Raw genomic sequence first — 227,676 nt, 5'->3', positions numbered from 1 at the left:
TTCTTCTCGGGGTTGTTGCGCTCCCAGTGCTGCTCGTCGAGCTTGCGCACGGCCGCCTCGATCTTGCGGAGACGATCTTCGATGACCCGGACCTGATCGCGGGGAACCCGCCCGATCTCGTCCCAGCGCTGCTGGATGGAGAGAAGTGTGGCGCGCGCCGACTCGCGGTCGGTCGCCTTCAAGAGCGGCTCCGCCTCGTCGAGAAGCGCCAGCTTGAGCTCGAGGTTGCCGGAGTACTCCTCGTTCTCGCGGGCGTCGACCTCGGCCTTTGCGCCGTAGATCGCATCCCCGGCGGCCTTGAATCGCGCCCACAGAGCGTCGTCGTTGCGCTTGCCCGCGCGGCCGGCGAGCTTCCACTGGTCGAGGAGCTGCCGGTACTCCGGCACACCATCCGCTCCGCGCGGGATGAGCGCCTCTGCCTGCTCGATCAGCGCGGTCTTGCGCGTGCGCACGTCGCGGTGCTGGGTGTCCAGCTCGGCGAAGAAGGCCTTGCGATTGTGCTCGATCGTCGATCGGGCGGCGCGGAAACGCTTCCACAGCTCGTTAGCTTCGTTCTTGGGGATGCGCGGCCCGTCGTGCTGATGCGACTGCCAGCGGGTGAAGAGTGCGTCCAGAGCGGTCGTCGTCTGCTTCCACTGCGTGCGGGCAGGATCTTCGGCGGCGAGGGCTTCGGCCTCGACGACGATCGCCGTGCGCTCGGCGATGGCCTGCTCGACCTGCGCTTTGGCCTCGGCCGACTGCTGCTCCGTGAGTTCTTCGACCGCGCCGCCGAGTTTGTCGAGGCGGGTGGCGAGGGCGGCCAGGTCTCCGACCGCGTTCGCTTCGGCGACGTTCTGGCGCAAGGTGGTGACGGCTTTGGCGATGTCGGAGGCAGGGGCGCCCCGGCGGGCGCGCTGTTCGAGCAGGCCGACCTGTCCGGCGAGGTCGGTGTACTTGCGCTCGAAGTAGGCGAGCGCCTCCTCCGCGGTGCCGTCGGGGTACTGGCCGACGGCACGCTCGCCATCGCCCTCGCGGACGAAGACGGTGCCGGTCTCATCGACACGACCCCACGGTTGCTGATCAGTTGTAGCCAAGAGCCTCACCTTGCTGACGACGTTCCCGAACGGATGGACCGTTCACAGTTGCGTTTTAGCCTATTGCACCAGCGCCCGGCACGCAGCCGCCGCAGCGCACGGCGTCACTGGAGCGTGAAGCTCTCGATCGTCGTCGGCACCTTGGGGGCTCCGTCGTTCGCGCTGCTTCCGGGCGTGATGCCCTTGTCCGCGACGTCGGTGACGAGCTGATCGAGGCCGCTCGTGACCTTCCCGATCACGGTGTAGCCGCCTGCGGAGTCGGAGGGGATGGTCGTGTCCTTGTACACGATGAAGAACTGGCTGCCCTGGCTGTTGGCGTTGTCTCCCTGGCGTGCCATCGCGAGGGTGCCCGCCGGGTAGACGTTGTCTGCGGGAGCGTTCTCGATGGGGCCGTACGAGTAACCGGGGCCGCCTTGACCGTTGCCTTCCGGATCGCCGCACTGCAGCACGTAGAAGCCGCCGTCGGTGAGCCGGTGGCAGGTGAGCCCGTCGTAGAAGCCCTTCTGCGTGAGCGCGATGGTGGAGGAGACGGCCTGCGGTGCCGCCGCGCCGTTCAGGTCGACCCCTAGTGCGATCCCGTTGATCGTGAGGGTGCCCGTCCAGTTGCGGTTGCCGGCGAGGGTCTTCGGCGGCAGCGTGTTCGCCGCCGCGGATGCCGATGGAGAAGCGGATGCGCTGGGCGTGCCGGGCTTGGCGAAGTACAGCAGCTGGGTGGTCACGGCGAGTGCGACGACGATGACGACGGCGACGCCGGCGATCCAGTTGTCGCGGACACGGCGCTTGACCTTCGTCTCGTGCACCGTCTGCCGCGCCTGATACGCGCGCAACCGTTCGCGTGCCTGCCTGGCTTCGCGTTCGTTCTGCTGTTTTGGTGCCACGTGAGACCTCCGAGGGCGCGCCGTCGTGCTGAAGAGTTGCCTGACCCGGCGCGCCACCGGCGCGGGATCAGGATGAACCCTATTGGACGCGCCTATGTGTCACAAAGTCGCCGTTCACAGGAAGCGCGCTCAGTGTCGGTGGGAGCAACTACCCTGGAACATATGGTCGACGTGCAACCCGGGCTCCGCACTGGAGCGACGCCGCTCGCCGTCCGGATGCGTCCGAAGTCGCTCGCCGAGGTCGCGGGCCAGAAGCACCTGCTGCGCCCCGGTTCGCCGCTGGTGAGTCTCGCCTCCGATCAGAGCGGAGAGACCGGGTCGGTGTCGGTGATCCTCTGGGGTCCTCCCGGAACGGGCAAGACCACGCTCGCGCAGGCGATCGCGCACTCCTCGGGTCGCCGGTTCGTCGAACTCTCCGCTGTGACGGCGGGTGTCAAAGACGTGCGCCAGGTGATGGAGGAGGCGCTGTCGACCCGCGACCTCTACGGCATCTCGACCGTGCTGTTCCTCGACGAGATCCACCGGTTCACCAAGGCCCAGCAGGATGCTCTGCTCCCGGGTGTCGAGAACGGCTGGGTCATCCTCGTCGCGGCGACCACCGAGAATCCGTCGTTCTCGGTCATCTCGCCGCTCCTTTCCCGGTCGCTCCTGCTCACCCTCGAGACACTCAGCGACGAAGACCTGGGCAGCGTCGTCGACCGCGCCGTGGTCGACGAGCGCGGCTTGGCCGACCAGTACACCCTCGACCCCGAGGCGCGCGCTGCGATCATCCGTCTGGCGTCGGGGGATGCGCGACGTGCGCTCACCGCCCTCGAAGCGGCATCCGTGAGCGCCGCGTCGTCGACCCCGGCCACGTCGAAGAAGAAGCCGCTCATCACGGCCGAACTCGTGGGGCAGGCGGTGGACCGCGCCCTCCTGCGCTACGACCGCAACGGCGACGAACACTACGACGTGATCAGCGCCTTCATCAAGTCGGTCCGCGGATCCGACGTCGACGCGTCGCTGCACTATCTCGCCCGAATGATCGAGGCGGGGGAGGATCCGCGGTTCATCGCACGCCGCATCATCATCCTGGCGTCCGAAGACATCGGGATGGCCGACCCGCAAGCCCTGGTCATCGCAGTCGCTGCCGCCGACGCGGTGCAGCTGATCGGAATGCCGGAGGGGCGCATCCCGCTCGCCCAAGCCGTGGTGCACCTCGCGACCGCCCCCAAGTCGAACGCCGCCTACATGGCACTGGACGCGGCCGTCGCCGATGTGCGCGCCGGCCGCATCGGGCGCGTGCCGAAGCACCTCCGCGATGCGCACTACGCGGGCGCGAAGAGACTCGGGCACGGCAAAGGGTACAAGTACCCGCACGACGATGCGCTCGGAGTGCTGGAACAGCAGTACCTGCCCGACGAACTGACCGAGACGACCTACTACCAACCGACCGAGCATGGCAACGAACGCGACGTCTCGGCCAGGCTCGCGAAGCTGCGTCGGATCGTGCGCGGGCGCTAGCCGGGAATCTGCTAGAATCGACGGGCCTAGAAACCTGTTTCGCGTGCGGCTGCGTCGGATCGGGTTCTCGAAGGGACAAGCCCTGTAGCCGGGCGTCCTCGGCACCATCCCTCTAATTTTTGCAGGACGATCATGTGTGCCTGCGTATTCCTATTAGAGAGACAACCGAAAGGAACTCGTGTCTACCAAGTCACGTACCCGTAGCAAGACCCGCCTGTCGCGGTCGCTGGGCATCGCCCTGACCCCGAAGGCCGCCAAGTACCTCGAGAAGCGCCCGTACGCTCCCGGTGAGCACGGCCGCACCAAGCGCAAGGCCGACTCGGACTACGCCGTTCGTCTGCGCGAGAAGCAGCGTCTGCGCGCCCAGTACGGCATCCGCGAGAAGCAGCTGAAGATCGCGTTCGAAGAGGCTCGCCGCACCAAGGGCCTGACCGGTGAGAACCTGGTCGAGATCCTCGAGATGCGTCTCGACGCTCTCGTTCTGCGCGCCGGCTTCGCCCGCACCACGGCGCAGGCGCGTCAGATGGTCGTGCACCGTCACATCCTCGTCGACGGCAGCATCGTCGACCGCCCGTCGTTCCGCGTCAAGCCGGGTCAGCTGATCCACGTCAAGGCGCGCTCCGAGGGCACCGAGCCCTTCCAGGTCGCGGCCGCCGGCGGTCACGTCGACGTCCTGCCGAAGACCCCGGGCTACCTGGATGTCGAGCTCGACAAGCTGCACGCTCGTCTGGTTCGCCGCCCGAAGCGCGCCGAGGTTCCGGTGACGTGTGAAGTCCAGCTCGTCGTCGAGTACTACGCCGCCCGCTAAGGATCGCGAAGACTCCTGGAGAAGGGGGTCGTGGCTTCGGCCACGGCCCTCTTCTTCGTTGTGGGCCCCGACGCCGTTTGCGGACTACGCTGGTCGGAGTATGCCGTTGACGGAATGGAAGGTGCTCTCGTGTCGGGTGGCGACATCGCAGGACTGATCGCAGCGGGCGTCTTCGCTGTGCTCGTCGGGTTCATCGCTCTCCCGCTGGTGAAATTCGGCAGGGTGCTCGACCAGACCCGCGAGGCGATCAAAGACGCGAGCGACGGCATCACGCCGATCCTCGAGGAGACGGCCACCACGATCCAGGAGACGAACAAGCAGCTGGCGCGCGTCGATGTCATCACGAAGAACGTGGCGGATGTGACCGGCAACGTCTCGGCGCTCGTCGCCTTGTTCGCCGCGACCGTCGGCGGCCCACTGATCAAGCTCGCCGGGTTCAGCGCCGCCGTGCGCGCGGCCTTCCGTGCCGGTGGCGGCTCTCGGCGTTCGCGCGGCACCACGCACTAAACTGACCGGGGCGCTCGGTGAGATCGCGCGCCCGATCCACTCAGGGAGCTAATCCATTAGGGAGTTATCGGCATGAAGAGTTTTCTGTGGCTCGTCATCGGCGTCGGCCTCGGATTCGTCGTGGCGCACAAACTGAACGAGACGCCGCAGGGCAAGCAGTTCTTCAGCAGCCTCGACAAGAAGGCCCGCGACTTCGGCTCGGCTGTCTCCGACGGGTACCACCAGCGAGAGGCCGAGCTCCGTTCGGCCATCGACGGCGACTGACCTCGATTCGGCCCCGCTCCTCCCTTTTCGACCTCGAAACATCCGGAACCCATGCAGACTGCTGAAATCCACCGCCGCTGGCTCGACTACTTCGCCAAGCGCGGCCACACTGTCGTCCCGTCCGCTTCTCTGATCAGCGACGACCCGTCGCTGCTGTTCACGGTGGCCGGGATGGTTCCGTTCGTGCCGTATCTGACCGGTCTGGTGCCGGCTCCGTACCCGCGTGCGACGAGCGTCCAGAAGTGCATCCGCACACTCGACATCGATGAGGTCGGCAAGACTCCGCGGCACGGCACGTTCTTCCAGATGTGCGGGAACTTCTCCTTCGGCGACTACTTCAAAGAGCAGGCGATCACCTACGCATGGGAGTTGCTCACCATGTCGGAGGACGACGGCGGCCTCGGGTTCGACCCGGACGACCTGTGGGTCACCGTCTACGAGGACGACGACGAGGCGCGCGAGATCTGGAGGCGCGTCGCGGGACTGCCGGATGAGCGCATCCAGGGTCTCGGCATGGACACCAACTACTGGTCGACCGGGCAGCCGGGGCCGGCGGGCCCGTGCTCGGAGATCTTCTTCGACCGCGGCCCGGCATACGGCGCCGACGGCGGTCCGGCCACGGACGACGACCGCTATGTGGAGATCTGGAACCTGGTCTTCATGCAGTACCTCCGAGGCGAGGGAACAGGCAAGGGCGACTTCGAGATCCTCGGCGACCTGCCCAAGAAGAACATCGACACCGGAATGGGCCTCGAGCGCGTCGCCTTCCTCAAGCAGGGTGTCGAGAACATGTACGAGATCGACCAGGTTCGCCCCGTGCTCGACCGCGCTGCGCAGCTCGCCGGCAAGACCTACGGAGAGGTGCACGACGACGACGTCCGCCTTCGGGTCATCGCCGACCACGTACGCAGCTCGCTCATGCTCATGTCCGACGGTGTGACCCCGTCGAACGAAGGCCGCGGCTACATCCTCCGCCGCCTGCTGCGCCGCACCGTGCGTGCGATGCGGCTGCTCGGCGTCGACCACCCGACCTTCCCCGAACTGTTCACGGTCTCGCGCGATGCGATGAAGGCCGCGTACCCCGAGGTCGATCACGACTTCGCGCGGATCTCGCAGCTCGCGTTCGCAGAAGAGGAGACGTTCCTCCGCACTCTGGTGGCGGGCACGGGCATCCTCGATGTGGCCGTGTCCAACACCCAGCGAGCAGGCAAGAAGCAACTGGCCGGCGACACGGCGTTCCTGCTGCACGACACGTACGGCTTCCCGATCGACCTCACACTCGAAATGGCGGAAGAGGCCGGTCTCAGCGTCGACCGCACGGCGTTCGACGCCCTGATGGCCGATCAGCGCTCTCGTGCCAAAGCCGACGCGAGGGCCAAGAAGACCGCGCTGGCCGACCTGTCGGTCTACAGCGCGTTCCGCTCGCAGGGCGAGACGGTCTTCACGGGGTACACCGAGCTCGAGACCGAGTCGAGCATCCTCGGCATCATCGTCGACGGTGCGTCGGTGACGAAGGCCACCGAGGGTCAGGTGGCCGAGGTCATCCTGGGGGCCACTGCCCTCTACGCCGAGTCCGGTGGTCAGGATGCGGACACCGGCACGATCGTCGGTCCCGGCTACGAACTCGACGTGCTCGACGTGCAGAAGCCGGTCAAGGGACTCATCAGCCACAAAGTGCTCGTGCGCAGCGGAGAGGTCGGCGTCGGCGCACCCGCGAGCAGCCTCGTCGACCGCGAGTACCGTCGGGGTGCGCGTCAGGCCCACTCGGGAACCCACATCATCCACGCGGCCCTGCGTCAGGTGCTGGGCTCGAACGCTCACCAATCCGGCTCGTTCAACAAGGCCGGCTACCTCCGGCTCGACTTCTCGTGGAACCAGGCTCTCTCGCCCGAGACGCGAACCGAGATCGAGGAGATCTCGAACAATGCGATCCGCGAGAACCTCGAGGTGACCACCCGCGAACTTCCTCTTGCCGAGGCCAAGGCGCTCGGCGCGATGGCTCTGTTCGGCGAGAAGTACGGTGACACTGTCCGCGTCGTCGACATCGGCGGACCGTGGTCGCGCGAGCTGTGCGCCGGCACGCACGTGACCTCCAGTGCGGAGATCGGCATGATCAACCTCGTGAGCGAATCCTCCGTCGGGTCGACCAACCGCCGCGTCGAGTCGCTGGTCGGGCTCGAAGCATTCCGCGATCTCGCGGTCGAGCGCACGATCGTGTCGCAGCTCTCCGGCAGCCTCAAGACGCCGCGGGAGCAGCTCCCCGAGAAGATCGCCGACCTGATGGCGAACCTCAAGGCGGCGGAGAAGCGGATCGCCGCCTTCGAGGCCCGCGCCGTGCTCGACAAGGTCCCCGCTCTGCTTCAGAACGTGTCGCGGTACGGCGCAGTCGCTGTGGTCGCCGACGACGCCGGGACGATGAACTCGGCCGACGACCTGCGACTGCTCGTCACCACGGTGCGCGAACGACTTGGCTCGGATCCTGCTGCTGTCGCGCTTGCCGCCCGGGTGGGCGAGAAGCCCGTCGTGATCGTGGCGACGAACCAGGCCGCGCGGGATGCGGGCGTCAACGCCGGTGCCCTCGCCAAGACGGCGTCGAGCATCCTCGGTGGCGGCGGAGGCGGCAAGGCCGATCTGGCCCAGGGCGGCGGAACCAACGTAGATGCGATCCCGGCAGCGCTCAGCGCGGTGACGTCGGCGATCGGCGGATAGAGGCGAACGTGCGTTCGGGAGTGCGGCTCGGCATCGACGTCGGCAAAGTGCGGATCGGCGTGAGCCGCTCAGACCCGCACGGGATGCTGGCCACGCCCGTCGAGACCGTCGCACGCTCCGAAGATGCTGCGGATCGCCGCAGGATCGCCGGGATTGTGACCGAACTCGGAGTTTTCGAGATTATCGTCGGACTACCTTTGGCGCTCTCGGGGGCGCACACGGCATCCACCGCTGACGCGGTCGGATTCGCCGAAGCCCTCGGCCGCGAGGTGGAGATCCCGGTTCGGCTGGTGGATGAGCGGCTGTCGACGGTCTCCGCCCATTCGGCGCTGCGTGCATCGGGAAAGAACTCGAAAAGTGCGCGTCCGGTGGTGGATCAGGTTGCCGCCACGATAATTTTGCAGCACGCCCTCGACGCGGAACGCTCTACAGGGAATCCGCCGGGAAAGCCCATTGACACGAACATTGGACCCTAGTTTGCCGCACAACCCACAGATACCTGGGACTGGCGAGACCACACCCATGGATGCCGGCGCCGAGACGCCGGGCGATTTCGACCCCTTCGAGGCGATCTTCGCAGACAGTGACCCGGCCGACTCCGCCACCCCTGAAAACCCTTCGCAGGGTGCGTCGACCGAGGCTCCGCAGGCTCCGACGGCGAATCGTCAGCCGATGACTCGGCGTGAAGCGCGCGAGGCGCGCGAGGCCGGGGCCGCCCGCGGGGCGGGTCCGGTGCCGGAGTCCGTTCCTGCGGACGACGCCCTCTCCGCTCGACCGGCAGTGCCGACCACCGACGAAACGGCCGCTCAGACGGACCGGCCCGCTGAGGAGCATCTTCCCTTCTCCACGTTCGAGGAGTTGACGGCCGGCCCCGCGAACGCCGGTCCGGCGACCGATTCGCCGCTGGCCTGGCGTCAGCAGCACTACCTCTCGCACGCAGAGCCCAAGAAGCGGCGCAGCCTCAAGCCGCTGTGGGTGACCCTCGTCATCGTCGCGATCTTCGGCGGTCTCGTCGGAGGCGCCTACGCCGTCTTCCAGCCGCAGGTGACGAAGCTCGTCAATGCCATCACTCCTCAGGACATCGACTACAAGGGCAACGGCACCGGCGAGGTCCTCTTCGCGATCAAGAGCGGGGACACGGGATCGAATGTGGCTGCCAACCTGCAGAAGGCCGGCGTCACCAAGACGTACCAGGCGTTCTACACGCTGCTGCTGCGCCAGCAGCCCCAGGTGGAGTTCCAGCCCGGCGCCTTCAAACTGGCCAAGCGGATGAGCGCGCAAGCTGCACTCCTCGCGTTGCAGGACCCAGCGAACAAGGTGCAGAACACCGCGGTGATCCCCGAGGGGACGGCCGAGAAGGACATCATCCCCATCCTCGCCGCGGCCACGAAGCTCCCGGCGGCCGATCTGCAGGCGGCCGCAGCGAATCCGGCTGCATACGGGTTGCCGCCCGAGGCGAAGACCCTCGAAGGGTTCCTGTTCCCGGCGACGTACACGTTCACTCCGGGTGTAACGGCTCAGGAAGCCATCAAGACACTGGTCGATCGCAGTTTCCAGGCACTCGACCAGGCGGGGGTGGCGCCCGCCGACCGCTGGAAGACGGTCGTTCTCGCATCCATCGTGCAACGTGAGGCCGGGCTCGCTCCCGACTACCCGAAGGTGTCGCGCGTCTTCCTCAACCGTCTCGACCAGGGCTGGAAGCTGCAGTCGGACGCCACGGTCGCTTACGGAACCGGCAACACCCACACGGTGACCACGACCGACGCCGAACGTGCCGACGCGGGCAATCCCTACAACACATACGTGCACCCGGGACTCCCGGTCGGGCCGATCTCCAACCCTGGCGATCTGGCGATCAACGCGGCGCTGCATCCCGCCGACGGTCCGTGGATGTTCTTCGTGACGTGGAACCTGGAGACGGGCGAGACGATCTTCTCGACGACGGCTGACGAACACGACGCGGCCGTTGCAAAGTGGCAGCAATGGATGAGAGACAACCCCGGCTATGGATAAGAAGACTCCCGAGAACCCCGCCACCGGCGAGCCGGGCGGGCCGCGCGAGCCGGACAAGCTCGAGGAGAACGGGGTAGCCGAGGCGGCTGCCGAAGCGGAGATCGCCGCCATCGTCGACGCCGAGCGGGAGGCCGAGGCAGAGGAAGCAGTGCTCGCCGAGGCAGAGCTCGCCGCCGAGCTCGAGGAGCCGGCCGACGAAGCGGACGAGATCGCTGAGGTCGAGGCCAAGGTCGAGGTCGAGGTCGAGGCCGCTCCCGTCGCCGCCAAGGCGAAGCCGGCGAAGAAGGCGAAGGCGGCCGTACGCAGACTCGCCGTACTCGGTTCCCCGATCGGCCACTCGAAGTCTCCCGACCTGCACCGCGCGGCCTACCAGGCGCTGGGACTGCCGTGGGAGTACGACGCCGTGGACGTCACGGCGGACCGGCTCGCGCCTTTCATCGACGGGCTCGGCGCCGAGTGGCGCGGGCTCTCGCTGACGATGCCGCTCAAACAGTCCGTGGTTCCGATCCTCGGAGAGGTCGATCGACTCGCCGAGCAGACGGGTGTGGCCAACACCGTCCTCCTCGACGACGGAGTCCTTCGCGGATTCAACACCGACGTCTCGGGGATCGTGTGGGCGCTGGAGGCCGCGGGACTCGAGAGCGCCCGGTTCGTCCACATCCTGGGCGGCGGTGCCACGGCGGCTTCGGCCCTGGTCGCCGCGGCAGAGCTCGGCGCCGATCGCGTCGATGTCTACGCGCGATCGCTCGAGAACAGCGTCTGGCTGGAGCCGCTCGCTCACGAGCTGGGGTTGATGATCCGCATCCGTCCGCTCGGTCAGGCCGACCGTTCGTTGGACATCCCCGACCTCGTCATCAGCACGCTCCCGGGCGGTGTGACGACGGATGCCCGCTACACCGACTCGACCAGGCGTCGCTCGGTGCTGCTCGACGTCTCGTACGACCCGTGGCCCAGCGTTCTGGCCTCCGCCTGGCAGGCAGTCGGCGGCCGGGTGGTGTCCGGACTCGCGATGCTCGCCCATCAGGCACTCCTGCAGGTGCGGATCTTCGTCTCCGGAGACCCGCTGGAGCCACTCGAGGACGAGGATGCGGTGCTCGCCGCAATGCTCGAGGCCGTCGGCATCGACGCCACCGGTGCCGCCCTGGAGTCATCGCCGGAGGAGTGACCCGGCCGGACGCCCTTCGCCGCTGTGCCAGAATCGAACCATGCTTCGTTGGCTCACGGCCGGGGAATCCCACGGCCCCGAACTCATCGCCCTGCTCGAGGGACTGCCGGCCGGCGTGCCGGTCACCCTCGATGCGATCCGCGCCGATCTCGCGCGCCGCAAACTCGGTTACGGCCGCGGCGCCCGCATGAAGTTCGAGCAGGATGCGCTTGAGTTGTCGGGTGGCGTGCGTCACGGCTACAGCCTGGGCAGCCCGATCGCGATCCGGATCGGCAACACCGAATGGCCCAAATGGGTCGACGTGATGAGTGCCGAGCCGGTGGATCCCGAGAAGCTCTCCTCCGGCCGCGGTGCGCCGTTGACGCGGCCACGTCCGGGGCACGCAGACCTGGTCGGAATGCAGAAGTACGGCTTCGACGAGGCTCGGCCGATCCTCGAGCGCGCGAGCGCACGGGAGACCGCGGCTCGCGTGGCGCTCGGCGCCGTCGCCCGCTCCTTCCTCGAACAGCTCGGCATCACCCTCGTCAGCCACACGCTCTCCATCGGCCCCGTGCGGGTTCCGGAGGGATCGCCGCTGCCCGAGCCGAGCGATGTCGCCGTGCTCGACGCCGACCCGCTGCGGTGCTTCGACCCGGCGACGTCGGCGAAGATGGTCGCCGAGGTCGACGCCGCCCACAAGGACGGCGACACCCTCGGCGGCGTGGTCGAGGTGCTCGCCTACGGCCTTCCGCCCGGGCTCGGCTCGCACGTGCACTGGGACCGCCGGCTCGACAGTCAGCTCGCGGCCGCACTGATGGGCATCCAGGCGATCAAGGGCGTCGAGGTCGGCGACGGCTTCCTCACCACGACCCGTCGCGGATCCGAGGCCCACGACGAGCTCGTCCAGGAAGCGGGGGAGATCGCCCGCACGAGCGACAAGGCCGGCGGAACCGAGGGTGGGATGAGCACGGGCACGATCCTGCGCGTCCGCGCGGGAATGAAGCCGATCGCGACGATTCCGCACGCGCTGCGCACGGTCGACATCGCCACCAGTGAGGCCGCCCCGGCGCACCACCAGCGTTCCGATGTCTGTGCGGTGCCGGCGGCCGGAGTCGTTGCAGAGGCGATGGTGGCGCTCGTGCTCGCCAACGCCGTGCTGGAGAAATTCGGCGGAGACTCGATCGACGAGACCGCGCGCAACCTTCGCGGCTACCTCGACGCGATCCCGCAGAACCTGGCGACGACGCGACTGTCCGCACCGTACGCCGCCGAATGAGCGTGAAAGCAGCACTCGTGAGCACGGCTGCACGATCGTGACCATCGTCCTGATCGGTCCTCCCGCCGCAGGCAAGAGCCGGGTCGGCAAGCGGCTGGCGAAACGCCTCGGGTTGCCTTTCGTCGACACGGATGCGGTCGTCGTCTCGCAGCACGGTCCCATCCCGGTCATCTTCGCCGAGTACGGGGAACCGCATTTCCGGACGCTCGAACGGCAGGCGGTCGCAGAAGCGCTGAGCGGGCCAGGGGTCGTCTCCGTCGGGGGTGGCGCCGTGCTGCATCCCGACACCCAGTCCGACCTCGCGGATGCGTCGGTGGTGCTCCTCACCGTGAACCCTGAGGCGATCGCCGCCCGCATCGCGAACGCGAAGCGCCCGCTCGTCACCGACCTCGAGTCGTGGAAACGCCTCGTCGCCCAGCGCGCCGAGCTGTACGCCTCACTCGCCGACTACACCGCAGACACATCCAGCCGGCCGATCGACACCATCGTGGAAGAGATCGCGCGCTGGATCGAAGCACGCAGCATTCAGGAAAGGCAACGATGACCGACACAGAGTCCTCCGACAGCGCAGACGGCCAGCCCACCGAGATCCTGGTCGCGGGCGAGAACCAGTATCCCGTCGTCGTGGGTCGCGGACTGCGCACCGACCTCGCACCGTACCTCGGCTCGGGCGTCAACAAGGTGCTGATCGTGCATCCGCCGACCTTGGGCGCTGCTGCCGCCGACCTGCGCGAAACACTGCTCGGCCGCTATGACGTGCTCTTGGCGGAGGTTCCGGATGCGGAGGCCGCCAAGCGCGTGGAGGTCGCCGCATTCTGTTGGCAGATCATGGGTCAGGCCGACTTCACCCGCTCGGATGCCGTCGTCGGGTTCGGCGGGGGAGCCGTCACCGACCTCGCCGGCTTCGTCGCGGCCACCTGGCTGCGCGGCGTGCGACTGGTGCAGGTGCCGACGACGCTTCTGGGAATGGTGGATGCGGCGGTCGGCGGCAAGACCGGCATCAACACCGCGGAGGGCAAGAATCTCGTCGGCGCGTTCTACGCGCCGGCGGCGGTGATCTGCGACCTCGACACGCTGACGTCGCTCGCCCGCAACGAGATCCTCGCCGGTTTCGCCGAGGTCGTGAAGTACGGCTTCATCGCAGAGCCGGAGATCCTCGACATCATCGAGCGGGACGTCGACCGTGCGACCGACCCCAACACGCCCGAGTTCCGTCGCCTGGTCGAGCTGTCCATCGGCATCAAGGCCAGGGTCGTCGGCGAGGACTTCACCGAGCAGGGATTGCGCGAGATCCTCAACTACGGTCACACCCTCGGGCACGCGATCGAGCACGCTGAGCGCTACCAGTGGCGCCATGGCGCGGCGGTCTCGGTCGGCATGATGTTCGCTGCCGAGCTCGCCCGGTTGAGCGGCCGGCTGTCCGATGAGGTCGCAGACAGGCACAAGCGCATCCTGGAATCGCTGACTCTGCCGACCACGTATCCGCTCGGTCGCTGGCAGACCCTGCTCGCGACCATGCAGCGTGACAAGAAGACGCGCGGAAACCTGTTGCGGTTCATCGTGCTCGACGATCTGGCTCGGCCGACCGTGCTCGCGGGCCCCGACCAGAGTCTGCTGTTCGCGGCATATCAGGAGATCGGCGCGTGACCATCGCCGAGACAGAATCCGACCGTGGAGTCCGTCGCCGCTAGGGTAGCGACATGAGCAGCGATACCGTTCCCAGCGTCCTCGTTCTGAACGGCCCCAATCTGGGCCGTCTCGGCACCCGCGAACCCGATGTCTACGGTTCGGGCACGCTGGACGACCTGCGCGCATCCCTCGCCGACGACGCGGCGGGCAGGACCGTCGACCTGCGCCAGACCGACGACGAGGGGCAGCTTCTTCGCTGGCTGCACGAGGCTGCCGACTCCGGCGCACCGGTGATCCTGAACGCCGGGGCGTGGACCCACTACTCCTTCGCACTGCGGGATGCGGTATCGCTCGTCACGAAGGCCGGGGGCACCGTCATCGAGGTGCATCTCTCCAACCCGCACGCGCGCGAGGAGTTCCGTCACACGAGTGTGATCAGTGCCGTGGCGACCGGGGTGATCGCGGGATTCGGCTTCGAGTCGTACCGTCTCGCACTGGCGTACATCCTGCGAAACAGCCCGGCCATTCGCTGAAACGGGCACCGCCAACTAGAATTCTCTGAGGCCTCCGCCCTCCGCGCCACCGAGAGCGGGCCTCCGTGGACCGCCTCTGGCGCGCATCCACCCGCAACTCCTCCCAATCGAACGGAACACAGGTATGGCAACAACGGCTGACATCAAGAACGGCGTCGTCCTCAACATGGACGGCCAGCTCTGGACCGTGATCGAGTTCCAGCACGTGAAGCCGGGCAAGGGCGGCGCCTTCGTGCGCACCAAACTGAAGAACGTGACGTCGGGCAAGACCGTCGACCGCACCTTCAACGCCGGATCCAAGATCGAGACCTCGAACGTCGATCGTCGCGACTACCAGTACCTCTACCAGGACGGCGACGCGTTCGTCTTCATGGACACCAGCGACTACGACCAGCTCAGCGTTCCCGCTGTGGTCGTGGGCGACGCCTCCAACTTCATGCTCGAGAACCAGAGCGTCACCGTTGCACTGCACGAGGGCGAGCCGCTCTACGTCGAGCTGCCAGCCTCCGTCGTGCTGGAGATCACCTACACCGAGCCCGGGCTTCAGGGCGACCGCTCGACCGGTGGCACCAAGCCGGCGACCGTCGAGACGGGCTACCAGATCCAGGTTCCGCTGTTCCTGGAGACCGGCACCAAGGTCAAGGTCGACACGCGTACCGGGGACTACCTCGGCCGCGTGAGCGACTGATCCGGCCTGAATCCCGGTATCCCTAGACGATGAGTGCACGAAGCAAAGCCCGTAAGCGCGCGCTCGACGTGCTGTACGGCGCGGACGTCCGCCAGATCCCACTGAACCAGGCTCTCGCGACCGAGGCGGAGCGAGCGGCGAGCGAGCCGCAGCGCGAGTCCTCCTGGCTGTACGCCCGCGAGATCGTCGACGGCGTCATCGACAACCTCGACGAGATCGACGAGCAGATCGAGACGTACTCCCAGGGCTGGACGCTCGCACGCATGCCGCTGGTCGATCGCGCCATCCTCCGGATCGGCGTGTGGGAACTGCTGTTCAACGACGAGATCCCGGAAGGCGTCGCCATCTCCGAGGCGGTGGAATCCGCGACCGTGCTCTCGACCGACGACTCCGCAGGGTTCATCAACGGCTTGTTGGCCAAGATCGCCCAATCGAACACCAAGTAGAAACGAAGGCGAGGAACACGATGATCCGCATCGCACCCGACCGCCCCGCTCGGCGCCGGGGGATGCGCGCGTTCGCCGCCGTCCTCGTCGCCTTCGCTCTCGTCTCCGGGACCGCCGCCTGTTCGCTGGTCGGAGGATCGTCCGACGTTCCGACGGCCACGGCGAAACCGCCGACAGGCACCGATGGAGCAGTGAACTTCGACAAGGGCTTCATCACCGCCGGTGACGGCTCCAAGGTCGTCGACCTGTGGTTCGACCCGATGTGTCCCGCCTGCGGTGCTTTCGAGAAGGCGAACGGCGAAACGCTCGCGACGGCCGTCTCCGACGGAACGATCACGCTGCGGCTGCGTCCGCTCACCTTTCTCGACCGGCTCTCCAACGGCACCGGATACTCGACGCGCGCGGTCGCGGCCCTCACCTGCGTCGGGGTGAACGATCCGGACAATGCTCTGAAGTACTTCCAGACGCTCTACAAGGATCAGCCCGAGGAGGGCTCGAGCGGTCTGACGAACAAACAGCTCGCTCAGCGGGCCACCGATCTCGGTATCGACGACATCACCGCCTGCCTTGAGGACAGCGGACCGTACCAGGCCTGGGCACAGCAGAACACGGCGCGTTCGCAGACCGGCCCCATCGATGTCGAGGGATCCGATCTCACGTCGATCTCGCAGACGCCGACCATCCTCGTCAACGGCAAGCAGTTCACGGGCGACATCACCAAGGCGAGCGAGTTCACGGACTTCCTGCAGAAGAACTGAGACGACCCGTCCGCTGCGGCGGCGTGGACCGTTCGCTGCACACTGGTATGCTCGACAGCGGTAGACAACCTTTAAGAGCCGTCCTGTGAGGCGGGGAAGGGAGTCGGCATGACGGTGCGCACAGTGCTGCAGCAGGCTGACATCTCCCGGGCGTTGACTCGGATCTCTCACGAGATCCTTGAGTCCAACCGGGGAACGAACGATCTCGTGATCCTCGGCATCCCGACGCGCGGAGCGATACTCGCCCAGCGGATCGCGGAGGAGCTCCAACGCATCGAACCGGGCGCCGGCGATCTCGTCGGTGCGCTCGACGTGACGATGTACCGCGACGACCTCTCGCGCAATCGCACGCGAACCCCGTCGCCGACGTCCGTCCCCGGCTCGATCGACGGCAAGACCGTGGTGCTGGTCGACGACGTGCTCTACTCGGGCCGCACCATCCGGGCCGCCCTCGATGCTCTGAACGACTTCGGCCGCCCCCAGGCCGTGCGGCTCGCGGTGCTGGTCGACCGGGGGCACCGGGAGCTGCCCATCCGGGCGGACTTCGTGGGCAAGAACCTGCCGAGTGCCGCGTCCGAGCGCATCAACGTGCGGCTGACGGAGATCGACGGCGACGAATCGGTCACCATCGAGGAGGCCGGCGCATGAGGCACCTGCTCTCGACCAAGACACTGAGCCGTGACGAGGCGATCCTGCTTCTCGACGTGGCCGAGGACATGGCGGATGTGCAGGAGCGCGAGGTCAAGAAGCTCCCGACGCTGCGCGGCAAGACGGTGGTGAACCTGTTCTTCGAGGATTCGACGCGTACCAGGATCTCGTTCGAGGCGGCCGCCAAGCGGCTGTCGGCCGATGTCATCAACTTCAGCGCCAAGGGCTCGAGCGTGTCCAAGGGCGAGAGCCTCAAGGACACGGCGCAGACGCTGGCCGCGATGGGGGCGGATGCCGTGGTCATCCGGCACCACGCCTCCGGTGCCCCGCAGACCCTGGCGACCAGCGGCTGGATCGACGCGGGGATCGTGAACGCGGGCGACGGCACGCACGAGCATCCCACCCAGGCGCTGCTCGACGCCTTCACGATGCGGCGCCGCCTGCACGGCGCAGGGTCTCGCGGCCGCGACCTCGACGGGGTGACCGTGACGATCGTCGGCGACATCCTGCACTCGCGCGTCGCCCGCTCGAACGTCTGGCTGCTCGAGACGCTCGGCGCGCAGGTGTCGCTCGTGGCGCCTCCCACGCTGCTCCCGGTGGAGGTCGGCGGTTGGCCGGCGACGATCGGGTACGACCTCGATGCGGCGATCGACGCGAACCCGGACGTGGTGATGATGCTGCGCATCCAGGGCGAGCGGATGAACGCGGCGTTCTTCCCGAACACGCGGGAGTACGCGAAGCGCTGGGGGCTGGACGACGAACGACTGGCGCGTCTCGGCACAGATAGCATTGTCATGCACCCCGGGCCGATGAACCGGGGTCTGGAGATTTCGGCGGCGGCGGCGGATTCACCCCGGTCGACCGTTCGAGAACAGGTAGCGAACGGGGTGTCGGTGCGGATGGCCGCCCTGTACCTCCTGCTGTCCGGTGGAGACCCGGAGGACGGTTGAACATGGTGAACGAGACTTATCTGATCGCGGGCGCGACGCTCGCCGACGGCCGTACTGCCGACCTCCTGGTGGAGGACGGCCGCATCGCCGAGCTGGGCGCGGGCCTTTCGAGGGTCGGCGCCACGGTGGTGGATGCGACAGGACTGTTGGCGCTGCCCGGCCTGGTCGATCTGCACACGCACCTCCGCGAGCCAGGCTTCGAGCAGAGCGAGACCGTTCTGACCGGAACCCGCGCAGCAGCGGCCGGCGGCTTCACCTCGGTGTTCGCCATGGCCAACACCTCGCCGGTGGCGGACACGGCCGGTGTCGTCGAGCAGGTGCTGTCGCTCGGCGACGCGGCCGGCTACGCCACCGTTCGCCCCATCGGCGCCGTCACGGTCGGACTGGAGGGCGAGCGTCTCGCCGAACTCGGCGCGATGGCCGACTCCCGCGCTGCGGTGCGGGTGTTCTCCGATGACGGCAAATGCGTCTCCGATCCGCTTCTCATGCGCCGCGCGCTCGAGTACGTGAAGGCCTTCGACGGCGCCATCGCACAGCACGCGCAGGAGCCACGGCTCACCGTGGGCGCGCAGATGAACGAGGGCGCCCTCTCGGGAGAGCTCGGCCTCGCCGGGTGGCCTGCAGTGGCCGAGGAGTCGATCATCGCCCGGGATGTGCTCCTCGCCGAGCACGTCGGCTCCCGACTGCACGTCTGCCACGTCTCCACGGCCGGCTCGGTCGATGTGATCCGCTGGGCGAAGGCGCGCGGCATCGACGTGACCGCAGAGGTCACCCCGCACCACCTCATCCTCACCGAGGAGCTGGCCCGCGGATACGACGCGCGCTACAAGGTCAACCCGCCGCTCAGGAGCGACGAGGACGTGCGGGCGCTGCGTGCGGGCCTGGCGGACGGCACGATCGACATCGTGGCCACCGACCACGCTCCGCACCCGGTCGAGGCGAAGGACTGCGAGTGGGATGCGGCCGCCTTCGGCATGGTCGGCCTCGAGTCCGCGCTGTCCGTGGTGCACGCATCCGTCGTCGAGACCGGCCTGCTCGGCTGGGAGGATGTGGCCCGAGTGCTGTCGTACACCCCGGCCCGCATCGGCCGGCTGGCGGGTCACGGTCACGCGTTGGAAGCCGGGACTCCAGCGGAGTTCACGCTCTACGACCCGCGGGCATCGCGGGAGTTCTCGACCCGTGACCTCGCCGGCAAGGGAGTCAACTCGCCGTATCTCTCGATGACGCTGCCCGGCCGGGTCGTCGCGACCTTCCACCAGGGGTACCCGACCGTGCTCGACGGCATCGTCGCCGACGCCGGCGAGGTCGCCGAACGTGCCAGAGCATCGGCCGCCAACCGGGGGGAGGTCGTCCGTGGATAAGTTCCTCCCGGCGATCCCCGTCATCGCCGTTCTCGCCATCGTCCTCCTGCTGATGCTGTGGGGCTGGCGTCGACGTACTCGTCGCGACAGCTCAGCAGGCGGCGGATACGCGGCGCCGGCGACCGCATCCTCGCCCCTCGTCGAATCCGACACGTTCTACGTCGCCACCACGCGCGGGGGAGAGCACCTCGAGCGCCTCGCGATCCCGGGGCTCAAGTTCCGCGGCAAGGCGCGGCTGACGGTCGCGCTCGAGGGCGTGACCATCGCGATCAACGGCGAGAATCCGCTCTTCATCCAGGCGGATGCCCTCACCGGGGTCGGGGTCACCAATACGGCGATCGACCGGGTGGTCGAGAAGGACGGGCTGCTCAGGCTCTCCTGGACGACCTCTGCGGGTGCGCCCGCCGACAGCTTCTTCCGGGTCGTCGACCCGGCCGACCGCACCCCGTTGATCGGGGCGGTCGAAACCATTCTTCCCGCGCAGAGCACGGCGGGTCAGACGACGGAAAGTGAGGTGTGACGTGGTGGGTTCAGAACCGGCGGTCCTCGTCCTCGAAGACGGATCCCGCTATGTCGGGCGGGCATACGGTGCGGTCGGCCGCACCTTCGGTGAGGCTGTGTTCTCCACTGGCATGACCGGGTACCAGGAGACGCTCACCGACCCGTCGTACGCGGGCCAGATCGTTCTCATGACGGCGCCGCACATCGGCAACACCGGGACCAACGACGAGGACATGGAGTCACGTCAGATCTGGGTCGCCGGCTATGTGGTGCGCGAGCCCTCCCGCATCGTGTCCAACTACCGCGCGCAGCGAAGCCTCGACGACGACCTCGTGGCACAGGGCGTGGTGGGGATCAGCGGCATCGACACGCGGGCGGTGACCAGGCACATCCGGTCGGCCGGAGCCATGCGCGCCGGGATCTTCTCGGGGCCGGACTTCGAACTGAGCGACGGCGAGCAGCTCGAGCTGGTGCTCAGCGGTGCGCCGATGGCCGGCCGCAACCTGTCAGAAGAGGTCTCGACTCCCGAGCCGTTCACGGTGCCGGCGGTCGGCGAGAAGGTGGGCTCGGTCGCCGTGCTCGACCTCGGGGTGAAGACCTCGACTCTCAACAACCTGGCTGCTCGCGGGCTCGATGTGCACGTGCTGCCGCAGATGGTGACCGCGCGCGACGTGCTCGAACTCGAGCCCTCCGCCCTGTTCTTCTCGAACGGTCCCGGCGATCCGGCGGCCTCCGACAAGCACGTCGAACTGCTTCAGGATGTGCTGCGGGCCGGTGTGCCCTACTTCGGCATCTGCTTCGGCAACCAGCTGCTCGGACGCGCGCTCGGACTCGGCACGTACAAGTTGCCGTTCGGCCACCGCGGAATCAACCAGCCTGTGCTTGACAAGCGCACAGGGCGGGTGGAGATCACGTCGCAGAACCACGGATTCGCCGTCGAGGCGCCCCTCGAGGGCACGTTCGACTCGCCCGCGGGATTCGGCCGCGTCGAGGTGAGCCACTTCAGCCTGAACGACAACGTGGTGGAGGGGTTGAACTGCCTCGACCTGAACGCGTTCAGCGTGCAGTACCACCCGGAGGCGGCGGCCGGGCCGCACGACGCCAACTACCTGTTCGACCGGTTCCTCGAGATGATCACGAATCCACGCACCACGGATCCGGGCATCCGGAACCCGGCTGTTTCCTCCGACAAGAAGGATGACGAGTAACCCATGCCGAAACGCTCAGACATCAACTCCGTTCTGGTCATCGGCTCCGGCCCGATCGTCATCGGCCAGGCCTGCGAGTTCGACTACTCCGGCACCCAGGCGTGCCGGGTGCTGCGGGAGGAGGGCGTGCGCGTCATCCTCGTCAACTCCAACCCCGCGACGATCATGACCGATCCCGATTTCGCGGACGCCACCTACGTGGAGCCGATCACCTGGCAGGTCATCGAGACCATCATCGCCAAGGAGAAGCCGGATGCGATCCTGCCGACCCTCGGCGGCCAGACCGCCCTCAACGCCGCCATCCAGCTGCACGAGCACGGAATCCTCGAGAAGTACGGCGTCGAGCTCATCGGCGCCAAGTTCGAGGCGATCCAGAAGGGTGAGGACCGCCAGATCTTCAAGGAGCTGGTGATCGAGGCGGGCGCTGAGGTCGCCCGCTCGCACATCGCCCACACCGTCGAAGAAGCCGTGGGATTCGCTGAGGATCTCGGCTATCCGCTCGTCGTACGGCCTTCGTTCACGATGGGCGGCCTCGGCTCCGGATTCGCGTACACCGAGCAGGAGCTGCGGCGGATCGTCGGCGACGGCCTGCACCAGAGCCCGACCAGCGAGGTGCTCCTGGAGGAGTCGATCCTCGGTTGGAAGGAGTACGAGCTCGAGCTCATGCGCGACACCGCCGACAACACGGTCGTCGTCTGCTCCATCGAGAACGTCGACCCGGTCGGTGTGCACACCGGAGACTCCATCACCGTCGCTCCGGCGCTGACTCTGACCGATCGCGAGTACCAGAAGCTCCGCGACATCGGGATCGACATCATCCGCGCGGTGGGCGTCGACACCGGAGGCTGCAACATCCAGTTCGCGGTCGACCCCGAGAACGGACGCATCATCGTCATCGAGATGAACCCGCGCGTCTCCCGTTCGTCGGCTCTCGCCTCGAAGGCGACGGGCTTCCCGATCGCGAAGATCGCGGCGAAGCTGGCGATCGGCTACCGACTCGACGAGATCCCGAACGACATCACCAAGGTGACGCCTGCGAGCTTCGAGCCGACGCTCGACTACGTCGTCGTCAAGGTCCCGCGGTTCGCCTTCGAGAAGTTCCCGGCCGCCGATCCCACCCTGACGACGACCATGAAGTCGGTGGGCGAGGCGATGGCCATCGGCCGCAGCTTCACGAGCGCGCTTCAGAAGGCGCTCCGTTCGCTGGAGAAGCGCGGCTCGTCGTTCCACTGGGGACCGGAGACCCGCACGGTCGAGGAGCTGCTGGAGAGCATCCGCACCCCCACCGACGGCCGGATCGTCGACGTGCAGCAGGCGCTGCGTCTGGGCGCGACGAACGAGCAGGTGTTCGAGTCGACCAAGATCGACCCCTGGTTCATCGACCAGATCGTGCTGATCAACGAGGTCGCCGAGCAGCTCAGGAACGCAGAGACTCTCGACACCGACACCCTGCGCTACGCCAAGGACCACGGGTTCTCGGATGCGCAGATCGGCCAGCTGCGCGGCTTCGGCGAGAACGACGTGCGTGAGATCCGCCACATCCTGGATGTGCGCCCGGTCTACAAGACGGTCGACACCTGCGCGGGCGAGTTCCCCGCCCTCACGCCCTACCACTACTCCAGCTACGACCTGGAGACGGAGGTCGTTCCGAGCGACCGGCGCAAGGTCGTCATCCTCGGCTCCGGCCCGAACCGCATCGGACAGGGCGTCGAGTTCGACTACTCGTGCGTGCACGCCTCGTTCGCCCTGCACGACGCCGGGTTCGAGACGATCATGATCAACTGCAACCCGGAGACGGTCTCGACCGACTACGACACGAGCGACCGCCTCTACTTCGAACCGCTGACCCTCGAAGACGTGCTCGAGGTCATCCACGCCGAGAGCCAGAGCGGCGAGCTCGTCGGCGTCGTCGTGCAGCTGGGCGGCCAGACCGCGCTCGGCCTGGCCAAGGGTCTCGAGGCTGCCGGCGTGCCGATCCTCGGCACCTCGCCCGAAGCGATCGACCTGGCGGAGGAGCGTGGCCTGTTCGCCGAGATCCTCGAGAACGCAGGACTGCTCGCCCCGCGCAACGGGACCGCATTCGACTACCCGGGCGCCGTTCAGGTGGCCGAGGAGATCGGCTATCCCGTTCTCGTGCGCCCGAGCTACGTGCTCGGCGGTCGGGGCATGGAGATCGTCTACGACAGCCCATCACTCGCCGACTACTTCGAGCGTGTGGCGGGCCAGGGGATCGTCGGGCCGGCGCACCCGCTGCTCGTCGACCGCTTCCTGGACGACGCGATCGAGATCGATGTCGACGCGCTCTACGACGGCGAGCGACTCTACATCGGCGGCGTGATGGAGCACATCGAGGAGGCCGGGATCCACTCGGGCGACTCGAGCTGCACCCTGCCGCCGATCACGCTGGGCCGCCGTGAGATCGACCGGGTGCGCGACGCGACGCTCAAGATCGCCGAAGGCATCGGCGTGCGCGGGCTGCTCAACGTGCAGTTCGCGATCGGGGCCGGCGTGCTCTACGTGCTCGAGGCCAACCCGCGCGCGTCGAGGACGGTGCCGTTCGTCTCGAAGGCGCTCGGAATCCCGCTGGCCAAGGCCGCCTCGCGCATCATGGTGGGGGAGAGCATCGCCTCGCTCGTCGACTCGGGGCTGCTGCCCTCGCAGGACGGCTCGGTCATCCCGATGGACTCGCCGGTCGCCGTCAAGGAGGCGGTGCTGCCCTTCAAGAGGTTCCGCACCAAGGAGGGCAACGTGGTCGACTCGGTGCTCGGCCCGGAGATGCGATCCACCGGCGAGGTCATGGGGATCGACAAGGACTTCCCGCGCGCCTTCGCCAAGAGCCAGGCCGCAGCCTACGGCGGCATGCCGCTCGGCGGAACGGCCTTCGTCTCGGTCTCCGACCGCGACAAGCGCTCGATCGTGCTCCCGGTGCTGCGTCTGCAGCAGCTCGGTTTCGAGATCCTCGCCACCGAGGGAACCGCCGAGGTGCTGAACCGCAACGGCATCGCCGCCAGCGTGGTGCGCAAGTTCAGCGAGACGACCGACAGTGGCGAACCGTCGATCGTCGACCTCATCAACCGCAATGAGGTGGATGTGGTCATCAACACGCCGAGCGGCCGCTCCGCCCGCGCAGACGGCTACGAGATCCGCGCTGCCGCCGTCGCTGGCGACAAGCCGCTCTTCACGACCATCGCAGAGCTCAGCGCGGCGGTCGCATCCGTCGACGCCATCCGCGAGGGCTTCGAGGTGCGGTCGCTGCAGGAGTACGCGCTCGATCGGGCCGCCCGCGCGTGAGCTTCGGTGACCGGCTCGCCGGAGTCTTCGACAGTCACGGGCGACTCTGCGTCGGCATCGACCCGCACGAGCACCTCCTGGAGGCCTGGGGTCTGACCGCCTCGGCCTCCGGCGTGCGCGAGTTCGGGCTCGCCGTCGTCGAGGCGGCGGCGGGGCGCGTCGGCATCGTGAAACCACAGGTCGCGTTCTTCGAGCGCTACGGCTCGGCCGGCTACGCTGCGCTCGAAGAGGTGCTGGCTGCTGCGCGCGAGGCCCGCCTGCTGGTGATCGCGGATGCCAAGCGTGGCGACATCGGCACGAGCGTCGCCGCATACGCCGAAGCCTGGCTCACGCCGGGTTCTCCGCTCGAGGCCGATGCGATGACGATCTCCGCGTTCCAGGGCGTCGGCTCCATCGCCGAGCCCGTGCGGCTCGCGGAGACAGCAGGCAAGGGGCTGTTCGTGCTGGCCGCGACGTCGAATCCGGAGGCCGAGAGCATCCAGAAGGCCATCGTCTCGACCGGGCCGCGTGCAGGGGCGACGGTGGCGCGTGCGATCATCGATGATGTGACTTCCATCAACCAGACTCAGCCGGCGCAGGCGTTCGGCACGGTCGGGCTCGTGCTCGGAGCGACCGTCGATCTCAGCTCGTACGGCATCGACACGGCCACCGCATCCGCTGTCGCCACCCCTGTGCTCGCGCCCGGGTTCGGCTATCAGGGCGCACAGGTGCGCGATGTGGCGCGACTCTTCGGATCGCTCGCCGGTGGTGTGATCGTCAGCGAGTCCCGCGGGCTCCTGAACGCGGGTCCGCGCGCGCTCGCGGACGCGATCGGGAATCGCGCGGCGGAGGTGCGGAGCATCGATGTCTGAGCCTTCACTGCGCCCAGCCCCGCCCGAAGTCGACCGCCTCGCCGCCTCGCAGGCCGCCGTGGCGGCACGACGTGCGCGCGCTGCCGTGAAAGCGGCGATCGCTGCCCACGAGGTCTCGCCGCTGTCCGTGCTCGACAAGGCCACGGCCGATCCTGAGGGGGTCGAGGGGCGCCTGCGGGTGACCGAGTTCCTGCTCAGCGTTCCGGCCATCGGCACGACCAAGATGACGGATGCGCTCGAGAAGCTCTCGATCTCTCCGGCCAAACGCCTGGGCGGCCTCGGCCGTCATCAGCGACTGCGGCTGCGCGAGTTCCTCATCGAACGCGAGACCCGCAGCGGACGGCAGAAGCACCATCTCGTCGTACTGGCTGGACCGACGGCTGTCGGCAAGGGCACGGTCTCCACGTACATCCGGGAGAACTACCCGGATGTGCTGCTCTCGGTCTCCGCCACCACCCGTGCTCCGCGACCGGGCGAGGTCGACGGAGTCAACTACTACTTCGTCGACGATGCGGAGTTCGACCGCATGATCGCCGCCGGCGAACTGCTCGAATACGCGACGGTGCACAACCTGTCGCGGTACGGCACTCCGCGCGCTCCGATCGAGCGGGCACTGGAGGCGGGCAAGAGCGTGCTGCTCGAGATCGATCTGCAGGGTGCGCGCAGCGTGCGCGAGACCATGCCCGAGGCGCGACTCATCTTCCTGCTCCCGCCGACCTGGGATGAACTCGTCCGCCGATTGATCGGACGGGGCACCGAGAGCCCCGAGGAACAGCAGCGAAGACTGGAGACCGCCAAGGTCGAATTGGCTGCTCAGGACGAGTTCGATCACCGGGTGGTCAACACCGACGTGGCCGATGCCGCGCGGGAGGTCGTAGACTTGATGAAGATCCGCACGGCGCCGTCGCGCCCGTAGACCGTTTTTCTTCGTCTCCGTGACGATCGTCGTCGTATCGACGACCCCCTTCGAAGGAGCAATACACTTATGGCAATCAGCAACAAAGGCATCATCGACCCGCCCATCGACGACGTTCTCGCCAAGGTCGAGTCGAAGTATGCGCTCGTGATCTTCGCGTCGAAGCGCGCCCGCCAGATCAACGACTACTACGCCGACCTCCACGAGGGAAGCCTGTTCGACAACGTCGGACCGCTCGTCGACTCGAGCGTCGACGACAAGCCGCTGTCGGTCGCACTCCACGAGATCAATGAGGACAAGCTCACGATCAAGCCGATCGTCGAGTAGCACAGGACTCGTCACAGCACCGCCGTATAGGTTTGCCGCCGGGCGCGCCCGGCATGTAAGGGGATGCCGCCCGTGAGCGCACGATTGACCATTGTCGTCGGAGTGACCGGCGGCATCGCCGCGTACAAGGCGGTCGGAGTGATCCGGTCGCTGGTGCTGGAAGGCCACGACGTGCACGTCGTGGCCACCGAGGCGGCCCTCCGCTTCGTCGGGCGCCCGACTCTGGAGGCGATCAGCCGCAACCCGGTGGCGACCGACCTCTACGAGGGGGTCGCCGAGGTGCGTCACGTGGCGATCGGTCAGTCCGCCGACCTGATAGTGATCGCACCGGCCACCGCGAACACCATCGCGAAGCTTGCCGCCGGCCTCGCCGACGACTTGCTCGGCAACACGGTCCTCGCGAGCACCGCCCCTCTCGTCATCGCCCCGGCGATGCACACCGAGATGTGGCGCAACGCCGCGACCGTGGCCAACATCGCCACTCTGCGCGAGCGCGGGGTGACGATCGTCGGGCCGGCTTCCGGTCAGCTCACGGGCAAGGACTCCGGTCCGGGCCGCATGGAGGAGCCTCCCGTGATCGTGCGGGCGGCGCTCGAAGCGGCCGGCACGCATCCCCGGTCCCGTGAGGATGCCACGGCAGACACCGGCGCGGCGTCGGCCGTTCCCGCGGTGAATGACGTGGTCGTGCTGTCGGAACGCCGCCGTGCGAACGAGGCGGCGCGCCGTCCCCGCGGCGGAGACGACCTCGCAGGCAAGCGTGTGGTGATCACGGCAGGCGGCACACGCGAGCCGCTCGACCCCGTGCGCTTTCTCGGCAACCGGTCCAGCGGACGCCAGGGTGTCGCGCTGGCCCAGGCAGCCCGTGCTCGTGGTGCCGAGGTGACCCTGGTCGCCGCGCACATCGAGGTCGCACCTCCGGAGGGCGTGGAGTTGGTCGAGGTTCAGACCGCCCTCGAACTCCAGGAGGCGGTCACGACGGCTTCGGCGATGGCGGACATCGTGGTGATGACGGCCGCAGTCGCCGACTACCGGCCGGTAGAAGTGCGCGAATCCAAGATCAAGAAGACGGAGGCGGGGGACACCTTGACCCTCGAGCTCGTCGCCAACCCCGACATCCTCGCCACGCTCGCGTCCGCGAAACGCCACAACCAGGTCGTCGTCGGATTCGCGGCCGAGACAGAACCAGACCCCTCGTCGCTCATCGAGCTCGGCCGCAGCAAGCTCGCGTCGAAGGGCTGCGACTTCCTCGTGCTCAACCAGGTCGGCTGGACGCAGGGTTTCGCCACGGACAGTAACGAGGTCGTCGTGCTCCGGCGGGGCGGCGATATAGTGATGGAGGCCTCCGGCAGCAAGCTGTCGGTGGCTGATCGTATTCTCGACGTCATCGTATAGGCGACGTTCGGGTGGCACCCGACCAGGGAGAAACCATGGCAGATCTGCGTCTTTTCACGTCCGAATCCGTGACCGAAGGACACCCGGACAAGATTTGCGATCAGATCTCCGACAGCATCCTCGACGCCCTCCTCGCGGTCGATCCGCACAGCCGGGTGGCCGTCGAGACCCTGGTCACGACCGGCCTGGTGCACGTCGCGGGTGAGGTCACGACCAAGGGCTATGTCGAGATCCCCGCCCTCGTGCGCGAGAAGATCGTCGAGATCGGCTACGACTCGTCGGACGTGAGCTTCGACGGCAACCAGTGCGGCGTGTCCGTATCGATCGGCGCGCAGTCGCCCGATATCGCGCAGGGCGTCGACAACGCCTTCGAGTCGCGAACCGAGCAGAGCCACGACGACCTCGACCGTCAGGGCGCCGGCGACCAGGGCATCATGTTCGGGTACGCCACGACCGAGACGCCGCAGTACATGCCGCTGCCGATCTGGCTCGCGCATCGTCTCTCGGAGCGGCTCGCCGAGGTGCGCAAGAACGGCACGCTCGACTATCTCCGTCCTGACGGCAAGACCCAGGTGACCATCGGCTACGAGGGCATCGTGCCGAAATCCGTGCAGACCGTGGTGCTTTCGACCCAGCACGCTCCGAGCGTCTCGAATGAGACCCTGCAGGCGGAGGTGATGGAGGAGATCATCGCTCCGGTGCTGCACGCCGCCGGCCTGGAGTCCTCGCACGTGCGCACGCTCATCAACCCGACCGGCCGGTTCGAGATCGGCGGACCGAAGGGCGACGCGGGTCTCACCGGACGCAAGATCATCGTCGACACCTATGGTGGCGCCAGCCGACACGGCGGCGGAGCCTTCTCGGGCAAAGACCCGTCGAAGGTCGACCGTTCCGCGGCGTACGCCATGCGCTGGGCGGCAAAGAACGCCGTCGCCGCCGGGTTCGCCGACCGTCTGGAGTTGCAGATCGCGTACGCGATCGGCAAGGCTGCGCCCGTCGGCATGTACGTCGAGACGTTCGGCACCGGCAAGGTCCCCGATGAGCGCATCATCGCCGCGATCCGCGAGGTCTTCGACCTGCGTCCGGCCGCGATCATCCGCGACCTCGACCTGCTTCGCCCCATCTACGCCAAGACGGCCACCTACGGGCACTTCGGCCGTGAACTCCCCGACTTCACCTGGGAGCGTCTCGACCGGGTCGACGACCTGCGGTCCGCCGCGGGCCTCTAGCGTGGCGGCGACCGGCCGGGTCGCCCGCATCGTGATCGACTCGGCGCTTCCCCAGCTCGATCACTTCTTCGACTATCGCGTTCCCGACGAGCTCGCCGCCGAGGCAGTCCCGGGTGTGCGCGTGAAGGTCCCGTTGCGCACGGCAGGGCGCATCGCGGAGGGCTACCTCGTCGAATTCGCCGGCGACGATGCTTTCGAGGGCACGCTGAGCCCGATCGAGTCCGTCGTATCGCCCGTGCCGGTGCTCCGGCCCGAGGTCTGGACGCTCGCCCGCCGACTCGCCGACCGCAGCGCGGGAACGGCCAACGACATCCTGCGACTGGCCGTGCCCGGGCGGCAGGTGCGCGTCGAGAAGGCCTGGCTCGCCCGGCAGGAGGCGGCAGAGACGGCGGGCGGCTCTGTATCTCCGTCGGTCGTCGAGCCTGCAGTGCGCGGCTACGGCGATCGGGTGCTCGAAGACGCTGTGTCGCGCGGCGAGCGGCTGGCGCTGCAGGCGATACCGCGACTCGGCCGCCTCCCCGGCGGCGAGTGGGTCGGCGAATGGGCTGTCACCCTGGCGACCCTGGCCGCCGGGTGCTGGGCTCGGGGCGAGTCCGCCATCGTCGCTGTCCCCGACTACCGCGATTTGGACCAGCTCGCCGCAGCGCTGGCGGCCATCGCGCCGGCGGAGGCGGTCGCGCGTGCGGATGCCTCCCAGTCGAATCCCGATCGCTACCGCGCCTTCCTCGCGGCACTCAGCGGTCCCCGCATCGTGATCGGCAACCGCTCGGTCGTCTACGCTCCGGCCGAGCGACTGGGGATGCTCGCCGTGTGGGACGACAGCGACCCCCTGCACGCCGAACCGCTCAGCCCGTACGTGCACACGCGGGATGCCGCACTCGTACGTCAGGAGCTGCAGGGTGGCGCCCTCGTCTTCGCGGGCCACACCCGCAGCGTCGAAGTGCAGCGTCTCGTCGACATCGGCTGGGTGACTGACGTCGGACCAGAGCGGGCCGTGAACCCGAAGGTGATCCTGACCGCCAACCAGCCGGCGGCGGAGCCCGTGGCCCGGGCCGCGCGCATCCCGTCGACCGCCTGGCAGGCGGCTCGTGCCGCCCTCACTGGCGACGGCAGCGCAGCCACGGGGCCGGTGCTGATCCAGGTCGGCCGGCCCGGCTACGCGCCCGTGCTCGCGTGCGCGAAGTGCGGTCAGGCAGCACGCTGCAACCGCTGCGAGGGACCGCTCGGGCAGTCGCGGGCCGGCGCGGTGCCGTCCTGCGGCTGGTGCGGTGCGCTGGCGACCGGATGGCACTGCGAACACTGCGAGCACGACCGCTTCCGGATGGTCACGGTCGGCGCCGGGCGAACGGCCGAAGAGCTCGGGCGCGCCTTTCCCGGCGTTCGGGTCATCCTTTCCGATGGCGAGCATCCGGTGCAGACCGTCGGAGAGTCGGCCGCCATCGTCGTCGCGACCCGCGGGGCCGAACCCATCGCCGCCGGCGGGTATAGAGCCGTGCTGCTGCTCGACGGTGAGCGGATGCTCGCCCGCGAGAACCTGCGGGTCGCCGAGGACTGCCTGCGGTGGTGGTCGAACGCGGCCGCCCTCGCCGCCCCCGGAGCGCCGACCGTGCTGGTCGGCGTCTCCGGCGCGCTCGGCCGGGCCTTCGCAACCGGGCGCTTCGCCGAGTTCGCGCGCGCCGAGCTGGCCGGCCGCCGAGAGCTCCGGTTTCCGCCGGCGGTCAGGCTCGCGTCGATCACCGGTGCGGCGGACGTCGTCCAGGAGGCGGTGGAAGCGGTGGACCCGGCGCTGCTCATCGATGTGCTCGGACCGGCACCGCACGGCGACGGGCTCGTGCGCAGCATCCTCAGGTTCGACTACGCCAAGGGCCAGGAGGTGGCGATCGCCGTGCGCGCCGCGACCGTGCGGAACGCGACCAAGCGCCGTCGCGCGCCCGCGGGGAAGACGGGCTTCCGTCCCGCGCCGACGCTGCGGGTGCGCTTCGACGACCCGGACATCCTCTGACGCCCCGGGTAAGATTTCCTCCGATCCCCAGAACCGAAAGAACCTTCATGCGCCTCGTCTTCGCCGGCACGCCCGCGGTCGCCGTCCCCGCTCTGCGCGAGCTCGCCGCCCGGCACGAGGTCGTGGCCGTGATCACTCGACGCGACGCCGAACTCGGACGCAAGCGCGTCCTGACCCCGTCACCGGTGGCCCTGGCTGCCGGGGAACTGGGGATCGAAGTGATCAAGGCCAACCGTCTCGGAGACGACGTGACCGAGCGCGTCCGCGAACTGCATGCGGAGCTCGGCACGATCGTCGCATACGGCGGTCTCGTACGAGAGCCCCTGCTCTCGACGCCGCGACTCGGCTGGCTCAACCTCCACTTCTCCCTGCTTCCGCGCTGGCGGGGCGCCGCGCCCGTGCAGCACTCGCTGATCGCCGGCGACACGGTCACGGGCGCTGCCGTCTTCCAGCTGGTTCCCGAACTCGACGCGGGCGACGTGTTCTCCGAGCTCCGCAGGCCGATCGGCTCCGACGAGACGGCGGGCGAACTCCTCGACGCGCTCGCGGTGTCCGGGGCGGCACTGCTGGCCGACACCGTCGATGAGATCGCAGCCGGAACGGCTGTCGCCGTTCCGCAGAGCGGCGAACCGACCCTCGCCCCGAAGCTGGGGCTCCCGGATGCGCACCTCGACTTCTCCCAGTCCGCCGAGTCCGTCTATGCCCGGCTTCGCGGCGTCACTCCGGAGCCCGGAGCCTTCGCCCTCGTCGACGGGGAGCGATTCAAGATCCACGCGGCCCGGCCGGCAGAGGGCGAAGCGCTCGACGCGGGCCAGGTGTCCATGCGCGACAAGCGGGTGCTCGTCGGCACGGGCACACATCCCCTCGAGCTCCTGACCGTGCAGCCGGCCGGGAAGAAGGCGATGCCGGCTGCCGACTGGTGGCGCGGCCTCTCCCGGGAAGGGGTGGTGCTCGCATGAGCCCGGACCATCACCGCAGGTCGCGCGAGGGCGCTCGGCAGCAGACCCGGGTGCAGCCTGCGCGGCAGGTGGCCTTCGACGTCATCTCGGCCGTGCGCGAGTCGGACGCCTACGCCAATCTCCTTCTGCCGACCCGGATCTCTCGCGCCGGCCTGTCACCGGCCGACGCCGGTCTCGCGACCGAGCTGACCTACGGCACCCTCCGGATGCAGGGCTACTACGACAAGGTGATCGCGCGCGCCGCCGGGCGGCCGGTCGAGCGCATCGACGCGCCCATCCTGGACGTGCTCCGGCTCGGCGCCCACCAGCTGCTGTCGACGCGTGTCGCACCCCACGCTGCCGTCAACGAGTCGGTCGCGCTCGCACGGTCGGTCGGCTCGCAGTCGGCCACGGGATTCACCAACGGCGTGCTGCGCGAGATCGGGCGCCACAGCCCCGAGGAGTGGCGGATGCGCATCCTCTCGGACGCGAAGAACGAGAACGAGGAGCTCGCCTCCGTCACATCGCATCCGGCCTGGATCGTGCGCGCCTTCCGCCGTGCCTTGGAGGCAGAGGGTCGGGGCGACGAACTCCAACGGCTGCTCGAAGCGGACAACGAGGCGCCGCGCGTCAACATGATCGCCCTGCCCGGCCTGGCCGAGGCGCCGGAGGAGTCGACACCCGACCGGTACTCGCCGCTCGGCTTCACGACGGCAGGCGGCGACCCGCTGCGCTTGATGGACGCCACGAACGGGCGACTCCGCGTGCAGGACGAGGGATCACAGCTCGCCGCGCTGGCTCTGAGCCGTGCGCGGCCGGTTCAGCAGGGCGAACGCTGGCTCGACCTGTGCGCCGGCCCCGGCGGCAAGGCCGCTCTGCTGGCCGCCGAGGCGATCGAGCGTGGGGCGACCCTGGTGGCCAACGAGCTCGTTCCGGCGCGGGCCGACCTGGTTCGCCGAGCGCTCAGCGCGGTGCCGGCGGAGGTCGACGTGTGGGAGCGGGACGGCACGACCATCGGGGCGTCCGATCCGGAGTCGTTCGACCGTATCCTGCTCGACGCTCCGTGCACCGGCCTCGGCGCCCTTCGGCGCCGCCCGGAAGCGCGCTGGCGCAAGACACCGCGCGATGTCGCCGAACTCACCGAGCTGCAGGCTCGCCTGCTCGACTCGGCGATCGACGCCCTGAAGCCCGGCGGCTTGCTGGCCTACGTCACCTGCTCACCCCACATCGCCGAGACCCGGGCGATCGTCGCGGGCGCGCTCGAGCGCCATCGCGACGCGATCGAGCCGGTCGAGACCACGTCCGTGGTGCAGAGCTTCGCCGCCGACCGTCTCGACCTGGCCGGCGACCCGAACCAGGTGCAGCTCTGGCCGCACCGGCACAACACCGATGCGATGTTCATCGCGCTGCTCGCCAAAAACGGCTCGGCCGAGAAATAGGCTGAGAGCATGCCTGCACGGATCAACCCCAGCATCCTGGCCGCCGACTTCGTGAACATGGAGCGCGACCTGCACAAGATCTCGTCCGCCGATCTCGTGCACGTCGATGTGATGGACAACCACTTCGTGCCGAACCTGACGTTCGGGCCGCAGATGGTGGGACGCATCCAGGACGTGTCCACCATTCCGCTCGATGTGCACCTGATGATCGACAACCCTGACGAGTGGGGGCTGGGATACGCGGAGCTGGGAGCGTACTCGGTCACCTTCCACGCCGAGGCGGCCACCGATCCGGTGCGTCTCGCGCGACGGCTGCGGGCGATCGGCGCCCGGGCCGGCCTGGCGCTCAAGCCCGGCACCCCCGCCGACGACGTCTTCGAACTGCTGCCCGAGTTCGACCAGGTGCTGGTGATGACGGTCGAGCCGGGTTTCGGCGGCCAGTCGTTCATGACCGAGACGATGCCCAAGCTCGCGGCACTGCGCAGGGCGGTCGACGCATCCGGTGCCGATGTGTGGTTGCAGGTCGACGGCGGGATCACCGAGGAGACGATCGTGACCGCCGCCGAGAACGGAGCGGACACGTTCGTCGCCGGTTCGGCCGTGTTCCGCGCCGAGAATCCCGCCGCCCAGATCAGCCTCCTGCGCGAGACCGCCACCCGGCACCTCCACGCCTCCGCGACCTCCTAGACTGGAGGGGTGAAAACCTTCGACGACCTCTTCGCCGAGCTCAGCGAGAAGGCCGCCACCCGACCGGAGGGATCCGGAACGGTGCGCGAGCTGGATGCGGGCGTGCACGCCATCGGAAAGAAGATCGTGGAGGAGGCCGCCGAGGTCTGGATGGCCGCCGAGTACGAGACGGATGAGCGCACCGCCGAGGAGATCTCGCAGCTGCTCTACCACCTGCAGGTTCTGCTCGTGGCCAAAGGCCTCACCCCGGCCGACGTGTACCGACATCTGTGACAAGAGCCTCTTCGTCCTGATCTCACCCACGTCCACGAAAGTCCTCTCATGCTGAAAATCGCCGTCCCCAACAAGGGCTCCCTCTCCGAGACCGCAGCACAGATGCTGTCCGAGGCGGGATACCACGGCCGCCGTGACCCGAAAGAACTGATCGTCGCCGACCCGCGCAACGGCGTCGAGTTCTTCTACCTGCGCCCGCGCGACATCGCCACGTACGTCGGCTCCGGCGCCCTCGACGTCGGGATCACCGGCCGGGACCTGCTGCTCGACTCCGGGTCGCCCGCCGCGGAGATCGCCGCGCTCGACTTCGCAGCATCCACCTTCCGGTTCGCCGGACCCACCGGCGTCTTCTCCGACCTCTCCGACCTCGACGGCAAGCGCGTCGCCACCAGCTATCCGGGTCTCGTCGGGGCCTTCCTCACCGACAGCGGGATCGACTCCACCCTCGTCAACCTCGACGGTGCCGTCGAGTCCGCGGTCCGGCTCGGGGTGGCGGATGCTGTCGCCGACGTCGTCGAGACCGGCACCACCCTGCGCAAGCAGGGCCTGGAGATCTTCGGCCCGGTCATCCTGGAGTCGGAGGCCGTGCTGATCTCGTCGCCGACCACCGCATCCGGAGTCGACACGCTGCTTCGACGTCTGCAGGGCGTGATGGTCGCCCGCCAGTACGTGCTGGTCGACTACAACCTGCCGGTCGCGCTGCTCGACGCGGCCGTCGCCCTCACGCCGGGCGTCGAATCGCCGACGGTGTCCCCGCTCGGGGAGCCCGACTGGGTGGCCGTGCGCGTGATGATCAAACGCGACCAGACCAACCACATCATGGACGCGCTCTACGAACTCGGGGCGCGCGCCATCCTCGTCACATCGATCCACGCGGCGCGCATCTGATGAGCGTCGCGGTCAGGGTCATCCCGTGTCTGGACGTGGCCGACGGCCGCGTCGTCAAGGGTGTCAACTTCCAGAACCTGCGCGATCAGGGCGATCCGGTCGAACTGGCGCGCTCGTACTTCGAGCAGGGTGCCGACGAGTTGACCTTCCTGGATGTGACGGCCACCGTCGACAACCGGGCCACGACCTACGATGTGGTGCGTGCGACGGCCGAACAGGTCTTCATTCCGCTCACGGTCGGCGGGGGAGTGCGCAGCACCGAAGACGTCTCGCGTCTGCTGGCGAGCGGCGCCGACAAGGTGGGCGTCAACTCGGCCGCGATCGCCCGTCCCGCGCTGGTCGCCGAGATCGCGGACCGGTTCGGCGCCCAGGTGCTGGTGCTCTCGCTCGACGTGAAGCGTTCGGCGCGTACGGCATCCGGATTCGTCGTCACCACTCACGGCGGACGCACCGAGACCGACCTCGACGCGCTCGACTGGGCGGCGACGGCGATCGCGCTCGGCGCCGGCGAACTGCTCGTGAACTCGATCGACGCCGACGGGACCAAAGAGGGCTTCGACATCGAGCTCATCCGGCTCATGCGGAGTATCAGCACCGTTCCCGTGATCGCCTCCGGCGGAGCGGGCGCGGTCACCGATTTCGTTCCCGCTGTCGAGGCGGGCGCGGATGCGGTCCTCGCCGCCAGCGTCTTCCACTCCGGTGAGATGACGATCGGCGACGTCAAGAAGGAGCTCGCCCTGGCGGGCTTGGTGGTCAGAGACACGGAGGTCCGCTCGTGAGCGCATCCGGCACATCGATCGATCCGGCGATCCTCGAACGCGTCGCGTTCAACGCCGACGGGCTGGTCCCGGCGATCATCCAGCAGTGGGACACGCTCGAAGTGCTCATGATGGGGTGGATGGACGCGGAGGCGTTCCGCCGCACCCTCACCGAGGGGCGGGTCACCTTCTGGTCGCGCTCGCGGCAGGAGTACTGGCGCAAGGGCGACACCTCGGGAAACGTGCAGTATGTGAAGGGCGCCGCACTCGATTGCGACGGAGATACCCTGTTGGTGACGGTCGACCAGCTCGGCGTCGCCTGCCACACCGGCACGCGCACCTGCTTCGACGGCGACCAGCTCGCACCGGTCGTCGGCGAAGCCCCGTCCACCGCCCACGACCGTTCGGAGGCTTCGTGATCGCCACCACAGCAGCCGGCACCACCAGCCGCGACGGCTTCCGCGCTCTGCTGGCCGACCACCGCGTCGTCCCGGTGTCGCGGGAGCTCTTCGCCGACGGCGAGACCCCGGTGGGCATCTACCGCAAACTGGCAGGCAACCGGCCCGGCACCTTCCTGCTCGAGTCCGCTGAGCAGGGCGGCATCTGGTCGCGTTTCTCGTTCGTGGGCGTCTCCTCGTTCGGGGTGCTGACCCAGGAGCAGGATGCGGTCCGCTGGCTCGACTACGGCGTCTCCGCCGAGCGCGCGCTCGGCTCGGCGGCCGACCTGCCCCCGCTGGAGGCGCTTTCTGCCCTGTACGCGCGGTGGCAGACGCCACGGATCGAGGGGTTGCCGCCTCTGACCGGCGGTCTCGTCGGTTTCATCGGCTGGGAGGCCATCCGCCAGATCGAACGCCTGCCGAACCAGCCACCGGCCGACTACGCCATTCCCGGGCAGGCCCTGGCCTTCTGCGCCGACCTCGTCGTCATCGACCACCGCTCGGGCACCGTGCAGCTCATCGCCAACGTGCTCAACGACGGCCAGGACGACGAGGACGCGCTCTGGACCGGAGCACAGGGTCGCCTGGACCGCATGCAGACCGCGCTGGCGCAGCCCGCGGAGGCGTGGCTCGCCGAGGTCGACCTCGCCACGCCCGCAGACCCGGTGTCGCGCACGAAGCGGGAGGACTTCCTCGCCGCGGTCGTCACGGCCAAGGAGCGGATCGTCGACGGCGACGTCTTCCAGGTGGTGATCTCGCAGCGGTTCGAACTGGAGTGCTCCGCGCATCCGCTCGATGTGTACCGCGTGCTCCGCAGCCTGAACCCGAGCCCATACATGTACCTGCTCGCGCTCGAGCGCCCGGACGGGGGAGCGTACTCCGTCGTCGGATCGTCACCGGAGGCGCTCTTCAAGGTGCAGAACGGGCGTGCGTTCACGCATCCGATCGCGGGCTCGAAGCCTCGCGGGGCGACGCCGGAGGAGGATCTCGAGTTCGAGACCACTCTGCTCGCCGACGACAAAGAGCGCGCCGAGCACCTGATGCTGGTCGATCTCGCCCGCAACGACCTGGCGAAAGTCTGCCGCGCGGGCACGGTCGAGGTGACCGAGTTCATGCGAGTGGAGCGGTTCAGCCACATCATGCACATCGTCTCCTCGGTCGAGGGCGACCTGTTGCCCACGGCAACGGCGATCGACGTCTTCCGCGCGACCTTTCCCGCGGGCACCCTCTCGGGCGCGCCCAAACCCCGGGCCCTGGAGATCATCGACGAGCTCGAGCCGGCGCAGCGCGGAATCTACGGCGGGGTGATCGGCTACTTCGGATTCGCAGGGGATGCCGACCTCGCGATCGCGATCCGCACGGCCACGATCATGGACGGTGTCGCGCGCGTGCAGGCAGGCGGCGGCCTCGTCGCCGATTCGATCCCGGAGAGCGAGTTCCAGGAGTCCCAGAACAAGGCCGCAGCGCCACTTCGCGCGGTCGCGGTCGCGAATGCGATGAGGCGGGTGCGCGGTGGCGGAGCTGCCTGAGCCGGAGCCCGCCATGCCGGCAGACGGCGAACCGGAAGTCGCCGCAGCGGCCGACCGCCGCGTGTCGCGACGTGCGAAGTACCTGACGATCCTCGTACTCGTCATCGGCAGCGGGCTCGTCCTGCTGGCATCGACGCAGTCGTGGTTCTCCGTCGTGCTCACCCCCGCCGGCGGACACACGGGTGCGCTGATCGTGCAGGGGTCGGCGGCCGCTCCCGCGCTGACCGCACTGTCGTTGGCCGGGTTGGCCCTCGCCGCTGCGCTGGCGATCGCCGGTCCCGTGTTCCGGATCGTCCTTGCCGTTCTCGGGCTCCTGCTCGGCGCGAGCGTGCTGCTCTCGGCGTTCACGGCGCTGGGCGATCCCGTGCAGGCGGCGTCGTCGGCGATCACGTCGGCGACAGGGGTGTCTGGTGACGCATCCATCGCTCGGCTGGTCGCACGGGTCGACACGCAGGTCTGGCCGTCGATCGCCATCGTGGGTGGATTCGTGCTGATCCTCGGCGGCGTGGCCGTGCTCGTGACCGGCCGGCTGTGGCCGGGCGCGTCGAAGCGGTACGAGACGCGCTTCGAAGACCAGAGCAGCGGCGGAGCCGGTGAAGCGGACGCAGCGGCCGACGCCGACGCATCCGACGACGCGGAAGCCCGGGCTGCGGCCGAGAACGGCGAGGAGGGCGGAGCGAACGCCCCGGCGAAGCCGCTCGAGCGCGACACGGCGATCGACAGCTGGGATGAGCTCAGCCGTGGCGACGATCCCACCCGCTGAGTGGCCTGTGCGAGCCGGGCGACCGCACTCGCTAGACTTGACGGGAACCCCATTGATCCACTGTGAGCGGCCCGGCGGGCCGCCCACCTCACGAGCAGGAGTCGCATGAGCACCGAGTCAGTCGAGCCAGGCCACGGTCACTCCCCGGCGGCGTGGACGGCCGTCATCATCATGCTGATCGCATTCACGATCGGCGCGATCGCGTTCTTCTACGAGGCGGCGATCGTCGTGTGGGCGGCTGCCGGTCTCGCGATCGTCGGCCTCATCGTCGGCTGGGCAATGAAACGTGCCGGTTATGGTGTCGGGGGAGCCAAGACCCAGCCGAAGGGCCACTGACGCGTGCTGGACGACCTCCTCGCCGGCGCACTTCAGGACGCCGAGCGGCGTCGCGCTGAGCGCCCGCTCGCATCGGTCGAGGCGGACGCGGCGCAACGCGCTCCGGCCCTCGACGCCCTCGCGGCCCTTGCACCCGCCGACCGGGTGAAGATCATCGCCGAGGTCAAGCGCTCGAGCCCCTCGCGCGGCGCACTGGCCGAGATCGCAGACCCGGCAGCCCTCGCCGTCTCGTACCAGACCGGCGGTGCGAGTGCGATAAGCGTTCTCACGGAGGAGCGCCGGTTCCACGGTTCGCTGGCCGATCTCGAGGCCGTGCGTGCCGCCGTGTCGATCCCGGTGCTGCGCAAGGAGTTCATCGCCGATCCGTATCAGGTGTTCGAGGCGCGTGCCGCCGGGGCAGACCTGGTGCTGCTGATCGTGGCCGCACTCGACCAGAAGTCCCTGGTGTCGCTGCATGAGCTCATCACATCGCTCGGCATGACCGCCCTCGTCGAGGCCCACTCGGCCGACGAGCTCAGCCGAGCGCTCGACACGGGCGCCGGTCTCGTCGGCGTCAACGCCCGCAACCTCTCCACGTTCGAACTGGACCGGGACCTCTTCGGCAGTCTTGCCGACCGCATCCCGTCCGGTGTCATCCGCGTCGCCGAGTCCGCCGTCAAGACGGCCGACGACGTGGCGCACTATCGAGCTGCGGGTGCGGATGTCGTGCTCGTCGGCGAGGCGCTCGTCACGAGCGACCCGATCGCCACGCTCGAGGAATTCCTGGTGGTCTGATGTCCCTTCGTTCCGAGTCCGGCCCTTACTTCGGCGAATTCGGCGGGCGCTTCGTTCCGGAGTCGCTCATCGCCGCCCTCGACGAGCTCTCGGCCGCGTGGGAGGAGGCGAAAGCCGATCCTGCGTACTTCGCCGAACTCGACGAGCTGAACCGCACGTACACCGGCCGCCCGTCCATCGTCACGGAGGTGCCGCGGTTCGCTGCGCACGCCGGCGGCGCACGCATCATCCTGAAGCGCGAAGACCTCAACCACACGGGGTCGCACAAGATCAACAACGTGCTCGGCCAGGCGATCCTCACGAAGCGCATCGGCAAGACCCGTGTCATCGCCGAGACCGGCGCCGGACAGCACGGGGTCGCCACGGCGACCGCCGCGGCACTGTTCGGCCTCGACTGCACGATCTACATGGGCGAGGTCGACACCGAGCGACAGGCCCTCAACGTCGCCCGGATGCGCCTTCTCGGAGCCGAGGTCGTGGCGGTCAAGACCGGTTCGCGCACCCTCAAAGACGCGATCAACGACGCCATGCGCGACTGGGTGACCAACGTCGAGAACACCAACTACATCTTCGGGACCGTCGCCGGACCGCACCCGTTCCCCGCCATGGTGCGCGATCTGCAGAAGATCATCGGCGAGGAGGCGCGCCAGCAGGTGCTCGACCTGACCGGCAGGCTTCCGGATGCGGTCGTCGCCTGCGTCGGCGGCGGCTCGAACGCGATGGGCATCTTCCACGCGTTCCTCGACGACGAAGACGTGCGCCTCATCGGCTACGAGGCCGGCGGCGAGGGTGCGGACACTCCGCGCCACGCCGCGACGATCACCAAGGGACGTCCGGGCGTTCTGCACGGAGCCCGCAGCATGCTGCTGCAGGACGAAGACGGGCAGACCATCGAGTCGCACTCGATCTCGGCCGGCCTCGACTACCCGGGCGTCGGCCCCGAGCACGCCTGGCTGGCGAGCATCGGCCGCGCGCAGTACCTGCCGATCTCCGATGCCGAGGCGATGGATGCGCTGCGTCTGCTCAGCCGCACCGAGGGAATCATCCCCGCCATCGAGTCGTCACACGCTCTCGCGGGCGCCCTCGCACTCGGCCGGGAGCTCGGCCCGGAGGGGCTCATCCTGGTCAACCTCAGCGGCCGCGGCGACAAAGACATGGAGACGGCGGGTCGCTACTTCGACCTGATCGACGAGAGCGCGGTGCAGTCGTGAGCGGAACGACGTCGGCGAGCCGCGTCGCGGATACGATCGCCCGGCGCAACCAGGAGGCGGGCGGGGCACTGATCGGCTACCTGCCGGCCGGCTTCCCCGACCTGCAGACCAGCATCGACGCCGCCGTCGCCATCGCCGAGAACGGTGTGGACGTCATCGAGCTCGGCCTGCCGTACTCCGACCCCGTGATGGACGGAACGGTGATCCAGGCCGCGACGCAGAAGGCACTGGCCAACGGCTTCCGGCTGCGCGACGGGTTCACCGCCGTGCGGGAGATCACCTCGCGGGTCGACGTGCCCGTGCTGGTGATGACCTACTGGAACCCGGTCGTGCAGTACGGCGTCGACCGGTTCGCCGACGACCTGGTCGCGGCAGGGGGAGCCGGGCTCATCACGCCCGACCTCATCCCCGACGAGGGTGCATCCTGGCTCGCCGCCTCCGAGCGAGCGGGTCTCGACCGGGTGTTCCTCGCGGCCCCATCGTCGACCGATGCGCGACTGCGCCAGGCGGTCGAGGCCAGCCGTGGGTTCGTCTACGCGGTCTCGACGATGGGCATCACCGGCGCCCGGTCCGATGTCGACTCGGCCGCCCGCACGCTCGTCGCGCGTCTCCGTGATGTCGGCGCCACCAGCGCCTGTGTGGGTCTCGGCATCTCGACCGCCGACCAGGTGGCGGAGGTGCTCGGCTACGCCGACGGCGCGATCGTCGGCTCCGCTCTGGTGAAAGCGCTGGCCGATGGGGGCGTCGAGCGCGTCGCCGAGGTCGCTGCCGCGCTGTCCAAGGGCACCGCCAAAGCCAAATAGACTATGGTGGCCGCGCGCACGTTCTGCGCGGTCACATCAACTTCGAAAGGTGAGTCATCGGGTGTTTGCGACGATGAGCAGCTGGTACGCGAGCATTCCCAGCCCGGGGCCCGAGTGGCAGCAGATCCCGATCGACTTCTGGTTCATCCACTGGCGCATCCAGACGTATGCGATCTGCATCCTGATCGGAATCGTCGCCGCCGCGATGTGGACCTCCCGTCGCCTGAGCAAGCGCGGGGCCGAACCGGGCGTCGTACTCGACATCATCCTCTGGGCTGTGCCGCTCGGCATCATCGGTGCCCGCTTCTACCACGTCGTCACGCATCCGGCCGACTACTTCTTCCCGGGCGCCGACCTGCTCAAGACCCTCTACATCTGGGAGGGCGGCAACGCCATCTTCGGCGCGCTGATCGGTGGCGCGGTCGGTGCGTACATCGGCTGCCGCTGGTCGGGCATCCGCTTCTGGTCGTTCGCGGATGCGCTCGCTCCGGCGATGCTGCTCGCGCAGGCACTCGGCCGCCTCGGCAACTACTTCAACCAGGAGCTGTTCGGTCTGCCGACGAACCTGCCGTGGGGCCTCGAGATCGATCCCGGCAACAAGGCCATCCCGGTCGGTCTGCCCGACAACACGCTGTTCCAGCCGCTGTTCCTCTACGAGATCATCTGGAACGTGATCGGCATCGTCGTGATCCTCTGGCTGGAGCGCCGGTTCCAGCTGCGCTGGGGCAAGATGTTCGCGGTCTACCTCATCTGGTACGGCCTCGGCCGCTCCTACCTGGAGTCGATTCGCATCGACCCGAGCGAGTTCTCGTTCCTCGGCATCCAGACCAACGTCTGGGCCGCGTTCGGCGCCGTCGTGCTCGGCATCGTCATCTTCATCGTTCAGACCCGCCGTCACCCCGGACTCGAGCCGAGTGTGTACCGTCCGGGGCGTGAATGGATTCGCCCGGATGCTGAGGTAGACTCTGACGACACCGATTCGGATGATGACGCTCACGGCGAGGACGCCACTGAACCGACCGGATCGCGCGCAGCCAAAGCCACAAGCTCACTCGGCTCGTAAGTCTCGCAGCCGAGGGCTCCCGAAAGACACACCTCGGACAGAACCGCCTCCCCGCACCGCACCAGGTGGAAACGAGCGGCAACTTCCCCCTTGTTCCCGGGCCGATGGCGTCCCTCCGTAAGTAACGTCTAGACGTGAGGACGGTCGACATATGACGCTCAAGCCTCCCCACTCCCGCTTCGGCTCCTTTCCGGCGAAGCAGGGACTGTACGACCCTGCCTTCGAGAAGGATGCGTGCGGTCTCGCGATGGTCGCGACCCTGCGCGGCACGGCAGGCCACGACATCATCGACGCGGCGCTGAACGCGCTGCGCAACCTCGAGCACCGCGGCGCCGTCGGCTCCGATGCGGGCACCGGCGACGGCGCCGGCATCATCACCCAGGTTCCGGATGCGTTCCTGCGTGCCGTCGCCGGTCTCGAGCTGCCCGCCGCCGGCCGCTACGCGGTCGGAAACGCCTTCCTGCCCGTCGAGCCGGGGGAGCGCGCCATCGTCAAGAACGCGATCGAGGCGATCGCGGTGGAGCAGGAGCTCGTCGTCATCGGCTGGCGCGAGGTCCCGGTGCGCGCCGGCGAGATCGGCAACCTGGCGCGCGATGCCATGCCCGCCATCGAGCAGCTCTTCGTGGCGAGCACGCGAACCGGGGAGGAGGGGGAGCCGGTCGGCGGCATCCTGCTCGACCGTCAGACGTTCTTCCTGCGCAAGCGTGTCGAGCGCGAACTGGACGTCTACTTCACCTCGCTGTCGAGCCGCACCCTGGTCTACAAGGGAATGGTCACGACGCTCCAGCTGGAGCCGTTCTATCCCGACCTGTCCGACCAGCGGTTCGCGTCCAAGCTCGCGCTCGTGCACTCGCGCTACTCGACCAACACGTTCCCGTCGTGGCCGCTGGCACAGCCGTTCCGAATGATCGCGCACAACGGCGAGATCAACACCGTTCAGGGCAACCGCAACTGGATGCGCGCCCGCCAGTCCCAGCTCGAGAGCGAGCTGCTCGGCGACCTCGCACCCGTGCTCCCGATCGTGACGCCGGGAGCCAGCGACTCGGCCTCGTTCGACGAGGTCGTCGAACTGCTGTCGCTCTCCGGGCGCTCCTTGCCGCACGCGGTCATGATGATGGTTCCGGAGGCCTGGGAGAACCAGTCCGAGATCGACTCGCAGCGCCGTGACTTCTACGAGTACCACTCGATGCTCATGGAGCCGTGGGACGGCCCGGCCGCGATCGTCTTCACCGACGGATCCGTCGTCGGAGCGACGCTCGACCGCAACGGTCTGCGCCCCGGTCGCTACGTCGTGACCAACGACGGACTCGTCGTGCTCGCCAGCGAGATCGGCGTGCTCGACATCGAGCCGAGCCGCGTCGTGCGCAAGGGCCGTCTGCAGCCGGGCCGGATGTTCCTGGTCGACACCGTCGCAGGACGCCTGATCGAGGACGACGAGATCAAGGCCGAGCTGGCCGCGAGCGAGCCGTTCGGCGAGTGGCTCGACCAGGGCCGGATCAACCTCAAAGACCTGCCGGAGCGCGAGCACATCGTTCACACTCCTGCATCGATCACGCGCCGCCAGCGCACGTTCGGGTACACGGAGGAGGAGGTGCGCATCCTGCTCAAGCCGATGGCCACGACGGGCGCCGAGCCCCTCGGCGCCATGGGCTCCGACACTCCGGTCGCGGTGCTCTCCGACCGGCCGCGACTGCTCTTCGACTACTTCACCCAGCAGTTCGCCCAGGTCACGAACCCTCCGCTCGACTCGATCCGCGAAGAGGTCGTCACCTCTCTGAAACTCGGCCTCGGGCCGGAGCGCAACCTGCTGTCGAGCGGGCCCGAGCACGCTCGTCAGGTCGTCCTGGACTTCCCGGTGATCGACAACGACGAGCTTGCGAAGATCCAGCACATCGACCCGCGCCCAGGGAGCCGCCTCACCACCACGGTGAAGGGCCTCTACCGGTTCGACGCAGGCCCCGACGCCCTGAAGCTGCGACTCGCCGCGATGTGCGCCGAGGTCGATGAAGCGATCGAGGCCGGCGCCCAGTTCATCGTGCTCAGCGACCGCGACTCGAACAAAGACCTGGCGCCCATCCCGTCGCTCCTGATGCTCGCAGCCGTGCACCACCACCTCATCCGTGCTGAGACCCGGATGAAGACGGGCATCATCGTCGAGGCCGGCGATGTGCGCGAGGTGCACCACGTCGCCCTCCTGATCGGCTACGGCGCTTCGGCGATCAACCCGTACCTGGCGATGGAGACCTGCGAGGAGCTCGTGCGCAGCGGACTCATCAGCGGAATCACGCCGGAGAAGGCCGTCAAGAACGTGATCAAGGCGCTCGGCAAGGGCGTTCTCAAGATCATGTCCAAGATGGGGATCTCCACGGTCTCCTCCTACGCGGGCGCTCAGGCGTTCGAGGCCGTCGGTCTCAGCCAGGAGCTCGTCGACCAGTACTTCACCGGAACGACGAGCAAGCTGGGCGGGGTCGGCATCGATGTGCTCGCCGCCGAGAACCTCGCGCGTCACACGTCGGCGTACCCGCCCGAGGGTGCGGTGCTCGCGCACGAGCGGCTCCAGACCGGTGGCGAGTACCAGTGGCGCCGTGACGGCGCCCCGCACCTCTTCAACCCCGAGACCGTGTTCCGCCTGCAGCACTCGACTCGCACGCGGCGTTACGACATCTTCAAGGAGTACACCGACGCGGTCGACAACCAGGCCGAGACGCTGATGACCTTGCGCGGCATGTTCAAACTGCAGACCGGCACCCGGCCCGCGATTCCGCTGGACGAGGTCGAGTCCGTCGAGAACATCGTCAAGCGCTTCTCCACGGGCGCGATGAGCTACGGCTCCATCTCGAAGGAGGCGCACGAGACGCTCGCGATCGCGATGAACCGGATCGGCGCCAAGTCGAACACCGGTGAGGGCGGCGAGGATCTCGACCGTCTGCTCGACCCCGAGCGCCGCAGTTCGATCAAGCAGGTCGCATCCGGCCGTTTCGGCGTGACGAGCATGTACCTGACGCACGCCGACGACATCCAGATCAAGCTCGCCCAGGGTGCGAAGCCCGGCGAGGGCGGTCAGCTCCCGCCGACGAAGGTCTACCCGTGGGTCGCCCGCACGCGGCATGCGACCGCCGGCGTCGGACTGATCTCGCCGCCTCCGCACCACGACATCTACTCGATCGAAGACCTCAAGCAGCTGATCTTCGACCTGAAGCGCGCCAACCCGAACGCTCGCGTGCACGTCAAACTCGTGAGCGAGTCCGGCATCGGCGCGGTAGCCGCGGGTGTCGCGAAGGCCCTGGCCGACGTCGTGCTCGTCTCGGGCCACGACGGCGGCACGGGCGCATCCCCGGTCAACTCGCTCAAGCACGCGGGAACACCGTGGGAGCTCGGACTCGCCGAGACGCAGCAGACCCTCATGCTCAACGGGATGCGCGACCGCGTGGTCGTCCAGGTCGACGGCCAGCTGAAGACAGGCCGGGACGTCATCGTCGGCGCCCTTCTCGGCGCTGAGGAGTTCGGATTCGCCACGGCGCCGCTGGTGGTCTCCGGCTGCATCATGATGCGCGTCTGCCACCTCGACACCTGCCCGGTGGGCGTCGCGACGCAGAACCCGGAACTGCGCTCGCGCTTCTCGGGCAAGCCCGAGTTCGTCGTGAACTTCTTCGAGTTCATCGCCCAGGAAGTGCGCGAGTACCTCTCGGAGCTCGGCTTCCGCACGCTCGACGAGGCAATCGGCCACAGCGAGCTCCTCGACGTGAACGGGGCGATCGAGCACTGGAAGGCGTCGGGTCTCGACCTGGCACCCATCCTCACCGGCCCGGACTTCCCGGCGGATGCGCCGCGCAAGAACGCGCGTCAGCAGGACCACGAGCTCGATAAGCACTTCGACAACCAATTGATCGAGCGCAGCGCGGACGTGCTCGCCCGGGGCGGCCACATCGAGATCGACCTGCCGATCCGCAACACGGAGCGTGCGGTCGGCACGATGCTCGGCCACGAGGTCACACTCCGCCACGGCGAGAACGGGCTGCCGTCCGGCTCGATCGAGATCACGCTCACGGGATCGGCGGGCCAGTCGCTCGGCGCCTTCCTGCCGAGCGGAATCACGCTGCGGCTCGAGGGCGACTCGAACGACTACGTCGGCAAGGGACTCTCGGGAGGCCAGATCGTGGTGCGGCCCGACCGCAACAGCGTGTTCCCCGCCGAGCGCAATGTGATCGCCGGAAACGTGATCGGCTACGGCGCGACGCAGGGCAGCATGTTCATCCGCGGCATCGTGGGCGAGCGGTTCCTGGTGCGCAACTCCGGTGCGACCGCGGTCGTCGAAGGTGTCGGCGACCACGCGCTGGAGTACATGACGGGCGGCCTCGCGGTGATTCTGGGCGCTACGGGGCGCAACCTCGGCGCCGGCATGTCCGGAGGGACCGCCTACGTCTACGAGCTCAAGGAGGATCGCGTGAACCGCGACTCCCTGGCCAGCGGAGAGCTGGAGCTCCTCCCACTCGGCAGCGCGGACGTCGAGATCGTTCGCGACCTGCTCGAACGGCACGTGGCCGAGACCGAATCGGTTCTCGCCGCCGGCCTGCTCGAGAACTTCGATGACACCGTCGCGAAGTTCGTCAAAGTCCTGCCGCGCGACTACGCGGCCGTGCTGCAAACCCGTCAGAACGCCGTCGACGAGGGGCTGGACCCCGATGGCGATGTCGTCTGGAACAGAATTCTGGAGGTGACCGGTGGCTGACCCGAAGGGCTTCCTCAAGGTTACAGAGCGCGAGCTCCCCAAGCGCCGCCCGGTCTCCGTGCGCCTGATGGACTGGAAAGAGGTCTATGAGGCGGGAGACCCGAGCACGCTCCGCCAGCAGGCTGGACGCTGCATGGACTGCGGTGTGCCGTTCTGCCACCAGGGATGCCCGCTCGGCAACCTGATCCCGGAGTGGAACGACCTGATGTGGCGCGGAGAGGGCCGTCAGGCCATCGAGCGCCTGCACGCCACGAACAACTTCCCGGAGTTCACCGGCCGTCTGTGCCCCGCCCCGTGCGAGTCATCCTGCGTGCTCGGCATCAACCAGCCCGCTGTGACCATCAAGCAGGTCGAGGTCTCGATCATCGACCAGGCGTGGCAGAACGGCTGGGTGCAGCCGCATCCGCCGGAGCGGCTCACGGGCAAGACGATCGCGGTCGTCGGTTCGGGCCCCGCCGGTCTCGCCGCCGCGCAGCAGCTCACGCGCGCCGGTCACACTGTGGCCGTATACGAGCGCGACGACCGCATCGGCGGCCTGCTGCGCTACGGCATCCCCGATTTCAAGATGGAGAAGAAGCACCTCGAGGCGCGCCTGAACCAGATGATGGCGGAAGGCACCCGCTTCCGCGCCGGCGTCAACATCGGCGTCGACATCACCTGGGAAGACCTGCGCGCGCGCTACGACGCCGTCGTCATCTCGACCGGTGCGATGGTTCCGCGCGATCTCCCCATTCCGGGTCGCGACCTCAGCGGTGTCCACTTCGCGATGGAGTACCTCGTTCAGCAGAACAAGGCCGGAGCCGGCGACTCGGTCGCCGACCAGATCACGGCCGAGGGCAAGCACGTCGTGGTTCTCGGCGGTGGCGACACCGGTGCGGACTGCATCGGCACCGCGCACCGTCAGGGTGCCGCGTCGGTCACCAACCTGGCCATCGGCACGCAGCCGCCGAGCGAGCGTCCGGCCCACCAGCCCTGGCCGACCACACCGACGCTCTTCGAGGTGCAGACCGCACACGAAGAGGGCGGACACCGTGAGTTCCTCGCCTCGACCGTCGAGTTCCTCGCCAACGAGTACGGCGAGGTGCGCGCCATCCGCGTCGCCGAGACGGAGTACCTCGACGGACGCCGCGTTCCGAAGGCCGGCACCGAGCGCGAGATTCCTGCGGATCTCGTGCTGCTGGCTCTCGGATTCACCGGCCCCGAGTCCGAGGACCTGGGCAACCAGCTCGAGCTTCCGTTCGACGATCGCGGCAACGTGCAGCGCGACGCCGACTACCAGACCAGCCAGCCCGGCGTGTTCGTGGCCGGGGATGCGGGCCGCGGCCAGTCGCTCATCGTCTGGGCGATCGCCGAGGGGCGTGCAGCGGCATCCGCCGTTGACCGCTATCTTGAAGGGGAGACGCAGTTGCCGTTCCCTGTCCGACCCACCGACCGGGGAATCCTGGTCTGAGATCTCAGACGACCACGCGCATCCGCCGCGTGATGTCCCCACCGAATCGAGCGCCGTCAGGGGCGCAGAATCACGGAGCAAGAAGAAAAGTATGAGACGGGCCAAAATCGTCGCCACCCTCGGGCCGGCGACCTCGAGCTATGAGAACATCCGCGCGATCATCGACGCGGGTGTTGACGTAGCCCGAATGAACCTCAGCCACGGCAGTTACGACGTGCACGAGGGTGTCTACGCGAATGTGCGCAAGGCTGCCGACGACGCCGGAAAGCCGGTCGCCGTTCTGGTCGACCTCCAGGGCCCCAAGATCCGCCTCGGCAAGTTCGAGGCCGGCCCCTACGAGCTCGCCGAAGGCGACATCTTCAAGATCACCACCGAAGACATCATCGGCACCAAGGAGATCTCCTCGACCACGTTCAAGGGCCTGCCCGGCGACGTGAAGCCGGGCGACTTCCTGCTGATCGACGACGGCAAGGTGCGCGTCAAGGTTCTCGCCACCGACGGCACGGTCGTGACCACCGAGGTCATCGTCGCCGGACCGGTGTCGAACAACAAGGGCATCAACCTCCCGGGCGTCGCGGTCAACGTCCCCGCGCTCTCCGACAAGGACGAGGCCGACCTCCGCTGGGGCCTCAAGCTCGGTGCCGACCTCATCGCGCTGTCGTTCGTGCGCAATGCGAGCGACATCGAGCGCGTTCACGAGATCATGGCCGAAGAGGGACGCAAGGTCCCCGTCGTCGCCAAGATCGAGAAGCCGCAGGCCGTGGATGCGCTCGAGGGGATCATCGAGGCGTTCGACGCCATCATGGTCGCCCGCGGCGACCTCGGTGTCGAGCTTCCTCTCGAGGCCGTGCCGATCGTGCAGAAGCGCGCTGTCGAGCTCGCCCGTCGTGCGGCGAAGCCGGTCATCGTGGCCACGCAGATGCTCGAGTCGATGATCTCCAGCCCCGTGCCGACCCGCGCAGAGACCTCGGATGTTGCGAACGCCGTTCTCGACGGAGCCGACGCGGTCATGCTCAGCGGCGAGACCAGCGTCGGCGAGTATCCGGTCATCACTGTGCAGACCATGGCTCGCATCGTCGAGTCCACGGAAGAGCACGGACTCGACCGCATCGCACCGCTCGGCACCCGGCCCCGCACCCAGAGCGGCGCCATCACACTGGCCGCCGTCGAGGTCGCGGACTTCGTCGAGGCCAAGTACCTCTGCGTGTTCACCGAGTCGGGCGAATCCGCACGCCGCATGTCGCGCTTGCGCAACAAGATCCCGATCCTCGCCTTCACCCCGGAGGAGTCGGTTCGCCGTCGCATGTCGCTGAACTGGGGCGTCGAGTCGTTCGTGGTCTCGCGCGTCACCCACACCGACCAGATGGTCGCTCAGGTTGACGAGGCCCTCGTGTCGACGGGCCGCGCCCAGAACGGGGACAAGGTCATCATCATCTCGGGTTCCCCTCCCGGAATCCCCGGAACCACCAACGACATCCGCGTGCACCGAGTCGGAGACGTTCTCTGAGCATCCTGTCGTCGTAGAGAGGCCCCCGAGCGATCGGGGGCTTCTCTTTTTCAGGTCGGTCCTTCCCACCGACTTGCCAGCAACCCGGGAGGTTCTGCAGCCACCGACCGGCGTAGTCTCAGGTCATGAAACGTCGCTGGGTCCGCTGGTTGCCCGCTGTCGCCGTGCCGGCTGTGATCGCCGGCGGCGTGCTCATCGCTCCGCTCGCGGCAGGCGCAGCCGATCTGCCCGCGAAGACTCCCCAAGAGGTGCTCGAGCTCGTCGCGTCGAGTGACACCGAGGCGTTCTCCGGCACCATCGAGCAGAGCTCGAACCTCGGTCTTCCGTCGCTGCCGAACACCTCACCCGGTTCGGGCGGCTCAGCGAGCGGCGGGAATGACCCGGCCGATGTCGTCGAACTGCTGACCGGGTCCCACACGGGCAAGGTCTGGGTCGACGGCCCGACCAGAGTGCGGGTGCAAGTGCTCGACCAGCTCGCTGAGCGGGATGTGATCCGTAACGGGCAGGACGTCTGGCTCTACCAGTCGACCGGGCAGAAGGTCACTCACGTGACCCTGCCGTCCCGCACGTCCGAGTCGGCACCTGACGCCTCGACGCTGACGCCGTCGGCGCTCGCCCAGCGATTCCTGAAAGCCGTGGACCCGAGCACCTCTGTCACGCTCGGCAAGAACCTGTCGGTCGCCGGACGCGACGCCTACGATCTCGTGCTCACGCCCCGTACGTCCGCGACTCTGGTCGGCTCCGTGTCGATCGCGGTCGACGGCTCGACCGGGCTCCCCCTGAGGGTGCAGGTGGATGCGCGAGGCCAGAAGGACCCGGCGGTCGAGGTGGGCTTCACCCGGTTCAGCGACCAGAAGCCGGCCGCATCGGTCTTCGAGTTCACCCCGGCCGCCGGCGCCACCGTCACCGAGCAGAAGCTGCCGACGGGCGCCCACGCGAAGGTCTCGGGCGAGCATCCCAAGCCCCAAGTCACCGGAGAAGGCTGGGACGCCGTCGTGACCCTACCGGCAGGCTCGGCCCCTGCATCCCTCTCCTCGTCGCCGCTCTTCGCCCAGCTGACCAGCCGGGTCGACGGCGGGCACGCCCTCTCCACCTCGCTGGTCTCGGTGCTCATCACCGATGACGGCCGGGTGCTCGCCGGCGCGGTGCCGGTCTCCGCATTGCAGGCAGTCGCCGCGCAGTGAGTGCGCCCGCTGCCGCGATCGGGACGGATGAAGCGATCGGGACCGACGGCCTCTCCAAGAGGTTCGGTTCGCGCACCGTCGTCGACAGCATCGATCTGAGGGTGCCGCAGGGGTCCGTGTTCGGGTTCCTCGGGCCGAACGGGTCGGGGAAGACGACGACCATCAGGATGCTGCTCGGCCTCGTCGCGGCGTCGGCGGGGGAGCTCCGCCTCCTCGGCCGGCCGATGCCCGGCAGCGGATCGAGTGTCCTTCCCCGCGTCGGCGCCCTGGTGGAGGGGCCGGCTTTCGCGCCGTACCTGTCGGGGACGGCGAACCTCATGCGGCGCGACTCGGCCGACAGGTACGCATCCCCGGCCACCCGGAAGGAACGGGTGGCGAAGGCCCTCGACCGCGTCGGTCTTTCGCACGCGGCAGACCGGCGGGTGAAAGCGTATTCGCTCGGCATGAAGCAACGCCTCGGCATCGCCGGGGCGTTGCTCACGGAGCGGGACCTGCTCGTGCTCGACGAGCCGACCAACGGACTCGACCCGCAGGGCACCCGTGAAGTCCGCACGCTCATCCGGTCGCTCGCGGAAGGCGGAACGACAGTGTTCGTCTCCAGCCACCTGCTCGCGGAGATCGAGCAGATCTGCAGCCACGCGGCGATCATGCGCACCGGTCGTCTCGTCGCCCAGGGCTCGCTCGACGAGTTGCGGGCGGCGGGAGGGCCGAGGGTCCGGGTGGCGACACCGGATGCGGGCCTCGCAGCACAGGTGCTGGCACGTCTCGGGATCGGGCCGGAGGTGACGGATGACGGCACTCTCGACGGGGTGCTTCCCGATCCTGCACCCGCACCCGAGGATGTCGTGGGCGCTCTCGTCGCGGCGGGTGTCCGGGTGCGCGGATTCGCCGTGCACGCCTCGACGCTCGAAGAGCGATTCGTCGCGCTCACCGGGGAGGGCTTCGATGTCGAGCAGTGACACCCTGACCGCGCTTCCCCGGCGCACCGCGGGCTGGTCCCTGCTGTGGTCGGAACTCTCGGTCCTCTTCCGGCGGTGGCGCACCTGGGCTCTGCTCGCCGCCCTGGCCGCGGTCCCCATCCTGATCGCCGTCGCCGTCCGGATCACCGGCGGCAGCAGCTCGGGCCGCGGGCCGACGTTCCTCGACCAGATCACCGCCAACGGGCTCTTCGTCGGGTTCACGGCCCTCGTGGTCTGCGTGCCGCTGTTCCTGCCCCTCACGGTCGGCGTCGTCGCCGGTGACACCATTGCGGGCGAAGCGAGCCACGGAACCCTTCGCTACCTGGTCATCGCGCCAGCCGGCCGCGTGCGGCTTCTGGCGGTCAAGTACGCCGGGGCCGCCGCGTTCTGCCTCGTCGCAGCGCTCGTGGTGATCCTCGCCGGCTCGGTCATCGGTGCCATCCTCTTCCCGATCGGACCGGTCACCCTGCTCTCGGGCACGGTCGTCAGCGTCGGCGAGGCCTTCCTCCGCCTGCTCTACATCGCCGCGTTCGTCACCGTCTCCCTGCTCGGGCTGTGCGCGATCGGACTGTTCTTCTCGACGCTCACCGACGTGCCGGTCGGTGCGATGGCGGCCACGATCGTGCTCTCGGTGGTGTCGCAGGTGCTCGACCAGCTGCCGCAGTTGGACGCGTTGCACCCGTGGCTGTTCAGCCACTACTGGTTCGGGTTCGCCGACCTGCTGCGCGATCCGATCTCGTGGGACTCGTTGGGCAGCAACGCGCTACTCCAGCTCGGCTATTTCGCCGTCTTCGGCGCGCTGGCGGTCGGACGGTTCACGACGAAGGACATCCTGTCGTAGCCGCCCCTGATCGCCGCGCCGCTCAGGGGATCGTCTCAGCCGTGCTCTCGAGTTCCGAGCGCGGACGCTCCTTCGCGGTGGCGATCGTCACCCCGGCGGCGAGGCAGACGATCACGATTCCTGCAAGCTGCAGCGGCGTGAAGTGCTCGCCGAGGACCAGGACCCCGAACACCGTCGCGATCACGGGGCCGAAGCTCGTGATGATCGCGTAGAGCCGTGGTGGGATGCGGCGCAGGATGAACGTGTCGAGGCTGTACGGGATCGCCGACGAGAGCACCCCCGCGGCGATGAGCAGCCCGACCACCCGTCCGTCGAGCCTGCTGTAGTCGACGACGAAGAGCGCGATCGGCAGAAGAAGGATCGTCGCCACGACGCTGGCGACACTCAGCCCCTCGAGACCGGGCAGCCGCAGGGCGACCCGGCGGGTCAGCACGATGTAGGCGGCCCAGGATGCCGCGGCCGTCAGGGCCAGCAGAACGCCGATCGGGTCGATCTCGCCTGCCGTGCCGGTCAGGAGCACGACTCCCGCTGCGACGACGACGGCGCAGATCACGTCGAGCGGCCGGCGCGAGCCCGCGAGCGCCAGAGCGAACGGTCCGATGAATTCGATGGTCGCGGCGATCCCGAGTCCCAGGATGCCCACGGCCTCGTAGAAGCTCAGGTTCATCGCGGCGAGCACCACACCGAGTGCGAGCGCCGGCCACAGGCGCTGCCAGGTCAGCTCCGAGCGCTTGGGTCGGTAGAAGGGCAGGACGGCGATCGCGGTGATCACCTGACGCACGGCGACGACCACCACGGAGCCGACGATGGGGATGAGCAGCCCGGCGATCGAGGAGCCGAAGTTGATGCTGACCTCGGTGGCGACCTGGGTACTCGCCCCGACGAGCGAACGACGCGTGGTGCTGTCGCTCGGGTGGGTCACGCTTCGAGCTTAGGGCGTCAGTGCTCGGCCTCGTACCGCATGATCGCCCGAATGGTGGACGGACGGCGCACCAGCCGGAATCCCGCCGAGTCGAACAGCGAGACCGTGCCGTGATACCGCTCGGCGTTCGAGAGCGACGGCCGCACCCCGGGGTCGACGGGGTAGCCCTCGACGATCGTCGCGCCGCGACTCAGGGCGTAGTCGATCGCGCCCTGCAGCAGCGCCCGGGCGACACCTCGCTTGCGGTACTCGAGACGGACGACGAAGCAGGTGACCGCCCAGGGATCGGCGGGGTCGTCGCCGACCCGCTTCGTGATCGGCGAGCGCGCGAGACCCGGATACGACGAGTACGGTTCGACGGCCGCCCAGCCGACCGGCTCGCCGTCGATCCAGGCGACCACCCCGGGCGGGGGATCGTGGTCGAGACTCTCGTGAAGACGCTCGGCTCTCGCCTCCGTCGTCGTCTCCCGGAACGCAGCGCCGGAGAGCTTGAACCACTGGCACCAGCATCCGGACGGGTCGCCGCGCTCGCCGAAGACCTCTTGAAGCTCGGGCCACAGCGCCGCGCTGACGGGTTCGACCGTGATCGTCTCATCGGGCATACCCACCAACTTAGCGAGAGCGCAGCACTCCGGCGAGGAGGCTCGGATGCTCGACATGCCCGAAATGTCCGGTGCCCGGTACGACGATCGCCCGGAATCCGGGGATGATCGCGGCGAGCCGGGCATCGTCGTCGCGGCCGACGAACACATCGTCGTCGCCGTGCCACGCGACCACGGTGCACCGGATCCGCGCCCAGCGCTCGGCTGCCGGGTACGTCCGCGAGCTCTGCATCGCCCGCACGAAGGCGCCGGGACGCAGATCGCGGGCCAGGTCGTGCACGGCGTCGCGGTCGACCTTCGTGAACAGAGGTGACGTGAGAAGCGGGAGGATGCCGACGCGGTCGAGCAACCGCACGAAGGGGGCGGCGAGTGGACCGAGCAGCAGAAGGAGGCGCATCCCGCACAGCAGCCCGATCAGCGCCGGGTAGTGCACGAACCGGCCGAACGCCCCGAGCTCGGCACCCCGTGCCCCGAGCGTCGTGGCGGAGACCAGCGCCACCGACGTGGTCGCGTCGGGTTCCTGGGCGGCGAGCTCGAGTGCGACGAAGCCGCCGAGCGAGTGCCCGACGACGCGCCACCGGCGGTAGCCGAGCGAGCGGGCGACGGTCGCGACCGTCTCGGCGAGGCCGCCGGCATCCAGGGTGGCCAGGTCGTCGACGGGAGAGTCACCCCAGCCGGGCAGGTCGGGGATCACCAGGTCGCGCACCGCGCCACTCGCCTCAGCGGCCGCGATCGTCGTGCGCCACGTCGACCACGAGCCCGCCGCACCGTGCAGCAGGATCGTCGCTGTGTCAGATTCCCGGGCGCTGTGGCGAACCGTGACGGGCGCTAGCCGGGTAGGCACTGTCGATCTGTCCATGCCCCTTGTTCGGAGCGGACGCCCGCGTAGGATTCCCCCAGGAGCAGCTTGGAGGAATTCGATGAGAACTCGCACCACCGCTGGACTGGCCCCCGAGACACTCGATCGACTGGATGCCTGGTGGCGTGCCGCCAACTATCTCTCGGTCGGTCAGATCTACCTTCTGGACAACCCGTTGCTTCGTGAACCGCTCACGCGCGACCACATCAAGCCGCGGTTGCTCGGCCACTGGGGAACCACACCCGGACTGAACTTCATCTACGCCCACCTCAACCGGGTGATCCAGGAGCGGGATCTGGACACGATCTTCGTCGCCGGCCCGGGCCACGGGGGACCGGGGGTGGTGGCGAGCGCGTATCTCGACGGAACCTACCGCGAGATCTACAGCACCATCGACAGATCCGAGGAGGGACTGCGCAAACTCTTCCGCCAGTTCTCGTTCCCCGGGGGCATCCCGAGTCACGCGGCACCCGAGACGCCCGGGTCGATTCATGAGGGCGGCGAGCTCGGCTACTCCCTCTCGCACGCGTACGGCGCCGCCTTCGACAATCCGAACCTGCTGGTCGCGGCGGTCGTCGGCGACGGCGAGGCCGAGACGGGTCCGCTCGCCACGGCGTGGCACTCGAACAAGTTCCTCGACCCGGCGACGGATGGGGTCGTGCTGCCGATCCTGCACCTCAACGGGTACAAGATCGCGAACCCGACGGTGCTGGCGCGCATCCCGGAGTCCGAGCTCCTCGACCTCATGCGCGGCTACGGGTACACGCCCTACCTGGTCTCGGGCGGGTTCGACGGCGAAGACCCCCGCGCGGTGCACGAGAGGATGGCCGCGACGCTGGACGAGATCCTCGACCAGATCGCCGGCATCAAGCGGGCGGCCGAGGCGGGCGACCTCACCGATCGTCCCGCCTGGCCCATGCTCATCCTGCGCACTCCGAAGGGCTGGACCTGCCCCGCCGTGATCGACGGGCATCCGGCGGAGAACAACTGGCGCTCCCATCAGGTGCCGTTGGCGGATGCGCGCGACACCGAGGCGCACACCCGGCTGCTGGAGAGCTGGCTGGCCTCCTATCGGCCGGACGAGCTGTTCGACGACGCGGGTGCGCCGCTGCCCCTGACCACGGCCCTCGCACCGGTGGGGGAGCGGCGGATGAGCGCCAACCCCGTCGCCAACGGCGGAATCCTGCGCAAGCAGCTGCGACTGCCCGACTTCCGCGACTATGCGGAGGACGTGCCCTCGCCGGGTGAGACCGTGGCCGAGGCGACCAAGGTGCTCGGCGAGTGGCTTCGCGATGTGATCGTCGCGAATCCGGACAACTTCCGGCTGTTCGGACCCGATGAGGTCGCATCGAACCGGCTGCAGGCGGTCTTCGAGGTGACGAACAAGCAGTGGGATGCCGAACGCCTGCCGATCGACGACGACAACCACCTGGCACCGGCGGGTCGAGTGATGGAGGTGCTGAGCGAACATCAGTGCCAGGGCTGGCTCGAGGGATACCTGCTCACCGGGCGCCACGGCGTGCTCACCTCGTACGAGGCCTTCATCCACATCGTCGACTCGATGTTCAACCAGCACGCGAAATGGCTGAAGACGTCGCGGCAACTCGAGTGGCGGCGCCCGGTCGCGTCCCTCAACTACCTGCTCAGCTCGCACGTCTGGCGGCAGGACCACAACGGCGCATCCCATCAGGACCCCGGATTCATCGACCACGTCATGAACAAGAAGGCCGACGTGGTGCGGGTCTACCTTCCGTTCGATGCCAACACGCTGCTGTCGACCTACGATCACTGCCTCCGCACAGTCGACTACGTCAACGTGGTCGTCGCAGGAAAGCAGCCGGCGCCGAACTGGCTGACGATGGACGAGGCGATTGCGCACTGCACGCGCGGAATCGGCATCTTCGAGTGGGCGGGCACCGAGCGGCGCGGAGAAGAACCGGATGTGGTGCTCGCCGCTGCGGGCGACATCCCGACACTCGAAGTGCTCGCGGCCGCGTCGATCCTGCGCCACCGGCTGCCGGAGCTCAAGGTCCGGGTGGTCAACGTCGTGGACCTGATGCGGCTGCAGAGCGAGGGCGAGCATCCGCACGGTCTGGCCGACTCGGAGTACGACGCGATCCTCACGGCGGACAAGCCCGTGATCTTCGCGTACCACGGCTATCCGTGGCTGATCCACCGGCTGACCTACCGACGCCACGGGCACGACAACCTGCACGTGCGCGGCTACAAGGAGGAGGGCACGACGACGACTCCGTTCGACATGGTGATGCTCAACGATCTCGACCGGTACCGCCTGGTGATCGACGTGCTCGACCGTGTACCCGGTCTCGCTTCCCGCGAGGGCGCCTTGCGGCAGGAGATGCAGGACGCACGGCTCCGGGCGCGCCAGTACACGCGTGAGCACGGCGAGGACATCCCCGAGGTCGCGGAGTGGTCGTGGGGCGGCGGAGAGCGCACGACCCGGTTCGACACCACCGGCGGCGACAACGACTGACGGCGGCTGGGTGCCGGCAGCCCGTTCCAGACGGGCGTGTCAGCCCTTCTAGACGGGCGTCGCCGTGGCCGGGTCGACGGGCGTGAGGGTGGGGATCTTGGCAATGCGCCCGTCGCCGGACGAGCGACCGGTCAGCCGCCGCCCGATCCACGGCAGCACATACCGGCGGTAGTAGTCCAGCGTGCGTCGCGCGCCCGGTCCGTCAGGCGCGGCGGCGACCTCCTCGACGCCCCACTCGGGCGGCACCGGGACGTCGAACGCTGTCAGCACGTTGCTGGCGACGCGGGCGTGACCGAGCGCGTTGAGATGCAGGCGGTCCGCCGACCAGTAGCGGAGGTCCCGCAGGCCGGTGTCGGCCCAGTTGTCGACGAAGGTCGCGTTCTCTCGCGGCAGGAACGCCCGCACCTCGGCCGCGAGTTCGTCGCCACGGCGGGCGACCAGACCGCCCATCGGCAGGTGGTCGCTCGGGTTGCCCCCGGACAGCAAAAGCATGTGGATGCCGGCACCGGTCACCCGGTCCATCGCCTGTTCGAGCTGACGCGCCACCGACACCGTCGACACCTTGGGCCGCATGATGTCGTTCCCGCCGCCGTTCAGGCTGATCAGCTGCGGGGCCTGCGCGATCGCCGGCTCGAGCTGCTCGGCCAGGAGCGGCCCGAGCTTGCGGCCGCGGATCGCGAGATTGGCGTAGCGCACCGGCTCCGCCGTGGTCTTCGCTGCCGCGAGGGCGAAGCCGACCGCGACGAAGTCCGCCCATCCGCGCACCCGACCATCGGGCAGGTCGTCGCCGAGACCCTCGGTGAAACTGTCGCCGACGGCGATGTAGCTGGAGAACATCCTTCAACCGTACCTTCGCCTGAGTACCATGGGCGGCACACCGAACGAAGGAGTTTCAGGATGCAGCGGATCACCCCCTTCCTCTGGTTCGACGACCAGGCGGAACAAGCGGCCGAGTTCTACGTCTCCCTGTTCCCGAATTCGCGCATCCTCGAAGTGGTCAGGTACGGGGATGACGCCCCCGGACAGGCGGCCGGCGTCACGACGGTTCGCTTCGAACTCGAGGGCGTCGAATTCGAAGCCCTCAACGGCGGACCGACCTTCACCTTCACCGAGGCCTTCTCGCTCTACACCTCGGCGGACACCCAGGAGGAGATCGACCGGCTCTGGGATGCGCTCATCGCCGACGGCGGAGAGCCCAGTCAGTGCGGCTGGCTGAAAGACAGGTGGGGGCTGTCGTGGCAGATCGTCCCGAACCGCCTCGGGGAACTGCTGGCCGATCCCGACCCCGAACGTGCGCGCCGGGCGATGCAAGCGATGCTCGGGATGGGCAAGCTCGACATCGCCGCGCTGGAAGCCGCAGCAAACGGCTGACCTGCCGGTGAGCCCGCGCCGTCAGTCGCCGAGCAGGGTGCGCCAGGCGATCAGATGCTCGACCGTGACTCCGCCATAGCCGGGGGTCGAGGCGAAGGAGCTCCGCACCCGCGCCGTTTCCGTCTCGAGTGCACCCGCGCTGTCGTCTCCGAACGTGTACTGCGCCCCGCCGGCCACCTCGGGGGAGTCCGTCTCCACTCCGATCGTGAACGGCACCCCGGCGGCGCTCGCCGCGGTAACCGCCGGTTGCGAGAGTGCGACGATTCCGTCCGATCCGGCCGCGTGGTCGGAGAACGCGACGATCGCCACGCTCTGCAGGTGCGGCAGGATCGCATCGAAGGCCGTGCCTGAGCCGTACGGCTTCGCGGCCAGCCACCACGGGAGGTCAGCGCCGATCGGAACCCCGTTCGCAACCTGTTCGGCCGCGTCGATCATCACTGTGTACTGCGACACGATGGCCCCGAGGTCGGGATCCGGCACGCCGGCCCAGGGCTCGACATCGAACTGGATGCCGTCGAAGGATGCGGTGGCCAGCGCATCCGACACCCACTGTGCAGCGAGCGATGGCTGCGTCGCCCAGCCGGCGTCGCCACCGAGCGCCGAGACGGAGATGCCCGCGGCGTGGAGGGCATCCACGGCCTCGGGGAGCCAGGTGGCGAACTCGCCCTGGTTCGCTGCCCACGGAACGGACAGGTAGACCGAACGCAGCCCGTGCTCCCGGGCGAAGGCGACAAGGGCTCCCGGTTCGAACTCGCGTTGGCCGAGCCCCCGCGCATCCGTCGCCGGATCGATCGGGTTTCCCCACGCCCACATGCTGGTGATCGCCGACGGGGCGGACCCCTCGGTCGAGGCGTTGACGGCCTCAGCCGACGGGGCCACGGCACCGGAGGCGAAGGTCACGGCAGCGGCGACCGCGAGCGATGCGCACGCGAAGACTGTTGCGACCCGTCGTGCCGGCATAGCGAACCTCTCCGAAAGAAGCTGCCAGGGTCGGGTCTGCAGCCCTCACATCGTGTCACAACCGCGCGGTGCGCCGTCACACCAGTTCGGGGGCGGTTCAGTCGCGCCAGCCCAGGGCGGGCGCGATCTGGGTGTTGATCGTCTCGAGCAGGTGGGCGTTGTAGTCGACGCCCAACTGGTTCGGCACGGTCACGAGCACCGTGTCGGCCTCCTGCACGGCCTTGTCGTCGCGCAGCTCGGCCACGATCTGCTCGGGTTCGCCGACGTAGGACTTTCCGAAGCGGGCTATGCCGCCGTCGAGGTAGCCGATCTGGTCGTCGCGCTCGCCGAGCGCCGAGGCGCCGAAGTACTTGCGGTCGAGGTCGGAGACGATCGGCAGGATGCTGCGGCTGACGGACACGCGCGGCTCGCGCTCCCAGCCCGCCTCCTTCCACGCCTCGCGGAAGAGGTCGATCTGCTCCGCCTGGAGGTCGCCGAAGGGAACGCCGGTGTCTTCGCTGAGCAGCGTCGAACTCATCAGGTTCATGCCCTGCTGAGCCGTCCACACCGCCGTCTGGCGAGTGCCGGAGCCCCACCAGATCCGGTCGGTGAGACCGGGCGACTGCGGCTGGATTGCAAGACCCCCGGTCGATCCGGTCATCTTCGGGTCGGCATTCGCGACGGCGACGCCCTCGATCGCAGCGCGGAACAGGGCGGTGTGCGCCCGCGCCAGGTCCGCATCCGTCTCACCGTCGCCGGGGATGAAGCCGAACGACTCGGAGCCGCGGAGAGCCGTCTCGGGTGACCCCCGGCTCACGCCGAGCTGCAGGCGGCCGGCGCTGATCAGATCGGCGGCCGCGGCATCCTCGGCCATGTAGAGCGGGTTCTCGTAGCGCATGTCGATCACCGCCGTGCCCAGCTCGATCCGGCTCGTGCGGGCGGCCATGGCCGCGAGCAGTGGGAACGGCGACGCGAGCTGCCGGGCGAAATGGTGCACCCGCACGTACGCTCCGTCGATGCCGAGCTCTTCCGCGGCCACGGCGAGCTCGATCGTCTGGAGCAGCGCGTCGGAGGCCGTGCGGGATACCGAGCCGGGGATCGGCTGCCAGTGGCCGAACGAGAGGAATCCGATGCGTTTCACGATCACTCCAAGCTGAGCGGCGGCCGCGGTATTCCGTCTCCGCGGCCGCCGTGCTCGATCAGGCCGGGCGGTGCTCCGGCGAGACGGTCAGCGCCGGGTCGGTCTCGGCGACGTCACCGACGGCGATGTCGATGCGGGCAAGCACATCCGCCGACAGCTTCACTCCGGCAGCCGCCGCGTTCGAGGCGACCTGCTCGGGGCGGGATGCTCCGACGATGGCTCCGGCGACGTTCGGGTTCTGAAGAACCCATGCGACCGCCAGCTGCGCCATGGTGACGCCGAGCTCGTCGGCGATCGGCTGCAGCTTCTGCACGGCCGTGAGCACGTCGTCGCGCATGAAACTCTTGATCGCATTGGCGCCGCCCTTCTCGTCGGCTGCGCGGCTGCCGGCCGGCGCGTCGCCGCCCGGCTGGTACTTGCCGGTCAGCACGCCCTGGGCGACCGGCGACCAGACGATCTGCGAGATGCCGAGTTCACCCGAGGTGGGAACGACATCCTTCTCGATGACCCGCCAGAGCATGTTGTACTGCGGCTGGTTCGAGATGAGCTGCACGCCGAGGTCCGTGGCGAGCGCGTGGCCCGCGCGGAGCTGCTCGGCATTCCACTCCGAGACGCCGATGTAGAGCGCCTTGCCGGCTCGCACCACATCCGCGAACGCCTGCATGGTCTCTTCGAGCGGGGTCTCGTTGTCGTAGCGGTGCGCCTGGTACAGATCGACGTAGTCGGTGCCGAGACGCTGCAGCGAACCGTCGATCGACTCGAGGATGTGCTTGCGCGAGAGACCGACGTCGTTGTGTCCCTTCGGACCGGTCGGCCAGTAGACCTTCGTGAAGATCTCGAGCGACGCGCGGCGCTGACCCTTCAGGGCGTCGCCGAGCACCTGCTCTGCGGCGGTGTTCGCGTACGCGTCCGCGGTGTCGAACGTGGTGATGCCCGCGTCGAGCGCTGCGTTGACGCTCTTGGTCGCGATGTCGTTCTCGACCTGGGAACCGTGGGTGAGCCAGTTGCCGTAGATGATCTCCGAGATCTTGAATCCGCTGTTTCCGAGGTATCTGAATTCCATGACTCAACGCTATTCCATGTCTCATCGCTGCGCTGTCGGGCGCCCGTGAGAAGCTGAGAGAGTGGGAAGGGCTGACGGCAGTGACAGGCGGGTGACCACCGCCCCTATCGACGACTCCACCGCCACGATCCTCCACGTCGACATGGATGCGTTCTTCGCATCGGTCGAACTGCTCGACCACCCCGAAGCGCGCGGCAAGCCGGCGATCGTCGGGCATCCGGGGCCTCGCTCGGTCGTCACCAGTGCAACGTACGAGGCGCGCAAGTTCGGCGTGCGCTCGGCGATGCCGATGACCCAAGCCCTGCGGTTGTGCCCGAACGCCATCATCCTGCCGCCCCACATGAACAAGTACCGCGAGTACTCGAAGCAGGTCATGGCGATCTTCTCGGAGGTCACACCCCTCGTCGAGCCGCTGAGCATCGACGAGGCGTTCCTGGATGTCGCCGGTGCGCGGAGGCTGCTCGGGTCGCCGCGGCGCATCGCCGAGCTCATCCGCGCGCGCGTGTTCGCTGAGACCGGTCTGCCGTGTTCGGTCGGGGCGGCGTCCACCAAATTCGTCGCCAAGCTCGCGTCGGGGCGCGCCAAGCCGAACGGGCTGCTCGTCATCCCGCAATCGGAGACACTCGCCTATCTTCGGCCCCTGCCGGTGGGCGCCCTGTGGGGTGTCGGGGCGAGCACGCAGGAGGCGCTGCAGCGGATGGGTCTGCGAACGGTCGGCGATCTCGCCGATGCGCCCCTGCACCTGCTGCAGAAGACCGTCGGCGACGCGTCCGGACGCAAGCTGCACGAGCTGGCCAACGGCCGGGACGCCCGCGACGTCACCGTGGAGTCGCGCGAGAAGAGCGTCGGGCACGAGATGACGTTCGAGCAGGATGTGTCCGACCCCGACCGCCTGCGCCGGGAGTTGCTGCGCCTCTCGAATCAGGTCGGCGCCCGCCTGCGGAGCCACGAGCTCGTCGGCCGCACAGTGGCGCTCAAGATCCGGTTCTCGGACTTCCGCACCATCGCCCGGTCGCGCACCCTCGGCGAGTCCACCAACGTGGGCCGCCGCATTTTCGAGGAGGCGTGGCAGGTCTACGAAGGGCTCGACCTCGGGCGCACCCCGATCCGGCTGATCGGCGTGCGCATGGAGCAGCTGGCCGAGAGCGGCGGTAGTCGACTCGCCCTCTGGGATCCGGACGAGGAGTGGCGTGAGACCGAGCGGACCCTGGACGCCGTGAGCGCCCGATTCGGTCGAGGCATGATCGGACCCGCGTCCCTCGTGAAGCCGGGCCGCGATGCCGACGAAGCGGCGGAGGACGGACGCAATCCGAGGTGGATCAGCGACTGACGGCTGACGGTGGGTGACGTTCCTCCACAGGTGGTGCGGTTTGGGAGTTGTCCACAGGTAAATGGCTGATCAGGTGCTGTTTTGTCGGGTTGGAATGTCGGTGGGTCGTGATGGACTTGACGCATGACCACCACTCCTGACCCGGCCGCCGTGTTGCGGGATGCGCTCGCCTCCTTCAGCACGCCAGCCGGGCTGGGTCGGGACGAGCTGTTGGACCTGTTGACCGTGTTGGGTGATGTGCAAGCGGTCCTGGATGCGGTGAAGCTGCGGGCGGCCGGGGAACTGGTGGCCCGGTCGGTGCTGGCCACGGAGGAGAACCCGGTGACCCGGTGCGGGCACAGCAGCCCGGCGGTGTTGCTGGCGGAGCGGTGGCAGCTCCCGGTCCCCGCCGCCCGACAGTACTGCCTCGTCGGGGACGCCACCGCACCCCGGATGAGCCTGGCCGGAGAAGTCCTGCCGGCGACATTCCCAGTCCTGGCTGATGCCGTATCCGCACCCGTCGACACGCCCTCTGTCGGTTGGGTGAGTGTGGACCAGGCGGCGGTGATCGTCCGCGAACTAGGCAAAGCCGCACCCTCCTGCACAGTTAGCGACCTGGCCGCGGGGGAACGGATACTGGTGGAACACGCGCCGAGTCTGACCGTCACCGACCTCCGTGCGTTGGCCGGGCAGGTCCGCGACCGGCTGGACCAAGATGGAATCCTGCCCCGGGAGCACCGACAAAAACAACGCCGGTCGTTGACGATCAGCACCACCAGTGATGGGATGACCCACCTCGACTGGTACCTCGACCCGGAATCCGCCGGGTATGTGATCACCGCCATCGACACGTTGGTCGGACACGAACTCCGGAAAGTACGATTCCACGATGCAGGCGCCGCCACCGACACGGATGGTGATGATGTGCTGGAGTCTCGGACTATGGCGCAGATCCGGTCCGACGCCGCCGTGGACGTGTTCCGCCACCTCGCCACCTGCACCGCAACCGGAGTGAACAGCAAGCCACCGGTCACGGTGATCGTGCGCATCCCCCTGGACACGTTGCAGTCCGGGGTCGGTGCCGGTGAGATCGACGGGATCTCCACCCCGGTCAGTGCCGGCACGATCCGGCGGATGGCCGCCGACGCCCACCTCATCCCCACCATCCTCGGAACCCACAGCGAAGTCCTCGACCTCGGCCGCAGCCATCGCCTCTTCACCCGGGCACAGAAACTCGCCCTGGCCGAACGCGACGGGGGTTGCGCCTGGACCGGCTGCCCCCACCCACCCGCCTACACCGAAGCCCACCACATCCGCTGGTGGGACAACCACCACGGCCGCACCGACCTGGCCAACGGCATCCTGTTATGCAGCCGCCACCACCACCGCATCCACCACGACAACTGGCACATCCACGTCCACAACAACATCCCCTACTTCACCCCACCACCCCACATCGACCCCCACCAACAACCACGACCCGGCGGACGAATACGAATACCCCACGCCGCATGAACCCGCGCCACACGCTGTCAGTCACAACGCGCAGAAGCACGTGCGCTGCGCCTTCACAAAAAGCGGAGCCTCTCGTCATCACCGAGCCGTGGGTTCGCCGATCACCCGTTCAGCACGCGCGCGCACGGAGTCTCCACCCCGCACTACCGCACGCCGCCGCGCACGTCGCCGCGCTATCGCACGCCGACGAGGATGCCCCGGTGATCGCTGCCGTTATCGGGGAGGACCTCGCTCGATACGGTCGTCAGTCCTCGCACCAGTGCGTGGTCGAGCCGGGCCACCGGGAATTCGGCCGGCCAGGTGAATCCGAGTCCGAGCTCGTCGTCAGCGGCCTCGGTCATTGTCGACAGTAGGGGAGTGAACTTGCGGTCGGTCGTGGCGGTGTTGAAGTCGCCGACGACCAGAATGCGCGACGAACCGTCCGACCGGAGGGTGTCCGTGAGCTGACTCAGCATGGTGTCGCGCTGCGCATACTGTCCCGGCCTCACGGAGGCCAGGTGCACGGCGTAGAGCCGAGTGGTCGCACCCGGGGTGTCCAGATCGACCGACAGCGCCCGATCCCAGCCGAGGCCCAGATCGAGGCGCTTCTGGTTCGTGATGGCCACCTTGCTCCACACGCCGACCGTGCCGACGACTTCGCTGTATGGGTAGGTCGCCGCGAGTGCGCCGGAGACGGCTTCGCGCGAGGTGGCGTCGAGTTCTTGCAAAGCGATCACATCGGGATCGCGAGCGGCCAGGTCGCGCGCGATGTTGGCCGCGGCAGCGTTGTCGGCGTGGATGTTCTCGCTGGCGATGGTGAGGCTGGACGTCCCCAGGCGCATCCCGGGCAGCAGAGTCGGCATGAAAGCGAGCGCCCAGATGGTGGCGGCGGCGGCGACGCACAGGCCGCCGAAAAACGAGAAGCGCACGATCGCAACGAGACCGAGCAGCAGGATCACGACACCCAGCCAGGGCAGAAACGTCTCGAGCAGGGAGGCAGAACCGGCGACGTTCGGAAGGAAACCGTGCCACAGGAGGAGGGCGCCGACTCCGAGCGCAAGAATGCCGATCAGGATGCCGCGCGGGCGGCTGGAGCTGAGGATCGACACTCGCACGATTATTCCGGGCGACCTGCTGAGAACCCGCCGCAAACGCTGTGCACAGCCTGAGGGATGCCCTGGTGACCCTGTGAAGGGAAGGGTACGGTTGCTGTATGACCAACATCTCGCTGAAACTCGCGGAAACGATCAGTTCGAGCGGCATCAAGTCGGTGTACGGCGAGCCGGTCAAGATCGACGGAACGACGATCGTGCCGGTCGCGGCGGTGCAGTACGGCTTCGGCGCCGGCTCGGTCGGCGCCGGCTCGGTCGGTGGAGACGAGGAGTCTCCCGGTGGCGGCGGTGGCGGCGGGGTGAGCATCCCGTTCGGCGCGTACGTGAGCGATGAGCGCGGCACGCACTTCCGCCCGAACATCATCACATTGTTGGCCGTGGGCATCCCGTTCGTCTGGGTGGCGGGCCACGCGTGGTCCCGCGTCATCCGTGCGCTCAAGAAGTAGCAAAGTAGGTCGGAGAACCGGCGTCGACCGACGAGCGCCGACCCACTAGACTGAACGCGAACACGGGAGTCCGGTGAGCCGGGCTGAGAGGAAACTTCTCAAGTTTCGACCGTTGAACCTGATCTGGATCATGCCAGCGCAGGGAGACATTCTCAATTCCCGTGCCCTCTTTTCCTCGAGTGAAAGGGCACGTACAGTGCACGCAACCATTGCAGATTCCACGACACGTCCGACACGGGTTCTCCGCTGGCGCGTCGTCGATATCGTCGTCGCCAGTGTCATCGCCGTCGCGTCGGGCGTCGTCTTCTGGGCCTGGGGCCAGGCCGCCAACCCCCTCTCAGCGCCCGCCTCGGCTGTTCTGCCCGGCTTCCAGGGCATCCTCAACGGGTTCTGGCTGTTCGCCGGCGTTCTCGGAGCGTTGGTGATCCGCAAACCCGGTGCGGCCATCTTCACCGAACTCGTCGCGGCCTGCGTCTCCGCCTTGATCGGCACGCAGTGGGGCGCACTGACGCTGCTTTCGGGCCTGGTTCAGGGACTCGGCGTGGAGATCGTGTTCGCGCTGTTCCTCTACGCGAACTGGAGACTGGGGGTGGCGCTGCTCGCGGGAGCCGGCGCAGGAATCGCCGAGTCGATCCTCGACCTGACGGTCTGGTACCCGGGTTCGAAGATCGAGTTCGTGGTGATTTACACCGTCACGACGACCATCTCGGGCATCGTGGTCGCTGGACTGGGGTCATGGCTGCTCGTCCGGGCGCTGGCCCGCACGGGGGCGCTGAGCCGGTTCGCGGCCGGCCGCGAGGTGACAGGACGGGTGTGACCATCCGTACTCAGGCCGCGCCGCCGCAGAACTCGTCGGTCCCAGCCGCCGTTCGGGTCGGTGACTGGGGCTGGCGTTACTCCGGACGGCGCAACTGGGCGGTCCGCGATCTCACGCTGCGCATCGAGCCGGGTGAACGCGTCCTACTGCTCGGGGCATCCGGGGCGGGGAAGAGCTCATTGCTCGCAGCGCTCGCAGGCGTGCTGGGCGGCGACGACGACGGCGAGAGGTCCGGCACGCTGGAAGTCAGCGGTCTCGACCCCCGAAAAGCCCGCGGAACGAGCGGCCTGCTGTTGCAGGATCCGGACTCGCAGGTGATCCTCGCCCGCGTCGGTGACGATGTGGCGTTCGCCTGCGAGAACCTCGGGGTGCCGCGCGCAGAGATCTGGCCCCGGGTGCGGGAGGCGCTCGACGCGGTTCGACTGCGTGTGCCGCTCGAGCATCCGACGGCCGCCCTGTCCGGCGGGCAGAAGCAACGGCTGGCGCTCGCGGGCCTGCTCGCGATGCGGCCCGGTCTGCTCCTGCTGGATGAGCCGACGGCCAACCTCGACCCCGAGGGCGTCATCGACGTGCGGCGGGCCGTCGCCGAGACGCTGGAGCGCACGGGGGCGACCCTCGTGGTGGTGGAGCACCGGGTGAGCGTGTGGCGAGACCTCGTCGACCGAGTGATCGTGCTCGGCGCCGACGGCGGTGTGCTCGCCGACGGGCCACCGGATGCGGTGCTCGCCGACACCTCGAACGCGTTGCGACGCGCGGGTGTCTGGCTTCCCGATGAGGTCGTCCCGGTACCGCCCCGCGTGACGCTCGGCGCCGACCTTGTGACGGCGCACGAGCTCGTGATCGGTCGTGGTCGGGCGGCGCGCGGGCGACGCTCACGGCGTCGAGGCGGGATGACCGGAACACCGCTGCCGCATCGGATCGATCTCGGAGTCTCTGAGGGCTCGGCTGTGGCCCTGACGGGGCCGAACGGCGTCGGCAAGTCCACCTTGGCGCTCACCCTCGGTGGTCTGCTCCCACCCTTGGGAGGGTTGCTCCGCGCTGAGCCGGCCCTTGCCGGTGACGCGCCTGATGACCCGTCGTCGTGGCGTTCCCGGGAGCTCCTGACCCGCATCGGCAGCGTGTTCCAGAATCCGGAGCACCAGTTCGTCGCATCCACGGTGCGTGCTGAGCTGGAGGTCGGTCCGCGTGCGCTGCACGCAGGACAGGCGGAGGTCGACCGACGGGTGGGGGAGCTTCTCGAGAGGCTCGACCTCGCGTCTCTCGCCGACGCGAATCCGTTCACTCTGTCGGGCGGCCAGAAGCGACGGCTGTCCGTTGCGACCACTCTCGCGACCCGGCCCCGGATGCTCGTGCTCGACGAGCCGACGTTCGGACAGGACGCGCTCACCTGGGCGGGCCTGGTTGAGATGATCGGAGAGCTGCGAGCTGAGGGTCACGCGATCGTCGCCTCGACGCACGACGCGGAGTTCGTCGCGGCGATCGGCGCGGAGGTGCTCCACCTCGACGCGTCAGCTGACGAGACCGCGTTGAGCCTGGGCGGGGGTGCGGCATGAGCATCCTCGCTCCCGTGCAGCACGGCCCGCTCGCGAAGCTGAATCCGGTCTCCAAGCTCGCCGCAGCACTTCTGATCAGTGCCGTACTGCTGATCTCGATCGACTGGGTCTCGGCCGCTGTTGCCTTGACCGCCGAACTCGTGCTGCTGGCTTTCGCGCGCATCCCGTGGCGGATCGTGCTCGTTCGCACGGCACCGATCTGGATAGCTGCGCCGCTCGCCGGGCTCACGACTCTGCTCTACGGACGCACCGGCGGCACGGTCTACGTGCAGTGGCTGCTGGTGGAGATCAGTGACGGCTCGATCGAGCTCGCGATCGCGACGGCGCTGCGCATCCTCGCGATCGGTCTTCCGGCGGTGCTGCTCTTCGTGACGATCGATCCGACCGACCTCGCCGACGGTCTCGCGCAGGTGCTCAAGCTGCCCGCACGGTTCGTTCTCGGTGGCCTGGCGGGCCTTCGCCTGGTCGGCCTGTTCGTCGACGACTGGCGTGCGCTCACGCTGGCTCGCCGCGCACGCGGGGTGGCCGAGACCGGAGTGGTGCGCCGGATGCTCGGCCAGTCTTTCGCGCTGTTCGTCCTGTCGATCCGCCGCGGCACCAAACTCGCCACGGCGATGGAGGCACGCGGATTCGGGTCGCTCGTGGAGCGGACGTGGGCGCGTCCGTCGGTCTTCCGCGGCCGCGATTGGGCGGCGATCGCCGTCGCACTCGCGGTGGCGCTCCTGGCTGCAGGCGTCGCGATCGCGGTGGGGAGCTGGAATGTCGTCACTGCCTGAGGTCGCGGAGCTCCTTCGTGCCGCTGTGAGGGAAGCGACGGAAGCGACGGACGCAGCGAACGCGGCGACCGGGTCCGCGGGTCGCGCCGTAGTGGTGCTCATCGACGGCCCGAGCGGGGCCGGCAAGAGCACGCTCGCCGATCTGCTCGTCGCGGAGTGGCCGACGACCGCGGCACCGCAACTGGTCCGGATGGACGATCTCTATCCGGGCTGGTCGGGTCTGGATGTCGCGAGCGTCTCCATCGGGCGCGACCTGCTCACTCCGTTGCTGGCCGGACTGCCCGCTGGATGGCGGCGCTGGAACTGGGCCGACGATGCGCCCGCCGAATGGCACGCAGTCGATCCGGCGCGCCCCGTCGTCGTCGAGGGATGCGGCACCCTCGCCCGCGCGAACGCGCCGCAGGCCGACCTGTGCATCTGGCTCGATGCCGACGATGTGCTGCGGAAGGAACGCGCGCTCGCACGCGACGGCCTCGCGTTCGAGGGCCACTGGGACCAGTGGCAGAGCGACTTCGAACGGTACGTCGACCGTGAGCATCCCCGTCGCAACGCGGATCTGATTCTGGACGTGACGGCCTGCTCGATCGAAACGGGGTCGACGAGGCTCGCGGGGCGCTAACGTTGTGCCATGAGCGATGCAGAACACACCGATACCGAATACATCGTCGAGTACGTCGACGGCCCCCTGACCGGCACGAGCGAGCGACGCCTGCTGATCGACGGCGAGGTGGACGAGCGCATCGGCGCTGTGGCTGCGATCGACGGCCTCGAGTCCCTGTTCTGGTACGTCGCGGGCGAGGTGCGGGAGCTGGGTGGCGAGAAGTACGTGTCGTACCACTTCGACTCCCCGGACAGCGACCCGGTCGAGTCGGACGAGGAGCAGGAGTCGCTCTAGGCCCAGCCGAGTTCGTGCAGTCGTTCGTCGTCGATGCCGTAGTAGTGCGCGATCTCGTGCACGAGGGTCACGTGGACCTCGTCACGGAGCTGCTCTTCATCGTCGCTGATATCCAGCAGCGGCTCACGATAGAGGATGATGCGGTCGGGCATTTCGCCGAATCCGTAGGTGTCCCGCTCCGTGAGAGCGACACCGTCGTAGAGCCCGAGGAGGTCGAGCGAGCCGTCCTCGGGACGGTCCTCGACGACGAAGACGACGTTGTCGAGCCCGTCGACCATCTCGTCGGGCAGGGCGTCGAGCTCGTCCGTGACCAGGAATTCGAAGGCCTCGGCGTCGAGCTCCATCAGCAGGCCGCCTGAGCGGAGAGGTTCGCGGGGGTGGTCACCCGGTGAGTTTACCGGTGACCACCCCCGCGATTCCTCGATACCGTCCGGGGATCAGTACCAGTTGGACGACTGCGAGTGCGCCCAGGCGCCACAGGGGGAGCCGTAGCCGCGGGCGATGTAGTCGAGTCCCCACTTGATCTGCGTCGCCGCATTCGTCGCCCAGTCGGCGCCGGCGGTCGCCATCTTGCTGCCGGGCAGAGCCTGCGGGATGCCGGTGGCGCCGCTGCCTCCGTTCGAGGCCTTGTAGTTCCAGCTCGATTCCTTCTGCCACAGGTTGGTCAGGCACTGGAACTCGCCCGGTCCCCACCCGTGCAGAGTGGACGCCAGCTCGCGCGCGGTGGCCTTGGCCCCTTCGGGGGTGTTCGCATTGGCCAGCGCCTGTGCGGCTGCCGCGGCGGCGACGCGATCGGCTTCGGCGCCGGCAGCGGCGAGCGCATCCGATGCGGCCTGGGTGGCGTCGATGTTCTTGCGCAGGGTCGAGTCATCGAGCTTGGTGATATCGCCGAGGCCGGCGATGGCTGTCTTCGCGGCCGACGTGTCGGTCTTCGTTTCATTGGCGGCGACGGTGGCGGTGGCACCGGCCATGGTCGTCTTCGCTTCGGACTCGAGTCGCTCGCGAACGATCGTCGCGTAGATGGAGAGCTGTTCGTGGTGCATTCCGGTCGCTTCGGACAGGGTCCGGGTGTCCTTCTCGGACTGCTGCTGGGCGAGAGCCGGCGCGATCAGGGATGCGGTCATGAGGGTGGCTGCGACGCCTTTGACCAGGCGGCTGAGGGGGAGGTTGTTCTTGAGGGCGGTTCTGAGCATTCTCTTCCAGAGTTCTTCGCTTCCCCGTCGGCGGCCGGGCACGGTTCGTGACCGGGTTCGGCGCAGCTCGGCCCTTCACTGGTGGGGGAAGGGGCGATCAGACGGGCTGAAACCGCGCCAGGATGCGCGAAGGCGACCGGCGACCAGTGGTGGTCAGAGGGCGCGCTTCACGCGACGCGGGTGTGACGCGCGAACGGAGCGGCGCATCCGGGGTTCAGGGGGGAGGATGCGGGCAATGCGCGACACGACGGCATACAGTGCCGTCGACCGAACAACACTAGAGGCCCATTCTGGGCAGATCAGGCGGATTCCCTGGGAAGGACGTGTGTGCGGCGGTCAGCGCGGGGCGTCGACCTCGACGTCGACATGACGCTCGGCGTCGGCCATGCGCTTGTCGGTGACCCAGTACATCCCGATCAGCAGTGTGAGGGTCAGCCCGCCCATGATCGCGAACACGGGCTGCAGACCGAGGAACTCGGCGAGGATGCCACCGGCGGCTGCTCCCAGTGGCATCGTTCCCCAGGCCACGAGGCGATACGCACTGTTCAGGCGTCCGAGAAGACGGGGAGGGGTGATGCGCTGACGCAGCGAGACCGTGATCACGTTCCAGACCGAGATCGTCACACCTCCGACCAGGAAGGCCGCGCCGATCACCCACGGATCGGAGGTGAATGCCGGCGTGGCCAGCGAGAGCAGGCTTCCGAGAATGGTGAGGGTCAACGCGCGGGCACGGCCGAGCCAGTGCTCGATCCGCTCGGCGATGAGCGAACCTGCCACGCTGCCCGCGGCGGAGGCGGTGAGCAGCAATCCGTATCCCGGGTCGGTGAGCTTCATGGCCGAGTCCGGCCCGACGGCGTAGAGCACGAGTACGGTGAAGACCGCGTTTCCGGCGAAATTGAAGATGCCGACCATGATCGCGAGCACGCGCAGCAGCGTGTTGTGCCAGAGGAAGCGCAAGCCCTCGGCGATGTCGGCTCGTATGGTCGTGGTGCCCGGGTGGTCGGTCGAGAAGTTGCCTCGAAGCAGCAACAGGATGCCGATGGCGACCACCCACAGGATCACGGGCACGCCGAATGCGACGGAAGCCCCCGCGGCGACCAGAATGCCGCCGAGCGGGGGGCCGATGAACTGGTTGGTGGTGAGCTCAGCGGCATAGAGGCGTCCGTTGGCGCGCGACAGTGCGGACCGTCCCACGAGCTGGGGGAGGATCGACTGGGACGATGTGTCGTAGATCGTCTCGGCCACGCCGATGCAGACGGCTGCGACATAGAGGGCCCAGATCGATCCGGCGCCGAAGACGGTCGTGAGTGTGAGGATCGCGAGGAACGCCGCCCGCGCGGCGTTCGCGATCAGCATGAGCCGGCGCCGGTCGAATCGGTCGGCGAGTGCGCCTGCTGTGAGAGCGAAGAGAAGCCAGGGGAGCGTGAACGCGAAGGCCAGTCCCGCGATGAGCGCGGGGGAGTCCGTGAAGCGAATCGCGACCAGCGGAAGGGCGACCTTCATCACGCCGTCGGCGAGGTTGGAGAGCGCGGACGAGGTCCACAGCTTCCAGAAAGCGGCGCCGAGCGAAGCATTCATAAGTGAAGAATCTCACATCGATTGAGAAAATTCAAATCGATCTTGATTATCTCAATTCAACGCTATCCTGGGCTCATGGATGCGAACCAGAACCCGGTCGACGCGAAGCGCCGGCCCGCCACGGTCAAAGAGGCTAAGGCGCTGGCGAATCCGCTGCGCGTGAGGATGGTGCGTCTGTGCGGGCAGTACGAGCTGACCAACAAGCAGCTCGCCGATCGCCTCGGCATCGACCCCGGCACCGCGCACTATCACGTGAAGCAGCTCGTCGACGCGGGGTTCCTCGAGCCGGCCCCCGTCCGCACGGGGGAGAGCGGTGCGCTGGAGAAGCCGTACCGTTCCACCGGTCGCAGCTGGTGGCTCTCGGATGCCCTCGACGTCTCCGACATGGACGCCCCGTTCGGCCCGGTCGAGGCTTTTCAGCAGGAGCTCGCCGAGGCGGGTCCGTCGTCGATCGCCACGTATGCGCGGTTCTCCCTCCACCTCTCTCCGGAAGACGTCGTGGAGCTGGACCGCCGCATCGTCGCCGTGCTCGACGAGTACGTCGAGACGGATGAGCAGCGCACGGAACTGCCGGTGCACGGGGGACTCTTCCTGCTGCACCGCTCAGCCGACTAGCCGGGCGCCGTTCGTGGCACCCGGCCAGCCGTTCCAAGCAGAGCCCGATCAGTGCCCGGCTAATTCCACGGCGAAGGCGCCGGCGGCGGATTCACCGCCGGACGGTCATCGCAGGTGATGGTGTTGGGGAGCTCCCAGGGTGCGAGCCAGGGCCCCGTCACGCCGCCTCCGTCGTTGCCGCCGAGGTCGGTGAGGGAGAACTCGGAGCCCGTCGGCGGGAAGTTGAACGACCCGCAGTTGTTGACGCCGACCGCGCCGACATTGCGCGCATCCACATTCTGGAAGGACGCGGACCCCGCGGATCGCGCGCTGACGACCGAGGTGCCTGTTCCGTCGACCCGGATGTCCCGGAAGTGGACGTTGGTGATCGTGTAGAGATCCTTCACCGGGAAGTCCGTGACCAGCATGATGGCGTTGTACGTGCTGTCGAGGAAGTGGTCGCCGACGACCTGGACGTCCGCGTCGATGTTGCGCTCCAGCGCGTAGAACCAGATCGCACCGAGCCCGATGTTCCAGTTGAGCTCGTAGGTTCCTGCACGCACCGTGGTGTTGTCGGTGATCCACAGGTGGCCGGCGAACGGCTGGGCACCGAAGCGAGCGCCCACCTGGATGGCGCTGCCTTCGCGCAACGGGTCGGCGACCAGATTGCTCGAGACGGTGATGTCAGTGCCGCCGTAGATCGCGATGCCGTTCGCGAGCGTCGGCGTCTGCACGGTGTTGTGGTCGAACGTGTTCTTCGCATTCGCGGTCTCCTCCGACCACATCGCCAGCCCGTCGTCACCGGTGTTGCGCACGAAGTTGTTCGACGCGATCGAATTCGTCACGCCGGTGTGGAAGTTGAGTCCGTCGGCGATCTGGTCGGCGATCTGATTGCCGGTGATCCGCACGTTGTTCATCGGCCCGTCGAGCCAGATCGCAACCTTGGTGTGGTGGATGTAGAGCCCATCGATGGTCGAGTCGCTGAGCGCCCCGCCGATCCCGTTGACCTGGTCCGTGTCGATGCGTTCCCGCACGTCGCCCTCGATGGTGAACCCCGAGAGGTGCACGTTCTTGCTGCCCCCCGCCGACGCATCCTTGCCGTAGAAGCCGACGCCGGTGTGAACGGACCCGTCGGGAGCGGGTGTCGCCAGCGCGACCTCCTTGCCCTTGATGATCGTGTACCAGCTGCCCGCGCCTTCGATCGTCACGTTGTCGACGATGATGTGGCGGTTGACCTGGTAGACGCCCGGCGGAACGTAGACCTTGAGGTGGGTCTTCTTGGCGAAGGCGATGGCTTTGTCGAAGGCGTTCGCCGAGTCGCGCTTTCCGAACGGGTCGGCGCCGAAGGCGAGGACGTTCGCCGCGAGAACCCGCACGTGCGGAGCCCCGACGAGCTGCGAGTCGAGCAAGTCGATGGTGGTGGTGGTGGCGGCAGGCGAGCCCGCGGGCACGGTCAGGCGGATCTTGTCGCCCGCCTTGTACGTGCGCCCGAGGAGCAGCCGCTGCTCGTCGTAGAAGTGCATGGGGCGGAACGGTTTCGAGATGACCGGGGAGGGCGTCGTGGCGTTCGGCACGCATCCGCACTCGGTGATCCACCAGTCCGGATGCAGCAGGTCGGCGTTCGGGTCGTTCGTGAACTGGTACTGGTTGTACAGCCAGGAGTACTGCGACGTGAGCGTCATCGTCTTCTTCGCTCCGCCGTTCACCGTCACAGCGAGCGGTGCCGTGATTCCGCCACCGTTCGGGGAATCGGGGATGCTGTAGCGAACGGTGATCGCGTTGGTCGCGCCCGGGAGGATGAACTCGACGTATTGGCCGGCGGTGAGGGAGACGGCGCTACGACCGGAGGCTTCAGCGGGGAGAGTGTAAGCGGCGCGGTCGGGTCCGATGATCGTGCCGGTGGTCGCGGCCTTCTCGGCTTCCTGTTCGGCGAAATCGACAGCGGCACCGCGGCCGGCGACCAAAGCCGGGTCGAGCGCGGCGCGGGTGACGGGGCTCGCCGCAGCCGGAGCGGCTGCGGCGGGCGCGGCGAAGCCCACCATGGAGACCGCGGCGGCCAGGGCGGCTGCGATCGCGACGGGGCGGAACACGTTTCTGGTCATCGTCGACTGGATCCTCTCGGAATGTGCACGTCATCGGACACGCTCGGGGCGGCGACCGCCCGGAGAGTTGCCCAGACGATACGGCCCACGGGAACCGCTCCACAAGAGTCTGAGAGGAAATGTCGACGAATTGTCGAGTTATTGCAGGATGCTACGCAAGAGTCCGCAAATTCTGCCGCCGGATTACGGTGCCGGCGCTCAGGGAGCGCGATTCTCCGGCGGCGCGGTGTGTCGACCGGCAGCATCGGGGACGTCGGCAGCGGTTTGGTCCGTCTGAGCGGGCCGGGCATCCGGATCGATGTCGTCGGCCTTGCGCAGCTTCTCGTCGGACTGGGAGCGGGCGTCTGCGGCATCGTCCTGACGGGCTGCCGCTTCCTGCCGGAGCCGCTCGGCGTCGACCTCGGCCTGCTGGGCGTCGGCCTCCGCTCGGGCGGCCTTGGCCTCGCGCTCCCGTGCAGCCAGACCGTCGTCGGCCGCTGACTGCCGCAACTCTGCGGCCCGGTTGCGATCGGCTTCCTGCTTGCGGCGCCGGCCGGTCATGACCGTGACGGCGATGATGACGGCGATCACCACGACCACGATGATGATCACGATGATGAGTGTGGTTGTGTCCATGCCAGAGCACAGTACGCCCCTGGCGGCCGAGCGCCACTAGGGTATGCGCATGTACTTCGCGATGATCGCCGGACTCATGCTCGTCCTTCCGCTCGTCTCGATCGTGATCGAGGGCGTCGCCACGGGCTGGAGTGTCGACGCGCTGACGCTCGTCGGCACGTGGTTCGTGTTCTGGGGGATCGGCGTGCGCTTATTCGTCGCGGGCATCAGCCAGACGGTGCGTCCCGGCTTCACGGCTGAGAACATCCTCGGAAAGAAGGATGCGGACGCGGATCAGATCGTGCAGGAGCTCGGTTTCGCGAACCTGTCGTTCGGCGTGGTCGCCATCCTGTCGCTGCCGTTCCCGTCGTGGCTGGCGCCCGCCGCGCTTGCGGGCGGACTCTACCTCCTGATCGCGGGCATCCGCCATCTCCCCAAGCGGAACAAGAACATCAAGGAGTGGTTCGCGACGGTCAGCGATCTGCTCGTTGGAGTCATCGCCGTGTTCGTCGCGATCGCCACGCTGGTGCGCGGCTGACTCCGGCTCGGTAAAGCCACGCTCGGTAATACTTGGGGTGAGTAACGGGGCTTGAACCCGCGACCTCCTGGACCACAACCAGGCGCTCTACCAACTGAGCTATACCCACCATGTCTTCGAGCGATTCTCTGCGTCTCGCTCAAAGCAACTCGACGATTCTATTACATCTGCGACGCCCATTTTTCCACCACGTCCTGAGAGATCGTCTGGACGTCCTCCGTGGCCGGTCCCGGCTCGGCCACGAACGCCGCCCGACGGTAGTACTCGAGCTCTCGGATCGACTCGAGAATGTCGGCGAGGGCCCGGTGTCCGCCGTGCTTCTCTGGGGCGTTGAAGTACACGCGGGGGAACCAGCGGCGGGAGAGTTCTTTGATCGAGGAGACGTCGACGCTGCGGTAGTGGAGATGGTTGTCGAGCCGCGGCATGAACTTGGCGATGAACATCCGGTCGGTGCCGATCGTGTTGCCCGCGAGGGGCGCGCTGCGTGCCGTCGGCGCGAACTTCAGCACGTACTCGAGCACCTCGTACTCGGCCTCGCCGAGGCTCTTCCCGTTCGGGATCTCTTCGATGAGACCGGAGGTGGTGTGCATGTCGCGCACGAAATCGCCCATGTTCTCGAGGGCGGACTCGTCGGGCTTGATCACGATGCTGAGTCCAGGGTCGAGAACGTTCAGTTCGAAGTCGGTGATCACCACCGCGATCTCGACGAGTTCGTCGACCTCGAGGTCGAGCCCGGTCATTTCGCAGTCGATCCAGACCAGTCGATCCGAGGAGTTAGCCATGAGAAAAGTCTAGTGCTGGGCTCCGACGGGGCACGGCACGGGCTGTTTGGCGTCGATCCCGTCGCCCGCGGAGATGTGGCGCAGGCGGCGCCCGACCCACGGAATCGCGTACACCCGCAGCCAGGTTCGCAGTGGGAGGGGCTCCGGTGGCGGCGTCGGCGTCTCCGGAGTGCTCCTGGAGGCGATCTCGGCATACGGGACGCCGAGAGTGTGCGCCGCCTTCGCCGCGAGCAGCCGGTGCCCACCCGCGCTGAGGTGCACCCGGTCCGACGCCCACATGGCGCCGTCCTGGAACTCGCGCACGCCCCAGACGTCGAGCACGATCGACTCGGTCTCCCGCGCGATGCTCCAGACATTGGCGTTGAAGACGGCGGCGCGCCCACGGAACGGCTTGAGGAAGAACGCGAACTGGGGGTCGAACAGATTCGCGAGCAGCACGGTCGCTCCCGCTGCGCGCAGCGACCGGATGCCCGTGTCGAGCCGCTCTGCCAGCGCATCCGGATCTGCGGCCGGGCTCATCAGGTCGTTGCCGCCGACCATCACCGAGACGAGGTCGGGACGGAGTGTCAGGGCTCGCGGGATCTGATCGGAGACCACATCTCCGATCCGGCGGCCCCGAACGGCCAGGTTGGCGAATTCGAACGGGTGCCCGGCAAGCCGCGCGTCCCCGTCCAGGATCGCGGCCAGCCTGTCGGCCCAGCCGAGCCATCCCGCCGGATGCCCGGGGGCAGCATCGCAGAGCCCTTCGGTGATCGAATCTCCGAGGGCGACGTACCTGGTGAAGGCGGCTCGGCTCACAGGTGTGATTCTGCCGACCTCTCGCGAACACCGGGTGAAGCCCGCGCCCCTGACGCCCGATGGTCGACGGATGTTCGCCCGACGTACACTGACGGGGGAGCATTCGTCATCGGCGGTTAGCCCACCCGTCACCGTGCGCAGGAGGTCCGCGGACATGAAACTCACGTTGTACACCTCCGCATTCTGCGAACCGTGCATGCAGACCAGAGCGGTGCTCGCCGAGGCGTCGAGGCTGGTGCCGTCGGCGACCGTGACCGAGTTCGATGTGGCCCGGGAGACCGAACGAGCGGAGTCCGACCGCATCCGGATCACTCCGACCGTGATCGTGAGCACCGCAGACGGTCGGGAAGTGTTCCGCGCAGAAGGTGTCCCGACGCTGCAGCAGGTGCTCGTGGCGGCGGCGAAGGCGGTCTGAGGGTCACGAAACGCCACTCGGTTCCGTGGTTGGTCGCTGCGTGCGCGGTTTCCCGCCATGATGTGATCATCGGCGCCGACGTGCGCACGAGTGAGAGGGTCCACCGATGAGCACTGACACCAAGAAAAGCAGTTCGGACAACGCTGTCGTCCGGTACCTGAAGCGCAAGTGGCTGGCGATCGTCCTCGTCGTGCTGCTGATCGTCGTGGCGATTCAGAACGGCGTCGGCGACGACAAGGCGACCATCTTCCTGCTCTGGACGCAGGTGACCATGCCGACCTGGCTGCTCGTGCTGATCGTGTTCGTCATCGGCGGTATCGTCGGCTGGATCTTCGCCCGCAACCGCGCCGCCCGCCGCGCCCGGCGCTGACCAGCGAGCGGGCGCTCCGGTGCCTCGATGAGAAGGTTGCGGCGAGTGGGCGCTCCGGTGCCCTCGGCAGGAATCGAACCTGCGACCAAGAGATTAGAAGGCTCCTGCTCTATCCGCTGAGCTACGAGGGCGGGCTGTTCCACGATACCGCAGCGTGCGGTTCGTGCCCGCCGGGCTCAGCGGAGGCGCTCGCCGGCTTTGACGCGTTCCGCTGTTCTGGCGATGCGGCGTGAACGGGTCTCCGGACGGGTCGCCTGCTCGATCCAGCGTTCGTATTCGCGCTGGTGGCTGTAGCTCATCGCGCGGAAGGCGTCGAGGGCACCGCTGACCTTGAGGGCCTCGCTCGCATCCTGGGCGAGTTCGACGATGCGCTCGGACGTGTCGAGTGCGATCGTGACGTGCACGGTGTCGCCTTCGAGTTTGCCGAGCCGCTCACGGATGCTCTTGAGCACGAGGATGAGGTGCGAGCCGCCGCCGTAGGTCACCAGTGAACCGCGGTACTCCTCGCTGTCGAAGCTCGCGACGACGGGGATGCGTCCGGCGCTTCCGAATGTCTCGAGCACGTCGAACGGGAAGTCGACGAACGTCTGGGAGTTCTCGGCCTCGCCCCGCTGGAGTACTGCGTCGAACTCGAGCGGACCTGGATCTCTGTAGCTTGGCACAGTGCCGAGTTTAGCTCAGGTACTTCGGCGCGCTCACAGGCGAGCGCCCGTCTTGCCCGCACGGTTGACGATGGTGATGCTCGGGCGGCGTCCGCGGAGGTTGACGCGCAGGCGGAGGCTCGCGCTGCGGGCGATCAGAATAGCGATCACGATGGCGGCCGCGGCGGGGACCAGACCCGAGATCATGATGGCGGTGTGCGGCCCGAACGATTCGACGATCCAGCCCATCAGCGGGCCGCCGAGAGCCTGACCGCCGAGGAGCACCAGGATGTAGAGCGAGATCACCCGCCCGCGGATCTGCACGTTCGACGACATCTGCACGAGCGAGTTCGCGCCGGTGATGAAGAGCAGGTTGGCGACACCGATTCCGACGAGGAGGATGGCGAAGACGAACTCGTCCGGTGCGAATGCGGCGAGCGCCTGCACGATGCCCAGCGCGGCGGCCGTGCCGACGACCATGCTCAACCGGATGCTCGTGCGGCGCGTCGAGGCGAGTGCGCCGACCAGCGCCCCGCCCGCCACGAGCGCGTTGAACAGCCCGTATCCCTGGGCGCCCACGTCGAAGACGTTGTTCGCGTACGCGGCGAGGAGCACCGGCATGTTGAACGCGAAGACCGCGAGCACGGCGACCATCACGACGGTCCAGAAGATGACGGGCTTGCGGCGCACGTACCGCATCCCCTCTGCGAGCTGTCCCTTTCCGCGGGGAGCGGCGGGGGAGGAGTGCAGCTCGGAGCGGCGCAGTGAGGCGACTGCACCGACCACGGCGAGGCAGGCGACCGCATTGATCGCGAACGACCACCCGCCACCGACCGCGGTGATGAGGATGCCGCCGACGGCCGGTCCGATGAGGCCGCCGAGCTGGAAGATCGACGAGTTGAGGCTGATCGCGTTGCGCAGGTAGTGGGGGCCGACGAGCTCGTTCACGAATACCTGGCGGGCCGGGTTGTCGACGACCGTGACCAGCCCGAGGGCGAAGGAGATCACGTAGACGTGCCAGACCTCGGTCAGTCCGGTGAGGGTCAGCACCGCGAGCACGGCGGCGAGCAGCGCGGCCGTCGACTGGGTGATGATGAGCAGTTTCTGCTTCGAGTACCGATCGGCGATCACGCCGCCGTAGAGGCCGAAGACCAGCATCGGCGTGAACTGCATGAACACGGTCACACCGACGGCCGCAACGCTGCCGGAGAGCTGGAGCACCAGCCAGTCCATAGCGATCCGCTGCATCCATACGGCCGTGTTGGCGACGAGGTTGGACGCCGCGAACCTGCGGTAGTTGGGCACTCGGAGGGAGATGAAGGTCTCGCGCCACGGTGGGCGGGTGCTGAGGACCGGCATCGGTCCGGTGGGCGGTGCTGCGGTGGAGTTTGCCACGTTCTGTTCCTGCGAGTCTGGTTCCGTATAGAGGTCTGTCCTCTTGACGTTACGCAACCTGCGGTATTCTTGCAGCGAATTGAAGCTATAACTCCTATTGACTTTGTGAATGGATGCTCGATGTTCGACCCGGTCCTCCTCCGCACGTTCCTCGCCGTCGCCGACACGCGAAGCTTCACGAAGGCCGGAGCGCGACTCGGAATCAGCCAGCCGACCGTGAGCCAGCACGTGCGGCGTCTCGAACAGTCGGCGAAACGGCAGCTGGTGGCCAGGGACACCCGCGAGGTGCGGCTCACCGACAACGGTGACGCGATGGCGGGGTTCGCGCGATCGATCCTCGCGGCGCACGCGGAGGCCGAGAGCTATTTCAGCGGCTCCGCGATGCGAGGACGGCTGAGGTTCGGCGCCGCGGACGATCTGGCGATCACGACGCTGCCGCGCATCCTCAGGCACTTCCGGCAGCAGCACCCGCAGATCAACCTGGAGCTCACGGTCGACCAGTCGGGTCCGCTCTATCGCAAGCTCAAAGCGGGGCAGCTCGACCTGATCTTCATCAAACAGAATCCGGGAACCACCGAGGGCACCGTCGTGGCGACGGATGAGCTGGTCTGGGTCGGGCAGGAGAAGACCGTCGTCGACCCGGCCGAGCCCATCCCGCTCATCGCGTACCAGGGGCCGAGCCTGAGCCGGCAGATCACGATCGACGCGCTGGAGGAGGCGGGACGCACCTGGCGCATCACCTGCAACACGCGGGAGGTGAACGGGGTGCTCGCCGCCGTGCGCGCCGGTATCGGGGTCGCCGTGTTCCCGAAGTCGCTGATCCCCTCCGACCTGGTCAAGGTCAGCAACCGGTTCTCGCTGCCCGAGCTCGGCGGAGTGGATTTCACACTGCTGTCCAACCCCTCGGCGGCGCGCGAGCCGGTGGATGCGCTCACGGCGGCCATCCTCGCGCGCGCGGTCACGCGCATCCCCTAGCCCTCGAGCGGCACCCGGTCGGAGTCGGGGGAGCGCAGACCGCCATCGGATGCCCGCTTGCGCAGCGACAGCGCGATGATCGGGAAGAGCAGCACGCTGAGCATCCCAGCACCGACGAGAGCCGTCGCCGTGCCCTTCTGCAGGTCGCCGGATTCGAGACCGATGTTCGTCACGGCGACGATGATCGGCAGGCCGGTTGCGCTGAGCAGGGTGAGTGCGGTGCGGTCCCGGAACGTGGAGCCGGGCGGAGCGGCGAATGATCCGGGGATGCCGCGTATCACGATGAGGAGCAGCAGGAAGATCGGCAGGAGGAGGAGCGCCCGCGGATCGGAGATGAGCGCTTTCAGGTCGAATCCGATGCCGGTGTTGATGAAGAAGATCGGCACCAGAACCCCGAACGCCACGGCTTCGAGCTTGCCCTCGACCAATTCGGCGTCCGGCTTCTTGGCGCCGGACAGCAGCACCCGGCAGATCACACCGGCGGCGAATGCTCCGAGCAGCATGTCCAGGCTGAGAGCGAGGCTGAGGCCGACGAGGGCGGCGATCACGAGCACGACGAAGCGCACCGCGAACTGACCGCTGGTGTGAAGTGTCGCGCGCACCAGCCCGTGGAAGCGTTCGTGCGCGCCCCGTGAGGCCAGCCAGACGGCGACGCCGGCGATCACGGCGAACCCGATCAGCACCAGGGCGGCTGCGAGCGGACGGCGTCCGCTGAGGAAGAGTGAGATCGCCAGCAGGGGTCCGAACTCGCCGACAGCGCCGACCGCGGTCACGGCCCGGCCGAACGTCGTGTGCAGCTCGCCCGCATCCCGAAGCACGGGCATGAGCGTGCCGAGTGCCGTCGAAGTGAGTGCGATGCCCACGTAGACGCCCGCGATGACATCGGGCGCGAGCAGGATGCCCAGTCCCACCCCGACGACGAGCGAGACGACCCAGCCGAGCGAAGCCCGGCGCAACGGCCTGCCCTTGATCGCAGCGAAGTCGATTTCGTTGCCCGCCATGAAGAACAGGAAGGCGAGCCCGAAGTTCGCCAGGAAGTCGAGGGCGTCGGTCTTCGGGATCCAGCCCAGAACGCTGGGGCCGACCAGGAGGCCGAGCACGATCTCGAAGACGACGAGCGGGATCTTCGCGACCCGCCCGACCAGGGTGGCGAGCAGCGAGGCCGCGACCGCGATGAGCGGGATGAGGACAATGGTGCCGACGGCGGGGTCCATGCGCCAGATCGTACTCGCGGCGCGCTCGGGAGGCGTTCACACGGCCGAAACGCGCCAGGGATAGTGTGGCTCCATGCGTGACCTTCAGGCCAGAATCATCGAAGAACTCAACGTCAGCCCCACGATCGACCCCGCGACGGAGGTCGAGAAGAGGGTCGACTTCCTCGTGCAGTACCTGAAAGCCACAGGGGCTGCCGGGTATGTGCTCGGCATCAGCGGCGGACAGGATTCGTCACTCGCCGGCCGGCTCACCCAGTTGGCGGTCGAGCGTCTCGCCGATGACGGGGTCGATGCCGAGTTCTTCGCCGTGCGCTTGCCGTACTCGGTGCAGCAGGACGAGGACGATGCCCAGCTCGCTCTTTCGTTTATCAAGCCGAAGCGCACCGTGACGTTCAACATCAAGCGCGCGGTCGACGGATTCGAGGACGAGTACAAGGACGCGCTCGGCGACGACATGACCGACTTCACCAAGGGCAACGTGAAAGCCCGCGCTCGGATGGTCGCGCAGTACGCCATCGCGGGACAGCGGCGCCTGCTCGTCGTGGGAACGGACCACGCGGCAGAGGCGGTCACCGGATTCTTCACGAAGTACGGCGACGGCGGCACCGACATCCTGCCCTTGACCGGTCTCACGAAGCGACAGGGCCGAGCGATCCTGGAGCACCTGGATGCGCCCGAGCGCCTCTACACGAAGGCCCCCACCGCCGACCTCCTCGATCTCAACCCCGGCCAGACCGACGAGGACAACCTCGGGCACACATACAACGACATCGACGACTTCCTCGAGGGCAAGGAGGTCCCGGAGGAGGTCGCGACAGCGCTCGAGGCGCGCTTCCTGGCCACCGAGCACAAACGGCAGGTTCCGGTGAGCATGTTCGACGACTGGTGGCACGGACGCGGCGGGTACACCGAGGTCGCTCGGTAGCTCACGCACACGCAGACAGAGAGAGGGCCGGCGGATGATCCGCCGGCCCTCTCTTTCGGGTGGAGTGTCCTACCGGGTCAGACCGGCTGCGAGAGCCGGGTGGTCGGAGCGGTGTCGGTGCCGACCGCCGCGGTGCCGGGCTCCCGGGTGAACGTCTGCGGGCTCGTCGAGTCGTCCACCGCCGCGGGGACGGGGGTGAACTGCTCGTGGTGCTGCTGGGCGACCCACGCATCCTGTCGCTCGAGCAGCACTCGGTCGGTATCGGTGTTCTCGAACCGCCAGCGCTCCAGGTCGCCCTGGAAGATCCGGCGAGCCCGATGCGGCTTGTTCTGCCACTCGATCAGCCGGTCGCGGAACTCGGCGATGGCCGGGTCGAGCTGGTAGCCGAACGTCGCCGACGCGCGCTTCATCTCGGCGAGCTGGTGACCCGCCCAGTTGGCGGCGATGCCGGCTCCCTTGATCGGGAGGAGCCGCACCATGATGTCGGCCTGCCCGACGGCGCGATCGGAGAGAACCTGCTCGCCGGGGGTCAGTGAGTTCCAGACGGATGCCTCGGTCGCCGCATCCACGAGGGCCGCGATGGCCGACGCCTTCTGCTGACGATCGGTGCGGGAGAGCAGACCCTTGATCGCGCCACGGGCGATCAGAGCTGCGAGCAACCCGGCGAAGATCACGGCAACCGCGAGCACCACCGCGTTCAGGATCATCGGTCGTGCTGCCGACGATGTGAGCCAATCAACGAATTCATTCCACCACTGCATGCGGCGATGGTAATCCCGGTCGGGCGCGCATCCCGGGAGCCTGGCCGCAGTGTCGTGGAGTCGTGACCGCGACGTTGGACCGGGTCGTTTTCCGGCGGTCCGTCGGCGCGGCCGTCACCGTCGCTGCCGGACGGTCACGCCTCCGTGTGCTCGGTGCCGTGAACGGCGTACGGGTCGATCGCGGCGACCTCAGCGGTGGTGAGCGGGGGAGCCTCCAGCGCCGCCACATTCTGCTCGAGCTGGGCGACGCTCGACGCGCCGATCAGGGCGCTCGTGACGGCAGGCTGCCGCAGCACCCAGGTCAGTGCGAGCTGCGCGAGCGTCTGGCCGCGCCCGGCAGCGATGTCGTTGAGTGCCCGGGCGCGCTCGAGATAGATCGGGCTGAGCTGCTGCTCCGAGAGGAAGCGGCTGGTGGCGACGCGCGACCCGGCCGGGACCGAGCCGTCGAGGTAGCGGTCGGTGAGCAGCCCCTGAGCGAGCGGGGAGAAGACGATACTGCCGACACCCAGCTCGTCGAGCACGGGGAACAGACCGTTCTCGATGTGCCGGTCGAACATGGAGTAGCGCGGCTGGTGGATGAGCAGGGGCACCTTGTGTTCGGCGAGGGCGGCCGCGGCGGCTCGGGTCTGCGCCGGGTCGTAGTTGGAGACGCCGACGTAGAGAGCCTTTCCCTGCTGCACGGCGGTCGCCAGAGCGCCCATCGTCTCCTCGATCGGGGTCTCCGGGTCGGGACGGTGCGAGTAGAAGATGTCCACGTAGTCGAGACCGAGGCGTTCGAGGCTCTGGTCGAGGGAGGAGAGCATCGTCTTGCGGGACCCCCACTCGCCGTACGGGCCGTCCCACATCCCGTAGCCCGCCTTGCTCGAGACGATGATCTCGTCGCGGTACGGAGTGAGGTCTTCGCGCAGGATGCGCCCGAAGTTCGTCTCCGCGCTGCCCGCGGGCGGTCCGTAGTTGTTGGCGAGGTCGAAGTGCGTGACGCCGAGGTCGAACGCGCGCCGCACGATCGCGCGCTGTGTCTCGATCGGGCGCTCGTCGCCGAAGTTGTGCCACAGGCCGAGGGAGAGTGCAGGGAGCTTGAGGCCGCTTCGGCCGGTGCGGTTGTAGGTCATCGTCTCGTAGCGGTCGCCTGCGGCAGCAAAAGTCATGCTCTCATCGTAGGAGAATGTTCTCGACCCGAAGCGAGAGGTGTTCCTATGCAGACGTTCGTGGTGGCCGGAGGGTGTTTCTGGTGCCTGGATGCGGTCTACCGCGTGCTGCGCGGTGTTCAGGATGTGGTGTCGGGCTACACCGGCGGCACAGCGGTCGACCCGACCTACGAGGAGGTGTGCACCGGTTCGACCGGGCACGCCGAAGCGGTCGCGGTCACGTTCGACCCCGAGGTCATCCCGGCCGGCGTCATCCTCGATGTCTTCTTCACCCTGCACGACCCGACCCAGCTGAATCGGCAGGGCGCCGACATCGGCACCCAGTACCGGTCGGCGATGTTCTACGACGGCGACGAGCAGAGGGCGCTCTTCGAGGATGCGCTCGCCCGAGCGCGCACGTATTGGGACGGCGAGATCGTCACCACTCTCGAGCCCCTCGGCACGTTCTACCGGGCTGAGGAGTATCACCAGGACTTCTTCGCCAAGAACCCCGGGCAGGGCTATTGCCTGGCCGTGGCACAGCCGAAGGTGAACAAGATCCGCGCGTCGTACGCCGACTACGTCATCGCTGCGTAGGTCACGCTTCTCCACAGCGCGAGGAATCGGGTCGCTCTCCCCAGATCCAGTCCTTTCGCGCCGGCGGCTCCGGATGCGGTCGAGACTCGTCTCATCGCCCGCGTCGGGCGGCTGAGCACGAGGAGAGCACTATGACCGATTCCCTGTCCATCCGAGGTTTCGTCGCGACGGTTCCGAACCACCTGACCACCGACGAAGGCCTCCCGATCACGACGTTCCGGCTGGCGAGCACGCGCCGCAGATTCAACCGGGAGACGAAGTCCTGGGAGAACGGTCCGACCAGTTGGTTCACGGTCTCGACCTATCGCCAGCTTGCGTCGAACGTGGCCGGCTGCGTTGCGAAGGGCGATCCCGTCCTGGTGACCGGGCGCCTGAGCGTGCGGGAGTGGGAGACCGGTGAACGATCGGGAATCGTCGTCGAGATCGATGCCGATGCGATCGGGCATGACCTGTCGTGGGGGTCGTCGGCGTTCAGCCGCACGATCAAACGGTCTGCCGGCGAGGGCGATGAGCAGGGAGGAACGGGCGGAGCGGATGCTGATGACGCGAACGGTTCACCAGGTGTCGCCGCGTAGTATGTAAGGTGTTCAGCCTGCCCCAGATCCACCCTGCCCCAGATCCACTCTGCACCAAGATCCACGGAGACCAGATGCCGCACCTTCCGAATTCGTCGACCGTTGCGGATTCCCGGAGCCGTCGGTCGGCCGTCGGAGTGGCTGTCGGCATCTCCCTTGCAGTGGGTCTCGCACTCAGCGGCTGCGTGGGAGGCACGACGGGCGGCACGAGCTCGCACAGCGCATCCGCCGCGCCCGCACCGAGCGCCACGAGCTCCGCTCCGGCCGTCGTCGAGCTGCACCCGCAAGGCTCGGCGCAAGACAACCTGCCGTTCTTCGACCAGGTCAACCGGGCGACGCTCGCCGCGCATCCGAACGCGGTCGGACGCGACTTCATCGACGCGCTGGTGGCCGCCGGATTCGACAAGTCGAGCATGCAGCTCACCGTCGACACCACGACGATCGGGCTCAAGGCCAATTCGATCCAGTTCTCCGTGCGCATGGGTGACACCTGCCTGATCGGCCAGAACGGAGCCGATGCCGGCGGCTACAACAGCCAGGTGACCGCCGTGCTCGCCACTGGTGCCTGCCTCATCGGGGAGACCCGCCCGATCGACTGGTAGCCGAGCGGCTGAGCTCGCGGCGCTCCGTCGCGGAGTTCGACCGAGCGCTCACACGCCTTCTTCCCACGCACTCACCCTAGGATTGATCCCATGGCCGAATACATTTACTCGATGGTGCGCGCCCGCAAAGCGGTGGGCGACAAGCTGATCCTCGACGACGTGACCATGTCGTTCCTCCCGGGAGCGAAGATCGGCGTGGTCGGACCGAACGGTGCGGGTAAGTCGACCATCCTCAAGATCATGGCCGGGCTCGACACTCCGAGCAACGGCGAAGCGAAGCTGTCGCCCGGGTACACCGTCGGCATCCTGATGCAGGAGCCCGTTCTCGACGAGACCAAGACGGTGCTCGAGAACGTGCAGGAGGGCGTCGGCGAGATCAAGGCGAAGGTCGACCGGTTCAACGAGATCTCGGCGGAGCTCGCCGACCCCGATGCCGATTTCGACACGCTCCTCGGCGAGATGGGCACCCTCCAGGAGCAGATCGACGCTGCCGACGCGTGGGATCTCGATTCGCAGCTCGAGCAGGCGATGGATGCGCTGCGCTGCCCACCGGGGGACTGGCCCGTCACGAGCCTCTCCGGCGGTGAGAAGCGACGCGTGGCCCTCTGCAAGCTGCTCCTGCAGAAGCCCGACCTCCTGCTGCTCGACGAGCCGACCAACCACCTGGACGCCGAGAGCGTGTTGTGGCTGGAGCAGCATCTGGCCAAGTACCACGGTGCGGTGCTCGCGGTGACCCACGACCGGTACTTCCTCGACCATGTCGCCGAGTGGATCGCCGAAGTCGACCGCGGTCACCTCTACCCGTACGAGGGCAACTACTCCACGTATCTGGAGAAGAAGCAGGCTCGTCTCGAGGTGCAGGGTAAGAAGGACGCGAAGCTGTCGAAGCGTTTGTCAGAGGAACTCGACTGGGTGCGCAGCAACGCGAAAGGCCGTCAGGCCAAGTCGAAGGCGCGCCTGGCCCGCTACGAGGAGATGGCCACCGAGGCGGAGCGCACCAGAAAGCTCGACTTCGAAGAGATCCAGATTCCGCCGGGACCGCGGCTCGGCCAGATCGTGATCGACGCCAAGAATCTGGAGAAGGGCTTCGGAGACCGCAAGCTGATCGAAGAACTGACCTTCACGCTGCCGCGCAACGGCATCGTCGGCGTCATCGGCCCGAACGGTGTGGGCAAGACCACGCTCTTCAAGACGATCGTCGGCATGGAGCCCCTCGACGGCGGCGACCTGAAGATCGGCGAGACGGTCGAGATCTCCTATGTCGACCAGTCGCGAGGCGGCATCGACCCGAACAAGACGCTGTGGGAGGTCGTCTCCGACGGACTCGACTACATCCAGGTCGGCAAGATGGAGGTTCCGAGCCGGGCCTACGTGTCGACGTTCGGATTCAAGGGGCCCGACCAGCAGAAGAAGGCCGGCGTACTCTCCGGTGGCGAGCGCAACCGTCTCAACCTGGCGTTGACGCTCAAGCAGGGCGGAAACCTGCTGCTCCTCGACGAGCCGACCAACGACCTCGACGTCGAGACGCTCTCCAGCCTGGAGAACGCGCTCCTCGAGTTCCCGGGGTGCGCGGTGGTCATCACCCACGACCGGTGGTTCCTCGACCGGATCGCCACGCACATCCTGGCCTACGAGGGCACTGAGGAAGATCCGGCCAACTGGTACTGGTTCGAGGGCAACTTCGAAGCGTACGAGGAGAACAAGGTCCAGCGCCTCGGCCCCGACGCGGCCAAGCCGCACCGCTCGGCCTACCGCAAGCTGACGCGCGACTGACGCGGAGCGGACGATGAGACTGCACGTGCCGATCCGGCTGCGCTGGAGCGACCTCGACGCCTACGGCCATGTGAACAACGCTGAGATGCTGCGACTCCTGGAGGAGGCGCGCATCCAGGCGTTCTGGATCACAGACGACGACACTGGCGACGGTGCGGGCGCGGTCGGATCGAGCACGGCGGTTCTCGACGGCCGACCCGGCGCAGACACGCTCACGCTCATCGCGCGCCAGGAGATCGAGTACCTCGCGCCCATCCCGTACCTCCGGCAGCCCCTCGACATCCAGCTGTGGCTCGGCAGGCTCGGCGGTGCCAGTCTCGAGGTCTGCTACGAAGTGTGGTCGCCCGAGGCAACCGAACCGCCGGTGCTCTACTCGCGTGCCGCCACGACGATCGTGCTCGTGGATGCGGCGAGCGAGCGGCCACGCCGCATCAACGACCGCGAACGTGCGGCCTGGACGCCGTACCTCGACGAGCCCGTGGAGTTCACCAAGCGAGGCTGACGCCCGACCGGTCGCAGGCGGGGATGCGCGGGCGCCTAGTTCGAGACCGTGACCGTGTCGCCCGACACAGTGGCCTTGAGCTTCTTCAGGGGCGTCGAGGCAGGGCCGTCCAGCACATCACCGGTGGTTCCATCGAAGCGTGACCCGTGGCACGGGCAGTCGAACTCTTTTCCCTGCGGCGCGACCGTGCATCCCAGGTGGGTGCAGACCGCACTGAACGCGACCACCGCTCCCTCGGTGGGCTGAGAGACGACGATCGGAGCCGTCCCGAGCCTCGCCGACACCGCGCCGCCGACCGGGATGGTGGCGAGCGGCATCGTGATCGGACTGGCGGCCGCGCCGTTCCCTGCGTCTGCAGGACCGGTGCAGGCGGTGAGCACCAGCGCGCCCGCCCCCAGCGCCGCTGCGCTTCCGATCGTCACAAGTGTTCGGCGCGAGAGCTGGGTCGAATCGGTCATGCGAGTCCTCACGGGTCGGCGTAGCTTTGGTCTATCGGTATGCACGAGTCTCCGGAGTATTCGGTTCAGCGAGTCGGCGATTCCGGTGAACTTTTAGTGCGGCGTCAGCGTGTACGTGTTGGAGGTGCTCATGCCGAACGACGATTCGCGACTATTGCGGGAGCTGCACGATCAGCACGCGCAAGCCGTATGGCGCTACGTCGTGCATTTGACCGGCGATCGGGCGATGGCCGACGACGTCGTGCAGGAGACGCTCCTGCGGGCGTGGAAGAGGCCGGCCGTGCTCGACCAGTCCCAGAGCTCTGCCCGGGCCTGGCTGTTCACCGTCGCACGCAACCTCGTCATCGACGACAAGCGCAGCGCCCACAGCATCCACGAGTTCGGCACGGATGTGCTTCCCGAGCGTGAGGCCCGGAACGAGTCCGACGCCGTGCTCGACGCCTGGCTGGTCTCGGATGCTCTCGCCGAGCTCTCCATCGAGCACCGAGCGGTGATCGTGCACGCCTACTACGGCGGCCGATCGATCGCCGAGATCTCCCGAGAATTGGACATCCCGGAGGGCACTGTGAAATCGCGCATCCACTACGGGTTGCGGGCGCTGCGGCTCGCATTGCAGGAGAGGGGTGTGACTGAGCGATGACGACACACGACGAATTCGTCACCTGGGATGGCGCGTACCTGCTCGGGGCGCTGTCCAGTGCCGACCGGCGGGCGTACGAAGAACACCTCCGCACGTGCGATGCATGCACGGCAGCCGTATCCGAGCTGGCCGGCCTGCCCGGGCTCCTCGGGCACGTCTCGGAGGCCGAAGCCTTCGCCCTTCTCGAGGCCGACCAGACGGCGGGCCAGGGTGTGCCGCAAGGGCAGACCACGAGCATCCGGGAAGCCGAACGGCTCAGCGCCGACGGTTCGAACCCCGACCTCCTCGGTGGTCTGCTCCGGGCCGCGCGCCGACGTCGCATCCGCACGCGCTGGTGGGCGGCGGGCTCGTTGGCGGCCGCTGCCGTCATCGTGGTCCTGAGCGCGATCGTCGTGTCGAGCCTTCTGATGCCGACACTCACCCCGGCTCCTGAAGCGGGCAAGAGTGTTGTGATGACCCAGGTGGAGCCGAGCGGTCTGTCGGCCGACATCAAGCTCGTCGCCGAGCCGTGGGGTACGAGGATCGAGTCGCGCTGCAGCTACGCGGACTGGGACGGGCAGGCGCCCGGACGCTCGTGGACGTATGCCATGGTCGTCACCGATCGCAACGGTCGCGAGACTCAGATCTCGACCTGGGAGGCGGCGCCCGGAACCACGGTCGAGCCGACGGCGACGACCAGCGTTGCGGTCGCGGACATCGCGAGCGTGGACATCCGGTCGGCGGCGAACGGTACGGTGCTGCTGCAGAGCACCTTCGACTAGCGCGGAGCGGGCACCCTGATCGTCGCCTCCTGGGCGACGCTGGCGATGAGGCGTCCCTCGCGGTCGTAGATGCGGCCGAGAGCGAGGCCGCGCCCGCCGCTGGCGCTGGGCGACTCCTGTGTGTACAGGAGCCACTCGTCGACCCGGGCGGGCCGGTGCCACCACATCGCGTGGTCGAGACTGGCCGCCTTGAGCCCGGGGGTCGCCCACGCGATACCGTGGCGACGCATCACCGACTCCATGATCGTGTAGTCGCTGGCGTAGGCGAGCGCTGCCCGGTGCAGCTCCGGGTCGTCGGGCAGCCTGTCGATCGCCCGGAACCAGACGGCCTGGTGGGCGACGTGCTCACCGTCGACGGTGAGGTAGATCGGGGAGGTCACGTGGCGCATGTCGAAGGGGCGTTCGCTCGCCCAGTACTGGGCTACCGGATGCGCGACGTTCTCGAGCGTGGAGGCAGAGTTCGGGAGTGTCTCGGGCTCGGGGAGATCTGCGGGCATGACGACCTGGTGGTCGAGGCCGTCGTCCTCGTCCTGGAAGGAGGCGATCATCGACAGGATGGGCAACCCGCTCTGGTACGCCTGGGTGCGCCGCGTCGAGAACGATCGGCCGTCGTGGATGCGGTCGACCGAGAACGTGATGGGCAGGTTCACGTCGCCCGGGCGCAGGAAGTAGCCGTGCATGGAGTGGATGATCCGGCCGTCGGGTACCGTGCGCGTCGCCGCGACGATCGACTGTGCGAGCACCTGTCCGCCGAACACGCGTCCGAGCGGCATCCACTGCGACGGACCGGTGAAGATGTCCTCGCTGGTGCGTGCTCCGGTGTCGGTCAGGTCGAGCGCGGTGAGCAAGGATGCAAGGGGCTCGGTCACGGTGCCTCCATCGAGTGGTCGTCTTGGTAGTTTAGACAGCAGATGAGCCAGACATTTTCACTCGTGGATTCCCTCGCCGTTTCCGACCTCCAGACCTACCTGTCCCGAGCCGCGCGCGTCGAGGAGGGTTCCGTGCGCCTGATCGGCGGATCGGGCGTCCTCGCCGTGTATTCGGCGATCCTGTACCCGCGCGGGCTGCTCGACCAGACGCCGACCGTCCTGGGGCTGCGCACGTTCGCGATCCAGCCGGGCGCCGACTTCGATGCGGTGGTACCGATCCGGTCGCTGCTCGATCGTCTCGCCCGCATCGGCGAGGCCGTCGCTGCGGGCACGACGCCGGAGGGGCCCGTCGAGGTGCGCATGCCGCTCGAGGTTTCGACCGTCACCTGGGCCGGCATCTCGCCGCCGCGCGGAGGCTGGCGTCCCGTCGGGCAGACGAGTTTCCAACTGCTGGAGCAGACCGCCAAGACCGGTATCGCCGAGGTGGCGGAGGCGGTGCCCACCGGAACGGGCGAACAGCTCGTGCAGCGCGTCCGCGCCGAGGTGTGGGGCCGGCCCATCGACGATCTCGAGTACGTTCCCGCCGGCGCCGCGTTCGCTGCGGAGAGCCTCGGCTTCCTTGCAGCCGACGAGCCCGTGACGATCCTCGAGACCGGCCCGTGGACACGCCTCACCACCCGGCGTGGCCACATCCTGGTGCGTCGCCAGGCCTGGAGTCTGCGCGGCTAGCTCCGATCAGCCGCGCGCGACCGCTCGTCCGGCTTGGCGGCCTGAGAAGAGGCAGCCCCCGAGGAAGGTGCCCTCGAGCGACCGGTAACCGTGCACTCCGCCGCCGCCGAATCCGCTGGCCTCTCCCGCCGCATACAGACCCGGCACCGGGGAGCCGTCCGCTCCGAGCGCGCGGCCGTCCAGGTCGGTCTCGATGCCGCCGAGACTCTTGCGGGTCAGGATGTGCAACTTGACTGCGATGAGAGGCCCGGCTTTCGGGTCCAGCAGCTTGTGCGGGCTGGCGACGCGGATGAGCTTGTCGCCACGGTAGGCGCGGGCTCCGCGGATCGCGGTGATCTGCGCATCCTTGCTGAAGTCGTTGTCGAGTTCGCGATCGCGCTCCTGGACGTGCCGTGCCACCAGCTCGCCGTCGAGCGGAACCTCCGCGAGGCGCTGCATTCCCGCGATGAGCTCGTCCAGCGTGTCCGCCACCACGAAGTCGGCGCCCTTGTCCTTGAACGCTTCGACGGGCGCCGGCGCACCGGAGCCGACCCGTTTCGCCAGCAGGCGGAGGTCCTTGTTCGTGAGGTCGGGGTTTTGTTCACTGCCCGAGAGGGCGAACTCCTTCTCGATGATCTTCTGAGTAAGCACGAACCAGCTGTAGTCGTGCCCGGTCGCGCGCAAGTGCTCGAGAGTGCCGAGTGTGTCGAAGCCGGGGAACAGCGGAACCGGCAGTCTGTTCCCGGTCGCATCGAGCCAGAGGGACGACGGACCCGGCAGGATGCGGATCCCGTGCTTGTCCCAGACGGGGTTCCAGTTCTCGATGCCCTCGGTGTAATGCCACATCCGGTCGCCGTTGATCAGGCGAGCGCCCGCGGCCTCCGTGATCGCGAGCATCCGGCCGTCGACGTGCGCGGGTACGCCCGAGAGCATCTTCGCCGGGGGAGTCCCGAGCCGCTCGGGCCACGCGGCGCGAACGAGGTCGTGGTTGCCTCCGATGCCGCCGCTGGTGACGATGACCGCCCCCGCGCGTAGCTCGAAGTCACCGACCTGGTCGCGGTTGCTGGGGGCACCGCGTAGTGCAGCATCCGGGGCGAGCACCGCTCCGCGCACCCCGGTGACAGCACCCGATTCGACGATCAGCTCGTCGACCCGATGGCGGTGCAACAGGGTGACCGACCCGGATGCGGCCCCCGCCTGGACCCGGCGGAGGAACGGCGCGAGCACACCGGGCCCGGTGCCCCAGGTGATGTGGAACCGTGGAACGGAATTGCCGTGGCCGCCCGCCGTGTACCCGCCGCGCTCCGCCCAGCCGACGATCGGGAAGAACCGGACGCCCTTCTCGTGCAGCCAGGCGCGCTTCTCGCCTGCCGCGAACTCCAAGTATGCCTCGGCCCACAGCCGAGGCCACTTGTCTTCGTCGCGGTCGAATGCCGCACTGCCGAGCCAGTCCTGGCGGGCGAGTGCGAGCGAGTCGGTGATGCCCATCCGGCGCTGCTCGGGGGAGTCGATGAGGAAGAGTCCGCCGAACGACCACCACGCCTGCCCGCCGAGGGAGGCCGACGGCTCCTGCTCGACGATGGTGACGCGTTTGCCTGCGTCGAGCAGCTCACTCGCTGCGACGAGTCCGGCGAGGCCGGCTCCGACGATGATGGCGTCGGTGTTGCGCGATTCGGGTCCCGCCGGCTCGGTACGGCGCGAAACTGACTCGTTCGGGTTGGGCGTCATCCTTGTGTCTCCTTCGGCACGCGACTTTTATTGTGCAGTATGACGGTTCGAATCAACCACATCACGTTCGACAGCGCCAACGCCTACCAACTCTCGCGTTTCTGGGCCCAGGTCACCGGGTTCGCGGAGGACCCGGACAACCCCAATCTGCCCGACGACGCCGAGAACCTCATCCTGAGCGCGGACGGCGCGACGAAGCTGCTCTTCATCAACGTGCCGGAACCGAAGTCGGTGAAGAACCGTGTGCACCTCGATGTCGCGCCGATCGATGGCACACGCGACGAGGAGGTCGAGCGGCTCATCGGGCTCGGCGCGACCCTGTATGCGGACCAGCGGACACCGGATGGGCGCGGCTGGGTGGTGCTTCAGGATCCGGAGGGCAACGAGTTCTGCGTCGAGCGCAGTGCGGCCGAGCGCGAGGTGGAGGAGCTGGCCGCGCACCCGACCTGATCGTGCAGAGGGGTCACTCCTCGAAGGTGTTGACCATGGCGAAGGCAGCGCGTTCGAGGTAGGCCCACAGGGTCTCCTCCTGCAGGGGCGGCAGGCCAAGTTCGTCGACGGCGTCGCGCATGTGCTTCAGCCAGCGGTCTCGGGCGTCGGGGTTGACCTTGAACGGCGTGTGGCGCATCCGGAGCCGCGGGTGGCCGCGCAGCTCGCTGTACGTGCCAGGACCGCCCCAGTACTGCTCGAGGAACATGGTCAGTCGTTCGGCTGCTGGGCCGAGGTCGTCTTCCGGGTACATCGGCTTCAGCACGGGATCGTCGGCCACACCGCGGTAGAACGTGTCGACGAGTCGGCGGAAGGTCGCATGGCCGCCGATCTGGTGGAAGAACGTCTCGTCGACGCCTTCGCTGGGGATGCTCACGTCACTCCTCGGGTGGCTTGGTCGTCGACGGCTTGTCGGGCTCAGGCGGTGTCGTCGGACGCGGTTGGGTCTTCGGTGTGGCCGTGGTCTTCGGTGTCGCCGGAGTCTTCGGCTCGATAGGCGTCTTGAGGGTCACTGACCGGGGGTCTGCCAGGGCGGCCCCGGAGCGCTTGGCCGCGGCGCGCGCCTTCCGGCCCTTCGGCAGCTCTTCGACCACGGGGGTCGGCCGAGTGCGCGGCGGTTTGGCGCCGTTCACGCTGGCGGCCCCGTCGAACCCGCTCAACACGATCGCGCTGAGCGACGGCAGCTTGACTCCCATTTCGTCGAGCGCCTCCTTCAACCGCTTGCGCAGTTCGCGGGAGACGTCGTCCTTGGCGGTCGTCCTGGTCTTCAGCACGAGACGCGTGACGAGGGCCTCTGCGGAGATCGATTCGAGCCCCCAGATCTCCGGCTTCTCCAGAATGCGCGAGCGCCACTTCGGGTCTGTGGCCAGCGCCGTGCCGACGTCCAGCATCCTGCGCTCGACGGCTTCGACGTCGGCGTCGTACGGAACGGCCAGGTCGATGATGACGCGCGACCAGCCCTGGGACATGTTCCCGACCCGCAGGATCTCGCCGTTGCGCACGAACCAGAGAACGCCGTTCACATCACGAACCTGGGTGACGCGGATGCCGACCGCCTCGACCACGCCGGTGGCGGGACCGAGGTCCACCACATCCCCGACTCCGAGCTGGTCCTCCATCACCATGAAGAGACCGTTGAGCACGTCCTTCACGATGTTCTGGGCGCCGAAACCGAGGCCGGCGCCGAGCGCTGCGGTCAGCAGAGCGAGCGACCCGAGCACTTCGGAGGCGAAGACATTGATGATGAGGATGATCGCGATGATCCCGATCGTCACATTGACGATGTTCGAGAGCACGGTTCCGAGCGTCCGTGTGCGCTGCACGACACGAACGGCAGCAAGGGGAGAGGCGACCAGCGCCTGGGTGTCGGTGACGCTCTGGTTCTTCTTCACCCCGCTCACGATCTGGTGCACCACGCGCCGGATGATCACCCTCAGAATCCAGCTCAGCAGGAGCGCGCCCGCGACGATGCATACCGCGGTGAGTAGTTTCCACCCGCTCGCAACCGCCCAGCTGCCGAGCTCGGTCCAGAAATTCGTTGTCGCCACCATAGGTCTTCGAGCCTACCGACCCTCGCCTTGGCGGGGGCTGGATTCAGCGGTCGACGAGCCCGTGATCGTACGCGAAGATCACCGCGTGGACCCGGTCGCGCAGGTGGAGTTTGGCCAGCACGCGCCCCACGTGCGTCTTGACCGTCGATTCGGTCAGGTAGAACTTCTCGCCGATCTCGCCGTTCGAGAGGCCCTGGGCGATCGCCAGCAGGATCTCGCGCTCGCGCGGGGTCAGTGCTGCCGTCGGGTCGACGACCGGAGCGCCGACCGGTGCGGATGCGGGCAGCCGATCCGCGAACAGCTCGAGCATCGAACGGGTCACCCGGCCGGAGACCGCCGCGTCGCCGGCCGCAACGGCCCGGATCGCCGAGGTCAGCTCGGCGGGCCGCGCGTCTTTCAGCAGGAAACCGCTCGCACCCGCTCGAAGACCGCCGAACGCGTACTCGTCGAGGTCGAAGGTGGTGAGGATGATGATGCGCGCGGCCGGATTCGCGGCGACGATGCGCCGGGTCGCCTCGATCCCGTCGAGGTTCGGCATGCGCACGTCCATCAGGATGACGTCGGGCCGGGTCTCGACCGCCAGTCGCACGGCCGCCACCCCGTCGGCGGCCTCGCCGACGACGGAAAGGTCTGGCTCGGCATCCAGGACCATCCGGAAGCCGAGGCGCACGAGCGCCTGGTCGTCGACGAGCAGGACTCGGATCGGTGCCGCGTCGGTCACAGGGATGCTCCTCGCGTGTCTGGATGCTTCTCGATGGTGTCGAAGACGGCATGCAGCCGCCAGCCGCCTCCGGGTCTCGGTCCGGCCTCGAGGGTGCCGCTGTACAGCGCGACACGTTCGCGGAGACCGAGCAGGCCGCGGCCGGTGCCCTGTCCGGCAACACCGTGCACGGCTGCATCGTCGTCGACGGTGATCGAGATCGAGTCTGCGGCGTACGCGATCTTCACGTCGACGACCGTCGCCAGTGCGGCGTAGCGCAGGGCGTTGGTGAGGGCCTCCTGCACGACGCGGAACACGGTGAGCTGCTGTCCGGTGTCCGTCGGCGCTGTTCCGGTGACGGTGATGTGCACGGGGAGGCCGGCGGCCCGGAAACGCTCGACGAGCTCGCCGAGTTCGCCGATGCCAGGCTGCGGTCCTCGCTGCGCGCCGTCCTCTTCGGTGGCCCGTAGCACGCCCAGGAGCCTGCGCATGTCGCCGAGAGCCGAGCGCCCGGTCTCGGCCACCATCCGCATCGCATCCGCCGATCGTTCGGGGGAGGATTCGACCAGCCGGGACGACCCGTCGGCCAGCGTGATCATGACGGTCAAGCTGTGCGAGACGATGTCGTGCATCTCGCGGGCGATGCGACCGCGTTCGGCGGCCGCTGCGATCACGGCCTGCTGATCACGTTCCCGCGCCAATTGCTGGGCGCGGTCGATGAGCGCGACGAGATAGCGGCGCCGATTGCCGATGTTGACGCCGATCAGCACCCAGAAGAGGGAGATCAGGACGACCGTGACCCAGGATGCCGTTGGATTGGAATCGAACGGAGCGTACGTGGTCCCTGCGCCGATCACCGGATTCGCCGGCTCGCCGCCGATCGGCACGGTCGCCCCGCCGAGGAAGAGCGCGCCGATGGCGAGAGCCCCTGCCGTAGCGACGGAGACGACCCCGAATGCGATCCAGGCGGCCGGCGCCGAGCGGTACACGGCGATGGCGTAGAGGGCGAAGAGCACCACGACGAAATCGACCTCGCGACCGAGGAACAGGCTCGCCACCATCGACACGAGGGCGATGGCGAAGACGGCGACTGGATAGCTACGGCGGAGGAAGAGCGCAGCGCCGGCTAAGGCCGCCAGTCCCAGTCGGACCGCGTTCTGCCAGGTCGGATCGGTGAACATCCACACGATCCCGATGACGATCGTCGGCACCAGGTAGATGCCCGCGATCACCGCATCCACCATCACCGGATGCGCGGCCAGGAATCGCCGGATGACCCCAGGTGGCCGGGGGAGTTCGAGATCTCCCCCGACCGGAGAAGCCGTCCGGTCGGGGGAGATCTGGTCGTTCGTCATGGAGGAAACGCTACGCGTCCCGGCGCTTCAGGAAGACGGCGCCGACCACGAACGACACTGCAGTCCAGACCGCGACGATCAGCACGTTCTGCCACGGCTCGAAGTCGGCGTTGGTCCCGCCCGCGAGGGCCTGACCGGCGGTGCTGATCAGGTACTCCGGAACGTGCTTCAGCCACTCGATGTCGGTCAGCGAGTTCACGATGTTCACGATGATCGGCAAGAGGAACACGACGCCGAGTGCGGCGGCGATCCCGCCTGCTGCTGCGCGCAGGATCGTGCCGAGGCCGAGCGCGAACACCGAGACCAGGCCGAGATAGAGTCCGGCCCCGAGGATGGCCCAGGCCGTGCCCTGCGTGAAGTCGGCGTCGAGCCCTTTACCCGAAAGCACGGGAGCCGCGATGGCGTACCCGGCGGCGGTGACGACCACACCGACGACGAACGAGCAGACGAACAGCACGATCGCCTTGGCGACGAACACCGGAGTGCGGCGAGGCACGGCGGCGAACGACGACCGGATCATGCCGGTCGAGTACTCCCCGCTGATCACCAGGACACCGAGAACCGCTACGGCCAGTTGGCCGAACAGGAGCCCGAACGACGCTGCGCTCATCACGAAACTCGACCGGGCCGAGGGCGGCATCTGACCGATCACGGACTCCGGGATGGAGAACGACACAAGGGTCGTGATCCCGAGCCCGAGGATCAGGACGATCGCGTACGTCCAGAACGTGGAGCGCAGCGAGCGGAACTTGATCCACTCCGAGCGGACGACCCGTGGGAAGGTGAGATGCCCGAGTGACGTGTGGCGGGTGGTGGGTGCGACTGCGGTGCTCATCGGGAGACCTCCGTGCGGTATTCGACCTCGTCCTGCGTGAGCGCGAGGTAGGCCTCCTCGAGAGAGGCGTTGATGGGGGTGAGCTCGTGGAGCACGATGCCGAACTGCGCAGCGGCCTCGCCGATCTGCGCGGCGCTGAGCCCGTCGATCTCGACGAGCTGGCTTTCGAGCCCGGTGATGGTCACGTCGGCGCCCTGGACAGCGCGTGCAAGCTCGTCGACCTGCGGGCTGCGCACGCGCACGGCGTTCCGCATCGCGCCGTCGAGGATGTCCTGCACCGGTGCGTCGGCGAGGATGCGCCCGCGACCGAGCACGATGATGTGGTCGGCGGTCTGCGCCATCTCGCTCATCAGGTGCGACGACAGGAACACGGTGCGGCCTTCGCTTGCGAGGTGGCGCGCGAACTGACGCACCCAGAGGACGCCCTCGGGGTCCAGGCCGTTGACCGGCTCGTCCAGGATGAGCGTGGCCGGGTCCCCGAGCATGGCCGCGGCGATCCCGAGCCGCTGCCCCATGCCGAGGGAGAATCCGCCGACGCGTTTGCTCGCGACGGCTTCGAGTCCGGTGAGTCCGATGACCTCGTGCACGCGCCGCTTGGGGATGCCGTGGGTCGCGGCCATCGCCAGCAGGTGGTTGTAGGCGGTGCGGCCGGTGTGCACTGCCTTGGCATCGAGCAGAGCGCCCACCTCGGTGAGAGGGGACTTGTGCTCGACGTAGCGCTTGCCGTTGACGATCGCAGTGCCGTGAGTCGGCCGGTCCAGCCCCATGATCATGCGCATGGTGGTGGACTTGCCGGCGCCGTTGGGACCGAGGAACCCGGTGACCTTTCCGGGCTGGATCGTCGCCGAGATGTCGTTGACGGCGGTCTTCGCGCCGTACGTCTTGGTGAGACGGGTGAGTTCGATCATGGATACGACTCTATTGAGGTTGCACCGCCGAATCGTCGGATACCGGTCTGGCAATACAGTGCGCGGGATGGTACCGGAGTACCATCCCGCGCATGCTCTCGGCGTGGCCTACCGCGCGTCGCGCTCCTGCGCTGCGATGGCGCGCTCGACACCCGCCAGGTTCTCGACCACGAGGCGGCGCAGAGCGGCAGGCTCCTGGTGCGCGTCGAGCCACGCACGGGTCGCATCCCGCAGCTCGGCGTTCGCCAGCGGCGCCGGGTACATACCCGCGACGAGGTATTCCGCGATCTTGTAGCTGCGCGACTCCCAGATGGTGAGCAGCGAGTCGAAATACGGCTTCACGAACGCGGCGAGCACGGTCTTGTCGGCCGCACGCTGGAACCCGAGGCCCGTGTACCGCACGATCGTGTTCGGCAGGCTGTCGCTTCCGAACACGGAGTCCCAGGCCGCCTGCTTGCCGTCGAGGGTGGGTGCGGATGCGGCGGCTTGGGCTGCGAACTGGGCGCCGTTGGCCGTGTTGTCCGCCTTCAGAGCCGCGTCGATCTCAGCCGTGCCCGCCTTTCCGCCGGCGACGAGCGCGATCAGCAGCTCCCAGGCGAGGTCGGTGTCGACCTCCAGACCGTCGAGCGCGGTCTCCCCGGCGCGGAGGGCCGCGATCGTGGCGAGCTGCTCATCCGTCGACGCCAGGGCGGCGAAGAACTTGACGAACTGGAACTGGGCATCGCTGCCGGCCTCGGCCTGCTGGGCGAGCGTCCAGAGAGCGGACGCCGCATCCTCGACCGTCGCCTTCTGCTTCTCGGGCGCGACATACGATCCAGCCGCGAGCACGAGCTGGCTGAGAGTGGTGCGGATGGTCGTCGACTCGGTCTCGGGCGCGATGTTTCCGAGCACCAGACGCACGTAGTCGCTCGCCGACGTCTCGGCGTCGCGGGTCGCATCCCACGCCGCGCCCCAGACGAGCGAGCGGGCGAGCGGGCTCTCGATCTCGGAGAGGTGCTCGATGGCGACCTTCAGCGACTCCTCGTCGAGACGGATCTTCGCGTAGGCCAGGTCGTCGTCGTTGAGCAGCACGAGCGCCGGGCGCGCGAGGCCGACCAGTTCGGCGACCTCGGTGCGCTCGCCATCGACGTCGAGCTCGATGCGGTGGTCGCGCACCAGCTTGCCCCCGACGAGGTTGTAGAACCCGACGGCGAGGCGGTGCGGCCGGATGGTCGGGTAGTCGGCGGCGGCCGACTGGAGGATGGCGAACGACGTGATCCTGCCGTCGGCATCAACGTCGATCTCAGGGCGCAGTGTGTTGACGCCGGCCGTCTCGAGCCACTTCTCCGACCACTCCGTCAGGTCTCGGCCGCTGGTGGCCTCCAGCTCGACGAGCAGGTCGCGCAGCTCGGTGTTCGAGTGCGAGTGCTTCTTGAAGTACTGCGCGACTCCGGCGAGGAAGTCGTCCTGGCCGACCCAGGCGACGAGCTGCTTGAGCACCGACGCCCCCTTGGCGTAGGTGATGCCGTCGAAGTTGACCTGGACGTCTTCGAGGTCGTTGATGGTGGCGACGATCGGGTGGGTCGAGGGCAGCTGGTCCTGCTTGTACGCCCAGCTCTTCTCCATGGCGGCGAACGTCGTCCAGGCCTCGTGCCATTCGGTGGCCTCGGCGGTGGCCAGTGTGGAGGCGTACTCGGCGAAGGACTCGTTCAGCCACAGGTCGTTCCACCACTTCATGGTGACCAGGTCGCCGAACCACATGTGGGCGAGCTCGTGCAGGATCGTGACGACGCGACGTTCCTTGATGGCGTCTGTGACCTTGGACCGGAAGACGTACGTCTCGGTGAAGGTGACGGCGCCGGCGTTCTCCATCGCCCCGGCGTTGAACTCGGGCACGAAGAGCTGGTCGTACTTCTCGAACGGGTACGCGTAGTCGAACTTCTCCTCGTAGAACTCGAAGCCCTGACGGGTCTTCTCGAAGATGTAGTCCGCATCCAGGAACTCGGCCAGGCTCTTGCGTGCGTAGACGCCCAGCGGGATGGTGCGGCCGTCGCGGCTAGTGAGCTCGCTGTGCTCCGAGACGTAGGGGCCGGCGATCAGCGCCGTGATGTAGGAGGAGATGACCGAAGTCGGCGCGAAGGCCCAGGTCTTGGTGCCGTCGCCCGCATCCGTGGGCTCGGGGGTGGGGGAGTTGCTGACAACGGCCCAGTGGGCGGGGGCCGTGACGGTGAAGGTGAACTGCGCCTTGAGGTCGGGCTGCTCGAACACCGTGAACATGCGCCGCGAATCCGGAACCTCGAACTGGCTGTAGAGGTAGACCTCACCGTCGACCGGGTCGACGAAGCGGTGCAGACCCTCGCCGGTGTTGGTGTACAGCGCGTCGGCGACCACCGTCAGTTCGTTCTCGGCCTGGAGACCGTCGAGCTGAATGCGCACGCCGTCGCTGACGGCGGAGGGGTCGAGATCGGAGCCGTTCAACGTGACCGAGTGCACCGTGCGCGTGATCGCGTCGATGAAGGTCGACGCGCCCTCGGTGGCAGAGAACCGCACCGTCGTCGTCGACAGGAATGTCTCGGGACCAGTCGTCAGGTCGAGGGTGACGTCGTAGCTGTGGGTGCTGACGAGCGCGGCACGCTCCTGTGCTTCGACGCGGGTGAGGTTTTCTCCGGGCAACGCTGGCTCCTTCGGCTGTTCGTATGGGGATCGTGTCCAACTGACAACCCTAGACCGATCGGCATCGAGCGATGGGCGCGGGTTCTGCGTCGGACGTCTTCCCTAAACTGGGCGGTATGCGCATCCACATCGCCACCGATCACGCCGGCCTCGACTTCAGCAAGCACCTCCAGACGCATCTGACGGCCGCTGGACATGAGGTCGTCGATCACGGACCGCAGTCGTACGACCCGATCGACGACTACCCGGCGTTCTGCATCAACGCCGCCCATGCGGTCGTCACCGACCAGCAGGCGGGGGTGGATGCGCTGGGCATCGTGTTCGGCGGCTCCGGAAACGGCGAGGCGATCGCCGCGAACAAGGTGACCGGAGCGCGGGCCGCACTGGTCTGGAACGAGAGCACAGCCAAGCTCGCCCGCGAGCACAACAACGCCAACGTGATCTCGATCGGCGCGCGTCAGCACACCGTCGAAGAAGCGACGAGCTTCATCGACACCTTCATCGCGGAGCCGTTCTCCGAAGAGGAGCGGCACGTGCGACGGATCGCCCAGCTCGCGGAGTACGAGGCCACCGGTGACATCGCGGGCAAGAACGTGGACCGCTGATGCCCGAGGGTCACTCCGTCCACCGCATCGCACGGCAGTTCGCTCAGAACTTCGTGGGGCACCGGATCGCGGTGTCCTCCCCGCAGGGTCGCTTCGCCGAGGGCGCGAGCCGCATCGACGGTCACGTGATGACCGACGCGAAGGCCGTCGGCAAGCAGATGTTCCTGGAGTTCGACAATGGTCTGTGGCTGCGCATCCACCTCGGCATCTACGGTGCGTGGGACTTCGCGGGCGACATCAGCGTCGACCCGACCATCGCATCCGCCAACGGCCGCATGGGTCAGACCAACCAACGCGGCACCGTGCTCGATTCGGCCGGTGAGAACTCGCTGCACAGCATCGGAGCACCTCGGCGCACGCGCCTGCGCATGTCGGAGTCGGAGAAGCTCGAACCGGAGATCACCGAATTCCCGCCCGAGCCGATCGGTCAAGTGCGCGTTCGTCTGCTGAGCGACACCGCGGTCGCCGACCTGCGCGGCCCCACCGCGTGCGAGGTGCTCGACCCCGCCGAGGTGGATGCGGTGATCGCCAAGCTCGGCCCCGACCCCCAGCTCGAGAACGACCAGGCCACCGAGGATCGCTTCGTCGAAACGGTTCGCAAGAAGCAGACACCGATCGGCCTGCTCCTGATGGACCAGTCGGTCGTCAGCGGCATCGGCAACGTCTACCGCGCCGAACTTCTCTTCCGGGCGCGGCTCAACCCGCACACCCCCGGCAGACAGGTGCCCGACGAGACGGCGCGTGCGTTGTGGCGCGACTGGGCGAAGCTCCTGAAGATCGGCGTCGAAACCGGCCAGATGCTCACGATGGACGACCTCGACGACGACGCCCTCCGCAAGGCCATGGCATCACGCGACGACCGACACTGGGTCTACAAACGCGAAGGCCTGCCCTGCCGGGTGTGCGGAACGAACATCGTGCTTGAGGAGATGGGCGGACGCAAGCTGTACTGGTGCCCGGTCGACCAAGCGTGAGGTGAGCGCTGACGTCAGGCGGATGTGCCAGTCTTGATGGATGCGGCAGAATCCGAGCTTCACCCTGGCCGACCACGGCGAGATCAAGCGGCTCATCCGAGACAACCCGTGGGCGACCCTCGTCAGCAACACCGCCGAGGGGCTCGTCGCCTCGCACTATCCGGTGCTCGTCGACGAGACCAGGGAAGAACTGGCGATCGTCACCCACGTCGGGCGCCCGGATGAGCAACTGCACGAGCTCGGCGAGCACGAGCTGCTGGTGATCATCCAGGGTCCGCACGGCTACATCTCACCCGGCTGGTACGACGCGAAGCCGGCGGTGCCGACGTGGAACTTCGTGGTCGCCCACCTCAGCGGCGTTCCCGAGATCCTGAGCGACCAAGAGAACTTCGAGATTCTCGGCCGGCTCGTCGACCACTTCGAGGACCCGATGCCGAACCCGCGGCGCATGGAGGGAACACCCGAGAATGCCGCTTACGCACAACGGATCTCATCCGGGACGGTCGGGCTGCGACTCACCCCCACGCGCATCGTGGCGAAGAGCAAGATGAGCCAGAACCGGCCCGACGAGACCGTCGACCGCATCGTCGCAGAACTCGAGGGGGACGGCCCGTACGCGAGCACGGCGCTCGCTGCAGAGATGCGGCGGGTGCACGACCGGATGCGCTCCGCCCGATGAGTCTGGTGCTGCGCGGTGGGCGTCTGCCCACCGCCGACGGCACGGCCGACATCCTGATCGACGGCGGATCGATCGTGCGGATCGCGCAAGCAGGAACGCTACGCGGCGACGAGGTCGTCTCGCTCGACGGACGCTGGGTCGTTCCTGGGCTCTGGGACCAGCACGTCCACTTCACTCAGTGGGCGCAGACGGCTCGCCGTCTCGACGTCTCCGGGGCCGTGTCCGCCGCCGAGGCCGCCGAGCTGGTGCGCCGGCGCACGGCTCGGGATGCGGGCGACGACCCGATCGTCGGGTTCGGATTCCACGACGCCCTGTGGCCCGACCTGCCCACCCGTGAGCTTCTCGACAGCGCCGCGGGAGACCGACCCGTCGTGCTGATCGCCGGCGACCTGCATTGCTGCTGGCTGAACACCGCCGCGGCCCGGATGTTCGCGCCCGAGTCGGCCGCCGACCCGTCAGCCGCCGTGCTGCGTGAAGACGAGAGTTTCGCGGTGACGAGCCGGCTGAGCGCCGCTGGGGACGAGACCCTCGACCGCTGGGCGAAGGATGCGGCGCATGCGGCCGCCGCCCGCGGCGTCGTCGGCATCGTCGATCTCGAATTCGCCTGGAACCTGGACGTCTGGACGCGACGGTTCGCCGGCGGCTTCGACTCGCTTCGCGTCGAGTTCGGCATCTACGGCGACCACCTGCAGCGCGCCATCGACCAGGGCCTGCGAACGGGGATGCGCATCGCCGGCACCGAGGAGCGGCTCACGGTCGGTCCGTTCAAAGTGATCACCGACGGCTCGCTCAACACGCGCACGGCCTATTGCTTCGACCCGTATCCCGACGGGGGTCACGGTGTGCAGAACCTCACGCCGGTCGAACTGGGGACGGCCATGGCTCTCGCCGCGAGCGCCGGAATCGAGCCGGCCATCCACGCGATCGGCGACCACGCGAACCGGATCGCCTTGGACGCCTTCGAGCGGGTCGGCTGCACCGGGCGTATCGAGCACGCCCAGCTGCTGACGAATGAGGACGTGCGGCGCTTCGCGGAGCTGGGCGTCGTCGCGAGTGTGCAGCCCGAGCACTCGATGGACGACCGCGATGTCGCCGATGTGCTCTGGGCCGGACGCACCGGCCGTGCATTCCCGCTCGCCGCCCTCCATCGCGCTGGTGTGCGCCTCGCCTTCGGCTCCGACGCCCCCGTCGCGCCGCTCGACCCGTGGATCGCGATGGCGGCCGCCGTCGCGCGCTCGCGTGGTGGCCGCGAGCCGTGGCATCCGGAACAGGCCGTCGCCCGGCGGGTCGCGCTCGCGTCCTCGGTGCGTTCCGACCTCGCGCCGGGTGAACCGGCCGACCTGGCCGTGCTCGACGAGGACCCATTCGGCTGCGGCCTGACCGAGCTGCGCGCGATGCCCGTCGCGGCGACTCTGCTGGCCGGAGCGTTCACGCACGACGCGCTTCGCTGAGCCCGGTGCGCATAGAGAAGGGCCACCCCGCGGGGTGGCCCTTCTCTATGCGGTTCTGCCGAGGTGGCTATTCGCTGATGTGCGCGAAGAGGAACCAGCGGTCCTTGTCGAGGCCGCGGGCGATCTCGATCGCGACGTCCTGGCTGGTCTGGTCGAGCTCGTCGAGCTCCTTGACCGCGGCGTTCACGCTGATGAGGGCGGCGTCGATCTGGCCGATGACCTCGGCGATCGTGTCGTTCGACTGACGGAAGCCGGCGGTCAGCTCCTTGGCGCTGGTCTTGGCGGCCACGGTGCCGAGACGGGCGTCGACCGGCAGGCCGAGGGCGACGATCCGCTCGGCGGCCGTGTCGGCCCAATCCTGCGCGTGGTCGACGATGGTGTCGAGCAGCTCGTGAACGCCGACGAAGTTGGCGCCGCGGACGTGCCAGTGGGCTTGCTTGCCGTTGACGACGAGCGCGGTCAGATCGATCACGACGGGGGTCAGGAACTGTGCGACTCCGGCAGCGACGTCCGGGTTGGAAACACTCTGGGATACGGTGATGTCCGTCATAGGGGGCGTCCTTTCGTTTGCCTGGCTCAACGCTACGCGGCTGGGAGAATTCCGCAACGAAGCTGAGCCTGTGCTAAGTAAGGCAGACCTGCGGGGGATATCCCCCCGTGGGGTTCGGTTGCCTCCCTGATACCCCCGCCGTGAACGCTTGGCGAGGCTGGATGCATGACTCGCGCACCCCGCTCATCCGCCCTCCGCAGGCCCCGCGCCACCCTCGTGGCCGCGGTCGCCGTCGGGGTGACCGCGACGGCAGTCGCTGCGAGCCTGGCAGGATGCGGTTCGGTGTTCGGCGGGGGAACGATCGACACGGTCGGCAAGGTCGCATTCGATCACTCCCTGCCCATCCCACCCCTCGCCGCGTCGACGATCGACCCCTCCGGTGAGAAGGTCTTCGCCCTCGACGCGCAAGCGGGCACGACGGAGTTCGTCGCGGGAACGCCGACGACGACCTGGGGTTTCGACGGTGCGTACCTCGGACCGACAATCGTCGCCGACCGTGGTGATCGCATCCGGATGCACGTGACCAACCACCTCGCCGAGGAGACCTCCGTGCATTGGCATGGGATGCATCTCCCGGCGAGGATGGACGGCGGCCCGCACCAGATGGTCTCGCCTGGTGAGGTCTGGGAGCCGCACTGGACAATCGACCAGCCCGCGGCGACGCTCTGGTACCACCCGCATCTGCACGGCCAGACCGAGAAGCAGGTGCAGCTGGGCATGGCCGGGATGGTCATTGTGAAGGATCCGCAGGAGGCGGCGCTCGCTCTTCCGCGCGAATACGGGGTCGACGACGTGCCCGTCATCGTGCAGGACAAGCGCTTCGACGCGGATGGCCAGTTCAGCGACAACGTCTCGGGATTCGTCGGCGCGATCGGCGACACGCTCCTCGTCAACGGGGCGATCGGGCCGTATCTCGACGTGACGACTGATGTGGTGCGGCTCCGGATGCTCAACGCATCCACCGCCCGCACCTACGATTTCGGCTTCAGCGACGAGCGTTCGTTCCAGATGATTGCGAGCGATGGTGGGCTGCTGAGCGCACCGGCCGCGCTGACGCACCTGCGGCTCTCGCCCGGTGAGCGCGCCGAAGTACTCGTGCGGATGGCGCCGGGGGAGTCCGTGACACTGCGCTCGACGCCGCCCCAGCTGGGCATCGACGGCGCGAACGCCGGGATGAACGCGGGCACCGACACGCTCGACGTTCTTCAGCTCCGTGCTGCGGCAGCGTTGCGGCCGTCCGGCGCGACGCCGCAGAGCTTGGTGCCCATCGAGCGCTGGGCGCCGTCGGACGCATCCGTTACGCGCAGGTTCGACCTGAGCGGCCACGACATCAACGACCGCCAGATGGAGATGGGGCGCGTCGACGAGACCGTCGAGGTCGGGACGCTGGAGCAGTGGGTCGTGACGAACACGATGAGCGCGCCGCACAGTTTCCACGTGCACGACGTGCAGTTCCAGATCGCGAGCATCGCAGGCGAGCCGCCGCCGCCAGAGCTCGCCGGCTGGAAGGACACGATCTACCTCCCGCCCGACACCGGGTTCCGTCTGCTGATGCGCTTCACCGACTACACCGACCGGAACGTTCCGTACATGTACCACTGCCACCTGCTCACCCACGAGGACGCGGGAATGATGGGCCAGTTCGTGGTCGTCGAGCCCGGCCAGCACGCCGGCACCATTCCCGAAGACAGCACCGCGGCCGGTTCCGGCAGCGGCCCCCGACAACAGGAGATGTCCCATGACCACTGATTCCTCTGCCACGCTTGACGGCGTGACCACCAGCCAGCAGTCCGTCGAGCAGCGCGAGAACCCCGGGCGCAGCTATGGGATGCTGTGGCGCGGCGTTCCCCGCGAGCTCGGTTTCCTGCTTCTCACCATGCCGATCGCGATCATCGGGTTCTCCGTCATTCACTCGCTGTTCTGGGCGGGTGTCGGGACGATCGTCATCTACGTCGGCCTTTTCGTCCTGATCGGCGCGTTCTACACCGCCCGCGGGTTCGGAACGCTCGAGCTGGTGCGCCTCCAGTGGGCGGGCCGTCCGCGGATCGCCCGGCCGCAGTGGGAGCCCGCCGACAAGCCGCGGAGCTTCTGGCGTTCGGCGTTCGGTCCGTTCGTCAACGGTCACTACTGGCTCTACCTGCTGCACACGATGATCGTCAACCCGATCGTCAGCATCTTCTCGTGGGTGGTCACCATCGTCTGGACCTCGATCGCCCTCGGCGGCCTCACGAGCTGGATCTGGTTCGGCTTCATCCCGCAGGGCAACCAGGACTTCTTCCTCTCGCGCACGATCGTCGACTGGATGTTCAGCACGCAGTCGACCTTCAACCCGCGCGCAGGCGACATCGTCCTGCAGCTGATCCTCGGCGTGGTCTTCGCCGCGACGCTCCCGTTCGTGACCCGCGGGCTGACCCTGATGCACAACGCGATCGCGGCCGGCGTGCTCGGCGCGTGGCGGTCGGAGGCGCTGCAGCGCGAGGTCGCCGACCTGTCCGCCTCACGTGGTGCGGCCGTCACCGCCGAGGATCAGGCGCTGCGCCGTCTGGAGCGCGATCTGCACGACGGGCCGCAGCAGCGGCTCATCCGGTTGCAGATGGACATCGCCACGGCCGAACGCAAGCTCGACAGCGATCCGGAGGGTGCTCGGGCGATCCTCGCGGAGGCCGGCGCCCAGGCTCGCGACACCCTGGAGGAGCTGCGAGCTCTGTCGCGCGGCTTCGCCCCGCCCATCCTGCAGGACCGCGGTCTCATCGTCGCGATCGAGTCGCTCGTCGCCCGCAGCCCCATCCCGATCCAGCTGGAGACGTCCATCGCGCCGGGAACGCGTTTTTCGCCCGAGCTCGAACGCAGCGCGTACTACGTCGCGGCCGAGCTGGCGACGAACCTCGCGCGGCACTCGGATGCGTCCGCCGCGCGGTTGTTCATCGACCTGCGAACCGACCCGGCCGGCGTGCTGTGGCTCGACGTGTGGTTGACCGACAACGGCAAGGGCGGCGCGACCCTGGTCGATGGTCACGGATTGCGCGGACTGGACGAGCGCGTGCACGGCTTGCGCGGCGAGCTCGTCGTGGACAGCCCAGCGGGTGGTCCGACCCGGATCGGAGCCCACATCCCCGTGCCGCCGCTGCAGTAGCGCGCGCCCTAGGCTGGAGGGGTGTCAGACCCCTCCAGCCTCCGCGTCGTCGTCGCCGACGACTCCGTCCTGCTGCGCGAGGGTCTCATCCGGCTCTTCGACGAGGCGGGGTTCGACACCGTCGGCGCATACGGCGACGCGGACAGTCTGCTCGCCGAGATCGACCAGGTACGGCCGAACGTGGCTGTGCTCGACGTCCGGATGCCGCCCACCTTTCGCGACGAAGGCGTGCGGGCCGCGATCACGCTGCGGCAGGAGCATCCGTCGGTCGCCGTGCTGCTCCTCAGCCAGTACGTCGAGGGGACGTACGCGCAGGAGCTGCTCTCGGCCGGCAACGGCTACACCGGCTACCTGCTGAAGGACCGCATCGCTTCCCTCGACGAGCTGAAGGATGCGATCACCCGTGTCGCCGACGGCGGCACCGTGCTCGACCCCCAGGTCGTTCGCGAGCTCCTCGTGCGCCGGACCGACCCGCTCGCGGCGCTCACCCCGCGCGAGACCGAGGTGATGCAGCTGATGGCGGAGGGCCGCACCAACGCGGGCATCGCCCAGAGGCTCGTGATCGGCGTGGGTGCGGTCGAGAAGAACGTCACGTCGATCTTCCAGAAGCTCGCGCTCGAGGACTCGGGATCCGATCACCGTCGCGTGCTCGCTGTTCTGGCCTACCTGCAACGCTGACCTGTTCTCCCGGCCGCACCCTTGCCGGTCGCCCGTGCCGAGGTCAGACTGAGGGCTATCGGTTCGGCTGACAGAAAGCAGGTGTGCAATGGCTGGTCTGGACGACATCACGAACAAGGCCAAAGAGTTCCTCGACAGCGACACGGTCAAGGATGCACTCAAGAGCGAGCAGGCCGAGGATGTCAGAGACAAGCTCCTCGACGGCGTGGCCGACGCAGCCAACAAGGTGACCGGCGGCAAGTTCGAGGAGCAGATCGACGGCGCCCGAGATTCCGCAGACAAGGCGGTCGGCTCCGACTGACCAGGGCCGCCTCCACCGCTCACACGAATGGCCGGACCCCCTTGGGGCCCGGCCGTTCTGCATGACGCGCGGCTGGAGCAGTGGCTATTTGTGAGGAATATTCGAAATTCAGTAGCGAAGTTGCCGGTGGGGCGTCTAACATCTGCACATCCATACTCTGTGACGCGTTTTCAGTTCATCCCGTCTTTTCGTGTACCGGTCTCAGCCATTCGACAGTCGCTGCTGTTTGAAGGGAGCCCGCGTGCGGCGTGTCCTTGCAGCATTCCTCTCGCTCGCGCTTTCCCTGGGCGCGGTGCTCTTCCTTGCCGTTCCGGCGTCGGCGATGGAGTCGCAGGACGACCACGACGGCTCGGGCTCCCAGACCTGGACACGCGAACCAGCACCGGCTTCGACTCCTGAAGCCGTGGATGCTGCGCCTGCGCCCACGCCTGCGCGTGATCCCACGCCGACTCCCGACCCGGCTCCGCCACCAGAACCCGTACCCGCCCAGGCCGTAGCGAGCACGACTCGGACGCCCGAGCCCACTTCGACTCATGCGCCCGTCGTGACTCCGACCCCTGCGACGGGACCACGCCACAACGAAGACCACGACCAGATCCCCGCGATCAGCTACCGCTTCTCACCCGGGGCGGTCTCGACCTACGGCACGCTCCAGCAGGGTGCCGTCGGAATCGAGTTGCGTGCGGTGAGCGGTCACCATCCCGTGTCCGGCAGCCCGTGCGTCTGGAACCGGGCGAGGCCGGTCTGCGCCTTCGGCCCCCTGGCACCCGGAATCTGGGAGCTCACGCCGCTCCATCTGCAGCGCGGGTTCCACGAGAACTCCGCAATCGGGAAGGCCGCCTACTTCGTCGTCCCGGCGACCCCGACGATCACGGCCGCCGCCAACGACGACCGGACGGTGACCGTCGCCGGCACCGGGGTCGCCGGTGATCGCGTGATCGTGAAGGGCGCGGATCATGAGCACGCGTGCTCCGCGAGGGTCGCCGCGGATGCCCGGTGGTCGTGCAAGAGCGAGGTTCTGAAGCCCGGGGAGTACTCCTTCGCAGCGACTCAGGTGGACGTCGTGTCCGGCACCACCGCGCGCGTCGACTGCGCGACCTACGTGTCCGGTGGAACATCCCCCCGGTCGCAGCCGGTACCGGTGACCGTCGCGCCGCCGGGCCCGATCACGATCGACCCGGACAGCTGGTCGTTCGGGATCCTCGGTGTCGACCTGAGCCGGCTGCACCCGGGTGATCGGTTCACGATCGGCGGCCAGGGCCTGCCCGCTGGCCTGTCGATCTCGATCGAACTGCATTCGGTGCCCGTTGTGCTCGGTGCCACCACCGTTGCGACGGATGGGTCGTTCACTCTGGATGCCGCGCTTCCGAGCGACACTGCGCCCGGCGCACACGACGTCATCGTGTCCGTCAGCGGAGCCGGCGTGGTTCCCGCCACGAAGAGCGTGCACGTGACGGTGCTCGGACCGGACGCCGGCCCGGTGCTGACGACGGATTCAACGGATGTGCCCGCGTCGTCGCCTCCAGCAGCGGGCATCCTGGTCGTGCCGCCGGTCGCTGCCGCGCTCGCCACGGTGCCGCACGCCGACATCCCGTCCGTCGCCGAGGACGCAACGGAGGCCGCCCCGGGCGACGGTGAGGAGTCGTCGGCAGCAGAGCCGGGGCACTCGCGTGCCGAGCACGATGCCGAAGGAGTCGCCCCCAATATCCTCACGAACGCGATCCACAGGATGCAGGATGTCCTCGCGCACCCGCAGAAGGTGTCGGCCGCGATCGCGATCGGTCTGGTGCTCATCATCTTCGCGATCCTCCCGGCGCACCTCCTGAACGCGACGCTGTCCGAGCAGTACGAGCGGTTCGCGCGGCGCCTGCCGAAGCCGAAGAAGCAGCCGCACTGGCTGGAGTCGCTGGCGGCCTGGCTCAACCGCGAACCGGTGGTCGGCGTCGTGGCGATCATCGTCACCACCGCGCTCCTGTTCGGCTTCGCCGATCCGTCGTTCGGTTTCACCCTCGCATCCCTGCGGCTGTTCCTCGCCTGTGCCATCGCCCTGTTCTTCGTCGGCTACGTCGCAAACGCCACTACGGTGGTCATCGCGCGCCGTCGGTGGGACATCGATGTGGCGATCTCCGTGCGGCCGCTCGGGCTCATCCTGACGGTGATCGGCGTCATCCTCTCGAGGTTTCTCCAGTTCTCGCCCGGGTTCCTGGTCGGCCTGATCCTCGGCCTCACGATCGCGAGCGGAAAGTCGGTGCAGGCGTCTGCGTGGAAGGTCGTGCTCACGCGCACGGCGATCCTGCTGACCATGGGCATCGGGGCGTGGGGTGTTTTCAGCACGCTGCCGGCGGAGCATGCGACCGAGGAATCGTTCGGGTCGGCGCTTTTCGCCGAGACGCTCGTCGCGATCACGGCCGAGAGCCTGGTGGCGCTCGTGGTCGTGCTGCTGCCGTTCCGCTTCCTCGAGGGCGAGCGGATCTACCGGCGCTCGAAGCTTCTCTGGACCGGGGTGTACCTCGTCACGCTGACCGCGTTCCTGGTTGCCGTGGTCTCCTGGGACGGCAACTGGCGGGTGCTCGGCCCGGCGTTCTGGCTCTGGATCGCCGCATTCGTCGTCTTCGGCGCGCTCTGCCTGGGCGTCTACCTGTACTTCCGGTTCTGGGCGCCGCCGCTCTACGTCGACAGCGAACCCGACGACGAGCAGATCCCGATCAGCGACGACGCGTAGGGCCCTGTTCTGCAGCGTCCGCACTCGTGCGAAAAGTGCGGTTGCGAGTGCCGGAACCCGACTTTCGGCACGAGTGGATGCGCGAAGGAATGGGGGCCGAGACAGGCTACGACGTCGACCCCATGTCAGTGCAGTTGTCCGGCGACCTGCGCGGCACGTTCCAGAAGTCGCCAGCCCACCAGCAGAAGCTCTCTGACGCAGCCGTCGCTTCGACACGGGACACAGGCGGGGCGGAGCCATGACCAAGACCACCAAGGCCGTCCCGGTGTCGGCGCTCAAGCCGGGGCACGTCGTCATGGAGAGCGTCGACTTCCCGGCGATCGTGACGAGAGTGTCGCCCAGCGCTCGCTGACTCACCGTGTGGGCGCGCTACCCGTGGCAGGCATCGCACGAGAAGGAGTGGAGTCTCGGCACATTCCACCGCACAGACATCATCAACAAGGTTGTGGAGAGGGGCTACTGATGGCCGGCCAATTTCGGAGAAGTTCGCTGAGGTGGTCGCGGCCAGTCTGGAGGCGAGCCGTCCGCGACTGAAGCCGGGCACCTACGCGGGCTATGTGCATCTGTACGAGTCGCGCAACCTCCCGACCTTCGGGAAGCAGCGCATAGCAGCGGTGACCTCGCAGGACGTCGAGCTGTTGGTTGGGAAGCTCGTCGCCGCCGGACGCGCCTCGAGCACGATCCACAACCACTACGTGGCGCTGAACAAGGTCTTCCGCTACGCCATGCGGCACCGGCTCATCACGCACAACCCATGCGAGGCGGTCGAGTTACCAAAGCCGGGTAGCCGGGAGGACTTCGCGGCGGTGTTCCTGACGCTGCCGCAAGTCGAAAGCATCGCGGCCGAGTTGGACTTGTGGTACCCATACGGACTGCTGGTGCGCTTTGCTGCCTATACAGGACTCCGTTCTGGAGAGCTTGCGGGACTCCGGGTCAAAGACATGGACCTCGCAGGAAACCGCGTTTTCGTGCGCCAGACCATTCGACGGATCAATGGAAAGTGGACTGTCGGAACGCCCAAGTCGAAGAACAGCACCCGCGAAGTGCCATTCGCGCGGCGGTCGCCGGTCGTCGACCTCCGCGAGTACCTGTTGACTCACCCGAATAGTGGAGACCCCGACGCCCTGTTGTGGCCGGCACGGTCGAACGGCTCGCGCCGACTGGACTACACGCGACCTATCGACTGCGGGGGAGTGCGGAGCTACTATCTCGTGCCTGCCGCCGCGCGCCTCGGCATCGCCGCGCACATGCGCTTCCATGACTTGCGCCACACGTACGCCTCACTGATGCTCGCCGCGCGGTTCGAGCCATTCGAGGTAGCTCGCTACCTCGGGCACTCGGGGCTCGTGCTTCTGGCCCGCACGTACGGGCACATGTACGCGACGGAGCCGAACGCCGTGGCTGACAAGTTCGAGAGCTACGCACAGGCCCAATGACTGGCGAGGTCGGGCACTTCTATTTCTTATTAGGACCATCACTGGACATTTAACATCTTAATCCGCTACTCTGGACATTAATCAAACCGACAAAGAGTTAGGGGCTTGAAATGGAAGTTACTGGATATGACTCGGACGAGCGCTTCTACGCCACCAGGTACCGGCAGGGGCAGCGGACCGTCTTCTCGCTCGACCTCTCGCTAACCCAGATCGCGTCACTCATCCCTCCGCCCACTGCGGGTCGGGCGGCCGAGGGTAACCGCATGGTCAAGGAGGCTCACGCACGCGCCTTCGGTGACTACGTCCGGATCAAGGAAGACTGGGTTGCACCCGCTCTCGTTCTTCGAGCGCCGGATATCTTCCAGTTCGAAGTCAAAGAGACGATCGGGGGCACAGAGTTCGGTGTTCTGGCGTTCCCGAAGCTTGCAGCTACCGACCTGCGGATTCTTGATGGGCAGCACCGCATTCTCGGCATTCATATGGCTATCCAGGGCATCGCTGATGACCTGGAGAAGGCCCGGTCACAGGTAGCAGCGGCCAAGCGTCACGAAGACAACCCCGCAGTCGCCGCGCAGTTGCAGCTACGCGTGGACGAGCTTACGGCGCAGCGCGAGCGGTTCTCGAAGGAGCGCACCTCTCTTCAGATCTTCGTTGAGGATGACCAGCAGGCCTATCGGCAGATGTTCTTTGACATCGCCGACAACGCGCTCGGAATTACCTCATCGGTACGTGCGCGATTCGACAGCCGAAAGGTGGTTAACCGCAGCCTCGAAGAGGTCATGAAGCATGCGCTTCTGAAGGGACGAGTGGATCCCGAGCAGGATCGAATCGGACGGAACAACCCGAACCTGCTGGGCGCGAAGCAGGTCGCGGAGATCGTCCGCACGCTCGTGGTTGGGATTGACGGTCGCATTGGCCGTCGTCTGGAAGACGAGCTGAGCGAGGATGCGCTCGTTCAAAAGACCAACGACTTCCTCGATGTGTTGCTGGAAGCCTTCCCGGCTCTGGCAAGCGTCGCGGACGGCGATCTGAGCCCCGAGGATCTCCGACGCACAAGCCTGCTGGGATCTACGGTCATGCTCCGGGGTCTGGCAGGCGTGTACGCAGAGCTATCCGACCGGCACGCTTTTGAGGATGAGGACATCGTGGACTACTTCTCGAAGCTTGCGCCGCACATGACTGGTCCAGTCACGGAAGAGAGTATTTGGGTCGCGCATATGGACGACGACGTGTTCGCCGTCGGCTCCTTCGCACCCCGCGCCCGCCGTCAAGACCTGAAGGAGCTCCGCGACACGCTGGTCAAGTGGGCCGAGCCAACCCCGACGTGGATCACCGCGCCCCCGACTGCTCTGCTTTAGTGATGATTCAAGTGACCTGCTTTCGACAGAATCGTCGCATCGAAGCAGATTGGGACCCCGCGCGGGGCTAAACGAGGCTGTTTTCCACTCCCGTCGGCACCGAATGGAATCGGGAATCGGCTGCTTCAAGCGGAATGGAAGAGTGCCACGTGCGACAACCCTGTAAAACAGGGGCGGAGAGATGGTCAGCGACACGCTTGCTAATTGCTTCCTCCTGTCCAATGTCGACAGTGGGTGATACGCTGCCACCAGTACATCGAGAGATTGGAGCCACCATGGCAACCAGCACAGAAGAAGCCGACCCCAACGGTTCGAAACGCAAGGCTCGCCTGAGTCAGACCGACGTTCCTACATACTCGGTCACCGAGGCGTTGCGGGTACCCGCGGCGCTGAGGGACGAGTACGGCAAGCAGGCGACGCGTCCACTCATGGTTGCGGCGGCGTTGAACATGTCGCCGACTGGCAGCACGTTCCGCATGATCACCGGAGCGGCGGCTGCCTACGGCCTGACAGACGGCGCGGCGCAGGGCGAATCGATCGGGCTCACCCAGCTCGGTCGTCGTGCGGTGGCTCCGACGCAGGAAGGTGACGACACCTCGGCGTTGCGCGAGGCCGTGCTGGTTCCGCGCGTAGTGCGTCAGTTCCTCGAGAAGTACGACGGCAGCAAGGTGCCTTCTCGTGCTATCGCCCTGAACGTGCTCGAAGAGATGGATGTGCCCGGTGATGTCACCGGTCGCGCCCTGGACATGATCCTGGAGAACGCGCGTTTCGCCGGGTTCATCAAGGAGATCAACGGACAGGAGTACGTGAACCTCGATGGAACTCAGCCCATGGCCGTGGTCACATCAATCGCGGCGAAGGGTGAGCCCGAGGCCTTCGACGAGGAGGAGGATACGCCTCTCGCCGAGGTCCGCCTAGGAGGTCGCGCCCCCGCCGCGCCGACCTTGGTGAACGACATCTCCACCAACAAGCGGGTGTTCGTCAGCCACGGGAAGAACGCCGCGATTGTGGAGCAGATAAAGGAGCTGCTGACGTTCGGTGGATTCGAGCCGATCGTTTCGGTCGAGAAGGAGTCAGTCTCCAAGCCGGTGCCTGACAAGGTGATGGACGACATGCGGTCCTGCGGAGCCGGAATAGTGCACGTCGGGTCCGAGAGCCGTCTGATGGATCAGGACGGCAAGGAGGTCAGGGTGCTCAACGAGAACGTTCTGATCGAGATCGGCGGCGCGATGGCCCTCTACAAGCGCAACTTCATCCTGCTCGTGGAGAAGGGCGTCGCGCTGCCGTCCAACCTTCAGGGTCTGTACGAGGTGCGCTATGAGGGCGACAAGCTCGACTACGAGTCGACGATGAAGCTGCTCAAGGCGTTCAACGAGTTCAAGCTGGCGTCCGCCGAGGACTGACCAGCGCCGCTCGAGTGGTTCGGAAGGAGGTGATTGATATGGCAGGAAAGAAGTCCACGTCCAAGGGTGTCGCGCGCAGCGCGATCACGGGACGTTTCGTGACCCCGGCTACGGCCGCACGCAACCCGCGTACGACCGTGACCGAGAAGCCCACCAAGCGCTCTGGTAAGTAACTGGTGGTGAGCAGTAAAGGCGGGGGCCCGATCTAACGGTCGGGCCCTCATTCCTGTTTCAACTCTAGCGCGGCGTTGTCGCGGCGGCTAGATCGCCAGCAGCCCGGTGCCCACGGGGATTTGGCGGGGATTCGATTTAGGGGCGGACCTCCGATGGGTCGTGCTGCCCAATACTCGCAACAGAGGGGATGACGGGAATCGAACCCGCGTAATCAGTTTGGAAGACTGAGGCTCTACCATTGAGCTACATCCCCGCGCCGCCCGGAAGCGGGCACCAGGATATCGTAGTACAGGTTTCGCGGAGCGCTCGACGGGCGCGCCCGAGCATGCGCGCGTACAGTAGACTTGCGCGTGGTCTTTCGCCCCCGACGGGTTTGTTCGCGTCGCGGTAACGGACCGGGCGGGTGAGGTCGTACGAACCCGGGGCGTAGCTCAGCTTGGCTAGAGCGCCCGCTTTGGGAGCGGGAGGTCGCAGGTTCGAATCCTGTCGCCCCGACCAGACCTCAGACCTTGCGAAAGACCATCGTTCAACTACAGGAGAACCCAACAACGTGAAGACCACGGTTGAAAAGCTGAGCCCCACTCGTACGAAGCTCACCATCTCGGTGACGCCCGAGGAGCTGAAGCCGAGCATCACCCACGCCTACGGGCACATCGCCGAGCAGGTGAACATCCCCGGCTTCCGCAAGGGCAAGGTCCCGCCCGCGATCATCGATCAGCGGGTCGGCAAGGCTGCTGTGCTCGAGCACGCGGTCAACGAGGGTCTCGACGGCTTCTACCGCCAGGCCGTCGAGGACAACGACGTGAAGCCGTTGGGCCGCCCGCAGGCGGACATCACCGAGTGGCCGAATGAGAGCGACTTCTCGGGCGACCTGCTGCTGACCATCGAGGTGGATGTGCGCCCCGAGGTCGAGCTGCCGAAGTACGACGACGTGAAGATCACCGTCGACGCGGCCGAGGTCACCGACGCCGACGTCGACGAGGAGCTCGACAGCCTGCGCAGCCGCTTCGGCACGCTGGTGACGGTCGACCGCCCGGCCAAGTCGGGTGACTTCGCCCAGATCGACCTCGTCGCCAAGATCGGCGACGAAGAGGTCGACACCGCCAACAGCATCTCCTACGAGATCGGCTCCGGCGAGCTCATCGAAGGCATCGACGAGGCGCTCGACACGCTGACCGCCGGTGAGACCACCACGTTCTCGGCACCGCTCATGGGCGGCGACCACGAGGGCGAGGCGGCGGAGATCACCGTCACGCTGACCGCCGTCAAGGAGCGCGAGCTTCCGGATGCCGACGACGACTTCGCGCAGATCGCCAGCGAGTTCGACACCATCGGCGAGCTGAAGGACAGCCTGCGCGAGCAGGCCGCCCGCGCCAAGACGTTCGGCCAGGGCACCAGCGCCCGCGACCAGCTGGTCGAGAAGCTGCTGGAGCTCGTGGAGATCCCCGTTCCCGAGCAGCTCGTCGAAGACGAGGTGCACCGTCACCTGGAGCAGGAGAACCGCCTCGAGGACGACGTTCACCGCGCCGAGGTCGCCGAGTCGAGCGAGAAGACCTTCCGCACGCAGATCCTGCTCGACGAGATCGCTCAGGCCGAGAACGTCAAGGTCAGCCAGGATGAGCTCACCCAGTACCTGATCCAGGGTGCGGCGCAGTACGGCATGGACCCGAACGAGTTCGTGAAGATCCTCAGCGAGAACGGCCAGATCCCGTCGATGGTCGGCGAGGTCGCCCGCAACAAGGCGCTCGCGATCGTGCTCGGCAAGGCCACGGTCACCGACTCCAACGGCAACAAGGTCGACCTCTCCGAGTTCACGGCCCTCCCCGACGACGAGGAAGACGGCGAGAACGTCTTCGAAGAGGTCATCGAGACCGCTGAGGCTGCCGAGGCCGAAGAGCCCGCCGCCGACGAGGCCGAGAAGCCGAAGAAGAAGGCTGCCGCCAAGAAGAAGTAGTCCACCGTCGAAAGGCCGGGCGTCGCGCGACACCCGGCCTTTCGCGTACCCGAGGGGAGAACCACGATGGAGTGGCAGCGCAGAGTGGATGCGGTGTGGGCGTCCACGGGGGAGCGGAGCGAGGCCGACGTGGTCGCCGCGATCGACGCGCTCGTCGCGGAACGCCCCGCGGACGACCCGTCGGCCGTCTTCGAGGCGGCGGGCGCACGTGACTTCGCCGGCCGCGAAGCCGAGGCCGAGCCGCTCTATCGCAGGGCGCTCGAGTTGGGCCTGCCCGACCCGTGGCGCGCGCAGGCCGTGATCCAGCTGGCCAGCACCGTTCGCAACCTCGGCCGCGCCGACGAGAGCGTCGAGCTTCTGCAGCGCGAGCTCGCCGAGCATCCGGAGCACGAGCTGGCGGATGCGGCACGCGCATTCCTCGCACTGGCCCTGCACGACGCGCGCCGACCGACCGAAGCCGTGCGCACTGCTCTGATCGCGCTCGCGCCGCACCTCCCTCGGTACCGTCGCCCGATCGCCGCGTACGCGGAGGAGCTCGGAACCAGCTAGCGTTGATACCGACAGTGCCTAGGGTTCCGTTCCCGCGCCGGAGGGTGCGGGAAGCCTGGTCCGAGCGGCACCACGGCGACGCACAGCGCGAAGCCGTCATCTGACAGGACAAAAGCCCGGAGGATCCCGTCGTCGTGCCATCACGGCGATCGAAAGGATCCTGTGTCGCCGCTCGCCCTCCTCCTCGTCGTGATCGCCGCCTTCGCCCACGCGGCCTGGAACCTGGCCTCGAAGCGCGCGAGCGCGAGCGGCCTCCCGTTCATCCTGCTCGGCGCGATCGCCTCGACCGTGCTGTGGCTGCCCATCGCCGGCTTCGACCTGGCGCTCAACGGTGTCGACCTTCGTTGGCTGCTTCTCGGCGCCGGAGTGTCGGCGGTCATCCACGTCGGATACATGTGGGTGCTGCAGCGGGGATACGCGCACGGCGACATCTCCGTCGTCTACCCGATGGCTCGCGGCACCGGACCTCTGCTCTCGGTGGTGTTCGCGATCGTGCTGTTCCACGAGCATCCGTCGGCCCTGGCACTGGCGGGTGCCGCCGTGGTCGTCGCGGGCATCGTCGGCATCGGTCTCTCGACGACCAGGTCGGAGCCCGGGCACCGGATGCTCGGAGCGGGCATCGTCTACGGCCTCCTGACCGGCGTGACGATCGCCGTCTACACCCTGTGGGATGCGTTCACGGTGACCGACCTCGGGGTCTCACCCATCCTGTTCATGGTCGGCTGCAGTTTCGGGGAGGTGGTGCTGCTCGCGCCGATCCTGCTGGCACGCCGCGCCGAGCTGGTGGCGGTGTGGCGCGCCTTCCGGTGGCAGGTCGTCGTCGTCGGAGTGCTGTCGCCGTTGTCGTACGTGCTCGTTCTCACCGCGATCCAGCTCGCGCCGGTGTCGCTCGTCGCACCGGCCCGCGAGTTGAGCGTGGTGCTCGTGAGCCTGGCCGGCTGGCTGATCCTGCGCGAGCCGCGGCCGGCGCAGCGGATGGCGGGAGCCGTCGTCGTTCTCGGCGGGGTGGCCATGCTCGCGCTGAGCTGACGCCACGACGATCTGCCCAGGGCGAACAGGCCGGTAATGGCGTGTTGGCTCCGATAGATTCGATTCCGAAGCGACAAGGAAATGGAGCGACACATGGCCGATATGGGCATGCAACCGAGTGTTTTTGACCGACTGCTGAAGGACCGCATCATCTGGCTGGGCTCCGAGGTGCGGGATGAGAACGCGAACGAGATCGCCGCGAAGCTGCTTCTCCTCGCCGCCGAGGATGCCAAGCGCGACATCTACCTGTACATCAACTCGCCCGGCGGCTCGATCACGGCCGGTATGGCCATCTACGACACGATGCAGTTCGTGCCGAACGACATCGTCACCGTGGGAATCGGAATGGCGGCCTCGATGGGCCAGCTGCTCCTCACCGCGGGCACGAAGGGCAAGCGGTACATCACGCCGAACGCGCGAGTGCTGCTGCACCAGCCGCACGGTGGCTTCGGCGGAACCGCGAGCGACATCCAGACCCAGGCGCAGCTCATCCTCGACATGAAGAAGCGCCTCGCCGAGATCACCGCGGCGCAGACCGGCAAGACCGTCGAGCAGATCAACGCAGACGGTGACCGCGACCGCTGGTTCACCGCGCAGGAGGCCCTCGAGTACGGCTTCGTCGACCACATCCGCGAGACAGCGACCGAGGTCGTCGGCGGCGGCGGAACCGACGTCGCGTCGGACGCCGAGTAGAGGCCTCGGAAGGAATAGGAACAGACATGAACATCCCCAACTTCGGCGGCCAGGCCTTCAACGGCGTGCAAGCCCCCGGCTCGCGATACATCCTGCCGAGCTTCGAGGAGCGCACGGCGTATGGCTACAAGCGCCAGGACCCGTACGCGAAGCTCTTCGAGGACCGCATCATCTTCCTCGGCGTGCAGGTGGACGACGCCTCGGCCGACGACATCATGGCGCAGCTCCTCGTGCTCGAGAGCCAGGACCCCGACCGCGACATCGTCATGTACATCAACTCGCCCGGTGGCTCGTTCACCGCGATGACGGCGATCTACGACACGATGCAGTACATCCGCCCGCACATCCAGACGGTCGTGCTCGGCCAGGCGGCCTCGGCCGCCGCCGTGCTGACCGCCGCGGGCACCCCCGGCAAGCGGCTCGCGCTGCCGAACGCCCGCATCCTCATCCACCAGCCCGCCGTCGGCGAGGCCGGACAGGGGCAGGCGTCCGACATCGAGATCCAGGCCAACGAGATCATGCGGATGCGCACGTGGCTCGAGGAGACGCTCGCGCGTCACTCGAACCGCTCGCAGCAGCAGGTCAACAAGGACATCGACCGCGACAAGATCCTGTCGGCCGACGAAGCACTGGAGTACGGCCTGATCGACCAGGTGCTCACCAGCCGCAAGACCCTGCCCGCGCTCGTCAAGTAGCAGCGCTCGAATGAACGGGGCGATCGCCGAAGGCGATCGCCCCGTTCGTTTTGTGCGGGGATCGCTGACGGCGAACGCGCCGTTTACCATTTGCGGCCGGGGTGCGCACCTTTGTCGCCCGCACAGGTTAGGCTCAACAGAACAGACCCGAGGAGGAGGGTGACGGATGGCTCGCATCGGGGAAAGCGCCGATCTGCTCAAGTGTTCCTTCTGTGGCAAAAGCCAGAAGCAGGTTCAGCAACTCATCGCCGGTCCGGGCGTGTACATCTGCGACGAATGCGTCGAGTTGTGCAATGAGATCATCGAGGAACGCCTGGCGGAAGCGGGCGAGGAGACGTCGAGTGAGTTCGACCTCCCCAAGCCGAAAGAGATCTTCGGCTTTCTCGAGGAGTACGTCATCGGGCAGGAGGCCGCGAAACGTGCACTCGCCGTTGCGGTCTACAACCACTACAAGCGCGTTCGTGCGCGGGCGACGATCACGTCGGCCGACGTCATCGACGACGTCGAGATCGCCAAGAGCAACATCCTGCTGATCGGCCCGACCGGCTGCGGCAAGACCTACCTGGCTCAGACGCTCGCCAAGCGGCTCAACGTGCCCTTCGCCGTCGCGGACGCGACAGCGCTAACCGAGGCCGGCTATGTGGGTGAGGATGTGGAGAACATCCTCCTGAAGCTCATCCAGGCCGCCGACTACGACGTGAAGCGCGCCGAGACCGGCATCATCTACATCGACGAGGTCGACAAGATCGCCCGCAAGGCCGAGAACCCCTCCATCACACGTGACGTGTCCGGTGAAGGTGTTCAGCAGGCGCTGCTGAAGATCCTGGAGGGCACGGTCGCATCTGTGCCGCCGCAGGGCGGGCGCAAGCATCCGCACCAGGAGTTCATCCAGATCGACACGACGAACGTGCTGTTCATCGTGGCGGGCGCGTTCGCCGGACTCGAAGACATCATCTCCCAGCGTGCCGGCAAGAAGGGCATCGGCTTCGGCGCCCCGCTGCACAGCAAGGGCGACGACGTCAACCTGTTCAGCGAGGTGCTCCCCGAAGACCTGCACAAGTTCGGGCTCATCCCCGAGTTCATCGGCCGTCTGCCGGTCGTCACCACGGTGACGCAGCTCGACCAGGAGGCCCTGATGCAGATCCTCACGGTACCGAAGAACGCACTGGTGCGGCAGTATCAGCGCATGTTTGAGCTCGACGGTGTCGAACTCGACTTCGAGCAGCCTGCGCTGGAAGCCATCGCCGACCTCGCCGTGCTGCGCAAGACGGGCGCCCGCGGTCTCCGGGCGATCATGGAAGAGGTTCTCGGGCCGATCATGTTCGAGGTCCCGTCGAGCTCCGAGGTCGCCCGCGTCGTCGTGACGCGTGAGGCGGTTCTCGAGAACGCCGCACCGACGATCGTGCCTCACCGCCCTCGACGCGAAGAGAAGTCGGCGTAGGGCCCGAGAGCCCGTCGTCTGAGCAGCGCTCGGCAGCGATCAGCTGTCGGGCGCTGCTGCCTGTGTGGGAGCCGCCGGCGGCTTCTCCTCCGGCGCCGGCGGTCTGATGAGCATCTGCGGCGCACGCGACACCATCAGCCAGGTCGGCAGGATCGCGAGCACCAGCAACGGGATGACCGCGGTCGAACCGGTGACGGCCGCGGCGATGAACAGCGCGATCCAGCCGTCGCGAGCGACGGCCAGGGTGAGACCGAGCACGCCTGCGCCCACCGCCACGGCGAGCGGTATCGACGGCACGATCGCGTTGGCGAGCACTCCGACGGCCGCCCCGATGAAGACGGCCGGGAAGATGCGCCCGCCGCGGAAGCCGGCCGAAGCGGCGACCACCAGCGCGACCAGTTTCACGCCGACGATTCCGGCGAGCTGCCAGGGGGCGTAGTCGGCACGGGACTCCACAAGCTCACCCATCTGCTCCAGGCCCTTGAACAGCGTGATCGGACCGCCGAGGGCGCCGAGGAGGCCGAGGACGACGCCGCCGAGCGTGATGTAGAGCAGTGGATACTTGAGGCCGTGGAAGACGCGATGAACGATCGGGAAGACGTACACGGCGGCGAGGCCAAGCAGCGTCGCGACGACTCCGATGACGATCGCCGAGACGACGTCGACGGCCCGGGGCGTGTTGTACTCGGGCATCGGGATCGTGAACGACGGATGCGCTAACAGTGTCATCGTCAGAGCGCCGGCTGCCGCCGAGACCAGTGGCAGGAACAGACGGTCCCACAGGGCGCCGCCGGTCTTGAGGGCCGCGACGACGCCGGTGAACACGAGGGCGGCCGCCACCGGCGTGCCGAACAGTGCGCCGATCGTTCCGGCCGCCGTGATCAATACGACCAGGTTGGTGGGCACCGCCGGCCACAGGCGCGCGACGAGCGCGACCAGGAGGCCGGTGTTGATCGCAATGATCGGGTTCTCGGGGCCGAGGCTCACACCGCCGGCCAGCGCGAGTACGGTCACGAGGAGTAACGACGGGATCACGGCGAGCCGCATCGGGGGACCGATGAGCTCCGTGGTCGCCGAGTCGGGTCCGGCATGGCCGGGAATCAGCCACACCGAGAGGCCGATGGCGAAGCCGGTCACGCTCAGCACGCCGAAGATCCACCAGCCCGACGACGGGTCGACGCCGATCGCACCGGGAAGAGCCTTCCAGACACCGTCTTCGAGGAGGCCGGCGAGCTCATCCAGACCCCAGAGCACCAGGGCGGACACCACGCCGACGAGCGCTGCCGGGACCGACAGCCGCACGAGCATCCGGATCGTCGGTGTGCCGGTCTCGTCCGTCGCCGATGTCATCGTGACCTCCCCGCGTTTGGCCTCAGCGTATGGCCAAGCACGGGGAGGGGTCCAGCGTGGGAATCAGCCGTCGAGGCCGCGACGCTTGAGCAGTGGCTCGATCACCGCATCCCGGCCGCGGAAATCGCGGTAGGCCTCCAGGGGGTCCTTGGACCCGCCGACGCCGAGCAGACGTTGCCGGAAGCGGTCGCCGTTCTCACGGAGCAGACCGCCGTTCTCCTTGAACCACTCGACCGTGTCGGCATCGAGCACCTCGCTCCAGATGTAGGAGTAGTAGCCCGCGTCGTACCCTCCCGAGAAAGTGTGTGCGAAGTAGGTGCTGGCGTAACGCGTCGGCACGGCGGGGTTGTCGAGTCCGACGGCGGCGAGGGCTTTCGCCTCGAAGTCGGCGACGTCGGTGACGGTGTCGTCGGCGGTGATGGCGTGCCAGGCCTGGTCGAGCATCGCGGCAGCCAGGTACTCGCTCGTGAGGAAGCCCTCGTTGAACGCTTCGGAGGCGTGGAGCTTGTCGACGAGCTGCTGAGGCATCCGTTCGCCGGTCTCGTGGTGAACGGCGTAGTTCTCGAGGATCTCCGGCCAGAGCATCCACATCTCGTTGACCTGGCTGGGGAACTCGACGAAGTCGCGATAGACGTTGGTGCCGGCGAACTTCGGGTACGTGACCCGGGCGAACAGGCCGTGCAGCGCGTGCCCGAACTCGTGGAAGAGGGTGTTCGTCTCGTCGTAGCTCAGGAGCGTCGGGTCACCGGCCGCCGGCTTGGGAACGTTGAGGTTGTTGACCACGACGGTCGGGTTGTCCAGCAGCTCCGACTGTGAGATGAGCGGGTTCATCCATGCCCCGCCGCGCTTCGAATCGCGCGTGTAGAGGTCGAGGATGTAGAGCCCGAGGGGGGAGCCGTCTTCGTTCCTCACTTCGAAGACGCGCGCGTCGGGGTGGTAGGCCTCCAGCTCCGGATGCTCGGTGAACGTGATCCCGTAGAGGCGGGTAGCGGCATAGAACACGCCGTCGTGGAGCACCCTCTCGGCCTCGAAGTACGGACGCATCGCTGCGACGTCGACGTCGTACGTCGCCTGCCGGACCTTCTCGGTGTAGTACGACCAGTCCCAGCTCGCCAGCTCGACTGTCTCGCCGGCCTCCTTCTGCAGCTCCGCCTGCTCGCTGCGGGCGTTGCGTGCGGCGGCGGGAGCGAGACGACCGAGCATGTCGGCCACAGCCTGCGGGGTCTTCGCCGTCTGATCGGCTGTCACGTAGGCCGCGTGCGAGTCGAAGCCCAGCAGGCGCGCCCGCTCCGCGCGCAGTCGCGTGATGTCGAGCACCAGCTTGCGGTTGTCGTGGTCGCCGCCGTGGATGCCGCGGGACCGTGAGGCCGTCATGATGCGCTCGCGAACATCCCGGTTCTTCAGGCTGGCGAGATACGGGTGCCCGGTCGGCAGCACGAGGGTGATGACGAATTTGCCGTCGAGCCCGCGCTCCTTGGCGGCCTCTGCCGCGGCGGAGATCTCACCGTCGCCGAGACCGTCGAGCTCGGAGCGGTCGTCGAAGACGACGGCCAGGTCGTTCGTGTCGGCGAGCAGATTCTTCTCGAAGCGGGTGGTCAGCGTGGAGAGCTGCTTGTTGTAGTCCTTGAGCTTCTCCTTCTGCTCGTCGCTGAGGCCGGCGCCGGCGAACGTGAACTCGTCGTAGTAGCGCTCGACCAGGTAGCGGGACTCCGCATCGAGGCCGAGGGTGTCGAGCTGGTCGTGGAGGGCTTTGAGGCGTCCGTAGAGCTGCGGGTCGAGCCGGATCGCGTCGGAGTGGGCGGCGAGCAGCGGCGCGATCTCTTCCTCGAGTTCGTTGGTGAAGTCGCTGCTGTCGGAGGAGCTCTTGTTGAAGAACACCTCGGCGACGCGCTGGAGCGTCTGGCCGGAGGTCTCCAGGGGGATCATCGTGTTCTCGAAAGTGGGCGCATCGGTCGTCGCGGTGATGGCGCGGATCTCGGCGAGCTGCTCCTCGAACCCGCGGTCGAAGGCGGGCCGGTAGTGCTCGTCGCGGATGTCGCCGAACGGCGGCAACTGGTAGGGGAGAGTGCTCGGTTCGAAGAACGGATTGGAGGTGTCTGCCATGGCTCCAGCCTAGGACCAGGCGATGGGGTCGCAAAGAACTCTATGCAAACACACTGTTGCAAAGAATGAGTTGCAAAAGAATGCTTGCAAAGATCTCTTTGCACACGTAGAATCGCCGTATGGCAACCGATGAGAAGCCCCCGGCCCGCTCGCACTCCTTCGACGACGCGCTCGGCATGGAGGCGCTGCGCGCTCTGGCGCACCCACTGCGGGTGCAGATCATGAACGAGCTCTCCGACTTCGGCCCGCTCACCGCGAGTGGCCTCGCCGAGCGGCTGGGGGAGTCGAGCGGATCGACCAGCTACCACCTGCGACAGCTCGCCAAGCACGAGATCATCGTCGAAGTCGAGGGCAAAGGTTCCGGTCGCGAGCGCTGGTGGAAGATGGCTCCCGGCGGGATCACCATCGGTTCGCCTGAGACGCTGGAGACGCCGGCCGGCCGCGAAGCGACCGAGCTGATCTCGCGGGAGTGGCAGCAGAACAACGAGCGCCGCCTCGTTGCGTACCTCCGCTATGGACTCGATGTGTACGGCCCCGAGTGGAGCCAGGCGGCCACCCTGTCGACCTCTCACCTGCAGCTCACGATGGAACAGCTCGCCGAATTCGGCCGTGAGTACTACGCGATGCAGGACGCGCTGAAAGCCAAGTGGAAGGCTGAGGGCACCTTCGCCTCGGATGACGCCGGCACCCAGGTCGAGCTCGAAGACGCTCAGGATGCCGACCGCCTCCGTGTTCAGATCCAGTTCAACGCCTTCCCGCTCGTGAACGGCGACGGGCGATGACGACGACCGCGGCCCCGCGCATCCGTCGCACGCCGCTCAGCGGGGGATTCAACAGGCTGTGGGTCGCTGCGCTCACCAGCAATCTCGCCGACGGGATCGGTCGCACGGCCGTTCCGCTGATCGCAACGACGCTCACCCGCGACCCGGCTCTGATCGCCGGGCTCACCGCGGTGACTTTCCTGCCCTGGCTGCTCTTCGGCATCCCGGCCGGGATGCTGCTCGACCGCGTCGACCGGCGCATCGCGATGGCCGTGGCCAACAGCCTCCGGTTCGCCGTGGCCGCACTGCTCGCCCTGCTGATCACCTCGGGATCGCTCACGATCTGGTGGCTCTACTTGTGCGTTCTGCTCTTCGGTCTCGGTGAGACCGTCTTCGACAACGCCACGACCACGGTCGTGCCCAGCCTCGTGAAGCGCGATCAGCTCGATCGCGCGAACGGCCGCATGCAGTCGGCAGAGATCGTCGTTCAGAACTTCATCGCGACCCCGGTCGCCGGCTTCCTCTTCGCGGCGGCGATCGTGCTGCCGGTGTGGTTGACCGGCAGCGGCTTCCTGATCGCCGGCCTGCTGGCTTTGACGATCCCGGCCGCCGCGGCGCGAGGGCTCAAGGCCGGGGCGTCTCCGGATGCGGCCGGGCACGAGGCTCCGCGGCCGACGCTCGGCCACGTGGTCGCCTTCCTCGTGCACCACCGCTTTCTGCGCTCCATGATCATCCTGACCTCGATCACGGCCTCGGCCCTTGCATTCGCCCAGGGCAGCGTGGTGCTCCTGCTGTTGCAGACCTTCTCGGTGCCGACCGCCCTCATCGGTGTGGTCACGGCCGGCGTCGGACTCGGTGCCCTCGTCGGCGCCCTGATCTCGAGCAGGCTCGTCGAACGGTTCGGGCGCGGCCCGATCATGTTCTGCTCGATGCTGGTCGGCGGTATCGGCCTCCTCGGCGTGGGTATCACCGGCAACGTCGTGTTCGCGATCGCTGCTTACGCGGTCGGAGCGTTCGGCGTCGCTGTGTGGAACGTGCCCTGGGGTGCGCTCCGGCAGGCCATCGTACCCTCGGACATGCTGGGCCGTGCGATGGGGATCGTGCGGACCATCGGCTGGGGGCTCACGCCCATCGCAACCGTGCTCGGCGGGTTCGTCGCCCGCATCGACCTCAGACTGCCCTTCGTCATCGGCGGCGGCGTCGTAGTGGTTCTCACCCTCGTCGCCGTTCGTCTCCTGCTCTCGGCCGGCTCGCAGGAGCCCGCCCCCGAAACACTCCCGGAAGGAACCGGATCATGACTGCACTCAGCTTCGACACCCGTGGCGGATTCGTCGACAGGGCCGCCGTCGGCATCGGACGCGCGCTCACAGCCTGGGGAACCCGCCATGCGGCGCTCCGGCCGGCGCCGAGTTACTCGTCCCAGGCCGCACGGTTCGATCGCTCGCGCGACGAGGCGTCTCGGCTGCTGCCGCAGCTTCCGCGGTAGCCGCGGCTCAGGTGTCGAGGTCGAACTCGTCCGGCTCCTGGGCGACCGGCTGCGTGATGGTCGCGGAGTCTTCGGACGCGTTGTACCGGATGGTTGTGCCGTCGTCGAGCTCGACGACCGGCTTGCCCTCCAGCCAGGTGAGCGTCCACCGCCAGGTGGTGGTGTCCACATCCGTGGCCACCAGCTCCTCCTCGACGGTCTGCACCGCGTAGCCGACGACCTCCGGAAGGGTGGCGGGCGACTCGGCCCCGACGGCCCAGCGTGTTCCGAGCTGCATCAGGCCTCCGCCCTCGGCAGATCGATCTCGTACGTCACCCAGGACGTGCGCTCGGCGACGGAGTCGTAGACGCTCTTGGCCAGGTCGTTGTCATGGGCCGTGATCCACTGCACCACGCCCAGACCCTGATCCACCGCGCGCAGTCGTGCTGCATCGATGAGAGCGTGCCCGACACCTTTGCCGCGCGCGTCCTCGATCACGTAGAGGTCGTCGATGAAGAGTCCCCGATCGCCTTCGAGGGGTCGAGCGAACTCACGCATGTGCGCCAGCCCGACGATGCGATCACCGTCGACCGCGACGAGGCCGTCCTCTTCGTGGCTCGGCGCTGTCAGCCATGACCACAAGACCAGGGCCTTCTGGTCGGTGAGTGTGGTGTCGTAGAACTCCGCGTACTTCTCGTAGAGATCGAGCCAGGCGAAGAAATCGCCATCCTCGACCGGTCGAACCTCAATCGACATGGTGCCTCCGTTCGCCATTCCCGCCCAGGCTGAGGGTTGCTGCTGTCACGACCATACCGCGCGCTTCCCCGAGGGTCGATGCTGCCCGAGGGATCGTGACGGAGTCAGCTCGTCATGGCACGAGGTCGTAGGTGACCCACTTGGTCTTCTCGGCGACCTGGTCGTAGACGCGGCGCGCGGTCTCGTTGTCCTTGGCCGTTATCCAGCGGACGACCGAGTAGCCCTGCTCGCGAGCGCGTTCTCGAAGAGCCTCGAGCATGGCCGTGCCCGCGCCCTCGCCGCGCGCATCCGGAACCACGAACAGGTCGTCGAGGTAGAGACCGCGGCTGCCGTCGAGCGGCCGGGCGAACTCGCGCACGTGGGCCAGCCCGATCGGCTCGCCCTCGTCGTTGAGGACGAAGTAGGCCTCGAGCTCGTGGTTCCTGTCTGTGATCCAGCTCCAGACGAGGAGTGCCTTCTCGTCGGTCAGCGGCGTGTCGTAGAAGTCACCGTAGCCCGTGTAGAGATCGAGCCAGGTGAAGAACTCATTGTCCTCAACCCGTCTGACCGTTCCGCTCATCGTTCCTCCTCTATGGGGGCCTGGGCAAGCAGAATATCGGTGACAGTGAGCTCTTCCGCGGATTCGAACCGCAGGTCTTCGATTCTGCCGACGGACTTGAGGTCGCGGGCAGCGAGCTCGATGGCCTCGACGGCATCCGCCGGACCGGCGATGACCGCGTAGTCGACAAGCGCTTTCTGCGACGCCTTGGCCGCCGTCTTGGCGCCGCGGATGCTGGTGAGTGCCTTGCCGACGACCCCGAGGACCCGGGTGCGGTCCTCCCACCCGGCCGTGAGCTTCTCGGCCTCCGGCCACGTGGCGACGTGCACAGAACCCTCGTTGAACCACGACCAGGAATCCTCGGTCGCGAACGGCACCACCGGCGCGAAGAGGCGCAGCAGGGTCGAGAGAGCGACGCGGAGTGCGACGACCGCGGAGGTCTGCTCGGGCGAGCGTTCGCTGTACGCACGCTCCTTCACGAGTTCGAGGTAGTCGTCGCAGAACGTCCAGAAGAAGGTCTCCGTCAGTTCGAGTGCCCTGGCGTGGTCGTAGCCCTCCAGGGCGGATGTCGCCTCTTCGACGACGTGGGCGAGGTTCTGCAGCATGCTCTGGTCGAGCGCGTCGGTCACGAGAGCGAGATCGTCGGTCTCCGGCGCATCGAAGCCGAGGATGAACTTGGCCGCGTTCAGGATCTTGATGGCCAGACGGCGGCCGATCTTGATCTGCGTCGGATTCTGCGGATCGAACGCCGCGTCGGTGCCGAGGCGGGACGACGCCGCCCAGTAGCGCACCGCATCCGACCCGTGCTTCTCCAGGATGTCGGCAGGAGTGACCACATTGCCCTTGGACTTGGACATCTTCTTGCGGTCGGGGTCGACGATGAAGCCGGAGAGCGCCGCATGCGCCCACGGTGCCTCGCCGTGCTCGAGCTGCGACCGGAGCATGGTCGAGAAGAGCCAGGTGCGGATGATGTCCTGGCCCTGGGGGCGCAGGTCGAAGGGGAAGACGGCGTCGAACAGCTCGTCGTCGCGCTTCCAGCCGCCGGCGAGCTGTGGGGTGAGGGAGGAGGTCATCCAGGTGTCCATCACGTCGAGCTCGCCCACGAAGCCGTTCGGCTGGTTGCGGGCCGACTCGTCGAAGCCGGGTGCTGCATCCGACGACGGATCGACCGGAAGCTGGTCGACGCCGGGCAGGATCGGTTCGTCGAAGCGCGGGTTGCCGTCGGCGTCGAGCGGGTACCAGATGGGGATGGGAACCCCGAAGAACCGCTGGCGGGAGATCAGCCAGTCGCCGGTGAGCCCGTTGACCCAGTTCTCGTAGCGCACGCGCATGAAATCGGGGTGCCAGTCGAGCTGCCGGCCGAGCTCGATGAGCCGGTCGCGCAGCGCCTCGTCGCGGGCGCCGTTCTTGACGTACCACTGCCGGGTGGAGACGATCTCGAGCGGCTTGTCGCCCTTCTCGAAGAACTTGACGGGGTGCTGGATGGGCTTCGGGTCGCCGATGAGGTCGCCGGACTCGCGCAGCTGCTCGACGACGGCCTGCTTGGCGGAGAACACGGTCTTTCCCGCGAGCTCGGCGTATGCGGCCCTGCCGGCCTCCGACTCGATTGCGAGCGGTGCGTCACTGACGAGTCGTCCGTCGAAACCGATGATGGCGCGGTTCGGCAGGTCGAGTTCGCGCCACCACACGATGTCGGTGATGTCGCCGAAGGTGCAGACCATGGCGATGCCCGTCCCCTTGTCGGGCTGCGCGAGGGGGTGCGCGAGCACAGGGACCTCGACGCCGAACAGCGGAGTCGTCACGGTCTTGCCGAAGTACGGCTTGTAGCGCTCGTCATCCGGATGCGCGACGAGCGCCACACAGGCCGGGAGCAGCTCCGGGCGGGTCGTCTCGATGTAGATCGGACCGTGCTCGCCGTGGAAGGTCACACGGTGGTACGCGCTCGGCTGTTCGCGGTCCTCGAGCTCGGCCTGGGCGACAGCGGTGCGGAAGGTGACGTCCCACAGGGTCGGCGCCATGGCCTGGTAGGCCTCGCCGCGCTTGATGTTGTTGAGGAACGCGAGCTGCGAGGTGTGCAGCGACTCGTGGCCGATCGTGCGGTAGGTCTGGCTCCAGTCGACCGAGAGGCCGAGCGTGCGCCAGAGTTCCTCGAACTGCTTCTCGTCTTCGACGGTGAGGCGCTCGCACAGCTCGATGAAGTTGCGGCGTGAGATCGGCTTCTGGTCGGCGGCCTTGGAGCTCTTGTTGTCCCCGCCCTCGAACGGCGGCACGAAGCCGGCTTCGTACGGGAGGGTCGGGTCGCAGCGCACGCCGTAGTAGTTCTGAACGCGGCGTTCGGTGGGGAGGCCGTTGTCGTCCCAGCCCATCGGGTAGAAGACGTGCTGGCCGCGCATCCGGTGATAGCGGGCGATCACGTCGGTGTGCGTGTAGCTGAACACGTGACCGATGTGCAGTGACCCGCTCGCCGTCGGCGGGGGTGTGTCGATCGAGTAGATGCACTCGCGGTCGGCCGCGAGCGCGCCGGCGCGGTCGAACAGGAACGTCCCCTCGGCCTGCCAGTGGTCGCCCCACTTGGTCTCCAGGCCTTCAAGGGCGGGCTTGTCGGGCAGGGGCTGGGCGGCGCTCATGGTTCTCCGAATCGGTATGTGCGGCACCGTGTCGGTGAAGAGGTGCCTGAATGTGTGATGCATCCAGGCTACCGGAGCCCAGCCCCCGCCGGACTATGCGGCCGTCTCGACCTCGTCGATGATCGGCTTGCGCCTGGCAGCGGCCAGAGCGGAGACCAGCGTGATGATGCTCATCAGTGCGAGGACGATTCCCGGGTGCCACCAGACGTTGCCGGTCGCCTGACCGAGAATGAGGGTGACCGCGGGCACGAAGGCGGTGAGCAGGGCGGCGATGCTGTAGGCGACCGACAGGCCGCTGTATCGCACGTCGCTCGGGAACAGGTCGCTCATCAATCCGCCGAGGCCCGCCCACGACAGGGTGGGCAGGATGCCGCCGATGATCATGCTGCCGACCAGGATCGGGAAGGTCGCGAACTGCAGCAGGAAGTACATCGGGAACGCGATGACGAGCGTGCCGATTGCGCCGATTGCGACGACCCTGGCAGAGCCGATCTTCGTCGCCCAGACGCCGAACAGCGGGATCGTGATGAGCTGGAGCAGCCCGCCGATAGTGGTGGCGACCAGCAGATCAGTGAAGCTGAAGCCGAGCTGCGCTGTTCCGTAATCGACCATGTAGGTGTTCATGAGCGAGTACGAGCCGATGCCGAGGACGGCCGCACCGATTGCGATGAAGAAGCCGGTCGGCGCCTTGCGGAAGACCTCGAGCACCGGGAACCGGTCGCGCTTCCCGGTCGCGAGCAGCTGCTTGAAGACCGGGGTCTCGTCGATCGACCAGCGGAGGTAGAGCGAGACGAGCAGCAGCGGGATGGCGGTCAGGAACGGGATGCGCCAGCCCCACGCGGCGATCTGATCCGCCGGAATCGCGAAGGAGATCACGATGAAGACGACGGCGCTCAGGATGCTGCCGACCGGCGATCCGAGCTGGGGGAGCGCCGCGTAGAACCCGCGGCGCTTCGGGTTGGCGTACTCGGTGGCGAGCAGGATCGCGCCGCCCCATTCGCCGCCGAGCGACAGTCCCTGGATCAGCCGGAGCAGAACGAGCATGATCGCGCCGAACCAGCCGGCCTGGGCGTACGTGGGGAGCACACCGACCAGGCCGGTCCCGATCCCCATCATCAGGATCGTGATGAGCAGCGTCGGCCGACGCCCGATCCGGTCGCCGAGGTGACCGAAGACGATCGCGCCGATCGGGCGGATGACGAATCCGGCCGCGATGGTGAGGAAGCCGGCGAGCACTCCGCCGAAGGTGCCGAGCGGCTCGAAGAAGAGCGGACCGACGAAGAAGGCGCTGAAATAGGCGAAGAGATAGAAGTCGTACGATTCGAGCGACGTGCCTACGAACGAGGCAATGGTCACCCGCCGGGCCGTTCCCGGCGTGATGCCGGGGCGGTCGGTGGGGCTGTACGCGATGGTGTCTGTGGAACTCACGACGGTCCTTGTCATTCGGTGCTCGGAATGGATCGATAATTAGATCGAGTCCAATAATAGGCACGAGGGAGAACGCATGACACGACCGCCGCATTCCGGGTCGGGTCGACCTCGGCTGTCTTCGCGGGAAACACTGGGCGAGGCCGCCGCCGAACTCTTCCTCGAGCAGACCTATGCGGGCACCACGATCGAAGAGATCGCCCAGCGTGCCGGCGTCAGCCGCGCGACTTTCTTCAACTACTTCGGCGCCAAGAGCGATCTGCTCTGGGTCGAGGTCGACGAGAGTCTCGTCGGGTTCGCCGACCTCCTGACAGCGATTCCGGATGCATGCCCGCCGATGGAGGCAGTGCAGAACGCCGTGCTCGCCCTCGCCGACCAGTTCGGCCCCGCCCGGTTGCCGCTCGCGGTCACCCAGTACGAGCTGATGGGCACGAACGGCGAACTCGAATCGTCGGCCCTTCCGCGGTTTCTCACCCTGGTCCGGCTCCTGAGCGACGACGTCGCGCGACGGATCGCGCAGGATGCGGGCTCGCTGCTCCCGCGCAGCATCGCGACGTCGGTGATCGGTGCCGCCGTCGCCGCGGCCGCTGTCTGGGCGCGTTCGGGCGTGCGCCGGGGCCCCCTGCGGCCGGTCGTCGAGGCTGCGATCGCACCGGTTTGCGCGGGCTATCAGGAGGCTCTCGATGAACGTCCCGCGACCAGGTAGAATCGAGAGCACAGACATCGACCCGGCCATCACCGGCGAGTCTTCGGAAGAACGGCCGGCGCTCGCACCGGCCCACTAGAACCGAACGGGGCTGGCCCGTCACAGCCAATGAAACAGCGGTCGCATCCCACGAGAGAGTGGATGCGGCAAGCGGGGTGGTACCGCGGCAAGCGCGTCGAGCGCCTGGCGTCCTCGTGCAGATGATCGACCTGCCAGGAGTGAGATGCCGTACCCCCAGTCACCGGATGCGCAGTCAGCGGACGACCGGTCGGGCGTGAGCCCGAGCCCGAGTTTTCCCGAGATCGAGACCGAGGTGCTCGACTTCTGGAAGGAAGACGGCACGTTCCGAGCCTCCATCGAGAACCGCGCCGACGCACCCGAGTGGGTGTTCTACGACGGGCCGCCCTTCGCGAACGGCCTTCCGCACTACGGGCACCTCCTCACCGGCTACGCCAAAGACGTGTTCCCGCGGTTCCAGACCATGCGCGGCAAGAAGGTGGAGCGCCGCTTCGGCTGGGACACCCACGGGCTGCCCGCCGAGCTCGAGGCCGAGCGGCAGCTCGGCATCACCGACAAGAGCCAGATCGAAGAGATGGGCATCGCGGCCTTCAACACGGCTGCGCGGGATGCGGTGCTGCACTACACGCGCGAGTGGCGCGAGTACGTCACACGCCAGGCCCGGTGGGTCGACTTCGACAACGACTACAAGACCCTCGACGTCACCTACATGGAGTCGGTGATCTGGGCGTTCAAGCAGTTGCACGAGAAGGGCCTCGCGTACGAGGGTTATCGCGTGCTGCCGTACTGCTGGCGCGATCAGACCCCCCTGTCGAACCACGAGCTGCGGATGGACGACGACGTCTACAAGATGCGTCAGGACCAGACCGTCACGGTCACCTTCCCACTCACGGGCGCGAAGGCGGAGGCGCTGGGGCTCACCGCCGTGCGCGCGCTGGCGTGGACGACGACCCCGTGGACCCTTCCCACCAACCTCGCGCTCGTGGTCGGCCCCGACATCGAGTACGCCGTGGTTCCGGCCGGTCCGAACGGCGGAGCCGACGGCCACGGGAGCCCGGAGCACGCCGACCTGGGCGCCGAGTACCTCCTCGCGGTCGAGTTGGTCGGCAACTACGCCAAAGACCTCGGATACGAGTCCGCGGCCGACGCCCTGGCCGCCGTCAGCCGTCGCATCCGGGGGTCGGAGCTCGAGGATGTGACCTACGACCGCCTGTGGGATTACTACGCCGACGCCGAGACCTACGGCACGCAGAGCGCGTGGCGCATCCTCGTCGACGACTACGTCACGACCGAAGACGGCACCGGTATCGTGCACACGGCCCCCGCGTACGGCGAGGACGACCAGCGTGTCGCCGAGGCAGCCGGCATCCCGGTGATCATCTCCGTCGACGACGGCGCGCGATTCCTCCCAGTGGTCGAAGACGTAGCCGGGCTGCAGGTCTTCGAAGCCAACAAGCCGCTCACCAAGCTTCTCCGTGAGGGCGGCCGACTGCTGCGCCAGGCGAGCTACGAGCACTCGTATCCGCACTGCTGGCGCTGCCGCAACCCGCTCATCTACAAGGCCGTCTCCAGCTGGTTCGTTCGGGTCACGGACTTCCGCGATCGCATGGTCGAGCTCAACCAGGAGATCACCTGGGTTCCCGAGAACGTCAAAGACGGCCAGTTCGGCAAATGGCTGAGCAACGCCCGCGACTGGTCGATCTCGCGCAACCGCTACTTCGGTTCGCCGATCCCGGTGTGGAAGAGCGACGACCCCGAGTACCCGCGCATCGACGTCTACGGCTCGCTCGCCGACCTCGAAGCGGACTTCGGCCGTCTGCCGCTGAACGCGGAGGGGGCACCGGATCTGCACCGCCCGTACATCGACGATCTCACCCGCCCGAACCCCGACGACCCGACGGGACGCTCGACCATGCGGCGCATCCCGGATGTGCTCGACGTCTGGTTCGACTCGGGCTCGATGCCGTTCGCTCAGGTGCACTACCCGTTCGAGAACCGGGACTGGTTCGACACGCACAACCCGTCGGACTTCATCGTCGAGTACATCGGCCAGACGCGCGGCTGGTTCTACATGCTGCACGTGCTGTCGACGGCTCTGTTCGACCGTCCCGCGTTCAAGAACGTGATCAGTCATGGCATCGTGCTCGGCAGCGACGGGCAGAAGATGTCGAAGTCGCTGCGCAACTATCCGGATGTCAACGAGGTCTTCGACCGCGACGGCTCGGATGCGATGCGCTGGTTCCTGATGTCGAGTCCGGTGCTGCGCGGCGGCAACCTGATCGTCACGGAGGAGGGCATCCGCGAAGGCGTGCGCCAGGTGCTCCTGCCGTTGTGGAGCACGTGGTACTTCTTCTCGCTGTACGCCAATGCGTCCGGCTACGAGGCCGAGTGGCGCACCGACTCGACGGATGTGCTCGACCGCTATCTGCTGGCGAAGACGCGCGATCTGATCGAGGATGTCACTGCCGACCTGGAGGCGCTCGACAGTACCCTCGCCGCAGCCAAGCTCCGCGACTTCGCGGATGTGCTCACCAACTGGTACGTGCGCCGGTCCCGCGACCGGTTCTGGGAGGGCGTCGGAGACGACGGCTCCAACAAGGAGGCATTCGACACCCTCTACACGGTGCTCGAGACGGTGACCCGCGTAGCGGCGCCGCTGCTGCCGCTGGTCGCCGAACGGATCTGGCAGGGCCTCACGGGCGGGCGCAGCGTGCACCTGACCGACTGGCCGGATGCCGCCGACTTCCCCGCGGATCTGCCGCTGATCGACGCAATGGACCGCATCCGCTCGACCGGTTCGACCGTGCTGTCGCTGCGCAAGCAGGCCGGACTCCGGGTGCGACTCCCGCTGGCCGGGCTGACCGTGGTCGCGCACAACGCAGCGGCGCTCGCGCCGTTCGAGGGCATCCTGCGAGACGAGCTCAACGTGAAGACGGTCGAGCTGGTCGAGGTGCAGGATTCGAGTGCGGGCGAGTACGGCATCACGAGCAAGCTCACCGTCAACGCCCGCGCTGCGGGACCGCGGCTCGGCAAGGATGTGCAGAAGGTCATCCAGGCTGCGCGCGCCGGTGACTGGACCGAGATCGACGGCGTCGTGACGGCCGGTGGCGTCGAGCTGGCCGAGGGCGAGTACGACCTGGTGCTGGAGACCGCCCGGGCCGACGGCGAGTCGACGCTGGCGCTCGCACTGCTGCCGGGTGGCGGGTTCGTGCTGCTCGACACCGAGACCACACCGGAGCTGGAGGCGGAGGGCCTGGCGCGCGACGTCATCCGCTCGGTGCAGGACACCCGCAAGGCGGCCGGACTCGACGTGAGCGACCGCATCCGCCTCGACCTGGTGTTCTTCGACGACCGGGATGCGGAAGCGATCGATCTCGTGAACGAGGTCGACATCGCCGCCGAAACCCTCGCGCCGGTGACCACGGTCTACTCGCCCGCACGCTCGGCGACGTTCGATCGCGCGGGCGGTCCGCTCGTCTCGGAGTGGCTCGCATCCGTCGTCGAGCACGACGCCGCCTTCTATCAGGACTACCCGGCCGGGCACTTCTCGAACACCGGCCGCTTCATCGCGGCGGTCACCCGCCTGAACGGGAGTATCGATGTCTGACGAAGACTTCAGGGAAGCGGCGGAAGCGGTCTACCAGACCCTCGTCTCGCGAGTCGGCGAGGGCGCACCGCAGCCGCGGCTCGGCGCCACACGGCGCGCCGTCGAGCTGTTGGGCGATCCCCAGCGGGCCTACCCGATCATCCACATCACGGGCACCAACGGCAAGACGAGCACGAGCCGCATCGCCGAGAGCATCCTGCGGGCGTACGGCCTGCGCACCGGGCTGCTGACGAGCCCGCACCTCGTGCGCTTCAACGAGCGCATCGTCATCGACGGCGAGCCCATCAGCGATGAGAACCTCGTGCGCAACTGGGAGGACGTCGAGCCGTACTTGGCGATCGTCGACGGTGAGCTCGTGGAAGCAGGGGAAGCCCCGCTCACGTTCTTCGAGGCGTTGACCGCGCTCGCGTTCGCGAGTTTCGCCGACGCTCCCGTCGACGTCGCCGTGATCGAGGTCGGAATGGGCGGCGAGTGGGACTCGACGAATGTCGCCGACGGTCAGGTCGCGGTCTTCACCCCGATCTCCCTCGACCACACCAAGGCGCTCGGAGACACGGTCGCCGCGATCGCGCGAACGAAATCGGGCATCATCAAGCCGGCCGCGGACGTCGTCACCTCCGTGCAGCCGGCTGATGCCCTCGCCGAACTCGTCAAGGCTGCGGAACTGACCGAGTCCACGTTCGCCGCCCAGCCGGAGGCCTTCGACGTGGCGAAGACCTCCGTCGCCGTCGGAGGTCAGCTGGTGACCATCCGGGGACGTGCGGCGACGTACGACGAACTGTTCCTGCCGCTCTACGGCGACCACCAGGCGCAGAACGCGGCCGTCGCGGTGGCTGCGGTCGAGACCTTCCTGGGTCGGGGAACTCAGCCGCTCAACGGCGAACTCCTCGAGGAGGGGTTCGCCACGGCGACGTCGCCGGGCCGACTTCAGCTCATCGGCATCGAGCCGAGCGTGCTCGTCGACGCCGCCCACAATCCGGCCGGCGCTCAGACGCTCGCCGCCGCCCTGCGCAGCTACTTCGGATTCGAGGAGATCGTCTTCGTGTTCGGGACCCTCGTCGACAAAGATGCAGCCGGCATCCTCGAGGCGCTCGCCCCGATCGCCGCGCGCTTCCACGTGACCCGTTCGCGCTCGGACCGTGCGATGGACGAGGAGGCGCTCGGCGACCTTGTGCTCGCCACCACCGGCAGTGAGAGCACTTTCGTGTTCGCCGATGCCCGGGATGCGCTCGAAGCGGCACGCGAGTGGGCCCGCGAGGGCTCCAGCCGCGCCGTCGTCGTGACGGGATCGATCACGCTCGTCGGCGAGGCGATGGCCATCGCCGAGGAGCAGGACTGGAAGAGCCCGGAATGAGCGACGAGACCACCGAGCCGAAAGAGCCGGGAGAGCCGACAGGGCCGGCCAAGCCCGCGAAGCCTCGCCGGGCCCGCTCGGTCACGGAGATGCTCGGGTCGATCGTGCTCGGCTTCGAACTCGTCGTGGTGTTCCTCGGGGCGCTCGTGCTCTTCGGGTTGCACGCTCTGCCGGCCGCCGTCGCACTGGGCGGGGGAGCGGCGCTCATCGTTCTGATGATCGTCGCCGTCGGACTTCTGCGCTCCCCGGTCGGAGTCTGGCTCGGTTGGCTCTGCCAGCTCATCGTGGTGGCCGCCGGCTTTCTGGTGCCCGCCTTCTTCATCGTCGGGGCGATCTTCACGGCCATGTGGGCTTACTGCATGATCATGGGCGCCCGACTCGACCGAAACAATCAGGCCGCGCGCGCGGCCGAAACCGGAACGGAGAATCCATGACAACCGCCGTCGAAGAAACCCTCGTCCTCGTCAAGCCCGACGGAGTCGCCCGCAACCTCACCGGCGAGATCCTCCGCCGGATCGAGGCCAAGGGGTATTCGCTCGTCGACCTCAGGATGCTGCAGGCCGACCGCGACCTGCTCGCCGCGCACTACGAGGAGCACGTGGGCAAGCCCTTCTACGAGCCGCTCGTCGAATTCATGGAGAGCGGACCCATCGTCGCGATCCGTGTCGCAGGCAACCGGGTGATCGAGGGCTTCCGCTCGCTGGCGGGCACGACGGACCCGACCACCGCGGCCCCGGGCACGATCCGCGGCGACCTCGCCCGCGACTGGGGCCTCAAGGTGCAGCAGAATCTCGTGCACGGCTCCGACTCGCCCGAGTCGGCCGCTCGTGAGCTCGCTCTCTGGTTCTAGCCACAAACGATGAAGGGCCCCAGGACAACGTTCCGGGGCCCTTCTCCGTACCGGGAGGGATCAGATGAAGACGTTGTGGATCCAGTCGAGTTGGATCTGCGCGAGCACGGCGACGATCGCGTAGCTGACGATCGTGATGAGCGGCACCCAGCCGTAGAGCTTGCCGAAGAAGCGGCGAACGGATGCCGGAACCGGAATATTGCCTTCTCGGAGGTTGTAGAACGTGACCGCCCAGAAGGTCGGGATCGTCACGAGCCAGGTGACCATGCACCACGGGCACAGCACGTTGAGCACCGTGATCGACTGCGTGATGAGGTAGATCACGAGAACGAGTGCGCCGATGACACCCAGGTTGAAGAGCATCCAGTACCACTTGGCGAAGCGCGCGCCCGCGAGAATGCTGACTCCGACCGCGATCACGGCGGTCCAGCCGGCGATGCCGAGCAGCGGGTTCGGGAAGCCGAAGATGGCGCCCTGCGCGGAGTTGAGGTTCTTGGAACAGCCCACCAGCAGGCTGAAGTTGCAGCTGAGTTGAGCGTTGGGATCGGCCAGTACGGCGAGCTTGTCCAGAGTGAGTTGGAAGGCCGCCCAGAAGCCGACGGCTCCTGCGACGATCAGAAAGATTGCGAGGGCGATCGGACGTCTGCTCGTAGTCGGTGACACAGACGGATTATGACAGAACGGGGCGCGTGTCGACCTGGGAACGGCCTCCAACTCGGCCAGGGCATGCGATAATCATTACGAAGTCATCACGGCCGAGCGCCGCGATGACGCCAAAGAAGGCTTGAGGGCGTGCAACGCCCAGCACGGGCCGGTCCAGGTGACCGGCCGAAACGACATCGAGAAGGTGCGACCAGAGCCACGAGCCGGTCGCACATATGGAGAATTGCGGATACGGCGCGAAAGCGGCGAATCCGCTTACGGAGAGTACCCGGAGTGCGGGGAACCGCGCCGGTCGAGGAGTGCACCAGCGATGGTGGAAAACGAAAATACCGACAAGAACCAGGGCAACGGAACGGAAGGCGCAGAAGGGGTCACGAAGAGGCGGTCACGCCTCTTCGGGTCGCGCAAGAGCGCGAAGAGGGCCGCTGTCGCTCCACCCGCCGCCGCTGTGTCGACGCCTGCCGCGCCCGCCGCGGATGAGCATCCGGCCGTGATCGACCAGCCCGTCGCGGTCCCGCCGCTGACCGGCGCGCCGCAGACCGAGGAGTCCCAGATCGTGCAGACGACCATTCCAGAAGCAGAGCAGTCCGCCCAGGCCGACGCGGCCGAGCAGCCGGAGACAGAGGAGAGCGCCGCGCAGACGGCGCAGCCCATCCCCGGTCTGCCGCCGACGACGCTCCTGTTCCAGGCCCCCGACATCAAGCCCCTTCCGCCGCTGCCGCGCGACGATCGGGACGAGGGCGACGAGGAGGCCGGCTCGGTCCGGCGCCGCTCCCGGCGTCGCGCCGGTGACGAGAACCGCACCGGCTCGAACGACCCGGCCAACACCGTGGTCAAGGTGCGTGCACCGCGCGAGCCCGAGCTCATCACCGAGCCGCAGCGCGTGAAGGGATCGACCCGGCTCGAGGCCAAGAAGCAGCGCCGCCGCGACGGTCGTGACGCCGGTCGCCGGCGTCCGGTCATCACCGAGGCCGAGTTCCTCGCGCGCCGCGAGTCGGTCGATCGGCAGATGATCGTCCGCGAGAAGAACGGGCGCATCCAGATCGGCGTGCTCGAAGACAAGGTGCTCGTGGAGCACTACGTCGCGAAGTCGCAGGAGGCGTCGCTCATCGGCAACGTCTACCTCGGACGCGTGCAGAACGTGCTTCCCAGCATGGAGGCGGCCTTCGTCGACATCGGCCGTGGCCGCAACGCCGTGCTCTACTCGGGCGAAGTCGACTGGGACGCCGCCGAGACCGGCAACCAGCCCCGCCGCATCGAACTCGCTCTGAAGCCCGGGGACCGCGTTCTCGTGCAGGTCACCAAAGACCCCGTCGGCCACAAGGGCGCCCGCCTCACGAGCCAGGTCTCGCTCCCGGGCCGCTACCTCGTCTATGTCCCGAACGGTTCGATGAACGGGATCAGCCGCAAGCTTCCCGACACCGAGCGTGCGCGGCTCAAGAAGATCCTCAAAGAGGTGCTTCCGGAGAACACCGGCGTGATCGTGCGCACGGCGGCGGAGGGCGCGACCGAGGAGCAGCTGACGCTCGACGTCACGCGTCTCACCGCCCAGTGGGCCGACATCTCCAAGCAGGTCGAGAGCGTCCAGGCTCCGGCCCTGCTGCACAGCGAGCCCGACCTGCTGATCAAGATCGTGCGCGACGTGTTCAACGAGGACTTCCAGAAGCTCATCATCGCGGGCTCGGATGCGCAGGCCACCATCGAGATGTACCTGCGCCAGGTCGCTCCCGACCTCCTCGACCGTGTCGAGACCTACCAGGGCGATCGGGATGCGTTCGACGAGTTCCGCATCACCGAGCAGATCGAGAAGGCGCTCGACCGCAAGGTGTGGCTCCCGTCGGGCGGCTCGCTCGTCATCGACCGCACCGAGGCGATGACGGTGGTCGACGTCAACACCGGCAAGTTCGTCGGTTCGGGCGGAAACCTCGAGGAGACCGTCACCAAGAACAACCTGGAGGCGGCCGAGGAGATCGTGCGCCAGCTGCGGTTGCGCGACATCGGCGGCATCATCGTCGTGGACTTCATCGACATGGTGCTCGAGTCGAATCGCGATCTCGTGCTCCGCCGCCTGATCGAGTGCCTCAGCCGCGACCGCACCAAGCACCAGGTCGCCGAGGTCACCTCGCTCGGGCTCGTGCAGATGACGCGCAAGAAGCTCGGCCTCGGATTGCTGGAGACCTTCAGCGAGGCGTGCGAGGTCTGCGCCGGCCGCGGTGTGATCGTGCACCACGATCCCGTCGTCAAGCACCGCCAGCCGCAGCAGCAGCCGCAGAACGAGCGTCGTCGCGGTCGCGGTGGCCAGCAGTCCGGCGGATCGGCCGGACCGGCCTCGTCGAACGGCAACGGATCGACGAACGGCAACGGCAACGGCCACGCTGCCGGTGCGACCCACGCGATCACCGATGACGCCAAGAGCGCCCTGGCCCAGATCGCGGCCAGCACGCTCGCTGCTCACGCTCACGAGAACGACCAGAGCGAGTCGGAGAGCACGGTCGAGACCGCCGCAGTCTCCGCGGACGAGGCCATCCACGGCAAGCACGTCGCCCCCGAAGCGGCCCCGCTGGCCGTCGACGATGCGCCCAAGAAGTCGCGCAGGAAGAGCAGCGCGAAGAAGTCCGCGCAGTCCAGCGAGTCCGCCGATGCTTCCGTCGCCGAGTCGACGTCACCCGTCGTCGCAGACGCCGAACCGGCCGCCTCGTCGGTGGATCTCCCGGTCACCTTGCTCGACATCCCCGTCGTCACCGCTCCTGCGAACCGCCGCCCCAAGGCGAAAGACGCCGAGCAGCTGCTCGATTCGGTCCTGGAGGCGTTGCCTCAGCCGAAGCAGCCCGGTCAGGGTCGTAGCCGGAGCCGCCGCGTCAGCACGGCTGCGATCGCCGGCGGTTCGGTCGCTCCGGAGATCACCCGCACGGAGCACGAGGAGTAGGGCTTCCGCAGAGCGTCGCCGTCGAGGCGCGGGATCAGTGCTTGCGCACCCGGTCCCGCGCCTTGATGCGCAGGCCGCTGGCTCGGAGACGGAGCACGAGCTCCCTTCCGGTGACCTCGGTCGCGCCGGCGGCGACGAGTTCGTCGTAGCGCCTGTCCGGCACGTCGTAGTGGTCCAAGTCGAAGGCGCGCGGTGCGATCCCGTTCGCTTCAGCGAAGGCGTGGAGTTCGTCCAGCGACGTGTCGCTGACGAGATGCGCCCACAACATGCCGTGGGCGGGCCATGCCGGGGGATCGATCAGGACCGTCATAGAATGATTGTAGGAACCCACGCCGTCGTCGGCGCGGACCCGAGCCCATCCGAATCACCCGTGAGTGAGTTTGACCGGGTGTAGGGCATCGGGTAAAGTTGACCGTTGGTGTGTGTCGGACGCCGTCCGCATGAGCGCCATGGTTTTCTGAGAGCCGCATCCGCACTGTGTTGAAAACACTGCAGTGCGGAGTCATGGCTCGCCAGTAACTTCCTGAAGACAAAGACAGTAGGACCAGGTCCGCGGCTCGCAAGTGAGCCAGGGGAGCTGTTCCCCAGAGAAAAGGTACGTAAAGTGGTTTACGCAGTTGTGCGCGCCGGTGGCCGCCAGGAAAAGGTCGAGGTCGGCACCATCGTGACGATGGACCGCATCAAGGCCGACAAGGATGGCAACGTCGAGCTGGCTGCTGTGCTGCTTGTTGACGGTGACAAGATCACCTCCGACGCGACGTCGCTCGCCAAGGTGAAGGTCACCGCAGAGGTTCTGAACGACCTCCGTGGCCCGAAGATCGTCATCCAGAAGTTCAAGAACAAGACCGGATACAAGAAGCGCCAGGGCCACCGTCAGGAGCTCACGCGCGTCAAGGTCACCGGCATCAAGTAACGCGTACGAGCACAGGCTTAGGAGAAGAAGCAGATGGCACACAAAAAGGGAGCGAGCTCCACTCGCAACGGTCGTGACTCGAACGCTCAGCGCCTCGGCGTGAAGCGCTTCGGCGGTCAGGTCGTCGGCGCGGGCGAGATCATCGTCCGTCAGCGCGGCACGCACTTCCACCCCGGCGTCAACGTCGGTCGTGGCGGCGACGACACCCTGTTCGCCCTCGCCGCCGGTTCGGTCGAGTTCGGCAACAAGGGCGGCCGCAAGGTCGTCAACATCGTGGCGGCCGAGGTCTAAGACCTCTCGTCTCACGAGCACTCTTCCGGATGGGCGGGCTTCGGCCCGCCCATCCGCGTTTTCGGTCTATCGAGACCATCAGACACATTGGAGCATCATGGCAACGTTCGTGGACAACGTGACGTTGCATCTGCGCGCCGGTCACGGCGGGAACGGCTGCGTCTCCGTTCGCCGTGAGAAGTTCAAGCCATTGGCGGGCCCCGACGGCGGCAACGGCGGCAACGGCGGGGACATCGTCCTCGTCTCCGACCCCCAGGTGACGACGCTGCTCGGGTACCACCGCGCTCCGCACCGCTCGTCCGACAACGGCGGCTTCGGCATGGGCGACCACCGCAGCGGCTACAACGGGCCGGAGCTCGAACTCCCTGTTCCGGTCGGCACGGTCGTCAAAGACTCCGACGGCACCGAGCTGATCGACATGTCCGAACCGGGGCTGCGTTTCGTCGTCGCGCCCGGTGGCATCGGCGGTCTCGGCAATGCTGCGCTCGCCAACCAGAAGCGCAAGGCCCCCGGATTCGCGCTGCTCGGCACCCCGGGCTGGGAGGGCGATGTCCTCCTCGAGCTCAAGACCGTCGCAGACATCGCGCTCGTCGGCTTCCCCTCGGCCGGCAAGTCGAGCCTCATCGCCGCGATGAGCGCAGCCAAACCGAAGATCGCCGACTACCCGTTCACGACACTGCACCCGAATCTCGGTGTCGTGCAGGCCGGCGACGTGCGCTACACCGTCGCCGACGTTCCTGGGCTGATCGAGGGCGCGAGCGAGGGCAAGGGCCTCGGCCTCGAATTCCTCCGTCACGTCGAGCGCTGCAGTGCTCTGCTGCACGTGCTCGATTGTGCAACCCTCGACCCCGGACGCGACCCGCTGAGCGACCTCGACGTGATCCTGGGAGAGCTCGCCGCGTATCCGGTGCCGGACGGGCAGACGCCGCTGCTCGAGCGCCCGCAATTGGTCGCCCTGAACAAGATCGACGTTCCAGAGGCGCGCGAGCTGGCCGACTTCGTGCGCTCCGACCTCGAGGCCCGCGGCTACCAGGTGTTCGAGATCTCGACGGTGAGCCACGAAGGGCTCCGTCAGTTGTCGTTCGCCCTCGCCGAATTGGTCGAGACCGCTCGCGCCGAGCAGGTCGCGGCCGAGGCGATCCGTCCCCGCATCGTGATCAGGCCGAAGGCGGTGGACGACTCGTCGTTCGTGATCAAGGTCGAGGGCGGCTCCGATGGGCCCGTCTACCGCATTCTGGGCGCCAAGCCCGAGCGGTGGGTTGCGCAGACCGACTTCGCGAACGACGAGGCGGTCGGCTTCCTCGCCGACAGGCTCGCGAAGATCGGCATCGAAGACCAGCTCTTCAAGGCCGGAGCGGTCTCGGGCTCCACCGTCGTCATCGGCCGTGACAACGGCGTGGTGTTCGACTGGGAGCCGACGCTGACATCGACCGCGGAACTCATCACGTCTCCGCGCGGCACGGATGCGCGGTTCGACGACAACGCCCGCGCCACACGCAACCAGCGCCGCGAGGACTACTTCGACAGGATGGACGCGAAGGCCGAAGCCCGCGCAGAACTGCTTCGTGAACGCGAGGCCGGTCTGTGGGTCGACGACCTCGGCGACGACGACGCGAACGGCGAGACCAAGGAGACCGACTCGGAATGACCATCGACGACCGTAGCCAGGTGCCCTCCGCGAGACGCGTCGTCGTCAAAGTGGGTTCGTCCTCCATCAGCGGGGACAATGCCGGGCAGATCGGTCCGCTGGTCGACGCCCTCGCCGAGGCGCACGGGCGTGGCACGCAGGTCATCCTGGTGTCGTCGGGTGCGATCGCGACGGGCATCCCGTACCTGCAGCTCGATGGCCGTCCGACCGACCTGGCAACCCAGCAGGCCGCTGCGGCCGTGGGCCAGAACGTGCTGATCTACCGGTATCAGGACAGTCTCGACCGGTACGACATCGTTGCGGGGCAGGTTCTGCTCACCGCGGGCGACATGGAGAATGCGACGCACCGCACCAATGCGAAGCGGGCGATGGAGCGACTGCTCGATCTGCGCATCCTGCCGATCGTCAACGAGAACGACACGGTGGCGACCCACGAGATCCGGTTCGGCGACAACGACCGTCTCGCAGCGCTCGTCGCACTGCTCGTCGATGCCGACCTCCTCGTGCTGCTCTCGGACGTGGACGCGCTCTACACGAAGCCGCCGCAGGAATCCGGCGCCGAGCGCATCGATGTCGTCGCCTACGACGACGCGCTGGACGGTGTCGAGATCGGCTCGACCGGCCTGTCCGGGCTCGGGACGGGCGGAGCACTCACCAAGGTGTCTGCCGCCCGACAGGCGGCCGAGCAGGGCACAGCGGTCATCCTCACGGCAACGGCGCTCGTCAGCGAGGCGCTCAGCGGTGGGCCGGTCGGTACGTGGTTCGTTCCCGCGGGCGCGGAAGCGCAGACCGCCTAAACTTGTCGCATGTCTCAGACCACGCTGGATGGTGTCGCGCTCGTCGATAAGCTCGCCGCTGCCAAGGAGGCGTCCCTCGCCCTGGCGACGGCCACCACTGACCAGAAGAACCGTGCGCTGCGCGCCATCGCGCGCCGTCTCGAGGAGTCGGCGCCGCGCATCCTGGAGGCCAACGAGCTCGACCTGGCCAACGGCCGCGAGCAGGGGTTGTCGTCGGGCCTGATCGACAGGCTCACGCTCAACGAGACGCGACTCGCCGGCCTCGCGGATGCGGTGCTCCAGATCGTTGCGCTCACCGATCCGGTCGGTGAGGCGGTGCGCGGCAGTTCCCTTCCCAACGGAATGAAGATCACGCAGGTGCGCGTGCCGTTCGGCGTCGTCGGCGCCATCTACGAGGCTCGCCCCAACGTCACCATCGACATCGCGGCACTGGCGCTGAAGAGCGGCAACGCGGCGGTGCTCCGTGGCGGAAGCGCGGCGATCAACACCAACCGCGTTCTCGTCGAGCTGATCGGCGAAGCCCTCCAGGATGCCGGTCTCCCGGCAGGCTCGGTGCAGACCGTCGACGAGTTCGGCCGCGCCGGTGCCACCGAGCTGATGCGCGCGCGTGGGTACATCGATGTGCTGATCCCCCGGGGCAGCGCCGACCTCATCCGCACCGTCGTGACCGAGTCGACCGTGCCGGTGATCGAGACGGGCGCCGGCGTCGTGCACATCGTGCTCGACGAGAGCGCGCGCGAGGACTGGGCCGTCGACATCGTGCGCAACGCCAAGGTGCAGCGCCCGAGCGTGTGCAACGCTGTCGAGACCCTGCTGGTTCACTCCGCTGCGGCCGATCGCGTTCTGCCCGCGGTCATCTCCGCGTTGACGGATGCGGGGGTCACCGTCCACGCCGACGATCGCGCCATGCGGCTCGCGCCCGCCGCCGTCCCGGTCACGGAGGAGGACTGGGCGACCGAGCACATGAGCCTCGACATCTCCGTGAAGATCGTGGACTCCCTCGACGAGGCGATCGCGCACATCCGGCGCTACTCCACTCAGCACACCGAGTCGATCATCACCAACGACCTCGCCAATGCGGAACGGTTCCTCGCCGAGGTCGACTCCGCCGTCGTCATGGTGAACGCGTCCACCCGGTTCACCGACGGCGGTGAATTCGGCTTCGGCGCAGAGGTCGGCATCTCCACTCAGAAGCTGCACGCTCGCGGCCCGATGGGACTTCCCGAGCTCACGAGCACGAAATGGATCGTCCGCGGGTCGGGCCAGATCCGTCCGTGACCCACCACTAGACTGATTCGCAGGCGTTCGCGCCGAGAAAGGAACACTCCCGATGACACACCTGACGGCCGTACTGGCTGAGACCGCTACCCATGTGGACCTGCCGATGCCGACCTGGGCATACGGGGCCATCGCACTTGCTATCTTCGCCGTGCTCGGGTTCGTCATCTGGAGCTACCGCGACGTGGCGAACCGCCACAGTCACAAGGCCGGTCCGGGTGCCGCCGATCACGCCGCCGCTCCGGGCGCGACCCACCACGGTACCGGCCACCCCACCCAGGGACACTGACCCGCCGAGCGTATGGAGCTGACGGAGAAGCGCCGGCCGAGGGTCGGGGTCATGGGCGGAACGTTCGATCCGATCCACCACGGCCACTTGGTCGCCGCGAGCGAGGTCGCCCAGTCGTTCGACCTCGACGAGGTCATCTTCGTGCCGACCGGTCAGCCCTGGCAGAAGGGTGCGGTGAGCGCGGGGGAGCACCGCTACCTCATGACCGTCATCGCCACGGCGTCCAATCCCCGCTTCACCGTGAGCCGGGTCGACATCGACCGCGAGGGTCCGACCTACACGATCGACACCCTGCGTGACATCCACGAGTCGCGGCCCGAAGCCGAACTCTTCTTCATCACCGGGGCGGATGCGATCGCCCAGATCCTGAGTTGGCGCGACGTCCAAGAGCTCTGGGATCTCGCTCATTTCGTCGCTGTGAGTCGCCCGGGACATGACCTGAGTATTTCTGGATTGCCCCAGCAAGACGTAAGCTTGTTGGAAGTTCCGGCCCTGGCGATCTCGTCAACCGACTGCCGGACCAGGGTGAGCAGGGGATTTCCTGTCTGGTATCTAGTGCCGGACGGCGTTGTTCAATACATCTCCAAACACCATCTGTATCGGAGTGTGGCATGACTTTGTGGCAAGACCCGCCGCCACAGACACGGCGACAGGCACGCGAGAACGAGCGTTCTGCGGAGCAGAAGGCAGCTGGGCAGGCATCCCGCCGCGCCGGCACCGCTGAGCCGACCCCTGCTGGCGAGATCCCCATCGTGACCACGCCTTTCACGTTCTCGGCCGGTCGTCAGGACGACGCACAAGACTCCTCCGCCAAAGACAAGAGTGCCGCGCCGCGCAGCGACGAGCAGCCTGCCATTCCGGCCACCGCTTTCGCCGAGCCCGGCGTCTCCGCACCTTCGCGCCCGAACCTCCCGACGTATGGTTCGTCCTTCGACTCCTTGCTGGCGCCCGACGCGTCGAACGAAGCAGTCGATGATTCGCCCGCTGCCGACCTCTACCGGCAGTCGCCTGCGCCCGGCAGCGTCGAGCCTGTGACCAAGCCCGTCTCCGTCGTGCCGCAGCCTCCACGCGCCGCATCGACGCCCGCCCCGGTTACACCTGCTCCCGGCGCAAGTGGCGAGCGCATCCTGACCCGTCGTGAACTGCGTGCGATGCAGCAGGCGCAGGAGGCGAACCAGCAGGCGGGCCACATCGAATCCGTGGTTCCGATCACCTTCACCGCTCCGGGCGACGAGACGGATCCGGCCGCCGATGCGCGCTCGACCGAATCGGGCACGGCAGAGGCGCCGGCCGACATCGATTCTGCGGCGGCGACCGCCTGGCCGTTCGCTCCGCTGACTCCGTCGGCAGCCGTTCCGGCCGTCGCTCCCTCATACACTCCGCCGGTATTCACGCCGGATGACGACGCGTCGACGAACGCCACGCCTTCCGCGGGCACCGCTCCGTCGGCCGCTGTTCCGCCTGTCGTTGCCCCCGAAGCCGAGGCTGTCGATGCTACGGCTTCCGAAACGTCCGACGGCGAGCGCGCGCCGTATCAGCCGCCGGTCGGCCACTGGTCGACCGCCGCCGAGCTCGACGACAAGAACCAGCCGTTCGACCAGATCATCTCGCGGAACGTCGGCACCTCCGGGTCAGCGACCACCACGAATGCGCTCATCCTTCCGTCTCTGCCGGTCGGGGATGCGACGGGCCCGCTGACGAGCACCGGCGAGATCCTCGTCACCGGCTCGATCGACCTGCCTCGCGGGCTCGGTTCGACGGGAGCGCACGACCGGATCGACTCGTCGGACATCGACCGCCTGCTCGACGGCGAGGAGAACGAGTTCAACACCTCCGAGGTCGCGCCGGTGCGCGCATCGCGGGCCATCAGCTCGCACACGTCCACACGGGGAGTGATCACGCCGCCGAAGAAGCGCGGCACGCGCCTGCCCGTCATCCTCTCGATCACGGCCGCGGTTCTCGCCGTCGGCGTGATCGGACTGCTCGTAGCGGCCTATGTCTTGAATGTGTTCTGATCATCATTCCGACACTGACCGTTCCACCCGAACCCTCCAGGGAGAACCACCTGTGACCGCATCCGATCGCGCCCGCGAGATCCTGCAGCTCGCTGCGAAGGCGGCCGACTCGAAGGGCGCCGAAGATCTGGTTGCTCTCGACGTGTCGGGACCGCTCCCGCTCACCGACATCTTCCTGCTGGCCACCGGCCACGTCGAGCGCAACGTGGTGGCCATCGCCGGGGAGATCGAGGACCAGCTGAACGAAGCGGGCGTGAAGACGTTGCGCCGTGAAGGTCGCGCCGAGGGCCGCTGGATTCTGCTCGACTTCGGCGACCTCGTGGTTCACGTGTTCCACGAGGAGGACCGGATGTACTACTCGCTCGAGCGACTCTGGAAGGACTGCCCGGTCGTTCCGCTGCAGCTTCCCGTTCACGAGACGGCGGACTAGTCGGGCTTCGGCTTTCTCTCAGGTTCGCCTGAGAGGTCTCTCATGTTGGCCTGATCCACTGGTCGGACCAACTGAATGGAGCTGCCGATGAAGTGCCCCACCGACAACGCCACCCTCGTCATGAGCGAGCGCAACGGAATCGAGATCGACTACTGCCCGGAGTGCCGTGGAGTCTGGCTCGATCGAGGTGAGCTCGACAAGATCATCGATCGATCGCCGAATGGTGCGCTACCCGCGCAGCCCCAGTACGCGGCGCCGGCGCAACAGCCGCAGTATCCGGCGCAGCAGCCGTATTCCGCACAGCAGCAGCACTCGGGACAGCAGCCGTACCGCAAGAAGAAGGAGAACTGGCTCAGCGAACTCTTCGACTGAGCAGACACGCCCGGCGCGCTCCGGCCATTTTTTGCTGCGGGCCCCGATGTAGTACGCTTGATGAGTTGTCTTCGAGAGATCGAGTGCAACTTCTGGGTCTGTGGCGCAGCTGGTAGCGCACCTGCATGGCATGCAGGGGGTCAGGGGTTCGAGTCCCCTCAGATCCACCGAAAATCCCTGGTAAGAAGCGAATTCCGCTGCTTGCCAGGGATTGTTTCGTTGTGCCGAGACCGGAAATGTCGGGTTTTGGCCGGCAATTGGGGTAGACGAAGAACGACCTGTCCCGGTCCGGGCGCTCGTGCAAGCCGGGGTCGTTCACGACGAAGTGATCGAGGTTTGACGCGGAGGCGATCGCGTGGGCTCCAGACGGTGCCGTGTTCATCCGGTTTACGCTGGATGGCGCACGGTTCGCTGAGTTCGTACGGTTGTGGGTGAACGCGGTCCGACGGCGCGCGCAGCACTCAGGGCAGGAGGATTGATCGCCGTCGAACCCAGCCACCCGGACTCGAGGTTGCTTTGCGCTTGGCTTGACCCGCGAATCGCCGCTAAGCGCCCGAGGTTCGCGGATTGGAAGCGCGCGAGGTTGGCGCACCTTCATGCGGCTGGGGAGCGGCGCTAATCTCGGCAAAGCATACGGCCACGACGCTTAGATCGTCGCGCAGTCGGTACCCGGCAGGCGTTCGCGAGCCGGCTGCGCGAGGTACTGGACGACGATAGGTAGCCGGGCTACGCGTCGGGGCCATCATTAGGGCCCATTCTCGAACACAGGCGCAATCTTGGACGTTCGGGAGACACGCCTCGGACTCGACTTCGCTACCGACGCCGACACCCTAGGCGAGATAGCCTGTGCACCATGAGGTGGTTGCGCAAGGCAGGCTGCTTTATTCTCTCGGCCGTCGGCATCGTCGGTGTGCTCGTCGCACTGAGCGCGTGCAGCTCGCCGCCGACATCGCGCCCCTCACCGCAAACGCAATCGCCGGCCGCCGAAGCGATGCCATCGCCCTCCCCGATGGCCGTCGACACGATCGTCGTGCATCCCACCGGCATCGACCTCACCGCTTCCGGAGTCGTCCAAATGTCGCTCGCCTACACGGCTACCGCAGAGCTGTTCACGTCCCAGCTCGCGGCCGCAATCGGCACCCCTGCGAAGGTGACGGATCGCCCGTCGCGGGACTACCGCGAAGCGGACTCGACTTCCTACGAGTGGCCCGGGTTGATGATCGTGGACGAGCACCGAAAAGAGGGGGGTCCCGGGCCGTCGCCGTCGGGGACGCAGACTCTATCGTTGACGGCGACCCAGCCGACTATCGGTCGCGGCATCGCGATTCAAACAGTGCAAGGGATCAAGCCCGGCGACACCGTCGCCTCGGCAGCGGCCAAGTTGGGAGTGGACCCGGCGGCGTCCGAGTACTTCGCGATCCCCGCCGAGACGGGTCCAACCCTCGGACCGCCGGCCGTGCAAGGCGAGTTCAACGCTAATGCGGTGGGGGTCGAGCAGGCGGTCGCGGACCCCTCAGTGGTGAGCATTTTCGCGCCTTACAACTTCGGCGACGGCCACGACATCTGAGCCGACCCGCAGGTTAGTTGAGCGAACACCAAAAGTTCTGGAGTTCAGCAATCGAATCCGAGCTCATCAAGCCCGCAAACACTCAGTCGGTTCGACCTTGCAAGCGAATTGATCCTTGCGCTGAAGCCTATGTCCTTGGTCCCTGCGACCATTCCTCTATACATACGGTTGATCGGAGGGCGGGATGCGGGGCGAGGCGACCGTGTTGCACGCCGACCTCGAGGCGTTCTACGCCTGGTCGAGCAGCGCGACGCGCCCGAGTTGCGTGGCCGGCCAGTCATCGTCGGCGGAGGCGTGGTGCTGGCGGCAAGCTACGAGACCAAGGCGCGAGGTGTGCGTAATACTTGCATAGCTTGCAGGGGGTCAGGGGTTCGAGTGCCCTCAGATCCACACTTCGAAGGCCGACTGCCCGTATTTTCGCGGAAGTCGGCCTTCTCTAGTTCTGTGGGACCCGCTACCCGACTCGGCGTCGCAGGGACAGCGCGAGCATCGAAATCACGACGAATGCGGCGGCGGTACTCATGACTGCGGTCATTCCGCCGAACCCCTGGGCAAGTACGAGGATGGCGATTCCCACCGATCCGCCGAGTTGCAGGGAGGTGCCCAGCATCCCCGAGGCGCCGCCGGCGATGTGCGGCTCGACGGTCGACATGACGGTCGTATTGATCGCGAAGAAGACGCCTCCGACGCCGAGCCCGATCAGGACCATCGCAAGCGCGAGCACCGGGTTGAGTGAGGTGTAGCTGTCGAGCGGAACCAGGAGGAGTATCCCGACCAGCATGAGACTCGTCGAGGTCCAGACGACTGCGCGGACTCCGATTCGATGGATCGCCCGGCTGACGGTGAGGGCGGTGGGGAGCTGCGGCACAGTGAGGAACAGGAAAGCGGCACCGATTGCGATGGGTGCCAAGTGCAGCGTCCCGCCGAAGAACTCCGACAGGAAGAAGATCACGCCCGTCACGGCGCCGCCGAGCAGAGCGTTCGCGACGAACGCGCCGACTCGCGCGGGATCCATGAACAAGGCGACGGGGAGGAGCGGGTTCGTCGCGCGGCGCAGGTGGGCGACGAGCCCGATCAGCGCTAGGGCTGCGACGGCGAAAGCTATGATCCAGATCGCGTCGATCGCGACGTGTGCGCCCAGCTCGACGAAGCCGAACACCAAACCGAGTGCCGCGAGTGTTGCGAGGACCGCGCCCAACAGATCCAGACGGCCGCGCTGTTCCGGCCTGAGCGCAGGCAGCATGGTTCTGTTGAGAACAACCAGCACGACGGCGACGGGAATGTTCAGGATGAAGATCCATCGCCAGTCGAGCCATTGCACGATGATGCCGCCGAAGATCATTCCTGCCGAGAGGCCGACGCCTGTCACGACGCTGAACCAGCCCAGAGCCCGACTGCGCGCTCGACCCTCGTACAGGTTGGTGATAACCGCCAAGACTGCGGGCGAGGCGAGTGCGGCGCCCAGTCCCTGGAGGGCGCGGGCGAGGATGAGGAGACCCGGGACGACCGCTGCGATGACCACCGCGACCGTGAACACCGACAGACCGAGGACCATGGCTCGGCGGCGTCCGATGATATCCCCGAGCCGTCCGCCCACGATCAGGAAGCCGCCATACGCGAGAAGGTAGGCATTCACGACCCACGAGAGCGTGGCCGGGGTGTAGTGGAGGTCGTGTTGAATGCCGGTGAGGCCGACATTCACGACCGCGACATTGATTGCGATCAGTAGTTGCGTGCAGAGCAGGACGGGGAGAGCTGCGCGGTGTGTGCGCGCTCGGGCAGAGACGGGTGGTGCGATCTTCGACATGAATTCCTCGGAATGGTAATTGGACGATTAGTCCATTTCAACTCACCAGCCAATATGGACCAATCGTCCAGTTGTGTCAAGTACGATGCCGATATGAGTACGACTCCACCTGCCGAACCTCGTCTTCGCGTCGATGCCCAGCGCAATTACGACGCTGTGCTCGCCGCCGCGCACCGCCTGTTCGCCGAGCACGGCATCGACGTGCCGATGGATGAGATCGGAAGGGAGGCAGGGGTCGGCAAGGGCACGCTCTACCGGCACTTCCCGACGAAGGACCATCTCTACGCTGCCGTGTCGCTCGAGCGGTTCGCGCGCCTGCGGGACCGAGCCGACGAGCTCGCATCCCAGGCGGATCCCTGGGATGCGCTCGCGTCGTGGGTCCGAGATTTCGACCTCAGCGCGCACCACTACCGCGGTCTGAGCGGGAGGGTCAGCGAAGGACTGGGGCGGGAGGACTCCGAGGTCTCGCGCGCCTGCTTGCCCATGCGTGCCCGCGCTGACGTGCTTCTTCGTCGTGCGCAGGATTCCGGGGAGATGGATCCGAACATCGATATCAAAGCCCTGCTGACACTGGTGAGCTCACTGCCCGATTCGTACCGAGACGGCGACGGTTCGAGCAACCTGCTCGATGTGGTGCTGAACGGCCTGCATAGAGCGCCTTCGCCGCCTCCGACGCACGGCTGAGTCGTGGCGGGTCGCCGCTAACCCCGTGATTGGGCACGCAATATCCCGGCTGGCCAAAATGCGTACAGTAAACTTCTGGACAGCCGTTATCTCAGCCCAAGGGAATTCCTCCGATGACCGATCTGCCACGCCGGCACCAGGGTGCGCGCGGTGCGACCGCTATTCGTCACGGCCGACTTCCCCGGCGCCGCGCCGTCGGCACGATCGCGAAGATCTTCGCGGCTGCTGTCGCTGTCGTCGCGGTGAGCGCGACATCCGTCGCCGCCTATGCGGTGTGGGATGTGACGCGCTCGGTCAAGCCGACCATCCACCTGGCCGCACCCGTGCCGGGCACCAAGGCCCAGTCGATCCCGAGTGTCGCCGCCATCGAGGGTGGTGTCAATCTCCTCATCACCGGCACGGACAGCCGGAGTGGACTCGGGGGCATCTACGAGACCAGGGCCGAACAGAATGCGAGCTCGGGAGCGGGCAACAACGATGTGACGATGCTGCTTCACATCGCCCAGGATCACAAGAGCGCGGTGGTCGTCAGCTTTCCCCGTGACCTGATGGTGCCCATCCCGCGCTGCCCGGCACTGAACGGCAAAGGCACGATCGGCGCGTCGACGTATGCGCAGTTCAACACCGCGCTGTCCCGTGCGGGCGTGCCCTGCGTCGCGTTGACCGTCCAGAAACTCATGGGAGTCACCATCCCGTACGCCGCCGAGATCAACTTCGCCGGAGTCAGCGCGATGTCCACGGCCGTGGGCGGGGTCACGGTGTGCCTGGCGACGCCGGTCAAGGACAAGTACACCAATCCGGCGTTGAACCTTCCGGCGGGCGAGAACACGCTGGTGGGCGATCAGGCGCTGTCGTTCCTACGCAGTCGGCACGGGGTCGGCGACGGGAGCGATCTCGGCCGCATCAGCAACCAGCAGGTGTTCCTTTCGGCGTTGGCCCGCAAGGTCGTCTCGGGGGGCGTGCTCGGGAATCCGTTGCAGTTGTACAGTCTGGCCAAGGCTGCGACCAACAACATGAAGCTCTCCGACACGCTCGACCCGACCACCATGGTGCAGATCGGCCTTGCGCTGAAGGATACGGGTCTCGAGAACGTGGTGTTCGTGCAGTACCCGTCGGTGACCGATCCGGACAACGTCAACCGGGTCATCCCGTACAAGAGCGCCGCCGCCGCGCTGAGCAACGCCCTCGTCGAAGACGTCCCGGTGGTCCTGACCGGAAAGACGGGCAGGGCCGCGGAGGATCCCACCGCGGGGTCGACGCCGACACCCACCGTGCCTCCGGCCGATCCTGCGGTTCCGCCGACGCCGCCCGCGTCCGTCGACCCGTCCGCACAAGCGACGCCGGGAACGTCGACCCCCGTCGCGCTACCGCCGTCGATCACCGGGCAGACTGCAGCTCAGCAGACCTGCACCAAGGGGAACAACTAGGCGCTCTCGACGCGCTCGCGCGACGGTGTGCCCGCACTCGCCCGCTGGATGCCGGCTGGTGTTGCCATACCGGTCCGCTCACCGTTAACTGAGAACATGACGGAGAGCAAGACGGCGCCCAGCGGGCGCATGACGTCGCTGCAGCGGCGCGTTCTGGTCGTCGCGATTCTGGCCAGCTTCGTGGCGTTTCTCGACGGAGCGGTCATCAATGTCGCCCTGCCGGCGATCGAAAGGGAACTGGGCGGCGGGCTTCCGCTGCAGCAGTGGGTGGTCGACGCGTACCTGTTGTCGCTCGGGTCGTTCATCCTGATCGCCGGTTCGCTGTCGGACGTATTCGGTCGTAAACGGATCCTCTACGTGGGCCTGATCGGCTTCGGGATCACCTCGCTGTTGTGTGCGTTCGCTCCCTCCGGCATCTTCCTGATCGTGGCGAGGGCATTACAGGGCGTCGCGGGCGCACTTCTCGTGCCGAGCTCGCTGGCGATCATCATCTCCACCTTCTCCGGGGCGGCTCAAGCCAAGGCGATCGGTCGCTGGACGGCCTGGACGGGAGTCGCCATGATCGCAGGCCCCGTGCTCGGCGGGGTGTTCGTCGACACGCTCTCGTGGCGCTGGGTGTTCGCCATCAACGTCGTGCCGATCGCGGTCACGCTGGTGCTGATGACGACCCTCAAGCAGCCGGACAAGGGCACGGGCGGTCACGTCGACATTCTCGGGGCGGTTCTCGGATCTGTCGGTCTGGCAGGCACGGTCTACGCTCTGATCGAGCAGGGCGTCTACGGCTGGGGGAGTCCGCAGGTGCTGATCCCGCTCGTCCTCGGCCTGCTGTGTCTGGCGGCGTTCTTCTTTGCGGAGACCCGTGTGAAGCGGCCGATGCTGCCCCTCGGTCTGTTCAGGGTGCACAACTTCTGGGTCGGCAACATCGCCACCGCGCTGGTCTACGGAGCCCTGGCCTTCGGCCCGCTGATGGTCACGCTCTTCCTCCAGCAGGTCGCCGGATTCGGAGCGACGCAGGCCGGCTTGGTGTTCATCCCGTCGACGGTGTGCATGCTGTTGCTCTCCGGCTTGTTCGGGGGACTCGCAGGCAAGTACGGTCCGCGGTTGTTCATGGCCGTCGGCCCGATCGTCGCGTCGCTCGGGTTCCTCTGGCTGCTCACGATGGGCGACGATGCCAACTTCTGGCTGCATCTGCTGCCCGGAGTGCTCCTGTTCGGTGTGGGGCTGTCGATGACGGTAGCGCCGCTCACGTCCGCGATCCTGGGCGCGATCCATCCGGCTCAGGCCGGAATCGGCTCGGCCGTCAACAACGCTGTCTCGCGGATCGCCGGACTGATCACGGTGGCGATGGCCGGCCTCATCATCGGACAACAGCTCGATCGGGCGGGACTGGATCGTGCGCTCATCTGCACGGCGGGCCTCATGATCGTGGGCGGTCTGGTGTCGGCCGTGGGCATCCGCAACCACGAGCCGCCGGCGCCGCCGATTCAGACCACGACGGACTGACCGGCGAGCGCAAGCATCGCCACGTCGATGATCGCGCACGTCATGATCAGCTGCATGAGCAGCCGGGTGGGGGATCGGCGGAACAGGAGGACGACGCCGAGCGCGGCGACCGCGAGGCCGATCACGAGGCCGACGATCAGCAGCGGTTGCGGCGGCCAGCCCGGCCCGAGGGTGATGAGGATCGTGGCAGCGGCCAGGCAGCCGAACGCCAACAGACCGCTCGGTACCGCGCCGAGCCGATGGGGCAGGCCCCGGATGCCGGTGGCGGCATCGTCCGCGAGGTCGGGCAGCACATTGGTGACGTGCGCGGCGACACCGAGAAGGGCGCCCGCGGCGAGCACCCACGGCGCAGGGAAGGCGGGCTCGACCTGGCCGAGTGTGGCGATGGCTGGGAGGAGACCGAAACTGATCGCGAACGGCACGAACGAAACGACCGTCGACTTGAGCCCGAGGTTGTACGCCCACCCGCCCGCAATAGCCACGAAATGGGCCAGCACTGCGAGCAGCCCGAGGACGGCGGTGACGAGGAGGGCCGCCGCGAGCGCGACGAAGGCGGCGGCCCGCACGACGGATGCGCCGATCGCGCCCTGGGCGGCCGGCTTGTCCGAGCGCTGGACCGCCGCATCCCGTGCCGCATCGAGCCAGTCGTTCGACCAGCCGATCGAGAGCTGGCCGAGAAGAATGGCCAGCGCGAGGATCGCCAGGCGCGGCGGGGAGTAGCCGAGGCCGATACCCAAGACGGTGGCGACGACCGTGACGACCACTGTCGGGCCGGGATGACTGGCGAGAATCAGTGCGGTCGCCTTGTTCGCCATGGTCGCAATGCTAGGCCGAACTCTGTGAATGTAAAAGACTTGCGTACTCTTGCAAGGAATTGCGTATGCTGGGCCCCATGTCGAAACGTCTTGCAGAGGTCGCCCGCAAGGTCGGAGTCAGCGAAGCCACCGTCAGCCGGGTGCTCAACGAGAAGCCCGGCGTCTCGGAGGCGACGCGACAGGCGGTGCTGACCGCCCTGGACGTCCTCGGATACGAGAGGCCGAGCAAGCTCCGGGGCGAGCGTGCCCGGCTGGTCGGCCTTGTTCTGCCCGAGCTGCAGAACCCGATCTTTCCGGCCTTCGCGGAGGTGATCGGCGGCGCCCTCGCCCAGAACGGCTACACCCCGGTGCTCTGCACGCAGACCGCGGGCGGCATCTCCGAGTCCGACTATGTCGAGCTCCTGCTGCAGCAGCAGGTCTCGGGCGTGGTCTTCGTCGGTGGTGCGTACGCGCAGCAGGATGCGTCGCACGAGCACTACGGCCGCCTGACCGACCTCAATCTGCCGACCGTGCTCGTCAACGCGCCGGTGTCGGAACTGAATTTCGCCACGGTGTCCTGCGATGACACAGTCGCCACCTCGCAGGCGCTCAATCACCTGCGATCCCTCGGGCACGAGCGGATCGGGCTCCTGCTCGGGCCGCGCGACCACGTTCCGTCTCAGCGCAAGCTGGCTGCAGCCCGGCGCATCTTCGAGACCTGGGGCATCCCGCTCGACGACGATCTGATCGTCCACTCCCTCTATTCGCTCGAGGCGGGCCAGGCTGCGGCAACGCGGCTGTTGAATGTCGGGGTGACAGCGATCGTCTGCGCGAGCGATCCGATGGCGCTCGGAGCCATCCGGGCGGTGCGCCGCGCCGGCCTGTCCGTGCCCCAGGATGTGTCGGTCGTCGGGTACGACGACTCGGCTCTGATGAACTGTACGGAACCTCCGCTCACCACCGTGCGCCAGCCGATCGAGCCGATGGGGCGCACGATCATCGAGCTGCTGCTGCGGCAGATCTCGAGTGATTCGGCGATCTCGGACGAGCTCTTCTTCGAGCCCGAGTTGGTCGTCCGCGGCTCGACCGGACCGGCGCCCGTGTCGTAATTGTTATGCAATTCAGCGCAACTGTACGCAAATGAATTACTCATTGTTGAGTTCTTGCGTTGATCTGTCCTTAACGCTACTTTTGGCCTGACGACGACGGCGCCGGAGGTTCGGTGCTGTCGCACGCCGACGACCGAACCGTCGACTGCCCCGGGCCAACCCGCGGGGGTCGCCCGATGCGTAAGGACTCCGAGTGGACCTCCCCGTGCTCGCCGCTCAGCCGACTACCACTGCGCCCGCCGCAGCCTCAGCGCCGGCGGCCCCGCACCTCGCGCCATCGCAGAGCGACCCGCTCTGGTGGCGCAGCGCGGTGATCTACCAGATCTACATCCGCAGCTTCGCCGACGGAAACGGTGACGGGATCGGCGACCTGGCGGGTGTGCGTCAGCACCTCGGCTACCTACGCGAACTCGGCGTCGACGCGATCTGGTTCACGCCCTGGTACGAGTCCCCACTCGCCGACGGCGGCTACGACGTCGCCGACTACCGCAAGATCAATCCGGCCTTCGGCGACCTGGCCGAGGCCGAGGCGCTCATCCAGGAAGCGCTGGCGCTCGGCATCCGCACCATCATCGATGTCGTCCCCAACCACATCTCCGACCAGCACCCCTGGTTCCAGGCGGCACTGGCGGCCGAGCCGGGATCGCCGCAACGCGAACGGTTCTGGTTCCGTCCCGGCCGCGGCGAGAACGGCGACCGGATGCCGACCGACTGGGTGTCGAACTTCTCCGGTGAGACCTGGACCCGCACGACCGCTGCCGACGGCACCCCCGGCGAGTGGTATCTGCACCTGTTCACCCCGCAGCAGCCCGATCTGAACTGGAACCACCCGGAGGTACGCGCCGAACACGAGGCGATCCTGAAGTTCTGGTTCGATCGAGGGGTCGCGGGCGTGCGGATCGATTCCGCGGCGCTGCTCGTGAAGGACGACGCGCTGCCCGAAGTACCGGAGCACCCAGGACCCGGAGAGCACCCCAACCAGGACCGCGACGAATTGCACGAGATCTACCGCGGCTGGCGGAGCATCGCGGATTCCTACCCGGGGACACGCGTGCTCGTCGGAGAGATCTGGCTGCCCGAGATCGACCGCTTCGCGATGTACCTGCGTCCCGACGAACTCCACACGGCCTTCAATTTCGACTTCCTGGCCCGGCCGTGGAACGCTGCGGAGTTGCGCGAGTCGATCGACGCGACACTCGAGGCGCATGCGCCCGTCGGTGCACCCAGCACCTGGGTGCTCTCGAACCACGACGTGACCCGGCCGGTGACCCGCTACGGCCGCGAAGACTCCTCCTTCGCCTTTCTCAAGAAGCGCGCCGGAACCCCGACGGACCTCGCAGCCGGACAGCGCAGGGCACGCGCGGCAGCGCTGTTGACGGCGGCGCTTCCCGGATCGCTGTACATCTATCAGGGCGACGAGCTCGGCCTGCCCGAAGTCGAGGACCTTCCCGCCGACCGGCTCGAGGACCCGATGCACTTCCGCTCGGGAGGCGTCGATCCCGGACGCGACGGCTGCCGGGTTCCCCTGCCCTGGCGCGGCGTTCATCCGCCATTCGGGTTCAGCCCCGCGAACGGGGCGGCGGAGCCCTGGCTCCCGCAACCGGAATCGTGGTCGCACCTCACGGTCGAGGCCGAGCAGAGCGATGCGAACTCGATGCTGTGGCTCTACCGGCAGGCTCTGCGCATCCGCCGCGCAGAGTCCGACCTGGGCGACGGCGCACTGACCTGGCACGAGAGCCCTGAGGGGACGCTGTCCTTCGCGCGGGGCGACCGATTCCTGAGCGTCACCAATCTCTCGCAGGAGGCGATCGCTCTGCCCGAGCATGTCGCCATCCTGCTCAGCAGTAGCCCGCTGGTCAGCGGGCTGCTGCCCCCGGACTCCACGGCGTGGCTCAGAACACAGCACTAGCCGCCGGAGCGTGCGGCACCCCAGCCGCGACACCGCACCACCCGCACCACACCATCATCGAAAGGAACCGACAATGAGGTCACCAAGATCCGTCGCCGCGATCGCAGCTCTGACGATCGCCGGTGTCGGCCTGCTCGCCGGATGCTCCAGTTCCGGCAGCGGCGACGACGGCAAAGTCCACATCACCGTCGCGAGCCTGATCCCAGGCAGCGACAAGGCAGCATTCAAAGCGTTCGACGACCGCGTCAAGGAGTTCGAGAAGGCGAACCCGAACATCGTCGTCAAGTCCGAGGAGTACCAGTGGACGGGGCCGACGTTCTCGACCCAGCTCGCCGGTGGAACTCTGCCCGATGTCTTCAATGTGCCGTTCACCGACTCGCAGTCCCTGCTGCAGGCCGGACAGCTGGCCGACATCACCGCAGAGGTCAACAAGCTCTCGTACGCGGACAAGTTCAACGAGAACGTTCTCGCCGTCGCCAAATCCGGCGACAAGATCTACGGCATCCCGTACGGGCCGTACGCGATGGGGCTCTCGTACAACCGCGAGATCTTCACCAAGGCCGGCCTCGACCCGGACAAGCCGCCGACGACCTGGGATGAGGTCCGCGAGGACGCCAAGATCATCTCGGAGAAGGTCCCCGGCGTCGCCGGCTACATGCAGATGACGCAGGGCAACACCGGCGGCTGGATCCTCACCACGACGACCTACGCGCGCGGAGGCCGCATGGAGGTGTCCGAAGGCGGCAAGACGAAGGTCACCACCAACAACCCGCAGACGAAGGAGGCGCTGCAGTTCCTGCACGACGTGCGCTGGGAGGACAACGCCGCAGGCAGCAACTTCCTGCTCGACTGGAGCGGTATGAACCAGGCGTTCGGCGGTGGGCAGGTCGCGATGTACCCGAGTGGTTCGGACGTTCTGACCTCGCTCGTGCAGCAGAACAACGTCGACCCGAAGAACTACGGGCTGACCACGCTTCCGCTGGCGGACTCGGACGATGCAGGAGCGCTCGTCGGCGGTAACGTCGCCGCTGTCAGCCCCAAGTCGAGCGCGGCCGAGAAGGAGGCTGCTGTCAAGTGGATCGACTTCTACTACATGCAGAAGCTCCTCGACGAGAAGCAGGCCGTGGCTGACGCCAAGGTGCTCGCCGCATCGAACCAGCCGGTCGGCGTTCCGACGCTGCCGGTCTTCGACAAGGCCACCTACGACCAGCAGATGTCGTGGATCCAGCCCGAGGTGAACATCCCGCTCGAGAACGTCGCACCGTTCACGGACAAGATCTTCGACACGAACCTCGTGCCCGAGCCGAACAAGCACACGCAGGAGCTCTATGCGGCGCTCGACTCGGTCGTGCAGGCCGTGCTCACCGATCAGAACGCCGACATCGACGCGCTGCTGACGAAGGTCGACTCCGACGTTCAGAAGCTGGTCGACGCCGACAAGTAATCCGGCACCCGGCAACACGGGCTGGCGGGGCGTGACGCGCCCCGCCAGCCTTCGGCCGCATCGGGCGGCCTCCGACGACCTGACACGCAGAAGCTACAGAAAGCGCACACCATGACAGCGATCGACCGGTCGAGACCGGCCAACGCCGACGTCCCTCCGAAGACCGGAAGCAGGCAAGCGACCCGTCGCACGCCTGTGACCTGGCTCCGCGGCGGGGGACTGAGCAACCTCGTCTTCCTCCTGCCGATGCTGATCATCTTCGGGGTCTTCTCGTGGTGGCCGATCGTGCGCAGTGTGGTGATGAGCTTCCAGCACACGAACCTCGTCAGCGCACCCACCTTCGTCGGCTGGGACAACTTCGTGCAGGTCGTGAATGACCCCTTGTTCTGGACAGCGGTGGGTAACACGGGCTGGTTCGCCCTCCTCGCATTGATCCTCGGCTATCCGATCCCACTGATCGCTGCCGTGCTGATGAGCGAGGTCAAGCGGGCGAAGGGGCTGTACAGCGCACTCGCGTACCTCCCCGTGGTCGTGCCGCCCGTCGTGGCGGTGCTGCTCTGGAAGTTCTTCTACGACGCCAGTCCCACCGGTGTCTTCAACACGATCCTCGGCTGGGTGGGCATCCCGCCGCAGCCGTGGATCCAGGATGCGACGCAGGCGATGCCGTCGCTCGTGGTCGAGGCTACGTGGGCTGCCGCCGGCGGAACGATCATCATCTATCTCGCCGCGATCACCGGCGTGGCACCGGAGCTCTACGACGCCGCCGAGGTGGATGGCGCCAACATCTGGCAGAAGATCTGGCACGTGACCATGCCGCAGTTGCGCGGCATCCTGCTGATCACACTGATCCTTCAGATCATCGGCACCGCGCAGGTGTTCCTTGAGCCGTTCCTCTTCACCGGCGGCGGCCCGGTGAACTCGACGGTCACCGTGCTGCTGCTGATCTACCGGTACGCGTTCCAGAACAGCCTGGGCGGCGACTACGGCGCGGCCACCGCGCTGAGTCTGCTGCTCGCCCTGTTCCTGGCCGTGCTCTCGCTCGTGTACTTCCGCCTCACCAAGTCTTGGAGCCAGAATTGACGACTTCGACCGATCTCACTCCCGAAGTCATGAACGTGATGACCGGTGAACTCGAGGACTCCGGGATCGCTCCCGGGTCACCCGGGGGTCGTAAGCGGCGTCGCCGCAAGGGCCGGCGCGCCGAGGAGTCCGGCGATCGCGGCATCCTGTCACCGTCCGATCTGCGGCGCCCGGGAATCAAGTGGGGTACGCGCGTCGTGCACGTCGTGCTGCTCGTGTCGCTCATCGTGGTCGGCCTCGGGCCCCTGCTCTGGCTCGCCAAGTCGGCGATCACGCCGACCCAGGACACGCTGCGCACGCCCATGGCGCTGTTCCCGAACGGCGTCGACTGGGCGAACCTCTCGACGGCCTGGTCGACGGTCCACATCGACGTCCAGTTCATGAACACGATCTGGGTCGCGCTCGGCTCATGGGTGATGCAGATCCTCGTCGCCACGACGGCCGGCTACGCCCTGAGCGTGCTCAGACCGAAGTACGGCAAGGTGATCTACGGCCTGGTCCTCGGCACTCTCTTCGTGCCGTCGGTCGTGCTGCTCGTGCCGCTGTACCTGACCATCCTCAACCCGCCGCTGCTCGGTCAGTCGCTGATCAACACCTTCTGGGCGGTGTGGTTGCCCGCCGGCGCGAGCGCATTCAACGTCGTGCTGATCAAGCGCTTCTTCGACAACCTCCCGCGGGAGATCTTCGAGGCGGCGCGCACGGACGGGGCCGGTCCGTTCCGGCTGTTCTGGTCCATCGTGCTGCCCATGTCGAAGCCGATCCTCGGAGTCGTCTCGGTCTTCGCGATCATCGCGGCGTGGAAGGACTATCTGTGGCCGCTGCTCGTGCTGCGGGACCCGGCCATCCAGCCGCTCTCCGTGCGCCTCCCCACCCTGCAGCAGGCGATCCAGCTCGACGTCTATCTGGCGGCGCTTGCGATCTCGACGCTCATCCCGATCGTGCTGTTCCTCGTGTTCCAGGGGCTGTTCCTGCGCAGTGCCGGGCTGGGCGGTGCGGTCAAGGGCTGACCACCACGGGACGTCCCGGTCGGGAGGCTAGGATCGAGCGATGATCGGGCTTCCCAGAGCGCGGACGCGGGCGCGGACGGTCGCGCTGGTCGCGTCGGCCCTGGTGCTGGCGCTCGGTGCTTCCGGATGCGCTGCGAGCACATCCGGAAGCCTGCAGAGCCCCACGCACACCGCCGGCCCGACACGCACGCCGACTCCGACACCGACCGTCGACCCGGTCACGGCGTTCGCCCGCGCGAGAGTGGCGACCATGACCCTGAGGGAGCAGGTCGCCAGCCTCTTCATGCTCCACCAGCCGGGGACGGACGGGGTGGCGCTCCGGTCGTTCATCGACCAGTACGGCGCCGGAGGCATGATCCTGATGGGCGACAACATTCCGCCCACCCCGGAGGCTCTTGCCGCTCAGACCGCCGCGATGACCTCCGATCCTCTCCTCCCTCCGCTGATCGCCATCGACGAAGAAGGCGGTGACGTGACGCGCCTGCCGTGGGACACCCTGCCGGGCGCGACCGCGCTGAGGGCGCAGCCCGCGGAGACGACGCAGTCGGTGTTCGCGCAACGCGCGGCGCTGTTGAAGAACGCGGGAGTCACGGTCAACTTCGGCACCGTCGCGGATGTGACCGCGGACCCTCGCTCGTTCATCTTCGACCGAGTGCTCGGAACGACGCCCAGCGAGGCTGCTCCGCATGTCTCGGCCTCGGTCGCGGGGGAGCGCGGCACGGTGTTCTCCACCCTGAAGCACTTTCCCGGGCACGGGGAGACCGATGCCGACTCTCACCTCACTGTGCCGACGACCCCGGTCTCGATCCAGGGGTGGACGGCTCAGGACGCTCCGCCGTTCGCGGCCGGGATCGCCGCGGGGGCAGAGTTCGTGATGTTCGGGCACCTCGTGTACAGCGCCGTCGACGGAGCACCCGCGTCGCTCTCGACGGCGTGGCATAGCATCCTGTCCGAGCAGCTGGGGTTCCACGGCGTCGCGATCACCGACGACATGCGGATGCTGCAGGACACAGGGCTTCCCGAGTACCAGAATCCCGTCGAGAACACCGTGCGCGCCCTTGCGGCGGGCAACACGATGGTGCTGTTCGTGCTGCCGGCGAACCCTGCAGCCTCGGGCCTCGACCCGAACGCCCTCGTCGACGGGGTGGTCGCGGCAGTGCAAGCGGGGCGCATCCCGGCCGCCCAGATCGAGACGGATGCCCGGAAACTGCTCGAGCTGCGCCGGTCACTCGGGTCAGAATAGTGACGCGTCAACTTTTTTTCGGAGAATCGGAATAGATCCGATATCTATGCGCTTGCATGTACTCGAGGGGAACGAGAATCGCCTCGACCACGACTCTTGAGGAGAACAAGCGCATGACCACCACCATCGAGATCCCCGGCTACAAGGCCGGCACCTGGACCATCGACCCGTCGCACAGCGAGGTCGGCTTCAGCATCCGTCACCTCATGATCAGCAAGGTGAAGGGCGTTTTCGAGAACTTCGACGCTACCTTCGTCACCGCTGAGAACCCGCTCGAATCGACCGTGACCGCCAAGGCGGAGGTCGCGTCGGTGAACACCAAGGACAAGAACCGCGACGCGCACCTGCGCACAGGGGACTTCTTCCTCGCTGAGGAGCACCCGCACATCGAGTTCGTCTCGACCGGAGCCCGCCACGAAGGCGGAGACTTCCTCGTCGACGGCGACCTCACGATCAAGGGCGTGACCAAGCCCGTCACGTTCGAGTTCGACTTCGGTGGCTTCGGACAGGACCCGTACGGCAACTACAAGGCCGGCGCGACCGCGAAGACCAAGGTCAACCGCGAGGACTTCGGCCTCACCTGGAACTCGGCCCTCGAGACCGGCGGCATGCTGCTCGGCGACGAGGTCACCATCACCCTCGAGCTTCAGGCTGTGCTCAACCAGGCGTAGTCTCACTCGCAATACCCTCAGGGATCCCGCACCAGCGGGGTCCCTGAGCTCGTTAATGGTGGCGTTTGCGCGGCGGTGTCGGGCGGGGCATCCGGATGCGATCGAACACCGGGTTCAGAAGCTGCACGAAGAACGCCAGCGAACCCAGCCAGGGGGAGAGCACGACGGTGAGTACTGCCAGCGCAAGGGCCACCAGCGTCCCTGCCTTGGTCGAACGGATCGCCTCGGGCGACAGCCCCTCGACCAAGGCGCGCTTCGGGTTGGTCAGATGGAACCACTGCACCGTGCTCACCGCGATGACGAACAGATAATTGATCGGCAGCAGGATGCGGCCGGGCAACAGGTCGTTGTAATTGCTGATGAGACTCGTCGTGAACGGGATCAGCACGACACCGAGCAATCGGAGCGTGTTCAGGAGGACGGTGCGCGCGTCGACCCGGATGACGTACTCGAACTGCCAGACGTGAATCCGCCAGAGGGTGGCCAGCAGTAGGAAGCTGATGACCAGGCTCACGAGATTGAACGACTGGCCGGCGAGCGCGTTCCAGAGCTCCGCATCGGTGTGGACGTCGCCGAGCTGGCTCACATTGAGATCGAGCACGAGCAGAGTCGCCGCGATGGCGAAGACGCCGTCGGTGAAGGCTTCGAGCCTCCGGGTCGAAACCGGCGTCCTGTCCGCATCCACGACCTCTGCCATAGCGGAATGCTAAACCTTCAGGAGCCGTCGCCCCCCGCGATCTCCTCGTGGATGCGACGCAGGTCTTCGAGGAGCGAGCCCAGCAGGACCCAGTGCCGGGGATCTGGTGTGGCGATCGTGAGCGGGGCCGTCAGCATCGGGACGCCTGCTGTCTTCGTGTCCGGCTCGGATGCCGTCTCTCCCGGGTCGCGCGCCAGCAACCGCAGATCGTGCGCCGCGCGCCGCAGCTCGTCCGAGATGGCGACGAGCGAGCGTTCACCGGGGAGGCTGTCGTCGTAGTGATCATGGAATGCCCGGGTCATGCCGATCGAGCGGGTGATCAGCGGCCGCAGCCGCGCGAAGAGCTCGTCGTCGTGGTCGAGGATGTGGCGGTGCTTCGCCTGCCGGGGATTGAGAGTGAGGCTGTCGTGGGCCTCGGTCAGCGCCGTTTCCGTGTTCTTCTCCATGGGCCGGAGAAGGCGTGCTTCCAAGAGCAGCTCGTTGAGCAGCGCCGGCGACTGCTCGGTCTTCACCGCATCCGCCAGCCGCTGGAGGGTCGCCGCGATCGCGTTGCTGAGCCGCAGCACGGAGGCGTGCGCCGGGGCGATGAGCACAGGCGGCACGATGAGGATGTTGACGAGCACGCCGATCAGTGCGCCGATCACGGTCTCGATGATGCGCGCGAATGCGTAGTCGGGCGACGTGGCGCCGAGGGAGAGCACCAGCATCGCGGTGATCGGCACCTGGTTGGCTGTGCCCGGGGTGAGCCTGAGCGCCCAGGCGAGGACGATCGACACGACGACCGCCAGAAGCACGATCCAGCTGTTGGCACCGAAGGCGAGGCCGATCGCGTAGGCGATCAGCACGCCGACGATCACCCCGATACTGCGCTCGATGGCCTTGCCGACGGACTGGTTCACGCTCGGAGCCACCACCAGCAGGGCGGCGATGGTTGCGAAGACCGGCAGCTCGGCGGGGAGCAGCAACGTGGCGACCACCCACGACAGGATCATGGCGATCGCAGTCTTGACGACCTGCAGGATCGGCAGCCTGGTCGTCGTCCTGAGGTTCGTCGGGAGTCGCAGGGCCACGACCCCAGGCTACCCGGGTGGACCCACCTCGCCCGTCAGACCGAGGAAGCGCCCGTATGCTCTCGCGCCGCGCGCGACCTTCGTCGTCGCGGCGCTCGTCAGGGGCGAGAACGGTCGGGGATCAACGGTGACTCTGGTCGACGTGGTCTTCCGCTTCCAGGTGCCCGTCACCCGGCCGCGCGACACGATGATCGGGGCGAACACGCCGTTTCCGCCGGGAACGATGATGTCCGCGTGCTCCGGATCGAGCACCACGTCGCGGTTCTGATAGCCGATCAGGTATTCGTCGAAGCCCGGGAGGAGGTGCACGGCACTCTTCTCGGCGGCGGTCGGCGCGTTCTCTGAGGCCCGACCGGTGAGCTCCGTCGGCATCCAGTACTCGATGCCGTCGACGGTCAGGGAGGTCAGCCGGTCGCCGGCGACGGCGAGCGCGGTCTTCGCACCCGCGACGGTGCCCTTGGTCCACCAGACGAAGTCCTTCATCGTCGCGGGACCGTGACCGGCGACGTACCGCACGAAGAATTCGGCGAGCGCCTCGTCGTGACCGAGATCGCGCGACTCCGGCACCCACTCGTCGAGGAGCACGAGCGACTGCTGGGTCTTGTGCGACGGACCCCAGCAGAGCACGCCGGTCTGGGCCAGGAAGTAGATGAGGTGGTAGCCCCGCTGACCTGCGGTCGCGATGCCGTTCGCCTCCCACAACTCCATGAGGTCGGCGCGGCTGATGTCCCGGCCGCCCTGAATGGCCGCGGTGACCACATCCTGCGCCTTCACGAAATCGGGACTCTCGAGCTCGAGCTGGCGATGCCGCAGTGTGAGGCCGTTCACCATCCGCTCGGTCGTGATCGAGAGCATCCAGCGCAGATCGGCCGGCGGCACGAAGTGCAGAGTGCCGCGCATCGGCCAGGATCGGATGATCTCTCCCGCATCGAGTGCGGCGATGACGTCGGCCTGCACGATCCCGGGCGCGCGGACGCCGAGCGCCCAGCAGGCGGCGCCGAAGTCCTGGGCCTGAACGGCGAGCATCCGGTCGACCACCGCCTTCGGGGTGCTCTCGTGCTCGCCTGCCAATCCGTGCGCGAGCAGACGGAACCGGAGCAGATCGGCGGCGCTGGCGGCTGTCATTCAGCCAGTATTGCGGACGCCACCGACGCCCTCCGGCGGCGGCCCGCTCAGCGCAGGAGGCCGAGTTCGGTCAGCTGCGTGCTCAGGCCCGCGCCGTCGGGCGAATATACCCAGGGGGAGCCGCTGAGCGTCGAGTGCTTGTCGGCCTTGGACCGCCCGCCCGCGAGAACAGCCTCGCCGGTGGACAGCTGACGGATCGCGACGGCTGCGACGTTCTCGGGATGCGCGGTGGCGAACTCGGCATAGAGCGCCTCGTCGTGCTGGCCGTCGTCGCCCACGAGCAGCCACTTGAGACCGGGGAACTCGTCGGCGAGTCGCAGGAGGTTCGTGCGCTTGTGCTCACGACCGCTTCGGAAGAGCCTGTCGTGGGTCGGCCCCCAGTCGGTCAGGAGCAGAGGACCGGCGGGGAACAGGTTGCGCGAGAGGAACCGGGTGAGCGTAGGAGCGACGTTCCACGCCCCCGTGGAGAGGTAGATCACCGGCGTCCCGGGATTCGTGGCCGCGAGGCGTTCGAGCAGGACAGCCATTCCGGGCGTCGGGACGCGTGCGTGCTCGTCGAGTACGAAGGTGTTCCAGGCGGCCAGGAACGGGCGGGGGAGGGCGGTGACCATCACCGTGTCGTCGACGTCGGAGATGATCCCGAATCTGGCCTTGGGGTCGACGATGAACACGGGGGCCTCGAACACGCGGGTGGACTCGGCTGTGTACATCTTGATCGTGTGCCAGCCTGGGGCGAGCTGCACCGGGATCACCGTGTCGATCACGCCGCCGCGGTCGGGTCTGACCGCGTGGGTGCTGCCCTCGATCTCGACCGTGACCTCGACGTCGGAGACCGGCACGCTGATGAACGAGCGCCAGCCGCGGATGCTCTCCTCGCGTTTGCGGTGCATCCGCTCGGCCCGGCTCCCTGGACGGGGATCCCGCGCTAGCACGACCCGGCCCAGGATGCGCGCCCACGTGGGTGCTCCGTAGCCCGTGTACGGGACGACGGTCGCCAGGAAGCCGCGCTTGCGGGCACGCCGCGCGCGGAACTCGTGGAACGCATCCTCGATGCGTGCAGCGCGGTGCATGATCGGCTCGGCGCTGGTTCCGCGTGTGTCGGGTGATCCGGGCATATGCGCTCAGTTTCTCATGAACCATCGACCGCATTGTGCGCAGCCCCCAGAGTTGGGGGAGGGAAAAGCGGCGCGTCGCCCGTTTTCGGAGCCAGAACTGAGCTTTCCACGATTATGATCCGAATAACGCACCGGTACGTCCGGTGCGGGGCTGGGGACCCGGACCAACGTATTGTCTGCAGGAAAGAAGGAGTTGCCCTCGTGCCCATCAATGACCTTGTGGCCAGCCAGAATCAGACGAGTGCTCCGCTGGTGCGGACCGAGCCGATCCAGGAGCGCAGTGCCGCCCGGATCGACGCGCTGCTCGATGCTGCGGCCGAAGTGGTCGACGAGATCGGGTTCGACCGGCTCACCACGGCGATGGTCGCCGAGCGAGCCGGCGCCTCGATCGGAACGGTCTACCGCTACTTCCCCGACCGGATCGTGCTGCTTCAGGCGCTCCGCGACCGGGCCGTGCAGCGCTATCGGGCTGCCGTGGTCGAAACCATCCGCACGCAGAACCCGGAGCACTGGTGGAATGCCGTGGAGTGCGCGATCGACGCTTTTGTGGCGATGTTCCGCTCCGAACCCGGTTTCCGCATCATCCGGTTCACCGATGCCGAGCGTTCCGGGATGCCCGGCGATGGCCCGCAGGACGATGACGACTTCTTCGCCCACCGCTTCGCCGAGATCCTCTCAGACGAATTCGGACTGCCGGCGGGAGACGACCTCAAGTTCCGGCTGGAGATCGTGGTCGAGATCTCGGACTCACTGATCAACCGTGCATTCCTCGTCGACCCGAATGGTGACGAGCGGTTCATCGCCGAAGCCAGAGTCGTCGCCCGCGAGTACCTCGCCAAGCGCTACGGCGACAGCGAGTAGCGGCGCGAGCATCGCCTGAATCGTCGGAACGGGTGTCCCACTTCGCAGTGGGGCACCCGTTCTGTGTCGCGCTCGGGCCGAAATGTCGGAGGCCGCTGGAATGATTCGACGAACCGTGGATGTTACAAATCGACGCAATGCTTTGCCAAGCATGCAAAACCGTGTTTGGGTGGAAGAACAGCAGGCCTGTGTCGATCCGATGCACGATTCGAGGAATGAGCCGCAGACATGATCGAGTTCCGCTCGGTGACGAAGGAGTTCCCCGACGGCACGGTCGCGGTCGAAGACTTCTCGTTGGTGATCCCGTCGCGCACGATCACGGTTCTCGTGGGCTCCTCCGGCAGCGGCAAGACGACGATCCTGCGCATGATCAACCGGATGCTTGACCCGACGAGCGGAGCCGTCGAGATCGACGGTGAAGACGTGATGAAGCTCAAGCCGGTGCATCTGCGCCGCAGCATCGGCTACGTCATGCAGAATTCCGGGCTGCTTCCGCACCGCAAGGTCGTCGACAACATCGCCACCGTGCCTCTCCTGCGCGGGGTGAAGAAGAAGGTCGCGCGCGAGCGTGCCCTCGAGCTGATGGACACGGTCGGGCTCGAACGAACGATGGCCGACAAGTATCCGAGTCAGCTCTCCGGCGGCCAGCAGCAGCGCGTGGGAGTCGCCCGTGGGCTGGCCGCAGATCCGAACATCCTGCTCATGGACGAGCCGTTCGGCGCGGTCGACCCGATCGTGCGCGACGACCTCCAGAACGAGCTGCTGCACCTGCAGCGTGCGCTCGACAAGACGGTCGTGTTCGTCACCCACGACATCGACGAGGCATTCCGGCTGGGGGAGCAGGTCGTCATCTTCCGCAAGGGCGGGATCGTCGCGCAGAAGGGCACCCCGACCGAGATCCTCGCGAATCCGGCCGACGACTTCGTTGCCTCGTTCATCGGGGCCGATCGAGGCAAACGCGCCCTGCACATTGAGAAGACCGCGGCCGGCGATGTGCTGGTCGACAGTGAAGGACGTCCCGCGGGTGTACTCGCCGGCGCGTCCGCTGAGGCAGAGGCCGTGACCGTTCCGGTCGCGGGTGCTCCGGCGCAGGGTGAGGAAGCGTCGTGAGCTGGCTGTGGTCGAACTTCGGCCTGGTCTGGGACCTCACGGTCGCTCACGTGACTCTGAGCGTCTTTCCGATCATCATCGGCTTCATCGTCTCGCTTCCGATCGGATGGGTGGCCAACCGGTATCACGCGAGCCGCGGCGTCCTGCTGACGATCAGCGGCATCCTGTACGCGATCCCGTCACTGCCGTTGTTCGTGGCGATGCCGGTTCTCATCGGAACGAAGATCCTCAATCCGATCAACGTCATCGTCGCACTGAGCATCTATGCGGTCGCGCTCATGGTGCGCAGTGTGGCGGATGCGCTCGCTTCCGTCTCCGGTGATGTGCTCCAGTCGGCGACCGCCGTGGGGTTCTCGACCTGGAAACGCTTCTGGACGGTCGAGCTGCCGCTCGCCGGCCCGGTGCTGCTGGCTGGACTGCGTGTGGTCTCGGTCAGCACGGTCAGCCTGGTCAGCATCGGGTCGCTCGTGGGCGTGTCCAGCCTCGGAAACCTCTTCACTGACGGCCTGAACCGTTCCTTCAACGACGAGGTCGTCATCGGCATCGTGGCCATCATGATCATCGCGGCGGTCTTCGACACGGCGCTCGTACTGCTCGGGCGTCTTCTGCTGCCCTGGACGAGAGTGGATCACCGGAGCAAGCGCGCGGCCCGTCGCGCTGCCCTGAAGGCGGTGACGTCCGCGTGACCGACATCCTCGCAGCCTTCGGCTGGCTGTTCGATCCGGCGAACTGGTCGGGCCCTGACGGCATTCCGACGCGGCTCGGCGAACACATCGCCTACTCCGCCCTGACGTTGCTCATCGCGGCCGTCATCGCCATCCCCATCGGACTCGCGATCGGGCACACGGGGCGTTTCCGCGGGTTCGCGGTCGTGCTCTCGGGGGCCTTCCGAGCCATCCCGACGCTCGGTCTGGTGGTCTACCTGGCCCTGGCCCTGCAGAGCTCGACGATCGTCCCGCCGTTGATCGCCCTGACGATCCTCGCCATTCCGCCCATCCTTGCCGGGGCGTACTCCGGTGTCGAGTCGGTCGACCCCCGAACGGTCGACGCCGCACGCGCGATGGGGATGACCGAGTTCCAGATCATGGCCAAGGTCGAGCTGCCGCTGTCTCTGCCGCTGCTGATCGGCGGGTTGCGCTCGGGCGCACTGCAGGTGATCGCGACCTGGACCGTGGCCGCCATCCTGCCGGTCGGCGGCCTCGGTCGCTATCTCATCGATGGGCTGGCCGTTCGGCAGTACGACCAGATGCTCGGCGGATCGATCCTCGTCGTCGCTCTCGCCCTCGTCACAGACGGTCTGTTCGCGCTCACGCAGAGGTTCGTCGTGCCCCGCGGTGTCACCGCGGGCAGGGTCGCCGACGTCCGTGACAAAGAACCGCGGCGTCCGATGGGAATCTCAGTTCCCAGCCGCTCCGAAACCTAACTGTCCATCGCAGCCACACCTACTGCACCATCGAAAGAGAGAAAAGAATATGTTCGCATCCAAGAGAGGCCGCATCGCGGCCGGCGCGATCGCGGCGGGAGCCCTCCTGGCTCTCAGCGCGTGCTCGTCCGGCGGCGGAGCGCTGGGTGGCAACACCTCGTCGTCGTCGACCGACACGATCACCGTCGGATCCGCCGCGTTCGGTGAGAACCAGATTCTCGCCGAGATCTACGCCCAGGCGCTCGAAGCGAACGGGGTCAAGGTCCAGAAGCAGTTGAGCATCGGGCAGCGCGACGTCTACCTCGCGGCGCTGAAGGACGGCTCCATCGACCTGATCCCGGAGTACAGCGGCAACCTGCTGCAGTTCTACGACAAGAACTCCACGGCGACCTCGCCGGAAGACGTCTTCGCAGCGCTCAACGACGCGCTGCCGAGCGGCTTCGAGGTGCTCGACCAGTCCGACGCTCAGGACGCCGACTCCTACAACGTCACCAAGGAGTTCTCCGACAAGTACGGCGTCACGAGTCTGGAAGACCTCAAGAAGGTCGACATCCCGCTCGTGGTCGGAGCGAATCCGGAGTTCGAGACGCGCCCGTACGGCATCCCCGGACTCAAGAGCGTCTACGGCGTGACCGCGACCCTCAAGCCGTACAGCGACAGCGGCGGACCGCTGACCGTCGCCGGTCTGAAGAACGGTGAGGTGCAGCTGGCCGACATCTACACCACGACGCCCGCCATCAAGGAGTTCGTCACCCTGAAGGACCCGAAGAACCTGATCGCTGCGCAGAACGTCGTGCCGCTGATCAACACCAAGAAGGCCACGGGCACGGTGAAGGATGTGCTCAACAAGGTGTCGGCGGCGCTCACCACCGACGACCTGATCGAGATGAACGAGGAGAACCAGGGCGACAGCAAGACCCAGCCCGACGTGATCGCCAAGGAGTGGCTGTCGAAGCACCCCATCAAGTGATCGGAGGCTAGTCCTCTTCTGTGGGCGGCGGCTCGGGAGACCGGGCCGCCGCTTCCATGTGCCTGGCCTCCCGTCGGTTGAGCACCGTCTTCACGACGAACACCAGGACGATGAACGCGGCGATGACCCCGACGAAGATGTATCCGGCGCCGTGCAACTCGCTCGACAGCTCGCGGTACCCACCGGCGGCCAGCGAGCCGACCGACACGTAGGCGAAGGCCCAGATGACACAGGCGGGAGTGGTCCAGGCCATGAACGTGCGGTAGCGCATCGGGCTCATCCCGACCGTGAGCGGGATGAGGGAGTGCAGCACGGGCAGGAATCGCGAGAGGAAGACAGCGATGCCGCCCCGCTTCGCCAGGTATGCCTCGGCCCGATCCCAGTTGGCCACCCCGATGCGCCGCCCGAGTCGGCCGGCCCGGATCTTCGGTCCGAAGAAGCGGCCCAGGCTGAAGCCGATGCTCTCACCGGCCAGCGCGCCAACGATGACGGCGACCACGAGTGCGATGAACTCCACGGGGTTGGCGACCGCGGTGCTCGCCACCAGCACGATCGTGTCACCCGGGACGATGAGGCCGATGAGGATCGAGGTCTCGAGCAGCATGCCGACCCCCGCGAGGGCCGTCCGCACAACCGGGTCGACGCTCTGCACGACGTCGAGGATCCAGGTGAGGGCCTCGTTCACGAGGTGCCGCCGATACGATGCAGCGTCGTCCAGAAGTACTCGAGAGTCTCGGCCATGTCGGCGCTGTCGTCGAGCATCCACTGCACCTGCATCCCATCGGCGACGGCGATCGCGAGGCGCGCGATCTGCAGTGGGTCGAGGCCGGGGTCGAGTCGTCCCGCCGCCTGTTCGGCGCGTACGTGCTGGGCGAGCTGACCGATGAACAGGCGATACCGCTCGACGAAGTAGGCGTGGCCGGGGTGGTCTTCGTCGGCGGCATCGGCGGAGATCGTGGCGTAGAGCTGCACGAGACCGGGCACCTGAGCGTTGTGCCGCACCACGTCGACGAGGGCGTCGAATCCCGGCGCGCGGGACGAGGCTCCCGTGACGTCGACCTCGTCGCGCTTGCGCAGCACCTCGGAGAACAGTTCCTCCTTGGATGCGAAATGGTGCAGCAGCCCGGCCTGGCTCAGGCCCACCGACTCGGCGATCTCCCGGAGCGAAGCCCCGCGATAGCCCTTCTGCGCGAAGACGTCGAGGGCGGTCGTCAGGATCTCTTCGCGCTTCGCGATCCCCTTGGCGTACGAACCCTTCTTCGGCATGGTTGAAATACTACTGTGCGCCGACTGGGCTTCTGCTTCGACCGGAGCGACGCGGTGGCAGGCGCTCAGCTGGTGAGGATCAGCACGGGCGGAACGACCACCAGGGCGGTCGCGACGACGGCGACGAGCAGCCGCAGTCCCGGCCCGACAGGATGCTGGGGCGTCACGAGGCGTTGCACGCGAGCGGTGATGGCGGTGCGGCGTTGCTCGGGAGTGCGCTGGTCCTTGGGCGCCCCGAGGGCGGCTCCGGAGGTGCCCGTCGCGTCGACGAGTTCGATCGCCTCCGCGAGTACGGCGTCTCCGACGATGTGCCGCGCGTGATCGTCGGCGAGCATCTCGACGAGCAGGGCGACCGCATCCTGTGCACGCGTCGCGATGGGGAACCAGGGGAGTGCGCGCTTCCAGGAGCGGAAGGCATCGAGCAGCAGGTGGTGCTTCTGTTTCAGGTGGGCGTGCTCGTGCGCGATGACCGCTTCCAGCTGGTCGGCGTTGAGGAGCTCGATCATGCCCTCGGACAGCACTGTGACACTGCGGGCGCCCGGGAGGCAGTACGCCGCGGGAGCCGGGTGGTCGATGATCCGCGTGCTGGGTGCATCCGGAAGCGGGGAGCTGAGCAGGCTGAGCAGTTCGCGGTGGCGGTGGCGCTGGCGGCGGCTGCGCGCCGAGGTGAGCGCGAGATTGAGCAGGAGGTGCACGGTGAGCAGCACGGCGGCGCTCAGGGCGAAGGTGGTCGCCAGCGAGGCGCTCGGCGGGAGCGGCCCGGAGAGGATGGTGCGGAACGCTCCGCCGATCCTGCTCCAGAGGTCGTCGCCGAACGGCTGCAGGCCGAAGAGGAGGAGGGAGCCGATCATCGAGATGCCACCGGCGAGAGCGATCGACTGCCAGAGGGTCAGCGCAAGTCCTGGAGCGGCTGCCGGCCACTTCGCACGCGCCAGAAGCACCGGCACGGGACCGGCCAGGGCGATCGCGAGTACGCCCAAGGCGACCGCGAGGCCGCTGACGGGGGTCCCGATCATCTACGAGGCGCGGGCCGCGAGGAGACGACGCAGCGTCTCCGCTTCGGACTCGTCGACCGAGCCGACGAAATGCGCCAGCGCGGCGTTGCGGTCTGACGAGCTCTCGAGCACCTCGTGCATCAGGTCGGCCACATGGCTCTCGCGGGACAGCGCGGCCGTGTAGAGGTGCGGCCTCGCATCGCGGTCCCGTTCCACGAAGCCCTTGTGCTCCAGGCGCGACAGGACGGTGAGCACGGTGGTGATCGCGGGTGTCTTGTCGTCGGCACGTCGTCCGGCGAGTCTGTCGCGCAGTTCATTGGCCGACAGAGGGGTGCCGACGCTCCACAGAGCGTTCATCACCGCCCGTTCAAGTTCTCCGAGATTGGCCACGGATCAAGGGTAGCGCGACTTCCCGAGAATGTTCTACACTCTGTAGAAGTTGAAGTTCTACGAAGCGTAGAAATCCCGGAGGTGGAGGACGCTGTGAACGAGTGGCTGGACCCGCTGCTGCTGTCGAGATGGCAGTTCGGCCTGACGACGATCTACCACTTCCTGTTCGTTCCGCTCACCATCGGCATCGCAGTGTCGGTCGCGATCTTCCAGACGGCCTGGTATCGCACCGGCAAAGTGCACTACCTGCAGCTGACCCACTTCTTCGGCAAGATCTTCCTCATCAACTTCGCCATGGGCGTGGTCACGGGCATCGTGCAGGAGTTCCAGTTCGGGATGAACTGGTCCAACTATTCGAGGTTCGTCGGCGATGTCTTCGGCGCCCCGCTGGCACTGGAGGGTCTGCTCGCGTTCTTCCTCGAGGCGACGTTCATCGGGCTGTGGATCTTCGGCTGGGACAAACTGCCTCGGGGTCTGCACCTGGCCACGATCTGGATCGTCGCGATCGGCAGCATCCTGTCGGCCTACTTCATCATCGCCGCGAACGCCTTCATGCAGAACCCGGTCGGATTCAAGTTGAATGAGGCGCGCGGCCGGGCCGAGCTCACGGACATCTGGGCTGTGCTCAGCAACAAGGTCGCGCTGGCGGCGTTTCCGCACACGATCTTCGCCTGCTTCATGGTCTCGGCCGGTCTGATCATCTCGGTCGCCGCCTGGCACCTCTCGCGCAATCAGAACCTCGACACGATGCGTCCGGCCCTCAAGTTCGGGCTGTGGGCCATGGTCGGCGCCGGGGCCCTCACCGTATTGAGCGGCGACCAGCTCGGCCTGGCGATGGTCGAGACCCAGCCGATGAAGATGGCCGCCGCCGAGGCCCTCTACAAGACGTCGACCGGTGCGGATGCGTCGTTCTCGATCTTCACCCTCGGCACCCCCGACGGTGTGCACGAACTGTTCTCGATCCGCATCCCGTACCTGCTCTCGTTCCTCTCGACGCACACACTCACCGGCACGGTCGAGGGCATCAACGACCTGCAGGCCCAATACCAGCAGCTCTACGGCCCCGGCGACTACACCCCGGTCATCTGGGTGACCTACTGGGCGTTCCGCTGGATGATCGGGCTCGGCCTGCTGCACGTGCTCGTCGCCATCACCGGGCTCTGGCTCACCCGCAAGGGTCGGCTGCCGAAGAACCGATGGGTCTGGAAGGCGGCGATCTGGGCGTTCCCGCTGTCGTTGCTGGCCATGACGATGGGATGGATCTTCACTGAGATGGGCCGGCAGCCGTGGATCGTGTTCAGCCTGATGAAGACAACAGACGGCGTCTCGCCCGGGGTGACCGGTCTGACCGTGCTCATCTCCCTGATCGCTTTCACCGTGGTCTACGGAACGCTCGCGGTGGTCGAGTTCTCGCTCATCCGGCGCGCGGCGCAGAAGGGTCCTGCCCCGGTCGAGGAGCACCTCGACGACGAGGGCAAGCACGTTCCCGTGGCGACGGTCTACTAGGAGGCTCTGATGGATCTGGCAATTCTCTGGTTCGGCATCATCGCGTTCTTCTTCGTCGGCTACTTCGTGCTCGACGGCTTCGATTTCGGCGTCGGGATGGCGCTGCCGTTCCTCGGCAAGGACGACGTCGATCGCCGCGTGATGATCAATACGATCGGGCCGGTGTGGGACCTCAACGAGACCTGGCTGATCGTGGCCGGAGCCGCCCTCTTCGCCGCGTTCCCCGAGTGGTACGCCACGCTGTTCAGCGGCTTCTACCTCGCGCTGCTGCTCATCCTGCTCGCCCTGATCGTGCGCGGTGTCTCGTTCGAGTACCGGCACCAGCGGCCCGATTCGCGCTGGAAGAAGTGGTTCGACGGGATGATCATCGTCGGCTCCACCGTCCCCGCGCTGCTCTGGGGCGTCGCGTTCGCGAACATGGTTCAGGGCGTTGCGCTGGATGCGGACCACAACTACACGGGCACGCTCTTCGACCTGCTCAACGGCTACGCACTGCTCGGTGGTCTGACCACGCTGCTCCTCTTCTTCACGCACGGCGTCGTGTTCGTCTCGCTGAAGACCGACGGCGATATCCGCCGGCGTGCGCGCAAGCTCGCCATCAAGTCCGGCGCCGCCGCGATCGTCGTGGCAGCGGCGTTCCTGATCTGGACCGCGATCGCGAACTTCTCCGTGGTCTTCGTCATCCTGGCCGCGCTGGCAGCGGTGACTCTCGTGGCCTCCTGGATCGCGAACATCCGGGGTGTCGAGGGCTGGTCGTTCGGGCTCATGGCCGTCACCATCGCGCTGGCCGTCGTCTCGCTGTTCGCGGCGCTGTTCCCGGATGTGATGCCTTCGTCGCCGAATCCGGCGAACAGCCTCACCATCGCGAACGCTTCGAGCACGGATACGACCCTCACCGTGATGACCTGGGTCGCCGTGATCTTCCTGCCCCTGATCGTGCTCTACCAGGCGTGGACGTACTGGATCTTCCGCAAGCGGGTGACGCGGGACCACATCCCTGAGGAGGAGCCGGCGCCCGTCGCCGCCTGACCATGCGTCCTTTCGATCCGCGTCTTCTCCGCTACGCTTCTGCGGCGCGCGGCATCCTCGCGGCCGGCGGCCTGCTCGCCGTGCTGCAGACGTGCTGCGTCGTCGCCTTCGCCTGGCTGGTCACACAGCTCATCGTGCGGGCCATCGCAGGCGACAGCCCCGCCGAGCTGAGCGGATTGTTCGCCTGGCTGGTGCTCGTGATCCTGCTGCGCGGTGCCGTTCTCTGGCTGTCCGACACGAACGCCGCCCGGGGCGGCTCCACGGTGATCGGGCAGCTCCGCGCGGCACTGACCTCGGCCCTGGGGCGGCTTGGTCCCTCCTGGCTCAGCACCCGGAGCACGGCCGAGGTGACACTCACCGTCGGTCGCGGGCTCGACGCGCTCGACGGCTACTTCACCAAGTACCTTCCGCAGCTCATCCTCACCGCGCTGGCGACGCCGATCCTGCTCGCCGTGATCTTCTGGCAGGATGCGACGAGCGGGATCATCGTGCTCGTCACCCTCCCGCTCATCCCGCTCTTCATGGTCCTGGTGGGCTGGGCGACGCAGGCCGCCCAGCAACGTCAGTGGGCGGCGCTCTCGATCCTGTCGCGGGGGTTCCTGGATGTGGTGAACGGGCTGTCGACGCTGAAACTGTTCGGACGACAGCATCGGCAGTCGGCACGCATCCGGGCCGTCAGCGATGACTACCGCGTGCACACCATGAAGGTGCTGCGGATGTCGTTCCTCTCGGGGTTCGTGCTGGAACTCGCGGCGAGTCTCTCGGTCGCGCTCGTCGCCGTCGCGATCGGGCTTCGCCTGCTCGACGGACAGCTCGACCTGTCGGTCGGGCTGTTCGTGCTGCTACTCGCCCCGGAGGCGTTTCTGCCGCTTCGGGCCGTCGGCGCCAGCTACCACGCCGCGACCGAAGGGATCGAGGCGTCGCAGAGCGCGTTCGAGATCCTGGATGCGGACCGTGCCGTCCAGGACGCGCCCGGCACCGTTGCGCACCCGACCCGAGCAGCACAGGGAGCCGCCGGCGGTTTGGTCTTCGACGACGTCAGCGTGCGTTATGACGATCGAACCGCAGTGGATGGCTTCAGCGGACGCGCCGCTCCGGGCGCCCTCACCGTCGTCAGCGCTCCGAGCGGAGCGGGGAAGTCGACGCTCATCGCGGCCGCTCTCGGGTTCGTGCCCTTCGACGGTGCGATCGAGGCCGCAGGCGCGACGGATGCGTCAGGCCGCCGCGACGCGATCGCGTGGGCGGGGCAGCGCCCCGGGCTGATCGCCGGCACCGTGTCGTCGAACGTCGCCCTCGGCTCAGCCGTGCCCGACCTCGAGCTGGTCCGTGAGTCCCTCCGGGCCGCGGCCGCCGACGAACTCTCGCCCGATATCGTCCTCGGTGCGGCTGGGGTCGGCCTCTCCGGCGGACAGGCTCAGCGGGTGGCCGTCGCCCGCGCGTTGTACCGGATGCGCGCCCAGGGTTGTCCAGTGCTGATCCTGGACGAGCCGACCTCCGCGCTCGACGATGTGACCGAGGCGCGTCTGCTTCGCACCCTGCGACGGCTCGCGGACGACGGAAGGACGGTCGTCGTTGCCAGTCACCGCGAGGCCATCGTCGCCGCCGCCGACGCGGTGCTGACACTGGGGGCGCTCGCGCATGTCCGTTGATGCAGTGACCCGCGCGCGTTCGACTCGCCGCATCCTTCGCCTCGCGCTCCCGCCCGCCCGGCGGCTGTGGGTCGGCGTGGCCTTCGGAGCGCTCAGCGCAGGCAGCGCGGTCGCCCTGCTCGCCGTCTCCGCCTGGCTCATCACGCGCGCGTCGGAACAGCCGTCCCTGATCTACGTGTCGATGGCCGTCGTGGGCGTGCGCGCCTTCGCGCTCGGCCGGGCGTTCTTCCGCTATTTGGAACGTCTCGCCGGTCACGACGCGGCCTTCCGCCAGCTCGCCGTGATCCGCTCGGAGCTGTTCGCGCGTCTGGTGCCGGTCGCTCCCGACGGGCTGGGCGACACGCGTCGAGGCGATCTGCTGACGAATCTCGCCGACGACGTCGACGAACTGCAGAACCAGTCGCTCCGAGTCGTGCAGCCATTGGTGACCTCCGGGGTCGTGGCGCTGGTGAGCGTCATCGGCGTCTTCCTCCTGCTGCCGGAGGCGGGGGTGGTCCTGCTGCTCACGCTGCTGGCGGCCTTCGTGGTCGGCACGGCGGTCAACCGCTGGCTGTCCGGCCGCGCCGAGAGGGGCATCGCACCGCTGCGCGCCGCACTGAACGACAGCATCCTCGATCTCGTCAGCAATCTGGACGTGCTCACCGCATTCGGCGCTCTGCCGAGCGCGCAGCAGCGGGTGACGGATGCGGGCGCCCGGTTGACCTCCGCGTTGCGTTCGCGCGCGGCCGGTGTCGGGCTCACCGGTGCCGTCGTGTCCGTGCTCGCCGGTTCGGCGACAGCGTTGGCGCTGGCCGTCGGTGTCCCTGCGTTCGCGGGGAGCCGACTCGACGCTCCCACGCTCGCGGTCGTCGCGCTGCTGCCGTTGGCCGTCTTCGAAGTGTTCGGGATGGTGCCGCTCGCGTTGGGCGCGCGGAGGCAGGTCCGTGCTAGTGCGGAACGCCTCGCGGCTGCAGCTCCTGATGAGCCTCCGGCCGGCATCCCGGTCGACCGTGCTCACCCGGTCGGTCTCAGTGCCGGGCGCGTTCCGACCGTCGAGTTGCACGACCTGAGTGCACGCTGGCCGGGTGAGGATGGCGACGTGCTCACAGGAGTGAGTCTGAGGCTCGAACCCGGAGAGCGTGTGGTGCTCTCCGGGCCGACGGGGGCAGGCAAGACGGCTCTGGCTCACGTGCTCACGCGCTTTCTCGACTACGAAGGGCGCTTCGCCATCGACGGCGTCGAGGCACGAGCCGCCCGCCAGGACGATGTGCGCACGGTGATCGGACTGAGCGAGCAGCAGCCCTATCTGTTCGACTCCGACGTGCGCCAGAACCTGCTCTTCGCACGTGACACGGCGACCGACGACGAGCTCCTGGACGTGCTCCGCCGGGTCGGGCTCGCCGAGTGGGTCCAGGAGCGGGGCGGCTTGGATGCGCGGGTCGGCGAACGCGGCGCTCTCGTCTCGGGTGGACAGGCGCAGCGGATCGCGCTTGCGCGCGCGATCCTGGCCGACTTTGCCGTGCTCATCGTCGACGAACCCAGCGCAAACGTCGACGCTGGGATCGGGGACCAGGTCGTTCGCGACATTCTGACGACAGCGGCCGAAGACGGACGCACGGTGCTGCTGATCTCGCACACGCCCGTTCCCGACGAGCTCGTCACCCGCAGGATGCGGCTGGAGGAGGGCCGGCTGGTCGGCTAGAGCGGGCGCGTGAGCGCGCCGAGCCGCGCTCGCCACGCAGCCGTCTTCGACGCGTCCTGCGCGAGCCGCGGGCCGTTCACCCAGGCCGGGACGGACCGGATGCCGTGCAAGGCGTTCACGGCCCAGACCACGCACCCTTCGAGCTGCGCCGGAGACACCGCCTCCTCATCGATCGGAACCCCGAGCGCAGCGGCGACACCGCGCACGGTACGGGCGGCAACGCTGTCGACACGCGGAAGGCTCAGTGGCGGCGTGAACAGTGTTCCATCGCGCCACCACAGCAACGCCGTCGAGGAGCCGTCGGACACCTTCCCGTCGTCGAGGATGACCGCCTCCTGCGCTCCGACGCGCTGCGCTTCCTGCCGAAGCCGGCTCATCGCGTCGAGGTCGGGGCCCTTGAGCAGCGGCGCCGTGCGCGGGTCGCCCGCCGCGGTGGAGAGTACGACGGTCTGCGTGAGCGGGGGAGCCGTTCTCAGGCGCAGCCGCAGCCGGTGCGCATCCCGGACCGTCACCAGTTCGAAGCGAGGAAACCACTGTCCCGTTCGAGGCAACTCGTCCAGCGCCGCCGTCCAGAACGATTCCAGGTCGGCGCGGTCGCGGAAACCGCGTTCGACAGCCGTCTCGGCGAAACGGGCACCGTGCAGCCCGACGGCGAGCACCGCACCCTCGGCCACGAGGAACGAGTCGGCGGCTTCGAGAGCCGTCTCCGCCACCTCGCAGTCGTCGAGAGCGACCAGTCGGCCTCCGCGCCAATCGAAGAGGGTGCTGCTCGCGTCCATTCGCCTAGGCTAATGCAGGTGGTTCCCCCTCTCCGTAGGTTCCCGGTCGATGGCTGGGTCGACTCCGCCGACCTCTTCGTCGCCCTCTTCGGCGGATCGCCGAACGCGGTATGGCTGGATGCGGGGGCCGGCGCGACCACAGGCCGCAGCTACCTCGCCTCCGGCGATCTGCTCGCGACCTCGTCGCTCGCCGACGGGAGCGTCGTCCTGCAGTCGGCCGCGGGCGCCGGGGTGTTCGACGGCACGATGCTCGACTTCCTCCGCGACGACCTGGCGGCACGAGGCCGTGTCCCGGCTGAACCCGGCGGGCCGGAGTTCGCGCTCGGCTGGATCGGCTGGCTCGGCTACGAGACGGGTGCCGCAGCGAACGGAGTACCCGTCGCGGCGACCGAGGCCCCGGACGCAGCCATGCTCTTCGTCGACCGGGCGGTCGTGATCGATCACGACCTGCACACGATCGAACTGATCGCACTCGATGCCGGGGACGTGGCGGGCTGGGTCGCCACGATGCGTGCCGCCGTGATCGGCGCATCCGGTGCCGCCGCCGCCCTTGCCGATCAGCACGCGCTCGGAGACGAACCTCAGCGCGCGAGCTGGCGCCACAGCGACGAGGAGTACCTGGCGCTCATCGCCGACTGCCAGGACGCGATCCGCCGCGGCGACGCCTACCAGCTCTGCCTCACGAACATGGCGACGGCGCACCTCGACCTCGACGCGCTCTCGGTGCACCTGCGCCTCCGTGCGGCGAGCCCGGCCCACCACGGCGGACTGGTCCGCATAGCCGGCACGGCCCTGGTGAGCTCGTCGCCGGAGCAGTTCCTCGCGGTCACGGCCGATGGGCGCGTGCGCACCAAGCCGATCAAGGGAACCCGCCCGCGCGGTGCGACCCTCGCACGCGATCTCGAGCTTCGCGCGGAACTCGAGGCGAGCGAGAAGGAGCGCGCAGAGAACGTGATGATCGTCGACCTCATGCGCAACGACCTCGGACGCGTCTGCGAGGTCGGCTCGGTCGAGGTCCACCACCTGCTCGCCGTCGAGAGCTATCCGCAGGTGCATCAGCTCGTCAGCACGGTCGAGGGGCGGCTGCTGCAGGGGCTCACCGCCACGGATGCGGTCGCCGCCTGTTTTCCTGCCGGCTCGATGACGGGAGCACCGAAACTGAGTGCCATGCGCATCCTGAACCGCCTCGAGCGCGGCCCTCGAGGCGTGTACTCCGGATGCTTCGGCTACTTCGGGCTCGACGGTGCGGCCGACCTCGCGATGGTCATCCGGAGCATCGCCATCCGTCCCGGCCGGGTGGACATCGGTGCGGGAGGCGGGATCACCGCACTGTCGGTGCCCGACGAGGAACTCGAAGAGGTAGCGATCAAGGCGCGGGCGCTGCTCACCGCAGCCGGCCTGACAGCGGGCGGGAACGGATCCGCCGGTCCGAACGTTTAGTACTGTTGGGAGAACGAAATGTGTTCGTAACGAGCACAGGTCCCCCCTCTTTCCGTCCGGTGAGGATCCGCCGGACGAATCACAACGAATGAGAGTCACGTGGCACACGAGCACGATTCAGCGACCGGGCCGGTCGAGGGCGCGCAGTACGACTTCGCCGCCATCCAGAACAAGTGGATGCCGATCTGGGACGAGCTCAAGCCCTTCGCCACCGACGACCCCGCCGACAAGCGGCCGCGCAAGTACGTGCTCGACATGTTCCCGTACCCCTCGGGCGACCTGCACATGGGTCATGCGGAGGCCTACGCGCTCGGCGACGTGATCGCGCGCTACTGGCGCCAGCAGGGCTTCAACGTGCTGCACCCCATCGGCTGGGACTCCTTCGGCCTGCCTGCCGAGAACGCCGCCATCAAGCGCGGGCTCGACCCGAACGGCTGGACCAACGACAACATCGCGCAGCAGAAGGCGAGCATGCGCCGCTATGCGCCCAGCTTCGACTGGGATCGCGTGCTGCAGACCAGCGATCCGGAGTACTACCGCTGGAACCAGTGGCTGTTCCTGAAGCTGTACGAGAAGGGTCTGGCGTACCGCAAGGCGAGCTCGGTCAACTGGTGTCCGTTCGACCAGACCGTGCTCGCCAACGAGCAGGTCGTGAACGGCCGGTGCGAGCGGTGCGACCACCTGGTCACGAAGAAGAAGCTGACCCAGTGGTACTTCCGCATCACCGATTACGGTGACCGTCTGCTCGACGACCTGAACCAGCTCGAGGGTGCCTGGCCGTCCAAGGTCATCAGCATGCAGCGCAACTGGATCGGTCGCTCCACCGGCGCCGACGTGAAGTTCACGATCGAGGGTCGCGACGAGCCCGTCACGGTCTACACCACCCGACCCGACACGCTGTACGGCGTGACCTTCATGGTGGTGGCACCCGACTCCGACCTGGCCGCCGAGCTGGTCCAGGATGCACGGCCCGAGGTGAAGGCGCGCTTCGACGAGTACCTGGAGCAGGTGCGCGGCACCACCGAGATGGACCGGCTGAGCTCCGAGCGCGAGAAGACCGGCGTCTTCCTGGAGCGACACGCGATCAACCCGCTGACCGGCGAGACGCTGCCGATCTGGGCCGCGGACTACGTGCTGAGCGACTACGGCCACGGCGCGATCATGGCGGTGCCGGCACACGACCAGCGCGACCTCGACTTCGCGCGCGCCTTCGACCTGCCCGTGCGGGTGGTCGTCGACACCAATCAGCCGGTGACCGGCGCCATCCCGGTCATCCACACCGACCCGGAGACCGGCGAGCCCATCCTGCCCGACGACCTGCCTCCGCAGAACCCGGCCGAGACGGGGACCGCGCTGAACGGCGAGGGCCGCTTGATCAACTCGGGACCGTTCGACGGCCTGAGCAAGTCGAACGCCATCCGCCGCATCACCGAGGCGCTGCAGGCCGGCTCGCTCGGGACACCCGCGAAGAATTTCCGGCTGCGCGACTGGCTGATCTCGCGTCAGCGGTACTGGGGCACGCCGATCCCGATCATCCACTGCGAGAAGTGCGGAGAAGTGCCGGTTCCCGAGGCAGACCTGCCGGTGCTGCTGCCTCCGGCCGAAGGCCTCGACCTGCAGCCCAAGGGGACGAGCCCGCTGGGTGCCGCGTCCGAGTGGGTCAACGTCACCTGCCCGTCGTGCGGCGGACCGGCCAAGCGCGACACCGACACGATGGACACCTTCGTCGACAGCTCGTGGTACTTCCTGCGTTTCCTGTCGCCGCGCGATGCGACCAAGGCCTTCGACCCGGCTGAAGCGGAGAAGTGGGCGCCCGTCGACCAGTACATCGGCGGCGTCACCCACGCCATCCTGCACCTCCTGTACTCGCGGTTCATCACCAAGGTGCTGTTCGATCTCGGATACCTGAGCTTCACCGAGCCGTTCACAGCGCTGCTGAACCAGGGTCTGGTGCTGATGGACGGCTCCGCGATGAGCAAATCGCGCGGCAATCTGGTGAAGCTGTCCGACCAGCTGGACGAGCATGGAGTGGACGCCGTGCGCCTGACGATGGCGTTCGCCGGTCCGCCGGAAGACGACATCGACTGGGCGGATGTGTCCCCGTCGGGCAGCGCGAAGTTCCTGGCGCGTGCGTGGCGCGTGGCTCACGACGTGAGCAGCTCGCCCGAGGCGGTCTGGAAGAACGGGGACCCGGCGCTGCGCCGCGTGACCCATCGTTTCCTGGCCGATGCGCCCGGTCTGATCGAGGGCTTCAAGTTCAACGTCGTCGTCGCGCGTCTCATGGAGTTGGTCAATGCGACCCGCAAGAGCATCGACACCGGCGCTGGACCCGCGGATCCCGCCGTTCGCGAGGCTGCCGAGGTCACTGCGATGGCGCTGAACCTGTTCGCGCCGTACACGGCTGAGGACATGTGGTCGACGCTCGGTTACAAGCCGTCGGTGGCACTCGCGCAGTGGCGCAAGCCCGATCCCACGCTGCTGATCGAGGAGTCCGTGACCGCGGTCGTCCAGGTCGACGGCAAGGTGCGCGACCGGCTCGACGTCTCGCCCAAGATCTCGGCGGACGAGCTGGAGGCGCTGGCACGTGCATCCGATGCTGTGAAGCGATCGGTCGGCGAGCGCGAAGTGGTGAACGTCATCGTCCGTGCCCCACGGCTGGTGAACATCGCGACGAAGCCGCGCTCCTAGAGCTCAGCGCGCACGAGCGGCGGCTGTCCTCCACAAGGAGGGCCGCCGCCGTCCTCTCCACGGATCGATCGCTCAGTCCCCGTGGCGGAGCCGCGCTTTCTAGCGTGGAGGGATGCGACATCGAGCGGGGCCAGGTCCGGAGACCCAGCCGAATCAAGAGAGCGACGGCGCGTTCGAGACCGACGCTCTCGACTCGGTCGCCGGCGCGCGTTCGGCGCGCGTCCGCATCGGTGTCGGAGCCGGGGTGGTCATCCTCATCGTTGCGCTCGTCGGTGCGGTGGTCGTCAACGCGGTCGCTCAGGGAGGGAGCGGCGCAGAGGTTGTTCGCGAACCCGCTCCGGCGGGGTCGGAGGCACCGGCGGCCGATCTCTCATCGACCGCGTCGGCGAGCGTGCCCGTTCTGGTCCACGTCCTCGGCGCGGTGAATCGGCCCGGGCTGGTAGCTCTGACGACCGGAGCACGCGTGGTGGATGCGGTGGCGGCAGCCGGTGGCCTGACCGACGATGCCGAGCTGTCCGGCGTGAATCTTGCCCGCCTCGTGGCGGATGGCGAGCAGCTCGTCGTGCCGCGCGTCGGGGAGGTCCTGCCACCGCCGGCCGGGAACGCGGGTGGCGGCGGATCCGCGGGGGCGACCGGCGTATCCGGAGGCCTCGTGAATCTCAATACGGCAGATCAGGCCGCGCTCGAGACCCTGCCTCGCATCGGGCCCGCGCTCGCCGGTCGCATCCTCGACTACCGCAGTGCGAACGGACGGTTCGCGGCGGTCGCGGACCTGTTGAAGGTGACCGGTATCGGGCAGAAGCTCTTCGACGGGCTCAAAGACCGGATCACGGTATGACATTCGATCTCAGGCTGGTCGTGCCGGCCGTAGCGATCTGGCTGGTGTGCGGGGTCGCGGTGGCGTTTCCGGACGTGGTCTCCCGCATGGCACCCGTGGCCTGGGTGATCGCCGCGCTGTGCGCGGTGGCCGCGATCGCGGCCGGTCGCCGACGCGGCTCGACCGACGGGCGAGACCGTCGAGCCGGTCGCGGCGGTGCGCACTGGGCGCGTCTCGACCGAGCTCGGCGTGCGCTGCGCATCGGGTGGATGTCGGCGGCACTGTCGATCATCGGTGCCGCCGGGGCGCTCGGCTCGGTCGCGACGGATGCGCCACGGCGTACCCCAGCCGCGGTGAGTGAAGCGGCCCGTGCGGGATCGGCGATCACGGTGGTGGTGCGCACAGACAGTGCACCCCAGTCGATCAGAGCGGGATTCGACGGCCAGGCCCGGTGGATGTGGCGCGGTACGGCGCTCTCTGCGACCGTCGCAGACGATCGATTCGCGGTGGACATGCCGGTGTCGGTGATTGCGACGACGTCCGCGAGCGACGTGCGGCGGATCGTCTTCGGCTCGGTCACCGTCGTGGAGGCCACCCTGCGACCAACCGAACCAGGCGAGGCGACCGGCTTCATCGCCGTCGCCCGCGGAGCCCCTCGCGTCTCGGCGAATCCTCCCCTCTGGCTCGGCTGGACCGCGCGAATTCGGGAACGGCTCGCCGCCGGCGCCGCGCTCACTCCGGGCGACGGTGGAGCGCTCCTTCCGGGTCTCTCGATCGGCGATGTGACGGCGGTGGGGGAGCAGCTCGACGAGGACATGAAAGCGAGCTCGCTGAGCCACCTCACGGCCGTGTCCGGAGCGAACTGCGCGCTCGTCACCGGGCTCGTCTTCTTCGGCGGTTCACTCGTGGGGCTCGGGCGGCGCGGTCGCGTGGCCGCCGCGCTGGTGGCGCTGGTCGCGTTCGTGGTGCTGGTGACGCCCGGGGCGAGTGTCATCCGTGCCGCCACCATGGCGGTCGTGGTCCTCATCGCGGTCGCACGAGGCCGCCCGGCCCAGGGGTTGCCGGTGCTCGCGCTCGCGGTGATCGTTCTGCTCCTGCACGATCCCTGGCTGGCGCGCAACTACGGGTTCGCCCTGTCCGTGCTTGCGACGGCGGGCCTGCTGGTGCTGGCCAGACCGCTCGCGCGCGTGCTCACCCGGTGGATGCCACGTGCCCTCGCCACTGTGGTGTCCATTCCGCTGGCGGCACAAGTGATGTGCCAACCCGTTCTCCTCATGCTCGCACCGACCCTGCCCCTGTACGGAGTCGGAGCCAATCTCCTCGCTGAACCGGCCGCACCTCTCGCGACTGTTCTCGGCCTGGTGGCCTGCGTGCTGCTGCCTGTGGCGCCCGTGCTGGGCCAGGCCGTGGTGTGGGTGGCGTGGATTCCTGCCGCGTGGATCGCGCAGGTCGCTCATACGGCTAGCTCGCTCCCGGGCAGCAGCCTGCCGTGGCTCGACGGGCCGGTGGGCGTGGCCCTGTGCGCCTGCGCTGTCGCTGCGATCGCGGTACTCGTGCTCTCGCCCTCGGGGCCACCACGGGGTGTCCTGGCCACGATCGCCGGTGGGGCACTGATCGCCGGGGTCGGGGTCTACTCAGGCAGTCTGGGCGGGGGCGCACTGGGCCGGGTGCTCTCGATACCGCCCGACTGGCAGATCGCCGCCTGCGATGTCGGACAGGGCGACGGCGTGCTCGTTCGCGATGGGGATCGAGTCGCGATGATCGACGTCGGGCGTGAACCGGGTCCGGCGAAGGACTGTCTCGAGCGGCTGGGTGTCGAACGGCTGGAGTTGCTCATCCTCACCCACTTCGACGCCGACCACGTCGGCGGCCTGGCCGCCGTCGTCGGTTCCACCCGCGCTGTCGTCGTCGGGCAGACGGGCAGAGAGGCGGACGAGCGGGTCATCGCCGAGCTCCGTCGCGCCGGGGTCGAGATCATACAAGGATTCGCGGGACGAACGGGTCGTCTCGGCGAACTCGAGTGGCGAATTCTGTGGCCGCCGGCTCCGGAACCCGGTGAGCCCGCCATCGGCGAGAATGACGGCAGTGTCACGGTCGCGATGGAAGGGCGGGGGCTGCGGTCGATCTACCTCGGCGACCTCGGGGAGAATGCGCAGAACGAGCTGCTTGCGACGGGGCAGGTCGCGCCCGTGGATGTCGTCAAGGTCGCTCATCACGGGTCGGCCGACCAGAGCGAAGCGCTGTACGAACGGCTCCGTGCCACAGTGGGGCTGGTGTCGGCCGGCGTCGACAATGGCTACGGACACCCCACGCAGCGAGCCCTTCAGCTGCTGAGCCGCAACGGGACCGTGGCCGAGCGCACCGACACGCAAGGGATGATCCTGGTTTCGCCGGGCACAGCCCAGGGAGGCGTGCGGGTGTGGAGCGAGCGCAGGGCTGCGGGAGAGTCAACGGCCTCGAAGCACCCGGGTGGTGACGGCGGTCCACCGTATGCTGGAGAAGACCGAGGAGGAACGTGGCGGCACGACCCAGCAGCAAGACGAGCGGGAGCAAGGGAAAGGCGGCGCCCGTCGCGATCCCGCAGCTCGCGTGGAACCAGATCCGGTCCGCCCCGGTGGTCCTGGTCTCGGGTCCGGAAGGCTTTCTCGCCGACCGTGCGATCCGTACGCTGCGCGACGGCCTCAAGGCGGAGGATCCGAGTCTCGAGATCAGCGACCTCGCCGCCGACGACTACGCCCCGGGCGAATTGCTGACGCTGGCGAGCCCGTCGCTCTTCGGCGAACCGAGGCTCATCCGCGTGGGCAGCGTCGAGAAGACCAACGACGTCTTCCTGAGCGACATGCTCGACTATCTCGCTTCACCGGCCGACGGTACCGTCGTCGTCCTGCGGCATGGTGGGGGTGTGCGCGGCAAGAAGCTGCTCGACGCCATCCGCGGGGGCACGGGCGGCGGCATCGAGGTCGTCTGCACCGAACTCAAGCGGGACTCGGACAAGTACGACTTCGCGCAAGCCGAGTTCAGGGCGGCGGGCAAGAAGATCGCGCCGGCCGCGCTGCGGGCGATCACTTCGGCCTTCGCCGACGACCTCGCCGAACTGGCGGCCGCCTGCCAGCAGCTCATCTCCGACACCGCGGCCGAGATCACAGAAGCGACGGTCGACAAATACTACGGCGGACGGATGGAGACCAATGCGTTCCAGGTCGCCGATGCTGCGATCGCGGGTCGGCATGGCGAGGCTCTTGTCACCATGAGGCACGCCCTGGCATCGGGCGCCGACCCGGTGCCCATGGTGGCGGCGTTCGCCAGCAAGATCCGCACGATGGCGAAACTGTCCGGCGCACGCGGCGGGTCAGGACAGCTCGCCCAGCAATTCGGCCTCGCACCGTGGCAGGTGGACAGGGCGCGGCGCGATCTCCAGGGCTGGACCGAAGACGGTCTCGGCCGTTGCATCGAGGTGCTCGCCGAGACGGACGCCAATGTGAAGGGCGGTGGCCGCGACCCGGTGTTCGCTCTCGAACGGATGATCGGCATCGTCAGCGCCCGCGGTCGCGGCTGAACGTGCATCCTGGGCCGGTCAGACCTCGAGAACACACTGCCGCGCCCCGAGAATGCGAAGAGCCCCCGTCGTCATGACGGGGGCTCTTCGCTGTGCGGACGATGCCGCAGGTGGTCTGTCTAGAGGCTCGCGACCTGCTTGGCGATGGCCGACTTGCGGTTCGCCGCCTGGTTCTTGTGGATGACGCCCTTGCTGGCAGCCTTGTCGAGCTTGCGGTTCGCGACCTTCAACGAGGAGACGGCCTTGTCCTTGTCGCCGGCGACGACAGCCTCGCGGGTCGCGCGAACGGCGGTCTTGACCTCGCTCTTGACGGCCTTGTTGCGCTCCTGCGCCTTCTTGTTGGTGCCGATGCGCTTGATCTGCGACTTGATGTTTGCCACGTGTGGTTACTTTCGTTTGAAGTGAGTTACGGATGAGCCGCTCAGCGAGAGAGGGCGCCTTGCGGCAGTCGTGCGGACGAACCCACACGCAAGCCAACAAACAACTTTACCAGCGCCCGCGCCCAGCACCAAACGCGACGACCCGCGACCGCGCGGTGCGCGCGAGGGACCGTCCGCAGAACCGGCTTCACATCCGGGCGTAGGCTCGAATCCATGACCTCTAACGCATCCATCGCCATCGTCAATGCCTATGTCGTCCCGGTCGCGGGAGACCCGATCGAGGGGGGAACAGTCCTCGTCGAGAACGGCAAGATCACTGCCGTCGGGCGCGACGTCACGGTTCCGGATGCGGTGCAGACCATCGACGCCACGGGCAAGTGGGTGCTCCCCGGCTTCATCGAATCCCACGGTCACGTCGGTATCCACGAGGAGGCCAACGGCCCGGCCGGCGACGACACGAACGAGATGACGACTCCGAACACCGCCGCCGTGCGTGCGATCGACGCGATCAACATCGACGACGAGGGCTTCCGTGACGCACTCTCGGGCGGCGTCACCTCGATCGTCGTGAAGCCGGGATCGGGGAACCCGATCGGTGGTCAGACCGTCGCGATCAAGTCATGGGGCGGGCGCACCATCGATGAGCAGGTCATCCGCGAGGCCGTCAGCGTCAAGTCGGCGCTCGGCGAGAACCCGAAGCGTGTCTACGGCGCGAAGAACGTCACCCCGAGCACCCGGCTCGGCGTCGCGATGATCATCCGCGAAGCGTTCGTCGAGGCCCAGAACTACCGCGACCAGCGCGACGATGCGAAGAAGGAGGGCAAGCCCTTCGCCCGCGACCTCGGCAAGGAGACCCTCGTGCGTGTGCTCGACGGCGAGCTCGCGTGGGATCAGCACACGCACCGTCACGACGACATCGCCACGGCCATCCGTCTCGCTGACGAGTTCGGCTACCGGCTCGTGATCAACCACGGCACCGAAGGCCACAAGGTCGCGGACGTTCTCGCCGAGCGCGACATCCCCGTCATCTTCGGGCCGCTGTTCACCTCGCGCTCGAAGGTCGAGCTGAAGGATCGCGCCATCGCCAATCTCGCCAAGCTCGCCGCAGCCGGTGTGCGCGTCGCGATCACCACGGATCACCCCGTCGTGCCGATCAACTTCCTCGTCCACCAGGCCTCCCTCGCCGTGAAGGAGGGTCTGCCGCGCGAGACCGCTCTCGAGGCGCTGACCGTGAATCCTGCCTCCTTCCTGAAGCTGGATGAGCGAGTCGGTTCGCTCACGCCGGGCCTCGACGGCGACGTGGTGATCTGGTCGGGCGATCCGCTCGACGTCAACTCGCGGGCCGAGCACGTCTTCATCGACGGTGCTGAGGTGTACCGCTGGGAGGGCGACCACGGTCACGTCGTCGAGCGCTCGGAGCGGTTCGCGACCGCAGGCTGAGAGACCTGCAGCGAACGCCCGGACCGGTCGCGGCGCCCGAATAGGGTTGCGGCCCCGGCTCGTGGGAGAATCGAACCACAATGTCACCACGAGCTCTGAAGGCCCTCGAGCCCGCCGCGACCGATCCGGCGTCCATCCGCAATTTCTGCATCATCGCCCACATCGACCACGGCAAGTCCACCCTGGCCGACCGGATGCTGCAGATCACCGGCGTCGTCTCCGATCGGGACATGCGTGCCCAGTACCTCGACCGCATGGACATCGAGCGCGAGCGCGGCATCACCATCAAGAGTCAGGCCGTGCGGATGCCGTGGCAGCTCGACGGCAGCACGTTCGCGCTCAACATGATCGACACCCCCGGTCACGTCGACTTCACCTACGAGGTCTCGCGCTCGCTCGCAGCCTGTGAGGGCGCGATCCTGCTCGTCGACGCGGCCCAGGGCATCGAGGCCCAGACGCTCGCGAACCTGTACCTCGCTCTCGAGAACGACCTGACGATCATCCCCGTGCTGAACAAGATCGACCTGCCTGCGGCCGACCCAGACAAGTACGCCGCCGAGCTCGCCTCGCTGATCGGTGGAAAGCCGGAGGACGTGCTTCGCGTCTCGGGCAAGACGGGCATCGGCGTCGAGGAGCTGCTCGACCGGGTCGTCGAGCTGATCCCGGCGCCGGTGGGCAAGAAGGATGCTCCCGCCCGCGCGATGATCTTCGACTCGGTCTACGACAGCTACCGCGGGGTCATCACATACGTGAGGATGATCGACGGAAAGCTCTCACCGCGCGAGCGCATCCAGATGATGTCGACCAAGGCCACGCACGAGATCCTGGAGATCGGTGTGAGCTCTCCCGAGCCGACACCGTCCAACGGTCTCGGCGTCGGCGAGGTGGGCTACCTGATCACGGGTGTGAAGGACGTGCGCCAGTCGAAGGTGGGTGACACGATCACGACGGCGGCGAAGCCCGCGACCGAGGCCCTTCCCGGCTACACCGAGCCCAAGCCGATGGTCTTCTCAGGCCTCTACCCGATCGACGGCAGCGACTACCCCGAACTCCGCGAAGCCCTCGACAAGCTGAAGCTTTCGGATGCCGCGCTCGTCTACGAACCGGAGACGTCCGTCGCCCTCGGGTTCGGATTCCGTTGCGGCTTCCTGGGGCTGCTGCACCTCGAGATCGTCACCGAGCGCTTGGAGCGTGAGTTCGGACTCGACCTCATCACCACCGCGCCGTCGGTGGTCTACGAGGTGACGACCGAAGACAAGAAGGTCATCACCGTCACGAATCCGAGCGAGTTCCCCGGCGGCAAGATCGCCAAGGTCGAGGAGCCGATGGTGAAGGCCGCGATCCTCGCGCCCAAGGACTACGTCGGCGTCATCATGGAACTCTGCCAGAGCCGTCGTGGCTCTCTGCTGGGCATGGACTACCTCGGCGAAGACCGTGTGGAGATCCGCTACACGATGCCGCTCGGCGAGATCGTCTTCGACTTCTTCGACCAGCTGAAGAGCCGCACTGCAGGCTACGCCTCGCTCGACTACGAGCCGACGGGTGAGCAGGAGGCCGATCTCGTCAAGGTCGACATCCTCCTCCAGGGCGAACAGGTCGACGCGTTCAGTGCGATCGTGCACCGCGACAAGGCGTACGCATACGGCGTGCTCATGACCGGCCGACTGCGGGAGCTGATCCCGCGACAGCAGTTCGAGGTTCCCATCCAGGCTGCGATCGGCGCGCGCATCATCGCCCGCGAGAGCATCCGTGCCATGCGCAAGGATGTGCTGGCCAAGTGCTACGGCGGTGACATCACCCGCAAGCGCAAGCTCCTCGAGAAGCAGAAGGAGGGCAAGAAGCGCATGAAGATGGTCGGCCGCGTCGAGGTCCCTCAGGAGGCGTTCATCGCCGCGCTCTCCGGCGACACGGAGAAGAAGGACAAGAAGTAGCCGCAGCTCCGGCCTGACCTCGCTGGGTCAGCCGGACACTGCCGCCAGCGACACGAGAGCCTCGGCGTCTGCCGCTGCGGATCCGAGACCCGACACGACCACCAGTGCGTGATCGACGTATCCTTCGGCCCAGCACATGTTGGGATCGGAGTTCAGGCAGAGCGCGCGCGGTGAGACGAGACCCTCCGCACCGCCGAATTCAGCGGGGACGGGCGTAGCGTCCGTGTATGCGAGCGGTCCGAGCCAGTCGGCTCCCGTGACGACGGCGACGCTGATGGAACGGCTCGCAGCGTTCTCGCTGCAGGTGAATCCGTGCGCCGAGAGGACCGCAGCGCGCGCGAGCGGGTCAAAGGCGCCGGTGACGTCCAGGTCCCCGCGTGTGAACGAGCCGACGCCGGGTTGCACCGAGCCGACGGCCGAGCCGATGGAGGTGCAATCCCCGACCCGGTCCCAGCGGCTGGTGACGAGCGGGCGGGCGCTCACGAGCTCCTTCGCCGAATCGATCTTCGCAGCGGTGTTCTCGGCGATGTCGACGAGCGCGGAACGGATCGCGTCCGACCCCGCCGCCGCCGCTGTCACCGGCGCGATGACGGCAATCCAGGTGGTGCCGGCGAGTGCATCGATCCGGCAATACGGACCCGAGTCGCTCGCCGACCCGCATCCGCCCGTGCTGGTCGTCGCCACGCCGAGCGAGTCGTACGCTCGCAGTTCGTAGCCGCCCGCACTGGCGCCGACGTAGTCGTTGTATGCGCGTGCCGCGTCAGGCAGCGCCGAGACCTGGAGCGAGGTGCCCTCCACTCGATCGGCCCAGTAGCAGCCGAAGAACCCGCGTTCGAATGCTGCGACGACGGTGGGGCTCGACGGAGGATTGATCCCCTGCGTAAGCGAGACGCGCGACGCCGACCAGGGATCGGCCGATGGCGGTGCGATCCAGTATTCGCCGACGGGGATCAGCGCGAGATCGGGGCCGATGGCGTCCAAATCGGCGTGTGCGGCAAGATCCGCACAGGCGAACGGCGTGCCCGCGGCGCCAGCCGGGGACGACGTCGGGGTCTGCGCGTGCGTCACGGGCGGATGCGCGCTGACAGCCGGCGTGCATCCGGTGAGCATCAGGGCCGCAGACGCGGCGATCAGCACGAGCGTTGCCTGTGCCCTCATTGTTCCCCCTGGTATATGTGTCGCTGCGTGGGAGAACATATCGACTCCCGGCCGTCTAGGCTGATTGCGACCCGAAAGCGTTATCAACCAGAAATGATCAGGACCGAACGCATGCGACGCTCCTCGTTCACCGACCAGCCGGTGACCTACGGTGCTGTGGGCGGCACGCAGTCGCCCGATCTCCTGTACTACCCGCCGAAGGGGTACCGGCCGCTGGAGCGGCAGGCGCGGCTCGGCAGCGGCGAGGAGAGGTTCGCGTCGGCCGTCACGGCGCTGATGACCTGGGGTGTGCAGCGGGGGAGCGGGATCAAGGTCACCGAGGCTCACGAGGGAACGGGCGTGCAGTACGAGGGCGTCATCTTCAATCCCGACGGCAGTCCGTCGAAGCTGCAGGAGCATCGGTCGAGCGAGGCGGTGTTCGCCGACGACGGTTCCCCGTACATCGCCAACGGGATGACGGCCGTGCTGAAGATCCCGTTCTGGCCGCTGCACGTGTCCGCACCCATCCGTGTCGTGTACGTGATCGATGAGCCCAACCGCGCCGGCTTCGCGTACGGAACGATGCACGGGCATCCGGAGAGTGGTGAGGAGGCGTTCCTGGTGGAGTTGCGCGACGACGGCTCGGTGTGGTTCGTGCTGCGCGCGTTCTCCCAGCCGTCGAACGGCTTCTTCCGTGCCGTCGCGCCGATCCTCTGGCTGGTGCAGCGTCACTATACGGGCAAGTACCTCCGCTCGCTCCTACCCGTCCGGTCGGTCTGACGTGCCGAGCGCACTCCCGCTCGGCGATCCCGCCCCGGCGGACGGACTGCTCCCCGCTTCCGCGGCGTTCGGTGCCGGCGGGCGCGATTTCGGCGTCTACCTGCACGTTCCGTTCTGCCGCGTGCGGTGCGGATACTGCGATTTCAATACATACACGGCGACCGAACTGCGTGGGGTCTCGCAGAGCGAATACGCCGGTCACGCCATCCGCGAGGTCGGCTTCGCGGCCGGTGCGCTCGAGGGCAGCGGCATCGTGTCGCGTCCGGTCTCGACGGTGTTCTTCGGCGGCGGCACTCCGACCATGCTTCCGGCGAGCGACCTGGCCGGGATGCTCGCAGCCGTCCGCGACGCCTGGGGACTCGTCGACGGGGCCGAGGTGACCACCGAGGCGAACCCCGACTCCGTCGACGCCGCCTACCTGGAGCAGCTCGCGGCCGCCGGCTTCACCCGTGTGTCGTTCGGGATGCAGTCGGCCGTTCCGCATGTGCTCGCGACCCTCGAGCGCACGCACGACCCCGAGCGGGTTCCGCGGGTCGTCGACTGGGCGCGTGCTGCCGGGCTCCAGGTGAGTCTCGACCTCATCTACGGAACACCGGGGGAGTCGCTCGACGACTGGTCCCGCTCACTCGATTCGGCGCTCGCCTGCGAGCCCGATCACCTCTCCGCGTACTCGCTCATCGTCGAGACCGGTACGAAGCTCGCGCGGCAGATCAAATCCGGGCAGGTCGGCACGCCCGACGAAGACCTCCAGGCCGACATGTACGAGCTGGCGGATGCGCGACTCGCCGCCGCCGGCTACGACTGGTACGAGGTCAGCAACTGGGCCAAGGATGCTGCACACCGCTCGCGGCACAACCTCTCCTACTGGGAGGGCCACGACTGGTGGGGTGTCGGACCCGGCGCGCACAGCCACGTGGGCGGTGTGCGGTGGTGGAACGTGAAACACCCGGCGGCCTATGCCGCACGGGTTCTGGCGAACGAGTCGCCGGCGGCCGGGCGGGAGACGCTCGACACCGAGACTCGGCGGGTGGAGCGTGTGCTCCTGTCGACGCGCATCCGTGGCGGGCTGGAGCTCGGGGTGCTCGACAGGCCCGGCCGGACCGCGGTCGCCGAACTGATCGCGGACGGGCTCGTGAACGCAGAAGCCGCCCTGCGCGGGTCGGTCGAACTGACCCTGCGCGGGCGGCTCCTGGCGGATGCGGTTGTCCGCCGCCTGCTCGTCGACGAGCCGGCGAGCGTGGCTAGCTGACGAACTTGATGGCGATCGGGTACGTGTAGTACTGACCCTGGTTCGCCTTCACGGCGGCGATGATGCTGAAGATGATGTTCACGGCCCAGACGGCGGCGAGGATGATGAAGCCGACCAGCACGATGGTCAGGATCCAGCCGACGACGTATGCGATGGCGAGCGTGATCTGGAAGTTCAGCGCCGTCGCCGTGTGCTCGCGCACGAAGGGTCCGCGATCCTTGAGCACCAGGTAGCCGATCAGCGCAGGGAGGAAGCCGAAGAGGATTCCACCGACGTGGACGAGCGTCGCCCAGAGCTTCTCGTCGGCGGGGCTGAGCTGCTGGGAGGAGCCGCCGTACGGTGCTCCGGGGGGAGGCGGCGGAGGCGGCGGAGGTGTTGCGGACATGGGGTGCTCCTAGGCTGCCGCCCGGGTGGGCGGGTCGGGGACTTGTCGTCCCCAACCCTATGACAAGCGGCGCGAAACTGGGAAGAAGCCGAGAGGATTCGACTACTTGATGAAACGGAAGTTGACCGGATAGCGATAGGTGCCGCCGCTGTTCACCTTCACGAATCCGAGGATCGAGAAGACCAGGTTGACGATGTAGAGCGCCCACGGGATCAGGAGGCTGAAGATGAAGCCGACGGGGGTGAGAACGAGGAACACGCTGATCATCACGGAAACGAACCAGACGATCAGCCAGGTGATCTGCCAGTTCAGCGCCTCCTTGGACTCCTGCCGCGTGAGCGCGCCGCGGTCCTTGAAGACCAGGTAGATGATCAGGGAGGGCAGGATCCACAGGATGCCGCCGAGGTGGGCGAAGGACGCCCACTGCTTGTCCTGTGCCTGGTCGAGCGGCGCGGCCGGAGCCGCTGCTGCGTATGGCTGCTGCGGCTGCTGCGGCGGGACGCTCCCGTACGGCTGCTGCGGCGGCACGCCGTTGTTCGGGTCGGATGCGGGCTGGTTCGGGTCGGTCATGATCGGTGCCTTCCGTTCGGATCCGGGGGGAATCGATACTCTCGGCAATGCCGGAACCTGCCGATCAGTGCAACTCACGCTTTTGTGAGACCGCACACATAAGGTAATGCCACGATTGAATCGGGTGCAATCAAAGGGTGGCGTGTCGGCGCGATATGATTAGCACTCAGGATCAGTGAGTGCTAACCCAGCCGCACGGCAGCATGCGAACACAGTCAGGAGGCGAGACGGATGGTTTCCGACCGGAGCCTCGAGGTTCTGCGTGTAATCGTGCAGGACTACGTCGCCTCGCGCGAGCCCGTCGGCTCGAAGAGCATCGTCGAGCGTCACTCGTTCGGTGTCTCGGCCGCGACGATCCGCAACGATATGGCCGCCCTCGAAGAGGAAGAGCTGATCGCGGCGCCGCACACGTCGTCCGGCAGAGTGCCGACCGACAAGGGGTACCGCCTGTTCGTCGACCACCTCTCGGATGTGCGCCCCCTCACCCCGGCGCAGCGCCAGGCGATCGAGGCCTTCCTGGGCCAGTCCGTCGATCTCGACGACGTGCTCGCCCGCACGGTGCGGCTGCTCTCGCAGCTGACCAGCCAGGTGGCGCTCGTGCAGTACCCATCGGTGGCCAGGTCGCGCATCCGGCACATCGAGCTCGTCACCCTTGCCCCGCGCAGGCTGCTCTGCGTGCTCATCACCGACACGGGTGCGGTCGAGCAGCGAGTGGTCGAATTGAGTACCGACCTCTCCGACGAGGTCGTGGCGGAGATCCGTGGAGCCATCAACGGGGCGGCGGCCGGTCTGTCGTTGCTCGACGCCACCGCCCGCCTTCGCGAGCTTCCGGATGCGCTCACCGAGCGCACGCGGGAGCACGTCGAGCCGGTTGCGAAGGCCCTGATCGACCAGATCGCCGCCAACCGGCAGGAGAAGCTGGTCATGGCGGGCACTGCCAACCTGGTGCGCACGGAGCACGACTTCACGGGGAGCGTCTATCCCGTGCTCGAGGCGATCGAGGAGCAGGTGACCCTGCTGAAGCTGTTCGGCGAGATGGCGACCGACCAGCACGGCGTCGCCGTGAGCATCGGCCGGGAGAACGCCGCGTTCGGCCTGGCCGAGACCTCCGTGCTGTCGAGCGGGTACACCGCCTCGGGATCCGATGTCGCGCGCCTGGGCGTGCTCGGCCCTCTGCGCATGGACTACTCCAACAACATGGCGGCCGTCCGCGCGGTCGCCCGATACCTCTCCCGCCTGCTTGGCGAATAGAAGAACCGAACGAGAAGGAAAAGCCGTACGTGGCCGACCATTACGAAGTCCTCGGTGTTGAACGCAACGCCACCCCCGACGAGATCAAGAAGGCGTACCGCCGCCTGGCCCGCGAACTGCATCCGGATGTGAATCCCAGTTCCGACGCGGCCGAACGATTCAAGTTGGTCACGCACGCCTACGACGTGCTGAGCGACCCGAAGCAGCGGCAGCAGTACGACATCGGCCCGCAGCCCGGCTTCGGTGGCGGGGGAGCCGACTTCGGCGGCTTCGGCGACATCTTCGAGACCTTCTTCGGCGGCGGGGGCAGCCGTGGTCCCAAGTCGCGCCGCGAGCGCGGCCAGGACGCGCTGCTGCGGGTCGAGGTCGACCTCGACGAGGTCATCTTCGGAACGCACCGCGATCTGGAGGTCGACACGGCGATCGTCTGCGAGACGTGCAACGGATCGTGCTGCCAGCCCGGCACCGCACCCGTGACCTGCGACATCTGTCACGGAACCGGAAGCATCCAGCGCTCGGTTCGTTCCCTGCTCGGCAACGTGATGACGTCGAGCCCGTGCGGCACCTGCCGTGGCTACGGCACCGTCATCGCCACCCCGTGCGTCACCTGCCAGGGTCAGGGCCGCGTGCGTGCCCGTCGTACCGTTCCCGTCGACATCCCCGCCGGCGTCGACACCGGGCTGCGCCTGCAGATGCCGGGCAGCGGAGAGGCCGGCCCCGCCGGCGGCCCGAACGGCGACCTCTACCTCGAGATCAAGGTCAAGCACCACGACGTGTTCAGCCGTGATGGCGACGACATCCTGTGCACCCTCGAGGTGTCGATGACGGATGCGATCCTCGGCACCACGGCAACGGTCAAGGCGCTCGACGGCGACATCAGCCTGGAGCTGAAGCCCGGCGTGCAGAGCGCCGACATCATGACGGTGAAAGACCGGGGCATCACGCACCTGCGCGGAAGCGGCCGCGGCGATCTGCGCGTGGGCATCCAGGTGGTCACGCCGACCAAACTCGACCACAAGGAGCGCGAGCTGATGAAGCAGTTCGCCGCGAGTCACAAGCAGGTGGAGCCCTCGCTGGCCCACTTCCAGCAGGGCCTGTTCGCCAAGCTGCGCGACCGGTTCCTCAACGTCTGACCCGGCCGTGAGCTCGCTCTACGTCCGGGAGGACCTCGAGTCGGCCGAGGTCGGCGGCCGCGTGTCGATCGTCGGCGCCGAGGCCAAGCACGCCGCCACGGTCAATCGCACCCGGCCGGGCCAATCCGTGATGATCGGCAACGGCCGCGGTCTCGTCGTGACCGGCGAGGTGATCGAGTCGACCTCGGCGGAACTCACCATCGACGTCGAGGTCGTCGAGCGGGTCGATCGCCCGGTCCCGAGCGTGACACTCGTGCAGGCGCTCGCCAAGGGCGACCGGGACGAGCTCGCGATCCAGGCCTCCACCGAGCTGGGCGTGGATGCCGTGGTCCCGTGGTCGGCCGCGCGCTCGGTCTCCCGCTGGGACGGGCCGAAGGTGGCCAAGGGGCGCGACCGCTGGGCGACCATCGTTCGAGAGGCCGCCAAGCAGTCCATCCGCCCCTGGGTGCCCGAGGTCGGCGAACTCGCGACGATCAAGACCCTCGCCGCCCTGTGCGCGGCGAACCGTGTCCTGGTACTCGAACCGGATGCGACAGCGCAGCTGACCTCCGTGGTCCCGGATGAGCGTCCGATCGTCCTCGTCGTCGGTCCCGAGGGCGGGATCGCCCCGGAAGAGCTCGCTGCTCTCGCCGAGGCCGGCGCGGAGCTGGTGCGCCTCGGCGACACCGTGCTGCGCACTTCGACGGCGGGCCCCGCCGCCCTCGCGGTGCTCAACGGAATCCTCGGCCGATGGTGAGGCTGCTGCCTTAAGATGGGGGACATGGAAACCGACCAGCGATCCATCTTCTCGCGCATCATCGCGGGCGAGGTGCCCGCCGACATCGTCTACGACGACGAGCGGATCATCGCCTTCCGCGACATCGCACCGAAAGCGCCCGTGCACCTGCTGGTGCTGCCGAAGACGGAGCAGTATCGCAACGTGGTCGAGCTCGCTGCAGGCGACCCGGCGCTGCTTGCCGAGCTGGTCTCCACCGCGGGCCGCCTCGCCAGGGAACACTCCGACGGCGATTTCCGTTTGATCTTCAATACGGGCGCAGGCGCGGGACAGACCGTGTTCCACGTTCATGCCCATGTCCTGAGCGGAGAGCTCGAGGAAGGAAGCCTTGCCGACTAGCGAATTCTCGCCCCAGAACAACGAGGGGCAGGCCGAAGCGCGGTTCGACGTCGACGGCGTCGCGATGGTGCGGCTGCTCGGACCGCAGGACAGGCTGCTCACCACGCTCGAGAGGCAGTATCCGCTCGTCGACGTTCACGTGCGCGGCAACGAAATCTCCCTCACCGGCGAGCAGACGCAGGTCGAGTCCGCCCGCCGGCTGATCGAGGAACTGCTGCAGATGGTTCGCAACGGCCAGGAGCTGAGCCCGACCGAGGTGACGAGTTCTGCACGAATGCTGAACACCGACCTCAATCTGAGTCCGTCGGATGTGCTGAGCCAGGCGATCCTCACGGCCAGGGGCAAGAGCATCCGTGCCAAGACGCTCGGCCAGAAGCAGTACGTCGACGCGATCGACGAGAACACCATCACGTTCGGTATCGGACCGGCCGGTACGGGCAAGACGTATCTCGCGATGGCGAAAGCCGTGCAGGCGCTGCAGCGCAAGGAGGTGTCCCGCATCATCCTCACCCGTCCGGCCGTGGAGGCGGGCGAGCGCCTCGGCTATCTGCCCGGAACGCTCACCGACAAGATCGACCCGTATCTGCGACCGCTGTACGACGCGCTCAACGAGATGATGGACCCCGATCTCGTCCCGAAACTCCTCGCGGCGGGAACGATCGAGGTCGCGCCGCTCGCCTACATGCGCGGCCGCACGCTCAACGACTCCTTCATCATCCTGGACGAGGCGCAGAACACCACGCCCGAGCAGATGAAGATGTTCCTGACCCGTCTCGGTTTCGGTTCCCGCATGGTCGTGACCGGCGACATCACGCAGGTCGACCTGCCGAACGCCGCCAGTGGGCTTCGTCTGGTGACACGCGTGCTGAAGGACATCGACGACATCCACTTCGCGCGGCTGACCAGCGACGACGTCGTGCGTCACACCCTCGTCGGCCGCATCGTGGATGCGTACACCGAGTACGACGCGCAGAAGCAGGCACTGCATTACGAGCGTGAGCAGGCGGCGGAGTTCGCCAACCGGGCGGAACGCCGCTCGGCGATCCCGCGCGACCGCATGCCGAAACGACGTTGAGCACAGGACGATAGGGCTGACCAGTGAGTATCGAAGTCAACAACGAGTCGGCCATCGCGGTAGACGAGGCTGCGCTGCAGCGGCTCGCGACCTACGCGTTCGACATCATGCACGTGCATCCGGATGCCGAGCTCGCGATCGTGCTGGTCGACGAGGCGGCGATGGAGCAGCTTCACGTGCAGTGGATGGACGAGCCAGGGCCCACCGACGTGCTCAGCTTCCCGATGGACGAGTTGCGTCCAGGAACGGAAGACGAGCCGTCGCCGGCCGGGCTGCTCGGCGATGTCGTGCTCTGCCCGCAGGTGGCGCAGGCACAGGCGGAGACGGCCGGGCACAGCCTGATGGAGGAGCTGCTGCTGCTCACGACGCACGGCATCCTGCACCTGCTCGGGTTCGATCACGCCGATCCCGCCGAGGAGCGGGAGATGTTCGGCATCCAGCGCGACATCCTCATCGGGTTCTCGCGCTACGACCGACAACGATAGGGGGGCGGATGCTGGTCACGGTCTTCTTCGTCGTCGCGTTCCTGCTCGTCGCCTTCGGTGGTCTGATGGCCGCCGTCGACTCCGCGATCTCGGTGCAATCCCGTGCCGACATCGCTGAGCTCGCCGACACGTCGCGCGCCAGGAAGTCACTCCTCGCGATCGCGGCCGATCCCGGCGCGCACTTCAACGCCATCAACTTCATCCGAATCACTGCCGAGACCACGGCGGCGGTTCTGGTGACGCTCGCGTTCGAGATGATCTTCGAGCAGTGGTGGATCTCGCTCCTGCTGTCGGCACTCATCATGACCGGGGTCTCATTCGTCCTGGTCGGGGCGAGTCCGCGCAGCGTCGGTCGTGCCCATTCGAAATTCCTGCTGCAGCTGACCGCTCCGCTGATCCGTGCCATCAGAGTGCTGCTCGGACCGATCGCCGACGGTCTGGTCGCGCTCGGTAACCGGGTGACGCCCTCGATCTCGCGATCCGCGCCCGTGGCCAGCGAAGAGCAACTGCTCAGCATCGTCGACGAGGCGACCGAGTTCGACGTGCTCGAAGAAGACGACCGCGAACTGATCCACTCGATCTTCGAGTTCAACGACACGGTGGTGCGCGAGGTCATGCTTCCGCGTACCGACATGGTGACGATCGACAAGAGCGCCGGGCTCGGCACGGCCATGGGGCTGTTCCTGAGCAAAGGCGTGTCGAGGATGCCCGTGATCGACGGCGACCCCGACAACGTCGTCGGCATCCTCTATCTCCGCGATGTTGCCAAGCTGAGCTTCGAGAAGCCGCTCGGTGCCGACGAGGTGACGATGGGCGAGCTGGCACGCCCGGCTCTGTTCGTCCCCGAATCGCAGAAGGCGGATGCGCTGCTGCGCCAGATGCAGCTCGAATCGAACCATCTGGCGATGGTCGTCGACGAATACGGCGGAATCGCCGGTCTCGTGACGATGGAGGACCTCATCGAGGAACTCGTCGGCGACATCTCCGACGAGTACGACCACGAGGTGGAGCTCGTGCAGCAGATCGGTGCGGGGCGCTACCGGGTCAGCACCCGGCTGCCCATCGACGAGCTCGGCGAACTGTTCGGCCTCGAGCTGGACGACGACGACGTCGACACCGTCGGCGGTCTCGTCTCGAAGCTGCTCGGACGTCTGCCGGAGATCGGCTCGAAGGTCTCCGCGTACGGGCTGCTCTTCACCGTGGACCGCACCGAGGGCCGCCGCAAACACGTGAGCACCGTGCTCGTCGAGCGCGACACCGCATTGATCTCGGCGCCAGAGGCGTCGGCAGAGGAGAACCACCAGTGACCGATTTCCACGCCGGATTCGTCTCGTTCGTCGGCCGCCCGAATGTCGGCAAGTCGACGCTCACCAACGCGCTCGTCGGAGAGAAGGTGGCCATCACGAGCTCGAAGCCGCAGACCACCCGCCGTGCGATCCGTGGCATCGTGCACCAGAAGAACGGCCAGTTGATCCTGGTGGACACTCCGGGCATCCACCGGCCCCGCACTCTGCTCGGCGAACGGCTGAACTCCCTGGTGCAGTCGACGCTCGGCGATGTCGACGTGATCGGGTTCTGCGTACCGGCCGACGAGAAGATCGGACCGGGCGACCGGTTCATCAACGAGCAGCTCGACGCATATCCGCGGGCGAAGAAGGTCGCGATCGTCACGAAAATCGACGCCGCCAGCAAAGCTGCCGTCGCGGAGCAGCTGCTCGCGGTGTCGGCGCTGCGCGAGTGGGAGGCGATCGTTCCGCTCTCGGCGACCAGCCACATCCAGCTCGATACGTTGACCTCCGAGCTGATGCGTCTGCTGCCCAGCTCACCGGCGCCGCTCTACCCGGCGGATGCGGTGACCGACGAGGGCCTCGAAGACCGCATCTCCGAGTACATCCGCGAGGCCGTACTCGAAGGCGTCGAGGACGAGCTCCCTCACTCGCTCGCCGTCACCATCGACGACATCGTGGAGCGAGACGACAAGGACCTCGTCGAGGTCTACGCGAACCTCTTCGTGGAGCGGGACAGTCAGAAGGCGATCGTGATCGGCAAGGGCGGGAGCCGCATCCGCGACGTCGGCGCGGCCGCTCGCGTGCCCATCGAAGCACTGCTCGGCAAACAGGTGTTCCTGTCGATCCGTGTAAAGGTCGCGAAGGACTGGCAGCGCGACCCGAAGCAACTCGGACGACTGGGCTTCTGACCAGCTGGGCGTGACCGCGTACATCCAGCGGATGAAATCCGCCGTCACGGCGGCTTCGGCCGTCTCCCGCCCCGTACCGTAGAAGCATGCAGCACCCTACCCACCTCCTGGAGCGGCTCGTGCCGTTCCGCTGGGTGCTCGAGCCTGCCCTAGGGCTCATCCTGTTCAGCGTGTGGCTGATCTCCGGGCTCGCGCTGGGCGTCGAGACCGCGTTGACCCTGCTCCTCTATTGCGCCGCCGTCGCCGTGTCGCGGGTTCTCCCCGGAGCGGCGCTGGGCTTGATCTGTGCAGCCGTGCTCCTGGATGTGGTGAGCTCAGCGACCCTCGAGACGCCGTTCCGGGTCATCGGACTCGTGGCGGCGCTGTTCACGGTCTTCGGCGTCGCGGCGCACTCGGGCCGCGTCGTGCGCTGGCTCGATTTCACCGCTGCGATCCTCCTCGGGCCGGCGGTCGCCTATCTCTTCACGGTGCGCGGGCAGCTCAAGTTCCCGCTGTTCGGTCCACTGATCGGCGGGTACTACACGTCGCAGGGTGTCGGTCTCCTGCTCATGAGCCTGCTCCTGGTGGTCGGTTTCGTCGCGTGCTGGTTCGTCGGATTCCTGGTCGCTCGACAGCGCGCAGCGCCGTCGACAGAGGGGAGCTCGGTACTCGTCTGGCTCGCCTCGTCGGGAGGGACGCGGGTCACCGACCCCGACATCGAGAATGTCGGGCTCGTGCGCCGGCTCACCCGCGCCGAGCTCGCGTTCGACGTGGCCGGTGCCGTCGCCTTCGCGTTCGTCTGCCTCTTCCTCGACGCCGTCAGCGTCTTCGGTTTCGACAGCGACGGGGGTCCGCGCTCCGGATTCCTCGTGATGATCGGATTCGCAGTCGCGATCGCGGTGCGACGGATCTCGCCGGCCGTCGCGCTGGCCCTCGCGTGGCTGGCCGCGATCCTGCAGATGACGACCGGCCACACCATCCAGTTCAGCGACATCGGCGTGCTGATCGTGCTCTATGCGACGGCGGCCTACGGTGATCGGATCGTTCGATGGTCGGGGCTGATCTCGGCGGGCGTCGGAGCAGTCGTTGCTGCGCTGTACTTGACCCTCACGTCGGCGCTCAGTCAGAACTACCTCAACCTCCTCTCCGGGGCGATCGCGCAGCTGGCTCTGCAGTTCGCGTTCCTCTTCGTGGTCAGCGTCACGGTTCTCGGACTGTCGTGGGTGCTCGGTCTGCTCGTGCGCACGTGGCGAACGGCCCGCCTCTCCCGTCGTGCTCAGGCCGAGGCCGAGCTCGATCGCGCACGGGCCGTCGAAGACGTCGTGGTCGAGCAGGAGCGCACACGCATCGCGCGAGACATGCACGACGTCGTCGCCCACTCGCTCGCCGTCGTCATCGCTCAGGCGGACGGCGCCCGCTACGCGCGCCACGCCGATCCCGACTCCGTCGACGAAGCGCTCAAGACCATCGCTTCGACGGCACGGTCCGCCCTCGGTGACGTGCGGGTGCTGCTCGCCGAGCTGCGCCACGCCCAGCCTGAGGGTCCGCAGCCGTCGCTCGACGACCTCGACCGCACCATCGACCAGATCCGCGCCGCCGGTCTCGACGTCTCGTACGAGCGGATCGGCGACGTCGGTCGCCTCGGATCCGCTCAGCAGATAGCGGCATACCGAATCGTGCAGGAGGCGCTCACCAACGCACTCCGGCACGGAGACACCGCGACGTCCGCCTCTGTCATCCTCGCCGAATCGGCGAAGGAGAACGGGGGACCCGGAGTCGTCATCACCGTGAGGAACATCATGAAACCGCTCTCGCTCGACACTCCGGCGACGGGAACCGGGGCGCTGCCCCGCATCGGCCATGGCCTGCCGGGAATGCGCGAGCGTGCCGCCCTGGCCGGTGGCTCGCTCGCAGCGGGGCCGAGCGGCGACTGGTTCGTCGTGAGCGCCTTCCTTCCCGCCGGAGCCACTGCATGAGCGGGACGGAGCAGGGCACGCCCATCCGGGTGCTGCTCGTCGACGATCAGGCGCTGTTCCGTGCGGGCATCCGGATGCTGGTGAGCTCGCAGCCCGACCTCGAGTTCGTGGGGGAGGCGGCCAACGGAGCGGAGGGTGTGCGGCTGGCTCGGGAGGTCTCTCCCGATGTCGTTCTCATGGACATCCGGATGCCTGTCATGGACGGTATCGCGGCGACGACCGAGATCGTCGAGGCTGCCGCGCGCTCTGGCTCATCCGCCCCGAGGATCGTCGTGCTCACGACCTTCGACCTCGACGAAGCGGCGGCTCGCGCCATCCGTGGCGGGGCGAGCGGTTTCGTGTTGAAGGATGCGGAGCCCGAGTTCCTTCTCGCAGCGATCCGCACCGTGCACGCGGGCAGCGCCGTGATCGCCGCAGGAGCCACCCGCGAGCTGTTCCAGTTCTTCTCGGCCGGCGAGCCCGCGAAGCCGCAGCCGCCGGAATTCGACACCCTCACCGCCCGGGAGCGGGAGATCTTCGTGCTCGCCGCCCGCGGTCTGAGCAACTCGGAGATCGCCGCGACCGAGTTCTTGAGCGAGGCGACGGTGAAGACCCACATCAGCCGCATCCTGAGCAAGCTCGGGCTGCGCGACCGGGTGCAGATGGTGGTCTACGCGTTCGAGCACGGGCTCACGGCGGTCGACTAGCAGCGCGTGAATCATCCTCGCGGTGGATGGCCGGTAGGTCCTTCGCCCGATTCGAGCCGTGCCGCGCATCCCTAGCGTTGAGGCATGGACAACGTCACCAGTTCGACGGTCACGACCGCCGCTCCCATCTTTCCGCCGCTCGAGAAACTCGTCGCGCGGGTGGTGAACGCGACCAAGTCGTACGGGGCCGGCGCCGGCCGCGTCAACGCGCTCCACGGCGCATCCCTGGGCATCCCCGCCGGCCAGTTCACCGCGATCATGGGCCCGAGCGGCTCCGGCAAGTCGACTCTCATGCACATCATGGCCGGTCTCGACTCGGTGACGAGCGGGCAGGTGTGGCTCGGCGACACCGAGATCACCCGACTCCAGGATGCGGAGCTCACGGTGCTGCGTCGTCGTCGCGTCGGGTTCGTGTTCCAGTCCTTCAACCTCGTGCCGACCCTCGATGTCGCCGCGAACATCCGTCTGCCCTTCGAGCTCGACGGTCGTCGGCCGACCCGTACGCAGAGCGAGTGGATCGACCACCTGGTCGAGTCGCTCGGGCTGACCGACCGGCTCACGCACCGCCCGCACGAACTCTCCGGCGGACAGCAGCAGCGCGTTGCGATCGCGCGCGCCCTCGCGACGCGGCCCGATCTGATTTTCGCCGACGAACCGACCGGCAACCTCGATTCGCGCACCGGCCGCGAAGTGCTGACGCTTCTTGCCGAGGCCAGCCGCACGTATGGGCAGAGCATCGCCATGGTGACGCACGACCCGATCGCAGCGAGCTTCGCGGATCGCATCGTCTTCCTGGCCGACGGTGCTGTCGTCGACGAACGCGACCGTGCCACGCCCGAGGAGATCTCCGGCTACATGCTCGGCATGGAGCAGCGCGCGTGAGCCGGCCGTTCTCCGCGTTCCGGGCGAACGCCAGGGAGCATCGGGCGAGCATCCTCGTCGCCGCGCTCAGTGCCGCATTCGGCGTGGCACTGCTCGCATCGACCGGCGTGCTGGCCGCGTTCATCGCGGGTGACGATCTCGCCTCCCGCCACGGGTCCGTCCTCGTGGCGCTGGATGTGGTCGCGGGCGTGTTCTTCACGATCGCCGTCTACGTCGGCGCGATCGTCACCACGAACACCTTCGCGACGATCATCGCCGGTCGCACTCGCACGATCGCTCTGCTGCGGTTGATCGGTTCGAGCGCGCGTGCGCAGCGACGGTCCGTCGCCGGCGAGGGGTTCGTCGTCGGTGTCATCGGCGCCGTGGCCGGCGGAGCGTTCTCCGCCACGTTGGCCCTCGCCGCCGTTCGGGTGTTCGTGACGATGGGGGTTCTCCCGGATGAGCCGTATCCCGTTCTGACACCTGTACTGCTCGCACCACTGGCCATCGTCGTCGCGACCACCTGGCTGGCGTCGTGGGTCGGAAGCCGCCGGGTGCTGACGGTGACGCCGGTGCAGGCGCTCGGCGCATCCGAGGAACGGCCGGCGACAGCGATCCGGGGGAGCCGCTGGCGCAATGCCGTGGCGTTCGCACTGGTGGTGCTCGGCGTCGCCCTTCTCGTCTTCGGCCTGCTGCTCGGTCTCGGGATCTTCGCGGCCACCCCGATCGGCTCGTTCACGTCGTACGGTGTGCTGATCGCGCTCCCAGGCGGAGTGCTCTCGTTCACCGGGATCATCCTCGCGGCACCACTGTTCATGCCGCCCATCCTCCGAGGCGTCGGCCTGATCTTCGGGCGCGGGACGGCGGCGCGGCTCGCGGCTGCGAACGCCGTGCGCAACCCGGAGCGCAGCTCCCGCACGACGATCGGTCTCGTCATCGGCGTCACGCTGATCACGATGTTCGTCGTCGCATCGCAGTCGTACCTGCAGATGATCCACCAGGCGCAGGAGAACGAGCCCGGAATGTACGCGGGCGTCGACAGCGTGCTCACGGCGACGATGGCGGTGTTCACGGTACTGATCGGATTCTCCGCGATCATCGCGGCGGTCGGTGTCGTGAACAGCCTTTCGCTCAGCGTGCTCCAGCGCCGCCGCGAACTCGGACTGCTCAGAGCTCTGGGGTTCAGCGCCACGCAGGTGCGGCGGATGATCCTGGCCGAGAGCGCGCAGCTGACCGTTGCATCGATCGTCATCGGACTCGTGCTCGGCACGGTGTACGGCTGGATCGGGGCGCAGGCGCTGCTCGGGAGCATCCCGGGCGGAGGACTGCTCGTGCCGAGTCTGCCATGGCCGTTCCTCGGCTTCATCGTGCTGGCTGCTGCGCTGCTCGCGGTGGTCGCGTCCGTCGCGCCGACCAGGCGCGCAACGTCCGTCGCTCCTGTCGCCGCACTCGCTGTGGAGTAGACGCGCCTTTTCTCAGGCAGATGACCCCGGGGCTAGGAGTTGGCTGAAGAGGGCCGTCACGCAGGCTTTCCCTGAGCAGAACGTCGAATAATGACGTCGGCTCTGCACCGGATGGAAAGGACCGCGCCCTGGACTGGATCACGACACTGAGGTTCGACAAGCCCCCGTTCCTCATCGCGACGGATGCGCTGATCGCTGTTCTGGCGCTCTATCTCTTGGTCCGGCCGACGCGGCGGCGCGCCATCGTCGGGCTTGCGGCGCTGGTCGTGGGAGGACTCATCGGGCTCCTCACAACCTGGATCCTCGGCGATGTCCTCGATGTCTTCGGAGTGGCCCTCACCCCGGTGACTCGGATGTGGGTGATGATCGGGTTCGCGGGGGTGGCCTTGGCAGTCGTCAACCTGTTCCGGTCCCGATGGTGGCGCAAACTCGTGGCCATCGTGAGCATCCCGATCTTCCTGATCGCGGCGGGAGCCGGAATCAACGTCGACTTCGGCGAGTATCGCGACCTCGACGATGTTCTCGGCGTCGTGCCTTTCGCACCATTGAACCTCCACAGCGAGCGCGGCCAGGTCACCGGCGTCGGAACCGACTACTCGGCGACCTGGACCGCGCCCGCATCGGTTCCGTCCCACGGCGAGATCGGTGCGGTGCGCATCCCGGCGACCCACTCCGGGTTCGCGGCGAGGGAGGCCGTTGTCTACCTGCCTCCCGCCGCGCTGGTCGCTGATCCTCCGGTTCTCCCCATCCTCTACGCCTTTTCCGGGCAGCCGGGTGCGCCGTCGAATGTGTTCACAGCCGGCCGCATCGCCACGCAGATGGATGAGTTCGCGGCGAAGCACCACGGTCTTGCGCCGATCGTCGTCGCCGCCGACCAGCTCGGCGCCCCGAACCACAACCCGATGTGCGTCGATTCTCCGGATCTCGGCAATTCCGCCACCTACTTGCTCAGGGATGTGCCCGACTGGATCAGGTCTCACCTCCGGGTCAGCAGCGACCCGGCGGCCTGGGGTGTGTTCGGGTATTCGGAAGGTGCGACCTGCGCCATGCAGTTCGCCGCAGGGCATCCGGGGATGTTCGGATCGGCGATCGCGTCCTCTGCCGAACTCCGTCCGAGCCTGGGTGACGACCACGACACGATCGTCAAAGGCTTCGGTGGATCCGCCGCCGCGTATCGTGCCGCACAGCCGGGCGCCCTCATGGCGGACAATGCTCCGTACGAGGACTCGCTCGTCATCCTGGGTGTCGGCCAGAACGACGCGAAGTACACCGCGTACGCGAAGGCCCTCGAAGCAGACGCGATCAGAGCAGGAATAGCGACCCATCTGTACATCTCACCGGGCTCGGCGCACGACTGGCAGACCGTTCGCCATACGCTCGCCGTCGGATTCCCCGCTGTCGCGGCCCACATGGGGCTCGGGTCGTGACCACGTTCCGCCGTCATCTGCTGAGGATTCTCTCGAAACAGCCGTTCACGCTCGCACTGACTGCGACGATCCTGATCCTCGCCCTGGCTACCGGCCCGGTGCACGGCCCTCGCAGGCCGTTTCACGTCTGGCTCGGAACCGGCCCCGGACCCCTGACCGACGGTCATTGGTGGTCGACCATCACGTCCGTCCTCTTCACCGACAACCTCAGCGAGCTGATACTCGCGCTCGTCCTGACCATCGCACTCGTCGGCGCGGCCGAACGGTTGATGGGCACCTGGCGGACCGCTGTCGCCTACGTCGTGACGTCGACTGTCGGGATCCTGCTCGGGGTCGGTCTGCAGCTGGTCGCCTCCGGCACCGGCGAGATGTGGGGACGCAGTGTGCGAAACATGATCGTGCTCGACGTGTTCACGGCGGTCGGAGGGACGATCATGGCCGCGAGCGCCTTCGCCGGTGCGCTCTGGCGGAGGCGCATCCGCGTGCTGACCGTCCTCGTCGCCCTGGTCCTGGTGCTCTATTCCGGTCTGCCCGGAGATCTTTACAGACTGTTCGCGATTCTGATCGGTCTCGCCCTCGGCGTGCTCTTGCGTCCGCCCGCCACTCTCGCGGGCTGGGTTCGTAGTTCGCATCATGAGGTGCGGGTACTGCTGGCATCCGCCGTCGCGATCACCGCGATCGGCCCGGTGGTCGGACTCATGGCGCAATCTCGGAGCGGATTGCTGTCGCCGATCAAGCTCCTCTTCACCAACGAGGTCCCCGAGCGCGGCGCGGTGTTGGCGCGCTGTCAGGCCTTCTCGGTGACCAGGCAGTGCGTGCAAGACCTTACGCTCGAGCGGATCAACGGGCTCGGGCCCATCCTCGTCTCCGTTCTGCCTCTGCTGGTGCTTCTCGTCGCGGCATACGGATTGCTGCGCGGGGCGCGCTTCGCGGTCTGGCTCGCCGTCACTGTGAATCTGCTCCTCGCAGTGCTGTCAGCCCTGTACTTCGGCCTGCTCCCGCTGGCCGGTCTGACGTCGGCTCCTCGCTTCAGCGCACACTATTGGGAGGTGTCGGTCGATCTGACGCTGTCGGCGATGCTGCCTCTCGTGTTCGCTGTTGTGCTGATCGTGCTCCGTAAACACTTTCCTGTACGGGCCGCCGCTCGTGCAGTGCGACGTTATGTGCTCACGGTCCTCGTTTCGGGTATCGTGCTGGCGCTGGTGTACCTCGGGGTGAGCTACGCGTTCCGGGAGACGGGATTCACCAGGATCGTCGGGCTCTCCGACCTGCTCGGTGATCTGCTCGAACGCTTCGTCCCAGCGAACTTCCTCCGGCGCGAGACGATCAGCTTCCTCCCGACAGCTCCGCTGGTCACGATCGTGTACCACAACGTCGGCACAGTGTTCTGGCTCGTCGCGATCGTCGCTGCCGTCCCCGTGATGCGCGGAGGCGCATCCTGGAGCGGTGCAACCGAAGCGGCCCGGGTCCGGAGCCTGTTGCAGCGCGGCGGAGGGGACGCGATCTCGTTCATGGCCACCTGGCCGGGAAACGACTACTGGTTCGATGCGGTCGACGGCCGGGCGATCGCATACCGGGTCGTCGGCCGCATTGCGCTCACGCTGGGTGGCCCGTTCGGGGCGCCACCTCCACACGATCGCTCGATCGGCCGGTTCGCCCGGTTCTGCGACGACAACGGCTGGGTGCCGGTGTTCTACAGCGTGGATGCAGAGCTCAGACCGCTCTTCGAGGGTCTCGGGTGGTCCACCACCGTCGTCGCCGAGGAGACGGTCATCCGCCCGCAGCAGTGGGCGACGACCGGCAAGAAGTGGCAGGACGTGCGCACCTCGATCAATCGCGCCGAACGCGCGGGCATCCGGGCGGAATGGACGACCTTCGTGGCGCTGCCCCTCGTCGCGACCGCGCAGCTCGCCGACATTTCCGAGGCGTGGGTGGCCGACAAGGATCTGCCCGAGATGGGCTTCACGTTGGGCGGGCTCGACGAACTTCACGATCCAGCGGTGCAGCTGATGATCGCGGTCGACGGGCACGGTCGAATCGAGGGTGTCACCAGCTGGCTTCCCACCTACCGCGACGGCGCGGTGATCGGCTGGACCCTCGATTTCATGCGCCGGCGCCCCGACAGCATCAACGGGGTCATGGAGTTCCTGATCGCCGAATCGGCCACCAGGATGCGCGACGACGGCATCGAGTTCATGAGCCTCTCCGCCGCACCGCTCGCCCACACCGCTGCCGCTGGGGAGAGCGAACCCAGCAGCTTGGATCGCCTCCTCGGGTTCCTCAGCGCCTCCCTCGAACCTGTGTACGGGTTCCGCTCCCTGCTCAACTTCAAGCGCAAGTTCCAGCCGGAACTGCATCCGCTGATCATGGCGTACCCCGACCCCGTGCAACTGCCGGCGATCGGGATCGCGCTGGTGCGCGCATACCTTCCACAGCTCTCGGTGAGGCAGGCTGCGAGGCTCGCCCGGGGCCGGAGCTGAGAGCTGTGCACTGACCGGATCGGGATGACCGATCCAGACCCGCGTGCTACGCTCGATACTGTGTTCGGTCTGCTCCTTCTTAGCTGCCGCGACGAGTCCTAGTTCTGGGCCTCCCTCGTCGCGGAGTTCGTCGTCGGCTCTCCACCACACCGCACGAGGAGATTTCAGACCATGAAGAACACCCAGGCGCCGAGCGCCATGCCGATCCATAAATACCGGCCGTTCCATGAGCAGTTCCGTGTCGAGCTGCCCGACCGCACCTGGCCCGACCAGCGCATCACCGAGGCGCCGCGCTGGTGCGCGGTCGATCTGCGCGACGGCAACCAGGCGCTGATCGACCCGATGAGCCCCGAGCGCAAGCGCATCATGTTCGATCTGCTCGTGCGGATGGGCTACAAGGAGATCGAGGTCGGCTTCCCGAGCGCGAGCCAGACCGACTTCGACTTCGTCCGCAGCCTCATCGAAGAGAACGCGATCCCCGACGACGTCACCATCCAGGTGCTGACCCAGTCGCGCGAGCACTTGATCAAACGCACGTACGAGTCGCTGATCGGCGCTAAGCAGGCCATCGTCCACCTCTACAACTCGACGAGCGTTCTGCAGCGCGACGTCGTCTTCCGCACCGACAAGCAGGGCATCATCGACATCGCCCTGAGCGGAGCGCGCCTGTGCCGCTCGATGGAGTCGACGGTCCCCGGCACCACGATCTACTACGAGTACTCGCCGGAAAGCTACACGGGCACCGAGCTCGAGTTCGCGGTCGACATCTGCAACCAGGTTCTCGAGGTCTTCGAGCCGACACCCGAGCGCAAGGTCATCATCAACCTGCCGGCCACCGTCGAGATGGCCACTCCGAACGTGTACGCCGACTCGATCGAGTGGATGTCGCGCCGCTTGGCCCACCGCGAGAATGTCATCCTCTCGCTGCACCCGCACAACGACCGCGGAACGGCCATCGCGGCCGCGGAGCTCGGCTACATGGCCGGCGCCGACCGCATCGAAGGCTGCCTCTTCGGCAACGGCGAGCGCACCGGCAACGTCGACCTGGTGGCGCTGGGCATCAATCTGTTCACGCAGGGCATCGACCCGCAGATCGACTTCAGCGACGTCGATTCCATCAAGCGCACCGTCGAGCACGTCAACCAGCTGCCCGTGCACGAACGCAGTCCGTGGGCCGGCGACCTGGTCTTCACCGCGTTCAGCGGATCGCACCAGGATGCGATCAAGAAGGGGTTCGAGGCGATGGCCGCCGACGCGGCCGAACAGGGCAAGAGCGTCGACGATCTGCTCTGGGCGGTTCCCTACCTGCCGGTCGACCCGAAAGATCTGGGCCGCAGCTATGAGGCGGTCATCCGCGTCAACTCGCAGTCGGGCAAGGGCGGGGTCGCGTACCTGTTGAAGACCGACCACGCCCTCGACCTGCCGCGCAAGCTGCAGATCGAGTTCTCGGGCGTCGTGCAGGCGAAGACGGACGCCGAAGGCGGCGAGGTCTCGAGTGACGACATCTGGGCGATCTTCCAGGACGAGTACCTTCCTGCGCCCGCCCACGCGGCGGACAGCAAGTGGGGTCGATTCGAGCTGGGCAGCACCAGCACCTCGAACGAGACCGGTGGTGAAGTCGAGCTCACCGTGACGCTGCGCGACGGCGACTCCGTCGCGCGAGCGACCGGCACGGGCAACGGGCCCATCGCTGCGTTCCTCGACATCCTGAACCACCGCGGGATCAGCGTGCACCTCTACGACTACTCGCAGCACACGCTGTCGGCGAGCGAGTCGGCCTACGCCGCGGCATACGTCGAACTGGACGTGGAGGGCAAGCGACTGTGGGGCGTCGGGATCGACGCGGACACGACCACCGCATCCTTCAAGGCCGTCGTCTCTGCCGTGAACCGGGCAGTGCGTGCCTCCGAGTCGGAGGCCACGACGACAGAATCGGAGACGCTGGTCTCGGCGTAGCGGTCCGCCTGCTGATCGCTACTCTGGTCGATCGATCTTGTAGCGGGGGAGCGAGGCGGTGTCGGTGCGCTCCGCCGAGGACGGCCTGCGGGCGATCCTCGGCCAGCGGGGGCGGAAGCTGCTCAGGCTGAGCTCGCGCTGCTCCGGAAGGCTCCAGCCGAAGCGCACGGCGAGCAGTCGCAGGATGAGCGTCACCACCACGCAGACGATCGCTGCGATCGTGGGCGGCACGCCGAGGTCGACCAGCACGACGAGAACGACCGTGCCGGCGCCCGCGGCGACTGCATAGAACGATCCGACGTGCATCAGCGCGATCGGCAGGGTGAGCAGCATGTCGCGCAGGATCGAACCGCCGACAGCTGCGACCACGCCGACGAAGACCGCGGGCACCTCGGGAAGACCGAGCGAGAGCGCCTTGGTCGTTCCGATCGCGCCGAAGAGCCCGATCGTGAGGGCGTCGAGAAACGTGATGATCGGGTCGAGGCGGCGGAACAGACGTACCAGCAGCATCCCGAGCAGGGCTGCGACGACGGTGATCGGCAAGTACCAGTTCGACTGGAGGGCGACCGGCTGGGTCACCAGCAGCAGGTCGCGAAGCAGACCGCCCCCGACGCCCGTCGCGACTCCGATGATCGCTATGCCGAGCAGGTCGAGGCGACGGTCGCGAAAGCCGGAGGCGAACATCGCGCCCTGCAGGCTTCCCACGCCGACGGCCACCAAGTCCGCCCACAGGGGGATGGTGAAGGCCGTCGTGCTCATAGGTCACTTGTACCATGCGCGGCTGGCCCGGACTGTCGGCGTGACGCGGGATACTGGGGTGTGCCCGTTTACCGTGATGAAGCCGTCGTGCTGCGCACCCACAAGCTGGGTGAGGCCGACCGCATCGTCACGCTGCTCACGCGCCAGCACGGCAAAGTGCGCGCGGTGGCGAAAGGCGTTCGGCGCACGGCGTCGAAGTTCGGCTCCCGGCTCGAACCGTTCATGGTCGCCGACATTCAGCTCTACGAAGGACGAAGCCTCGATGTCGTCACCCAGGCCGAGTCGCTCGGCTCGTACGGGGCGGACATCGCCGGAGACTACGCCAGCTACACCGCCGCGAACGCGATGGTCGAGACCGCTGACCGTTTGACCGAATCCGAATCGTCGCTGCAGCAGTACCTGCTCCTCGTCGGTGCGCTCAGATCCCTCGCCCGGCGCGAGCACGGCCCGATGCTCACGCTCGACTCCTACCTGCTTCGGGCGCTCTCGCTCGCGGGCTGGGCGCCGAGCTTCCTCGACTGCTCACGCTGCGGCGCCCCCGGCCCGCATCGGAGCCTCGTCGTGCAGCTCGGCGGGGTGGTCTGCGAGAACTGCGCGCCTCAGGGTGCGCCCAAGCTCGACGCTGAGACCATCGGCCTGCTCGCGTCTCTGCTGACGGGCGATTGGGATGCTGCCGAAGCGGCCGACGACGCAACACGATCCAAGGCGAGCGGCGTGGTCGCCGCGTACACCCAGTGGCACCTCGAGCGCGGCCTGCGCTCCCTCCAGCACGTTCAGCACGACCGGAAAGCAGAGGCATGAGCCCCAAGCCGTACACGCACAGAGACGCGGTAGAGTTCCGGCCGCTCGACTGGACGGGGCTGTACCCGCCCCAGCTCCCCGCATCCGCTGTGCCGGATCATGTGGCGGTGGTCATGGACGGGAACGGCCGCTGGGCGAACAAGCGCGGACTCACCCGCATCGAAGGCCATCGTGCCGGCGAGGCGGCACTGCTGGACGTGGTGGCCGGCGCGATCCAGATCGGAGTCAAGCACCTGAGCGTCTATGCCTTCTCGACGGAGAACTGGAAGCGCTCGCCCGAAGAAGTGCGGTTCCTGATGGGCTTCAATCGTGACGTGCTGCACCGCCGCCGCGACCAGCTCAACGAGTGGGGTGTGCGTGTGCGTTGGGCCGGCCGTAGACCGCGCCTCTGGTCGTCGGTGATCAAAGAACTGCAGTTCGCGGAGAAGCTGACGGCGGCCAATGACACGCTGACCCTCACGATGTGCGTCAACTACGGCGGGCGCACCGAGATAGCGGATGCGGTGCGCACTCTCGCCGAGGAGGTGGCCGCAGGCCGCATCAAGCCGTCTGCGGTCACCGAGAAGTCCATCCAGCGGCACCTCTACGCTCCTGAGCTGCCCGACGTCGACCTGTTCGTGCGCAGTTCGGGTGAGCAGCGCACCAGCAACTTCATGCTCTGGCAGAGCGCGTACGCCGAGATGGTCTTCCTCGACACGCTCTGGCCCGATTTCTCGCGGACCGATCTCTGGCAGGCCATCGAGCTGTACGCATCCCGCAACCGGCGGTTCGGCGGGGCCGTCGACGCGCCGGGAATGCCCGGCTGACTTCCGCCGTTGGCCCTGGTGTGAGCGAACCCATCAAAATCGACATCTGGTCCGACATCGCCTGCCCGTGGTGCTACATCGGCAAGCGCAAGTTCGAGGCGGGCAGCGGCCTCTTCTCTGAGTCAGGAGACAACCGCGCGGTCGAGATCGAGTACCACTCGTTCGAGCTGTCTCCCGACACCCCCGTCGACTTCGACGGCAGCGAGGTCGACTTCCTCGCCGGCCACAAGGGGATCTCAGCCGATCAGGTCGGCCCGATGCTGGAGCGCGTGACCGGCATCGCCGCATCCGTCGGCCTCGACTACGACTACGACATCCTGAAGCACACCAATACGATCAAGGCGCACGAGCTGATGCACTTCGCAAAGGCGCAGGGCAAGCAGCTCGAGATGGCAGAGCGTCTTTTCAAGGCCTACTTCACCGAGGGCCGCCACATCGGCCGCATCGAAGACCTCGGCGACCTCGCGGCTGACATCGGCCTCGACAGGGACGCGGTCGTGGCGTCGCTCGAGTCGGAGGAGTTCCTCTCCGATGTGCGCGCAGACCAGGGTCTCGCCCAGGAGTACGGCATCCAGGGTGTCCCGTTCTTCGTGATCGAGGGCCGCTACGGTGTCTCGGGCGCCCAGGACCCCGCCACCTTCGCCCAGGTGCTCGAGCAGGTCTGGACCGAGCGCGCCGAGGTGCCGGCGTGACCGCCGATGGTTCGGGCTCGGGCTCGGGCTCGGGCTCGCCGAAGGGCGCTGCGACGTCCTTCGCGCTGATCCCGCTCGGCTCGTCCGACGCCGCCGCGTGCGAAGGCGGCGCCTGCCTCATTCCCGGCTCGTCCGTGCCGGCCCCGACCGAGTCCTGAAACGAGGGGTGGGGGGGGCGGGGGGGCCCGCCGGCCCCCCCCCGCGGGGGGGGGGGCCCCCGAGGAGGCGGAACGAAGGAGTAAAAAAAAAAAAAAAACCACACACAAAAAA

General features: G+C 67.5%; 216 protein-coding genes, 5 tRNA genes, 1 pseudogene and 1 riboswitch (1 of these 223 only partly in view). Of the genes and pseudogenes, 161 read left to right on the top strand and 61 right to left on the bottom strand.

Features of this window, described 5'->3' with window-relative positions:
• Together ACFVV0_RS15200 and ACFVV0_RS15195 are read right to left on the bottom strand one after the other, a co-directional pair.
• Positions 1-1,073: the 5' portion of a DUF349 domain-containing protein gene (locus ACFVV0_RS15200; protein WP_387064732.1), read on the bottom strand. Its footprint begins 157 nt before the window's first position; the window shows 1,073 of its 1,230 coding nt (coding positions 1-1,073); its start codon is at positions 1,071-1,073; its stop codon lies beyond the left edge, outside the window.
• 104 nt (positions 1,074-1,177) lie between these two features.
• Positions 1,178-1,951, bottom strand: a complete 774-nt coding sequence (locus ACFVV0_RS15195; RefSeq protein WP_387064729.1) for a peptidylprolyl isomerase — start codon at positions 1,949-1,951, stop codon at positions 1,178-1,180.
• Between the two features lie 162 nt (positions 1,952-2,113).
• Between ACFVV0_RS15195 and ACFVV0_RS15190 the strand changes: the two genes are divergently transcribed.
• The 47 genes from ACFVV0_RS15190 to ACFVV0_RS14960 all read left to right on the top strand — a co-directional run bounded on the left by ACFVV0_RS15190 (position 2,114) and on the right by ACFVV0_RS14960 (position 53,474).
• Entirely contained in the window at positions 2,114-3,454 is a 1,341-nt protein-coding gene (locus tag ACFVV0_RS15190; RefSeq protein ID WP_387064727.1) for a replication-associated recombination protein A, read from the top strand.
• 178 nt (positions 3,455-3,632) lie between these two features.
• Positions 3,633-4,262 (top strand): 30S ribosomal protein S4, encoded by a 630-nt coding sequence (gene rpsD, locus ACFVV0_RS15185; protein ID WP_387064724.1) that lies wholly within the window; start codon positions 3,633-3,635, stop codon positions 4,260-4,262.
• Positions 4,263-4,391: 129 nt separating this feature from the next.
• Positions 4,392-4,769 carry a DUF948 domain-containing protein gene (locus ACFVV0_RS15180; protein WP_387065200.1) on the top strand — a complete coding sequence of 126 codons (378 nt, stop codon included), beginning with the start codon at positions 4,392-4,394 and terminating at the stop codon, positions 4,767-4,769.
• Positions 4,770-4,841: 72 nt separating this feature from the next.
• Positions 4,842-5,033, top strand: coding sequence for a hypothetical protein (locus ACFVV0_RS15175; RefSeq protein WP_387064722.1), 192 nt, complete (start codon positions 4,842-4,844; stop codon positions 5,031-5,033).
• Positions 5,034-5,084: 51 nt separating this feature from the next.
• Positions 5,085-7,742, top strand: coding sequence for an alanine--tRNA ligase (alaS, locus tag ACFVV0_RS15170; RefSeq protein WP_387064719.1), 2,658 nt, complete (start codon positions 5,085-5,087; stop codon positions 7,740-7,742).
• Positions 7,743-7,750: 8 nt separating this feature from the next.
• Positions 7,751-8,218 carry a Holliday junction resolvase RuvX gene (gene ruvX / locus ACFVV0_RS15165; protein ID WP_387064717.1) on the top strand — a complete coding sequence of 156 codons (468 nt, stop codon included), beginning with the start codon at positions 7,751-7,753 and terminating at the stop codon, positions 8,216-8,218.
• A 46-nt stretch (positions 8,219-8,264) separates the two neighbouring features.
• The gene (mltG, locus tag ACFVV0_RS15160; protein ID WP_387064715.1) at positions 8,265-9,755 is read left to right on the top strand and encodes an endolytic transglycosylase MltG; all 1,491 of its coding nucleotides are present in this window, start codon (positions 8,265-8,267) and stop codon (positions 9,753-9,755) included.
• Positions 9,748-10,920: a shikimate dehydrogenase gene (locus ACFVV0_RS15155; RefSeq protein ID WP_387064712.1), complete on the top strand. Its 1,173-nt coding sequence runs from the start codon at positions 9,748-9,750 to the stop codon at positions 10,918-10,920. Before mltG ends, ACFVV0_RS15155 begins: the two co-directional genes overlap by 8 nt.
• A gap of 40 nt (positions 10,921-10,960) precedes the next feature.
• Positions 10,961-12,175: a chorismate synthase gene (aroC, locus tag ACFVV0_RS15150; RefSeq protein ID WP_387064710.1), complete on the top strand. Its 1,215-nt coding sequence runs from the start codon at positions 10,961-10,963 to the stop codon at positions 12,173-12,175.
• A gap of 37 nt (positions 12,176-12,212) precedes the next feature.
• Positions 12,213-12,719, top strand: a complete 507-nt coding sequence (locus tag ACFVV0_RS15145) for a shikimate kinase (RefSeq protein WP_387064707.1) — start codon at positions 12,213-12,215, stop codon at positions 12,717-12,719.
• Complete coding sequence (aroB, locus tag ACFVV0_RS15140) at positions 12,716-13,822, top strand: 3-dehydroquinate synthase (RefSeq protein WP_387064704.1); 1,107 nt, start codon at positions 12,716-12,718, stop codon at positions 13,820-13,822. Before ACFVV0_RS15145 ends, aroB begins: the two co-directional genes overlap by 4 nt.
• A 53-nt stretch (positions 13,823-13,875) precedes the next feature.
• A complete protein-coding gene (locus ACFVV0_RS15135) occupies positions 13,876-14,337 on the top strand; it encodes a type II 3-dehydroquinate dehydratase (RefSeq protein ID WP_387064702.1) in 462 nt (153 codons plus the stop codon).
• A gap of 124 nt (positions 14,338-14,461) precedes the next feature.
• Positions 14,462-15,025, top strand: a complete 564-nt coding sequence (gene efp / locus ACFVV0_RS15130) for an elongation factor P (protein ID WP_387064699.1) — start codon at positions 14,462-14,464, stop codon at positions 15,023-15,025.
• 29 nt (positions 15,026-15,054) lie between these two features.
• The gene (gene nusB / locus ACFVV0_RS15125; RefSeq protein ID WP_387064696.1) at positions 15,055-15,471 is read left to right on the top strand and encodes a transcription antitermination factor NusB; all 417 of its coding nucleotides are present in this window, start codon (positions 15,055-15,057) and stop codon (positions 15,469-15,471) included.
• A gap of 20 nt (positions 15,472-15,491) precedes the next feature.
• Positions 15,492-16,229 (top strand): DsbA family protein, encoded by a 738-nt coding sequence (locus ACFVV0_RS15120; RefSeq protein WP_387064694.1) that lies wholly within the window; start codon positions 15,492-15,494, stop codon positions 16,227-16,229.
• Positions 16,230-16,337: 108 nt separating this feature from the next.
• Positions 16,338-16,877, top strand: coding sequence for a bifunctional pyr operon transcriptional regulator/uracil phosphoribosyltransferase PyrR (gene pyrR / locus ACFVV0_RS15115; RefSeq protein ID WP_387064691.1), 540 nt, complete (start codon positions 16,338-16,340; stop codon positions 16,875-16,877).
• Positions 16,874-17,827, top strand: coding sequence for an aspartate carbamoyltransferase catalytic subunit (locus ACFVV0_RS15110; protein ID WP_387064688.1), 954 nt, complete (start codon positions 16,874-16,876; stop codon positions 17,825-17,827). The genes pyrR and ACFVV0_RS15110 overlap by 4 nt, the downstream gene beginning before the upstream one ends.
• A 2-nt stretch (positions 17,828-17,829) precedes the next feature.
• On the top strand, positions 17,830-19,188 hold the full coding sequence (locus ACFVV0_RS15105; protein ID WP_387064685.1) for a dihydroorotase: 1,359 nt from the start codon (positions 17,830-17,832) through the stop codon (positions 19,186-19,188).
• Complete coding sequence (locus ACFVV0_RS15100; RefSeq protein WP_387064683.1) at positions 19,181-19,708, top strand: hypothetical protein; 528 nt, start codon at positions 19,181-19,183, stop codon at positions 19,706-19,708. The genes ACFVV0_RS15105 and ACFVV0_RS15100 overlap by 8 nt, the downstream gene beginning before the upstream one ends.
• A gap of 1 nt (position 19,709) precedes the next feature.
• Positions 19,710-20,897 carry a glutamine-hydrolyzing carbamoyl-phosphate synthase small subunit gene (carA, locus tag ACFVV0_RS15095; RefSeq protein WP_387064680.1) on the top strand — a complete coding sequence of 396 codons (1,188 nt, stop codon included), beginning with the start codon at positions 19,710-19,712 and terminating at the stop codon, positions 20,895-20,897.
• Between the two features lie 3 nt (positions 20,898-20,900).
• The gene (gene carB, locus ACFVV0_RS15090) at positions 20,901-24,188 is read left to right on the top strand and encodes a carbamoyl-phosphate synthase large subunit (protein ID WP_387064677.1); all 3,288 of its coding nucleotides are present in this window, start codon (positions 20,901-20,903) and stop codon (positions 24,186-24,188) included.
• Positions 24,185-25,039 carry an orotidine-5'-phosphate decarboxylase gene (gene pyrF, locus ACFVV0_RS15085; protein ID WP_387064674.1) on the top strand — a complete coding sequence of 285 codons (855 nt, stop codon included), beginning with the start codon at positions 24,185-24,187 and terminating at the stop codon, positions 25,037-25,039. Before carB ends, pyrF begins: the two co-directional genes overlap by 4 nt.
• Positions 25,032-25,955 (top strand): guanylate kinase, encoded by a 924-nt coding sequence (gene gmk / locus ACFVV0_RS15080; protein WP_387064672.1) that lies wholly within the window; start codon positions 25,032-25,034, stop codon positions 25,953-25,955. The genes pyrF and gmk overlap by 8 nt, the downstream gene beginning before the upstream one ends.
• Before the next feature lie 69 nt (positions 25,956-26,024).
• Positions 26,025-26,282, top strand: a complete 258-nt coding sequence (gene rpoZ, locus ACFVV0_RS15075) for a DNA-directed RNA polymerase subunit omega (protein WP_387064669.1) — start codon at positions 26,025-26,027, stop codon at positions 26,280-26,282.
• Between the two features lie 84 nt (positions 26,283-26,366).
• Positions 26,367-27,674, top strand: coding sequence for a bifunctional phosphopantothenoylcysteine decarboxylase/phosphopantothenate synthase (locus ACFVV0_RS15070; RefSeq protein WP_387065197.1), 1,308 nt, complete (start codon positions 26,367-26,369; stop codon positions 27,672-27,674).
• A 35-nt stretch (positions 27,675-27,709) separates the two neighbouring features.
• Positions 27,710-28,903, top strand: a complete 1,194-nt coding sequence (metK, locus tag ACFVV0_RS15065; protein ID WP_387064666.1) for a methionine adenosyltransferase — start codon at positions 27,710-27,712, stop codon at positions 28,901-28,903.
• A 1-nt stretch (position 28,904) separates the two neighbouring features.
• Entirely contained in the window at positions 28,905-30,905 is a 2,001-nt protein-coding gene (locus tag ACFVV0_RS15060; RefSeq protein WP_387064663.1) for a primosomal protein N', read from the top strand.
• A 47-nt stretch (positions 30,906-30,952) separates the two neighbouring features.
• The gene (fmt, locus tag ACFVV0_RS15055) at positions 30,953-31,864 is read left to right on the top strand and encodes a methionyl-tRNA formyltransferase (protein ID WP_387064660.1); all 912 of its coding nucleotides are present in this window, start codon (positions 30,953-30,955) and stop codon (positions 31,862-31,864) included.
• Positions 31,861-33,282 (top strand): RsmB/NOP family class I SAM-dependent RNA methyltransferase, encoded by a 1,422-nt coding sequence (locus ACFVV0_RS15050; RefSeq protein WP_387064657.1) that lies wholly within the window; start codon positions 31,861-31,863, stop codon positions 33,280-33,282. Before fmt ends, ACFVV0_RS15050 begins: the two co-directional genes overlap by 4 nt.
• Before the next feature lie 9 nt (positions 33,283-33,291).
• Positions 33,292-33,969, top strand: a complete 678-nt coding sequence (gene rpe / locus ACFVV0_RS15045; protein ID WP_387064655.1) for a ribulose-phosphate 3-epimerase — start codon at positions 33,292-33,294, stop codon at positions 33,967-33,969.
• Positions 33,970-33,978: 9 nt separating this feature from the next.
• Positions 33,979-34,242: a phosphoribosyl-ATP diphosphatase gene (locus ACFVV0_RS15040; RefSeq protein ID WP_387064652.1), complete on the top strand. Its 264-nt coding sequence runs from the start codon at positions 33,979-33,981 to the stop codon at positions 34,240-34,242.
• Positions 34,243-34,290: 48 nt separating this feature from the next.
• Entirely contained in the window at positions 34,291-35,130 is an 840-nt protein-coding gene (gene hisG / locus ACFVV0_RS15035) for an ATP phosphoribosyltransferase (protein WP_387064649.1), read from the top strand.
• Positions 35,130-35,909: an imidazole glycerol phosphate synthase subunit HisF gene (gene hisF, locus ACFVV0_RS15030; protein WP_387064647.1), complete on the top strand. Its 780-nt coding sequence runs from the start codon at positions 35,130-35,132 to the stop codon at positions 35,907-35,909. Before hisG ends, hisF begins: the two co-directional genes overlap by 1 nt.
• Entirely contained in the window at positions 35,906-36,307 is a 402-nt protein-coding gene (gene hisI / locus ACFVV0_RS15025; protein ID WP_387064644.1) for a phosphoribosyl-AMP cyclohydrolase, read from the top strand. Before hisF ends, hisI begins: the two co-directional genes overlap by 4 nt.
• Entirely contained in the window at positions 36,304-37,854 is a 1,551-nt protein-coding gene (locus ACFVV0_RS15020; protein WP_387064641.1) for an anthranilate synthase component I, read from the top strand. The genes hisI and ACFVV0_RS15020 overlap by 4 nt, the downstream gene beginning before the upstream one ends.
• Positions 37,838-38,617, top strand: coding sequence for a Trp biosynthesis-associated membrane protein (locus ACFVV0_RS15015; RefSeq protein ID WP_387064639.1), 780 nt, complete (start codon positions 37,838-37,840; stop codon positions 38,615-38,617). Before ACFVV0_RS15020 ends, ACFVV0_RS15015 begins: the two co-directional genes overlap by 17 nt.
• Before the next feature lie 105 nt (positions 38,618-38,722).
• The gene (locus ACFVV0_RS15010) at positions 38,723-38,953 is read left to right on the top strand and encodes a DUF6704 family protein (RefSeq protein ID WP_387064636.1); all 231 of its coding nucleotides are present in this window, start codon (positions 38,723-38,725) and stop codon (positions 38,951-38,953) included.
• 3 nt (positions 38,954-38,956) lie between these two features.
• Positions 38,957-39,727, top strand: coding sequence for an indole-3-glycerol phosphate synthase TrpC (gene trpC / locus ACFVV0_RS15005; protein ID WP_387064634.1), 771 nt, complete (start codon positions 38,957-38,959; stop codon positions 39,725-39,727).
• Entirely contained in the window at positions 39,727-40,938 is a 1,212-nt protein-coding gene (trpB, locus tag ACFVV0_RS15000) for a tryptophan synthase subunit beta (protein ID WP_387064631.1), read from the top strand. The genes trpC and trpB overlap by 1 nt, the downstream gene beginning before the upstream one ends.
• The gene (gene trpA / locus ACFVV0_RS14995) at positions 40,935-41,741 is read left to right on the top strand and encodes a tryptophan synthase subunit alpha (protein WP_387064628.1); all 807 of its coding nucleotides are present in this window, start codon (positions 40,935-40,937) and stop codon (positions 41,739-41,741) included. Before trpB ends, trpA begins: the two co-directional genes overlap by 4 nt.
• A 73-nt stretch (positions 41,742-41,814) precedes the next feature.
• Positions 41,815-42,804 carry a prolipoprotein diacylglyceryl transferase gene (gene lgt, locus ACFVV0_RS14990; protein ID WP_387064625.1) on the top strand — a complete coding sequence of 330 codons (990 nt, stop codon included), beginning with the start codon at positions 41,815-41,817 and terminating at the stop codon, positions 42,802-42,804.
• A 151-nt stretch (positions 42,805-42,955) separates the two neighbouring features.
• Positions 42,956-47,533, top strand: a complete 4,578-nt coding sequence (gene gltB / locus ACFVV0_RS14985) for a glutamate synthase large subunit (RefSeq protein ID WP_387064622.1) — start codon at positions 42,956-42,958, stop codon at positions 47,531-47,533.
• Positions 47,526-48,983 carry a glutamate synthase subunit beta gene (locus ACFVV0_RS14980; RefSeq protein WP_387064619.1) on the top strand — a complete coding sequence of 486 codons (1,458 nt, stop codon included), beginning with the start codon at positions 47,526-47,528 and terminating at the stop codon, positions 48,981-48,983. Before gltB ends, ACFVV0_RS14980 begins: the two co-directional genes overlap by 8 nt.
• Positions 48,984-49,074: 91 nt before the next feature.
• A complete protein-coding gene (pyk, locus tag ACFVV0_RS14975) occupies positions 49,075-50,490 on the top strand; it encodes a pyruvate kinase (protein WP_387064616.1) in 1,416 nt (471 codons plus the stop codon).
• A 125-nt stretch (positions 50,491-50,615) separates the two neighbouring features.
• The gene (locus ACFVV0_RS14970) at positions 50,616-51,674 is read left to right on the top strand and encodes an outer membrane lipoprotein carrier protein LolA (protein ID WP_387064614.1); all 1,059 of its coding nucleotides are present in this window, start codon (positions 50,616-50,618) and stop codon (positions 51,672-51,674) included.
• Positions 51,671-52,633 (top strand): ABC transporter ATP-binding protein, encoded by a 963-nt coding sequence (locus tag ACFVV0_RS14965; protein WP_387064611.1) that lies wholly within the window; start codon positions 51,671-51,673, stop codon positions 52,631-52,633. The genes ACFVV0_RS14970 and ACFVV0_RS14965 overlap by 4 nt, the downstream gene beginning before the upstream one ends.
• The gene (locus ACFVV0_RS14960; protein WP_387064608.1) at positions 52,620-53,474 is read left to right on the top strand and encodes an ABC transporter permease; all 855 of its coding nucleotides are present in this window, start codon (positions 52,620-52,622) and stop codon (positions 53,472-53,474) included. The genes ACFVV0_RS14965 and ACFVV0_RS14960 overlap by 14 nt, the downstream gene beginning before the upstream one ends.
• Before the next feature lie 22 nt (positions 53,475-53,496).
• On the opposite strand, the gene ACFVV0_RS14955 is transcribed toward ACFVV0_RS14960, so the two are convergent.
• From ACFVV0_RS14955 to ACFVV0_RS14945, 3 genes are read right to left on the bottom strand one after another with little or no spacing between them, the layout of a single operon-like run.
• Positions 53,497-54,396 carry a DMT family transporter gene (locus tag ACFVV0_RS14955; RefSeq protein WP_387064605.1) on the bottom strand — a complete coding sequence of 300 codons (900 nt, stop codon included), beginning with the start codon at positions 54,394-54,396 and terminating at the stop codon, positions 53,497-53,499.
• A 17-nt stretch (positions 54,397-54,413) separates the two neighbouring features.
• Positions 54,414-54,998: a GNAT family N-acetyltransferase gene (locus ACFVV0_RS14950; protein WP_387064602.1), complete on the bottom strand. Its 585-nt coding sequence runs from the start codon at positions 54,996-54,998 to the stop codon at positions 54,414-54,416.
• A gap of 10 nt (positions 54,999-55,008) precedes the next feature.
• Entirely contained in the window at positions 55,009-55,857 is an 849-nt protein-coding gene (locus tag ACFVV0_RS14945; protein WP_387064598.1) for an alpha/beta fold hydrolase, read from the bottom strand.
• A 61-nt stretch (positions 55,858-55,918) separates the two neighbouring features.
• On the opposite strand from ACFVV0_RS14945, the gene ACFVV0_RS14940 reads away from it, so the two are divergent.
• Positions 55,919-58,351, top strand: a complete 2,433-nt coding sequence (locus tag ACFVV0_RS14940) for a phosphoketolase (RefSeq protein ID WP_387064595.1) — start codon at positions 55,919-55,921, stop codon at positions 58,349-58,351.
• 48 nt (positions 58,352-58,399) lie between these two features.
• Here ACFVV0_RS14940 and ACFVV0_RS14935 read toward each other — a convergent pair whose 3' ends face one another.
• Positions 58,400-59,188 carry an SGNH/GDSL hydrolase family protein gene (locus ACFVV0_RS14935; RefSeq protein WP_387064592.1) on the bottom strand — a complete coding sequence of 263 codons (789 nt, stop codon included), beginning with the start codon at positions 59,186-59,188 and terminating at the stop codon, positions 58,400-58,402.
• A 60-nt stretch (positions 59,189-59,248) separates the two neighbouring features.
• Here ACFVV0_RS14935 and ACFVV0_RS14930 point away from each other — a divergent pair, with 60 nt between their 5' ends.
• Entirely contained in the window at positions 59,249-59,722 is a 474-nt protein-coding gene (locus ACFVV0_RS14930; protein ID WP_387064589.1) for a VOC family protein, read from the top strand.
• Between the two features lie 21 nt (positions 59,723-59,743).
• On the opposite strand, the gene ACFVV0_RS14925 is transcribed toward ACFVV0_RS14930, so the two are convergent.
• The 3 genes from ACFVV0_RS14925 to ACFVV0_RS14915 all read right to left on the bottom strand — a co-directional run bounded on the left by ACFVV0_RS14925 (position 59,744) and on the right by ACFVV0_RS14915 (position 62,865).
• Entirely contained in the window at positions 59,744-60,682 is a 939-nt protein-coding gene (locus tag ACFVV0_RS14925; RefSeq protein WP_387064586.1) for a hypothetical protein, read from the bottom strand.
• A gap of 97 nt (positions 60,683-60,779) precedes the next feature.
• On the bottom strand, positions 60,780-61,808 hold the full coding sequence (locus ACFVV0_RS14920; protein WP_387064584.1) for an LLM class flavin-dependent oxidoreductase: 1,029 nt from the start codon (positions 61,806-61,808) through the stop codon (positions 60,780-60,782).
• Positions 61,809-61,860: 52 nt separating this feature from the next.
• The gene (locus tag ACFVV0_RS14915; RefSeq protein ID WP_387064581.1) at positions 61,861-62,865 is read right to left on the bottom strand and encodes an aldo/keto reductase family protein; all 1,005 of its coding nucleotides are present in this window, start codon (positions 62,863-62,865) and stop codon (positions 61,861-61,863) included.
• A gap of 61 nt (positions 62,866-62,926) precedes the next feature.
• On the opposite strand from ACFVV0_RS14915, the gene dinB reads away from it, so the two are divergent.
• Both dinB and ACFVV0_RS14905 read left to right on the top strand, forming a co-directional pair.
• On the top strand, positions 62,927-64,195 hold the full coding sequence (dinB, locus tag ACFVV0_RS14910; protein ID WP_387064578.1) for a DNA polymerase IV: 1,269 nt from the start codon (positions 62,927-62,929) through the stop codon (positions 64,193-64,195).
• Positions 64,196-64,318: 123 nt separating this feature from the next.
• The gene (locus ACFVV0_RS14905) at positions 64,319-65,689 is read left to right on the top strand and encodes a DUF222 domain-containing protein (RefSeq protein WP_387064575.1); all 1,371 of its coding nucleotides are present in this window, start codon (positions 64,319-64,321) and stop codon (positions 65,687-65,689) included.
• 173 nt (positions 65,690-65,862) lie between these two features.
• Here the strand turns inward: ACFVV0_RS14905 and ACFVV0_RS14900 are convergent, their stop codons facing one another.
• A complete protein-coding gene (locus ACFVV0_RS14900; RefSeq protein ID WP_387064571.1) occupies positions 65,863-66,777 on the bottom strand; it encodes an endonuclease/exonuclease/phosphatase family protein in 915 nt (304 codons plus the stop codon).
• A 104-nt stretch (positions 66,778-66,881) separates the two neighbouring features.
• Between ACFVV0_RS14900 and ACFVV0_RS14895 the strand changes: the two genes are divergently transcribed.
• The 6 genes from ACFVV0_RS14895 (at position 66,882) to ACFVV0_RS14870 (ending at position 71,267) form a co-directional block, all read left to right on the top strand.
• Positions 66,882-67,226 carry a spore germination protein GerW family protein gene (locus ACFVV0_RS14895; RefSeq protein WP_387064568.1) on the top strand — a complete coding sequence of 115 codons (345 nt, stop codon included), beginning with the start codon at positions 66,882-66,884 and terminating at the stop codon, positions 67,224-67,226.
• Positions 67,227-67,287: 61 nt separating this feature from the next.
• Positions 67,288-67,388: riboswitch (TPP riboswitch) on the top strand.
• A 34-nt stretch (positions 67,389-67,422) separates the two neighbouring features.
• Positions 67,423-68,043: an ECF transporter S component gene (locus ACFVV0_RS14890; protein ID WP_387064565.1), complete on the top strand. Its 621-nt coding sequence runs from the start codon at positions 67,423-67,425 to the stop codon at positions 68,041-68,043.
• The gene (locus ACFVV0_RS14885) at positions 67,962-69,596 is read left to right on the top strand and encodes an ABC transporter ATP-binding protein (protein ID WP_387064562.1); all 1,635 of its coding nucleotides are present in this window, start codon (positions 67,962-67,964) and stop codon (positions 69,594-69,596) included. The genes ACFVV0_RS14890 and ACFVV0_RS14885 overlap by 82 nt, the downstream gene beginning before the upstream one ends.
• Positions 69,593-70,372 carry an energy-coupling factor transporter transmembrane component T family protein gene (locus ACFVV0_RS14880; RefSeq protein ID WP_387064559.1) on the top strand — a complete coding sequence of 260 codons (780 nt, stop codon included), beginning with the start codon at positions 69,593-69,595 and terminating at the stop codon, positions 70,370-70,372. Before ACFVV0_RS14885 ends, ACFVV0_RS14880 begins: the two co-directional genes overlap by 4 nt.
• A complete protein-coding gene (locus ACFVV0_RS14875) occupies positions 70,356-70,991 on the top strand; it encodes an ATP-binding protein (RefSeq protein WP_387064557.1) in 636 nt (211 codons plus the stop codon). The genes ACFVV0_RS14880 and ACFVV0_RS14875 overlap by 17 nt, the downstream gene beginning before the upstream one ends.
• A gap of 9 nt (positions 70,992-71,000) precedes the next feature.
• Positions 71,001-71,267 (top strand): hypothetical protein, encoded by a 267-nt coding sequence (locus ACFVV0_RS14870; RefSeq protein WP_387064554.1) that lies wholly within the window; start codon positions 71,001-71,003, stop codon positions 71,265-71,267.
• Here the strand turns inward: ACFVV0_RS14870 and ACFVV0_RS14865 are convergent.
• From ACFVV0_RS14865 to ACFVV0_RS14855, 3 genes are all read right to left on the bottom strand, one after another.
• Positions 71,264-71,611, bottom strand: a complete 348-nt coding sequence (locus ACFVV0_RS14865) for a metallopeptidase family protein (protein WP_387064551.1) — start codon at positions 71,609-71,611, stop codon at positions 71,264-71,266. The two genes, ACFVV0_RS14870 and ACFVV0_RS14865, sit on opposite strands and share 4 nt — an antisense overlap.
• 93 nt (positions 71,612-71,704) lie before the next feature.
• A complete protein-coding gene (locus tag ACFVV0_RS14860) occupies positions 71,705-72,460 on the bottom strand; it encodes a hypothetical protein (RefSeq protein ID WP_387064548.1) in 756 nt (251 codons plus the stop codon).
• A gap of 336 nt (positions 72,461-72,796) precedes the next feature.
• Positions 72,797-74,038 carry an MFS transporter gene (locus tag ACFVV0_RS14855; RefSeq protein ID WP_387064545.1) on the bottom strand — a complete coding sequence of 414 codons (1,242 nt, stop codon included), beginning with the start codon at positions 74,036-74,038 and terminating at the stop codon, positions 72,797-72,799.
• Positions 74,039-74,113: 75 nt separating this feature from the next.
• On the opposite strand from ACFVV0_RS14855, the gene ACFVV0_RS14850 reads away from it, so the two are divergent.
• Entirely contained in the window at positions 74,114-74,653 is a 540-nt protein-coding gene (locus ACFVV0_RS14850) for an ArsR/SmtB family transcription factor (RefSeq protein WP_387064543.1), read from the top strand.
• 59 nt (positions 74,654-74,712) lie between these two features.
• Here the strand turns inward: ACFVV0_RS14850 and ACFVV0_RS14845 are convergent, their stop codons facing one another.
• Entirely contained in the window at positions 74,713-76,734 is a 2,022-nt protein-coding gene (locus ACFVV0_RS14845) for a glycosyl hydrolase family 28-related protein (protein WP_387064540.1), read from the bottom strand.
• A gap of 198 nt (positions 76,735-76,932) precedes the next feature.
• A complete protein-coding gene (locus ACFVV0_RS14840) occupies positions 76,933-77,349 on the bottom strand; it encodes a hypothetical protein (RefSeq protein WP_387064538.1) in 417 nt (138 codons plus the stop codon).
• 49 nt (positions 77,350-77,398) lie between these two features.
• On the opposite strand from ACFVV0_RS14840, the gene ACFVV0_RS14835 reads away from it, so the two are divergent.
• Positions 77,399-77,866 carry a DUF6790 family protein gene (locus ACFVV0_RS14835; RefSeq protein ID WP_387064535.1) on the top strand — a complete coding sequence of 156 codons (468 nt, stop codon included), beginning with the start codon at positions 77,399-77,401 and terminating at the stop codon, positions 77,864-77,866.
• 33 nt (positions 77,867-77,899) lie between these two features.
• Here ACFVV0_RS14835 and ACFVV0_RS14830 read toward each other — a convergent pair.
• The 3 genes from ACFVV0_RS14830 to ACFVV0_RS14820 all read right to left on the bottom strand — a co-directional run bounded on the left by ACFVV0_RS14830 (position 77,900) and on the right by ACFVV0_RS14820 (position 79,446).
• Positions 77,900-77,975 (bottom strand) — tRNA-His (locus ACFVV0_RS14830).
• A gap of 52 nt (positions 77,976-78,027) precedes the next feature.
• Positions 78,028-78,648: an oligoribonuclease gene (orn, locus tag ACFVV0_RS14825; RefSeq protein WP_387064533.1), complete on the bottom strand. Its 621-nt coding sequence runs from the start codon at positions 78,646-78,648 to the stop codon at positions 78,028-78,030.
• A gap of 9 nt (positions 78,649-78,657) precedes the next feature.
• Positions 78,658-79,446 (bottom strand): SGNH/GDSL hydrolase family protein, encoded by a 789-nt coding sequence (locus ACFVV0_RS14820; RefSeq protein ID WP_387064531.1) that lies wholly within the window; start codon positions 79,444-79,446, stop codon positions 78,658-78,660.
• Positions 79,447-79,600: 154 nt separating this feature from the next.
• Here ACFVV0_RS14820 and ACFVV0_RS14815 point away from each other — a divergent pair, with 154 nt between their 5' ends.
• The gene (locus ACFVV0_RS14815) at positions 79,601-79,861 is read left to right on the top strand and encodes a thioredoxin (protein WP_387064529.1); all 261 of its coding nucleotides are present in this window, start codon (positions 79,601-79,603) and stop codon (positions 79,859-79,861) included.
• Positions 79,862-79,967: 106 nt separating this feature from the next.
• Positions 79,968-80,231, top strand: coding sequence for a LapA family protein (locus tag ACFVV0_RS14810; protein ID WP_387064527.1), 264 nt, complete (start codon positions 79,968-79,970; stop codon positions 80,229-80,231).
• 58 nt (positions 80,232-80,289) lie between these two features.
• On the opposite strand, the gene ACFVV0_RS14805 is transcribed toward ACFVV0_RS14810, so the two are convergent.
• From ACFVV0_RS14805 to ACFVV0_RS14795, 3 genes are all read right to left on the bottom strand, one after another.
• A tRNA-Arg gene (locus tag ACFVV0_RS14805) sits at positions 80,290-80,362 on the bottom strand.
• Positions 80,363-80,407: 45 nt separating this feature from the next.
• On the bottom strand, positions 80,408-80,893 hold the full coding sequence (locus ACFVV0_RS14800) for a YdeI/OmpD-associated family protein (protein ID WP_387064524.1): 486 nt from the start codon (positions 80,891-80,893) through the stop codon (positions 80,408-80,410).
• A gap of 33 nt (positions 80,894-80,926) precedes the next feature.
• Positions 80,927-82,231 (bottom strand): MFS transporter, encoded by a 1,305-nt coding sequence (locus ACFVV0_RS14795; protein WP_387065194.1) that lies wholly within the window; start codon positions 82,229-82,231, stop codon positions 80,927-80,929.
• Between the two features lie 156 nt (positions 82,232-82,387).
• On the opposite strand from ACFVV0_RS14795, the gene ACFVV0_RS14790 reads away from it, so the two are divergent.
• Positions 82,388-83,242: a LysR substrate-binding domain-containing protein gene (locus tag ACFVV0_RS14790; protein ID WP_387064521.1), complete on the top strand. Its 855-nt coding sequence runs from the start codon at positions 82,388-82,390 to the stop codon at positions 83,240-83,242.
• Here the strand turns inward: ACFVV0_RS14790 and ACFVV0_RS14785 are convergent.
• Complete coding sequence (locus tag ACFVV0_RS14785; protein WP_387064518.1) at positions 83,239-84,456, bottom strand: cation:proton antiporter; 1,218 nt, start codon at positions 84,454-84,456, stop codon at positions 83,239-83,241. The two genes, ACFVV0_RS14790 and ACFVV0_RS14785, sit on opposite strands and share 4 nt — an antisense overlap.
• Positions 84,457-84,529: 73 nt before the next feature.
• On the opposite strand from ACFVV0_RS14785, the gene nadE reads away from it, so the two are divergent.
• Positions 84,530-85,381: an ammonia-dependent NAD(+) synthetase gene (nadE, locus tag ACFVV0_RS14780; protein ID WP_387064515.1), complete on the top strand. Its 852-nt coding sequence runs from the start codon at positions 84,530-84,532 to the stop codon at positions 85,379-85,381.
• 77 nt (positions 85,382-85,458) lie between these two features.
• Here the strand turns inward: nadE and ACFVV0_RS14775 are convergent, their stop codons facing one another.
• The gene (locus ACFVV0_RS14775; RefSeq protein WP_387064512.1) at positions 85,459-86,142 is read right to left on the bottom strand and encodes a hypothetical protein; all 684 of its coding nucleotides are present in this window, start codon (positions 86,140-86,142) and stop codon (positions 85,459-85,461) included.
• Positions 86,143-86,276: 134 nt separating this feature from the next.
• On the bottom strand, positions 86,277-87,290 hold the full coding sequence (locus ACFVV0_RS14770) for an aldo/keto reductase (protein WP_387064509.1): 1,014 nt from the start codon (positions 87,288-87,290) through the stop codon (positions 86,277-86,279).
• A 48-nt stretch (positions 87,291-87,338) separates the two neighbouring features.
• Between ACFVV0_RS14770 and msrA the strand changes: the two genes are divergently transcribed.
• From msrA to ACFVV0_RS14745, 5 genes are all read left to right on the top strand, one after another.
• Positions 87,339-87,866 carry a peptide-methionine (S)-S-oxide reductase MsrA gene (gene msrA, locus ACFVV0_RS14765; protein WP_387064507.1) on the top strand — a complete coding sequence of 176 codons (528 nt, stop codon included), beginning with the start codon at positions 87,339-87,341 and terminating at the stop codon, positions 87,864-87,866.
• Between the two features lie 131 nt (positions 87,867-87,997).
• The gene (locus tag ACFVV0_RS14760; RefSeq protein WP_387064504.1) at positions 87,998-88,441 is read left to right on the top strand and encodes a single-stranded DNA-binding protein; all 444 of its coding nucleotides are present in this window, start codon (positions 87,998-88,000) and stop codon (positions 88,439-88,441) included.
• Between the two features lie 137 nt (positions 88,442-88,578).
• On the top strand, positions 88,579-89,043 hold the full coding sequence (locus ACFVV0_RS14755) for a DUF6993 domain-containing protein (RefSeq protein ID WP_387064501.1): 465 nt from the start codon (positions 88,579-88,581) through the stop codon (positions 89,041-89,043).
• A gap of 90 nt (positions 89,044-89,133) precedes the next feature.
• Positions 89,134-90,816, top strand: coding sequence for an energy-dependent translational throttle protein EttA (gene ettA / locus ACFVV0_RS14750; protein WP_387064498.1), 1,683 nt, complete (start codon positions 89,134-89,136; stop codon positions 90,814-90,816).
• A gap of 13 nt (positions 90,817-90,829) precedes the next feature.
• Entirely contained in the window at positions 90,830-91,318 is a 489-nt protein-coding gene (locus ACFVV0_RS14745) for an acyl-CoA thioesterase (protein ID WP_387064495.1), read from the top strand.
• Positions 91,319-91,353: 35 nt separating this feature from the next.
• Here the strand turns inward: ACFVV0_RS14745 and ACFVV0_RS14740 are convergent, their stop codons facing one another.
• Positions 91,354-91,776, bottom strand: a complete 423-nt coding sequence (locus ACFVV0_RS14740) for a ubiquinol-cytochrome c reductase iron-sulfur subunit (RefSeq protein WP_387064492.1) — start codon at positions 91,774-91,776, stop codon at positions 91,354-91,356.
• A 130-nt stretch (positions 91,777-91,906) separates the two neighbouring features.
• Here ACFVV0_RS14740 and ACFVV0_RS14735 point away from each other — a divergent pair, with 130 nt between their 5' ends.
• Together ACFVV0_RS14735 and ACFVV0_RS14730 are read left to right on the top strand one after the other, a co-directional pair.
• Entirely contained in the window at positions 91,907-92,416 is a 510-nt protein-coding gene (locus ACFVV0_RS14735) for a sigma-70 family RNA polymerase sigma factor (RefSeq protein WP_387064489.1), read from the top strand.
• Positions 92,413-93,177 (top strand): anti-sigma factor family protein, encoded by a 765-nt coding sequence (locus tag ACFVV0_RS14730; RefSeq protein WP_387064486.1) that lies wholly within the window; start codon positions 92,413-92,415, stop codon positions 93,175-93,177. The genes ACFVV0_RS14735 and ACFVV0_RS14730 overlap by 4 nt, the downstream gene beginning before the upstream one ends.
• Here the strand turns inward: ACFVV0_RS14730 and ACFVV0_RS14725 are convergent.
• Positions 93,174-94,046, bottom strand: coding sequence for an acyl-CoA thioesterase (locus tag ACFVV0_RS14725; RefSeq protein WP_387064483.1), 873 nt, complete (start codon positions 94,044-94,046; stop codon positions 93,174-93,176). The genes ACFVV0_RS14730 and ACFVV0_RS14725 overlap by 4 nt on opposite strands.
• 42 nt (positions 94,047-94,088) lie before the next feature.
• Here ACFVV0_RS14725 and ACFVV0_RS14720 point away from each other — a divergent pair, with 42 nt between their 5' ends.
• Positions 94,089-94,775 (top strand): hypothetical protein, encoded by a 687-nt coding sequence (locus ACFVV0_RS14720; protein ID WP_387064481.1) that lies wholly within the window; start codon positions 94,089-94,091, stop codon positions 94,773-94,775.
• Between the two features lie 6 nt (positions 94,776-94,781).
• Here the strand turns inward: ACFVV0_RS14720 and ACFVV0_RS14715 are convergent, their stop codons facing one another.
• Positions 94,782-96,482 (bottom strand): FAD-binding dehydrogenase, encoded by a 1,701-nt coding sequence (locus ACFVV0_RS14715; protein WP_387064478.1) that lies wholly within the window; start codon positions 96,480-96,482, stop codon positions 94,782-94,784.
• 39 nt (positions 96,483-96,521) lie between these two features.
• On the opposite strand from ACFVV0_RS14715, the gene ACFVV0_RS14710 reads away from it, so the two are divergent.
• Positions 96,522-96,932, top strand: coding sequence for a VOC family protein (locus tag ACFVV0_RS14710; protein ID WP_387064476.1), 411 nt, complete (start codon positions 96,522-96,524; stop codon positions 96,930-96,932).
• 13 nt (positions 96,933-96,945) lie between these two features.
• On the opposite strand, the gene ACFVV0_RS14705 is transcribed toward ACFVV0_RS14710, so the two are convergent.
• From ACFVV0_RS14705 to pepN, 7 genes are all read right to left on the bottom strand, one after another.
• Complete coding sequence (locus ACFVV0_RS14705) at positions 96,946-97,341, bottom strand: globin (RefSeq protein ID WP_387065192.1); 396 nt, start codon at positions 97,339-97,341, stop codon at positions 96,946-96,948.
• A 7-nt stretch (positions 97,342-97,348) separates the two neighbouring features.
• A complete protein-coding gene (locus ACFVV0_RS14700) occupies positions 97,349-98,521 on the bottom strand; it encodes a mechanosensitive ion channel family protein (RefSeq protein WP_387064474.1) in 1,173 nt (390 codons plus the stop codon).
• 43 nt (positions 98,522-98,564) lie between these two features.
• Complete coding sequence (locus ACFVV0_RS14695; RefSeq protein ID WP_387064471.1) at positions 98,565-99,242, bottom strand: response regulator; 678 nt, start codon at positions 99,240-99,242, stop codon at positions 98,565-98,567.
• Positions 99,239-100,576 (bottom strand): sensor histidine kinase, encoded by a 1,338-nt coding sequence (locus tag ACFVV0_RS14690; protein ID WP_387064469.1) that lies wholly within the window; start codon positions 100,574-100,576, stop codon positions 99,239-99,241. Before ACFVV0_RS14690 ends, ACFVV0_RS14695 begins: the two co-directional genes overlap by 4 nt.
• Before the next feature lie 10 nt (positions 100,577-100,586).
• Positions 100,587-101,411: an ABC transporter permease subunit gene (locus tag ACFVV0_RS14685; RefSeq protein WP_387064466.1), complete on the bottom strand. Its 825-nt coding sequence runs from the start codon at positions 101,409-101,411 to the stop codon at positions 100,587-100,589.
• A complete protein-coding gene (locus ACFVV0_RS14680; protein ID WP_387064463.1) occupies positions 101,408-102,319 on the bottom strand; it encodes an ATP-binding cassette domain-containing protein in 912 nt (303 codons plus the stop codon). Before ACFVV0_RS14680 ends, ACFVV0_RS14685 begins: the two co-directional genes overlap by 4 nt.
• Positions 102,320-102,427: 108 nt before the next feature.
• Complete coding sequence (pepN, locus tag ACFVV0_RS14675; protein WP_387064461.1) at positions 102,428-104,971, bottom strand: aminopeptidase N; 2,544 nt, start codon at positions 104,969-104,971, stop codon at positions 102,428-102,430.
• A gap of 116 nt (positions 104,972-105,087) precedes the next feature.
• Between pepN and ACFVV0_RS14670 the strand changes: the two genes are divergently transcribed.
• Genes ACFVV0_RS14670 through ACFVV0_RS14655 form a run of 4 tightly spaced genes read left to right on the top strand, consistent with a single transcriptional unit; the run spans position 105,088 to position 108,680 of the window.
• Entirely contained in the window at positions 105,088-105,576 is a 489-nt protein-coding gene (locus tag ACFVV0_RS14670; RefSeq protein ID WP_387064458.1) for a ribose-5-phosphate isomerase, read from the top strand.
• On the top strand, positions 105,576-106,550 hold the full coding sequence (locus tag ACFVV0_RS14665; RefSeq protein WP_387064455.1) for an Fpg/Nei family DNA glycosylase: 975 nt from the start codon (positions 105,576-105,578) through the stop codon (positions 106,548-106,550). The genes ACFVV0_RS14670 and ACFVV0_RS14665 overlap by 1 nt, the downstream gene beginning before the upstream one ends.
• Before the next feature lie 40 nt (positions 106,551-106,590).
• A complete protein-coding gene (locus ACFVV0_RS14660) occupies positions 106,591-107,229 on the top strand; it encodes an FMN-binding negative transcriptional regulator (protein WP_387064452.1) in 639 nt (212 codons plus the stop codon).
• Positions 107,226-108,680: an amidohydrolase gene (locus tag ACFVV0_RS14655; RefSeq protein WP_387064449.1), complete on the top strand. Its 1,455-nt coding sequence runs from the start codon at positions 107,226-107,228 to the stop codon at positions 108,678-108,680. Before ACFVV0_RS14660 ends, ACFVV0_RS14655 begins: the two co-directional genes overlap by 4 nt.
• Before the next feature lie 67 nt (positions 108,681-108,747).
• On the opposite strand, the gene ACFVV0_RS14650 is transcribed toward ACFVV0_RS14655, so the two are convergent.
• Positions 108,748-109,230, bottom strand: a complete 483-nt coding sequence (locus tag ACFVV0_RS14650) for a Dps family protein (protein WP_387064446.1) — start codon at positions 109,228-109,230, stop codon at positions 108,748-108,750.
• 165 nt (positions 109,231-109,395) lie between these two features.
• Here ACFVV0_RS14650 and ACFVV0_RS14645 point away from each other — a divergent pair, with 165 nt between their 5' ends.
• The 9 genes from ACFVV0_RS14645 to ACFVV0_RS14605 all read left to right on the top strand — a co-directional run bounded on the left by ACFVV0_RS14645 (position 109,396) and on the right by ACFVV0_RS14605 (position 120,434).
• Positions 109,396-110,979, top strand: coding sequence for a multicopper oxidase family protein (locus tag ACFVV0_RS14645; protein WP_387064443.1), 1,584 nt, complete (start codon positions 109,396-109,398; stop codon positions 110,977-110,979).
• A complete protein-coding gene (locus tag ACFVV0_RS14640; protein ID WP_387064441.1) occupies positions 110,969-112,363 on the top strand; it encodes a sensor histidine kinase in 1,395 nt (464 codons plus the stop codon). Before ACFVV0_RS14645 ends, ACFVV0_RS14640 begins: the two co-directional genes overlap by 11 nt.
• Before the next feature lie 21 nt (positions 112,364-112,384).
• Positions 112,385-113,041, top strand: coding sequence for a response regulator (locus ACFVV0_RS14635; protein WP_387064438.1), 657 nt, complete (start codon positions 112,385-112,387; stop codon positions 113,039-113,041).
• Between the two features lie 88 nt (positions 113,042-113,129).
• The gene (locus ACFVV0_RS14630; RefSeq protein ID WP_387064435.1) at positions 113,130-113,342 is read left to right on the top strand and encodes an Rv0909 family putative TA system antitoxin; all 213 of its coding nucleotides are present in this window, start codon (positions 113,130-113,132) and stop codon (positions 113,340-113,342) included.
• Between the two features lie 544 nt (positions 113,343-113,886).
• The gene (locus ACFVV0_RS14625; RefSeq protein ID WP_387064432.1) at positions 113,887-116,064 is read left to right on the top strand and encodes a hypothetical protein; all 2,178 of its coding nucleotides are present in this window, start codon (positions 113,887-113,889) and stop codon (positions 116,062-116,064) included.
• Between the two features lie 494 nt (positions 116,065-116,558).
• Positions 116,559-117,500, top strand: coding sequence for a tyrosine-type recombinase/integrase (locus tag ACFVV0_RS14620; protein WP_387064429.1), 942 nt, complete (start codon positions 116,559-116,561; stop codon positions 117,498-117,500).
• 110 nt (positions 117,501-117,610) lie between these two features.
• The gene (locus ACFVV0_RS14615; RefSeq protein ID WP_387064426.1) at positions 117,611-118,858 is read left to right on the top strand and encodes a DNA sulfur modification protein DndB; all 1,248 of its coding nucleotides are present in this window, start codon (positions 117,611-117,613) and stop codon (positions 118,856-118,858) included.
• Positions 118,859-119,088: 230 nt separating this feature from the next.
• Entirely contained in the window at positions 119,089-120,261 is a 1,173-nt protein-coding gene (locus ACFVV0_RS14610) for a TIR domain-containing protein (RefSeq protein WP_387064423.1), read from the top strand.
• A 38-nt stretch (positions 120,262-120,299) separates the two neighbouring features.
• Positions 120,300-120,434 carry a hypothetical protein gene (locus tag ACFVV0_RS14605; protein ID WP_387064420.1) on the top strand — a complete coding sequence of 45 codons (135 nt, stop codon included), beginning with the start codon at positions 120,300-120,302 and terminating at the stop codon, positions 120,432-120,434.
• 183 nt (positions 120,435-120,617) lie between these two features.
• On the opposite strand, the gene ACFVV0_RS14600 is transcribed toward ACFVV0_RS14605, so the two are convergent.
• Positions 120,618-120,688: transfer RNA gene (locus ACFVV0_RS14600), tRNA-Gly, on the bottom strand.
• A 167-nt stretch (positions 120,689-120,855) separates the two neighbouring features.
• On the opposite strand from ACFVV0_RS14600, the gene ACFVV0_RS14595 reads away from it, so the two are divergent.
• The 7 genes from ACFVV0_RS14595 (at position 120,856) to clpX (ending at position 126,796) form a co-directional block, all read left to right on the top strand.
• Positions 120,856-120,933: transfer RNA gene (locus ACFVV0_RS14595), tRNA-Pro, on the top strand.
• A gap of 52 nt (positions 120,934-120,985) precedes the next feature.
• The gene (gene tig, locus ACFVV0_RS14590; protein WP_387064417.1) at positions 120,986-122,389 is read left to right on the top strand and encodes a trigger factor; all 1,404 of its coding nucleotides are present in this window, start codon (positions 120,986-120,988) and stop codon (positions 122,387-122,389) included.
• Positions 122,390-122,455: 66 nt separating this feature from the next.
• Positions 122,456-122,938 (top strand): tetratricopeptide repeat protein, encoded by a 483-nt coding sequence (locus ACFVV0_RS14585; RefSeq protein WP_387064414.1) that lies wholly within the window; start codon positions 122,456-122,458, stop codon positions 122,936-122,938.
• A gap of 162 nt (positions 122,939-123,100) precedes the next feature.
• Positions 123,101-123,967, top strand: coding sequence for an EamA family transporter (locus ACFVV0_RS14580; RefSeq protein ID WP_387064411.1), 867 nt, complete (start codon positions 123,101-123,103; stop codon positions 123,965-123,967).
• 93 nt (positions 123,968-124,060) lie between these two features.
• Positions 124,061-124,660, top strand: coding sequence for an ATP-dependent Clp protease proteolytic subunit (locus ACFVV0_RS14575; protein ID WP_387064408.1), 600 nt, complete (start codon positions 124,061-124,063; stop codon positions 124,658-124,660).
• Positions 124,661-124,686: 26 nt separating this feature from the next.
• Positions 124,687-125,355, top strand: coding sequence for an ATP-dependent Clp protease proteolytic subunit (locus ACFVV0_RS14570; RefSeq protein ID WP_387064405.1), 669 nt, complete (start codon positions 124,687-124,689; stop codon positions 125,353-125,355).
• 166 nt (positions 125,356-125,521) lie between these two features.
• The gene (clpX, locus tag ACFVV0_RS14565) at positions 125,522-126,796 is read left to right on the top strand and encodes an ATP-dependent Clp protease ATP-binding subunit ClpX (RefSeq protein ID WP_387064402.1); all 1,275 of its coding nucleotides are present in this window, start codon (positions 125,522-125,524) and stop codon (positions 126,794-126,796) included.
• Between the two features lie 39 nt (positions 126,797-126,835).
• Here the strand turns inward: clpX and ACFVV0_RS14560 are convergent, their stop codons facing one another.
• Together ACFVV0_RS14560 and ACFVV0_RS14555 are read right to left on the bottom strand one after the other, a co-directional pair.
• Positions 126,836-128,146, bottom strand: a complete 1,311-nt coding sequence (locus ACFVV0_RS14560) for an ion channel protein (protein ID WP_387064399.1) — start codon at positions 128,144-128,146, stop codon at positions 126,836-126,838.
• Between the two features lie 63 nt (positions 128,147-128,209).
• The gene (locus ACFVV0_RS14555) at positions 128,210-130,249 is read right to left on the bottom strand and encodes a M3 family metallopeptidase (protein ID WP_387064397.1); all 2,040 of its coding nucleotides are present in this window, start codon (positions 130,247-130,249) and stop codon (positions 128,210-128,212) included.
• A 119-nt stretch (positions 130,250-130,368) separates the two neighbouring features.
• On the opposite strand from ACFVV0_RS14555, the gene ACFVV0_RS14550 reads away from it, so the two are divergent.
• From ACFVV0_RS14550 to ACFVV0_RS14540, 3 genes are read left to right on the top strand one after another with little or no spacing between them, the layout of a single operon-like run.
• Positions 130,369-131,031 (top strand): ArsR/SmtB family transcription factor, encoded by a 663-nt coding sequence (locus ACFVV0_RS14550; RefSeq protein WP_387064394.1) that lies wholly within the window; start codon positions 130,369-130,371, stop codon positions 131,029-131,031.
• A complete protein-coding gene (locus tag ACFVV0_RS14545; protein WP_387064391.1) occupies positions 131,028-132,308 on the top strand; it encodes an MFS transporter in 1,281 nt (426 codons plus the stop codon). The genes ACFVV0_RS14550 and ACFVV0_RS14545 overlap by 4 nt, the downstream gene beginning before the upstream one ends.
• Positions 132,305-132,496 (top strand): hypothetical protein, encoded by a 192-nt coding sequence (locus ACFVV0_RS14540; RefSeq protein WP_387064388.1) that lies wholly within the window; start codon positions 132,305-132,307, stop codon positions 132,494-132,496. Before ACFVV0_RS14545 ends, ACFVV0_RS14540 begins: the two co-directional genes overlap by 4 nt.
• Before the next feature lie 7 nt (positions 132,497-132,503).
• On the opposite strand, the gene ACFVV0_RS14535 is transcribed toward ACFVV0_RS14540, so the two are convergent.
• The 5 genes from ACFVV0_RS14535 to ACFVV0_RS14515 all read right to left on the bottom strand — a co-directional run bounded on the left by ACFVV0_RS14535 (position 132,504) and on the right by ACFVV0_RS14515 (position 137,824).
• Positions 132,504-132,773 carry a hypothetical protein gene (locus tag ACFVV0_RS14535; protein WP_387064385.1) on the bottom strand — a complete coding sequence of 90 codons (270 nt, stop codon included), beginning with the start codon at positions 132,771-132,773 and terminating at the stop codon, positions 132,504-132,506.
• Positions 132,773-133,231 carry a GNAT family N-acetyltransferase gene (locus ACFVV0_RS14530; RefSeq protein WP_387064382.1) on the bottom strand — a complete coding sequence of 153 codons (459 nt, stop codon included), beginning with the start codon at positions 133,229-133,231 and terminating at the stop codon, positions 132,773-132,775. The genes ACFVV0_RS14535 and ACFVV0_RS14530 overlap by 1 nt, the downstream gene beginning before the upstream one ends.
• Before the next feature lie 112 nt (positions 133,232-133,343).
• Positions 133,344-133,790 carry a GNAT family N-acetyltransferase gene (locus tag ACFVV0_RS14525; RefSeq protein ID WP_387064379.1) on the bottom strand — a complete coding sequence of 149 codons (447 nt, stop codon included), beginning with the start codon at positions 133,788-133,790 and terminating at the stop codon, positions 133,344-133,346.
• Complete coding sequence (gene valS / locus ACFVV0_RS14520; RefSeq protein ID WP_387064376.1) at positions 133,787-136,396, bottom strand: valine--tRNA ligase; 2,610 nt, start codon at positions 136,394-136,396, stop codon at positions 133,787-133,789. The genes ACFVV0_RS14525 and valS overlap by 4 nt, the downstream gene beginning before the upstream one ends.
• 93 nt (positions 136,397-136,489) lie before the next feature.
• Positions 136,490-137,824: an MFS transporter gene (locus ACFVV0_RS14515; protein ID WP_387064373.1), complete on the bottom strand. Its 1,335-nt coding sequence runs from the start codon at positions 137,822-137,824 to the stop codon at positions 136,490-136,492.
• Between the two features lie 76 nt (positions 137,825-137,900).
• Between ACFVV0_RS14515 and ACFVV0_RS14510 the strand changes: the two genes are divergently transcribed.
• From ACFVV0_RS14510 to ndk, 5 genes are all read left to right on the top strand, one after another.
• Positions 137,901-138,530 (top strand): TetR/AcrR family transcriptional regulator, encoded by a 630-nt coding sequence (locus ACFVV0_RS14510; RefSeq protein ID WP_387064370.1) that lies wholly within the window; start codon positions 137,901-137,903, stop codon positions 138,528-138,530.
• Between the two features lie 223 nt (positions 138,531-138,753).
• Entirely contained in the window at positions 138,754-142,155 is a 3,402-nt protein-coding gene (gene ileS, locus ACFVV0_RS14505) for an isoleucine--tRNA ligase (RefSeq protein ID WP_387064367.1), read from the top strand.
• Positions 142,148-143,509, top strand: a complete 1,362-nt coding sequence (locus ACFVV0_RS14500) for a bifunctional folylpolyglutamate synthase/dihydrofolate synthase (protein WP_387064363.1) — start codon at positions 142,148-142,150, stop codon at positions 143,507-143,509. The genes ileS and ACFVV0_RS14500 overlap by 8 nt, the downstream gene beginning before the upstream one ends.
• Positions 143,506-143,943 (top strand): DUF4233 domain-containing protein, encoded by a 438-nt coding sequence (locus ACFVV0_RS14495; protein ID WP_387064360.1) that lies wholly within the window; start codon positions 143,506-143,508, stop codon positions 143,941-143,943. Before ACFVV0_RS14500 ends, ACFVV0_RS14495 begins: the two co-directional genes overlap by 4 nt.
• Positions 143,940-144,359, top strand: a complete 420-nt coding sequence (gene ndk / locus ACFVV0_RS14490; RefSeq protein WP_387064357.1) for a nucleoside-diphosphate kinase — start codon at positions 143,940-143,942, stop codon at positions 144,357-144,359. The genes ACFVV0_RS14495 and ndk overlap by 4 nt, the downstream gene beginning before the upstream one ends.
• Before the next feature lie 60 nt (positions 144,360-144,419).
• Here the strand turns inward: ndk and ACFVV0_RS14485 are convergent, their stop codons facing one another.
• Positions 144,420-145,022, bottom strand: a complete 603-nt coding sequence (locus ACFVV0_RS14485) for a vitamin K epoxide reductase family protein (RefSeq protein ID WP_387064355.1) — start codon at positions 145,020-145,022, stop codon at positions 144,420-144,422.
• A 310-nt stretch (positions 145,023-145,332) separates the two neighbouring features.
• Between ACFVV0_RS14485 and ACFVV0_RS14480 the strand changes: the two genes are divergently transcribed.
• Positions 145,333-147,948: an Rne/Rng family ribonuclease gene (locus ACFVV0_RS14480; protein ID WP_387064352.1), complete on the top strand. Its 2,616-nt coding sequence runs from the start codon at positions 145,333-145,335 to the stop codon at positions 147,946-147,948.
• Positions 147,949-147,982: 34 nt separating this feature from the next.
• Here ACFVV0_RS14480 and ACFVV0_RS14475 read toward each other — a convergent pair whose 3' ends face one another.
• Positions 147,983-148,258, bottom strand: coding sequence for a DUF4031 domain-containing protein (locus tag ACFVV0_RS14475; protein ID WP_387064349.1), 276 nt, complete (start codon positions 148,256-148,258; stop codon positions 147,983-147,985).
• A gap of 294 nt (positions 148,259-148,552) precedes the next feature.
• On the opposite strand from ACFVV0_RS14475, the gene rplU reads away from it, so the two are divergent.
• The 13 genes and pseudogenes from rplU to ACFVV0_RS14410 form a co-directional block, all read left to right on the top strand.
• Entirely contained in the window at positions 148,553-148,861 is a 309-nt protein-coding gene (rplU, locus tag ACFVV0_RS14470; RefSeq protein WP_387064346.1) for a 50S ribosomal protein L21, read from the top strand.
• Between the two features lie 33 nt (positions 148,862-148,894).
• Positions 148,895-149,152 (top strand): 50S ribosomal protein L27, encoded by a 258-nt coding sequence (gene rpmA, locus ACFVV0_RS14465; RefSeq protein ID WP_387064343.1) that lies wholly within the window; start codon positions 148,895-148,897, stop codon positions 149,150-149,152.
• 97 nt (positions 149,153-149,249) lie between these two features.
• Complete coding sequence (gene obgE / locus ACFVV0_RS14460) at positions 149,250-150,800, top strand: GTPase ObgE (RefSeq protein ID WP_387064340.1); 1,551 nt, start codon at positions 149,250-149,252, stop codon at positions 150,798-150,800.
• Positions 150,797-151,597 carry a glutamate 5-kinase gene (gene proB, locus ACFVV0_RS14455; RefSeq protein WP_387064338.1) on the top strand — a complete coding sequence of 267 codons (801 nt, stop codon included), beginning with the start codon at positions 150,797-150,799 and terminating at the stop codon, positions 151,595-151,597. The genes obgE and proB overlap by 4 nt, the downstream gene beginning before the upstream one ends.
• Before the next feature lie 9 nt (positions 151,598-151,606).
• Positions 151,607-152,875 (top strand): glutamate-5-semialdehyde dehydrogenase, encoded by a 1,269-nt coding sequence (locus ACFVV0_RS14450; RefSeq protein WP_387064335.1) that lies wholly within the window; start codon positions 151,607-151,609, stop codon positions 152,873-152,875.
• A 52-nt stretch (positions 152,876-152,927) separates the two neighbouring features.
• A complete protein-coding gene (locus tag ACFVV0_RS14445) occupies positions 152,928-153,164 on the top strand; it encodes a hypothetical protein (RefSeq protein ID WP_387064333.1) in 237 nt (78 codons plus the stop codon).
• Between the two features lie 12 nt (positions 153,165-153,176).
• The gene (gene nadD / locus ACFVV0_RS14440) at positions 153,177-153,779 is read left to right on the top strand and encodes a nicotinate-nucleotide adenylyltransferase (RefSeq protein ID WP_387064330.1); all 603 of its coding nucleotides are present in this window, start codon (positions 153,177-153,179) and stop codon (positions 153,777-153,779) included.
• Positions 153,776-155,179 (top strand): hypothetical protein, encoded by a 1,404-nt coding sequence (locus ACFVV0_RS14435; protein ID WP_387064327.1) that lies wholly within the window; start codon positions 153,776-153,778, stop codon positions 155,177-155,179. Before nadD ends, ACFVV0_RS14435 begins: the two co-directional genes overlap by 4 nt.
• 52 nt (positions 155,180-155,231) lie before the next feature.
• Positions 155,232-155,609 carry a ribosome silencing factor gene (gene rsfS, locus ACFVV0_RS14430; RefSeq protein WP_387064324.1) on the top strand — a complete coding sequence of 126 codons (378 nt, stop codon included), beginning with the start codon at positions 155,232-155,234 and terminating at the stop codon, positions 155,607-155,609.
• Positions 155,610-155,696: 87 nt separating this feature from the next.
• Positions 155,697-155,981: a zf-TFIIB domain-containing protein gene (locus ACFVV0_RS14425; RefSeq protein WP_387064321.1), complete on the top strand. Its 285-nt coding sequence runs from the start codon at positions 155,697-155,699 to the stop codon at positions 155,979-155,981.
• Between the two features lie 94 nt (positions 155,982-156,075).
• A tRNA-Ala gene (locus ACFVV0_RS14420) sits at positions 156,076-156,148 on the top strand.
• A gap of 686 nt (positions 156,149-156,834) precedes the next feature.
• Positions 156,835-157,548, top strand: coding sequence for a hypothetical protein (locus ACFVV0_RS14415; protein WP_387064318.1), 714 nt, complete (start codon positions 156,835-156,837; stop codon positions 157,546-157,548).
• A 184-nt stretch (positions 157,549-157,732) separates the two neighbouring features.
• Positions 157,733-157,887, top strand: a pseudogene (locus ACFVV0_RS14410) (DNA polymerase IV); the annotation flags it as partial.
• Positions 157,888-158,002: 115 nt separating this feature from the next.
• Here the strand turns inward: ACFVV0_RS14410 and ACFVV0_RS14405 are convergent.
• Positions 158,003-159,355 (bottom strand): MFS transporter, encoded by a 1,353-nt coding sequence (locus ACFVV0_RS14405; RefSeq protein WP_387064315.1) that lies wholly within the window; start codon positions 159,353-159,355, stop codon positions 158,003-158,005.
• Between the two features lie 93 nt (positions 159,356-159,448).
• Here ACFVV0_RS14405 and ACFVV0_RS14400 point away from each other — a divergent pair, with 93 nt between their 5' ends.
• The 3 genes from ACFVV0_RS14400 (at position 159,449) to ACFVV0_RS14390 (ending at position 162,969) form a co-directional block, all read left to right on the top strand.
• Complete coding sequence (locus ACFVV0_RS14400) at positions 159,449-160,039, top strand: TetR/AcrR family transcriptional regulator (protein ID WP_387064312.1); 591 nt, start codon at positions 159,449-159,451, stop codon at positions 160,037-160,039.
• A gap of 113 nt (positions 160,040-160,152) precedes the next feature.
• Complete coding sequence (locus ACFVV0_RS14395; protein WP_387064309.1) at positions 160,153-161,466, top strand: LCP family protein; 1,314 nt, start codon at positions 160,153-160,155, stop codon at positions 161,464-161,466.
• A gap of 96 nt (positions 161,467-161,562) precedes the next feature.
• Positions 161,563-162,969, top strand: coding sequence for an MFS transporter (locus tag ACFVV0_RS14390; RefSeq protein ID WP_387064306.1), 1,407 nt, complete (start codon positions 161,563-161,565; stop codon positions 162,967-162,969).
• On the opposite strand, the gene ACFVV0_RS14385 is transcribed toward ACFVV0_RS14390, so the two are convergent.
• Positions 162,951-163,784, bottom strand: a complete 834-nt coding sequence (locus tag ACFVV0_RS14385) for a UbiA family prenyltransferase (protein WP_387064303.1) — start codon at positions 163,782-163,784, stop codon at positions 162,951-162,953. The two genes, ACFVV0_RS14390 and ACFVV0_RS14385, sit on opposite strands and share 19 nt — an antisense overlap.
• A 77-nt stretch (positions 163,785-163,861) precedes the next feature.
• Between ACFVV0_RS14385 and ACFVV0_RS14380 the strand changes: the two genes are divergently transcribed.
• The 7 genes from ACFVV0_RS14380 to ACFVV0_RS14350 all read left to right on the top strand — a co-directional run bounded on the left by ACFVV0_RS14380 (position 163,862) and on the right by ACFVV0_RS14350 (position 172,226).
• Positions 163,862-164,872 (top strand): LacI family DNA-binding transcriptional regulator, encoded by a 1,011-nt coding sequence (locus tag ACFVV0_RS14380; protein ID WP_387064300.1) that lies wholly within the window; start codon positions 163,862-163,864, stop codon positions 164,870-164,872.
• Positions 164,873-165,065: 193 nt separating this feature from the next.
• Positions 165,066-166,781, top strand: coding sequence for an alpha-amylase family glycosyl hydrolase (locus tag ACFVV0_RS14375; RefSeq protein ID WP_387064297.1), 1,716 nt, complete (start codon positions 165,066-165,068; stop codon positions 166,779-166,781).
• Between the two features lie 73 nt (positions 166,782-166,854).
• Positions 166,855-168,225 (top strand): ABC transporter substrate-binding protein, encoded by a 1,371-nt coding sequence (locus ACFVV0_RS14370; protein ID WP_387064294.1) that lies wholly within the window; start codon positions 166,855-166,857, stop codon positions 168,223-168,225.
• Between the two features lie 111 nt (positions 168,226-168,336).
• Positions 168,337-169,305 (top strand): carbohydrate ABC transporter permease, encoded by a 969-nt coding sequence (locus tag ACFVV0_RS14365; RefSeq protein ID WP_387064291.1) that lies wholly within the window; start codon positions 168,337-168,339, stop codon positions 169,303-169,305.
• Between the two features lie 38 nt (positions 169,306-169,343).
• Positions 169,344-170,312 carry a carbohydrate ABC transporter permease gene (locus ACFVV0_RS14360; RefSeq protein WP_387065189.1) on the top strand — a complete coding sequence of 323 codons (969 nt, stop codon included), beginning with the start codon at positions 169,344-169,346 and terminating at the stop codon, positions 170,310-170,312.
• 40 nt (positions 170,313-170,352) lie between these two features.
• The gene (locus tag ACFVV0_RS14355; RefSeq protein WP_387064288.1) at positions 170,353-171,555 is read left to right on the top strand and encodes a glycoside hydrolase family 3 N-terminal domain-containing protein; all 1,203 of its coding nucleotides are present in this window, start codon (positions 170,353-170,355) and stop codon (positions 171,553-171,555) included.
• 113 nt (positions 171,556-171,668) lie between these two features.
• Entirely contained in the window at positions 171,669-172,226 is a 558-nt protein-coding gene (locus ACFVV0_RS14350) for a YceI family protein (RefSeq protein WP_387064285.1), read from the top strand.
• Between the two features lie 52 nt (positions 172,227-172,278).
• Here ACFVV0_RS14350 and ACFVV0_RS14345 read toward each other — a convergent pair whose 3' ends face one another.
• The 4 genes from ACFVV0_RS14345 to ACFVV0_RS14330 are packed head-to-tail and all read right to left on the bottom strand — an operon-like array spanning position 172,279 to position 176,233.
• On the bottom strand, positions 172,279-172,923 hold the full coding sequence (locus ACFVV0_RS14345; protein ID WP_387064282.1) for a TMEM175 family protein: 645 nt from the start codon (positions 172,921-172,923) through the stop codon (positions 172,279-172,281).
• 17 nt (positions 172,924-172,940) lie between these two features.
• Complete coding sequence (locus ACFVV0_RS14340; protein ID WP_387065186.1) at positions 172,941-173,987, bottom strand: aromatic acid exporter family protein; 1,047 nt, start codon at positions 173,985-173,987, stop codon at positions 172,941-172,943.
• A 15-nt stretch (positions 173,988-174,002) separates the two neighbouring features.
• On the bottom strand, positions 174,003-175,118 hold the full coding sequence (locus ACFVV0_RS14335; RefSeq protein WP_387064279.1) for a winged helix DNA-binding domain-containing protein: 1,116 nt from the start codon (positions 175,116-175,118) through the stop codon (positions 174,003-174,005).
• A gap of 47 nt (positions 175,119-175,165) precedes the next feature.
• Positions 175,166-176,233: an App1 family protein gene (locus ACFVV0_RS14330; RefSeq protein WP_387064276.1), complete on the bottom strand. Its 1,068-nt coding sequence runs from the start codon at positions 176,231-176,233 to the stop codon at positions 175,166-175,168.
• A gap of 201 nt (positions 176,234-176,434) precedes the next feature.
• Between ACFVV0_RS14330 and ACFVV0_RS14325 the strand changes: the two genes are divergently transcribed.
• The 5 genes from ACFVV0_RS14325 (at position 176,435) to ACFVV0_RS14305 (ending at position 180,597) form a co-directional block, all read left to right on the top strand.
• Positions 176,435-177,094, top strand: coding sequence for a TetR family transcriptional regulator (locus ACFVV0_RS14325; protein WP_387064274.1), 660 nt, complete (start codon positions 176,435-176,437; stop codon positions 177,092-177,094).
• Between the two features lie 228 nt (positions 177,095-177,322).
• On the top strand, positions 177,323-178,204 hold the full coding sequence (locus ACFVV0_RS14320; RefSeq protein ID WP_387064271.1) for an ABC transporter ATP-binding protein: 882 nt from the start codon (positions 177,323-177,325) through the stop codon (positions 178,202-178,204).
• A complete protein-coding gene (locus ACFVV0_RS14315; RefSeq protein WP_387064268.1) occupies positions 178,201-178,890 on the top strand; it encodes an ABC transporter permease in 690 nt (229 codons plus the stop codon). Before ACFVV0_RS14320 ends, ACFVV0_RS14315 begins: the two co-directional genes overlap by 4 nt.
• Positions 178,887-179,627, top strand: coding sequence for an ABC transporter permease (locus ACFVV0_RS14310; protein WP_387064265.1), 741 nt, complete (start codon positions 178,887-178,889; stop codon positions 179,625-179,627). The genes ACFVV0_RS14315 and ACFVV0_RS14310 overlap by 4 nt, the downstream gene beginning before the upstream one ends.
• A gap of 49 nt (positions 179,628-179,676) precedes the next feature.
• A complete protein-coding gene (locus ACFVV0_RS14305) occupies positions 179,677-180,597 on the top strand; it encodes an ABC transporter substrate-binding protein (RefSeq protein ID WP_387064262.1) in 921 nt (306 codons plus the stop codon).
• Positions 180,598-180,604: 7 nt separating this feature from the next.
• On the opposite strand, the gene ACFVV0_RS14300 is transcribed toward ACFVV0_RS14305, so the two are convergent.
• The 4 genes from ACFVV0_RS14300 to ACFVV0_RS14285 all read right to left on the bottom strand — a co-directional run bounded on the left by ACFVV0_RS14300 (position 180,605) and on the right by ACFVV0_RS14285 (position 183,248).
• Positions 180,605-181,282 (bottom strand): DedA family protein, encoded by a 678-nt coding sequence (locus tag ACFVV0_RS14300; protein ID WP_387064259.1) that lies wholly within the window; start codon positions 181,280-181,282, stop codon positions 180,605-180,607.
• The gene (locus ACFVV0_RS14295; RefSeq protein WP_387064257.1) at positions 181,279-181,863 is read right to left on the bottom strand and encodes a TetR family transcriptional regulator; all 585 of its coding nucleotides are present in this window, start codon (positions 181,861-181,863) and stop codon (positions 181,279-181,281) included. Before ACFVV0_RS14295 ends, ACFVV0_RS14300 begins: the two co-directional genes overlap by 4 nt.
• Positions 181,864-181,928: 65 nt before the next feature.
• A complete protein-coding gene (locus tag ACFVV0_RS14290) occupies positions 181,929-182,879 on the bottom strand; it encodes a M56 family metallopeptidase (RefSeq protein WP_387064254.1) in 951 nt (316 codons plus the stop codon).
• On the bottom strand, positions 182,880-183,248 hold the full coding sequence (locus tag ACFVV0_RS14285; protein WP_387064252.1) for a BlaI/MecI/CopY family transcriptional regulator: 369 nt from the start codon (positions 183,246-183,248) through the stop codon (positions 182,880-182,882).
• Positions 183,249-183,341: 93 nt separating this feature from the next.
• On the opposite strand from ACFVV0_RS14285, the gene ACFVV0_RS14280 reads away from it, so the two are divergent.
• The 4 genes from ACFVV0_RS14280 to cydC are packed head-to-tail and all read left to right on the top strand — an operon-like array spanning position 183,342 to position 189,113.
• Positions 183,342-184,754 (top strand): cytochrome ubiquinol oxidase subunit I, encoded by a 1,413-nt coding sequence (locus ACFVV0_RS14280; protein ID WP_387064249.1) that lies wholly within the window; start codon positions 183,342-183,344, stop codon positions 184,752-184,754.
• Between the two features lie 9 nt (positions 184,755-184,763).
• Positions 184,764-185,783, top strand: a complete 1,020-nt coding sequence (gene cydB, locus ACFVV0_RS14275) for a cytochrome d ubiquinol oxidase subunit II (protein WP_387064246.1) — start codon at positions 184,764-184,766, stop codon at positions 185,781-185,783.
• A gap of 2 nt (positions 185,784-185,785) precedes the next feature.
• Positions 185,786-187,432, top strand: coding sequence for a thiol reductant ABC exporter subunit CydD (gene cydD, locus ACFVV0_RS14270; protein WP_387064243.1), 1,647 nt, complete (start codon positions 185,786-185,788; stop codon positions 187,430-187,432).
• On the top strand, positions 187,422-189,113 hold the full coding sequence (cydC, locus tag ACFVV0_RS14265; RefSeq protein ID WP_387064240.1) for a thiol reductant ABC exporter subunit CydC: 1,692 nt from the start codon (positions 187,422-187,424) through the stop codon (positions 189,111-189,113). The genes cydD and cydC overlap by 11 nt, the downstream gene beginning before the upstream one ends.
• Here the strand turns inward: cydC and ACFVV0_RS14260 are convergent.
• Positions 189,110-189,892 carry an aminotransferase class IV gene (locus ACFVV0_RS14260; RefSeq protein ID WP_387064237.1) on the bottom strand — a complete coding sequence of 261 codons (783 nt, stop codon included), beginning with the start codon at positions 189,890-189,892 and terminating at the stop codon, positions 189,110-189,112. The two genes, cydC and ACFVV0_RS14260, sit on opposite strands and share 4 nt — an antisense overlap.
• Before the next feature lie 18 nt (positions 189,893-189,910).
• Here ACFVV0_RS14260 and pabB point away from each other — a divergent pair, with 18 nt between their 5' ends.
• The 5 genes from pabB (at position 189,911) to holA (ending at position 198,393) form a co-directional block, all read left to right on the top strand.
• Positions 189,911-191,332, top strand: coding sequence for an aminodeoxychorismate synthase component I (gene pabB, locus ACFVV0_RS14255; protein WP_387064235.1), 1,422 nt, complete (start codon positions 189,911-189,913; stop codon positions 191,330-191,332).
• A 99-nt stretch (positions 191,333-191,431) separates the two neighbouring features.
• On the top strand, positions 191,432-194,020 hold the full coding sequence (leuS, locus tag ACFVV0_RS14250) for a leucine--tRNA ligase (protein WP_387064232.1): 2,589 nt from the start codon (positions 191,432-191,434) through the stop codon (positions 194,018-194,020).
• A 112-nt stretch (positions 194,021-194,132) separates the two neighbouring features.
• Positions 194,133-194,858: a ComEA family DNA-binding protein gene (locus ACFVV0_RS14245; RefSeq protein WP_387064229.1), complete on the top strand. Its 726-nt coding sequence runs from the start codon at positions 194,133-194,135 to the stop codon at positions 194,856-194,858.
• Entirely contained in the window at positions 194,855-197,590 is a 2,736-nt protein-coding gene (locus tag ACFVV0_RS14240; RefSeq protein ID WP_387064226.1) for a ComEC/Rec2 family competence protein, read from the top strand. The genes ACFVV0_RS14245 and ACFVV0_RS14240 overlap by 4 nt, the downstream gene beginning before the upstream one ends.
• Positions 197,497-198,393 carry a DNA polymerase III subunit delta gene (gene holA / locus ACFVV0_RS14235; protein WP_387065184.1) on the top strand — a complete coding sequence of 299 codons (897 nt, stop codon included), beginning with the start codon at positions 197,497-197,499 and terminating at the stop codon, positions 198,391-198,393. Before ACFVV0_RS14240 ends, holA begins: the two co-directional genes overlap by 94 nt.
• 119 nt (positions 198,394-198,512) lie before the next feature.
• On the opposite strand, the gene rpsT is transcribed toward holA, so the two are convergent.
• Positions 198,513-198,773: a 30S ribosomal protein S20 gene (gene rpsT / locus ACFVV0_RS14230; RefSeq protein WP_387064223.1), complete on the bottom strand. Its 261-nt coding sequence runs from the start codon at positions 198,771-198,773 to the stop codon at positions 198,513-198,515.
• 213 nt (positions 198,774-198,986) lie between these two features.
• Between rpsT and ACFVV0_RS14225 the strand changes: the two genes are divergently transcribed.
• Together ACFVV0_RS14225 and lepA are read left to right on the top strand one after the other, a co-directional pair.
• Positions 198,987-200,213 carry an amidohydrolase gene (locus ACFVV0_RS14225; RefSeq protein WP_387064220.1) on the top strand — a complete coding sequence of 409 codons (1,227 nt, stop codon included), beginning with the start codon at positions 198,987-198,989 and terminating at the stop codon, positions 200,211-200,213.
• An 80-nt stretch (positions 200,214-200,293) separates the two neighbouring features.
• Positions 200,294-202,144, top strand: coding sequence for a translation elongation factor 4 (gene lepA, locus ACFVV0_RS14220; protein WP_387064218.1), 1,851 nt, complete (start codon positions 200,294-200,296; stop codon positions 202,142-202,144).
• A 27-nt stretch (positions 202,145-202,171) separates the two neighbouring features.
• Here the strand turns inward: lepA and ACFVV0_RS14215 are convergent, their stop codons facing one another.
• Complete coding sequence (locus ACFVV0_RS14215) at positions 202,172-203,302, bottom strand: hypothetical protein (protein ID WP_387064216.1); 1,131 nt, start codon at positions 203,300-203,302, stop codon at positions 202,172-202,174.
• A gap of 93 nt (positions 203,303-203,395) precedes the next feature.
• Between ACFVV0_RS14215 and ACFVV0_RS14210 the strand changes: the two genes are divergently transcribed.
• Together ACFVV0_RS14210 and hemW are read left to right on the top strand one after the other, a co-directional pair.
• On the top strand, positions 203,396-204,061 hold the full coding sequence (locus tag ACFVV0_RS14210; RefSeq protein WP_387064213.1) for a DUF1990 family protein: 666 nt from the start codon (positions 203,396-203,398) through the stop codon (positions 204,059-204,061).
• Position 204,062: 1 nt separating this feature from the next.
• Positions 204,063-205,310: a radical SAM family heme chaperone HemW gene (gene hemW / locus ACFVV0_RS14205; RefSeq protein WP_387064210.1), complete on the top strand. Its 1,248-nt coding sequence runs from the start codon at positions 204,063-204,065 to the stop codon at positions 205,308-205,310.
• Here hemW and ACFVV0_RS14200 read toward each other — a convergent pair.
• Together ACFVV0_RS14200 and ACFVV0_RS14195 are read right to left on the bottom strand one after the other, a co-directional pair.
• Complete coding sequence (locus ACFVV0_RS14200; protein ID WP_387064208.1) at positions 205,303-205,695, bottom strand: DUF4870 domain-containing protein; 393 nt, start codon at positions 205,693-205,695, stop codon at positions 205,303-205,305. The genes hemW and ACFVV0_RS14200 overlap by 8 nt on opposite strands.
• A gap of 102 nt (positions 205,696-205,797) precedes the next feature.
• On the bottom strand, positions 205,798-206,265 hold the full coding sequence (locus tag ACFVV0_RS14195) for a DUF4870 domain-containing protein (protein ID WP_387064205.1): 468 nt from the start codon (positions 206,263-206,265) through the stop codon (positions 205,798-205,800).
• Between the two features lie 231 nt (positions 206,266-206,496).
• Here ACFVV0_RS14195 and hrcA point away from each other — a divergent pair, with 231 nt between their 5' ends.
• The 15 genes from hrcA (at position 206,497) to leuA (ending at position 224,348) form a co-directional block, all read left to right on the top strand.
• Positions 206,497-207,516, top strand: coding sequence for a heat-inducible transcriptional repressor HrcA (gene hrcA / locus ACFVV0_RS14190; protein WP_387064203.1), 1,020 nt, complete (start codon positions 206,497-206,499; stop codon positions 207,514-207,516).
• Positions 207,517-207,545: 29 nt separating this feature from the next.
• Positions 207,546-208,649, top strand: coding sequence for a molecular chaperone DnaJ (dnaJ, locus tag ACFVV0_RS14185; protein ID WP_387064200.1), 1,104 nt, complete (start codon positions 207,546-207,548; stop codon positions 208,647-208,649).
• A 7-nt stretch (positions 208,650-208,656) separates the two neighbouring features.
• Positions 208,657-209,385, top strand: coding sequence for a 16S rRNA (uracil(1498)-N(3))-methyltransferase (locus ACFVV0_RS14180; protein WP_387064197.1), 729 nt, complete (start codon positions 208,657-208,659; stop codon positions 209,383-209,385).
• A gap of 24 nt (positions 209,386-209,409) precedes the next feature.
• Positions 209,410-209,763, top strand: a complete 354-nt coding sequence (locus ACFVV0_RS14175) for a histidine triad nucleotide-binding protein (protein WP_387064194.1) — start codon at positions 209,410-209,412, stop codon at positions 209,761-209,763.
• A gap of 64 nt (positions 209,764-209,827) precedes the next feature.
• Positions 209,828-210,838, top strand: coding sequence for a PhoH family protein (locus ACFVV0_RS14170; RefSeq protein ID WP_387065181.1), 1,011 nt, complete (start codon positions 209,828-209,830; stop codon positions 210,836-210,838).
• Between the two features lie 23 nt (positions 210,839-210,861).
• On the top strand, positions 210,862-211,323 hold the full coding sequence (gene ybeY, locus ACFVV0_RS14165) for an rRNA maturation RNase YbeY (RefSeq protein WP_387064191.1): 462 nt from the start codon (positions 210,862-210,864) through the stop codon (positions 211,321-211,323).
• A gap of 8 nt (positions 211,324-211,331) precedes the next feature.
• On the top strand, positions 211,332-212,630 hold the full coding sequence (locus ACFVV0_RS14160) for a hemolysin family protein (RefSeq protein WP_387064188.1): 1,299 nt from the start codon (positions 211,332-211,334) through the stop codon (positions 212,628-212,630).
• Positions 212,627-213,520 (top strand): GTPase Era, encoded by an 894-nt coding sequence (era, locus tag ACFVV0_RS14155; RefSeq protein ID WP_387064185.1) that lies wholly within the window; start codon positions 212,627-212,629, stop codon positions 213,518-213,520. Before ACFVV0_RS14160 ends, era begins: the two co-directional genes overlap by 4 nt.
• An 86-nt stretch (positions 213,521-213,606) precedes the next feature.
• A complete protein-coding gene (locus ACFVV0_RS14150; RefSeq protein WP_387064182.1) occupies positions 213,607-215,475 on the top strand; it encodes a sensor histidine kinase in 1,869 nt (622 codons plus the stop codon).
• Positions 215,472-216,161, top strand: coding sequence for a response regulator (locus tag ACFVV0_RS14145; RefSeq protein ID WP_387064179.1), 690 nt, complete (start codon positions 215,472-215,474; stop codon positions 216,159-216,161). The genes ACFVV0_RS14150 and ACFVV0_RS14145 overlap by 4 nt, the downstream gene beginning before the upstream one ends.
• 84 nt (positions 216,162-216,245) lie before the next feature.
• A complete protein-coding gene (locus tag ACFVV0_RS14140) occupies positions 216,246-217,043 on the top strand; it encodes an ABC transporter ATP-binding protein (protein ID WP_387064176.1) in 798 nt (265 codons plus the stop codon).
• Positions 217,040-218,485, top strand: coding sequence for an ABC transporter permease (locus tag ACFVV0_RS14135; protein ID WP_387064173.1), 1,446 nt, complete (start codon positions 217,040-217,042; stop codon positions 218,483-218,485). The genes ACFVV0_RS14140 and ACFVV0_RS14135 overlap by 4 nt, the downstream gene beginning before the upstream one ends.
• A gap of 266 nt (positions 218,486-218,751) precedes the next feature.
• Positions 218,752-219,912, top strand: coding sequence for an alpha/beta hydrolase (locus ACFVV0_RS14130; RefSeq protein ID WP_387064170.1), 1,161 nt, complete (start codon positions 218,752-218,754; stop codon positions 219,910-219,912).
• Positions 219,909-222,392 carry a bifunctional lysylphosphatidylglycerol flippase/synthetase MprF gene (locus ACFVV0_RS14125; protein ID WP_387064167.1) on the top strand — a complete coding sequence of 828 codons (2,484 nt, stop codon included), beginning with the start codon at positions 219,909-219,911 and terminating at the stop codon, positions 222,390-222,392. The genes ACFVV0_RS14130 and ACFVV0_RS14125 overlap by 4 nt, the downstream gene beginning before the upstream one ends.
• Before the next feature lie 171 nt (positions 222,393-222,563).
• On the top strand, positions 222,564-224,348 hold the full coding sequence (leuA, locus tag ACFVV0_RS14120) for a 2-isopropylmalate synthase (protein ID WP_387064164.1): 1,785 nt from the start codon (positions 222,564-222,566) through the stop codon (positions 224,346-224,348).
• 18 nt (positions 224,349-224,366) lie between these two features.
• Here the strand turns inward: leuA and ACFVV0_RS14115 are convergent, their stop codons facing one another.
• Entirely contained in the window at positions 224,367-225,107 is a 741-nt protein-coding gene (locus tag ACFVV0_RS14115; protein WP_387064161.1) for a trimeric intracellular cation channel family protein, read from the bottom strand.
• A 60-nt stretch (positions 225,108-225,167) separates the two neighbouring features.
• On the opposite strand from ACFVV0_RS14115, the gene recO reads away from it, so the two are divergent.
• From recO to ACFVV0_RS14095, 4 genes are read left to right on the top strand one after another with little or no spacing between them, the layout of a single operon-like run.
• Entirely contained in the window at positions 225,168-225,908 is a 741-nt protein-coding gene (recO, locus tag ACFVV0_RS14110) for a DNA repair protein RecO (protein WP_387064158.1), read from the top strand.
• A complete protein-coding gene (locus ACFVV0_RS14105; protein WP_387064155.1) occupies positions 225,905-226,714 on the top strand; it encodes an isoprenyl transferase in 810 nt (269 codons plus the stop codon). Before recO ends, ACFVV0_RS14105 begins: the two co-directional genes overlap by 4 nt.
• 20 nt (positions 226,715-226,734) lie before the next feature.
• Positions 226,735-227,406 (top strand): DsbA family protein, encoded by a 672-nt coding sequence (locus ACFVV0_RS14100; protein ID WP_387064152.1) that lies wholly within the window; start codon positions 226,735-226,737, stop codon positions 227,404-227,406.
• Complete coding sequence (locus ACFVV0_RS14095) at positions 227,403-227,564, top strand: hypothetical protein (RefSeq protein WP_387064149.1); 162 nt, start codon at positions 227,403-227,405, stop codon at positions 227,562-227,564. Before ACFVV0_RS14100 ends, ACFVV0_RS14095 begins: the two co-directional genes overlap by 4 nt.
• Positions 227,565-227,676 lie beyond the last annotated feature (112 nt).

The organism is Leifsonia sp. NPDC058230, assembly GCF_042882245.1.
Lineage (GTDB): Bacteria > Actinomycetota > Actinomycetes > Actinomycetales > Microbacteriaceae > Leifsonia.
The sequence above is the reverse complement of the archived record's forward strand: the minus strand, read 5'-3'. Positions and strand labels throughout refer to the sequence as shown.

Excerpts from the sequence above, each read along its gene's own strand:
- ACFVV0_RS15190 (WP_387064727.1), top strand. The coding sequence starts at position 2,114 with ATGGTCGACGTGCAACCCGGGCTCCGCACTGGAGCGACGCCGCTCGCC.
- ACFVV0_RS15175 (WP_387064722.1), top strand. The coding sequence starts at position 4,842 with ATGAAGAGTTTTCTGTGGCTCGTCATCGGCGTCGGCCTCGGATTCGTC.
- alaS (WP_387064719.1), top strand. The coding sequence starts at position 5,085 with ATGCAGACTGCTGAAATCCACCGCCGCTGGCTCGACTACTTCGCCAAG.
- mltG (WP_387064715.1), top strand. The coding sequence starts at position 8,265 with ATGGATGCCGGCGCCGAGACGCCGGGCGATTTCGACCCCTTCGAGGCG.
- ACFVV0_RS15155 (WP_387064712.1), top strand. The coding sequence starts at position 9,748 with ATGGATAAGAAGACTCCCGAGAACCCCGCCACCGGCGAGCCGGGCGGG.
- aroC (WP_387064710.1), top strand. The coding sequence starts at position 10,961 with ATGCTTCGTTGGCTCACGGCCGGGGAATCCCACGGCCCCGAACTCATC.
- aroB (WP_387064704.1), top strand. The coding sequence starts at position 12,716 with ATGACCGACACAGAGTCCTCCGACAGCGCAGACGGCCAGCCCACCGAG.
- ACFVV0_RS15135 (WP_387064702.1), top strand. The coding sequence starts at position 13,876 with ATGAGCAGCGATACCGTTCCCAGCGTCCTCGTTCTGAACGGCCCCAAT.
- efp (WP_387064699.1), top strand. The coding sequence starts at position 14,462 with ATGGCAACAACGGCTGACATCAAGAACGGCGTCGTCCTCAACATGGAC.
- nusB (WP_387064696.1), top strand. The coding sequence starts at position 15,055 with ATGAGTGCACGAAGCAAAGCCCGTAAGCGCGCGCTCGACGTGCTGTAC.
- ACFVV0_RS15120 (WP_387064694.1), top strand. The coding sequence starts at position 15,492 with ATGATCCGCATCGCACCCGACCGCCCCGCTCGGCGCCGGGGGATGCGC.
- pyrR (WP_387064691.1), top strand. The coding sequence starts at position 16,338 with ATGACGGTGCGCACAGTGCTGCAGCAGGCTGACATCTCCCGGGCGTTG.
- ACFVV0_RS15110 (WP_387064688.1), top strand. The coding sequence starts at position 16,874 with ATGAGGCACCTGCTCTCGACCAAGACACTGAGCCGTGACGAGGCGATC.
- ACFVV0_RS15105 (WP_387064685.1), top strand. The coding sequence starts at position 17,830 with ATGGTGAACGAGACTTATCTGATCGCGGGCGCGACGCTCGCCGACGGC.
- carB (WP_387064677.1), top strand. The coding sequence starts at position 20,901 with ATGCCGAAACGCTCAGACATCAACTCCGTTCTGGTCATCGGCTCCGGC.
- gmk (WP_387064672.1), top strand. The coding sequence starts at position 25,032 with ATGTCTGAGCCTTCACTGCGCCCAGCCCCGCCCGAAGTCGACCGCCTC.
- rpoZ (WP_387064669.1), top strand. The coding sequence starts at position 26,025 with ATGGCAATCAGCAACAAAGGCATCATCGACCCGCCCATCGACGACGTT.
- metK (WP_387064666.1), top strand. The coding sequence starts at position 27,710 with ATGGCAGATCTGCGTCTTTTCACGTCCGAATCCGTGACCGAAGGACAC.
- fmt (WP_387064660.1), top strand. The coding sequence starts at position 30,953 with ATGCGCCTCGTCTTCGCCGGCACGCCCGCGGTCGCCGTCCCCGCTCTG.
- ACFVV0_RS15050 (WP_387064657.1), top strand. The coding sequence starts at position 31,861 with ATGAGCCCGGACCATCACCGCAGGTCGCGCGAGGGCGCTCGGCAGCAG.
- rpe (WP_387064655.1), top strand. The coding sequence starts at position 33,292 with ATGCCTGCACGGATCAACCCCAGCATCCTGGCCGCCGACTTCGTGAAC.
- hisG (WP_387064649.1), top strand. The coding sequence starts at position 34,291 with ATGCTGAAAATCGCCGTCCCCAACAAGGGCTCCCTCTCCGAGACCGCA.
- hisF (WP_387064647.1), top strand. The coding sequence starts at position 35,130 with ATGAGCGTCGCGGTCAGGGTCATCCCGTGTCTGGACGTGGCCGACGGC.
- ACFVV0_RS15010 (WP_387064636.1), top strand. The coding sequence starts at position 38,723 with ATGAGCACCGAGTCAGTCGAGCCAGGCCACGGTCACTCCCCGGCGGCG.
- trpB (WP_387064631.1), top strand. The coding sequence starts at position 39,727 with ATGTCCCTTCGTTCCGAGTCCGGCCCTTACTTCGGCGAATTCGGCGGG.
- lgt (WP_387064625.1), top strand. The coding sequence starts at position 41,815 with ATGAGCAGCTGGTACGCGAGCATTCCCAGCCCGGGGCCCGAGTGGCAG.
- gltB (WP_387064622.1), top strand. The coding sequence starts at position 42,956 with ATGACGCTCAAGCCTCCCCACTCCCGCTTCGGCTCCTTTCCGGCGAAG.
- pyk (WP_387064616.1), top strand. The coding sequence starts at position 49,075 with ATGAGACGGGCCAAAATCGTCGCCACCCTCGGGCCGGCGACCTCGAGC.
- ACFVV0_RS14970 (WP_387064614.1), top strand. The coding sequence starts at position 50,616 with ATGAAACGTCGCTGGGTCCGCTGGTTGCCCGCTGTCGCCGTGCCGGCT.
- ACFVV0_RS14960 (WP_387064608.1), top strand. The coding sequence starts at position 52,620 with ATGTCGAGCAGTGACACCCTGACCGCGCTTCCCCGGCGCACCGCGGGC.
- ACFVV0_RS14950 (WP_387064602.1), bottom strand. The coding sequence starts at position 54,998 with ATGCCCGATGAGACGATCACGGTCGAACCCGTCAGCGCGGCGCTGTGG.
- ACFVV0_RS14945 (WP_387064598.1), bottom strand. The coding sequence starts at position 55,857 with ATGGACAGATCGACAGTGCCTACCCGGCTAGCGCCCGTCACGGTTCGC.
- ACFVV0_RS14940 (WP_387064595.1), top strand. The coding sequence starts at position 55,919 with ATGAGAACTCGCACCACCGCTGGACTGGCCCCCGAGACACTCGATCGA.
- ACFVV0_RS14935 (WP_387064592.1), bottom strand. The coding sequence starts at position 59,188 with ATGTTCTCCAGCTACATCGCCGTCGGCGACAGTTTCACCGAGGGTCTC.
- ACFVV0_RS14930 (WP_387064589.1), top strand. The coding sequence starts at position 59,249 with ATGCAGCGGATCACCCCCTTCCTCTGGTTCGACGACCAGGCGGAACAA.
- ACFVV0_RS14925 (WP_387064586.1), bottom strand. The coding sequence starts at position 60,682 with ATGCCGGCACGACGGGTCGCAACAGTCTTCGCGTGCGCATCGCTCGCG.
- ACFVV0_RS14915 (WP_387064581.1), bottom strand. The coding sequence starts at position 62,865 with ATGGAATTCAGATACCTCGGAAACAGCGGATTCAAGATCTCGGAGATC.
- ACFVV0_RS14905 (WP_387064575.1), top strand. The coding sequence starts at position 64,319 with ATGACCACCACTCCTGACCCGGCCGCCGTGTTGCGGGATGCGCTCGCC.
- ACFVV0_RS14895 (WP_387064568.1), top strand. The coding sequence starts at position 66,882 with ATGACCAACATCTCGCTGAAACTCGCGGAAACGATCAGTTCGAGCGGC.
- ACFVV0_RS14885 (WP_387064562.1), top strand. The coding sequence starts at position 67,962 with ATGGCTGCTCGTCCGGGCGCTGGCCCGCACGGGGGCGCTGAGCCGGTT.
- ACFVV0_RS14880 (WP_387064559.1), top strand. The coding sequence starts at position 69,593 with ATGAGCATCCTCGCTCCCGTGCAGCACGGCCCGCTCGCGAAGCTGAAT.
- ACFVV0_RS14875 (WP_387064557.1), top strand. The coding sequence starts at position 70,356 with ATGTCGTCACTGCCTGAGGTCGCGGAGCTCCTTCGTGCCGCTGTGAGG.
- ACFVV0_RS14870 (WP_387064554.1), top strand. The coding sequence starts at position 71,001 with ATGAGCGATGCAGAACACACCGATACCGAATACATCGTCGAGTACGTC.
- ACFVV0_RS14865 (WP_387064551.1), bottom strand. The coding sequence starts at position 71,611 with ATGGAGCTCGACGCCGAGGCCTTCGAATTCCTGGTCACGGACGAGCTC.
- ACFVV0_RS14860 (WP_387064548.1), bottom strand. The coding sequence starts at position 72,460 with ATGCTCAGAACCGCCCTCAAGAACAACCTCCCCCTCAGCCGCCTGGTC.
- ACFVV0_RS14855 (WP_387064545.1), bottom strand. The coding sequence starts at position 74,038 with ATGAATGCTTCGCTCGGCGCCGCTTTCTGGAAGCTGTGGACCTCGTCC.
- ACFVV0_RS14850 (WP_387064543.1), top strand. The coding sequence starts at position 74,114 with ATGGATGCGAACCAGAACCCGGTCGACGCGAAGCGCCGGCCCGCCACG.
- ACFVV0_RS14845 (WP_387064540.1), bottom strand. The coding sequence starts at position 76,734 with ATGACCAGAAACGTGTTCCGCCCCGTCGCGATCGCAGCCGCCCTGGCC.
- ACFVV0_RS14840 (WP_387064538.1), bottom strand. The coding sequence starts at position 77,349 with ATGGACACAACCACACTCATCATCGTGATCATCATCGTGGTCGTGGTG.
- ACFVV0_RS14835 (WP_387064535.1), top strand. The coding sequence starts at position 77,399 with ATGTACTTCGCGATGATCGCCGGACTCATGCTCGTCCTTCCGCTCGTC.
- orn (WP_387064533.1), bottom strand. The coding sequence starts at position 78,648 with ATGGCTAACTCCTCGGATCGACTGGTCTGGATCGACTGCGAAATGACC.
- ACFVV0_RS14815 (WP_387064529.1), top strand. The coding sequence starts at position 79,601 with ATGAAACTCACGTTGTACACCTCCGCATTCTGCGAACCGTGCATGCAG.
- ACFVV0_RS14810 (WP_387064527.1), top strand. The coding sequence starts at position 79,968 with ATGAGCACTGACACCAAGAAAAGCAGTTCGGACAACGCTGTCGTCCGG.
- ACFVV0_RS14795 (WP_387065194.1), bottom strand. The coding sequence starts at position 82,231 with ATGCCGGTCCTCAGCACCCGCCCACCGTGGCGCGAGACCTTCATCTCC.
- ACFVV0_RS14790 (WP_387064521.1), top strand. The coding sequence starts at position 82,388 with ATGTTCGACCCGGTCCTCCTCCGCACGTTCCTCGCCGTCGCCGACACG.
- ACFVV0_RS14785 (WP_387064518.1), bottom strand. The coding sequence starts at position 84,456 with ATGGACCCCGCCGTCGGCACCATTGTCCTCATCCCGCTCATCGCGGTC.
- nadE (WP_387064515.1), top strand. The coding sequence starts at position 84,530 with ATGCGTGACCTTCAGGCCAGAATCATCGAAGAACTCAACGTCAGCCCC.
- ACFVV0_RS14775 (WP_387064512.1), bottom strand. The coding sequence starts at position 86,142 with ATGCAGTGGTGGAATGAATTCGTTGATTGGCTCACATCGTCGGCAGCA.
- ACFVV0_RS14770 (WP_387064509.1), bottom strand. The coding sequence starts at position 87,290 with ATGACTTTTGCTGCCGCAGGCGACCGCTACGAGACGATGACCTACAAC.
- msrA (WP_387064507.1), top strand. The coding sequence starts at position 87,339 with ATGCAGACGTTCGTGGTGGCCGGAGGGTGTTTCTGGTGCCTGGATGCG.
- ACFVV0_RS14760 (WP_387064504.1), top strand. The coding sequence starts at position 87,998 with ATGACCGATTCCCTGTCCATCCGAGGTTTCGTCGCGACGGTTCCGAAC.
- ettA (WP_387064498.1), top strand. The coding sequence starts at position 89,134 with ATGGCCGAATACATTTACTCGATGGTGCGCGCCCGCAAAGCGGTGGGC.
- ACFVV0_RS14745 (WP_387064495.1), top strand. The coding sequence starts at position 90,830 with ATGAGACTGCACGTGCCGATCCGGCTGCGCTGGAGCGACCTCGACGCC.
- ACFVV0_RS14740 (WP_387064492.1), bottom strand. The coding sequence starts at position 91,776 with ATGACCGATTCGACCCAGCTCTCGCGCCGAACACTTGTGACGATCGGA.
- ACFVV0_RS14735 (WP_387064489.1), top strand. The coding sequence starts at position 91,907 with ATGCCGAACGACGATTCGCGACTATTGCGGGAGCTGCACGATCAGCAC.
- ACFVV0_RS14730 (WP_387064486.1), top strand. The coding sequence starts at position 92,413 with ATGACGACACACGACGAATTCGTCACCTGGGATGGCGCGTACCTGCTC.
- ACFVV0_RS14720 (WP_387064481.1), top strand. The coding sequence starts at position 94,089 with ATGAGCCAGACATTTTCACTCGTGGATTCCCTCGCCGTTTCCGACCTC.
- ACFVV0_RS14715 (WP_387064478.1), bottom strand. The coding sequence starts at position 96,482 with ATGACGCCCAACCCGAACGAGTCAGTTTCGCGCCGTACCGAGCCGGCG.
- ACFVV0_RS14710 (WP_387064476.1), top strand. The coding sequence starts at position 96,522 with ATGACGGTTCGAATCAACCACATCACGTTCGACAGCGCCAACGCCTAC.
- ACFVV0_RS14700 (WP_387064474.1), bottom strand. The coding sequence starts at position 98,521 with ATGGTGGCGACAACGAATTTCTGGACCGAGCTCGGCAGCTGGGCGGTT.
- ACFVV0_RS14690 (WP_387064469.1), bottom strand. The coding sequence starts at position 100,576 with ATGACGAACGACCAGATCTCCCCCGACCGGACGGCTTCTCCGGTCGGG.
- ACFVV0_RS14685 (WP_387064466.1), bottom strand. The coding sequence starts at position 101,411 with ATGAGCACCGCAGTCGCACCCACCACCCGCCACACGTCACTCGGGCAT.
- ACFVV0_RS14680 (WP_387064463.1), bottom strand. The coding sequence starts at position 102,319 with ATGATCGAACTCACCCGTCTCACCAAGACGTACGGCGCGAAGACCGCC.
- ACFVV0_RS14670 (WP_387064458.1), top strand. The coding sequence starts at position 105,088 with ATGCGCATCCACATCGCCACCGATCACGCCGGCCTCGACTTCAGCAAG.
- ACFVV0_RS14665 (WP_387064455.1), top strand. The coding sequence starts at position 105,576 with ATGCCCGAGGGTCACTCCGTCCACCGCATCGCACGGCAGTTCGCTCAG.
- ACFVV0_RS14660 (WP_387064452.1), top strand. The coding sequence starts at position 106,591 with ATGCGGCAGAATCCGAGCTTCACCCTGGCCGACCACGGCGAGATCAAG.
- ACFVV0_RS14655 (WP_387064449.1), top strand. The coding sequence starts at position 107,226 with ATGAGTCTGGTGCTGCGCGGTGGGCGTCTGCCCACCGCCGACGGCACG.
- ACFVV0_RS14650 (WP_387064446.1), bottom strand. The coding sequence starts at position 109,230 with ATGACGGACATCACCGTATCCCAGAGTGTTTCCAACCCGGACGTCGCT.
- ACFVV0_RS14645 (WP_387064443.1), top strand. The coding sequence starts at position 109,396 with ATGACTCGCGCACCCCGCTCATCCGCCCTCCGCAGGCCCCGCGCCACC.
- ACFVV0_RS14640 (WP_387064441.1), top strand. The coding sequence starts at position 110,969 with ATGACCACTGATTCCTCTGCCACGCTTGACGGCGTGACCACCAGCCAG.
- ACFVV0_RS14630 (WP_387064435.1), top strand. The coding sequence starts at position 113,130 with ATGGCTGGTCTGGACGACATCACGAACAAGGCCAAAGAGTTCCTCGAC.
- ACFVV0_RS14615 (WP_387064426.1), top strand. The coding sequence starts at position 117,611 with ATGGAAGTTACTGGATATGACTCGGACGAGCGCTTCTACGCCACCAGG.
- ACFVV0_RS14605 (WP_387064420.1), top strand. The coding sequence starts at position 120,300 with ATGGCAGGAAAGAAGTCCACGTCCAAGGGTGTCGCGCGCAGCGCGATC.
- ACFVV0_RS14585 (WP_387064414.1), top strand. The coding sequence starts at position 122,456 with ATGGAGTGGCAGCGCAGAGTGGATGCGGTGTGGGCGTCCACGGGGGAG.
- ACFVV0_RS14575 (WP_387064408.1), top strand. The coding sequence starts at position 124,061 with ATGGCCGATATGGGCATGCAACCGAGTGTTTTTGACCGACTGCTGAAG.
- ACFVV0_RS14570 (WP_387064405.1), top strand. The coding sequence starts at position 124,687 with ATGAACATCCCCAACTTCGGCGGCCAGGCCTTCAACGGCGTGCAAGCC.
- clpX (WP_387064402.1), top strand. The coding sequence starts at position 125,522 with ATGGCTCGCATCGGGGAAAGCGCCGATCTGCTCAAGTGTTCCTTCTGT.
- ACFVV0_RS14560 (WP_387064399.1), bottom strand. The coding sequence starts at position 128,146 with ATGACATCGGCGACGGACGAGACCGGCACACCGACGATCCGGATGCTC.
- ACFVV0_RS14555 (WP_387064397.1), bottom strand. The coding sequence starts at position 130,249 with ATGGCAGACACCTCCAATCCGTTCTTCGAACCGAGCACTCTCCCCTAC.
- ACFVV0_RS14550 (WP_387064394.1), top strand. The coding sequence starts at position 130,369 with ATGGCAACCGATGAGAAGCCCCCGGCCCGCTCGCACTCCTTCGACGAC.
- ACFVV0_RS14545 (WP_387064391.1), top strand. The coding sequence starts at position 131,028 with ATGACGACGACCGCGGCCCCGCGCATCCGTCGCACGCCGCTCAGCGGG.
- ACFVV0_RS14540 (WP_387064388.1), top strand. The coding sequence starts at position 132,305 with ATGACTGCACTCAGCTTCGACACCCGTGGCGGATTCGTCGACAGGGCC.
- ACFVV0_RS14535 (WP_387064385.1), bottom strand. The coding sequence starts at position 132,773 with ATGCAGCTCGGAACACGCTGGGCCGTCGGGGCCGAGTCGCCCGCCACC.
- ACFVV0_RS14530 (WP_387064382.1), bottom strand. The coding sequence starts at position 133,231 with ATGTCGATTGAGGTTCGACCGGTCGAGGATGGCGATTTCTTCGCCTGG.
- ACFVV0_RS14525 (WP_387064379.1), bottom strand. The coding sequence starts at position 133,790 with ATGAGCGGAACGGTCAGACGGGTTGAGGACAATGAGTTCTTCACCTGG.
- valS (WP_387064376.1), bottom strand. The coding sequence starts at position 136,396 with ATGAGCGCCGCCCAGCCCCTGCCCGACAAGCCCGCCCTTGAAGGCCTG.
- ACFVV0_RS14510 (WP_387064370.1), top strand. The coding sequence starts at position 137,901 with ATGACACGACCGCCGCATTCCGGGTCGGGTCGACCTCGGCTGTCTTCG.
- ileS (WP_387064367.1), top strand. The coding sequence starts at position 138,754 with ATGCCGTACCCCCAGTCACCGGATGCGCAGTCAGCGGACGACCGGTCG.
- ACFVV0_RS14500 (WP_387064363.1), top strand. The coding sequence starts at position 142,148 with ATGTCTGACGAAGACTTCAGGGAAGCGGCGGAAGCGGTCTACCAGACC.
- ACFVV0_RS14495 (WP_387064360.1), top strand. The coding sequence starts at position 143,506 with ATGAGCGACGAGACCACCGAGCCGAAAGAGCCGGGAGAGCCGACAGGG.
- ndk (WP_387064357.1), top strand. The coding sequence starts at position 143,940 with ATGACAACCGCCGTCGAAGAAACCCTCGTCCTCGTCAAGCCCGACGGA.
- ACFVV0_RS14480 (WP_387064352.1), top strand. The coding sequence starts at position 145,333 with ATGGTGGAAAACGAAAATACCGACAAGAACCAGGGCAACGGAACGGAA.
- ACFVV0_RS14475 (WP_387064349.1), bottom strand. The coding sequence starts at position 148,258 with ATGACGGTCCTGATCGATCCCCCGGCATGGCCCGCCCACGGCATGTTG.
- rpmA (WP_387064343.1), top strand. The coding sequence starts at position 148,895 with ATGGCACACAAAAAGGGAGCGAGCTCCACTCGCAACGGTCGTGACTCG.
- obgE (WP_387064340.1), top strand. The coding sequence starts at position 149,250 with ATGGCAACGTTCGTGGACAACGTGACGTTGCATCTGCGCGCCGGTCAC.
- proB (WP_387064338.1), top strand. The coding sequence starts at position 150,797 with ATGACCATCGACGACCGTAGCCAGGTGCCCTCCGCGAGACGCGTCGTC.
- ACFVV0_RS14450 (WP_387064335.1), top strand. The coding sequence starts at position 151,607 with ATGTCTCAGACCACGCTGGATGGTGTCGCGCTCGTCGATAAGCTCGCC.
- ACFVV0_RS14445 (WP_387064333.1), top strand. The coding sequence starts at position 152,928 with ATGACACACCTGACGGCCGTACTGGCTGAGACCGCTACCCATGTGGAC.
- nadD (WP_387064330.1), top strand. The coding sequence starts at position 153,177 with ATGGAGCTGACGGAGAAGCGCCGGCCGAGGGTCGGGGTCATGGGCGGA.
- ACFVV0_RS14435 (WP_387064327.1), top strand. The coding sequence starts at position 153,776 with ATGACTTTGTGGCAAGACCCGCCGCCACAGACACGGCGACAGGCACGC.
- ACFVV0_RS14425 (WP_387064321.1), top strand. The coding sequence starts at position 155,697 with ATGAAGTGCCCCACCGACAACGCCACCCTCGTCATGAGCGAGCGCAAC.
- ACFVV0_RS14415 (WP_387064318.1), top strand. The coding sequence starts at position 156,835 with ATGAGGTGGTTGCGCAAGGCAGGCTGCTTTATTCTCTCGGCCGTCGGC.
- ACFVV0_RS14405 (WP_387064315.1), bottom strand. The coding sequence starts at position 159,355 with ATGTCGAAGATCGCACCACCCGTCTCTGCCCGAGCGCGCACACACCGC.
- ACFVV0_RS14400 (WP_387064312.1), top strand. The coding sequence starts at position 159,449 with ATGAGTACGACTCCACCTGCCGAACCTCGTCTTCGCGTCGATGCCCAG.
- ACFVV0_RS14395 (WP_387064309.1), top strand. The coding sequence starts at position 160,153 with ATGACCGATCTGCCACGCCGGCACCAGGGTGCGCGCGGTGCGACCGCT.
- ACFVV0_RS14390 (WP_387064306.1), top strand. The coding sequence starts at position 161,563 with ATGACGGAGAGCAAGACGGCGCCCAGCGGGCGCATGACGTCGCTGCAG.
- ACFVV0_RS14385 (WP_387064303.1), bottom strand. The coding sequence starts at position 163,784 with ATGGCGAACAAGGCGACCGCACTGATTCTCGCCAGTCATCCCGGCCCG.
- ACFVV0_RS14380 (WP_387064300.1), top strand. The coding sequence starts at position 163,862 with ATGTCGAAACGTCTTGCAGAGGTCGCCCGCAAGGTCGGAGTCAGCGAA.
- ACFVV0_RS14370 (WP_387064294.1), top strand. The coding sequence starts at position 166,855 with ATGAGGTCACCAAGATCCGTCGCCGCGATCGCAGCTCTGACGATCGCC.
- ACFVV0_RS14365 (WP_387064291.1), top strand. The coding sequence starts at position 168,337 with ATGACAGCGATCGACCGGTCGAGACCGGCCAACGCCGACGTCCCTCCG.
- ACFVV0_RS14360 (WP_387065189.1), top strand. The coding sequence starts at position 169,344 with ATGACCGGTGAACTCGAGGACTCCGGGATCGCTCCCGGGTCACCCGGG.
- ACFVV0_RS14355 (WP_387064288.1), top strand. The coding sequence starts at position 170,353 with ATGATCGGGCTTCCCAGAGCGCGGACGCGGGCGCGGACGGTCGCGCTG.
- ACFVV0_RS14350 (WP_387064285.1), top strand. The coding sequence starts at position 171,669 with ATGACCACCACCATCGAGATCCCCGGCTACAAGGCCGGCACCTGGACC.
- ACFVV0_RS14345 (WP_387064282.1), bottom strand. The coding sequence starts at position 172,923 with ATGGCAGAGGTCGTGGATGCGGACAGGACGCCGGTTTCGACCCGGAGG.
- ACFVV0_RS14335 (WP_387064279.1), bottom strand. The coding sequence starts at position 175,118 with ATGACAGCCGCCAGCGCCGCCGATCTGCTCCGGTTCCGTCTGCTCGCG.
- ACFVV0_RS14330 (WP_387064276.1), bottom strand. The coding sequence starts at position 176,233 with ATGCCCGGATCACCCGACACACGCGGAACCAGCGCCGAGCCGATCATG.
- ACFVV0_RS14320 (WP_387064271.1), top strand. The coding sequence starts at position 177,323 with ATGATCGAGTTCCGCTCGGTGACGAAGGAGTTCCCCGACGGCACGGTC.
- ACFVV0_RS14305 (WP_387064262.1), top strand. The coding sequence starts at position 179,677 with ATGTTCGCATCCAAGAGAGGCCGCATCGCGGCCGGCGCGATCGCGGCG.
- ACFVV0_RS14295 (WP_387064257.1), bottom strand. The coding sequence starts at position 181,863 with ATGCCGAAGAAGGGTTCGTACGCCAAGGGGATCGCGAAGCGCGAAGAG.
- ACFVV0_RS14290 (WP_387064254.1), bottom strand. The coding sequence starts at position 182,879 with ATGATCGGGACCCCCGTCAGCGGCCTCGCGGTCGCCTTGGGCGTACTC.
- cydB (WP_387064246.1), top strand. The coding sequence starts at position 184,764 with ATGGATCTGGCAATTCTCTGGTTCGGCATCATCGCGTTCTTCTTCGTC.
- cydD (WP_387064243.1), top strand. The coding sequence starts at position 185,786 with ATGCGTCCTTTCGATCCGCGTCTTCTCCGCTACGCTTCTGCGGCGCGC.
- cydC (WP_387064240.1), top strand. The coding sequence starts at position 187,422 with ATGTCCGTTGATGCAGTGACCCGCGCGCGTTCGACTCGCCGCATCCTT.
- ACFVV0_RS14260 (WP_387064237.1), bottom strand. The coding sequence starts at position 189,892 with ATGGACGCGAGCAGCACCCTCTTCGATTGGCGCGGAGGCCGACTGGTC.
- ACFVV0_RS14245 (WP_387064229.1), top strand. The coding sequence starts at position 194,133 with ATGCGACATCGAGCGGGGCCAGGTCCGGAGACCCAGCCGAATCAAGAG.
- ACFVV0_RS14240 (WP_387064226.1), top strand. The coding sequence starts at position 194,855 with ATGACATTCGATCTCAGGCTGGTCGTGCCGGCCGTAGCGATCTGGCTG.
- ACFVV0_RS14225 (WP_387064220.1), top strand. The coding sequence starts at position 198,987 with ATGACCTCTAACGCATCCATCGCCATCGTCAATGCCTATGTCGTCCCG.
- lepA (WP_387064218.1), top strand. The coding sequence starts at position 200,294 with ATGTCACCACGAGCTCTGAAGGCCCTCGAGCCCGCCGCGACCGATCCG.
- ACFVV0_RS14215 (WP_387064216.1), bottom strand. The coding sequence starts at position 203,302 with ATGAGGGCACAGGCAACGCTCGTGCTGATCGCCGCGTCTGCGGCCCTG.
- ACFVV0_RS14210 (WP_387064213.1), top strand. The coding sequence starts at position 203,396 with ATGATCAGGACCGAACGCATGCGACGCTCCTCGTTCACCGACCAGCCG.
- ACFVV0_RS14200 (WP_387064208.1), bottom strand. The coding sequence starts at position 205,695 with ATGTCCGCAACACCTCCGCCGCCTCCGCCGCCTCCCCCCGGAGCACCG.
- ACFVV0_RS14195 (WP_387064205.1), bottom strand. The coding sequence starts at position 206,265 with ATGACCGACCCGAACCAGCCCGCATCCGACCCGAACAACGGCGTGCCG.
- hrcA (WP_387064203.1), top strand. The coding sequence starts at position 206,497 with ATGGTTTCCGACCGGAGCCTCGAGGTTCTGCGTGTAATCGTGCAGGAC.
- ACFVV0_RS14175 (WP_387064194.1), top strand. The coding sequence starts at position 209,410 with ATGGAAACCGACCAGCGATCCATCTTCTCGCGCATCATCGCGGGCGAG.
- ACFVV0_RS14170 (WP_387065181.1), top strand. The coding sequence starts at position 209,828 with ATGGTGCGGCTGCTCGGACCGCAGGACAGGCTGCTCACCACGCTCGAG.
- ACFVV0_RS14160 (WP_387064188.1), top strand. The coding sequence starts at position 211,332 with ATGCTGGTCACGGTCTTCTTCGTCGTCGCGTTCCTGCTCGTCGCCTTC.
- ACFVV0_RS14150 (WP_387064182.1), top strand. The coding sequence starts at position 213,607 with ATGCAGCACCCTACCCACCTCCTGGAGCGGCTCGTGCCGTTCCGCTGG.
- ACFVV0_RS14145 (WP_387064179.1), top strand. The coding sequence starts at position 215,472 with ATGAGCGGGACGGAGCAGGGCACGCCCATCCGGGTGCTGCTCGTCGAC.
- ACFVV0_RS14140 (WP_387064176.1), top strand. The coding sequence starts at position 216,246 with ATGGACAACGTCACCAGTTCGACGGTCACGACCGCCGCTCCCATCTTT.
- leuA (WP_387064164.1), top strand. The coding sequence starts at position 222,564 with ATGAAGAACACCCAGGCGCCGAGCGCCATGCCGATCCATAAATACCGG.
- ACFVV0_RS14115 (WP_387064161.1), bottom strand. The coding sequence starts at position 225,107 with ATGAGCACGACGGCCTTCACCATCCCCCTGTGGGCGGACTTGGTGGCC.
- ACFVV0_RS14105 (WP_387064155.1), top strand. The coding sequence starts at position 225,905 with ATGAGCCCCAAGCCGTACACGCACAGAGACGCGGTAGAGTTCCGGCCG.